Below are 223,728 nucleotides of genomic sequence, written 5' to 3'. Positions count from 1 at the left end.
GCCATCGGCGATGGCGCGCACACGCACCTTGAGCACGCTACGGCCATCGGAGAGCTGCTCGATCCCGTCGATGTCGTCGCGGCCGCCGCGCGGCGTTACCCGCAGCGCGATGCTGATGCCTGCGGCCCCGTAACGCCAAGGTTCCTTGATACCAAGGTTCTTTGGCAACCCAGGGCGCTCCAGCCTGCTTAGATCACGTTCGGGTAGATGTAATACAGGATCACCCGCTCGATGAACATGATGAGCAGGATCAGGATGATCGGCGAGATGTCGAGGCCGCCGAGGCTGGGCAGGAAATTGCGAATCGGCGCCAGGACCGGCTCCGTGATTCGGTACAGGAACTCCGCTACCGCCGAAACGAACTGATTGCGGGTGTTCACGACGTTGAAGGCGATCAGCCAGGACAGGATCGCGGACGCGATCAGCAGCCAGACGTAAAGGTCGAGCACGATGATGACGATGTCGAGAACGGCACGCATGGCTTTTGAAGACTCTGGCTTTTGAAAATTCTGGCTGCGGTCGGGATTGACGCCTGTTGCTAGATATCGGTTCCCCCCGGTCCAAACAAGGGAAGTCGGTGCCGGGATGGCTAAAACCGGGTTACACCCGTCCTTGACTTGACCTTGGCGGGGACTTAAATGGCGCCCGGTTGTCGGCCGCATTGACCAGAGCGGCCTACAAAAGGGGCCATAGCTCAGCTGGGAGAGCGCGTCGTTCGCAATGACGAGGTCGGCGGTTCGATCCCGCCTGGCTCCACCAGCCTTCGCTCGCTTCGCGAGCTACGGCTAGGCAAGCCCGGAAGGTCTCTCGCGGCGAAGTGAGCGAAGGCTGCCTCGCCATAGCCCGAAGGGCGACGGCGGGCTCCATCCGAAATCCACCCTACTTCCCCGTAAACCTCGGTGGCCGCTTCTCCATGAAGCTCGCGACTCCCTCCCGGAAATCGCTGCCGTTCAGCGCCACCATCATGTCCCGATTGGCCGCGATCGTCGCCTCGGCCAGCGTCTGGAACGGCACCTCGTAGAGCTGCCGCTTGATCACGGCCATCGCGCTGGGCGAGACGAAATCGGCGAGATCGCGCGCATAGGCATAGGTCTCCTCGCGCAGCTTCTCTGGTGAGCAGAGCCGGTTGACCAAGCCGATCCGCAGCGCCTCGTCACTCGAAACACGGCGCGCCGAGAGCAACAGATCCATCGCGTTGGCGTGGCCGACGATTCGCGGCAGCATCCAGCTGATGCCGTGCTCGGCGATCAGGCCGCGCCGCGCGAAGGCTGTCGTGAACACCGTGTTGTCGGCGGCAAAGCGCAGGTCGCAATAGAGCGCGTGGACGAGGCCGATGCCGGCGGTCGCGCCGTTGAGCATGGCGATGACAGGCTTTCCGATCGACGGGTAGAAGCCATAGCGCGTCTGCCAATCGGGCCGCCGGTTCATGTCGAACGGCGGCAGGTTCGACGCACGCCTGACATCATCGGGGTCGAGCCCCTTCAACGCGTCCATGTCGGCACCGGCGCAGAAGGCACGGCCTGCCCCGGTGATGACGATGACCCGGACATTGTCATCGGCGCTCGATGCTTCCATCGCATGGCGCACGTCCCGCTCCATGATGGGCGTCCACGCATTCATGCGGTCGGGACGGTTGAGCGTGATGGTCGCGACTTTGTCGCTGACCTCATAGAGAATGTGTTCGTAGGCCATGACGCTCTCCCTCTGTTTGCCGGCGCAATTTCGCGCGCGCTCGTTGGCACCGAGCTTAGCATATCAAGGGATGAGACAAGGGCTTGCGCCAGGAACCTGCGTTAAGGACCTGAGAAGGCGCGATCACTCGGCGGCTTGCGCCAGAACCGGCCGGCGCGCGAGCCAGCCGTCGATGAAATGATCGAGCCAGGCGCGTTCCGCGACATCGTAGACGGCACGGTCCGCGAAATGATGATGCCGCTGCCGGGCGCCGGGCGCGCTGAGCCCGTCATAGCCGCGCGTGGTCCAGCAATGCATCATCGCGTAGGTCACGTCAGGATGAAACTGCACGCCGAAAGCGTTGCCGGTGCGGAACGCCTGCACCGGAAAATCATCGCCTTCCGCAAGCAATTCAGTGCCGACCGGCAACTCGAAGCCTTCGCGATGCCAGTGATAGACCCGCGCCGGCCAATTCGGGCAGAGCCGGTGTCCCGCTTCTGTCGGGCGGATCGGGTAGTAGCCGATCTGGGTCAGTGCATCCGCATGCGGCGCAACGCGGGCCCCTAACTGCTTCGCCAGCATCTGCGCGCCGAGGCAGATGCCGAGGAACGGCCGCTGTTCGCGGAGCGGGATTTCGATCCAGTCGATCTCGCGACGGATGTAGTCGTCGGGATCGTTGGCGCTCATGGGACCGCCGAAGACCACAGCGCCGGCATGCTGGTCGAGGGTCTCAGGCAGCGGATCGCCGAAACGGGGACGTCGGACGTCGAGGCGATGGCCGAGCGCGCGCAGCGCATTGCCGACGCGGCCGGGCGTCGAGGATTCCTGATGCAGGATGATCAGAACCGGCAACCGGGTTTCGGAGGCGGCGACGTTCGGCGTCCTTCTGGGGAAGGGCACCACTTCTGCGCCACCAAACCTGTCCGTCCGGAACGACATGGTCTCTGCGAGTGCTATCGGTTCAGACCGCCAGCATAACTAAGCGATCGTTAATTTCGTGTGAGTTTGCGCACACACACGCCCGATAGAAAGCAAGCTCCGGGCCACTACGGACCGAGAGCTCTCTTTACTGTCTTTGCCTCTGAAACCGGCTGGTGGCCGACAGGATGAAGCCGCGCGGGAAAAACCGCAGTGCAAATGGCACAATCTTGATGCCCAGACCAGGGAGCACTGCCCGCTTGTTGGCCATCAGGCCGCGATAGGCCTGCCGTGCGACCTCGGCGGCGGGAACATTGAGAAGGGCCGTATCATGTCCGGACCCAACGCCGGCGCGCGCCTGGAATTCGGTGGGCACCGGGCCCGGGCAAAGGACGGTGACGCGAACGCCGTGCGGTGCAAGCTCCGCCCGAAGGGCCTCGGTGAAGGAAATCACATAGGCCTTGGACGCGTAGTAGACGGCCATGCCGGGGCCGGGCAGAAAGCCGGCGACCGATCCGACATTGAGAAGACCGCCCTTGTTCCTGATCAGCTGATCGGCGAAGCGCAGCGACAGATCCGTCAGAGCCCGGACATTGACATCCACGATGCCGAGCTGCTCGACCCGGTCGCGCTCGAGTGCGTCACCGAATACGCCGAAGCCGGCATTGTTGACGAGATGATCGAGCTCGACGCCTTCGGCAGCAAGTGCGGCGGCGATCTTCTCGCCGGCATCCGCGTCCTGGAGATCGCAGGCGATCACGATCGGCTTTTTGCCGCCCTTGGCGGCGAGCTCGTTCGCGAGCGCCTCGAGCCGGTCCACGCGTCGCGCCGTCAGCGCAAGACGGTGTCCGTTCGCGGCGAACACACGCGCCAGCTCCGTGCCGATGCCCGCCGAGGCACCGGTGATCAACGTTACCCGCTCAGTCACGATCGAAGTCTCTTGAATTGAAGTTTTTTGGCCCCGCAATGCTGGAACCAGAGCATAGGCCGAGCGCGACAGGCAAGCGGCGTCCGCCGCATAGCTACTTGAGCGGGAAACGGGGGAAGCAGGAAAACCAGGGATTTACAGGCGAAATCCGGAGCCCGGGCAGCCCCGAGGCTACATTAAAGTTTCGTCATGTGGTCTGCACAACCGCCAATCGGCTGTGTTGGCAGTGGGTCACCCACCGACCGCGCTGTCCTTGACCTGACCACCGGCACGATCTGCGACCGCGTGCTTCAGATCGATCCGGTCGCGTTGCGAAATCCCGAGCAGGTCGGAAGCGCGCCAGACCACATTATCCTCGAACTCGGTAACCTGGCCGTCGGCGTAGACGAGCTCCCACATCATCTGGACGACCCGCTTGCGGCCCTCTTCGTCGAGCGAGCGCATCATGATGCTGGTGAAGTGATAGAGGTCGACCGCCTCGCCCTCGACCTCGGTCGCATCCGCGATCAGGCGATCCGCAGTGCCGCGATCGAGCCCAAAATGGCTTTCGATCAGGCTGTGCAATTTGCGCTGCTCGGCAGCCGTCGGCTGGCCGTCCAGCGAGATCACGTGAACCAGCAGCGCGGTCGCCGCCAGGCGGTAATCACTGTCACCGAATGCACGGTCCTGGGCATGGGGAGCAACAATGTCGGCGATGAATTGGCGCAGGCCGTCGAGCATATGGTCCTACCGAAATCGATGAAGCCGCGGGGCGCGGCCGCTACCAGTATTATATGAGCAGGAAACTCAACCGGCGCAATGTGCGTCAGTTCCGCGCGCCGCATTACGTTTCGGCAATCTGGAGCGGTGGTTTCTGCAGGGCGGCCAAATCGTCTCTCCGACGTCGTCCTGGCGAATGCCAGGACCCATTAGCCCAGGGAGTCGTTTGGCGAAGACTGGTTGTGGTCCGGTACGCCGACCATCCGCAATCGATAGATTCCGCGGTATGGGTCCTGGCCTTCGCCGGGACGACGCCAATTACGGTATCTCGTACACCACCATCTTGTCGGCGATGCCGCGCAGTGCGGCCTGCTTCTGGATCGGCCTGATCTCGCGCTGCTTGAGGACTTCGGCGACGGCCGGCGCATCCAGCACCGGGCCGGTGATGTGGATCTCCTGCGCGGTCGAGAGGCTCTGCACGCGGGCGGCGATGTTGACGGTCTGGCCGAAATAATCCTGCCGGTCATTGAGCATCACTGCGAGGCACGGACCTTCGTGGATGCCGATCTTGAGAACAAGGTCGTCCGCACCACGCTGCTCGTTCAATTCATCCATCGCTGCGCGCATTCGCAGGCCGGCAACGATCGCATGCTCGGGTCTGACGAAAGTCGCCATCACCGCGTCGCCGATCGTCTTCACCACGGCTCCTTTCTCTGCGGCGATGATTTCCAGGAGTGCGCGGAAATGCGCTCGCACCAGATCGAAAGCGTTGAGATCGCCGACGCGCTCGTACAGCGCAGTCGAGCCCTTCAGATCGGTAAACAGGAAAGTCAGGGACGTGATCTTCAACCGCTGGTCGACATTGAGATTGTCTGCCTTGAAGACGTCGCGAAAAGTCTGGTTCGACAGCATCCGTTTGGCCGTGAGGATCGGCTTGCGCTTGCCGAGCATCTCATGCAACGCATCAGCCGCGATCCACACCGAGGGCAGTACGCGATTTCCGGATCGGTTCTCGAGTGTGAGGCGCAGCGGTCCAGGGCGCATCACGGTAGTCCCCGTGGGCGCTTCCAACTTGTTGAAGACCATCGAAAGTTGCTGACGCTGGCTCGTCGGCTCGCCCTGGACATCCAGGAAGTGGGCGGAATGAGTGACCGGCTCGAACACGATGATGAACTGGCTCGGCAAATTGAGCGAGAGGATCGCCGTTTCACCCGCCGGCAATTCCAGTGCTTCGAGTGTGACTTCGTCGATCAGTCGCGAGAAGGACTCGTCACTGACGTCGACGCCCGAACTCCAGAAAATCTGCCGGACATATTCCCAGATCGGCAGGGTGTCGGGATCGTGAGCGCCGATGCGGCGCACCCGCGGGCTGACGGTAAACGCCACCTCCACCATCTCATCGACGGAGGCTTCGTATCCGGCGGCACAAAGTGCGCAGTTGTAGTCGTCATGCTTCAGAGATTTCAGTGTTGCATGCGCGCCGAGGACTCCGCCGCAGCCGGGGCACAGCACGTTCCAACTCATGTCGAACAGGCCGAGCCGCGAGGCGTGCAGAAATCCGGAGATGATCTTCTCCTGATCAAGCCCGGTGCGATTTGCAAAGTCGAGGGCATTGATACGATGGAGATCGCGATCCTCACCATCGGCGATCAACCGCGCGATGACCTCGACAACGGCCGGATCGGCCGTCTGCCTGAGAACCGAAAGCTGCGCCTGGATATCGCTCATGTCGCTCATCTCGTGTGTCGGCGGTGCCGTCAGGGCGCGGCGGCTCGTCACCGTGGCGTGATACGGAACCGCGGGGAGTGGTCCGGCTGCGTTGTGACGACGCCGAGCGGGATGACAGGGCTGGTATCGGCAAGCTCGACACGGAACGCGCCGATCAGCCGGCCCAGCGCCAGCACGGATTCGGCTTGCGCGAAGGGGGCGCCGACGCAGACGCGCGGACCCGCACCGAAGGGGAGATAGGCAAACCGATCGGGCGCTTCCGTCGACATGAAGCGTTTTGGAATGAACGCGTTCGGCTGATCCCACAGCTTCTCGTGCCGGTGCAGCAGCCACGGCGCGATCATAATGATGTCGCCCTTGCCGATGGCGACGCCGGCCGCGTTGTCCTTCTCGCGCGCGGCCCGGGCGATCAGGAAGGCCGGCGGATAAAGCCGCATGGTCTCCTCTATCGCGGCGCGGGTGAACTTCTGGCGATCGATGTCGGCCATGCTGTCGAGGTGTTCGCCACGCGTCTCGGAGGCAATTTCTTCCTGCGTGTCCGGGTCGAGGGCGAGCAGATAGAGCGCCCAGAACAGCGCGGTCGCCGTGGTCTCGTGACCCGCGAGGATCATGGTCGCGACTTCGTCGACCAGTTGCTCGTCCGAAAAACCCTTGCCGGTTTCGGGGTCGCGCGCCTCGTCCATGAGATCGAAAAGGTCGCGCGGCGGCGCGCCGTCTTGCTTGCCCATCTCACGCCGCTCGGCGATCAGCATCGCTACGAATTCGGTCCAGCGCTTGCGGAAACGGGCACGGGCAAAATCCATCGGGCTTGGCCAGGACAGCGGCAGCACCATGTCAAGCAAGTACGGCCGCCCGAGTCGGGCTCCATACTCCATGACGAAGTTGCGCAAGGTCGGACCATGCCGGTCCATGCCGAACGAGAACATGGTGCGTCCGGCGATCTCAAGCGTCATGCGCTGCATGATCTCGCGCAGATCGACCGGCTCGCTCGTTCGCCCGTCGAGCTTCGCGATGGTCTCGTCGAGCACCGCCGTCATGTGCGGAACGAGATTTGCCGTCGCACGCGGCGTGAACGCAGGCGCGAGGGTGCGGCGCTGAAACGTCCACGAATGACCCTCCGCAATCAGAAGACCATCGCCGAGCACGGGACGCAGCATGCGAATGCCCGCCGGGGTGCGCGAATAATTCTCGTAATTGCTGAGCAGGACATGCCGGATCGCATCCGGCCGGTTCAGGATGAAACTGTTGCGAAAGAAGAATCGGCCCTCGATGACGTCTTCCTCGTAGGCGCGCTGCCCCCAGGTTGCGATCATGTTCCGCTTGATCACGGCAAGCCGGGCGAGGAACGACATGTCGTCGGGCGCACGCGGCGGGGTCGGAGGGACGATGGGCCGACGCACGCTGGCGATGTTCATGGCTCGCTCCCGCAGAGGTGACGCAGGCAATTAGCTAGTAAGTCAGCTCGGCAATCGCAATCCTGTTCTCTTGGGCAGGCCAGGCGCGTGCCACAATTCGTTCTTCGCCAAATTGGGCCACGATGTTACGCCCGACCTCGCCGGCCGGAAGGCGCAGTGTTGCTGTCGAATCCGTGGGCACCCCCGATTTCACGTCCGCCGGCTCCTTGCCGTCGAGCAGCACCACGTCCCGCGGCAGGCCGAAATAACCGCGCGGACGCGACATGATCACCACAGCCCCGGCGTCCTTGTCCGCGGGCCCGAGCGGACGCGCGGCGCGCAGATGCACCACGTCAGACGAGCGCGGGAAGGGCGAGCGGTAGATGTGCGTCGTCGGCGCATCCGGCAATGACAAGACGAATTCGAGCGACCAGGAAGGTTCGACCTGCGCCGGGCCCCAGCGTCCGTCGGCGCCGGTCTTCGCGCTGTGGACGGCGCCGCCCTTACGCTCACCGGTTTCAGGATCGACCCGAAAGACATCGACGGTTGCACCGGCCACCGGCCGATTGGTCGGCGCGCCGCCCGGTGTGCCCGTCACGAGGCCGCTCAGCCTGATGCTCTGCTCCGGCACAATCGCGATCCGCGCGGGCTCGCGGCCAGCGATGAACTTGTAGATCTCGCGGAAGGCCCGGGGGTGAAATGCCACTTCGCGATGATCGAGTGCGCCGAGCACGAGGTTGGTGGCCCCCTTCAACTCCGGCCCTTCGACGCTGACGCCGGTCGGCGTACCGGGCTTGCCGATGAAACGGCCATCGGCTTGCGCGTATTTGTCCATGCCGTCGCTACGCAAGGTGAGGAAGGCGACACCCGGTGTCGCCTCGCTCTCGCCCTCGTTCAGGCCGCGCAAGAACGCGCCGCGACCGTTGAACTCGCTGTTGGGCTGGTCGTCGGTCGCGAACACGCCGTGATTGGGCGTGCCGCACAGCACGGCGTGGCTGACATCGCCGGCGCCGCCGTTCTTGATGACGTTGCGGATGGCATAGCCGCCGCGCGAGCTGCCGACCAGCGCCACGCGGGCCACGCCGGTGCTGCGCTTCAATTCGGCTATGGCGGCGGCGAGCTCGCGGCGCTGGTCCTCGGTCGAGGAGCGGCCCGCCTGCTCGACCTTGTCGTCACTTCGTGCATTGGGATCGGTGAAATTGATCGCACGCATGCGATCGCGCGCAATGCCGTTGGATTCCATCCGCCACAAGGTCGTCATCCAGAGCGCGTCGTAGTCGCCATTGCCGTGGACGAACAGGATCGGCGGCACCTCGCCCGGCGCAGCGGGTGCGGGTTGAGCCGATGCACCCGTCCGCAAGCTCGCAATTGCGAAGGGCAAGCTGCCGGCACCTTGCAAGATCGTCCGTCGCGACAGCTTCATCTGTTCCTCCCCGGCAAAAGCATCTCTGTGCACCGCTTATACCGACCTAACCACTGGACAGCGAAGGACTTTCGCAGGCATCACTGAACTTGCCGGAATCGCCCGAAGACCACTCCAAGACAATTTCAAGACCACTTCTGCCAGCCCATTTGGAAGGGGATATGACCGAGCAGACGAACCGCCAGAAAATTGCAGCCGACGGCATCATGGCGCCGCTGCGATACACCGTATTCCGGCGCATCTGGCTCGCCAGCCTGCTCTCCAATCTCGGCCTGCTGATCCAGGGCGTGGGTGCCGCCTGGGCAATGACGCAGATGGCGGCCTCGGCGGACAAGGTCGCGCTGGTGCAGACCGCCCTGATGCTGCCGATCATGCTGATCTCGATGCCGGCCGGCGCCATCGCCGACATGTACGACCGCCGCATCGTGACCCTGATCGCACTCATGATCGCGCTGACTGGCGCGACAGCGCTCACGGTCCTGGCCTGGCTCAACTACATTTCCCCGGAAACGCTGCTCGTCTTCTGCTTCGTTGTCGGCAGCGGCAACGCACTGTTCGGTCCGGCCTGGCAATCCTCGGTCAGCGAGCAGGTGCCGCCCGATGCACTGCCGTCGGCCGTCGCGCTGAACGGCATCAGCTACAACATCGCGCGCAGCTTCGGTCCGGCGGTCGGCGGTGTCATCGTCGCCGCGCTCGGCGCGGTGGCGGCGTTTGCGTGTAACGCGATCCTCTATTTGCCCTTGCTGGTGGTGCTGCTGCTCTGGCGGCGCAACACCGAACCCTCGCGGCTGCCGCGGGAGAAGCTCAACCGCGCCATGGTGTCGGGCTTCCGCTACATCACCAATTCGCCGCCGATCAAGATCGTGCTGTTGCGCACGCTGATGATGGGCCTGATTGGCGGTGCCATCATGGCGCTGATGCCGCTGGTCGCGCGCGACCTGCTGCATGGCGGCGCGCAGACCTACGGCATCATGCTCGGCGCCTTCGGGATGGGCGCCGTGGTCGGCGCGCTCAACATCCACGAATTGCGCAAGCGCATGAGCGGCGAAGCCGCGATCCGCGCCTGCACCATCTCGATGGCGTTTGCGATGGCCGCGCTCGCCGTGAGCACCGAGCCGGTGCTGACCGCGGCTGCGCTGGTGCTCGCCGGCGCGGTCTGGATGGCCGCCATAGCGCTGTTCAATATCGGCGTGCAGCTCTCGGCGCCGCGCTGGGTCGCCGGCCGCTCGCTCGCCGCATTCCAGGCCTCGATTTCCGGCGGCATCGCGATCGGCGCCTGGGGCTGGGGCCATCTCACCGACTATGCCGGCGTCGAGGTCGCGCTGCTGACGGCCGCCGGCCTGATGCTGATCTCGCCGGTGCTGGGAATCTGGCTCACGATGCCGCGCGTCGGCGCCCGCAACGAAGACGCCGACGTGCTGGCCGATCCGGAAGTCAAACTGTCGCTCACGGCGCGCAGCGGGCCGCTGGTGGTCGAGATCGAATACCGCGTCGCCCAAGAGAACGCGCGCGCCTTTCACAACGTGATGCAGGACGTGCAGCTCTCTCGACAGCGCAACGGTGCCTATGGCTGGTCGATCGCGCGCGACATCGCCGATCCCGAATTGTGGACCGAACGCTACCACTGTCCGACCTGGCTCGACTATCTGCGCCAGCGCAACCGCTCGACCCAGTCCGAACGCGCGCTGCATCAGGAGGCGATCGATTTCCACGTCGGCCCCGACCCGGTGCGGATCCGCCGCATGCTCGAGCGTCCGTTCGGCTCGGTGCGCTGGAAAGAGGAGACGCCGGACCAGGCAGCAAGTGAGGTGCTGCCCGTGGTCGCCACCGCGGCGGGAAGCAGCACTTAGGGTTTTGCGAGTCCGTAGCGACGTCTTACTGCCCGTGATCCGTCAGCACCTTGTCGCAGCCTTTGGTGAGCCGCGTACGGTTCTGCTTGAGGCAGGCGAGCACAGCCTGATCGCCATTGTTCATCACCGGGCGGCAGAAGCGCGTGACGTCGCGCGCACAGGCATCGTGACCGGGCTGCTGCGCTGACGCAGCCGATGCAAACAGGATCAATGGAATGATAAAAAGAAATCTGGTCATCGCGTAATGCCTCTTACCCGGAAGATGTGCGGGGGAAGCTAGAGCGACGATCCCGAAGCCGCAACGGCTTTATTGGCAGGCGGGCTTGCGCCGCCGCGTGGCTCCGGCATTCACGCCGGGCCATCGCGAGGGGAGCTGACCGACGCAACGACGCGATCGTTGCTGTTACTGACCGTCCTGGGCGTCAGCGACCTTGCGTGACGCGCCGCCCTTGGCGAGGTCCTTGTCCATCACCGCACGGCAACCGGCGCTCAGATCTGAACGATGCTTCATCATGCACGCCGTGATCTTCGGGATGTTCGGGATTTCCGACGAGCACAGACGGAAAGCGTCGCCGGTGCACTGCTGCTGCGCTTCGGACGAGAAGGCGAAGCTGGAGCCGGTCGAGGCGATTGAGAGGATGGCGGCAAAGCCCAGAGCCAGGCTGGTGTCGCGGATCTTGCTACTCAAGGACTTGGTGTTCAGAGACTTGGTGTTCAGCGAGTCGGTCATTTGAAGCTCCCATTGGCACCGCTGGAAGCGGGCCCGTTGTTGATGGGATTGACCATGCTCCAGCAAAACAGTTTCCACTGTGATGACGGTCACGGGAGGCCCACCCTCTGTGACCTCGGTCACGTTGGCGCACCTCGCTGAAATTCCTTGGGGATCCGCTGTCGCGTTGGTGTCACGTTAACCGATCCTTCGCATTAATGGCTCGGCGAGCGGGAAATTCCGCCGGTTTGGTTGCGTAATTGGAAAGAATGGCGATGCGTAATGCGTTGGGCCTGATGCTGGCCAGTGTAGTTGCGGCGGTCGTGATTGCCGCCGGCGGTTGGTTTTATTATTCCTCGCGCGCCGACCAGGCCGCTCCCAAGACGATTGCCGCCCGTGCCGCCGATCAATTGCCGGCACAGGCGAAGCTCGCCGCCAAGGACGACGTCGCGACCACGGCGGCCATTGCGGCCAAGCCGGCGGCAGCCGCCCCGGCGCCCGCACCCGCGCCGATGCCGGTGCAGCAGAAATCGACCTGCGCCAACCCCAACGCGCTCGGCGTCTCCCGCGTGGTCGAGATCGACACCACGGGCGGTCCGGGCTTCGGCTTCGATCATTTCAAGCAGTTCGACTTCCTCACCGACAAGGAGGTCGTGCTGACCTTCGACGACGGTCCCTGGCCAGTCAACACGCCCGCCGTGCTGAAGGCGCTCGCGGATGAATGCACCAAGGGCCTGTTCTTCTCGGTCGGCAAGCATGCGACCTACCATCCCGAAATCCTGCGCCAGGTGCTGGCCCAGGGCCATACGGTCGGCACTCACACCTGGTCGCACGTCAATCTGAACGGCAAGAAGATGACCGAGCAGATGGCCAAGGACGAGGTCGAAAAGGGCATTAGCGCGGTGAAATACGCGCTCGGCACCAACCCGGCGCCGTTCTTCCGCTTCCCGCAGCTGCAGCACAATCCGGCGATCGTGAGCTATTTCGGCACCCGCAACGTCGCGATGTTCTCGACCGACATCGACTCCTTCGACTTCAGGAAGGGCGCCACGCCGGAGAAGATCATCGAAACCGTGATGACCAGGCTCGACAAGCTCGGCAAAGGCATCATCCTGATGCACGACTTCCAGAAGCATACCGGCGAAGCGATGCCGGCGCTGCTCGCGCGGCTCAAGGCCGGCGGCTACAAGGTCGTGCAGATGAAGGCCAAGACAACACTCGACTCGCTGCCGGAATATGACGAGGCGCTGCTGAAGGATATGAAGGTGCCGACCTCGAGCGCGCGTCCGATCGGGAGCGTGGTGCAGACGGTTTCGCAGTAACGCGCCCGATCAGATCCAAAACTTCTCGCGTCATGGCCGGGCTTGTCCCGGCCATGTCCTTTTTGGGACCAATGCCCCTTACCAGTAGATGCCGTGTCGATGCAGTTCGCTGATGATGCGGCCTTCGGTCCATGTACGCTTGTGCTTCGGCTTGTCCGCCTTGGCCGTCGTCTTCGCGGCGGGTTGGGTCGTCGCGGGCGCTGAGGTCGTCGTGGTCGTGGGTGTGGCGGCCGCCGCAGGCGTCGTAAGCGAAACCGCCGGCGGGCGATCGAGATATTTCGGAGCTTCGACAGCAGGCGCTGCTTCGCTCACCTGTGTCGGCGTGGCAGCAAGCGCCGGCGCCGTTTGCTGAACCGAAGCCTGCCCGTTGGCAGAGGACAGCGACAGGCTGCGCGGTCCTTCGGCCTGGGCAGATGCAGAGACCAGCACCATGGCGGCCACCAGAATGATCTTGCGCATATGAAATCTCCCCGTGTTTGGCGTGCTCGAAACACTACGGGAGACGGGCCACAGGTTATGTGATTGCGATCACTCATGCTGCCGTGCGTTCACGGTGACCGAATGCCCCGGTCAGAACGCCTGGCTTGCGGAGAGCAAATGAGCTGGGGCGCTGGTGCCGCAAGAGGGATTCGAACCCCCGACCCCGTCATTACGAATGACGTGCTCTACCAACTGAGCTATTGCGGCGAACTCTGCCGGGGCCCGCGCGAGGCCGGTCCCGATACGCGCGCTCCTGATATCGGGCGGGGCCCGAATTGGCAAGGTGGCGCCGGCTCCCAAATGCCGCTCACCCGCCCCAGCGAGACCAGAATCCGCGCCAGCCGCCGGCCTGGGCCTTTGCATGGTCCCTGGGCGTACCGATTTGTTCCGTAAATTCATCGCTCGGACCTTCGTCATCGATCCCGGGATCATCCGGAGCGCGGACGATCGGGATGACGGCGGGAATAGGTGCTGGTGCAGGTTTGCCGAGGTCGGCGCGTGTCCTGAACACCGGCGTCGCCGCCGCGGGCGATGATTCGGCGACCTCAGGGGCCGGTTTGACCGGCTCGGCTGGCGTGACGGCCGGCTCTCCCTTGACGGTTTCTTTGGCGGTCTCCTTGGCGGTTTCCTCTAGGATTTCCTGGGTCTCAAGGGGCGGCGAATTGTCCTGCGCGGCAGGCGCCGGATCCGGCGCGATGACAGCCGGTTCCACGGAGCTCTCGCTCGGGGCAGCCGTCACCCGCTTCGGCGGCGGGGCGGCCAGCATGGCTTCCTCGAAGGCCGAGGATTCGATCGTGTCGCCCTTGCCGGAAGGAAGGCTAGCGACCGGCGTTTGCCACTGGAAGGCGTCGAGGCGGCCGGTGACCGGGGAAACCGGACGCCAGCGATCGCTGACATAACCGTCCGCGGTCCAGGCCGGATCATGGCGGGCGCGCACCGCGCGCAAGGTCCAGGCGCGGGCCCGGCCACCGTCACCATGCTCCGTGCGCTCGAGCTCGGCCATCAGCAGCGCCACGCGCTGGGTCGGATCGTTGACGTAAGGCGCCAGCACCGCGCGCGCACGGGCGAACTCAGACGCATCGATCGCGGCGCGCGCGATCGCCAGCTGGCCCTCGACATAACCAGCCTTGTCGGCAGGAATCTTGGCAGCGAGCGTCTCGATGCGCTGCAAGCGCTGCCGCGCGGAATCGCCGAGCTTCACATGCGCATAGGCATCCGCAAGATCAGGATGCGGATTGGCGAGCCAGGCGGTTTCCACCAGCTTCATGGCGCGTCGCACCTGATGCGCCTCGCTCTCGAATTTTGCAGCGAGCACCGCGGCCGGAACCAGGGTCGGCGCGAGCTTGACCGCCTGCATCACGCTCTCGCGCGCGACGTCGCGGTCCATCGTTTCCAATTCCAGCGCGCGGGCGGCGAGCAGCACGCCGCGCTGCCGGCGATAGGCCTGCTTGTCGATCAGGCCCGCGGACAGATTCGAATCGAGGATCGCGAGCGCGCCACTCCAGTCACCGCGCGCGCAGCGGAAGCCGAGCACCGCCTGCGAGGCCCAGGTCGAGGACGGCGACAGCTTGATGGCTTCCTCGGCGATCATCACCGCGCCGACCGCATCGTCGGCGCGCTGCGCCTCGATGAACAGGCCGCGCAGACCGAGCAGGCGCGTGTCCTCGCGCTCGGCCATGGCACGGAAGACACGCTGGGCCTCGTCGCGATTGCCCTCGAGCTGCGCGGATTGCGCATGCAAGAGAAGCGCAAGCGGATCGTTTGCGGCCAGCCGCCGCGCGGTATCGGCGTGACGACGGGCAAGCGCGGTGTCGCCATGGCCGATCGCAAGCAGGCCGTGGGTGATGGCGTGGCGACCGCGAGCATGACGCCTTTCGTGACGACGGCGGCGCAGACGTCCCGGAGCGCGCCAGACCATCGTCAGCAGGCTCCAGACCAGCACGACTGCCGCGGCAAAGAGGCCAAGCAAGAACACGAATCGGGGAAGCGTTGTTGTGACGCGGAAAGCGCCCGCGGTCAGGACGAGGTCGCCGGGCTGATCGGCAACCCAGGCCGCGCCGGCCGCCGCCAGCGCGATCAGGACGAGGAAGAGGACGATGCGAAGCATGACGATCCCTATACGCGCTGATTGTTGCGCGAACCTTTATTGACCAGGCTTGACGAGATCCGCCATGGCGGCGTCGGCGAATTTGCGTGAGGCGGCGAGCGCGGCGTCACGGGCATCGGCCTTGTCGAGCCAGGCTTGCGCCGGTGCACGATCGGCCTCGGGCAGCGTCTTCAACTCGCGCCGGGCCTCGACGAAATCGTTGCGCAACGCAGCCGCCGTCACCCGCGCGACGATGGCGCCGCGATCGTTGCCGACCCCATCGGTACGCTCGATGCGGACGAGTTTTGACGCCCCCGCTTGAAGGCGCTCGACAATTCCGGTGCCGCTGGCCGGGGCTTCCGCCGGCGGCGACAATTTTGGCACGATGTTGAGGAGCTCGCGACTGAGCGCAACCGGCGTCGGAATGCCTGACGATGCAAAGGTGTCGAGCGGCTTCAGCATATCCGGCTTTGCTGCCAGCGACCGCGCCGCAGCGAGTTGCGACACATAAGCGTCACCGTGGCGAACGGCGACGTCGAGCAGGGCTGCCGCCACCACATGGCGCAGCGGCTTGTCGTCCGTCGCCTTTGCGTCGGCGATCTTCTCGCCCTGCTGTGCGAGTTCCGCACGTTCGGTCTTGCTGGCACGCTCGAGTTGCGCGAGGCGGTCGTTGAGAGCGGCAAGATCAGGCGCGGCAGCGCGCGGCGCCGATGTCGCGTCGTTCAGGGCGCTTGCCGTTTTGTCGGACTGCGTGCGCAGATTGGCGATGTCGCTGCGCAGGCTCGTTGCGGATTTCTCCAGCGCGTCGATCCGCGCCACCATGGCCGGATCGGCGGCAGGCTTGCCCGCCTTGGCTTCGACCGCGGCAACGCGTCCGCTCAGCGCGTCGACGGCTGCGCCCGTAACTTGCGGAGCAGCCGGCGGCGCCTGCACCGCAGGCCAGCCCAGCATCCAGCCGACCGCGATCACAATGGCGGCTGCGACGGCGCCGGAGAACGGAGCGATAACCCAGGGTGAAATCGACGGCGAGACCGACGCGGACGCAACGGAAGATTCCTCTTCGGCAGGTTCGGGCTGCGGCTCGGCATTGGCTTGTTCGGACTTGTCTACTTCAGACTTGCCCTGCTCATGCGCGGCCTGTTCGGTCGGGGCCTGAGGCTCGCCCGCCACCTCCTGCGGCTGGGTCGAGACTTCGGTTGCCTCGAGGTCGATGGTGGGCGGGATGCGCTTGGCGCGGCCGGACTCGGGAGCCAATCCTGCGTCTTCAGGCTTGTCGTCGGCCATCGTGACGGTTCCTCACACTTACCTGCCTTGAACGAACGGATCCGATTGCGTCGGATTCGGCCCGACCTCTTACGCCAAACGGGTGCGCAAAGCACGCTCCAAGGTGTCAAATAAGGCATTTTCGTCCGGCGTCGCCGCCACCAGAACCTGCGAGGCACCGGCCTCGCGCAGCACGCCGGCGACCGTCTCGGACAGGCAGCATTGCGGGATCGCCAGAGCCGAGATTTCGACACCTTCCGCCCGCGCGGCCTCCAGGAAAGCCCGCGCGCTGCGCCGGGAGTAGTGCAGCACCGCCTCGATCCCATGGGCGGCAAAACCCTCACAGACATCGCGCGGCAACAGCTTGACCGGGGCCATGCGATAGGTCGTCTGCGTGACGACGTTGAAGCCTTCGGCGCCCAGCTCACCGCCGAGGTCGCGCGAGAGATCCGCGCCCGCGAGATAGAGCAACGTGCTCTTTTTCTTCAGCCGCTTGTCGCGCGCGCTCTGCATCACCTTGTCGCGCAGGGCCGCGGCGTCGCCGCCGGCGACGATCACCTCGGCAAAGCCGGCATCGCGCCCGGCGGCGGCCGTGTGCTCGCCGACGGCGAACAGCGGCAGTTGCAGGAGACCAAGGTCCGGTAATTGTGACGCGACGGCACGGATCGCATTGGCCGATGTGACAATGACGGCGCTGTAGCTCGTTTCACTCTCGTCATGGAAGGCGACCGGCTCGAACTTGAGCACCGGCGCGAGCAGCACCACATGACCCCGTACACGGAGATTTTGCGACGTCGCCTCATTGTCGGGATGCGGCCGTGTGACAAGAATGGACATCGCTTGTGTTCCCGAACCACGTGGCGGTGGCGCTTTCACGAGGAACGGCCGCGCGTGACGATTGCGTTGGCCGACCCCGGAATGCTACCGGACGTACCAGAACTCTGCTTTGCGGATCAGCGCAAGGGGGGGGTGAGAAGGGCGCAAATTGGATAACAATTCGCCAATGCTGGTACTGGGCATCGAAACCACCTGCGACGAGACCGCCGCGGCGGTGATCGAGCGTGCGCCTGACGGCAACGGCAAGATCCTGTCCAATATCGTATGGTCGCAGGTCGAGGAGCATGCCCGTTTCGGCGGCGTGGTACCGGAGATCGCGGCCCGCGCCCATGTCGACCTGCTCGACGGCATCATCGACCGCGCCATGCACGAGGCCGGCATCGACTTCGCCCAGCTCGACGGTGTCGCGGCCGCCGCGGGCCCGGGACTGATCGGCGGCGTCATCGTCGGGCTCACCACCGCGAAGGCGATCGCGATGGTGCACGGCACGCCGCTGGTCGCGGTGAACCATCTGGAAGCGCATGCGCTGACGCCGCGCCTGACCGACGCACTCGAATTTCCCTATTGCCTGTTTCTCGCCTCGGGCGGCCATACTCAGATCGTTGCGGTCACCGGCGTCGGCCAGTATGTGCGGCTCGGCACCACCGTCGACGATGCGATCGGCGAGGCCTTTGACAAGGTCGCGAAGATGCTGGGGCTGCCCTATCCGGGCGGGCCGCAGGTCGAGCGCGCAGCAGCCAGCGGCGATCCCGCGCGCTTTGCGTTTCCGCGGCCGCTGCAGGGACGCCCCGACGCCAACTTCTCGCTATCGGGATTGAAGACGGCGGTGCGCAACGAAGCAAGCCGGTTGGCCGAGATCACGCCGCAGGACGTCAGCGATCTCTGCGCGAGCTTCCAGGCCGCCGTGCTCGATTCCACCGCCGACCGATTGAGCGTCGGTCTCAAACTTTTCCGCGAGCAGTTCGGTGCGCCGCGTGCGCTGGTGGCGGCCGGCGGCGTCGCCGCCAATCAAGCGATCCGCGGCGCGCTGCATGACGTTGCGAGGAAGGCCGGAACACAACTGATCATGCCGCCGCCGGCGCTCTGCACCGACAACGGCGCGATGATCGCCTGGGCCGGCGCCGAACGTCTCGCACTCGGCATGACCGACACGATGGAAGCACAGCCCCGCGCGCGCTGGCTGCTCGATGCGAACGCGACGGCACCGGCCGGATACGGCAAGACACGCGCGGGATTCTAGCAATGACAGCGTTCCGATCGGTCACGGTGATCGGCGCGGGCGCCTGGGGCACGGCGCTGGCGATGGTGGCGGCGCGGGCCGGACGGAACGTGACGCTGTGGGCGCGCAATCCCGAGCACGCGAAGCGAATCGCATCGAGCCGCGACAATCCGCGGCTGCCGGGCATTCGGCTTGCGCCGGAGATCATCGTCACGAGCGACCTGGGCCTCGCCGCGCGCGCGGACATGCTGCTGATCGCAGTGCCCGCGCAGCATCTGCGCGGTGCTGTCAACATGCTCGCCTCGCACCTGGAAAAGCCGGTGCCGATCATTGCCTGCGCCAAGGGCATCGAGCACGGCACCCATAAATTCATGACCGACGTGATCGCCGAGGCCGCGCCTCACGCGCAGCCGGCGATCCTATCGGGCCCGAGCTTTGCCGACGATGTCGCGCGTGGCCTGCCGACCGCGGTCACGCTGGCGGCGAGGGAGGAAGCGCTGGCCAACAGCTTGGTGCAGGCGCTGGGCTCGACGACCTTCCGGCCCTATCACTCCACCGATGTCCGCGGCGTCGAGATCGGCGGCGCCGCCAAGAACGTGCTGGCGATCGCGGTCGGCATCGCGGTCGGGCGCAAGCTCGGCGCTTCCGCCCAGGCCGCACTCACCACCCGCGCCTTTGCCGAGCTGACACGCCTCGGCCGCGCGCTCGGCGCACGCAGCGAAACACTCACGGGCTTGTCTGGCCTCGGCGATCTGATCTTGACCTGCTCGAGCCCACAATCGCGCAATTTTGCGCTCGGCCTGGCGCTTGGCCGCAGCGAGCAGCCGCCCACCGGCAAGCTTGCCGAAGGCGAATTCACCGCGCCGGTCCTGATCGAGCTCGCGGCTTCGCAAAACATCGAAATGCCAGTATCGGAAGCCGTCGCATCGATCCTGACCGGCAGAAGCACGATCGATGCCGCGATCTCGGGGCTGATGGCGCGACCTTTCAAGGCAGAGGAATGAAGATGGCATACTGGCTGGTGAAATCCGAACCATCGGTGTGGTCCTGGGACCAGCAGGTGGCGAAAGGCGCCAAGGGCGAAGCCTGGACCGGCGTGCGCAATTACACCGCGCGCCAGAATCTCGTCGCCATGAAGAAGGGCGACAAGGCGTTCTTCTATCATTCCAACGAGGGCAAGGAGATCGTTGGCATCGCGGAGATTATCAAGGAAGCCTACCTCGATCCGACCGACAAGACGGAAAAATTCGTCTGCGTCGACATCAAGGCCGACAAGCCGTTGAAGAGTCCGGTGACGATGGCCGCGATCAAGGCCGAGAAGAAGCTCGCCGACATGGCGCTGGTGAAATATTCGCGCCTCTCGGTGCAGCCGGTGACGGCCGACGAATGGAAGCTCGTCTGCAAGATGGGTGGGATGTAGTTGCTGCTGTAGCCCGGATGGAGCGAAGCGCAATCCGGGAAAGTCTCCATGTCGCACGACCCCGGATTACGCTTCGCTCCATCCGGGCTACGATATCCGAGCTTACGTTTCCGGAAGCGCAAACACCTCGCATGGCGCGGCAATGCCGCGCAGCAAATGCGATCCGAGCGCGATCAGAGGCATGTCCGTCTCGGCGGCGAGCGCGCCCGACACCAGCACGGTTCTGCCGAGCGGCTTGCACAATCCTTCGAGCCGGCTGGCGAGATTGACGGCGGGACCGATCGCCGTGAAATCGAGCCGGTTGGCGGCGCCGATATTGCCCCATAGCATCTCGCCGAGATGCAGCGCCGCACCGAACGCGAGCGGCGGCAGACCTTGGGCACGGCGCTCCGCGTTGAGATACGTCATTCCGGCTTCGGCTGCGCTCGCGGCACGCAGAGCTGCATCGCACGCTTGGCGCGGTGACGCCCCGACCACCGGAAAGATGGCGAGCACGCCGTCGCCGATGAATTTCAGCACCTCGCCGCCGAAGGCGTGGATCGCGCCGGCGATTCGATCGAACCATGCATCGAGCGCCGCGATGACGCCGGCAGGTGGCGTGGTTTCCGACAGGAGCGTGAAATTGCGCAGGTCGGCATAGAGCAGCGCGGCCTGAATGGTCTCGCCGAGATCGCGCCGCAGGGGTGCCGCCAGCACCCGCTCCGCGCTGCGCTTGCCAAGATAGGCATCAAGCGTCGCGCGCAACGTGGCGCGCGCGGCAAGCACCGCAAGGGGCGTCGCGGCAAAGCGCGCGGCCTGGCGCAACTGCTCGGTCTCGTCTGCGGTGAACGGACGCGGCCCGATCCAGCCGAGCAATGGCCCGTCGGGCCGTCCGACCGCGTCTTCGTGCACCTCACCGGCCGCGATGTCGCGCAGCCAGCGGCGGCCGGCATCGTTGGGCGGGTCGGGCGCGAGGCCGCCTGGTGCGAAGCCGAGCGCTTCGATCACCCGGCCGTTCTCCGCGCGCCACAACCAGGTCCGCTTCGCGATCAACGGATGCGGCACCCCCAACGTCAGGCTGCCTGCCGCAAGCGGCACGCCGTCGGCGACCAGATGTGCGCCGAGATCCGCGAGCAAGCGGTCGGCCCCGGTGCTATCGGCGGCGACATCGACAAGCCAGGCGAGCGTCGGCGAGAGCTGCATGGCCCGATCATGGCGAAGGCAGGCCCTCTTTGTCACGGGCAATCCTTGACGGGCCGCCCGAGGGCCGCCATGTCCCACAGTCAGCCAGGGATGATCGCCGATGACCGAACCGTTCATAGTGCGACGCGAGACCCAGATCGCCGCCCCACGGGCCACCGTTTTCGCTTACCTGACCGACCCCGAGAAGATTTTGAGCTGGATGGGTTCCGACGCGACCACGGAGCCGCATCCCGGCGGGCTATATCTGCTCAAAGGCATCGGCCCCCGCGGCGGCGTCGCCCGCGGCGCGTTCCGCGAGGTCGTGCCGGTGCATCGGCTCGCCTACACGTTTGGATGGGAGGGTGGTCAGGAAGTGCCGCCCGGCTCGAGCCTGATCGAGATCGACCTGATCGAACGCGACGGCGGCACATTGCTGCGCATGACCCATAGCGGGCTGCCGACCGAGGAACAGGCTGCCGCCCACGCGACGGGATGGGCGCATTATCTGGGACGGCTCACGACCGCAGCCGCGGGCAGCGATCCAGGTCCCGACAACGGCGTATCCACCAAGGCGTAGCGACAGAAGAAGGTCAGACCGCCGCGGTCGCCACCACCTGCTGCAAAAGCTGCTCGCGCCTGGCCTGCGAACGCTGGCCCTTCATGGTCGCGGCGAAGCGTTCGAGGATGCCGTCTTCGAACGCGGTGACGATGGTGTCGTGAACATAGCTCTTGCGGCAGATCGCCGGCGTGTTGGAGAGCTGATCGGCAGCGCCCCGGATCGCCTCCAGCACCTGCTTCTTGCGGCCACGCTGGCTGGTCGCGGGCGTGATCCGCGACAACGATTCCACGACCACGGCAGAGGCCATCAGCGTGCGGAAATCCTTTAGCGATATCTTGATGCCGGCGATCTCGCGCAGAAACGCGTTCACCTGCGTGGTGCTGACCGCGCGCACGATGCCGTAGGCATCGCGATACTGGAACATGCGCTTGCCCGGAACGCCCTGCAAAATCCCGATGGCACGCACGAGCTTGGCCGCGTCGCACTCTTTGCGTACCGCCTTGCCGCCCTTCGCCTTGAAGGTCAGCACGAAGCTGTCGTCTTCCAGCGAGACGTTGGACTTCAGCAGCGTGGTGGCTCCGCGGGTGCCGTTGAGACGGGCATAGGATTCGTTGCCGGGGCGGATCGCGGTGCGCGCAATCAGTTCGATGACGGCCGAGAGCGCGAATTCGCGGGTCGGCTCGTCGCCCGACAGGAACGCCGAGACCTTGCGCCGGATCTTGGGCAGCGCGCCGACGAGTTTTTCCAGACGATGCGCCTTGCGTTGCTCGCGGACCTTCTCCCAATCGGCGTGATAGCGATATTGCAGCCGGCCCGCGGCATCGCGTCCCACCGCCTGGAGATGCGTGCTCGGATCGGCCGAGTAGCGCACCTCGCGATAGGCCGGCGGCACCGCCATGGAATGCAGCCGCCGAATGATGCGGGCATCGCGGATGTGGACCCCGTTGGGTCGCACGAACGAATAGCCCTTGCCGCGCCTGATGCGGCGAATGGTCAGCTCGTTCTGGTCACCGAGCCGCAGGCCCAGTTCCCTGGCGAGGGCCTCGACCGTCGTCGCAGGTGCCGTGTCGAACGCTTTTTTCGGGCTGGGACGGCCGGAACCGGCCGGCTTCGGCCATTGTCCGAGGGCTTTGGCCAGCGCAATGGCAGCAGGATCGGCTGAAGCGGGCCGCATCGTCCCGAAATTCCGCTGATCCATCATAGTCTTATGCCTTTGCCCTGTCTGTTATCGGTCAATGCCGCTGTTCTGATTTTTGTTCCATGGGGTCTCGTTGGACCCGGGTTGGCCATTTAGGGTGTTCCGAACCGCATTGCGAGTCCCGAATCAGTGAGAGGCGGTTTCTAAATACCTCTGCACGGTGCATGGCGCTCTGCGCGGGCCCCTTCCGAGGATCTGGGTAAAGACCCGAAAGCCGCCCGTCGCCCTGTTTCAAAACTGCGACAGTCGCACGAAACGGCTTGATCCTCCGCATGGCAGGCTGCTCGCCGAAGGTCCAGCTTGTGCACCTTGTCGGGTCCGGTTAGCCCGACGCATAATCGGTTCAAGGATCAAGTCGGCTCGCCAGTGGTCTGCGCTCGGCTTGCCGCATGTGGAGGGAAACATGTCCGAGAAGATCTACGACGTCCCCGCGGAATGGGCGAAGCGCGCCTGGGTCGACCAGGCCAAATACAAGGACATGTACGCCCGCTCGATCTCGGACCCGAACGCCTTCTGGGCCGAGCAGGCCAAGCGCATCGACTGGATGCACGCTCCGACGAAGATCGAGAACGTCTCCTTCGCGCCGGGCAACATCTCCATCAAATGGTTCGAGGACGGCATCCTCAACGTCGCCCATAATTGCATCGACCGGCATCTCCACAGCCGGGCCAACCAGACCGCGATCATCTGGGAAGGCGACGATCCCTCGCAATCCCGGCACATCACTTACAAGGAGCTGCACGACGAGGTCTGCCGGATGGCCAACATCCTGCGCACCCGGAACGTCAAGAAGGGCGACCGCGTCACCATCTACCTGCCGATGATTCCGGAGGCGGCCTACGCGATGCTGGCCTGCGCGCGGATCGGCGCAATTCACTCCGTGGTGTTCGCCGGCTTCTCGCCCGACAGCCTCGCGCAGCGCATCAACGACTGCCAATCCAAGGTGATCATCACCGCGGATGAGGGCCTGCGCGGCGGCAGGAAAGTGCCGCTGAAGGCCAATGTCGACGCCGCGCTCGCCAAGGCAGACGGCGTCGACTGGGTCGTCGTGGTCAAGCGCACCGGCGGCGCGGTCGAAATGAATCCCTCGCGCGACCTCTGGTACCACGACGCCGCCAAGATGGTGACGACCGAGTGCCCGGTCGAGCACATGCACGCGGAAGATCCGCTGTTCATCCTCTACACCTCAGGCTCGACCGGCCAACCCAAGGGCGTGCTGCACACCTCCGCCGGCTATCTCGTGTTCGCCGCGATGACGCATCAATACGTCTTCGACTATCACGATGGCGACGTCTACTGGTGCACCGCCGACGTCGGCTGGGTCACCGGCCACAGCTACATTCTGTACGGGCCGCTCGCCAACGGCGCGACCACGCTGATGTTCGAAGGCGTGCCGAATTACCCGGATAATTCGCGATTCTGGAACGTGATCGACAAGCACAAGGTCAACATCTTCTACACCGCGCCGACCGCGATCCGCGCGCTGATGCAGAGCGGCGACGCGCCCGTGAAGAAGACCTCGCGCGCCAGCCTGCGCCTGCTCGGCTCGGTCGGCGAGCCGATCAATCCGGAAGCCTGGGAGTGGTATCACCGCGTCGTCGGCGACGACCGCTGCCCGATCGTCGACACCTGGTGGCAGACCGAGACCGGCGGCATTTTGATCACGCCCCTGCCCGGCGCCACGAAGCTCAAGCCGGGCTCGGCGACGCAGCCGTTCTTCGGCGTGGTGCCCGAGATCGTCGACGCCGACGGCAACGTGCTGGACGGCGAGACATCAGGCAATCTGTGCCTGACGAGGTCATGGCCGGGCCAGATGCGCACGGTCTATGGCGACCACGCCCGCTTCGAGCAGACCTATTTCTCGACCTACAAGGGCAAATATTTCACCGGCGACGGCTGCCGGCGCGATGCCGACGGTTATTACTGGATCACCGGCCGCGTCGACGACGTCATCAACGTCTCCGGCCACCGCATGGGCACGGCGGAAGTCGAGAGTGCCCTGGTCGCACACGAGAAGGTCTCGGAAGCCGCTGTGGTCGGTTACCCGCACGACATCAAGGGCCAGGGCATCTACGCCTATGTGACCCTGATGGCCGGCATCGAGCCGACCGACGAACTGCGCAAGGAGCTCGTCACCTGGGTGCGCAAGGAGATCGGCCCGATTGCTGCGCCCGACCAAATCCAGTTCTCGCCCGGCCTGCCAAAGACCCGCTCCGGCAAGATCATGCGCCGCATCCTGCGCAAGATCGCCGAGGACGAGCCGGGCAGCCTGGGCGACACCTCGACCTTGGCCGATCCCGGCGTGGTCGACGACCTCGTCAAGAACCGACAGAACAAGAAGTCCGCGTAAGGCAGTCTCGTGCCCCGGACGCAGCGCAGCGCTCTTTAGCGGTGCGCTGCTGAGCCGGGCCATGCAACGGCAGACACTGTGGCTTTCGGGGTCCCGGCTCGGCGTCGCACCGCTTCGCGTTGCGCCGCGTCCGGGACACGGACCGCCTCCCGCATCACCGCCCCTGAAACAACGGCCGTTCACATCGTCACGCACTTGTCAGGCCGCGCCCTGGCGCCCGGGCATCTTTCCGGCCGAGTGTTGTTTTCAGGTCATTTACTTTGTTTCGAACATTTCCTTTGTTCCCCCTGCTGGCTGGCCCTTGGCGGCCGTGCGTGGAAACCATCCGGTTAACAGGCGCGGTTAAGAATGTCGCCTGACAAGGACTTGCGACAAGACTTGCGACAAGGACTTGGCGAGCCAGCGATTGCCGGTTTTGCGTAATTTTGGACGGTCCGTTCGGGGCAAGGGGAAAATCGATGTCGATGAGGATTGCTGTGGCGCTGGCCGCCACCGTCGGGGCTGGGGTCTTGATGTCGACGGCGGCGCAGGCGCGGCCGGAAATGGTGGGGACACACCTGGCCGACTATTCGCCGGGCACCATCGTGGTCAAAACCAACGAGCGTCGGCTCTATCTCGTTCTCGATAGCGGCCACGCCGTGCGCTACCCGGTCGGCGTCGGCAAGTCCGGGAAGCAGTGGGCCGGCACCACCCGCATCGACGGCAAGTACCGCAACCCGGCCTGGGCGCCGCCCGCCGAGGTGAAGCGCGACAAGCCGACCATCCCCGACGTCATCCCGGGCGGCTCGCCACGCAATCCGATGGGCGTCGCGGCGATGACGCTGTCCGGCGGTGAATATGCCATCCACGGGACCAACGTGCCGGGCTCGATCGGCGGCTTCGTCTCCTATGGCTGCATCCGCATGCTCAACGACGACATCACCGATCTCTACAGCCGCGTCTCGGTCGGCACGACGGTGGTCGTGACGCGCTGATCGCCGGCATTGGGGTGAGACGGCAAGAGCCGCGTCTTTCGACGCGGCTTTTTTTGTCACCAGAAGCGCCAGCTCCGCGTGCACCAGCCGTCGCGATGGCCGCCATTGTAGCTTCGCGCGTAACCGCCGGCGAGCAACGCCGCCGAGACACTGGCCGTGCGTTTTGTCGCGACGTCGGCGAGAACGCGGCCATATTTATCGGAGCCGAGATTGGTGATCACCACGCCACCTTGCCCGAGCAGATCGCGCAATGCGCGGGCCGCGGCTTCGGCCTTGTCCAGCTCCTGCTGGCAGGAGGCTTTCATCTCGGGTGCATCGATGCCGCGCAGGCGAACGCGCACGACGAGATCGCGGCCGTTGCGCTGACGAACGCGTGCGAGAAAGGTGTCGCCGTCAATGGTGCGAACGACCTCGACCGGCTCACGGACGTCAGGACTTGCCTGCTGTAAGATGATTTCGGCGTCCCGCGATTGACCGTCAGTCGCACGAGGGAACGGCCAGTTCATCCCGTGCCGGAACGTGAACACCACGGCCACCACGATTCCGACCACGAACATCCACGGCAACAGGCCTGAGAAACGGCGACCGAATGGCGAGCCGCTGTATGAAGGCCGATATGGATGGCTTGGATCGAAACGCGACATCCGCGCACGCTAGGGCTGAGTCGGGCAGTCCGGCAAGCGAGCCTCAAAAGACAAGCTTCAGAAGTCGGAAGCGATGCCTTTGCGCTCCCAATCGCCATAGCGGGTCGGCTCGGGTCCTTTTGGGCCCTGCAACTCCTTTGGCGCCGCCTGGCCGTCATTTTTGGCTCGGACTGCCGCAGCCTGCCGGCGCGCTTCGGCCTCGGCCAGCGCACGCTGGGCGGCCGGCGTGAGCTGCTTGCGGTCGGAAACGGGAGGCTGGTCACTCATCGCTGGGCTTTCTAGCGCAGGGCGAGGCACAGCGCGACGCCCAATAACGCATTCCTGAAATCGGGCCCGGAGGGCTGAAAAAGCCGGAAGCGATTCTTACATTTGGCATATTCGCGTGCGAGAGATCGCTTTCTCAAGGCATGCGCCCGTATCGGCGGAACTGCCGCCCGCTAAGAACCTTAAGCCGCATGCCTTCTCAACGTTTCGCTCCTCCATCCGAAGTGCCCGGTCTCGCGGCGCGGCGGATTGCCGCCGACATCGTCGACGGCGTGCTGCAAAAGCACCGCACGCTTGACGAGCAGCTCGACGGCAGCGGCGCCCATCCCGGACTGAAGACGCTCCCCGACCGCGACCGCGCGCTGATGCGCCGCCTGGTCGCCACCGTGCTGCGCCGGCTCGGCACGCTCGGCCATGTGCTGTCCCGCTTGCTCGACAAAGGCATTCCCTCCGACGCGCCGCGCGCGCAAAGCGCGCTGTTGATCGGCGCCGCCCAGATCCTCTGGATGGACGTGCCCGATCACGCGGCCGTGGATCTCTCCGTTCGCCTTGTGCAATCCGACCGGCGCGCCGCGCGCTATGCCGGCCTCGTCAACGCCGTGCTGCGCCGCTGCGCCCGCGAGGGCAAGGCGCTGGTGGACGAGGTTGCCGCGCAGTCGCTGGACCTGCCTCCCTGGATGCTCGCGCGCTGGAGCGCGCATTACGGCGAGACAGTCGCAAGAGACATGGCGCTCGCGCTCAGCCACGATCCTTCGCTGGATCTCACCGTGAAGTCGGACGCCGCGCAATGGGCGAGCCGGCTCCATGGCGAAGTGCTGCCGACCGGATCGGTGCGTACGGTGCTGCACGGTGCGGTGACCACGCTTCCCGGCTTCGCCGAAGGACAATGGTGGGTGCAGGACGCCGCCGCTGCGCTGCCGGCCCGGCTGTTCGGCGACATCAAGGGCAAATCCATCGCCGATCTCTGCGCCGCTCCCGGCGGCAAGACCGCGCAACTGGCGCAGGCCGGTGCGCACGTCACGGCCATCGACCGCTCGCCCGCCCGGGTGGCGCGGCTGCGCGAGAATCTGACGCGGTTGTCGCTCCAGGCCGAGACCGTCGTCGCCGACGCCGCAGAATGGGCGGGTCCTGCCGAGGGCTTCGACGGCGTCCTGATCGATGCGCCCTGCACCTCGACCGGGACGATCCGCCGCCACCCCGACGTATCCTGGCTTCGGCAGGAATCCGACATCGCCGCAATGACCGCGCTCCAGCGGCGGCTGCTGCAAAAATCGGTCTCGCTGCTCAAGCCCGGCGGGACGCTGGTCTACTGTACCTGCTCGCTGGAACCCGAAGAGGGCGAGCATGCGGTCGCCGCGCTGCTGGCCGCAGAGCCTGGGCTTCGCCGGGTTCCGATCGATGCGTCCGAGGTGTCGGGACTCAGCGAGATCGTCACCGCCGAGGGCGATCTGCGCACTCTGCCCAGCCATCTGCCGAACGCAGATCCCAAGCTCGGTGGGCTCGACGGATTTTTCGCGGCCCGGCTCGTTAAATCCTGATTTTGCACTGGATTTTGCAACCACGGCGCTGATTCGCGTCGTTCAAGGTGGTGTCGGCCGTCCGATTTTGGGATTAATAAGGATTCGTCGGAATCCTCTCCCCCATCAAGGCAAGGCGTGTCGGTCGCTCAACGCAGACGTATCTCGACGCTGGTGATGAACCGCTTCGCGCGGAACATGCTCGCGCGCGCGAGCGGCGGTTCCGTCGCCCTGTCGCGGGTCTGGCCCGGCCGCGCCGACCGGCTGATCATCGCGCCGCATGATCTGCGCACCGCGGATGCGACCCGCGCCGCCGAGATCTATGCCGGCCGCTTCGTCTTCGCCGGCAAGATCGTCAATTGCCACGGCCGTTCGATCTTCGATCTCGAGCCTCCGTCGGAGGATTGGGAGGTTGCGCTGCTCGGCTTCGGCTGGCTGCGCCATTTGCGCGCCGCCGACACCGCGCTGACGCGCGCGAATGCGCGCTCGCTGATCGAGGACTGGATCGCCAACCCTGCCAGCAAGCGCCGTCCCGTCGCGCGACGCGCCGACGTACTTGCGCGACGCGTGATCTCCCTGCTGTCGCAGGCGCCGCTGGTGCTCAACGACACCGACAACAAATTCTACCGCCGCTATCTGCGCGCGCTGGCGCGCGAAATCCGCTTGCTGCGCTACACCATGGTCAACATTCCCGACGGAGTGCCGAAGCTCCAGGTGCTGATCGCGCTGTGCTATGCGGCGCTGTGCCTCGCCAACCAGGCAAGTCACATCCGCAGCACCTCGAAAAAGCTCTCCGATGAATTGCAGCGGCAGATCCTGCCCGACGGCGGGCATGTCTCGCGCAACCCGGGCGCGCTGATCGAGCTCTTGATCGACCTGTTGCCGCTGCGGCAGACCTTTGCCGCGCGCAACATCGCGCCGCCGCCCGCGCTGCTCAACGCGATCGACCGCATGATGCCGATGCTGCGCTTCTTCCGCCACGGCGACGGCAATTTCGCGCTGTTCAACGGCATGAGCGCAACGCCCTCGGATCTGCTCGCCACGCTGCTTGCCTATGACGACACCCACGGCGCGCCGATGTCGAATATGCCCCATACCGGTTTCCAGCGCCTCGATGCCGGCCAGACCACGCTGATCATCGACACCGGCCCGCCGCCGGCGGCCAGCGTCAGCCACGACGCCCATGCCGGCTGCCTGTCGTTCGAACTATCCTCCGGCATCAGCCGCATCGTCACCAATTGCGGCATGCCGACCACGGGCCGCGACAATTGGCGGCCGTTCGCACGCGGCACGGCAGCGCATTCGACGCTGACCTATCACGACACCTCGTCATGCCAGTTCGTGGAGATGTCGGCGATGAAGCGGCTCCTGCACGGCGCTCCGATCACCAGCGGCCCGGTCGAGGTCGAGAGCTATCGCGAAATCGTGCAGAACGGCACGCTGCTCACGACGTCGCATGACGGTTACCTCACGAAATTCGGCGCGATCCACCGCCGCGTGCTGATGATCGCCAATGACGGCGCGCGCATCGACGGCGAGGACACGCTGTCGCCGCCGCAAGGCGGACGTTTCAAGGGTCCGGATGCCGATTTCGCGCTGCGCTTCCATCTGCACCCGGCGGTGAAGGCGAGCCGGCTATCCGATGCCCGCGGCGTCATGCTGGTGCTCCCGAACCGCGACGTCTGGACCTTCGAGGCGCTCGACGACAAGGTGGAGCTCGAGGACAGCGTGTCCCTGGCCGGCAATGACGGCCCGCGCCGCACCGCTCAGATCGTGATCCGCCAGGATGCGCGGCAGGCGCCCTCGATCCGCTGGAGTTTTGTCCGCTCCACCGCTTCGCCGGCGATCACGAATGCCCGCAGAAATGCGCGGCGGGAGCCGGAACTTCCGCTGTAGACGCATGTGATTCGGCCCGATCTGATCGTTGTGAAAACGACCGAAAACTGCTATCGAGCCCTCGCTCGCGCGACTGGCGACCTTGGATGGAGCACCATCGGGAAGCGCGGGACATAGCTGCCGCGCGCCTGGGCATTACTCCTTCAAGACAGAGGATCTTGCTCATGACTGACCATCCCCGCCGCGTCACTCGCGCCCTTCTCTCCGTTTCCGACAAGACCGGCCTGATCGACTTCGCAAAGGCGCTTGCCGCGCACGATGTCGAACTGATCTCGACCGGCGGCACCGCAAAGGCGATCGCCGCGGCCGGCCTTGAGGTGAAGGACGTCTCCGAGCTGACCGGCTTCCCCGAAATGATGGATGGCCGCGTCAAGACGCTGCATCCGAAGGTGCATGGCGGCCTGCTCGCGATCCGCGACAACAAGGACCATGCGGATGCGATGACGGCGCATGGCATCGCGCCGATTGATCTGCTCGTCGTCAATCTCTATCCGTTCGAAGCGACCGTCGACAAAGGCGCGGGCTTCGAGGATTGCATCGAGAACATCGATATCGGCGGCCCCGCGATGATCCGCGCCGCCGCGAAGAACCATGATGACGTCGCCGTCGTGGTCGAGGCGCAAGACTATCAGGCCGTGCTCGATGAGCTCGCTGCCAACAGCGGTGCAACCACGCTGAAGTTGCGCCGGCGCCTTGCCGCCAAGGCTTACGCGCGCACTGCCGCCTATGACGCCGCGATCTCGAACTGGTTCAACCGCCAGCTCGAGATCGACGCGCCCGATTTCCGTGCCTTCGGCGGCAGGCTGATCCAGTCGCTGCGCTATGGCGAGAACCCGCACCAGACCGCGGCGTTCTATGCGACCCCCGACAAGCGGCCGGGCGTCTCGACCGCGCGGCAGCTCCAGGGCAAGGAGCTCTCCTACAACAACATCAACGACACCGATGCGGCCTATGAATGCATCGGCGAGTTCGACGCCAAGCGCACCGCGGCCTGCGTCATCGTCAAGCATGCCAATCCCTGCGGCGTCGCGGAGGGCTCCGACCTCGTCAGCGCCTATCGCAAGGCGCTGGCCTGCGATTCCACCTCGGCCTTCGGCGGCATCATCGCGATGAACCGCGCGCTCGATGCCGACACCGCGCGCGAGATCACGAAAATCTTCACCGAGGTGATCATCGCGCCCGACGCAAGCGAGGAAGCGATCGCCATCATCGGCGCGCGCAAGAACCTGCGACTTCTGCTCGCCGGCAGCCTGCCCAATCCGCGCGCACCGGGCCTCACCGCCAAGACGGTGGCGGGCGGCCTGCTGGTGCAGAGCCGCGACAACGCGGTGGTCGACGACATGACCTTCAAGGTTGTCACGAAGCGCGCGCCCACTGATGCCGAGATGCGCGACCTGAAGTTTGCCTTCCGTGTCGCAAAACACGTCAAGTCCAACACCATCATCTATGCCAAGGATCTCGCCACGGTCGGCATCGGCGCCGGCCAGATGAGCCGGGTCGATTCAGCGCGGATCGCGGCACGCAAGGCTCAGGATGCGGCCGCCGAGCTGAAGCTCGCCGAACCGCTCACCAAGGGCTCGGTGGTGGCGTCGGATGCGTTCTTCCCGTTCGCCGACGGCATGCTCGCCTGCATCGAGGCCGGCGCCACCGCCGTGGTGCAGCCCGGCGGCTCCATGCGCGACGACGAGGTCATCACGGCCGCCGACGAGCACGGCATCGCCATGGTGTTCACGGGCACGCGGCACTTCAGGCACTAGATCTGTCGTGTACTAAACTCTTAACGGGTCGTCCCGGCGAAGGCCGGGACCCATAGCCCAGGAAGTAGTTTGGCGTGCGGTCCTAGCCGCGTCGCGGCAACGACAAATCACGCGGTATGGGTACCGGCCTTCGCCTGGACGACACTAATTTTCCCGCACCCGCATCAACAGCGCCAGCCCCGCGACGAAGAACACCACCAGCACGGCCATGCCGGCCTTCTGGCTCGCCGTCACCGCGGTGATCACGCCGATCAGGAGCGGGCCGATGAAGGACGTCACTTTCCCCGTCAGTGCGAACAGACCGAAATACTGCGCGATGCGGTCCTTCGGTGCGAGACGGATCAGGAGCGTGCGTGAGGCGGCTTGCAGCGGACCACCGGCTGCACCGATCAGGCAGCCCAGCACCAGATAAGCGCGCTCGGCCGCAGCGGCGAACATTGCACCGCCAGGCGCGGGCGGCGCGACCTTCATGAAGAAGATCGAATTCTTGTCGACCAGCAGGATCGCCGCCAGCGCCAGCAGCAGGACCAGCATGCTGCCGGCGATCACGCGCTTCGGCCCGAAGCGATCGTCCAGCTTGCCACCAAACCACGCGCCGAACGCGCCGGCGATCGCGAGCATGATGCCAAACGTGCCGATCTGGATCGTGTGCCAGCCGAACGTGCCCGCCGCATAGATGCCGCCGAAGGCAAACAGCGACACCAGACCGTCGGTGTAGATCATGTTGGCGAGCAGAAACGCCGCGAGCGATTTCTGCTGCGGCAGACCCTTGATCGATTGCTTCAGCTCCGACAGGCCTTCGTGCAGCGCCTCGCGCACCGGGCGCTTCGCCGGATAGTCCGGCGTGAACAGGAACATCGGCGTCACGAAAACGATGAACCAAAGCCCGGTCAACGGTCCGGCGGCGCGGTCGCCCTGATGGCTGACGGGATCGAGCCCGAACAGAGGTGTGAGCCCGAGCAGCGTGCGGCCGGTCTCGGGATTCGCGGCGAGCAAGCCGAGCACGATGATCAGGCTGACGATGCCGCCGACATACCCCGTCGCCCAGCCGGTGCCGGAGAGCCGGCCGATGCGATCCGGCGGCACCAAGGTCGGCATCATTGCATTGTTGAAGAGAGTGGCGAATTCCGCGCCGACGCTGGCGAGCGCGACCGCGGTGAGCAGCGGCGGAATGATCGAGGGATCGCCCGGCTTGCCGATCCACAGCGTGCAGGATGCCAGCACCAGCACTGCGCCGAATCCGGCGATCCATGGCTTCCTGCGGCCCGAAGCATCGGCGATAGCCCCCAGCACCGGCGACATCAGCGCGATCGCGAGGCCCGCGGCAGCCATCGCAAAGCCCCACAGCGATTGCCCGGTGGCGGGATTCGGCGCAATGCCGGTGGCGAAATAGGGCGCGAACACGAAGGTCGTGATCAGCGTGAAATAAGGCTGCGCAGCCCAGTCGAAGAAGATCCAGCTGACGACGGCGGCACGCGGCGGATAGATCCGCGGCGCGCCGGCGATACGCGCATCCGGGGCGATCGTCGTCACTCCATCATCCTCATCACGAACAGTTTTGCCTCTGTCGGGGCAAACCGTATAGCATTGCAGCGCTGCATGTGAACTGCCCATGGCCTTTGCGGAAGTTTGATGATGTCGTCTTTTTCGACACGGCGGACATTTTTCGCCTTCCTTGCCACTCTGGCGTTCGGACTTCCGGCCGCGACCGCGCAGGATGCGCGGCGGGCCTATGTGCCGCCCGCGCTCGACACGGTGCATGCCGTTCCCGCCGAGCACGGCATGGTGGTGGCGCAGGAGAAAATATCCGCGCACGTCGGCGCCGACATCCTGCGGCGCGGCGGCAATGCCGTCGATGCCGCGGTCGCGACCGGCTTTGCGATGGCCGTGACTTATCCGCGCGCTGGCAATATCGGCGGCGGTGGCTTCATGGTGATTCACTCCACCGAGCGTAACGAAGACATCACGATCGATTATCGCGAGACCGCGCCGGCTGCGACCACGCCGCAGATCTTCCTCGGTGCCGACGGCAAGCCGGATGTAGCGAAGTCGCGGGATTCCGCGCTCGGCGTCGGCGTGCCCGGCACCGTCGCGGGTCTTGCGCTGGCCCTGGAAAAATATGGCTCGGGCCGGTTCACGCTGGCGCAACTGCTCGAGCCCGCGATCACGCTTGCGCGCGATGGCTTCCTCGTCGGCGACGACATTGCCGACACGCTGCCGGGCTGGCACGAGCGGCTGGTGCGCTGGCCCTCCTCGGCCAGGATTTTCTCGCGGCCCGATGGTACGCCGCTCGGTGAAGGCGACAGGCTGGTGCAGAGCGATCTCGCCGAAACGCTGTCGGCTGTCGCCGCACAGGGCCCGCGCGGTTTCTATGAGGGGCCGGTCGCGGAGAAACTCGCCAAGGCCGTGGCTGACGCGGGCGGCATCATGACGCCAGCCGATTTGAAATCCTATCGGGCGGTGATCCGCGCCCCGGTGCGCGGCACCTATCGCGGCTATGACATCGTGTCGATGCCGTTGCCGTCGTCGGGCGGCGTGGTGCTGGTGGAGACGCTCAATATCCTCGAAGGTTTTCAGCTCGCCGATCTGAAGCAGGGATCGCCGGCCTCGCTGCATCTGTTGATTGAGGCCATGAAGCGCGCCTATGCGGACCGTGCGCGCTATCTCGGCGATCCCGCCTTCGTCAACGCACCGATCGAGACACTCACCGCCAAGGACTACGCCGCCAAGCTGCGCGCAACCATCTCCGCCGATCGCGCCACGCCGTCGAAACAGCTCGTGTCCACCGCGACCTCACCGCATGAGGGTAGCAACACCACGCATTTTTCCGTCGTCGACGGCAGCGGCAACGCCGTCAGCAACACCTATACTCTGAACTTCAGTTACGGGGTCGGTCTCGTCGCCGACGGCACCGGCGTGCTGCTCAACAACGAGCTCGACGATTTCACCGCAGCGGTCGGCGCTTCCAATGCCTACGGCCTCGTCGGCTTCGAGGCCAATTTGCCCGGGCCGGGCAAGCGGCCGCTGTCGTCGATGTCGCCGACCATCGTGCTGAAGGACGGCAAGCCGGTTCTGGTGACGGGCTCGCCGGGCGGCAGCCGCATCATCTCGACCGTGCTCCAGGTGATCGTCAACGTCCTCGATTACAAGATGGACGTCGCGGCCGCCGTGGCCGCACCGCGGCTGCATCACCAATGGCTGCCCGACGAGGTCCGGGTCGAGAGCGGCTTCCCGAATGATGTGCTGCTCGAGCTGAAGGCGATGGATCATCTCATCGTCATACCGATGGGGCAGACATCGGCGAATTCGATCGCGGTGACCGCCAACGGTCCGCTCGGCGCGCCCGATCCACGCACCCGGGGCGCGGAAGCAGCGGGGCAGTAACTCTGTCCTTGCATGGCGCGAAGGCCGGCTTGCGCGCGACGCCGCGCGTGCAACCACCGCGAGGCGAGAGAAACTGCCAGAGACGCGCGGACGCGTATTGCATGCGGACTGGCGGGCACTGTCACGCAGGGCGCAGTGAGAAACTTACCGCCCCACCTGATACGGCCCGCCCTTTTCGAGGGCGCGGCTGTACGCCGGCCGTGCATGAATGCGCTCCAGAAACGCCATCGCCTTGGGATGGCCGAGCTCGAGCCCGCCGCGCGCCTGGGCCGCTTCGAGCGGAAAGCTCATCTGGATATCGGCGGCGGTGAACTCGTCGCCGGCGAACCACTCGCTCTTCGCGAGTTCGCCTTCCCAATAGTCCATGTGCTGCTTGAGCTGCGGATTGACCAGCGCGGTGAGCGCCTGGTTCGAGACCTTGCGCACGAGCGGGCGCAGCAACGCCGGCGCGCGCTTCGGCATCAGCGTGAACAGCAGCTTGAGCAGCAGCGGCTGCATCGCCGAGCCTTCCGCATAGTGCAGCCAATAGGTGAAGCGCAGCCGCTCAGGCGTGTTCGGCGGCGGGACCAGCCGGCCGTTGCCGTAGGTGGCGATGAGATATTCGATGATCGCGCCTGATTCGGCGATGGTGTTGCCGTTGTCGGTGATGACGGGCGACTTGCCGAGCGGATGGATGGCCCGGAGCTCCTTCGGCGCGCGCATGTCCGGCTGGCGCTGATAGCGTACGATCTCGTAGGGCACGCCCAATTCCTCAAGCAACCACAGTACGCGCTGCGAGCGGGAATTGTTGAGGTGGTGAACGGTCAGCATCGCGTGGTCCCCGAGGCTAGGCATGGGCGATCGGCCGCGCGTTCCTGCCAGCCCGGGAACGCAATGTCGAGCCATCCGGACGGATATTTTTATCCGGGTATATTGACCTTTGCAATTTACCCGGGTATTAAAGCTGCTATCGCGACGGATATGGCAATGATTCCAATGCAGAAGACTTTCACCGCTTTCCAAGGGCATCGCAGTCTGGTCTCCGGGCCGGCAGGAGAGGTTGCGCTGGTCGTCAAGCGGATGGCGGAGCGGCCGGACGAGCCCATCATCATCTTCGAGGACGCCACGGGCCGATCGATCGACTTCGATCTGCGCGGCGGAGACCGCGAGGTGCTGGCGCGGCTGGCGAAGCTTGTGCCGCCCCCGGTTGAGGAGACCGCATCGCCGAGCGAGCCGCGCGGCCGCGGCCGGCCGAAGCTCGGCGTGGTCGCGCGCGAGGTGACGCTGCTGCCGCGGCACTGGGAGTGGCTCAGCGCGCAAGCAGGCGGCGCCTCGGTCGCACTACGGAAACTTGTCGAAGAGGCGCGCCGTGCCAGCGGCGACAAGGACCGCGAACGGCAGGCCCGCGATGCGGCCTATCACTTCATGTCGACCATGGCCGGCAATCTGCCGCAGTTCGAGGAAGCTTCCCGCGCGTTGTTTGCGGATGACCGGCGGCGTTTCACCGGGCTGATCGCAGATTGGCCCGCCGACATCCGCGACCACATCGTCAAGCTCGCCTATAGCGACCGCGCCTAGGCGCGCGCCTTCACACAACCCTATCGACGGCCGAGCCACGCGCACTTCGCGTGGCGACGGTTCCGCACGCCCTGATGAAAGGCCAATCCATGTCCGCCGCCAAGCCGCTCTGGAAAAGTTTTCTGCGCTTCCTCGCGCCGTTGATGCTGAGCAATGCGCTGCAATCGCTGTTCGGCACCCTCAGTAACGTCTATCTCGGCCAGATGATCGGGGTCGACGCGCTCGCGTCGGTCTCGGTGTTCTTTCCGGTGTTCTTCTTCCTGTTCGCCTTCGTCATCGGGCTAAGCACCGGCGCCACGGTGCTGATCGGCCAGGCCTATGGTGCGGGCGAGCAGGGCCGGATCAAGCTCATCGTGGGCACGACGCTCGCAATCGGCCTGCTGCTCTCGATTTCAATTGCACTGATCGGCGGCATCTTCAGCCGGCAATTGATGATGATGCTCGCAACGCCCGCGGACATTCTCGACCAGGCCAGCGCCTATGCCCGCATCATGCTGCTCACCATGCCGCTCGGCTTCGCCTTCCTGCTGATGACGGCGATGATCCGCGGCGTCGGTGACGCGCTGACGCCTCTGCTGGCGCTGGCGTTGTCGACCGCGATCGGCTTGATCCTGACGCCGATTCTGATCCGGGGGTCGTTCGGATTGCCCGCGGCCGGCATCACCAGTCCGGCCTGGGCGGCGGCGATCGCCAACGCGTTGACGCTGGTCGCGCTGGCCGCCTATCTGCTGCGGGGGAAACATGCGTTGGCACCGGACGCTGCACTGCTGCGCCATCTGCGGCTCAATCGTGTGGTGCTGGGACAAGTCCTCGGCATTGGACTGCCGAGCGCGATCGGCATGGTGGTGATGGCGATCGCCGAGCTGGTGCTGCTCGGCCTTGTCAACGGCTTCGGCTCGAACGCAACCGCAGCCTATGGCGCGGTCAACCAGGTGATGGGCTACACGCAGTTCACGGCGATGTCGATTTCAATCGCGGTCTCGATCCTCGGTGCCCAGGCGGTCGGCCGCGGCGACCGAGCGGGGCTCGACGGCATTGTGCGCACCGGACTTGCGTTCAACATCGTCCTGACGGGCGGGCTGGTGGCGATGATCTATCTCGCGCCGCGCGCCGTGCTCGGTATCTTCATCACCGAAGACACCGTGCTCGAGCTGGCGAAGGGCTTGCTCCACATCGCGCTGTGGAGCTCGGTGCCGTTCGGCCTGGCGACGGTGTTTTCCGGGGCGATGCGCGCTGCCGGCGTGGCGCTGACGCCAATGCTGCTCGCGATCTTCGCCATTGGTGCAATCGAGCTGCCGTCCGCAGTGATCCTGAGCCGCACGATCGGCCTTGAGGGTGTGTGGGCCGCCTATCCGATCGTGTTCTGCGTCATGTTCCTTTTGCAGATGGGCTATTACCTTCTGGTGTGGCGCAAACGGGCGATCCGCGTCTGACCTGACGACATCATCAAGAGATTATGACCGTCATTAAAAGGTGGACCGGCGGCGTGCGCTGCGCCACAATGCGGAAAAGCGACGTCAGGGAGGATGATTTTGACCCGCACAGCCCCGCAATTCCTGTTCGATTTCGGCAGCCCGAACGCCTATCTCAGCCATCTCGCGATACCCGCCATCGAGCAGCGCATCGGCGTCAAATTCGAATATGTGCCGATCCTGCTCGGCGGCATCTTCAAGTCGACCAACAACAAGTCGCCGGCCGAGACGCTTGCCGGCATCAAGAACAAGCGGGAATTCCAGGCGGTCGAGACCGAGCGCTTCGTCAAGCGCTTCAAGGTTCAACCCTACGTCATGAATCCATTCTTCCCCGTCAACACGCTGAACCTGATGCGCGCGGCGATCGCGGCGCAGCTCGAAGGCGTGTTCGAGACATATGTCGAGGCCGCATTCCACCACATGTGGCGCGAGCCGAAGAAGATGGACGATCCGGAAGTCGCGGCCAAGGCGCTGGCGTCCTCCGGCCTCGACGCGCAAAAGCTGTTCACCCGCGCCGGGGAACCTGAGGTGAAGGGCAGACTGATCAAGAACACCGAGGAGGCTGTCGCGCGCGGCGCGTTCGGCTCGCCGACCTTCTTCGTCGGTGACGAGATGTTCTTCGGCAAGGAGCAGTTGCGCGAAGTCGAGGAGATGGTGTCGGGGAAGTGATTTTCTCGAAGTAGGGAAACCGAGCAATCTCCTCAAGGTCGTCCTGGCGAAGGCCAGGACCCATAACCACCGAATCGCGTTTGGCGATAAGCTGGGGCTCCGACTTGTCCGACAACAGGCAGTCGGGGTAATGGGTCCTGGCTTTCGCCAGGACGACGGCAAGAAACAACAAGGACGATCCCATGCGTATCCTCGTGGTCGGCGCTGGCGCCATCGGCGGCTATTTTGGTGGCAGGCTGTGCAGGCGGGCCGCGACGTCACCTTCCTGGTCCGGCCGCGGCGCGCCAGCGAGCTCGCGAGCGCCGGCCTCGTCATCAAGAGCCCGAACGGCGACGTGACCTTGAAGAATCCGCCGACCGTTCAGGCCGACGCGCTCAAGGACAAGTTCGATGTCGTGCTGCTCAGCTGCAAGGCCTTCGATCTCGAGGACGCCATCAACTCGTTCGCGGCAGCAGTCGGGCCGAATACCGCGATCATCCCGATGCTCAACGGCATGAAGCATCTCGACATCCTCGACGACAAGTTCGGCCAGGAGCGCGTGCTCGGTGGCCTCTGCGCCATCGCCGCGACGCTCAACGAGAAGCGCGAGGTGGTGCAGCTCCAGCCGATGCAGTCGATCAATTACGGCGAGCGCGATGGCACGCTGTCGGATCGGGTCAAGGCGATCGACGAGGCCTTCAAGAGCGGCATCGTTGGGGCCACCGCCAGCCAGAACATCATGCAGGACATGTGGGAGAAATGGGTATTCCTGTCCTCGCTGGCGGCGTCCACCAGCCTGATGCGCACCTCTGTCGGTAATATTCTTGCCGCTCCCGGCGGCAGGGACTTCCTGCTCGGCATGCTGGACGAGACCAGCGCGATCGCCGCCGCGTCGGGCTACACGCCGGGCGGGCCGTTCTTCGAGCGCGTGAAGGGCAACCTCACCACCGAGGGCTCGCCGATGACGGCCTCAATGTTCCGCGACGTCAAGGCGGGCCTGCCGGTCGAGGCCGATCACGTCATCGGCGACCTCATCGCGCGTGCCGATGCCGCCAAGGTGCCGGTGCCGAAGCTACGCATCGCGTACACCCATTTGAAGGCATATGAGAAGCAGCGGGCGGGGTAAGCCGCTCGCTAGATCGTCATCCCGGGGCGCGCATAGCGCGAATCCGGGATCCATAACCACAGTCCGTGGTTATGAACCGAGCTTGTCACGACGAATCTTCGCCAAACCACTCCCTGTGGTTATGGGTCCCGGATCTGCGCTTCGCTTGTCCGGGACGACAGTGGAGTTTTGCAGCTACATCGGGCGCTATTTGAAATACGCGAGATAGTGCGAGACGGCGGTGATTTCCTCATCGCTCATGTGGTAGGCGACATCGGCCATCGCGGCGCCACCGCCGCCGACGCGCTGGCTGCTCTTGTAGTCGTGCAGCGCCTTGACGAGGTATTCCTCGCGCTGGCCAGCGAGCCGCGCAACGGCCTTGGTGCCGGCAAAGCTATCCGTATGACATGAGGCGCAGCGGCGGCCGGCGGCAACTTGCGCGCCCTTTTTCGACAGCTCCGGATCCTTGTCCTCCGCCGCTGTCGGCGGCGTCAGCGCGGCGAAATAGGCGCCGAGATTGCGGACGTCCTCGTTGGTGATTTCCTCGGCGATCGGCTGCATCTGGTCGTTCTTGCGCGAGCCGGCGCGGAAAAACACGAGCTGCCATTGCAGGAATTGATCGGGCTGGCCGGCCAGCGAAGGAATGTTCTCGGTCTGCGAGATGCCGTTCTCGCCATGACAGCCGGCGCAGACGGCGGCCTTCTCCTTGACCGCGGCATTGTCGGCAGCGCTTGTCGGGAGAGACCCGAGCGCGAGAAGCGCAACCGCGCTGATTGCGTGTGAGATGAACTGCCGGCGCATGATTGGAATTCCGATCTATCGAACGCGTCATTCCCGACACGCGGCGGCGCGAGCCCGGAGATTCATAACCCGCGTTCGTGGCCAAGGGTTCCGGACTTGCGCGCAGGCGGCGCGCGATCAGGAACGACAGCGTGCGAAATTGAAATGAAAAGGCTGCGGTGCCCCTCGGCACCGCAGCCTCGCGTCGTCTTACACTACTTCTTGCTGTAGCTGATGCGGTAGATCGCGCCGGCCCAATCGTCGGCGACGAGGATCGAGCCGTCCTTGGCGAGGATGATGTCGTCGGGACGGCCGAGATAGCCCTGGTCGCCCTCGATCCAGCCGGAGGCAAACACCTCCTGCTTGGCGTTCTTGCCGTCTGGACCGACGATCACGCGCATGATGCGGCCGCCCTGGTACTTGTGACGATTCCAGGAGCCGTGCTCGGCGATCAGGATGTTGTTCTTGTACTCGGCCGGAAATTGGTCGCCGGTATAGAACTTCATGCCGAGCGGAGCGACGTGAGCGCCGAGGTTCAGCACGGGCGGCGTGAACTCGGAGCACTTGTGGCCCATCGCGAACTTGGTATCCGGCAGGTCACCCTGGTGGCAGTAGGGATAGCCGAAGTGCTCGCCGATCTTGCTGATCATGTTCAGCTTGTCCGAGGGCAGATCGTCGCTGATCCAGTCGCGGGCGTTCTCGGTGAACCAGAACTTGCCGGTGCGCGGATCGACGTCGCCGCCGACCGAGTTGCGAACGCCGAGCGCGTAGATCTCCGCATTGCCGGTCTTGGGATCGACGCGGCGGATCTGCGACACGCTGGTCGGGGGAACGCCGATGTTGAAGGGCGGTCCGAATGGAATGTAGAACCAGCCTTCCTTGTCGACCGCGATGTATTTCCAGCCATGCGCGGCGTAGGACGGCATGTCGTCATATACGACCTTGCCCTCGCCGGGACTGTCGAGCTTGTTTTCGATGTCGTCGTAGCGGATCAGCTTGTCGACGGCGATGACGTAGAGCGCACCGTCCTTGACGGCCAGACCGGTGGGCATGTTCAGCCCCTTGAGGATGGTCTTGACCTCTTTCTTTCCGTTGTTGTCCTTGATGGCATAGACGTTGCCGAGGCCGAACGAGCCGACGAACAGCGTGCCCTTGTCACCCCAGGCCATCTGCCGCGCGGCCAGCACGCCGGAGGCGTAGACCTCCATCTTGAAGCCCGCTGGCAGCTTGACCTTCTTGACGATGTTCGCGAGTTCGGCATCGGACGCGCCGGTCGGCGGACCCGACGGCGGCGCCAGTCCCTTCTGCGCCTCGGTCTCGTCGCCGAGAAACCAGTCGTCCGGCGGATGGGTCCAGAACTCCTTGGTACCGGATTCGTATTTCTTCAGCGGCTTGTTCTTGTCCTGCTGCTGCGCGTGACCGACGCTTGTCCCCGCGAGAAGGGCAACCGCTGCAAGCGCCAGGATGGATTGAAAGACGGATCGATGGAATTTCATCGCGTCACTCCCCTAAGGCAGCCATCAGGGCTGCACGTTATTTTGTTTTGCTAGTCGAGAGGCGAAGTTCGGACTCTGTCGAGAGGACAGACGCAGAAGGTTAGCACATCTGCGAGCGGTGAGAAGCGCGCCGCGTGAGCTGCATAGCGCTCGGTAAAAATTGAGACGGAAAGTCAATGATGGCGAATGCCGCGAGGGCAACGCTCTCGCTGCAGCGCGGAATCATTGTCGCGCGCGGCTAATTTGCAGGCAGCATGAGGGCCCGGAACAAAAAAACGCGAAAACAACCCCATGCACAGTAGAACGGCGGAGGCCATCTTGCTGCCGGTGACTCCAGGTAGACATCTGACGCGTCGAGCGAATTAGCAAAAGCGGCGGCTACGGGGCGACGGGGTAGGGACTGTCGTCGAAAATCGTCTCATGATAGCCTTTCGACCCGACATCGCGCGCCAGCGTGCTGCGAAAATCGCGGCCGTCGCGAAGACACTTCAGGACATGCGCGAAGTCGAATTCGGGCCGCCAGCCCAGTTCGCGCCGCGCGCGCTCGTTGACATAGACGCGGTCGATCGCGGGAAACAGCCGCCAGCCGCGCGCAGCATAGAGCTCCGCACACTCCGGATAGAGCTCGCGCACCACACCGGCCGCGTCGCGCGCCAGCGCAGTCAGGTGGCGCTGCTCGAACGGACTCGTCGCCGACACGATGGCGCGGGCAAACCCGATGTTCGGCGCGCGCTCGGCGGCGAGCAGATGGGCGCTCACCGCGTCCGCGATATCCAGCCGGCGATAGAGCAGCTCGTTGGCCCGCGCATTCTCCGGCGCGTAAGCCGACCGCATCGCCGGATCGTCATCGTCTTCCGGGAAGAAGCGCGAGGTCCTCAAGACCACGACGGGCAGGCCGCGCTCGCGACAGAACAGCTCGCAGAGAGTTTCGGCCATCAGCTTGGTCGTGCCGTAGATGTTCTTCGGAGTCGGTGGCAGATCCTCGGTGACCCACACTGCGGCCCGGCCCGCCTCGGAGCGAAGCTGCGAGCCGAACGCGCTGGTGGTGCTGGTGAAGACAAAGCTACGCACGCCGGCGGCCACGGCCGCTTCAAGCAGGTTGAGCGTGCCGGTGACATTGGTGTCGACAAAGTCCTGTTTGCTGTGGGTCGCCACATGCGGCTTGTGCAGCGTCGCGGTGTGGATCACGGCGGTGACGCCGTCCATCTGGCCCCGCACGAAGTCGGGATCGACGATCGAGCCGACAGCATCGGTGAAGAGCGATGGCTTCAGGTCGATGCCACGCGCAGGCGAACCGCGCCCGCGGAGCGTGCGGAGAAGGCCCTCGCCGAGATGGCCCGCGCTGCCTGTGACCAAAATTGTCATTCGAGACCCAATACAGCCGCCAGCGGCGTGGAAACCACGTGCCCGTCCGGTCCGGCTGGATGCTTTGGGAAAAATTGGAGCGGGCGAAGGGGCTCGAACCCTCGACCCCGACCTTGGCAAGGTCGTGCTCTACCACTGAGCTACACCCGCATCCTGTGTCGGTCGCATGACTGCGCCGGCAACGGCTGTCGTATGCCAAAAGCGGGAGGGGAATGCAACAGCTACCGGCGGCCTAGATTTGCAATCGGAGGCCCGATATCGACCCGAACGCGGCCAAATGACCCAAAAAGGCCCCGGAACCGGCGAATCGGCCCGCATGGATTGAAATTCGGCCGTCCCGGCCCAATTTAGGGCCAACAGCGAAGCATATGAATTGGCGACGTGCTAAAGACCCGCCAATTCCAGACATCAGACGAGGGGATGCCGTGACGATCATCGACCAGGGTAACGGAGCAGCGGGCCCGGCTGCCGCCGATCTGATCAAGGACACGACCACCCAGACCTTCGTGAAGGACGTCATCGAGGAATCGAAGCGCCAGCCGGTGCTGATCGACTTCTGGGCGGAGTGGTGTGGCCCCTGCAAGCAGCTCACGCCTTTGCTGGAAAAGGCGGTCAAGGCCGCCAAGGGCAAGGTCAAGCTGGTCAAGATGAACATCGACCAGCACCCGGCGATCCCGGGCCAGATGGGCATCCAGTCGATTCCGGCGGTGATCGCCTTCGTCAACGGCCAGCCGGCCGACGGCTTCATGGGTGCGGTCCCGGAGAGCCAGCTCAACGCCTTCATCGAAAAGCTGACCAAGGGCGTGACCGCGCCGGGTGAGCCGAATGTCGCAGAGATCCTCCAGGAAGCCGAGGCGGTGCTCGGCGAGGGCGATGCCGCCGCGGCCGCCCAGATCTACGCGGAAGTGCTGCAGCTCGAATCGACCAACATCGCAGCCCTCGCCGGGCTCGCGAAATGCTACGCCGTCTCCGGCGCAATGGAGCAGGCCAAGCAGACGCTCGCCATGGTCCCGGAATCGAAGCGCAACGACCCCGCTGTGAAAGCCGTGCAGACCGCGATCGATCTGGCCGAGCAGGCCGAGCAGCTCGGGCCCGTCGCCGAGCTGGAACAGAAAGTCGCCGCAGACCCGCTCGATCATCAGGCCCGATTCGACCTGGCGATCGCGCTCAACGCGCAAGGCAACCGGGCAGCGGCCACCGAGCAGCTGCTCGCGATCATCAAGCGCGACCGCAAATGGAATGACGACGGCGCCCGCAAGCAGCTGGTGCAGTTCTTCGAGGCCTGGGGCGGCACGGACGATGCAACTGTCGAGGGACGCAAGCGCCTGTCGATCATCCTGTTTTCCTGACGATGATTGATCCATCGCCGCCGGCGGAGCGTTAGGCATCGTGACTTGATGCGGACAATGGGGACCAGATGCCGATCAACATCGAATATCGCGGGCCCGCCGACCTTCCGGAGATCCTTCCGGTGTTTCCGCTGCCGGGCGCGTTGCTGCTGCCGCGCGGGCAGATGCCGCTCAACATCTTCGAGCCGCGCTACCTCGCGATGATCGACGATGCCTTCCGCGACGGTCATCGCCTGGTCGGCATGATCCAGCCCGACATCGCGCACTCGCCCAAGAATTCCGACAAGCCGGCGCTGTTCCGTGTCGGCTGTGTCGGCCGCATCACCCAGCTCGCCGAATCCGGCGACGGCCGCTACATCCTCGAGCTCACCGGCGTCTCGCGCTTCAAGGTGCTCGAGGAGCTCGAAGTGCTCACCGCCTACCGTCAGTGCAAGGTGGATTTCTTCGCCTTCGTCGACGACTTTACGCCGCGCATGGGCGAGGACGAGGTCGATCGCGAGGCACTGCTGACGGTTCTGGCGGATTTCTTGAAGGCCAACAACCTCAAGGTCGACTGGGAGGGCGTCGAGACCGCCCCCAACGAAGCGCTCGTCAACGCACTGGCGATGATGTCGCCCTATGGCGTGGCCGAGAAGCAAGCGATGCTGGAAGCGCCCGACCTGAAGACCCGCGCTGAAATCCTGGTCGCGGTGACCGAGATGGATCTCGCCAAGAAGCGCACCAGCGGCGATCCACCGCTGCAGTGAGGGGCGACTAAGCTTCCGCCTCCACAGTGCGCTCCCTCTCCCGCTTGCGGGAGAGGGTCGGGGAGAGGGTGCTGCCCCAAGCGAGAACCCCGAAGAGGAGAAAACCCTCACCCGGCGCTTCGCGCCGACCTCTCCCGCAAGCGGGCGAGGTTGACCGAGCCCGCGGCCAGATTGTGCCGACTCAATCCTACGAGTGATGCCGGATGCGCTTGCGGCCGGTGATCATCGCGCTGATCAGGTTCTCGCGCTGGAGACGTCCCATCATCAGCACGCCCAGGACGTGCAGCACGACCAGGACGATGACCGCGTCCGACGAATAGTGGTGGGTGTCCTCGACCCACCAGACGCCGAAAAAGGTCACCGTCACCGACATCGCGCCTGATATCGTCGAGACCGCGAGCGAGACCAGCAGCGCCACCAGCATCAACGTGCCGGCGGGATTGAGCCCGATATAGCGGCCGGTGATGCCGCGGCGCAGATTCCAGAGATAACCTGGCGCGGCCCGAAGCCTGACGCCGACCATGCGGAAGCGCGAATAGCGGCTTCCCCAAAGACCCCAGACCAGACGGAACGCAACAAGCCCGAGTACGGTATAACCGACGATGCGGTGAAGTCCGTCATAGACGGTCGGCGTGAACCACGCGGCCAGAACGCAAGCCGCGAGCGTCCAGTGCCAGAGCCGCAGCGGAAGGTCCCAGACCGCGACTGTCCGCGAAGCGGTTCGATCCGCGGGGGTCCGGTTGGACTCCCCGCGTGCGTGCGGTACCGTTTCTTCGATCAAGCGAGGACCACCCTCAGGCATGACTTTGCGCAGACGTTTGCGCGCAGACCATCGCGCGGCCTACTTTGCAATCGTGTGCTTCAGGCTGAGATCTTCGGGGCTGTAGAACAGCTCGTAAAGCTTGCCTTCCTTGACGCCGTAGACCTCGTAGCACGAGCCTTCGATCTTGGAGCGCCGCACCTCGTAGCCGAGCGCCTTGGCCTTGGTTTCGGCTTCGCTCGCCGGCTTCCACGACGCCTTGTCGAGCTTGGTGCAGTCCTTGAAACCATCGGCCAAGGCCGCCGATCCCATGCCAATCCCGATCGTCAATGCAACGGCAACAACACGAATAACCTTCACGAACGTCTCCTCTTCTGTCGTGGGCGCTACGCCCCAAGGCGAAGCGGGACCGAAGGAAGCAAAGCACATGATGAAGTCAATCCGCAGCTACGGCGGAAGCCTTTAGAGATATTCTAACGATCCGAAAAAGCACAGCGCCCTCCGTGCGCAACGTGCATTTGGCGCGTCGATGCGGCCTTACGCCTCACAACAGGCATGACTGCAATATGCGGCGCCTAGTAGCCGGCAGCCGCCATCGCGACGACAGCACTGAGCGCCATCCAGCCGAAGTGCCGACCGCGCGTCGCCCATGCGTTGGCGAGAGCGGCGAAGCCGAACACACAGGCCATGGTGACGACGATCCAGTGCCGTGCCGGCTCCGATTGCAGCCAGGGTGCCGCGATCAGGAGCACACCCCCGCCGAACCAGGCGACGGTCGAGGCCTGCCAGACCAGGCGGATCAGGGTGCGAAGCCGCTCCGGCTCGATGCGGGCGCGGGCAAAGACCTTGGTCTCGCCGAGAATGCCATGGATGAGGGCCACGACAATGGTCACGCCCCCGGCACACTGGAGCAAGAGATCACGCATCGTCAAAACTCCTGAAAATTTTTCCATACAGTCCTGTATGGTGAGATAGGCGCTGGCGTGCCGGCTGTCAATACACTAGTGTATGGTCGAATCCGGAACCCGACATGGCCGAAACGCTGAACGCCGACGACTGGATCAAGCAGGGCCTGAAGGCGCTCGCGAGAGACGGCTTCACCGCGCTGAAGGCCGATCCGCTGGCGAAAGCCACGGGGGTCTCGCGCGGCAGCTTTTATTGGCATTTCGCCGATCTCGGCGCGTTCCATGCCGCTCTCTTGAAGCGCTGGCGCGAGATCGCGGCCGAGCAGATCATCGCCGATGTCGAGGCGGACAGCGACGATCCGCTGAAAGCGCTGCTGCGCAGGACTTTTGGCGCGCGGCTCGACCTCGAGCGCGCGGTGCGGAACTGGGCGGCCTTCGATGCAGCGGCACAAACGGCGGTGCGTGCCATCGACCGGCGCAGGCTCGACTATATCGAGGAGCTGCTGAAGAAGCGCGGGTTCGAGGCGGCGACGGCGCGAGCCCGCGCGCAAATCCTGTACTGGACGTTCCTCGGCTTCGCCCTGTCGGGCCCTCCATCGCCCGCCGCGCGGCTCGAGGGCCTGCTCGACGAGATCCTGCGGATGGTTTCCGCTTGAGGCGACGCGATGGGCTCCTGCGATTTTTCATGCTAGAGGCAACCGACCGCCGGAGATCCACATGAACGCGCCCACCGAACGCCCCGAAGCCAGCGTCGATCCCAAATTGCTGGAGATTCTGGTCTGCCCGCTGACCAAGGGTCCGCTGGAGTTCGATTCTGCAAAGCAGGAACTGATCTCGCGCAGCGCCAAGCTCGCTTATCCGATCCGCGACGGCATCCCGATCATGCTGCCGGAAGAGGCCCGCAAGATCGATTGAGGTTGAGGTTGTGCGCGCAGAATGGCGCGATGACCGCTCCACACCCCAGGTGTCGTCCTGGCGAAGGCCAGGACCCATAGCCACCGAATTGGGTTGTTGCGCGAGCTGGTCACTCCGAGTCTTCGCAAAACTTTTGCTGCGGCGTATGGGTCCCGGATCTGCGCGCGCCTGAGGCGCGCTTGTCCGGGACGACAGGAAAATCCTACAGCGCCTCGCCCTTCAACAAACGCGGTATCTCACCGGTCAAACCCGCGGCCTGGCGGATGAACAGGTTCTTCAGCGGCGGGGCGCGGTCGACGAGGCCGAGGCCGATGTCGCGGACCGTGCGCAGCAAGGTCGACTGGTTGGAGAACAGGAAGTTCAGCGAGTTGGTGGCAACGCCCATGGCCATGGTGTCGAAGCGGCGCCAGCGCTGGTAACGTTCGAGCACGTCGGCGGCGCCGAGATCCATGCCGAGCCTGGCGGCATCGACCACGACTTCGGCCAGCGCGGCAACATCCTTCAGCCCCATGTTGAGACCCTGGCCCGCGATGGGGTGGATGACGTGGGCGGAATCGCCGACCAGCGCGAGACGCTGGGCGATGAAGGAGCGCGCGACGAAATAGGACAGCGGAAACGCGCGCGGCTTGTCGAGCGCCTTCACCTCGCCGAGATGCAGGCCGAAGCGTTGCTCGAGCTCGCCGTGAAATTCCTCATCGCTCAACGCAACGATACGCGCGGCTTCGCTGCGTCGCTCGGTCCATACCAGCGAGGAGCGCTTGCCCGAAAGCGGCAGGATCGCGAACGGACCCGCCGGCAGAAAATGCTCTTCGGCGCGGCCCTCGTGATCGCGCTCATGGCCGACGGTGACGACGATACCGGACTGATCATATTCCCAGCCATGGGTGGCGATGCCGGCGCGCTCACGCAGTTTCGACTTCGCGCCGTCGGCCGCGACCAGCAGGCTCGCTGCAATCACACTGCCGTCACCGAGCGTCACGTCGATACCTTCGGCCCGCGCGTCGTAAGACGATACGGTGGTCGCGCGGAGATCGATGCCCTCGGCCTCGGCGCGCACCACCAGCGCATCGATCAGGCGGCGGTTCTCGACCATATGCGCGAAGGGCTCGCCCGGCGCGACATCGCCGGCAAAGTTGAGGAACGCCGGGCGGGTGGCGTCTTCCAGCTTGGAATCGGTGACGATCATGTCGAGGATCGGCTGCGCCTCGCCCCTGACGTCATCCCAGGCGCCGATCGCCTCGAACAGGCGGCGGCAGGCGGCCACGATCGCGGTGGCGCGCGGGTCCCGGCTCGGACGTGTGGAGAGCGCGGGGTCGGCGACGATGACGGGGATCTCGGGGCCGAGCCCCTGGCGCAGCGCCAGGGCCAGCGCCAGGCCCGCAAACGCGCCGCCACCGATGACAATGCTACCCTGTACCGACATACCCAATTCCCGGCTAAGTCTTCGCGTTTTCTTGGTCTTGCTAGCAGACTTGAGGTGGGCGAAACAGTGCGGTGAAACAAGGGCGGTAAGCCCCCATTGTGTCATTCCGGAGCAGCGTAGCCGGAGCGGCAAGGCGAAAGCTGAATTCCATGTCCAAGAGCCTGATCGACCTCATCTCGATCCTCGACCTCGAACAGCTCGAGGTGAATCTGTTCCGCGGCAACAGTCCGAAGACCAGCTGGCAACGGGTGTTCGGCGGCCAGGTGATCGGGCAGGCGATGGTTGCAGCGTGCCGCACCGTCGAGGGCCGGCTGCCGCATTCGCTGCATTGCTATTTCATCCTGCCCGGCGATCCGCAGATCCCGATCATCTACCAGGTCGAGCGCCTGCGCGATGGCAAGAGCTACTCGACGCGACGCGTCACCGCGATTCAGCACGGCAACGCGATCTTCTCGATCATGGTGTCTTTCCATGCCGAGGAGGAGAGCGCGTTCGATCACCAGGACAAGATGCCCGACGTGCCGCCGCCGGAAAAGCTGACGGCGGAGGAGGTGGCGAAGCAGCCGATGTTCAAGGAGATGCCGGAGTTCATCCGCCGCTACTATGAATCCGACCGTCCGATCGAGCTGCGCCCGGTCGAGCTCGGCCGCTATTTCGGCCAAAAGATCGAGGACGGCCGCATCCATGTCTGGATCAAGACCGCGGCAACGCTGCCGGACGATCCGGCGCTGCACATGTGCGCGCTGGCCTACGCGTCCGACTTCTCGCTGCTCGATGCGATCATGGCGCGCTACGGCCGCACCCTGTTCGACAAGCGCATGATGCCGGCGAGCCTCGACCACGCGATGTGGTTTCACCGCCCGTTCCGCGCCGACGAATGGCTGCTCTACGCACAGGATTCGCCGAGCGCCCGAAGCGGCCGCGGCTTGACCCGCGGCTCGATCTTCAAGCCTGACGGCACACTGGTGGCTTCCGTCGCGCAAGAAGGCTCGGTACGCGAGCGGAGAGCCTAGGAGGCATAAGCACGATCGATAGCGCTGATGCCTCTCGAGGTCATGCCCGGAGCGATCCTCGCGGAGCCAGGACGGTCTCCGACGCGAACCAGTTCATGATCCAGCGATACACCCACGGGATCGGGATGATGAAGCCGCAAAGGAATGCGGCCACGATGCCCCGCCAGAGAATGCCGAGACCGCTGCCGTTGAAGACGATCTCGCGCCGCGTGCCTTCGATGCTGCGGCAGAACCAGCGCATCTGAGCTGCGGCGACCCAGGCCCAGCCGATGATGGTGATGATGGAAATCGCGAACAGCAGGCTCCAGCCGACATAGGCCCAGACCGTGCCGGTGAAGCTCAGGCCGAGCGGCTGGCCGTTGGAGGCGAGGTTCGCGACCATCCATTTGATCAGGAGCCAGTACAGAACGATTTGGGCGATGAACAGCAAATTGCTCAGCAAGGGGACGCCGATGTAGCCGATCACGACCGCCAGTACGATGAAGCCGAAATACCAGGGCACCAGCGCCATCGCATTGCCGGTGAAGCTGAGATTGGGCCGTCCGGGGACCTTCACGCAGGACACGATCCATTTCGTGTACCAGACGAACACCCACGGCACCGGGATGATGAAGCACATGCCGATCAGCATCACGATGCTGCGCCAGGTGAACTCGAGGATGCCGAAATCGACCGCCAGCGATCCTCCGGCGCCACCGCCGCCATAGCCTCCGGAGCCCATCATCGGCGGGCCGCCAGCCGGCATCATCGGGGGCGCACCGCCGCCGCCGATCAGGCCGGGGATTTCGGCGGCCTTCTGCCAGCCGGCCATGCCCTCCGACCACACCAGCGTATCCGGACGCACGACTCCCTGGGCAACGAGGTCGCGGAATTGTCCTTCCTGATAGGGTCCCTGCTGCTTACCCTCGGATGCGTAGAACCAACTCGCCATGAAACGTCCCCCTCGAACATAGTTTTGTACCCGCCGCGACGCTTGGGTTCATCGCATCCATTCCAAAAACGCATTGTGGAGGATGAACGGCTGCCCTGTACAGAGGCGGCCGTTCACATGGCCCAACGATTTTCCGCTTCAATCTGCAACATTTTTATGCCATTTGCCCGGAAAGATGCCAGATTGACGCTGCGCCGGGGACATACGGCGCGGCGCATCCCCGGGGAACAGGCCTGACCATGAAACTCGTCGTCGCGATCATCAAACCCTTCAAGCTCGATGAAGTCCGCCAGGCGCTGACGGCGATCGGCGTCCACGGCATGACCGTGACCGAAGTGAAGGGCTATGGCCGCCAAAAGGGCCACACCGAGATCTATCGCGGCGCCGAATATGTCGTGAATTTCCTGCCGAAGCTGCGGATCGAGATCGCGGTTGCCTCCGATATCGCCGAGAAGGCCGTCGCCGTCATCACCGCGACCGCGCGCACCGGCCAGATCGGCGACGGAAAGATCTTCGTCACGCCGATCGATCACGCCATCCGCATTCGCACCGGCGAGACCGACAGCGACGCGCTCTGAATTCAAGACCCTCGTGGTGAGGAGCGCGGAACGCGTTTCCGGACGATGCTTTGCATTGCCGGGCGAACCATGGAGGCCCGGCTCTCGCCCGCGGCCATCCTCGAGACGCCCGCTTGTCGCGGGCTCCTCGGGTTGAGGGTGGAGTGCGGTGAGGCACGGACTAATTCTTATCTAAATCGCACCGGGCAATGGCGCCACAGCGTGCGACGCAATCAATAGCTGGGGGAAACGACATGGCGGGATTGTTGCGCCGCGCGGCTGCTATGGCTGCGCCGATCGGGCTTGTCTCGATCATGGCTTCGCCGGCGCGTGCCGCGGGCTCCGAGATCAACACCGCCGACACCGCCTGGATGATTGTCGCCACCGCGCTGGTGCTGATGATGACGATCCCGGGGCTCGCGCTGTTCTATTCCGGCATGGTGCGCAAGAAGAACGTGCTCGCCACCATGGCGCAGAGCCTGGCCGCGGTGACGATCATCTCCATTCTCTGGGTCGCGTTCGGCTATTCGCTGTGCTTCGTCGGCGACGGCCCGTGGATCGGCACGCTCGACCGCTGGTTCCTCGCCGGCATGACCATGGACAGCGTCAACCCGGCCGCGAAGACGATCCCGGAAGCGCTGTTCATGCTGTACCAGATGACGTTTGCGATCATCACGGTGGCGCTGGTCGCGGGCGCGGTGGCCGACCGGATGCGGTTCTCGGCCTATCTCCTCTTCTCGGTCGCCTGGTTCATCTTCGTCTACATTCCGCTGGCGCATTGGGTCTGGGGCGGCGGCTTCCTCGCCAGCATGGGCGTGCTGGATTTCGCTGGCGGCCTCGTGGTGCATCTGTCGGCCGGCACCGCCGGCCTCGTCGCGGCGAAGGTGATGGGACGCCGTCACGGCTACGGCATCGAAAATCTCTCGCCGTTCGATCTGTCGCTTGCGGTGATGGGCACCGGCCTGTTGTGGGTCGGCTGGTTCGGCTTCAACGGCGGCTCGGCGGGTGCAGCCAATTCGCGCGCGGTGCTGGCGATCATCGCGACCCATCTCGCCGCCTGCTCCGGCGCGCTGACCTGGGGCGCGATCGAATGGTCGACGCGGCGCAAGCCATCCGTGCTCGGCATGATCTCCGGCGCGGTCGCCGGCCTCGGCACCATCACGCCGGCCTCGGGCTTCGTGGCGCCCTGGCACGGTATCGTCATCGGCGTGATCGCGGGCCTCGTCTGTTACTGGGCCTGCACCTGGCTGAAGCACCGCTTCGACTATGACGATTCGCTCGACGTGTTCGGCGTCCACGGCATCGGTGGGCTGACCGGCACCCTGCTGGCCGGCGTGTTCGCAACCAGCGCGATCGGCGGCACCGCCGGCCTGCTCGAAGGCCATCCGCAGCAGCTTCTGATCCAGCTCTACGGGGTCGCCGTCACCTTCGTCTGGTCGGCAGGCGTGAGCTTCGTCCTGCTCAAGCTGGTCGGCCTGTTCGTGCCCTTGCGCGTCTCGCGTGAGCACGAGCTCGAAGGGCTGGATATCTCGCAGCACGGCGAGGCGTTGCAGTAATTGGGCTTGCGCAACACATAAGCACATGCTTATGTGTTGCTATGATCGAAGCCGACATCTTCAAGGCGCTGGCCGACCCGACCCGCCGCAAGGTCTTTGAGAAGCTTGCCGGCGGAAGCCTGAATGCCAGCGCCTTGCGCGACGGACTGGAGATCAGCCAACCGGCGATGTCGCAGCATCTCGCGGTGCTGCGCGGGGCAGGCCTGGTGCGCGAACAGCGGCAGGGCCGCTTTGTAAATTACGAAGTCGATCCCGAAGGAATCGCCGCCATCGGGACCTGGCTTGCGCGCTATCGCGCCTATTGGCCGAAACGCATGGACGCCCTTGCCGATCTCTTGAAGGAGATGGATCAATGACCGACGCCGTGAAGCCTGATCCCTCCGACCCAGCTCTCGTGCTCGAATATGAATTCGATGCGCCGCCGGCCAAGGTCTGGCGCGCGGTGACCATTCCGGCTTTGCGCGAGCGCTGGCTGCCGGATTGCGAACTTGCGGGCGCCGAGCCTGAGACATCGATCCCGGGCCAAGAGGTGCGCTACCGGCTTCGCGATTCCGAACCGCCGTTTCGCGAAAGCCATGTCATCTTCCGGATCGAGCCGAACGAAGACGGCGGCACCCGCTTCCGCATCATCCAGCAGGCCTGCGAGATCGGCATGAAGCTGCCGCAGCCGGCCAACAGCAATGGCTGCCTGATGCGCGCGGCCGCCTAACACCGACACCACTTCATCACCCGCAGACATGGAGGTCGCCGATGCGCGACATGCTTCAGCTCGTCCCTATGGTCGTCGAACAATCCGCCCGTGGCGAACGATCCTTCGACATCTATTCGCGCCTGTTGCGCGAGCGCATCATCTTCCTCAACGGCGAGGTCAATGATGCGATGTCCGGACTGGTCTGCGCGCAGCTCTTGTTTCTGGAGGCGGAGAATCCGAACAAGCCGATCAATCTCTACATCAATTCCTATGGCGGCGTGGTCACCAGCGGCCTCGCGATGTACGACACCATGCAATTCATCAAGGCGCCGGTGCATACGCTGTGCATGGGCACCGCGCGCTCGATGGGCTCGTTCCTGCTGATGGCCGGCGAGCCCGGTCACCGCGCCGCCCTGCCCAATGCGAGCCTTCACGTGCATCAGCCGCTCGGCGGCTTTCAAGGCCAGGCGTCCGACATCCTGATCCACGCCACCGAAATGCAGGAAACCAAGCGGCGCCTCATCCGGCTCTATGCAAAACATTGCGGGCGCCCCGAGCAGGACGTGGAACGGACCCTGGACCGCGACCACTTCATGACCGCACAGCAGGCGGTCGACTGGGGGCTGATCGACCGGGTGTTCGCGGAACGCAGCGCCGCCTGACGGTCTCTGCCGGCGACCGCTCGGCAGGCCTCGCCCCTGATCAAGCCGGTTGGCCGGTTGCGCGCATTCCGTGAGCAGAAGTACGGGGGGCCCGATATTTCGCAGCACGAACGGCCCTGCAACAGGCGTTCGGCCTACTAAATTACCTTTCCACTGCCCGACGCGTGAGCACCAATGTGTCGGCAGCTTGACGTGCCTTTATTTTAATCAGGCATGGTCAGGTATTGAGCGCGGCGTAATGGCGCACTGCACCGCAATACGCGTCAAACGCGAAAACACCCGTTTTCATAGTCCGTTAGGCAACACGCCCGATCTGGCACGGCATTTGATTCTATGGGTCCTGGCTGTGCCCGCGTAGTGAACTTTCTCCCTCGTGGCGAACCAGTCGAGAAACGCCCGGCCACGTCCGGACCGGGCCCAAGCGGGGATAGGACCCATGAAAATTGTTATGGCGATTATTAAGCCATTCAAGCTGGAAGAAGTCCGTGACGCCCTGACCGCCATCGGCGTTCACGGTCTCACGGTGACGGAAGTCAAGGGATATGGCCGCCAGAAGGGCCATACGGAAATCTATCGCGGCGCCGAATATGCCGTGAGCTTCCTGCCCAAGATCAAGATCGAGGTCGCTGTCGCCTCCGACCAGGTCGACAAGACCATCGACGCCATCACGACCGCCGCGAAAACCGGACAGATCGGCGACGGCAAGATCTTCGTCATCAATCTCGACCATGCGGTTCGCATCCGCACCGGCGAGGCCGATGCTGCGGCCCTTTGATTTCGCGCTCAATCAAAATTCAATCAGGAGTAAATGAAATGACGTTTAAGCGTCCCTATGGCGCGGGATTGGCGGCTCTCGCAGTCGGCCTGTTCGCTGCGACCGCAGCCTACGCCGAGCCAACGGTCAACAAGGGAGACAACGCCTGGATGCTGACATCGACAGTGCTCGTGCTGTTGATGACGATCCCCGGCCTCGCGCTTTTCTACGGCGGCCTCGTCCGCTCCAAGAACATGCTCTCGGTCCTGATGCAGGTGTTCTACACCGTCTGCGTCGTCACCGTGATCTGGGCCGTGTACGGCTACAGCCTCGCCTTCACCGGCGGCTCCGACTTCATCGGCGGCTTCTCCAAGGCCTTCATGATGGGCATCACCACCGACTCGAAGGCCGCGACCTTCTCGGTCGACGCCAACATCTCGGAGCTCATCTATATGTGCTTCCAGATGACCTTCGCGGCGATCACGCCCGCCCTCATCGTCGGCGCCTTCGCCGAGCGCATGAAGTTCGCGGCGCTCGCGCTCTTCGTTCCGCTCTGGGTCACGCTGATCTACTTCCCGATCGCGCACATGGTCTGGTACTGGCCCGGCCCGGACATGATCCAGGACGCAGCCAAGGCTCTGGCTGCTGCGGCTGATGGCGCGGCGAAGACCGCGGCGCAGGCCAAGCTCGACGAGATCAACGCCGACGCAGGCTGGATCTTCAAGAAGGGCGCGATCGACTTCGCAGGCGGCACCGTGGTGCACATCAACGCCGGCATCGCAGGCCTGGTCGGTGCTCTCCTGATCGGCAAGCGCGTCGGTTACGGCAAGGAGCTGATGGCTCCGCACTCGCTGACCATGTCGATGATCGGCGCCTCGCTGCTCTGGGTTGGCTGGTTCGGCTTCAACGCCGGCTCCAACCTCGAAGCCAACGGCGGCGCGGCCCTGGCCATGACCAACTCCTTCGTCGCCACCGCAGCCGCCGCGCTGTCGTGGATGTTCGCGGAGTGGATCATCAAGGGTCACCCGTCGGTGCTCGGCGTCATCTCCGGCGCTGTCGCGGGCCTCGTGGCCGTCACGCCTGCCGCCGGCTTCTCCGGCGTGATGGGTGCGATCGTCCTCGGCCTCGTGGTCGGCGTGGTCTGCCTGTTCTTCTGCACCGTCGTGAAGAACGCGCTCGGCTACGACGACTCCCTCGACGTGTTCGGCGTGCACTGCGTCGGCGGCATCATCGGCGCCCTCGGCACCGGCATCCTCGTCAATCCGGCGTTGGGTGGTGCGGGCATCATCGACTACACCGCGATCCCGCCGAAGGTTGCCGATTACGACTTCGCAGCGCAGATGATCTCCCAGGTCTGGGGCGTCGGCACCACGCTGGTGTGGTCGGGTATCGGTTCGGCGATCCTCTACAAGGTCGTTGATGTGATCGTTGGCCTCCGCGCCAATGTCGAGAGCGAGCGTGAAGGCCTCGACATCACCGAGCACACCGAGCGCGCCTACAACATGTAAGTCTTCTCCCGGGCGCGACCTCCTCGGAGGTCGCGCTCACAACTACGGTTTGGGGCACATACCCGGCAATGTCCCGACCGTTGAGGGGCTCCAGCGCAAGTTGGAGCCCCTTTCTTTTTGTCCGGCTGAGCGGAAAGAAACGCGAAGAAAAGGATTGCCATTCCGGACAACCTGCGCAGAAATATCGACCACAACAAACAACAAAAGGGAGGTCGTCATGCGTTTGGAAGGCGGATGCTATTGCGGCGAAGTGCGCTATGTCGCCGAGGGCGACCCGATGATGCAGGCGCAGTGTCATTGCCGCGAGTGCCAGTACATTTCGGGCGGCGCGCCCAACACCTTCATCGCGATGCCGGCGGCCGGCTTCAGCTACATCACCGGGCAGCCCAAGCAATTCACGCGCAAGGACCTCGAACGCGCTGTCACGCGCGAGTTCTGCGGCGAATGCGGCACCCATCTGGTGACCAAGGTTCCCGGACTGCCGGCCGCGATCCTGAAGGTCGGCACGCTGGACGAGCCTGCGCAGTTCCATCCGCAGATGGCGATCTACACCTGCGACAAGCAGGACTTCCACGCGATCCCCGCGGGCATGGCGACCTTCGAAAAGCTGCCGGCGCACTAGAACCGCGATGACGGCGGGCTCCCTCCCCCGCATGCGGGGAGGGCTGGGGAGAGGGTGTCTCAACATCGGGAAAATTCCTGGGTGGAGAGAGCCCTCAGTCGCGCCTCCGGCGCAACCTCTCCCGCAAGCGGGAGAGGTAAGAACCGCCGCAGCCATCCCGGTTATCCGGCCTCATTATTCCTGCTCTGGACGGAGGCGGCGGCCGATGGTTAATCGCGTCTTAACCTCGCCCTATCTATGGTGAACTGAACCGCTTCCCGCTGGCGCTTTTGGTAGAGCGACCGGCTGTTCCAAGAGTGCTGGCGTCCAGAATGGCTATGACCGCTTCATCCCGTGCGCCGCAGGACAGTGGAAGCTCCGGTAGCGAACGCTCTCCCTTCGTCCGGCTCAACGAGCTGCTGGCGCCGCATCAGCCCGGCAAGCCTTTGATTTCGCTTGCCGTCGGCGAGCCGCAGCATCCCGTGCCCGACTTCGTCGGCCCGGTGCTGGCCAAACACATCGCCGATTTCGGCCGTTACCCCGCGAACAAGGGCACCGACCCGTTCCGCAAGGCCGCGGGCGCCTGGCTGTCGTCGCGTTTCAAGCTGCCGCGCGCTCTCGATCCCGAGAGCGAGATTCTCGTCCTCAATGGCAGCCGCGAGGGGCTGTTCCTCGCCGCGATCGCGGCCGCGCGCTACGTCGGCCCGCGTCCCGGCAAGCCCGCGATCCTGATGCCGAACCCGTTCTATCCGGTCTATGGCGCCGGCGCCCGCGCTGCCGCTTGCGAGCCGGTCTACCTGCCGACTACGGCGGAGAACGGCTTCCTGCCCGATCTCGACGCCATCGACGAGGCGACGCTGGCGCGCACGGTGGCGTTCTATCTGGCCTCGCCCGCCAACCCGCAGGGCTCGGTCGCCTCGCGCGATTATTTCTCGCGCCTGAAGCAGCTCGCCGACCGCTACGGCTTCGTGGTCCTCAGCGACGAATGCTACTCGGAGATCTACACCCGCGAAGCGCCGGGCAGCGCGCTCGAATGCGCCGGCCCTGATTTCACCCGCGTGGTCGCGTTTCAATCGCTGTCGAAGCGCTCGAACCTGCCGGGCCTGCGCGTCGGCTTCGCCGCCGGCGACAAAAAACTCATCGGCATGTTCCTCGAGCTGCGCAACATCGCGGCGCCGCAGGTGCCGGTCCCGCTCCAGCATGTCGCAACCGTAGCCTATGGCGACGAGGCGCATGTCGAGGAGAATCGCAGGCTCTACCGCATCAAGTTCGATCTTGCCGATCAGATCATCGGCGATCGTTACGGCTATCGCCGGCCAGATGCCGGCTTTTGTGTCTGGCTCAATACTTCGAAAATCGGCGACGACGTGTCTGTGTGCCTGAAGCTCTTCACGGAAGCAGGCGTGCGCGTGGTGCCCGGCAGCTACCTGGCGCGGCTCCAGCCCGACGGCTTCAATCCCGGCGCAGGCTACATTCGCCTTGCGCTGGTGCAGGATGGCGAGACCACGGCGCAGGCGCTGCACCGCCTGGTCGAGACTCTGGGTTAGGCGGGGCCCGTGAGCATGTCGACAATCGAACGTGTCATTCCCTTGGTCGGCCATCTGCCGCCCTCGATCCGCGAGGGGCTGGCGCGGCGCATGCGCGAGCTCAGCGGTCTCGGCCTGATCGCATTGTCGGGCGTCGCCTCGGCGGCGCTGATGACCTGGTCGGTGCAGGATCCCAGCCTCAGCCACGCAACGTCGCGGCCAATCCGCAACATTCTCGGCTATGCCGGCGCGATCGGCGCCGACCTTGCCATGCAGATCCTCGGGCTCGGCGCGATCATGCTGGTCCTGACGGTCGCGGTCTGGGGCTGGCGCATGCTGACCCATCGCCCGTTCGACCGCGAGGCGCTGCGGCTCGGCTGCTGGATTCTCTGCACGGTGATCGCGGCGGGCTTCGTCAGCTGCTGGCCGCATGGCGGCGCCTGGCCGCTGCCGACCGGGCTCGGCGGCGTGGTCGGCGATGCCTTGGTCCGCGCGCCCGCGGTGATCTTCGGACCGCCGGGCATGATCTATCGCATAGTACTGGGCACGATCCTGTTCGCGGCGATGGCGGCGACCTTCCTGATCGCCTGCGGGCTTGGCGCACGCGAGCATGACGACGAGCTCGCGGAGATCGAGGACGACGACAAGCCGCTCGACCAGGACGATGAGAGCGATCGCGGTTCGGTATCGCTGGGCTGGCTGTTCCACGCCTTGATGAGCACGAAGGCACGGCTGATCTGGTTGCTTGGCGCTGCCTACCGCTCGCTGGTCTCAAGCGGACCGAAGACCAAGGCCGTTGCATTCAGCCGCCAGGAGCCGAAGCTCGGTGGCGGCCGCGCCGCGCCTTCGATCTCGCCGCAGGCCCAGGACGAGGACTACGAAGACGAGCACGAAGAGGTCGAGGAAGACGAGGAAGAAGAGGAGGAGGAGGAGCCGGCCGCGCGCGCCCCGCGCAAGAAGGCTGCTCCGAAAGCCGCTTCCAAGAAATCCTCCGACAAGTTCGAGCTTCCGTCCGTGTCGGTGCTGGCCGCTCCGAAGGCCGGCGATCGCCAGCCGCTCAGCAAGGCCGAGCTGGAAACCAATTCGCGCGCGCTCGAAGGCGTGCTGCAGGATTTCGGCGTTCGCGGCGAGATCGTGAAGGCCCATCCGGGTCCCGTGGTCACGCTGTACGAGCTGGAGCCGGCGCCGGGTATCAAATCGTCGCGCGTGATCGGATTATCCGACGACATCGCGCGTTCGATGAGTGCGCTGTCGGCGCGCGTCGCCGTCGTGCCCGGCCGCAACGCCATCGGCATCGAGCTGCCGAACGCCCATCGCGAAAAGGTCTATCTGCGCGAGCTGCTGGTCGCCAAGGAGACCGTCGATTCGGTTGCGAAACTGCCGCTCTGCCTCGGCAAGACCATCGGCGGTGATCCCGTCATCATCGACCTCGCACGCACACCGCACATGCTGATCGCCGGTACCACCGGCTCCGGCAAGTCGGTCGCCATCAACACCATGATCCTCAGCCTGGTCTACCGGCTGCGCCCGGACCAGTGCCGCCTGATCATGGTCGATCCGAAGATGCTCGAACTCTCCGTCTATGACGGCATTCCCCATCTGCTCACGCCCGTCGTGACCGACCCGAAGAAGGCAGTGGTCGCGCTGAAATGGGCCGTGCGCGAGATGGAAGAGCGCTACAAGAACATGGCCAAGCTCGGTGTGCGCAACATCGACGGTTACAACACGCGCTTGCTCGAATTGAAGGCCAAGGGCGAAGAGCCGACGCGCACGGTGCACACCGGCTTCGACAAGGAAACCGGCAAGGCGATCTACGAGGAAGAGAAGCTCTCGCTCGATCCGCTGCCCTACATCGTCATCATCGTCGACGAAATGGCCGACCTGATGATGGTCGCCGGCAAGGACATCGAAGGCGCGGTGCAGCGCCTCGCGCAGATGGCGCGCGCCGCCGGCCTGCACGTGATCCTCGCAACGCAGCGTCCATCGGTCGACGTCATCACCGGCACCATCAAGGCGAACTTCCCGACCCGCATCGCCTTCCAGGTGACGTCCAAGATCGACAGCCGCACGATTCTCGGCGAAATGGGCGCCGAGCAGCTGCTCGGCCAGGGCGACATGCTCTACATGGCCGGCGGCGGTCGCATCAGCCGCGTGCACGGACCTTTCGCGTCGGACGAGGAAGTCGAGAAGGTGGTGCGCCACCTCAAGACGCAGGGACAGCCCGAATATCTCGAAGCCGTCACAGCCGAAGAACCCAGCGAGGACGAGGACGGCGCGGTGTTCGACGCGTCCGCCATGGGCGCGGATGGCGGCGGCGATTTGTTCTCGCAGGCCGTTGCGATCGTCAAACGCGACCGCAAGGCCTCGACCAGCTACATCCAGCGTCGCCTGCAGATCGGCTATAACCGCGCCGCATCCTTGATGGAGCGCATGGAACTCGAAGGGATCGTCGGACCCGCCAACCACGCCGGCAAGCGCGAGATCCTGGTCGAGGAAGAAGACAGCCATATGTGAGGCGAGCCGACTCAGACCACCATTTCACGCAAAAACGTTATCTGCTTTTGGCCGAAATCACGCTAAAAGGGCGCCCAGCCACACAGGACGACGCGTTGATCAGACATCCGAACATTCGATTCGTTGCCATCGTCGCCGCGCGAAGCGCGCGCATGGCCGGCGTGGTTCTCGTCACCGCCGCGATGGTGATCACGGCGTCATTCGCGCAGACGGTTCCCGTGCCGAAGCCCGCACCGAAGGGCCGCGATGGCGGTCCGGCCGGTGGAGGGCCCGCGGTCACCGGCGCGACCCAGACGCCGCCGAATCCGGTGATCCCGGATCCGCGCCGCAACGTGCCGAGCAGCATCTTCCAGACCTTCGATGCGAACCAGAAGGCGCAGGCCGCCAAGGTCAGCGCCTATTTGTCGTCATTGTCGACGCTGGTCGGAAATTTCGTCCAGGTCGGCCCCGACGGCAGCAAGACGCAAGGCGACTTCTACATCCAGAAGCCGGGCAAGGTGCGCTTTGAATATGACGCGCCGAGCCCGATCGACATTGTCGCCGACGGATCGTCGCTGGTGGTGCGCGACCGCAAGCTCGCGACGCAGGACGTCTATCCGCTGTCGCAGACGCCGCTGCGTTTCCTGCTGTCCGACCGCATCGACCTGATGAAGGACACCAACGTCGTCAACGTCTCGGCCGACGACGTCTTCGTCAGCGTCACCATCGAGGAGAAGCAGGCGCTGGTCGGCACCAGCCGCCTGATGCTGATGTTCGGCGCCAAGGACGGCCAGTTGAAGCAATGGACCGTCACCGACCCGCAAGGCTACGACACCACGATCGCGGTCTATAATCTGGACACGAGCAAGAAGCTCGATCCCGGCATGTTCAAGATCGATTTCACCAATTACGGCCCGTCGCCGGGCTGACGGTGCGTAGGGTGGGTTAGCCGAAGGCGTAACCCACCCTCTCGGTCCGCAAATGTGGAAGCATGGTGGGTTACGCTGCGCTAACCCACCCTACGATTCCGCCCCTGTGGACAAGCATTTTCCCCACGCCAATCCATGCTAAGACGCATCCCTCATGCGTTTTTCCCTGACAACCTGGAACATCAATTCGGTGCGGCTGCGCATCGATCTGGTCGCAAAATTTCTCAAGAGCGCGCGGCCGGACGTGCTGTGTCTCCAGGAGACCAAGTGCATCGACGACGCCTTTCCGCTGAAGCGCTTCAAGCGGCTCGGCTACGAGCATGTCGCGTTGAACGGCCAGAAGGGTTATCACGGCGTCGCCATCGTCTCGAAGATACCGTTCGAGTCAAAGGACATCCGCACCTTTTGCGACAAGGTGGATTCACGCCACATCTCGGTATCGTTCGGTGAGAAGGCTGGGATCGCAAAACCGCTGGTGGTGCATAATTTCTACGTGCCGGCCGGCGGCGACATTCCCGATCCCGCGCTGAACGAGAAATTCGATCACAAGCTCCGCTTCCTCGACGAGATGAAGGCGTGCGAGCCGTTGCATCCGCGCGGCGAGGATCGCCACATTCTGGTCGGCGATCTCAACGTCGCCCCGCATGAGAACGACGTCTGGTCGCACAAGCAGCTTCTGAAAGTGGTCTCGCACACGCCCGTCGAAACCGAGAAGCTGCAGGCCGCGCTCGCCGCCGGCGAGTGGGTCGACGTCGCGCGCGAGCGCATTCCGATGTCGGAAAAGGTCTACACGTGGTGGAGCTACCGCTCCGCCGATTGGACCGTCGGCGACCGCGGCCGCAGGCTCGACCACATCTGGGTCTCGCGCACGCTGAAAGATGCGGTCAGTGATTTCAAGATTTTGCGCGATGCGCGGAGCTGGGAGCGCCCGTCGGACCATGTGCCGGTTACGGTGACGCTGGAGGTGTGATCTTGTAGCCCGGATGGAGCGCAGCGAAATCCGGGGCAGTTTTTCCGGAGGCACGAATCCCGGATTACGCTTCGCTCCATCCGGGCTACGAAGCTACGGCACTCAACTCGTCAACTTCGCACCGGCCATCAATATATCGCTGGCGATCTGGCTGGAGCGCACCGCGAATTCGTCGCGAAGGCGGACGGCCGCGGCAGGGTCGCTTTCGAGCACGCGCTGAAACAGGCTGCGCGCGACGCGGATGACGGAGGCGTGTTCGATCGCGATCGCGCTCGACGGCCGCTTCATCGGCACGATCAGCGCGAGCTCGCCGATCAGCGCACCGGGACTTGCGATCATCTCCGCGCCGGCGCCGTCGTCGACCCGGAAGGCGCCGCGCTGGACCACGAAGCCGGCATCGGCATCGTCGCCGAGATTGAACAAGACGTCGCCGCGGACGAAGTCACGCTGCTCGGAGCCGATCGCCAGCATGCGCAACGAAGTGTCTCCCAACAGGCGCAGTGTCGGGACACGCTCGAGAAGCGCTACATCGTCGTCGATTGACATTCAGGTCCGGGGCTCAAGGGCACGCAATCTAAAACGATTCGCACACCCCTGAAGCGTATCACGGCACCAGCTTGTAGCCACCGGCTTCCGTGACCAGGATTTCCGGGTTGGCGGCGTCCTTCTCGATCTTCTGGCGAAGCCGGTAGATATGGGTTTCCAGCGTGTGGGTGGTGACGCCGGAATTGTAGCCCCAGACCTCCTGGAGCAGGGTCTCGCGCGAGACCGGCATCTGGCCGGCCCGGTAGAGGAAGCGGAGGATCGCGGTTTCCTTCTCCGTCAGCCGGACCTTGCGCGCGTTGGCGGCGGTCAGCATCTTGGAGCCGGGCCGGAAAGAGTAGGGGCCGACCGAGAACACCGCGTCCTCGCTGGCTTCGTGCTGCCGGAGCTGGGCGCGGATGCGCGCCAGCAGCACGGCGAAGCGGAAGGGTTTTGCGACATAGTCGTTGGCGCCGGATTCCAGCCCCAAAATCGTGTCGGAATCGGTGTCATGCCCGGTGAGCATGATGATCGGAGCCTTGAACCCGCCCTTGCGTAAGGAACGGACCACTTCGCGGCCGTCGGTGTCGGGCAGGCCAACATCCATCAGGACGAGATCGGGGGCATTGGCCTTCGCGGCGCTCGCGCCCTTGGCGCCGGTATCGACCGCGGAGGCTTCAAATTCTTCGTGCAGCGACAATTGCTCCACCAACGTATCGCGCAGATCGGTATCGTCATCCACGATCAGGATCTTGCGGGCATTGGCCATAGGGGGTCATCCTTTTGGGGTCCGGCACGGCGCGCATCCATGCTGCACCCGGCCGAGAGGGAAGTTTAGGGGTCGCCGTTATTATTATTGTTCGTCTTGAAGTAGTGGGCTGTTACCGATTCACAAGCCAGAACCACTCTAACCCAGAATAGCAGGCCGTTTTGATGAATGTCCTGTAATGAATTCGACATCGCACGTTCACATGAAAAATAAAGCTGCTTCAGCTAGTTACACCTCGAACCGAAGCGCCGGGCCGCTGTCGGCGATCCGCGTTAAGCCTGCCGCCGGGAATCCGCGCCGGGGCTGGCTGACTGCGGGAGCGCTGACGATTCCCGTGGCCCTTGGGCGCGGCGGCATTCTGGCGAACAAGCGCGAGGGCGATGGCGGCACCCCGAGGGGCAGCTTCCGTCCCAGGCGATTGTGGTGGCGGGGCGACCGGCACAGCCGGCCGCAGACCTTCCTGCCGGCCCGGATCATCACGGGCGAGGACGCCTGGTGCGAGGATCCCAAGGACCGTCACTACAATCAGGGAATCCGCCTCGGCGAAGGGCAGGGCGGTGACCGGCTCACGCGGGCCGACCATCTCTATGACTTCATCATCGAAATCGACCACAATACGAGGCCGCGGATCGCCGGCCGCGGCAGCGCGGTGTTTTTGCATCTGGCCCGCGACAATTTCGGCCCGACCGCAGGCTGCGTCTCGATGAGCAAAGCGGCGATGCGACAATTGCTGCGGCGGCTTGGACCAAAAACAAAAATCATCATCGGGTGAGGACACATGCTCGACAGGGATCAGATCGCCGCCGCATCGCAGGTCCTGGCCAAACATTGGCGCGACGGCACCAAGATTGACGCACTGGAGCCACGGTTGCGGCCACAGAGCCGCGCCGAGGGTTACGCCGTGCAGGCAGCACTCAGCGGGACATTGTTCGGCTGGAAGATCGCGGCGACGAGCGAGTCCGGGCAGAAGCACATCAATGTCGCGGGACCGCTGGCCGGCCGGATCATGAGCGACACCGTGATCGCCGATGGCGGCACTGCCTCGATGAAGGGCAACGCGATGCGCGTCGGCGAACCCGAGTTCGCTTTCCGCATGGGACGCGATCTGCCGCCGCGCACGGCTCCGTATACTGTCGAGGAGGTGCTCTCCGCGGTGGACAGCTTGCATCCCGCGATCGAGATTCCCGATTCGCGCTTTGCCGATTTTGCCAGCGCCGGCGAGGCGCAGCTCATCGCCGACAACGCCTGTGCGCATCTGTTCGTGCTGGGCGCAGCGACGCGTGCGAACTGGCGCGCCATGGATCTCGTCGAGCAGCGGCCGCAGATCACGTTGCGCGGCCAGCGCTATCTCGGCCACGGCAAGAATGTGCTCGGCGATCCCCGAATTGCCATGGTCTGGTTGGCCAACGAGCTGCGTGGCCTCGGCATTGCCTTGCGGGCAGGAGAGGTGGTGACCACGGGCACGTGCCATCCGCCGCTGCCGATCCAGGCGGGTGATCATTTCGCGGCGGATTTCGGCGTGCTGGGGACGGTGTCGGTGGGGTTTGACTAGGCTCATCCCCATCGTCGTCCTGGCGAAAGCCAGGACCCATACCGCGTGATCTACGCAAAGGGCAGAACGGTCGTTGCCGCGGTCTTCGACAAACAGACTATCGGGGTAATGGGTCCTGGCTCCGGTGCGCATTGCGCACTAGGCCAGGACGACCAAAAACAAATTCGCCTATGATCACCGGTGCCCGAAGATCGCACTTCCCACGCGCACATGGGTGGCGCCGAGCATGATCGCGGTCGCATAATCCGCGCTCATGCCCATCGAGAGCTTCTTCAATCCATTGCGCGCGGCGATCTTGGCGGTCAGCGCGAAATGCGCCGCCGGCGGCTCGTCTACCGGCGGGATGCACATCAAGCCCGAGATCGTCAGACCATAGGTGTCGCGGCAGCTCGCGATGAAAGCATCGGCCTCGCCGGGCGCGATGCCCGCCTTTTGCGGCTCCTCACCGATATTGATCTGGACGAACAATTCCGGGTGCTTGTTCTGGGATTCGATTTCCTTGGCTAACGCCTGGCAAATGCTCGGGCGGTCGACCGAGTGGATGGCATCGAACAGCGCGACCGCCTCTTTCGCCTTGTTGGATTGCAGCGGCCCGATCAGATGCAGCGCGATATCGGGGTAAACAGAAGTTAACGCAGGCCACTTGCCTTTGGCCTCCTGCACGCGATTCTCCCCGAATACGCGCTGTCCGGCGTCGATGACCGGGGTAATTGCATCCGCGGCGAAAGTTTTCGAGACCGCGATCAGCGTCACGGAGCCACGTTCGCGCCGCGCATCCTTGCAGGCGCGCGCGATTTCGGCTTCGACCGCGGCGAGCGCGTTTGGTGAATGGCCGGTTAGCGGTGCGGCGTTGGCTTCAGTCATGATGTCGCATCGGAGCTGATTGTTGCGGAGGTAGTTCTAATTTTACCGAGTTCAAGAAAGAGTTTTTGAACCCTTCGCTTTACCTTAGCCGTGGGGTGGGCAGCGAAGATGTCAAACGTCAGTTTCAACCGCAAACGAGCGAAACTCAAGCAGGTTCTCGGAATCCGGGCGCGGCTTGCGTTGCTCGCTGTGATTCTGGTGACGCCTTTGATGTTCGAGCGCATCCGTTCGCTCGAAGACACGCGCACGCGGCAGATCGCGCAGGCCACGGCCGAATTCACCACCGTCGCACGACACAGCGCCGATGCGCAGCGCGAGGTGATCTCGTCGGTCGAGACCATCCTGAAATCGGAAGCTTTCATCCGCGCCTCCGCCGGCGGCATCAGCAAGAGCTGTGACGTGCTGCGCGCGAGCCTGCCGTCGAATCTCCCCTGGATCCGTACGCTTCTAATTGCCGGCCAGGACGGACGCATCCAGTGCGCCACCAACAACATGTATGTCGGCCTCGACCTCAGTGACCGGCCGTACTTCCAGCAGGCGCAGGAAACCGGCCGCTTCGTGCTGAGCGACTTCATCATGTCGCGCCCGGTGCCGACACCGACCGTCATGGCGGTTTACCCGGTATCCGCCTTCAGCGGCGCAGCTGATGCCGTCGTGCTCGCCACCGTCAACCTCGACTGGATGTCGAAGGTCATGAGCAATCTGGGTGGTCGCGCCGGCATCACGGCCGTGCTGGTCGACAGCGCCGGTACCGTGCTGGCGGCACCGGCCGACCAGCACAGCGCGATCGGCCGTCCGCTCGACAATCTGCCGCTGATGTCCGCGATCGCCGACAAGGCGCTGAGGTCTGACCAGGACGAAGGCTCACTCTCTTTCCTCGCCGCGGACGGCTCCCGCCGCGCGGTCAGCTTTATCCGCATCGCCGGGACCAATGCCCGCCTGATCGCCAGTATCGACGAGGACAAGGTATCCGCGGCCGTGAGCCGCGACATCCGCACCGCCTATCTCCAGCTTGCTTTCGTCGTCGTATTCGTGTTGCTCGGCGCGCTGATCGCAGCCGAGAAACTGGTGATCAAGCCGATCAGAATGCTCGCCGACATGGCCAAGCGGCTGGGCGAGGGCGACCTCTCGGCGCGCGCCGCGCGCAATCGCCTGCCGGCCGAGTTCGTGCCGCTGGCCCGCGCGTTCAACGCGATGGCCGCGCAGCTCAGCCAGCGCGAACGCGAGCTGATGGCGAGCAATGACCGCCTCACGGTAATGGCCTCGATCGACATGTTGTCAGGGCTTGCCAACCGCCGCGGCTTCCAGAGCCGCCTCGACTTCGAATGGATGCGCGCGCAGCAATATGGCAGCGATCTCGCGCTTCTGATGATCGACGTCGACCATTTCAAGCTGTTCAACGACACCTATGGCCATCTCGAAGGCGATTCCTGCCTGACCAGGCTCGGCGAGTCGCTGTCCGGCATCGCCGCCGACACGATGGGTTTCGCGGCCCGCTATGGCGGCGAGGAATTCTGCCTGTTGCTGCCGAACACCGACGTGGCGCGCGCCGTCGAGATCGGCGAACAGGCGCGCGCGGCCGTGCTGAAGCTGTGCCTGCCGCACATCACCTCCGACCACATGATCGTCACCGTCTCGATCGGTGTTGCCGCGACAAAGCCCAACGAGAGCTTGCGTCCGGGCGATTTGATCGAAGCCGCCGACGCCGCGCTCTACGCCGCCAAGCACCGCGGTCGCAACAACGTCGTCGAGCACGGCATCACGGTGATCGACAACGGCGCGGCGGAAATGATGATGGCGGGTTGAGGGCTAACCCGCAGCCCCGGCGCCATCGAGCTCGCTCTCGGTGACCACGCGATTGCGGCCGCTGTTCTTGGCGAGATAGAGCGCGCGATCGCAGCGCTCGATGAGATCGGTGATCGCTTCGCCGGTCCGGTACTGCGCAACACCGATCGACACGCTGATATGGGGCAGGACCTCGCCGGTCGAGCGACGCGTGATGGTGCATTCCGCGATCGCGTGCCTGATGCGTTCGGCGACCTCGGCGCAGGCGGCCAGATCGGCATCCGGCAACACCGCGATCAACTCCTCGCCGCCATAGCGGGCCGACAGGTCCTGCTCGCGGACCTTTTCGCGCAGCACCTTGGCCATCAGGCGCAGCACCTGGTCGCCGACGCCATGGCCGAAACTGTCGTTGAAGGTTTTGAAATGGTCGATGTCGAGCATCAGCACGCTGAGCGGCTCGCCCCACTCCGCAGTTGTCTGCGCCTTGCGCAGGAATTCGTCGAGCGCCCGGCGGTTGGCGAGGCCTGTGAGGGTATCGGTCCGGGCACGCTCCTCGGATTTGGAGAGGGAGGCGCGGATCACGTCGAGCTCGCGGGTCTTTTCCGCAAAGCCTGCCTCGAGCCGCGTCGCGCGGGCGGCGGCGCGGCTCAACTCGTTCATGAGCTGGGCGACCAACGCTTTGGGGTCGACACCGGCCTCGCCCTGGTCGGCAACCTCGTTGATCGCCTGCATCTGGGAGTGGTTGTCGGCGATCGCAGTTGCCAGAAAATCCTTCGCCGCACCCATGAGGGCATGCAGCCGCTCCGATGTCTCCGAGACGATAGCGCCCCCCTTGGGCGCGACATAGGTCTCGAACAGATCCTGATTGGTCCTGACGTCGAAGGGACGGCTATGATCGATCAGGAGGTCGATGGCGTTGCGCAGATCGTCATGGCTTCCCGCGAAATAGCGAAACCAGACGGCGAAATTGGCCGGCGTGGCAGGGATCCGCTGTTCGGCCATGCTCCGCATCGCCCGTTCGGCAACGGACGCGGCATAGTCGTAATCGGGATCGTCGAAGCTGGCGTCCATCACAAATCTTGAGAGTTCTGGTCAGTCGCAAACTCGCATCGACCCCTTAATCACGCCCCAACGCGGCCTCAGTAGTTATGCGGTGCAGCGCCGAAGGTTCCCAAATTGCGGCAACCCATTGACCCCTTGAGGACTTCTATGGCCTAGTCCGCCGTCTTTAGACGGCCCAGATCCACGAAAACCCAACGATTCCATGACCTCCGAACGCTATAACGCCCGCGACGCCGAACCGCGCTGGCAAGCCGCCTGGGACCAACAGGCGATCTTCGTCTCCAAGAACGACGATCCGCGGCCGAAATATTATGTGCTTGAGATGTTCCCCTACCCGTCGGGGCGCATCCATATCGGCCATGTCCGCAATTACACGCTTGGCGACGTACTGGCCCGCTTCATGCGCGCCAAGGGTTTCAACGTACTGCACCCGATGGGCTGGGACGCTTTCGGCCTGCCGGCCGAGAACGCAGCGATCGAGCGCAAGGTCGCACCGAAGGCCTGGACCTACGACAACATCGCCGCGATGAAGAAGCAGCTCCGTTCGATCGGGCTGTCGCTGGACTGGAGCCGTGAGATCGCGACCTGCGATCCGTCCTATTACAAGCACCAGCAGAAGATGTTTCTGGACTTCCTGCGCGAAGGCCTCGCCGAGCGCGAGAAGCGCAAAGTGAACTGGGACCCCGTCGACATGACCGTGCTCGCCAACGAGCAGGTGATCGACGGGAAAGGCTGGCGTTCGGGTGCCGTTGTCGAACAACGGGAAATGAACCAGTGGGTCTTCAAGATCACGAAGTACTCGCAGGAGCTGCTGTCGGCACTGGATACGCTGGATCGCTGGCCCGACAAGGTGCGGCTGATGCAGCGCAACTGGATCGGCCGGTCCGAGGGGCTGCTGATCCGCTTCGCGCTCGATACGGCGACAACACCGGCCGGTGAGAGCGAGCTGAAGATTTTCACGACGCGCCCGGACACGTTGTTCGGCGCGAAGTTCATGGCGATCTCGGCCGATCATCCGCTGGCGCAGGCCGCCGCCGCCAAAAACCCTGCGCTCGCCGAGTTCATCGGCGAGATCAAGCGGATGGGCACGGCGCAGGAGATCATCGACACCGCCGAGAAGCAGGGATTCGATACCGGCATCCGCGCGGTTCACCCGTTCGATCCGAGCTGGAAGCTGCCGGTCTATGTCGCCAATTTCGTGCTGATGGAATACGGCACCGGCGCCATTTTCGGCTGTCCCGCACACGACCAGCGCGACCTCGATTTCGTCAATAAGTACGCTCTCGGCAATACGCCGGTGGTGTGCCCTGAGGGCCAGGATCCCAAGACCTTTGTCATCACCGATACCGCCTATGACGGTGACGGCCGCATGATCAATTCGCGTTTCCTCGACGGCATGACCATCGATCAGGCCAAGGACGAGGTGGCGAAGCGTCTCGAGACCGAGCTGCGCGGCAACGCGCCGGTCGGCGAGCGCCAGGTCAATTTCCGCCTGCGCGACTGGGGTATTTCGCGCCAGCGCTATTGGGGCTGTCCGATCCCCGTCATCCATTGCCCGAAATGCGATGTCGTGCCGGTGCCTGACGCCGACCTGCCGGTGAAGCTGCCGGACGATGCGACCTTCGACAAGCCGGGCAACGCGCTCGATCATCACCCGACCTGGAAGCACGTGACCTGTCCGCAATGCGGCGGCAAGGCTCAGCGTGAAACCGACACCATGGACACCTTCGTGGATTCGTCCTGGTACTTCGCGCGTTTCACCGATCCCTGGAACGAGAACGCGCCAACGACGCCAGAGGTCGCCAACCGGATGCTGCCGGTCGATCAGTATATCGGCGGCGTCGAGCACGCGATCCTGCATCTGCTCTACAGCCGCTTCTTCACGCGCGCCATGAAGGCGACCGGGCACATCGCACTGGACGAGCCGTTCGCCGGCATGTTCACGCAGGGCATGGTGGTGCACGAGACCTACCAGAAGGCCGACGGCACCTATGTCCAGCCGGTCGAGGTGAAGGTCGAGACCGGCGCCAACGGCCGCCGCGCCACGCTGCTGACGTCAGGCGAAGACATCCAGATCGGCCCGATCGAGAAGATGTCGAAGTCGAAGAAGAACACGGTCGACCCCGACGACATCATCGAGACCTACGGCGCCGACGTCGCCCGCTGGTTCATGCTGTCGGACTCCCCGCCCGAGCGCGACGTGATCTGGAGCGATGAGCGCGTCCAGGGCGCCTCGCGCTTCGTGCAGCGGCTGTGGCGGCTGGTGAACGACTCTGTCGAAGCCGGCAAGGCCGCGCCGGCGGCCCGGCCCGCCAGCTTCGGCCCGGACGCCACCGCCTTGCGCAAGGCAGCCCATGGCGCGCTGGACAAGGTCACCACCGGGATCGAGCGGCTGCACTTCAACGTCTGCCTCGCCCATATCCGCGAATTCACCAATGCGTTTGCGGAGATCTTGCAGCGTGCCGGCCAGCCGGCTCCAGATTTGGCCTGGGCGATCCGGGAGGCCAGTCAGATCCTGGTCCAGCTGTTCTCCCCGATGATGCCGCATTTGGCCGAGGAGTGTTGGCAGGTTCTGGGCCAGAGCGGGCTGGTTTCCGAGGCCAATTGGCCCCAAATCGAACGCGATTTGCTGGTTGAAGACAGTGTGACCCTGGTGGTCCAGGTCAACGGCAAGAAGCGGGGCGAGGTCACAGTTGCAACAGCGGCCGAGAATCCGGAAATCGAGGCTGCCGTTTTGGCCCTCGATGCGGTAAAACTGGCCCTGGACGGCAAGCCCGTCCGCAAGGTGATTATCGTTCCCAAGAGGATCGTGAATGTTGTCGGCTAGGATCCGCATCGCAGCCCGCTTGCTGGCGGTCGCCGCACTGGCGGCCATGACGGCCGGCTGCTTCCATCCGATGTATGCCGAGCACACCGACGGCACCCCCGGCCTGCGCGAGAAGCTGATGGGGGTCGATCTGCCCCCGATCGCCAAGGCCAATGCCTCGCGCGAGGCCCGCGTCGGCGTCGAGGTCCGCAACGCGCTGGCGTTCAAGCTCTATGGCACCGCCACCGGCATGCCGCCGACGCACCGCCTGGAGATCCGCTTCTCAAGCAGCAAGACGTCGCTGATCGTCGATCCCAACACCGGCCTGCCGAGCAGCGAAAACTACGGTCTCGACGCCCAGTACAATCTGATCGAGGTCGTCAGCGGCAAGTCGGTGATGACCGGCACCACGTTCTCCCGCGTGTCCTACGACATGCCCGGCTCCTATCAACGTTTCAGCCGCAACCGCGCGATACGTGATGCCGAGGATCGTGCCGCCAACGAGATCGCCGAGAACATCACGACTCGCCTCGCCTCGTTCTTCACCGCGGGCACTTAATTCGTCCCGTCACCCCGGTTCGCCCGGACTGACGAATCCCAGGCACCATGGTCGCGCTGCGCGGAAAAGAGATCGACGCCTTTCTCGCCCGCCCCGATGCGGGCCGTCCGATCATCCTGCTCTACGGTCCCGACGCCGGCCTAGTCCGCGAACGCGCGGATGCGCTGATCGCCTCCGGCGTCGACGATCCCAACGATCCCTTCTCGCTGGTCAAGGTCGACGGCGACGAGCTCTCCGCCGAGCCGTCGCGCCTCGTCGACGAGGCCATGACGGTGCCGCTGTTCGGTGGCCGCCGCGCCATCCGCGTGCGCGCCGGCTCGCGCAGCTTTGCCAGCGCTATCGACACGCTGGCGGAGATGGGCGTGAAGGATTGCCGCATCGTGATCGAGGCCGGCGAGCTGCGCCCGGAATCGCCACTGCGCAAGGCCTGCGAACGCGCCAAGACGGCCGTCGCGATCGCTTGCTATCCCGATACCGAGCGCGACCTCGCCAAGCTGATGGAAGACGAGCTCCGCATCGCCAATTTGCGCATCGCGCAGGATGCCCGCGCCGCGCTGATGTCGTTCCTCGGCGGGGACCGGCAGGCGTCCCGCAACGAGCTGCGCAAGCTCACGCTCTATGCCCATGGCAAGGGCGAGATCACGCTGGATGACGTGATGGCTGTCGTCGCCGATGCCTCGGAGCTGAAACTCGATCCGATCGTCGATGGCGCCTTCGCCGGCCGGCCCGAGATCGTCGAAAACGAGTTTGCCAAAGCCATGATCGCCGGCACCTACCCCGGCGTGATCATCTCTGCGGCGCAGCGTCAGGCGGCGTGGCTGCACAAATCGGCGCTCGCAATCGCCGACGGCACGCCCGCTTCCGCCGTGCTCGACAGCGGCTATCCGCGCCTGCATTTTTCGCGGAAGCCCGCTGTCGAAACCGCACTGCGCAATTTCAGCGTGGCGCGGCTCGCCGCCATCATCGAGCAGCTCGCGACCGCCGCGCTCGACACCCGCAAGCAATCCACCCTCGCCGCGGCTATCGCCCAGCGCACACTGATGGCGATCGCCGCGAACGCGAAGCGGCGGAGCTGAGTCTCCCAATGTCGTCCTGGCGAAAGCCAGGACCCATTACCCCAAGGAGAGGTTTGGGGAAGATTCGTAGTCCGGTATTGCGACCAGCTCCAATCGAGACATCACGCGGTATGGGTCCTGGCCTTCGCCAGGACGACATCGAGGGTGCGTCTAGATCGCGCCCTTCGCCAGCCGCCGCATCACCTCGTCGAGCTGATCGAGGTTGCGGTAGTTGATCTGGACCGAGCCGCCGGGATCGCGGTGGCTCACCGTGACCTTGAGCCCGAGCGCGTCGCTAACGCGCTTCTCCAGGTCGACCGTGTCAGGGTCCTTTTCCTTCGCCCCCGTGCGCGCCTTCTGCGGCTTGCGCTCCGGCACGCCCTCTTCATGCGCCAGCGCCTCGGTCTGGCGGACGTTGAGGCCTTCTTCGACGATGCGCTTGGCAGCCGCGATCGGATCAGGCACGCCGATCAGCGCGCGGGCGTGACCGGCGGTCAGCTCGCCGCTCGTGATCAAGGCTTGCACCTCAGAGGGAAGCTTCGTCAGCCGCATCATATTGGCGATGTGGCTGCGGCTCTTGCCGACGACTTTGGCGATGTCGTCCTGGCTGCGTTTGAACTCGTTGGCGAGCGCGTGATAGCCGAGCGCCTCTTCCATGGGGTTGAGGTCTTCGCGCTGCACGTTCTCGACGATCGCGAACTCCAGCGCATCGCTGTCGCTGATGTCGACGGGGACGATCGGCACTTCGTGCAGGCCGGCCATTTGCGACGCGCGCCAGCGCCGCTCGCCGGCGATGATCTCGAAGCGGTCTTGCGCGCCCTTCACCGGTCGCACCACGATCGGCTGGATCACGCCGTGCTGCCTGATGGAATCGCTGAGCTCCCTGAGCTCGCTTTCCGAAAAGGTCCGGCGCGGGTTGCGCGGATTGGGCTTGATGAACTCGATCGGCACCTTGCGTTGCGCGCGCGGACGATCGACATGCTGAGCCTCGCCGCCGACGTCACCGATCAGACTCGCAAGACCCCGGCCCAATCGCGAACGCGCTTCGTCGGCCATCGCCAGCTCCCTTGGATTCAACGTGCAGCACTCCAAACCTGAATTTCGAATCGTAGGGTGGGTTAGCCCTGCAGATGTGCGAAGCGTATCTGCTCGGCGTAACCCACCTCTTCTGTTTCCGCGAAGATCGACCGTGGTGGGTTACGCCTTCGGCTAACCCACCCTACGGCAACTTCAATGCGTCGTCCGCAGCTCGCGTTCGCGCTGGATCACTTCGGTGGCGAGCCGCAGATAAGCTTCGCTGCCGACGCATTTGAGATCGTAGACCAGCACCGGCTTGCCGTAGGACGGCGCCTCCGAGATGCGCACGTTGCGCGGGATCATGGTCTTGTAGACCTTCTCGCCCATGAACTGCCGAACGTCGGCAACGACCTGGTTCGAGAGATTGTTGCGCGAGTCGAACATGGTCAGCACGATGCCGTGGATCGACAGGTTCGGATTGAGCGTCGAGCGCACCTGCTCCACCGTTTGCAGCAATTGCGACAGACCTTCGAGCGCGAAGAACTCGCACTGCAGCGGCACCAGGATCGCGTCGGAAGCCGCCATCGCGTTCACGGTGATCAGATTGAGCGAGGGCGGACAGTCGATCAGCACGTAAGTGTAATCGGCGTCGGGCGAGACGTTGTTGTTGAGCGCGCTGATCGCGTCACGCAACTTGTACGCACGACCGGGCGTGGTGCCGAGTTCGAGTTCGAGGCCGGAGAGATCCATGGTCGAGGGCGCGATATGCAGTCGCGGCACCGCCGTCGACACCACCGCTTCCCGCAGGCTCGCCTCGCCCACCAGAACGTCATAGGTCGAGCAGGAGCGGTTGCGGCGATCGATGCCGAGTCCGGTCGAGGCGTTGCCCTGCGGATCGAGATCGACGATCAGGACGCGTTCGCCGATCGCAGCGAGCGCCGTGCCGAGATTGATCGCCGTGGTTGTTTTTCCCACGCCGCCCTTCTGATTCGCCAGCGCCAGGATGCGCGGATGGCCCTGCGGGACGGCAGCGGTCTGTTCTTGCTGCGGTTCGTCAATCACGCTCATCGCAAATTCCCCACTTGGCCCCTGACGCCTCACCCGCGCCGCTCGACGGAAGCCAGCTCAACGATCCAACCGTCGCCTGTCCGGCTTTGGTGGAGCTGCGGCTGAATATTCCAATATTTAGTAGCTTCGGTCAATTCAGACTCTACATCTTGACCCTTGAGAAATAACGCCTTTGCGCCTTGGCGCATCAGCGGCTCCGCAAAGCCGATGAGTTGATGTAGCGGAGCCAGCGCACGCGCGGTGACGCAATCGACCGGGCCGGTGATTCTATCCACATTATCCCCGATCTCAGCGAGATGTACGACTCCCGGGGATGTAGTTATGCGGATGGCTTCGCGCAGGAAGGCCGCTTTCTTGGCGATTCGCTCGACCAGGTGGACGCTGGCCCCGGCCGTCCCCGCCATAGCGCAAGCCAGCACTACGCCGGGGAAGCCGCCGCCGCTGCCGAGATCAGCCCAGCGTTTGGCCGACGGGGCGAGAGCGACGAGCTGAAGCGAATCGGCGATGTGCCGGGTCCAGAGATGCGGCAATGTCGAGGGCGCGACGAGATTGGTCTTGGCCTGCCACTCCCGCAGCAGTGCGATGTAGCGATCGAGCCGGGCTTCGGTTTCACATGAAACGGGTGCGAGCTTGAGCGCCGCAACCTTGTCGGCTGCAATGATGGCGTCCAAAGATCGATCGTTGGCACTGGCCTTGTCGATCTTCGGCTTGGTCGGCGCCGGTTCGGAGCGAACACCGGCACCCTCCCCCGCCGAAGGTTTTGCTGATGACGGTCTGCCGCCGGCCGGCCCGCGCTGTTTCACGTGAAACCTATGCGATCGCTTTGGAAGTCTTCCGCGCTTCGCGGCGGAGATAGGCCGCAAGGATACCCAGCGCGGCCGGCGTCATGCCGTCGATTCGACCGGCCTGGCCAACGGTGAACGGCCGCGCCTTCTCCAACTTGGCTCTCACCTCATTGGAGAGACCGGGGACCTGCTGGTAATCGACGTCCGACAACACCATCCCCTCGTCTCGCCTGAAGGCTTCGACATCGGCGCTCTGGCGCTCCAGATAGACATCGTACTTCGCGTCGATCTCGAGATGGGTGGCAATGACGGGATCAATGGCCGAGAGCTCCGGCCAGATCGCGCGGACCTGGCTCCAGCCGATGTCGGGATAGGCCATCAGCTCGAAGGCCGACCGCCGCTGGCCGTCCCGGTTCAGGGTGAGACCCTGCTTGATGGCCTCGTTCGGGGTGATCGTGAGCGACTTCGACAGCGATCGAGCCGCATTCAGGGCGACCATCTTGGCGCGATGATGCTGGGTGCGGGCGCTGCCAACGCATCCCAGGGCGATGCCCTTCTCGGTCAAACGCTGATCGGCATTGTCTGCCCGCAATGTCAGCCGGTACTCGGCCCTGGAGGTGAACATCCGATAGGGCTCGCTGATGCCTCGGGTGACGAGGTCGTCGATCATCACGCCGAGATAGCCATCCGCCCGGTCGAACACCGTCAGTGCGGCACCGCTCGCAGCCAATGCCGCGTTCAGCCCTGCCACGATGCCCTGGCCGGCAGCTTCCTCGTATCCGGTCGTGCCGTTGATCTGGCCAGCCAGGAACAGGCCGCGCAAACGCTTGGTCTGGAGGGTCGGATCGAGCTCACGGGGATCGACGTGGTCGTATTCGATGGCATAGCCCGGCCGGACCATCTTCACTCGCTCCAGGCCGGGAATGGTTGCGAGGATGGCGAGCTGAACGTCCTCCGGCAGCGAGGTCGAGATGCCGTTGGGATAGACAGTGCTGTCGTCGAGCCCTTCCGGCTCCAGAAAGATCTGGTGACCGTCGCGATCGCCGAAGCGAACGATCTTGTCCTCGATGGAGGGGCAATAGCGCGGTCCGGAGCTCTTGATCTGGCCGGAGTACATCGGAGAGCGATGGACATTGGCCCTGATCACGTCGTGGGTCGCAGGCGTGGTCCGGGTGATCCCGCACTGGATCTGCGGCGTCGTGATCCGCTCGGTCATCACCGAAAACGGCTCCGGAGGCTCGTCCCCCGGCTGCATTTCGACCGCCGACCAGTCGATCGTCGTGCCGTCCAGACGCGGCGGAGTCCCTGTCTTGAGCCGTCCAAGAGTGAAGCCGGCACGCTCGAAAGAGGTCGAAAGGCCTATTGCCGGCGCCTCGCCAACCCTGCCGGCCGGCCAGTTCTTCTCTCCAAGATGGATCAGGCCGCGGAGGAAGGTGCCGGTGGTGACGACGACAGCCCCTGCCCGAAGTTCGCGGCCATCTGCCAGCCGCAGGCCGATCACCCGTCCCTCGGCCACGATCAGCTCGTCGGCCTCGCCTTCGACGACGGAAAGACCGTCGGTCTCCCGGATCGCCGCCTGCATCGCGGCAGCATAGAGCTTCCGGTCGGCCTGGGCCCGCGGACCGCGCACCGCCGGGCCCTTACGACGATTGAGGACGCGGAACTGGATGCCGCCGGCGTCGCCGACCCGGCCCATCAGACCATCGAGCGCGTCAACCTCGCGAACCAGATGGCCCTTGCCGAGACCGCCAATGGCGGGATTGCAGGACATCGCGCCGACCGTGGAGAATCGGTGCGTCACCAGAGCGGTCGCTGCACCCACCCGAGCGGCCGCGGCCGCGGCCTCACAGCCGGCGTGGCCGCCGCCAATCACGATGACGTCGAAGCTCTCTCGCTCTGTTCGCATGGCGGACTTCTAACTCAGAGGCGGGGAAGCCGGAAGTGGAAACTGGAGGGGGCGGTTGTTTCACGTGAAACGGGGCAAGGCGAAGCCCAAGTATTTTCCGCGAAAACAACCCCATGCACAGTAGAATGGCCCTTGGAAAGATTACGGTTTTCAGTGAGAGAAAACGGGGCTCTCGAAGGATAAGGGCATCGACCGGAGGTCGTAATGCCCAGATACAGGCCGGTCTCCGAAGCGATGGCAGCGGCATACCCCTATCAGCGCGAGAGGATTGATCCGGATCTCTCCGCTCACCCGCTCCTTAGCTGCTACGTTTCAGGCCGGAGAAATTGGGTGATGGAGACGTTTCACGTGAAACATCTGGGAACGACCTGCCCTGTTTCACGTGAAACGGAAGAAGTGGAACAAAGGCTAGTTCTACAATGAAGAACTAGCGCTACTTTCCAACACAGAATTTCTGGAAAATGGCCCCTAGGACGTCCTCGACATCCACCCGACCCAGCAGACGGCCCAAGGCATAGGCGGCAGCCCGCAGCTCCTCGGCGGCAAGCTCCTCGCCGTGTTCTACAAGCTCCAGACTCCGACGCAAGCTGTCCGATGCCCGGCGCAGCAGATCCCGCTGCCGGGCCCGGGTCACCAACGCCCCCTCGATCGTTCCGAAAAACTCGGCGGCGAATTTCACGAGCGCATCGACCAGTTCGGGAATGCCGTCGCCCCGGCTCGCTGCGATTCCGAACTCATCTCGGGGCCCCACGTCCCCGACCCCGCTGAGATCGATCTTGTTGCGCACGATCCAGACCGAGCCGCCGGAACGACTGCCTGCGTTGCCGGACTTCCCCAGCGACGGTATCGCGGCCGGATCGACAGCGCGCCCCGCCTCCACCAGCCACAACACGAGGTCGGCATCTTCGGCTCGGGCTCGCGCCCTGCGTACACCCTCCTGCTCGACCGGATCGTCGGTCTCGCGAATGCCGGCGGTGTCGATCACCGTGACGGGATAGCCGTCGAGATCGAGCTGCACCTCAATCACATCGCGTGTCGTGCCGGCATGCGGCGAGACGATTGCGACGTCGCGGCGCGCGAGCTGGTTGATCAGCGTCGATTTGCCGACATTCGGCTCGCCCGCGATCGCTACTACCAGGCCGTCGCGCAAGCGTTCAGCCTGTCCCTGTGCCGCAAGGACTTCTGCTATTTCGTCATGCAGCGCACTGATCGCCTTGACCGCAGGCGCCATCAACTCGGCGGGCACATCGCCCTCATCGGAGAAATCGATGCCGGCCTCGATCAAGGCCGAAGCCTCGATGATGCGCTCGCGCCAGTCGCGCGCGCGATCGCCGAGGAGACCCTGCAACTGCCGCAACGCCTGGCGGCGCTGGCGGTCGGTGTCGGCGTGAATGAGATCGTCGAGGCCCTCCGCCTCGGTCAGGTCGAGCTTGCCGTTCTCGAAGGCGCGCCGCGTGAATTCGCCGGGCTCGGCGGCGCGCATATTCGGAATTATGGAAATTGCGGCGAAGAGTGCGGCCAGCACCGCGCGGCCGCCATGGACATGAAATTCGGCGACGTCCTCGCCGGTCGCGCTGGCGGGCCCCGGAAACCACAGCACCACCGAATCGTCGATCGGCTGGCCCGCGCCGTCATGAAGGAGTCGGCGACTGGCCTGCCTCGGCGCCGGCAGCTTGCCTGCCAGCGTCGTCAGCACCAGGCTGGCGCCTGGCCCGGAGACGCGCACCACCGCGAGCGCGCTCGGCGGACGGCCGGACGACAGCGCAAAGATGGTCTGGTCTCGCGGATGCATGGCCTATTTGTCCGGCTGAAAGGGAAAAGGCAAACATCCGTTTCGGCTGACAAATCGCGCGATTATACTGCACCGATTCCCGCAGCAAAACCTATAGTGCGATGCAATAAACTCGCGAGCGTCTGCTGCAAAAAGCACTTCCAACGGAATGAGCGGCGTCCCTCGGCCCATATATTCATAAATAATATCAAAGGCTTATACGGCCCCTACTCCAGACGACAAACGCCGCGCCATGCTGCAGCTCCGCTGCAACAAAGCCGCACAAAGAAAAGGGCGCCCGAAGGCGCCCTTTGATCATGCTGCACTGCAATCAGGTGTTCATCGAGTCGAAGAACTCGGAATTGCTCTTGGTCGAGCGCAGTTTGTCGAGCAGGAAGTCGATTCCGTCCATCGTTCCCATCGGATTCAGGATGCGGCGGAGCACGTACATTTTCTTCAGGACTACCGGATCGGTGATCAGCTCTTCCTTGCGGGTGCCGGAGCGCGAAATGTCGATCGCCGGGAAGGTCCGCTTGTCCGAAACCTTGCGATCGAGGATCAGCTCGGAGTTACCGGTGCCCTTGAACTCTTCGAAGATCACTTCGTCCATGCGGCTGCCGGTATCGACCAGCGCGGTCGCGATGATCGTCAGCGAGCCGCCCTCTTCGATGTTGCGGGCGGCGCCGAAGAACCTCTTCGGCCGCTGCAGCGCGTTGGCATCGACACCGCCGGTCAGCACCTTGCCCGATGACGGGACCACGGTGTTGTAGGCGCGGCCGAGGCGCGTGATGGAGTCGAGCAGGATCACGACGTCGCGGCCATGCTCGACCAGACGCTTGGCCTTCTCGATCACCATCTCGGCGACCTGGACATGGCGCACCGCCGGCTCGTCGAAGGTCGAGGAGACGACCTCGCCCTTCACCGAGCGCTGCATGTCCGTGACTTCTTCCGGACGTTCGTCGATCAGGAGCACGATCAGATAGCACTCGGGATGATTATGCGCGATCGAGTGCGCGATGTTCTGCATCAGCACGGTTTTACCCGTGCGCGGCGGCGCGACGATCAGAGCGCGCTGGCCCTTGCCGATAGGCGCGACGATGTCGATCACCCTTGCAGACAGGTCTTTCCGCGTCGGATCGTCGATTTCCATGCGGAAGCGCTGATTCGGAAACAGCGGCGTGAGGTTGTCGAAATTGACCTTGTGCTTGGCCTTTTCTGGGTCCTCGAAATTGAGCGTGTTGACCTTCAGCAGTGCGAAATAGCGCTCGCCCTCCTTCGGGCTGCGGATGTGGCCTTCGATGGTGTCGCCGGTGCGCAGGCCAAAACGGCGGATCTGCGAGGGCGAAACGTAGATATCGTCCGGGCCCGGCAGATAATTCGCATCGGGCGAGCGGAGGAAGCCGAAGCCGTCGGAGAGAACCTCGACGACGCCTTCGCCGACGATGTCGGTTTCGGCGAGCGCAAGCTGCTTGAGGATGGCGAACAGCAGCTCCTGCTTGCGCATGGTGCTGGCATTCTCGACCCCGTTCTCTTCCGCGAACGAGACGAGCTCGGCCGGCGTCTTCGACTTGAGGTCCTGAAGTTTGATTTCCCGCATTGGGGTGGTCCTGTGGGGTAACCTGGGAGGGGGGTGCGAGGAGGCTCTGAAATGCGGACGCGAAAAGGTAAGGTCCGCAGGTCTGGCAAGGAGAGCGCCGGTGAGGCTTCAAACCTGATGGGGTGTCCGGCCTCTGGAAAGCTCAGACACGACCACATCCGCCTGCGTTGGGTGGGATATTGCTAATATAGAAAATCGCCTCTCACTCCGCAAGCAGAAGCACTGAGCGATTGTTCGCGACCCCTGCCTAGAACGGCTTCACGATCACCATGATGACGATCAGAATCATCAAGGCAGTAGGTACCTCATTGATAATCCGATAGAATTTCTGGCTCCGGGGGCGCCGGTCCGCCGCGAAATCCTTCAACCAGCGCGAAAAAAAGCCGTGGACCGCCGACATCGCCAGGACCAGTGCCAGTTTTACGTGCAGCCAGCCGAAAGTGAACCAGTGTCCAGCCCAAGCGAGATAGAGCCCAGCGAGCCAGGTCACGATCATGGCGGGGTTGATGATCGCCTTGAACAGCCGCCGTTCCATGATCTTGAACGTTTCCGACTGCTTCGAGCCGATTTCGGCCTCGCAATGATAAACGAACAGTCGGGGCAAATAGAGCATGCCCGCCATCCAGGAGATGACGGCGATTACATGCAACGCCTTGATCCAGAGATAGACGTCTTCAAACATGTCTGGGGTCCGGATTGCCGCCCAGCCGAAGGGAACGCTGGGGATAGTAAGAACTCGTTAAGGTCTTACCTGCACACATATCCGTCCGTAGCGCCCTTCTCCAATAAGAATCTTAGATTCTTAAGGTTTGAGTCTATGTGACGGTGAATTGGACTCACACATTTCCGTCCGCCCGTTCACACGCGCTTGTTCACATCCATCAACATATCCTCTGATAGCTCTGGCCGCTTTCGATAAGCCGGTCAGCTTCAAAGGCTTGCGCGTTTCTGTCGGCAGCTTATCAAGAGGGTTATCGGCACAATCCCGTTTCCCTTTCGGCAGGCCGCCGAACTTGTTCTCAAGGGCAGTGGTGTGAAGAAAATTGGCACTTGTCCCGCCCCCGGTGTCGCACATCCCTTTCCGAGCGGTTAAGGTCCACAGAAATCCACAAACCAAACCGGTTTCATACAAAGGGCTTTTGTGCCGACCTCGAGCAATTATTTCCATCTGCACCTCGTGTCCGACTCCACCGGTGAGACGCTGATCACGGTCGCCCGCGCCGTTGCCGCCCAGTACGCCAACGTGACACCGGTCGAGCACGTCTATCCGCTGGTGCGCAGCCAGAAACAGCTCGATCGCGTGCTCGACGAGATCGAGGAAGCACCGGGAATCGTGCTGTTCACGCTGCTCGAGAAGGATCTGGTTTCCAGGCTCGAGGACAAGTGCAAGGGGATCAATGTTCCGAGCCTGTCGATCATTGGGCCGGTGATGCAGTTGTTCGAGGCGTATCTCGGAGCCGCCACGACCGGCCGGGTCGGTGCCCAGCACGTGCTCAATGCCGAATACTTCAAGCGCATCGACGCGTTGAACTACACGATGATCCATGATGACGGCCAGCATGTCGAAGGGCTGGACGATGCGGATGTGGTGCTCGTCGGTGTCTCCCGCACCTCCAAGACCCCGACGTCGATCTACCTTGCCAACCGGGGCATCCGCACCGCCAACGTGCCGCTGGTTCCCGGCATTCCGGTGCCGTCGCAACTGGAAACGTTGACGCGACCGCTGGTGGTGAGCTTGCATGCGACGCCGGAACGCTTGATCCAGGTGCGCACGAACCGCCTGCTCTCCATGGGCGCCGATTCCAGCAGCGACACCTATACCGACAAGCAGTCGGTTGCCGAGGAGGTCGCATTTGCCCGCAAGCTGAGCGCCAAGCACGATTGGCCACTGCTCGACGTCACGCGGCGCTCGATCGAGGAAACCGCCGCGGCGATCATGAAACTCTACAGCGATCGCCAGCGTAACCGGCCTTCTGAATAGTTTCGCGATGGGTCTCTGGCTCGGCAAATCTTCGTTGATCCTGGCCTCGCAGAGCAACGCGCGAAAGATGCTGCTGGCCAATGCCGGGCTCGAGTTCAAGGCGATCACGGCTGATATCGACGAGCGCGGTATCCAGGCCGCCTCCGGACTTTCGAACCCGCGCGAGATAGCCCTGCTGCTGGCGCGCGAAAAGGCCAAGGCAGTCTCGGCCCATCACGCCGGAAGCACCGTCATCGGTGCGGATCAAACGCTGGCGCTTGGCGATCGCCTCTTCAACAAGCCCGCGGGCCGCGCCGAGGCGCTGGCGCAACTGCGCGATCTCTCCGGACATAGCCATGAGCTGAATTCCGCCGTGGCGATAGCACGCGACGGTGAGATCATCTTCGAGGACGTCTCCGTCGCCCGCCTCACCATGCGGCAGATGACCGACGCCGAGCTTTCGGCCTATCTCGACACCGCCGGCGATGCCGTCACTACCAGCGTCGGCGGTTATCAGCTCGAAAGTCTGGGTATCCATTTGTTCGAGCGTATCGAGGGTGACCACTTCACCATCCTCGGCTTGCCGTTGCTGCCGCTGCTTGCATTCCTGCGGCGCGAGCGGCTAGTTGCGGTGTGAATGGCAGAGATGGCTGGGCGTTGATGCGGATCCTGGGACTGACCGGCTCGATCGGGATGGGCAAATCCACCACTGCGAAACTATTCGCGGAGGCCGGCGTCCCTGTCTACGATGCCGATGCCGCCGTCCATCAGCTCTATGAGGGCGAGGCTGCACCCGCGATCGAGGCCGCCTTCCCCGGCACCACTGCCAACGGCAAGGTCGATCGGCCAAAACTGTCGGCGCGTGTGGTGCACGATGCTGCCGCCATCAAGCAGCTCGAGCAGATCGTCCATCCGATGCTCGGTGCTTCCCGGAAAAAATTCTTCGCCGACGCAGAAGCCGCCAACACGCCGGTCGTGGTGCTGGACATTCCGCTGCTGTTCGAGACGGGCGGCCAGACGCGGGTCGATGCCGTGGTCGTCGTGACGACGTCTCCGGAACTGCAGCGCGAGCGGGTGCTGGCGCGCGGCACGATGGACGAGGCCAAGCTCGACGCCATCATCGCCAAGCAGACCCCCGACGCGGAAAAGCGCAAGCGTGCTGATTTCGTGGTGGATACGTCGCATGGACTCGAGCCGGTGCGCGCCCAAATCGCGCACATCCTGGCCGAGGTCGTTAAGATGCCGCAGCGGCGCGCCTGATTCGCCGCCTGACACGGCTTCTTGGATCATGCGCGAAATCGTTCTCGACACCGAAACCACCGGCCTCGATCCGCTGCGGGGAGACCGCCTGGTCGAAATCGGCTGCGTCGAGATGCTCAATCGCATGCCGACGGGACAGAGTTTCCACGTCTACATCAATCCCGAAAGGGACATGCCGGCGGAAGCCTTTGCGGTGCACGGGCTGTCGGCCGAGTTTCTGGCGACGAAGCAGCTGTTTCACGAGGTCGTCGACGATTTTCTGGAGTTCATCGGCGACGCGCCGCTGGTGATCCACAATGCCTCGTTCGACATCAGCTTCATCAATGCCGAGCTCGACCGGATCAAGCGCCCGGGAATCCCGCGTGAGCGGCTGGTCGATACGCTGCTGCTGGCACGGCGCAAGCATCCCGGCGTGTCGAACCGGCTCGACGATCTCTGCTCGCGCTATGCGATCGACAATTCACGCCGCACCAAACACGGCGCATTGCTCGACGCCGAGTTGCTTGCGGAAGTCTATGTGGATCTGGTCGGGGCGCGGCAATCGCAGCTGCTGCTGGCTTCAGAATCCGAGGAAACTCGTGCCAATGGAGCTGCCGATGCGCCGCGGCGGCAGCGGCCGGCGCCGCTCACGCCGCGGATTTCAGACGCCGAGCGCGAGGCCCACCGGGCCTTCATCGCAACGCTCGGCGACAAGGCGATCTGGAACGAGTTCTTGCCCGCTCCAGCCGCCCCTTCGGCTGGTTAAGCCTGGCCGCTCGGCTGAGCGGCCATTTGCCGCTCCATGTTCTGACGATAGAGCCCGACGAAGTCGACCGGGTCGAGCATCAAAGGCGGGAACCCGCCGTCGCGCACGGCAGTGGCGATGATCTCACGGGCGAACGGGAACAGCAGGCGCGGGCATTCGATCATGACCAGCGGATGCAAATTGTCCTTCGGCACGTTGGAGATGCGGAACACGCCGGCATAAGCGAGCTCGAACGAGAACATGATCTTGCCGGCGGTCTCGGCTTTGCCCTCGACCGACAGCGTTACCTCGAACTCCTGTTCGCTGAGGTTGTTGGCGCTGACATTGATCTGGATGTTGATCTGGGGCGGCTGGCTCTGCTGCTGGAGCGAGCTGGGCGCGTTCGGATTTTCGAACGAGAGGTCCTTGGTATATTGCGCCAGGACGTTGAGCTGGGGAGCCTGGGCCGCCTCGGGAGGGGTGCCGTTACCGTTGGTCATAAGAGTGTCTCCTTACCCGATTGGGGCTGAATTTCGCGGCGGTTGGCTAACATAGGGCTACCTCGTTCCACAAGGACGAACGGTCCCGGATGGAGAATTCCGGCCACGACCACAACTGTGGCGTTCACCCCGCCGATCCAGCGCAACGGCACCTTAAACGATTGAAGATGCGCGATTTCCGGCCAGGATCGGGTTTCCCCTTAAGCATAAAACGCGCTACACTCGGTGCTGTGCCAAAAGGCGCCATTGGCCGGGCAAGATTTCGTGCCTACATCCCACGGACCTGACGCGCGGACCCCAAATGGTGATGTAGACTTGCCGTTCCGGTATGGAACGGTCTACTGGCCGGATCGATTTTCCCGGCACGACCCCTTCGAGACGGCCCCTTCTACAGACGACCAGAAAGCGAATACGACGTGGACATCTACACCATCATCTTCCTGGCGCTGGCGGTCTTCATCTTTTTGAGGCTGCGCAGCGTGCTGGGGCAGCGCACCGGCAACGAGCGGCCGCCGTTCGACCGCAACGCGCTCCAGGGTGCCCAGGACAAGAACGTCGTCACCATGCCGGGCAAGGTCATCGACCAGGCCCCCTTGGCGCCGACGGCCGAGCCGACCCCGCCCTCCGACCGCTGGAAGGGCCTGACCGAGCCGGGCACCGTGCTCGCCCAGGGTCTCGACGCCATCGTCGAAAAGGATTCCACCTTCGATCCGCGCCATTTCATCTCCGGCGCCCGCGGCGCCTATGAGATGATCGTATTGGCCTTCGCCAATGGCGATCGCCGCGCGCTGCGCGACCTGCTGTCGTCGGAGGTCTATGAAAGCTTCGATGCCGCGATCAAGGAACGCGAGAAGAACGAGCAGAAGACCGAGACGCGCTTTGTCTCGATCGACAAGGCCGAGCTCGTCGGCGCCGAACTGCGCGACCGCACCGCCCAGCTCACGATCCGCTTCGTCTCGCAGATGATCTCGGCCACGCGAGACAAGGCCGGCAACATCGTCGACGGCAGCGCCGACACGGTCGCCGACATCACCGACATCTGGACTTTCGCCCGCGACATCACCTCTCGCGATCCGAACTGGAAGCTGGTTGGCACCGGAAGCGCGAATTAAGGCTTTCCTGAAGACCAGCGCGACGGCGCTTTGCGCAGGTGCCGTCGCGCTGTCGTCGTTTTCACTCGGGGCCGAGGCGGCGCGGCGCCACTATCGCAGCCATCACCATCATCTCCCGGAATTGCCTGCCGCGCCGTCGCGCGCCTTGCCATATCCGCAGCTTCCTCTGCCGTTTGAGATTCCCGGCGCGCAATATCTGCCGCTGGCCTGGGCCGATGTGAAGGGCTGGGGCGACGACAATCATCTCGCGGCCTACAAGACCTTTCGCGCAAGCTGCCGTCCGATCAGCGCGCAGACCGGCGCTCCTGAACCCAAGGCTTTAGGCGCCTCGCTGGGCGAACCCTGCCGGGTCGCCAAGTCGCTCGAGCTTACCGACGACGCCAGGGCCAAAACTTTCTTCGAGGAAAATTTTGCGCCGCTGCGGATCTCTCGCCTCGGCGAGCCCGACGGTTTCGTGACCGGCTATTACGAGCCGGTGCTGGAGGGATCGCGCACGCAGAGCGAGGTCTACAACGTCCCGGTCTACCGCCGCCCCTCCAACCTGTTCGTGCGCGGCTACAAGCAGGATTCAATCAGCCTGCCCAACAAGGGCCCGGTCTATCGCAAGATCGGCCGCCGCAAGCTCGTGCCCTATTACGACCGCGCCGAGATCGAGGACGGCAAGATCGCCGGCCGCGGGCTCGAGATTGCATGGCTGAAGGACCCGACCGATCTGCTGTTCGCCCAGATCCAGGGTTCTGCGCGGATCAAGTTCGACGATGGCGGCTCGGTCCGGCTCAACTACGACGCCTATAACGGTTATCCCTATACGGCGGTCGGTCGCATCCTGATCGAGCGCGGCATCATTCCGAAGGAAGAGATGTCGATGCAGAAGATCAGGGAGTGGATGGCGCAGACCCCGGACGGCGCCAAGGAGCTGCGGCGCCAGAACCGCTCCTACATCTTCTTCCGCGAGGTCAATCTGTCCGACAAGGAGGAGGCGGTCGGTGCGCAGGGCATTCCGCTGACGGCCGGGCGCTCGATCGCGGTGGACAAATCGCTTCACGTTTACGGCACGCCGTTTTTCATCGAAGGCGAGCTGCCGATCGATTCCGAACGCGCGAAGACGCCGTTCCATCGCTTGATGATCGCGCAGGATACCGGCTCGGCCATCATCGGGCCCGCGCGCGCCGATCTCTATTTCGGCGCGGGTCAGGAGGCCGGCCGCGTCTCCGGGCGGCTGCGCCATGCCATGCATTTCGTGATGTTGGTGCCGAAGGGCCTCGATCCCACGGCGCGTGCCGCGCGGCTGCCGGTGCCAGACCCGCGGCCTTCGGAGAGAATTGCAAAACTGTTTCCCCAAACCGATCCTGCGAAGGACAAGCCGGCGGCAGCCGTGGCGCAAAGCAAGAGCGAGACGGTCGCTGTCGCCAACCCGATCCCGCTGCCGGCGCCGCGACCGGTGCTAGAGCCCGTTCGCGAGCCGCGGCGGCCGGTGAAAAATCGTTCCCATCGGCAGCAATGAAGCGATCGTCCCGTCCGCCTGTGCTGGAGCCTCGTCCCTCGCCGCGCCGTCGCGCGCTGAGCGAGGAAGAGCGCGCGCTGTGGGACACGGTCGCAAAGCAGGTCAAGCCGCTGAGGAAGCATCGTGTCGCCAAGGCACAGGCCGCGCCGCGCACCGAGCCTTTTCCCGCAGCGCCCGCCACGCGGCTTGCGCCGTCGCCACGTCCGATTGCCGCTGCGCCGCCACCGCGTGCGTCGAAGCCGGCGGTGCCACCCCTGGCGCCGCTCGGCAAGCGCGAGCGCAACAAGTTGTCGCGCGGGCGCAGCGAGATCGAGGCGCGGCTCGATCTGCACGGCATGACCCAGATGCGCGCCCATCGCGCGCTGACCGGCTTCCTGCACCGAGCGCACGATGACGGCCTGACCTTCGTGCTCGTCATCACCGGCAAGGGCCGCAGCGGCGGCGAAAGCGGCGTGCTGCGTCGTCAGGTGCCGGAATGGCTGAGCCTGCCGGAATTCCGCGCCTTTGTCGTGGGGTTCGAGGAGGCCGGTATCGGCCATGGCGGCGAGGGCGCGCTTTACGTGCGGATCAGGCGGGCGAGATATTAACCGCGGGCTTGCTGCAACCTCTCCCGCAGGCGGGAGAGGGAGCCGATCTTCTAAAACGGCCTCACGATCCCGACGCGCGGGATCAATGTGACGATCAGGCCGAAGATATTTGTCTTCTGATCTCCCACTGGAATCAGCGGCGTCTCGCGAGCGGCGGGCAGCATCTTCACCGCGTGCAGGATCAGGAATATGCAGACCGCCCAGTTCGAGATCCAGCGCGAATAGTCGAACACCATCGCGAACATCACGAGACAGGCGAGGCTGATGCCGATCAGCGCCGCGACCACGAGGCGCCGATGCGTGTCGTTGGCGAGCGCGCCGATCAAATCCACAAAATAGCGCCACAGCGGCGTGTGCAGCCAGATCAAAAGCGCGAACACGGGCACGCCGAGGATGTTGTGGGGCAGGCGGCCCCAGGTGTCGGAGATCTCCTTCGCCAGCGGCTGATACCAGATGTAGGCGAACTGCAGCAGGTCGGTCCGCGACGGATCGGCCATCCGGGTTTTCAGATACGCCACGAAATCCGCCTCCGGGATCGGCATCGTTCCCAAAAACTGTGCGGCGAAGAACAGCGCGGAGACGGCTAGCAGGGCGATGATGCCGAATGCGACATTCGTGCGATTGCAGCCGCGCGTCAGATAGTGCCTGATCACGACGATGGTGAGGATCGTCGGCACATACATCAGCAGATGGATGTGGTGGATCAGGACGAGAGCGATCGAGAACAGCGCAGCCAGCGCCACGAACAGCAGCGATCCCGCCGGCACCAGCAGCAGGATGATCGCCAGCGCGCAGCCATAGATGTCGAAATGGCCGAGCGTGTGCATGAAATTCTTGAGGAAGAACGGCGAGCCCGCGATGAAGACGAACAGCGGCAATGTCTTCGTCGTGAAGCCGAACGTCGTCTGGAAGAGTCTTGCGTATAGCCCCAGCGTCACCAGCCATGTCGCGCCGCCGAGCGCGAACACCAGCCATACCGGCACCTTGTCGGTGAACAGCGCGACGATCGCCCCGATCAGCGCGCGCTTGATGAAGCCGAAATGGTAGTCGACGAGGAGGTGGATGTAGGGGACGTAAGGCGGCAGCTGGATCTTGTGAACGAAGACGCCGACGATGACCGCCGCGTTGACCGCGAGCAGGATGCGCCAGGGGTTTTGCAGGATGCGTGCGGTCACGCCGCATCCATAGCGCGGCCGCCCGGATTTACAAAATGAACCGGCTCAGATCCGCGTTCTTGGCGAGGTCGCCGACGTGCTTCTGCACGAAATCGGCATCGACCCTGACGGTCTCGCCGCTGCGGTCGGGGGCCGTGAAGGAGATCTCGTCCAGCACCCGCTCCATCACGGTCTGCAGCCGCCGCGCGCCGATGTTCTCGACGGTGGAATTCACGGCGACCGCGACGTCGGCGAGCGCGTCGATGGCGTTGTCGGTGATGTCGAGCGTGACGCCCTCGGTCTGCATCAACGCGACATATTGCTTGATCAGCGAGGCCTCGGGCTCGGTCAGGATGCGGCGCATGTCATCGCGGGTCAGCGCCTGCAGCTCGACGCGGATCGGCAGGCGGCCCTGCAGTTCCGGCAAAAGGTCGGACGGTTTTGCGACGTGGAAGGCGCCTGAGGCAATGAACAGGATGTGGTCGGTCTTCACCGCGCCGTGCTTGGTCGAGACGGTGGTGCCCTCGATCAGCGGCAGCAGGTCGCGCTGCACGCCCTCGCGCGAGACGTCGCCGCCGGCGCGGCCTTCGCGGGCGCAGATCTTGTCGATCTCGTCCAGGAACACGATGCCGTTGTTCTCGACCGCGCTGATCGCCTCCATCGTCAACTGATCGCTGTCGAGCAGCTTGTCGGATTCCTCGTTGATGAGAATCTCGTGCGAGCTCTCCACCGTCAGTCGCCGCGTCTTGCTGCGGCCGCCGAGCTTGCCGAAGATGTCGCCGATCGAGACCGCGCCCATCTGCGCGCCGGGCATGCCGGGGATCTCGAACATCGGAAAACCGCTGCCGCCGCCTTGCGTCTCGATCTCGATTTCCTTGTCGTTGAGCTCGCCCGCGCGCAGCTTCTTGCGGAAGGAGTCCCGCGTCGCCGCGCTGGAATTGGCGCCGACCAGCGCGTCGAGCACGCGCTCCTCGGCGGCGAGCTGCGCGCGTGCCTGCACGTCTTTGCGCTTGCGCTCGCGGACCTGGGCGATCGCGACCTCGACGAGATCGCGCACGATCTGCTCGACGTCGCGGCCGACATAGCCGACCTCGGTGAATTTCGTCGCCTCCACCTTCAGGAACGGCGCGTTGGCGAGCTTGGCGAGCCGTCGCGCGATCTCGGTCTTGCCGACGCCGGTCGGGCCGATCATCAGGATGTTCTTCGGCAGCACTTCTTCGCGCAAGGAGCCTTCGAGCTGCTGCCGCCGCCAGCGGTTGCGCAGCGCGATCGAGACGGCGCGCTTGGCATCGGCCTGGCCGACGATGAAACGGTCGAGTTCGGAAACGATTTCGCGGGGAGAAAAGTCTGTCATGGGACCTTAGCTAGGATCAGATGCGGGGCGGGACAAGCCGCTTTTTTGCCGTCAGATGATCGGCGGACCCGATTGCCATTGTTTCACGGCCTCGACCGGATGGATCAGCATCAGGATATTGAGCGTCAGATTGTCGCGAATATGGAGCGCCAGCATGATTTCGAAGGCGAGCCCGAGCAGGACTGTCACTGGAACAGGCAGAAGGCGCGCGGCGAGGAAGCCCAGCATCATGGACAGATTGTCAGAGACCGAATTGACGATGCTGTCGCCGAAGTAATCCAGCGAGATCGTGCCGGCGCGGTAGCGTTCGATGATGAAAGGCGAGTTCTCGACGATCTCCCAGGCACCCTCGATCAGCATGGCGATGATCAGGCGCGCCGGCCACGACAGAGACAGGAACGGCAGCCGCGCGAACAGCAGCCAGGTCAGTCCATAGAACAGGAAGCCGTGCAGGATGTGCGAGAAGGTGTACCAGTCGGCGATGTGCTGTGAATTCTCCGAGCTGTTCACCACGCCATGCCACAGCTTGACATAGCCGCAGGTGCAGATCGGCACCCGGCCCATCGCCAGCAGGATCGAGGCCTGCATCGCCAGCAGCAGCAGCGCGATGCCGACCCAGGCGATCGGGGGAAACGCGGCCTTGCTCTCATGCGTGGTTGCCAGCGTCATGGCTCGCGCACCATCAGGAGTGCGGGCCCGTCGGGCGTCTCGACCATGCGTTCCCGGACAAGGCCGGCCTTCTCATAGGCACGCACGGCGCGCGCGTTGAGCGGATCGGGATCAGTGACGATGCGGGGCAGGCCCTGCCGCAACTGCGCGTCGGCGAATTGCCGGATGAATGCCGAACCGTGCCCGCGCCCGATCATGTCACTTTCGCCGATGAATTGATCGATGCCACGCGTGCCCTCCGGTTGCGGCCCAAGACCCGTATTCCAGGCGGTCAGGCGGTAGCATTGAAGATAGCCGAACGGCTTGTCGTCGGCCAACACGATGAACTGGTCCATTGCCGGCTCACCAAGATCGCCGCTCACGAGCGCGAACTGCTCGTCCGGACCGCCCCACCATTCCCGCACATGTGCTTCGCCCAGCCACCGCCGGATCAGCGGCAGGTCGGCCGCGGTCATCGCACGGAAGGTGTAGGCGGGGGCCATCTAGCGGCCAAGGCGGTGGTGCACTCCCTCTCCCGCCTGCGGGAGAGGGTTGGGGAGAGGGTGCGTCCGCAATGGGACAGCCCCCAAGAGGACAGAACCCTCACCCGCGCCTTCGGCGCGACCTCTCCCGCAAGCGGGAGAGGTTACAGCCAGTCCGGAGGTCCGCTGTCCAGCCACAAGCCCTACCCGGCCGCCAGCGCTTCGACGGTGACATTGCGGTTGGTGTAGACGCAGATGTCGGCGGCGATGTCGAGGGAGCGGCGGACGATGGTCTCGGCGTCCTTGTCGGTGTCGAGCAAGGCGCGGGCGGCCGCCAGCGCATAATTCCCGCCGGAGCCGATCGCCATGACGCCGGCTTCGGGCTCCAGCACGTCGCCTGTGCCTGTCAGCACCAGGGAGACGTCCTTGTCGGCGACGATCATCATGGCCTCCAGCCGTCGCAAATAACGGTCGGTGCGCCAGTCCTTGGCGAGCTCGACGGCGGCCCGGGTCAATTGCCCCGGATATTGCTCGAGCTTGGCTTCCAAACGCTCGAACAGCGTGAAGGCGTCGGCCGTGGCGCCGGCAAAGCCGCCGATGACGTCGCCCTTGCCGAGTTTCCGGACCTTCCTGGCGTTGTGCTTGATCACGGTCTGACCGATCGAGACCTGGCCGTCGCCGCCGACCACCACCGTGCCGCCCTTGCGGACCGTCAAAATCGTGGTGCCGTGCCAGACCGGCGAGCTGTTTGGGGAGTCCTGCATGAATGATCCTCGTTGTCCGGGCTGATTTAGGCGGTCGGGAGCGGAGGCACAACGGGCCGCTCCGGGCCCAATTCGCTCACCATAGGCAGAAGTAGAGGCCCGGCCAGCCGTTGCCGCAGTAGCGAAGGCGTCATTTGGCTGTTAAAAGACCGGCGTTTTCGGCCCCGAACGAGGATGAAAGCCAGTTTTGATGCGCACCGCGACGATCAAGCGCAAGACCAAGGAAACCGACATCGAGGTCACCGTGAACCTCGATGGCTCCGGCGTGTCCAATATCGCGACCGGCATCGGCTTTTTCGACCATATGCTCGATCTCCTCGCCCGCCATTCCCGCATCGACCTCACGGTCAAAGCGGTTGGCGATTTGCACATTGATCATCACCATACCACCGAAGACACCGGCATCGCGCTCGGTCAGGCCGTCAAGCAGGCGCTCGGCAACATGGCGGGCATCACCCGCTATGCCGGCGTGCACATGCCCATGGACGAGACGCTGTCGCGCGTGGTCATCGACATCTCGGGCCGCCCGGTCCTGGTGTTCAAGGTCGACTTCCCCCGCGACAAGATCGGCGAGTTCGACACCGAGCTGGTGCGCGAGTGGTTCCAGGCCTTTGCCATGAACGCCGGCGTGACTCTTCACGTCGAGACCCTATATGGCGATAACAGCCACCATATCGCCGAGTCCTGCTTCAAGGGTCTGGCACGGGCGCTGCGCACCGCCGTCGCGATCGACCCGAAGGCGGTGGGCGAAATCCCGTCCACCAAGGGCTCGCTCGGCGGCTGACATCTCTCGGCTCGCGGCACGCGCCGCTTGCGGTTTCACTGAATCCCTAGGAACGGGGCATCGCCATGTCCGTCTACACAGTTCATGCTCCCTCCCCTGCCGGAGCCGATCTGCGCGCGACCGACAAGTTCGTCTTCGTGCGCGACGGCTTCCATTTCTGGGCGATGATCTTCGGCCCGCTCTGGCTGCTGTGGAATCGGCTATGGCTGGCGCTGATCGGCTGGGTGATCTTCGTTGCCGCGTTCAACGTCGGGCTGTCCAGCCTCGGACTCGGCCGTTCGTCGATCTTCTTCGCCGACATCATCGTCGCGCTGCTGATGGGATTCGAGGCCTCCAGCCTGCGCCGTTGGACGCTCTCGCGCGGTAAATGGCGGCAGCTCGACGTGGTGATTTCCGACGACGAGGACACCGCCGAGCGCCGCTTCTTCGAGCGCTGGAGCCAGAAACAGCGCGGCATCGTCAACGATCAATGGGCCGTCGATCGCGGCGGCCCGCCGCCGACCCGCAACGTGCCGGGTCAGCAATTCTCCAACCCGCCGCCGATGCCGGCGGGCGGCATCATTGGTTTGTTTCCAGAACCGGGAGGGTCAAGATGAGCGTCGCCATCATCGATTACGGTTCCGGCAATCTACATTCGGCCGCCAAGGCGTTCGAGCGCGCCGCGCGCAGCATGGACAACCCGCAAAAGGTCTTCGTCACCAGCGATCCGGACCAGGCCTACAGCGCCGACCGTCTGGTGCTGCCGGGCGTCGGCGCCTTCGCCGATTGCCGGCGTGGGCTCGATGCCGTCAACGGCATGGTCGAGGCGATCACCGAAGCGGTGCGCGTCAAGGCGCGGCCGATGTTCGGCATCTGCGTCGGCATGCAGCTGTTCGCCACCCGCGGCAAGGAGCATGTCATCACGCAAGGCCTGAACTGGATCGGCGGCGACGTCGAGAAGATCACGCCGCGCGACGAGAGCCTGAAGATCCCGCACATGGGCTGGAATACGCTCGATGTGCTGCGCGAGCATCCGGTGCTGGACAGGCTGCCGCTCGGCCCCAAGGGCCAGCACGCCTATTTCGTGCACTCCTACCACCTCAACGCCGCCAACGAGGCGGACGTGCTCGCGCGCGCTGATTACGGCGGGCCCATCACCGCGATCGTCGGCAAGGACACCGCCATCGGGACGCAGTTTCACCCCGAGAAGAGCCAGCGTTTTGGGCTGGCTCTGATCTCGAACTTTTTGCGATGGAAACCGTGATTCTCTTTCCCGCGATCGACCTCAAGAACGGCCAATGCGTGCGCCTCGAGCAGGGCGACATGGCGCGCGCGACCGTGTTCAATCTCAATCCCGCCGCGCAGGCGGAGAGCTTCGTCGCGCAGGGCTTCGAGTATCTCCACGTCGTCGATCTCGACGGCGCGTTTGCCGGCAAGCCGGTGAACGCGCAGGCCGTCGAGGCGATGCTGAAGACGATCACGATTCCAGTGCAGCTCGGTGGCGGCATTCGCGATCTCGCGACTGTCGAAGCCTGGCTCGACAAGGGCATCACCCGTGTCATCATCGGCACCGCCGCGGTGCGTGACCCCGAATTGGTGAAGGCTGCCGCCAAAAACTTCCCCGGTCGCGTCGCGGTCGGGCTCGACGCGCGCGACGGCAAGGTCGCGGTCGAAGGCTGGGCCGAGACCTCGCAGGTGACGGTGCTGGAGATCGCACGGCGTTTCGAGGATGCCGGGGTCGCCGCCATCATCTTCACCGACATTGCGCGCGACGGCCTGCTCAAGGGCCTGAATCTCGATGCGACCATTGCGCTGGCCGACGCCATATCCATCCCCGTCATCGCCTCCGGCGGCCTCGCCTCGATCGAGGACGTCAAGGCGATGCTGACGCCGCGCGCGAAAAAGCTCGCTGGCGCGATCGCCGGCCGCGCGCTTTACGATGGCCGGCTCGATCCCGCAGCCGCCCTCACCCTGATCCGCGCCGCGGCCTAGGAGACATCCGATGTTCAAGGTGCGCGTGATCCCCTGCCTGGACGTCAAGGACGGCCGCGTCGTCAAGGGCGTCAACTTCGTCGATTTGCGCGATGCCGGCGATCCCGTCGAAGCGGCGATCGCCTATGACGCCGCCGGTGCCGACGAGCTCACCTTCCTCGACATCACCGCGACCCATGAGAACCGCGGCATCATGCTGGATGTGGTCCGGCGCACGGCGGAAGCCTGCTTCATGCCCGTGACCGTCGGCGGCGGCGTGCGTGAGGTCAACGACATCAAGACGCTGCTGCGCGCCGGCGCCGACAAGGTCTCGATCAACAGCGCCGCGGTGTCGCGGCGTGAGTTCGTCAAGGAAGCCGCCGAGAAATTCGGCGGGCAGTGCGTGGTGGTCGCGATCGACGCCAAGCGGGTCAAGCGCGCCGGTGGCGGCGAGCGCTGGGAGATCTTCACCCATGGCGGTCGCAACTCGACCGGCATCGACGCCATCGAATATGCCCAGGAGGTGGTCTCGCTCGGCGCCGGTGAAATCCTGCTCACCTCGATGGACCGCGACGGCACGAGGCAGGGTTTCGACATCCCGCTGACCCGGGCGATCGCCGACAGCATTCCCGTTCCCGTGATCGCCTCGGGCGGCGTCGGCAATCTCGACCACCTTGTCGATGGTATTCGCGACGGCCACGCCACCGCCGTGCTGGCCGCCTCGATCTTCCATTTCGGGGAATTCACCATCCGCGAAGCCAAGGAGCACATGTCCCGGCGCGGGCTGCCCATGCGCCTCGATGCCTGACGACTCCCGTTCCTAAAAATGCTACATCATCGGCGAGAACCGGCTTGTCCCGCCAGATAACCGGCCAATCCGAGTATTTTGTATGCCGCGTTTCACGATCCACGATCTCGCCGAGACCATCGACGCCCGCGCGGCGGCGGGTGGCGAGGCGTCCTATACCCGCAAGCTCCTCGACAAGGGCGCCGAACATTGCGCCAAGAAGTTCGGTGAGGAGGCAGTCGAAACCGTAATCGCAGCAGTCGAAAACGATCGCGCGCATCTGATCGCCGAAGGCGCCGACCTGCTCTATCATTTCCTTGTGCTGCTCAAGGCCCGCGGCGTAAAGCTGGAAGAGGTCGAGGCCGCATTGGACAAGCGGACCAATATGTCAGGGTTGGAAGAAAAGGCGTCGCGCAAGGGCGGCAGCTAGCCGAGGTGGAGAATCGCGTCATGGATATCCGCGCACCCGAGCAGCAATATAATCCGTACCGCGTCTATACGCGCGAGGAGTGGTCGCGACTCCGCGACGACACGCCGATGACGCTGGAGCCGGGCGAATTCGACCGGCTGCGCTCGCTGCACGACCGCCTCGACTTGCAGGAGGTCGAGGACATCTACCTGCCGCTGTCGCGCCTGCTGTCGATCTATGTCGATGCGATGCAGCGGCTTTATTATGCGGAGCGCCAGTTCCTCAACATCCGCGACCGCAAGATGCCCTACATCATCGGCGTCGCCGGTTCGGTCGCGGTTGGAAAATCCACCACGGCCCGCGTGCTTCAGGCGCTACTGGCGCGCTGGTCGCCGCGTCCCAAGGTCGAGCTGATCACCACCGACGGATTTCTGTATCCCAACGCCGTGCTGGAACGGCAGGGCATCATGCAGAAGAAGGGCTTTCCGGAGAGCTACGACCTGCCGCTGCTGCTGAGCTTCCTCTCCGACATCAAGGCCGGCCGCCGCCATGTGCGCGCGCCGGTCTATTCGCATTTGACTTACGACATCGTGCCGAACCAGTGGGCCGAGATCGACCAGCCCGACATCCTGATCGTCGAGGGCGTCAACGTGCTGCAGACCGGCAAGCTGCCGCGCGACGGCAAGGCCGTGCCCGTGGTGTCCGACTTCTTCGATTTCTCGGTCTATATCGACGCCGACGAGGCCGCGCTGCGGCAGTGGTACATCAGGCGCTTCCTGTCGCTGCGCGACACGGCGTTCACCAATCCCAAATCCTACTTCAACCGCTACGCGCTGTTGTCGGACGAGGAGGCCACCGCCACCGCGATCGCGATCTGGGAACGCACCAACCTCGCCAATCTCGAGGACAACATCCTGCCGACCCGCCCCCGCGCGACCCTGATCCTGAAGAAAGGCGCCGACCACACCGTGGCAAGCGTGGCGCTCAGGCGGCTGTAACAGCCTTGATGAACGCAGCCCTTGTTAAATTTCGGGCTGAGTATCTTTTGTTGCAGACCGGCGAGGGGTATTTGGCTATGGCTTTCGGAAACGCACACGGGCACCATGGTTGATCGTCTCAGAAGCGCTGCCGAGCATCTCGAAGCACCGATATGCCCGGACTGCCTTATCGAGATGAAGTGGTTCCGTTCCGAGCTGCTGGCGGACGAGCCAACCCCGATCATCGCGCATCTTTTCGTGTGTCCGCATTGCAAGCGCGCGGCCCAGGCGGATTCCATTTTCAAGAGCAAGCAAGTGCCGCCGGACAAGCTCTCCGCACCGCGTTTTCTGGCTTATGCCGCCTACCGCTCGGCGTCGGCCGGATTCGGCGCTCGGCTGACCGCCGGGTCGTGACTCGACAGGGCGGTCATTTCCGGACCTCCTGTCGCGCTTTTGAGCCGATGAAGATGTGCCACGCCGTGAGAAACATCGCGGCTATGAGCGGGCCGATGACGAATCCGTTCGCTCCGAAAGCCGCAAGGCCGCCCAAGGTGGCGAGCAGCACGACATAGCTCGGCATTTGGATCGACTGGCCGACCAGGATCGGGCGGAGAAAATTGTCCGCAAGACCGATCACGAAGGTCCCGAAAGCGAGCAGGATGATCCCTTTCGTGACTGAGCCTGCCACCAGCAGATAGAGTGCGACCGGAACCCAAACCAGGGCGGAGCCGAGCACGGGCAGGAGCGAGAGCAGCGCCATCAGGGCGCCCGCGAGCAGCGGCGCGGTCAAGCCGAGCAGCCAGAAGATCAGCCCGCCAAGCGCTCCCTGAATCAGGGCCACGAGAACGATCCCCTTGATCGTTCCGCGAACCGCGAGGGTGAACGCATTCAGAATCTCGGTGGTGTGGCTCGGCCGCAGCGGGAGCGCGTCGCGGATCCGTGCGCTGAGCTCGTCACCATCGCGGAGCAGGAAGAACAGCAGGTACAACATCACGAGCAAGCTTGCGACGAACTCCAGCGTCAACTGACCGATGTTGATGGCGTGCCCCGCCAGTTGTTGGCCGGCAGGGACGACCAGACTCGACAGACGTTCCTTCAGGGCCGAAAAATCGATACCGGCCAAGCGGTCCGACAGGGAAGCGGCCCAAGCGGGCAGCGCGGATTTCAGCTGCTGCAGGGGATGGGCGAAACTGATCTCCCCGCTCTGAGCGCGCTGGTACAGCTCCCCACCCTGGTCGACGAGCGAGGCGATGACGACCGCCACGGGAATGAGGACCATGACGATCACAACGACGACTGTGAACGATGCGGCAAGGTTGCGCTTCCCCGGAAGGGTCTCCAGGGCGCGTCGATAGAGTGGTGCGAAGATGATCGCCAGAAGCGTGGCCCACAACAACGCGCCGGAGAATGGCCAAAGCACCCACCCGAAGGCAAGCGAGATCGCGGCAAGCAAGATGAGGAATGAGCGGTCTTCCGATGTTCTCACGTGTTTGCCAACCCTTCCGTTGCCAGAGCATGATCCGGACCTGAAATCCGGGCCGTCACTTGTCTGCTTTCGCGGTCCAGTCGGCGAGCTTGATGCGTCCTGCAAAAGTTGCGGGACCCGAGCTGCCGGCCCTGTAGACGAAAGCTTCGCCTTCCTGAACGTCCCCGGCATCCTTCCCGAAGGCATCGGCGATGTTGGTCTTGTGGGTGACCAGGAAGGTGTTGGTGCCGGCCTTGGGCGGCGCATCGACGAGTTGCCGCACCGCCTGGCCGGCCTTTGCATTGGCACCCGTCGGATTTGCCATGCCCGACGCGCTCGCATTGCTGCTGTCCGTCAATGCATCGACCGGCTTGACCTCGCGGCCGGAGATGAGCTTGCCCGCCTCGATCGCGCGGTTCAGCCTGCTGGTGTAGACGTCGCCGATGGGGATCGCGAGCCCCTTGATGGCCGTCCCGATCTGGCCCGCCATGTCGCGGCCCCTTTCACTGAGCTGACGCTGGGCGCTCATGTCGTCGAACTTGAAAGGGTAGACATCCTTTTGGCTGTCGTCGGTGGCGGTGTGGCGAAACACCAGCACATAACCGCCTTGCTTGAGCGAGGCGATCAGTTGCGAGCTATCGGCCGCGGTGGCCTGAATGGAACCGCAGAGAAGGATCACGAAGGCGAGGCGGTAAAGCACGTTCATGCGAAATCCTCTGCTTAAATGCCCCAGAGGATGGTGACGCGCGACGCGGTCGATTTCAATTGTCGATCGCCGGCCGAGATCGGGTTCCTATGAAATCCGGATCAAACCGCCAGCTGCCGCGCCGCCGCCAGTCCGGCCAGCGCCTCTTCCAGCTTCTCGCGATCGAGCGGCTTGATCAGAAACCCGTTCATGCCCGCTTCAAAGCAGGCGTAGCGATCTTCCACCAGCGTATTGGCGGTGAGCGCGAGGATCGGCGTGTGGTGGCCGCCTCTGGCTGCCTCATGCGCACGGATGCGTTTGGTCGTTTCGATGCCGTCGAGCTGCGGCATCTGGATGTCCATCAGCACGAGATCATAGGGCGTGCCGGCCGATGCCGCGCCCAGCCAGGATTCCAGCGCGGCCTCGCCATGGACAGCGATAACGACACGGTGGCCGAGTTTCGTCAGCAGCGAGCGCATCAACAACGCGTTGATCTCGTTGTCCTCGGCGACGAGAATTGACAGGCCTTTCGCCGGTACCGCGGCGGTGGATGGAGCCGATGGCTCCGGCGCAAGATCGGGCGAGGCGACCTCCGGGGGCAGCGCGAGGCGCGCGGCGAGTGAGGCCGCGCGCAACGGCTTCACCAGGAAGCCGGTGAAGGCCGGCGAGAGTTTCTCGTGGCGCGAGCCGGACGTCAGCAGCACGAGGCGTTGCGTTGCATGGCTGCGTGCGGCTTCGCCGAGGCGGTCGGCGATGGCAGCGCCGAGCGCGCGATCGATCAGCACCGAATGCCATGAGCGTTCCGGCAGCAGCGCTTCCGCCACCGCCGCGTCCGTCACCATGCAGGTTTGGCCACCCCAGCGCTCCAGCCGCCGCGCGATCAGTGACGCCTCGATGCCGTCGGCAATCAGCAGGATCGACTTGCCGGTGAGATCGAGACTCGGGAATGCCGTCTGTTCCGCATCGACGGCGGATGACGCCAACGGGATCGCGACCTCGAAGGTCGAACCCTTGCCCGGCTCGCTCGCGAGCGTGATGCGGCCGCCCATGCGCTTGACGATGCGCTCGCTGATGGCGAGACCGAGGCCGGTGCCGCCATAGCTGCGGGCGACGCGCTCGTCGGCCTGCTCGAATTCGCGGAAAATGCGCTGTTGCGCGTCGGCTGCGATGCCGATGCCGGTGTCGCGCACCAGAAAACTGATCTCGTTCGGCCAGATGCCGGGCTCGACGATCAGCGCGACGCCGCCGCTCGCAGTGAATTTGATGGCGTTGCCGGCGAGGTTGAGCAGCACCTGGCGCAGCCGCGCGGCATCGCCGACCACTTCGAGCGGCAGCCGCTCGTCGACATAGGCGGCGATCTCGAGCTGCTTCGCCTGCGCGCGCGGCGCGAGCAGCTCGGTGATGTCCTCGATCAGGCCTGAGAGGGCGAAGGGACGCTGCTCGAGATCGAGCTTGCCGGCTTCGATCTTGGAATAGTCGAGCAACTCCTCGATCAGCGCCATCAGCGCTTCGCCGGAGGTCTTCACGGCCTTGGCGTAGGTCGACTGTTCCGGCGTCAGCGTGGTGTCGAGCAGCAGCCCGCCCATGCCGATGATGCCGTTGAGCGGCGTGCGGATCTCGTGCGAGGCCATCGCCAGGAAGCGCGATTTGGCCCGGTTGGCGGCGTCGGCCTGATCGCGGGCGTCGGACAGCGCACGCTCGGTCTCGGTGCGGTCGGTGACGTCGCGTCCGACGCTCTGCAATTCGGCGGGTTGGCCGGCATCGAGGCGGACATAGCCTTCGCGCCAGGCGATCCAGCGCGCGCCGAGCGGGGTTGCGATCCTCTGGTCGTGAATGCGCGTGCCGTTGCTCTCGCGGGCGCTGTCGCCCTGCTCCAGCACGTCGAAATCAAAGGGCGTACCGACCAGCGCGCCGCGCGCCTGTCCGGCAAGCGCGCAATAGGCGTCGTTGGCGAAGGTGATGCGGCCGCTTGTGTCGCGCAGCACGATCAGATCGCCCTGCTGTTCGAACAGGCTGCGAGCGCGCTCCTCGGCCTCCTTCAGCTCCCAATTGCGGTCGATCAGCGTTTCGTTGTGGGCGGCCAGCGCACGCATCCGCTTGTTGACGAAGCGCAGGCGCATGCTGAGCGTGGCGAGGCCGAGGCAGGCGAGCGCGAACAGGAAGCTGACGCCGATCGCAAACGCATTGGGATCGTAGCCGGACGTCTCGGACCGGCTGCCGGAGACAAAACCATAGGCGCCGCCGAAGGTCGCCGAGAAGATCATGATGGAGCGGATCGCAAAGGCGATTCGGGGGTACTGTCGCCTGAAGCGGCGCATGCGCACCTTGATCCGGAACGTCCGATCCATCGCCACCGACCCGACTCTTTTCGTAAAAACCTGTGCTCGCTGTAAACGACGATGTGCCGCCGACCTTGCGAACAGTTTGAGGCCCTGCGATCGCCTCCAAACAGGGTTGACGAAGCGTTAACGGCTCAAAGCGAGGCTGCCTGGAGAGGGCGGTGGCCGCCGCGGGCGCCGACGATCAGCGCCGCCGCCTCGCGCTGGGAGAAGGTCTTCGAGCGCACATAGACGCGGTAATCCGCCGGCCCCTCTCTGGAGAGATAGATCACCTGACCGCCGTCGACGGGCTGCGCCGCAATCGAGATCAGGCGGGTCGAAGGAGTGGCCTGGCAGGATTCCGATTCCGAACCGAGGCCGTCATCGACGACGGCGAAGTCGGCAGCGTCCGCATCCTCGGTGATCTGAACCCGCACCGTGGCGCGCGCGGGATCATCGGTGAAGGCGACATGCACGCCGGCGGTCCAGAACAACGACGTCAGCTCGACCGAGGTGTCGCCGAGGGCGATGCAGGGATGCGAGACCGATCCGATCTCGCTGCGCGCGAACACCGCGGCCGCCAACAGGGGAATAACCGACGCCAGGATCTTGAAACGCAACATGACACGCTACTCGCCGGGCCCTGGGGAAACTCGTGGCGCGAACTGATGGGCCTTATGGTTTGCAGAGCGTAAAGGAAACTCGTTACCGCCGGGTTGATGCGCTGGATGATCAGGCGATCTGCCGCACATCCTCCGCGAGTGCGCGATAGGACAGCGCCTCGGCGAGATGCAGCCGGCCGATCTTGTCGGCGCCGTCGAGATCGGCGAGCGTGCGCGCCACCCGCAGCACGCGGTGATAGCCGCGCGCCGACAGCCGCATGGTCTCGGCGGCGTCGCGCAGCAGCTTCTGGCCTTGCGCATCCGGCTTGGCGATCTCCTCCAGCACCGAGGCCGGCGCTTCGGCGTTGGTGCGAACCTTCGGCAGGCCGGCGTCCGCGTAGCGCGCGAGCTGGATGTCGCGTGCCGCCGCGACGCGCGCGGCAACCTCGGCCGAGCCCTCTGCCGGCGGCGGCAGGATCAAATCGGCCGCGGTCACCGCGGGAACCTCGATGCGCAAATCGATGCGGTCCATCAGTGGTCCCGAGATGCGGGCTTGGTAGTCGCCGGTGCAGCGATCGACGCGGCCGCGCTTGCAGGCATAGCCGGGCTCGAACGCATTGCCGCAGCGGCAGGGATTCATCGCCGCGACCAGCATGAAGCGCGCGGGATAGGTGACGCGGTGATTGGCGCGGGACACCGAGACCTCGCCGTTCTCCAGCGGCTGGCGCAGCGAATCCAGCACGCGCGGATCGAATTCCGGGAGCTCGTCGAGGAACAGCACGCCCTGATGCGCGAGCGAGATCTCGCCGGGCCGTGCGCGCATGCCGCCGCCGGTGAGCGCGGCCATGCTGGCGGAATGATGCGGCGACCGGAACGGCCGCCGCGCCGTCAGCGCGCCGCCCTCGATCTCGCCGGCAACAGAGGCGATCATCGAGACTTCGAGCAACTCGCCCGGTGACAGCGGTGGCAGGATCGAGGGCAGGCGTGCCGCCAGCATCGATTTGCCGGCGCCGGGCGCGCCGATCATCAGCAGGTGATGACCGCCGGCGGCCGCGATCTCCAGCGCCCGCTTGGCGCTCTCCTGTCCCTTGATGTCGCGCAGGTCGAGCGGCGAGGCCGCGGCCTCGTGCACCTTCGGCACAGGCCGCGACAGCACCTGCGTTCCCTTGAAATGGTTGGCGATCTGGATCAGCGAACTTGCGGCGATGATCTGGATGTCCGGGCTCGCCCACGCCGCTTCCGAGCCGCAAGCCGCCGGACAGATCAGCCCCTCCTCGCGCACATTGGCGCCGATCGCGGCGGGCAGAACACCGGCCACCGGCGCGATCGATCCGTCGAGGCCAAGCTCGCCCAGGACGGTGAAGCCGGTCAGCGCATCCGGGGGGATCGCGCCGATCGCCCCCATCAGCCCAAGCGCGATCGGCAGGTCATAATGGCTGCCCTCCTTGGGCAGATCGGCGGGCGCAAGATTGACGGTGATCCGCCGCGCCGGCAGCGCCAACCCTGAGGCGATCAGCGCCGAGCGGACCCGCTCGCGCGCCTCCGACACCGCCTTGTCCGGGAGACCGACGATCGCGAAGGCCGGCAGACCCGGCGCGACCTGCACCTGCACGTCGACCGCGCGGGCCTCGATCCCCTCAAAGGCGACGGTAGAAACCCGCTGAACCATGCCCGAACCAGCCTGCCCTCTTGCACAATTAGGGGTAGCAGAGCGGGCCAGTTCTGGCAAGAACAATACGGGAACGTGTCGAGGGGGCTAGCCTGGCCCTAACCGATCGTAAACACGACGAAGACACTACGCTTCGAATGCAAGCTGCTCCGCTCAGCACATCCCAACGAATGTCCGCTACTCCTAGGGCTGCGGGATGGGCCGTGGTCTAACGGGTGAACAATTCAAATGCTTGCAAATCGCCGGAGAAGCGAACGACGGATGTGCACGCGGCTCGCCAAGATTCATTTTGGCGCGGGTTCGCTGCCGCGGGACTGCACGATCACGGATATTTCGGATGGCGGCGTGAAAGTGGTGGCGGAATTTCTGGAAGTGCCGCCGCAATTCACCATCATCTTCGCGCCCGACTATTCCCGCCAGTGCCGCCTGCGCTGGCGCATCGGCTGCGAGTTCGGCGCAGAATTCACCGACTAAGCTTTCGGAAGCGCCCCGCCTTAACGGGACTTTAGCGTTAATCGGTAAGCATCTCTGATCAGTCGCCGAGTGATCAGAGTATGTCCAAGCGTTTGTCCGTCGCCTCCCTTCCGGCGAGATATCTGTTTTCCGCGCTTCTGATCCTGGCCCTCGGCGGCTGTCAGACCACCGGCATCGAGGACATCACCGGCGCGCTCGGCGGAAAGTCGGACACGGCTGGCAGGGCCGACGCCAAGCCGGACGTGGACGCGCTGCGCGAGCGCTATCGCGCGAAGCCCGGCGATCCCAACATCGCGCTCGAATACGGCAAGGCGTTGCGCCAGACCGGCCAGCGCGCGCAGGCGCTCGCGGTGCTGGAGCAGGCCGTGCTCGCCCATTCCAACAACAAGGCGCTGCTCGCCGGCTATGGCCGCGCGCTCGCCGACAGCGGCAGTTTCCAGCAGGCGTTCGACGTCCTCGGTCGCGCGCATTCGCCCGAGGATCCCGACTGGCATATCCTGTCGGCGCAGGGCGCCGCGCTCGATCAGCTCGGCCGCAACGAGGAGGCGCAGCAATACTACGCCGCCGCGCTGAAGATCGTGCCGGACGAGCCGTCGGTGCTGTCCAATCTCGGACTGTCCTACATGCTGCAGAACAATCTGCCGCGGGCTGAGGAAACGATGCGCCGGGCGCATGAGCGCAATCCCGCCGATCTCCGCGTGCGCGCCAATCTCGCGCTCGTGCTGGGACTGGAAGGAAAGCAGGCCGAGGCCGAAACCATCGTGAAGGCGGATCTGCCGCCGGATCAGGCGGCGGCAAAGGTCACGGCGCTGCGGCAGTTGCTGGTGAAAAAGCAGCAGCGGGCGGAGAAGTAACCGGCTCGTTCCGGAGCTCGACAGATTGAGCCTCGCCGAGCGCACCGAGGGAGGTGCGTTCCCTCCCCCTTGTGGGGGAGGGCTAGGGAGAGGGGTAGCCCAGGAAAAAGTGCTGGTTGGTGACGATGCATCGAACGGGCGCGCGAGGGAAAGAGTCCCCGTGTGGCACCCCCCTGCCCCTCCCCCGCAAGGGGGAGGGAACGGAGAGAGCTCAGTTCTTGTCCCTACGACGCCTTGCGATGCGGGGCTGACCCGCGCCCCGATCGGCCCTTCAGCCTCTTCAGCAGCGGCCCGAACAGCGAGCGCTTCGGCTTCTTCGCCTCGCCGCGCCCGGCGAGGCGGTTCGCCATGTTCTGGAACAGCTCGGTGGTGCGGTGGCTCTTGGAGACCTCAGCGATCATCTGGCCGTTGTTGGCCGCGGTCGAGAACAGCTTCGAATCGAACGGGATCACCGCGATCGGCTGGCTCTCCATGGTCTTGGCGAATGCCTTGACCTCGATTTCCGCCCGCTTGGGCATGCCGACCTGGTTGATGCAGTAGAGCGGTGGCCGGTCGTTCGGCCGCGCCGCCTTCAACACGTTCAGCATGTTCTTGGTGTTGCGCAGGTTCGCAAGATCGGGCTCGGCCACGATCACGATGTCGTCCGCGTTGACCAGCGCGCGTCGGGTCCAGCCGGACCATTGGTGGGGGACGTCGAGCACGATGCAGGGCGTGGTCATCCGTAGTGTGTCGAACACCGCGTCGAAGGCCTCGGCGCCGAAATCGTAGACGCGGTCGAGGGTGGCAGGCGCAGCAAGGAGGCTGAGCCGCTCGGTGCATTTGGAGAGCAGACGCTCCATCAGGGCCGTGTCCGGCCGATCCTGCGACAGCACCGCGTTGGCGATGCCCTGCACCGGGTCCTGGTTGTAGTCCAGACCCGCGGTGCCGAAGGCGAGGTCGAGATCGATCACGACGGAATCGAGCGCGAGGTCGCGGGCGATGGTCCAGGCCACGTTGTGCGCGACGGTGGAGGCGCCGACACCGCCCTTGGCGCCGACCACCGCGATGACGCGGCCGGTGATGATGGTTTCGGACGCCGAGAACAGGCTGCAGATCGAGCGGACGACGTCGAGCGTTTCGACCGGTCCCACCACATAATCGTTGACGCCGCGGCGGACCAGCTCGCGATAGGGCGCGGTGTCGTTGGGATTGCCGATCACGACGACACGGGTGCCGGGATCGCAGACGCCGGCGAGGTCGTCGAGACCCTCGAGGATGTCGCGGGTGCCGTCGGATTCGATCACGATGACGTTCGGCGTCGGCATCGTTTCATAGACTTCGATTGCCGCAGCTAAGCCACCGTCCTTGGCGGTGAGATGCGCCTTGGCGAGACGGCGATCCTGCCCGGCCGCGGTCACCGCGGCGAGCGTCTGCTCGGTCTCGCAAAAGGCCTGCACGGAGATGCGAGGAACCGGCGCAATGTGTTCCTCGGGGTGCTGCGGATCGTCCGCTTCTTCGTCGTGGACGCGTGTCATCTGCCTGTGTCGCTGAGTCTCGCCTTGTCGGCGTCTGGATTGCTGGTCGCGATCGGCGTGCCCTTGCGATAGCGCTCGAATGCCATGTCACGCCGTGCGTTATAGACCGGCGTCTCGGACCGCGGCTGCTCCAGGTCGGCCGGATTGTCGATCATGGCCGCGAGGTTGCGCTGGCTGGCGCAGCCCAGGTTGAAGTAGGGCCGGTTCTCGTTGTAGCCGGGGTCGAGGATGGAGGGGCCCATATCTTCCGGCCACAGCCCGCAGGGGCCGGCGACCGCGGCGATCCGGGAATAGCTCAGGCGAATGGTGGGCAGCAGTCCGGGATCCTCGGGCCTATAGGGATGCTGGACGATGGCGCGCGAGGGCACGCCGACGGATGCGAGCACGGAACGGATCTCGTGATAGGTCGCTGCTGCCGCGCGCGAATTCGCGGCGTTGACGGGGACGTCGACGACGACCGAGCCGGTGCCTTCGCGCACCCAGTCCCGGGCAATGCCGGCGACGTCCGCGTGCTGCGCGGCCGAGAGGCCGCCGCGAGCCTTCCCGACGAAGATCACGATCGACTTCTTGGCTTCCTCGACCGCGATCGGGTGACGCTGGCGATAGTCGGTCGGCACCGTCTGGGTGACGATCTCGCCGGTGGTGTTGCAGGCGCCCAGCATGACGGAGAGCCCCGTCAGTGCCAGCGCGACGCTCAACGTGCGACGTCGATCGGTCATGGTCTTCGTCATCGCTTCATCCCCTCGTGCCCCGTCTCTTGCCCGTCTCTTGCCCCATTCCCCAAGCCGTCCGTTCGTCGTCAGTCGATGATGAAGCCGAAATCACCGGGCGTGCCCGCGATCGGATCGACGCGGCGCGCGATGCCATAGAGGCGGTTCATGCGGCCGAGCAGCGCCGTCTGGGCGTCAGAGGCCGGCGCGAAGCCGTCGTCGGGCCGGGACAGTTCCTTCTGAGCCACCGCGCGCACCACATAGGGGGTCACGATCACCATCAGCTCGGTCTCGTTGTTGACGAAGTCCTGGCTGCGGAACAGCGCGCCGATGATCGGTACCTGGTCGACGCCGGGCAGGCCGTTGATCGCCTGTTTGGTCTGCTGCTGGATCAGGCCGGCCATGGCCATCGAGCCGCCCGAGGGAATTTCCAGCGTCGTTTCGGCGCGGCGGGTCTGGATCGAGGGGATGGTGATCGAGTTCGTCGAGTTCGACGACAGCGCCTGGGTCACCGTGATGGCGCTCTGGTTCGACAGCTCGGACACCTCGGTCATCACGCGCAGGCTGATGCGGCCCTCGCTCAGCACGACCGGGGTGAAGTTCAGGGAGATGCCGAACTTCTTGTAGGTGATCTGGGTGGTGCAAACGTGGGTGACGGGATCGCAGGCATAGCCCGAGGGAATGGGGAATTCGCCGCCGGCGATGAAGGTTGCGGATTCGCCGGAGATCGCGGTCAGGCTCGGCTCGGCGAGCGTGCGCATGACACCGGCGCTTTCCATCGCGCGCATCGTGGCGCTGACGGTCGCGAAGCCCTTGGTCAGACCGGCGACACCTAATCCGTTGTTGCTGACGATCGGTCCGCCGCTGACCGAGAACGGGTTGGAATTGTTGAAGTTCACCACCGCGGTGCCGGCGTTCAGGCTGGCGCTGAGATCGACGCCCAGTTGCTTGACGATATCGCGGCGCACTTCGCCGACCACGACCTTGAGCATCACCTGGTCGCGGCCGCGCACGACGATGTTGTTGACCACCTTCTCGGAGCCGCCGACCAGTTTCGCGGCGACGTCGCCGGCCTGCTGGGCCTCGACCGGGCTCGACACCGAGCCGGTCAGCATCACGCTGTCGCCGACGCCTTCGATCTGCACGCCCGGCAGCGCTTGACGCAGCGCCGTGCGCATGCCGTTGAGATCGCGCTTCACCGCGATGTCGTAGGCGGCCACCTGCTGGCCGTCGGCCGCGAAGAACACGACGTTGGTCTGGCCGACCTGTCCGCCGATGATATAGGCGCGTTGGGCCGAGCGGATCACGGCATTGGCGATCTTGGGATCGGCGACCAGCACGTCCTTGACGTCGCGCGGCAGGTCGATAACGGCGGACTTGCCTACGCCGAGCGACAGGAAGCGCGTCTTCGCCGGCGCGATCGTCCCGACCGGCGACACATCGAGATCGGTTGCCTGCATCGGCGCCTGGTCGCCCACAGGCGCATCTGCGGCGCTGACGACATCGGGGACTGCGAGGAGCCCCAGGATCAGCATCGTCCCCGTCCAGAACGAGCGCGCGCGCTTCCCCCGAATGCGCATGCCGGTCCGATCATCCCCGTAGTTCATCATATCCCCATCACTTCTGTGACGTCAGTTGCCGCGCCTGTACGCCGTAGCGGATCACGTTGACCCCGCCGGACCGCTTGCTCGTCTGGTCCTCGGGCGTGCTGTCGACCGAGTTGGCATCGACGATGCTGCGCAGTGCGAGAGTCAGCGTGCCGCCCTGGCGCGCTGCCGATAGCGCGGCGACCTGGTCGGGCTTGAGTTCGAGCGTGACGGTCCTGCCGACGACGGCGTTCTGGCCGTCCTTTTCCTTCGGCGCCTGGTCGATCGCGAGCACGCGGATATTGGTCAGTATCGCTTCGGACAGGATGAGGTCGTTACCGCCGGCCCCGTCAGGATTCTTCAGGCGGCGGGTCAGCATGATGTCGACGCGGTCATTCGGCAGGATGAAGCCGCCAGCGGCAGTCTCGGCCGAAATTTCGGTGGAGACGGCGCGCATGCCCGACGGCAGGATCGCGGCCATGAAGCCGGAGCCGTCGGCCTTGACCAGCTTCTGCTCGCGGATCGGCTCGCCCTGCATCAACGGCACGCGTGCGATCGAGCCTGCGATCTGGATCTGCGCCTCGGGCCTGTTGTCGCGGCGGATGAACGCGCTGCTCGCGGTCGCCGCAGGCCAGACCTGCCATTGCAGGTCCTCGGGCTTCACGGCCTGACCGAGCTGGATGTCGTTCTTGGCAACCAGGACCTCGACCGTCGGCAGCTTTTCGGCGACGGGGAGAACGGGCGCGGGCTTGTTGTCATAGCCGCTCGCCAGATAGGCGGCGACGCCGCCGGCGCCCAGCGCGATGACGAGAACGACAATGCGTGCGGTGTTCATACGCTTCTACTCTTACGCGGGGCACTCGAACCGCACCTGGCGGGTCCCCCATGTCGATGAGTAGGCAGTAAAAGTATAAGGGGTGTTGCGAGGCCGAATGTGAGCGCTGGCCACGCTGTGGTCTTTCGGCAGATGGTGAACGTCGCGTTAGCCGGTCGGCCACTGGCCCCGTAGTTTCACGCAGTCGCGGCCCGTGCGTTCGAACGATGCGCGCCGTGTCATGGTGAATGGGTGGTTATTGATGGGTGAGGTGATGCCGTGCATACATTGGGTAGCCCGGATGGAGCGAAGCGCAATCCGGGGCCGCTGAAGATGGTGTGGCATCCCGGATTTCGCTGCGCTCCATCCGGGCTACAAGCCGGCGGCTACCTCGCCCGCTTCTGCTCGATCACGTCCCAGAGCTTTGCGGCAACGTCCGGTCCGCCGAGCCGCGCGATGGCGCGGATGCCGGTCGGCGAGGTCACGTTGATCTCGGTGAGGTTGCCGTTGATGACGTCGATGCCGACGAACAACAGCCCGCGCTCGCGCAGCGCCGGGCCGACGGTGGCGCAGATCTCGCGCTCGCGCGGCGTGAGCTCGGTCTCCTGCGCTGCGCCGCCGCGCACCATGTTGGAGCGGAGGTCGTCGGCGGCCGGCACGCGATTCACCGCGCCGGCGAACTCGCCGTTGATCAGGATGATGCGCTTGTCGCCGTGCTTGACCTCGGGAATGAACTGCTGGATCACCCAGGCTTCCTTGAACGTCACCGAGAACATGTCGAACAGCGAGCCGAAATTCATGTCCTGCGGCATCACACGGAACACCGCCGCGCCGCCATGGCCGTGCAAGGGCTTCATCACGACGGCGCCGTGCTTGTCGCGAAACGCGTTGATCTCGTCGAGGTCGCGCGAGATCAGCGTCGGCGGCATCAGCTGCGGGAAGTTCATCACGAACAGCTTTTCCGGCGCGTTGCGCACGGAGGCGGGATCGTTGACGACGAGTGTCTTCGGATGGATGCGTTCGAGCAGGTGCGTCGAGGTGATATAGGCGAGGTCGAACGGCGGGTCCTGGCGGAGCAGCACCACGTCGAAGCCGTTGAGCGCCTCGCGCCTGGGCTCGCCGAGGGTGAAATGATTGCCGGGCTCGTCGCGCACGGTGAGCAGCTGAACGGGAGCGACGATTTCCTCGCCGACCATCGAGAGCTTGTCGGGCGTGTAATAGGACAGGCCGTGGCCGCGCTTCTGCGCCTCCAGGAGCAGCGCAAAGGTGGAATCACCCTTGATGTTGATGCGGGCGATGGGGTCCATCTGGACGGCGACGTTCAGTTTCATGGTCTGCCTTTCAGGTCGAGGCGTCGAATGCCGCCAACACATGGCGTGGAAGTGACCGCGGCGCAATCAGCATGGCATCGAATCGCATTTCAAATTCCGCATGCTCGGGATGCGCGACGAGCCAGCCTTGCGCGGCGTCGATGATGCGCTGCTGCTGGCGCGGCGTCACGGCGAAGGCGGCGTCGTCCAGCGTCGCGCGCGCCTTGACCTCGACGAAGGCGATCAAATTGCGGCGGCGCGCCACGATGTCGATCTCGCCATGCGGCGTGCGGAAGCGTTTGGCGAGGATGCGATAGCCCTTGGCCATGAGATAGGCTGCGGCGCGGCTTTCCGCGGAGATGCCGGTGCGAAACGCGGCGACGCGCTCGGGCGAGGCGATTTTCGGTTCCGCCGAGGCCTCATTCTTCGCCATCGCCGCCCCGCAATTCCTTGGCAAGTTCGAGCGCGCGGGCATAGACCTCGCGGCGCGGCCGGCCCGAGAGCGCGACCGCATGCGCCACCGCATCCTTGACGCTGTTCGCGGCGAGCTGCTCGCGCAGGACGTCGTCGAGTGCTTTCGATGTCAGCATCTCGGCATCCGCAGCAGGCGGAGCGATCACCAGCACGAATTCGCCGCGCGTCTCCAGCGTGTCGGCACCGCGCGCCAGCTCACGCAACGTCGCGCGCGAAATCTGCTCGTGCAGTTTCGTCAGCTCGCGGCAGATCGCGGCTTCGCGGGTCCCCATGATCTCGGCGAGCTCGGCCAGCGTGTCCTGCACGCGGTTGCCGGAATCGAACATCACCAGCGTCGCATCGATGCGCGCAAGCTCGGCCAGGCGCGACCGCCGCGCGGCCGATTTCGCCGGCAGAAAGCCTTCGAAGAAGAAGCGGTCGGTCGGCAGCGCTGCGACTGACAGCGCGGCCAGCACCGAGGACGGGCCGGGCAGCGCGTAGACCGCGTGGCCGGCGGCGCAGACCTCGCGCACCAGCTTGTAGCCGGGATCGGAGATCAGCGGCGTACCGGCGTCCGACACCAGCGCGATCGAGCCGCCCTGCGAAAGCGCCTCCAGGATCTTTGGGCGGGCCGCTTCCGCGTTGTGCTCGTGATATTGCTTGAGCTGCGCGGAGATGTCGTAGCGCTCGGTCAGGCGCCGCGTGATCCGGGTGTCCTCGCAGGCGATGACATCGACCCCCGCGAGGGTCTGCAGCGCTCGCAGCGTGATGTCGCCGAGATTGCCGATGGGGGTGGCGACCAGATGCAGGCCCGGCGCGGCCTTCGGCGCCGCAAGCCGATGGGCGTCGATGGAGAACCCCCGCGAGGCGGGCTCCGCAGTCTCAGGTGTATTTATCGGGGACGGCTTTGCGCGCATAATCAGACGAACTTAGGCATGATCCCCGGGGCTGGGAACCGGTCCCCGGAAAAAGATCGTGCCTGGGCGAGAGGCGAGGCAAGGGAAGACTGGAATGTGATCCATTCGGCATCACATTCCCGAGGGAATGAAGCGTCAGCGCCTTATTCGCGGCGGAAACGCCGCCTTGATGCGGGGGTGACGGACGGCGGACAGCTAGCCAGAACTTGAGAGGAAGCCGCGTTAAGCGGGCATTATCCTTTTGTTTGAGTTAACTATTTGCCGACAATATGCCTGAATCCATGGCTGGTGTCGTGGAAAGAATGTCGTGAGCGGCTGGCGACGGTCGGTCAGAAGAGAAACTGCCATGCTCGGCCCGCGTGATCCCAGATCTTCCTTTTCGGAGGAGTCTCCCGTTCAGGGGCCCCTGATGTCAGGGGCGACCCGGCGAAGCGCGCTCGGCCTCTTGCTCGGCGCGCCGCTGCTGTCGGCCTGCGCCGGCGTGCAGCAGAGCCTGAGCCAGTTCTCCAGTCCGTTCAGCAGTTCCTCTCCGCCTCCGGCCCAGCCGGCCGGCCCGCCGCAACAGGCGACGACCGCCGGCACCGGCGGGGTGAAGGTTGCCCTGATCCTGCCGCTCTCGGCATCCGGCAATGCCGGCCTCGCCGCGCAGTCGATGCGCAACGCCGCCGAGATGGCGCTGGCCGAGTTCCAGAATCCCAACATCCAGCTCCTGATCAAGGACGACAATGGCAGCCCGCAGGGCGCGCAGGCGAGCGCGCAGCAGGCGGTCGACGAGGGCGCCGAGATCATCCTGGGGCCGCTGTTCGCGCAATCGGTGCCTGCGGTGGCGCAGATCGCGCGCACGCGCGGCATCTCGGTGATCGCGTTCTCGACCGATTCCAGCATCGCCGGGCGCGGTGTCTATCTGCTGAGCTTCCTGCCGGAGTCCGACGTCAACCGCATCGTCGAATATTCCGCCAGCATCGGAAAGCGCTCCGTCGCCGTGCTCGTGCCCGACAATGCCTATGGCAATGTGGTCGAGGCCGCGGTGAAGGCGGCGGTGCCGCGCCGTGGCGGGCGCATTGTCGCGTTCGAGAAATACGGCGCCGATCGCGCTACGCCGGCGCGGACCGTGGCGCAGCAGCTCGGCAGCGCCGATGCGCTGTTCATCGCCGATGATGGCGACGCCGTCGTCTCGGTCGCCGATGCGTTGAGCGCGGCGGGTGCTAACCTGCGCAATATCCAGCTGCTCGGTACCGGCCTGTGGGACAGTCCGCGCGTCTATGCCAGCTCCAGCTTGCAGGGCGGCCTCTACGCCGCGCCGGACCCGGCCGGCTTCCGCGCCTTCGCCGGCCGCTATCGCACCAAATACGGCGCCGAGCCCGTGCGCACCGCAACGCTCGCCTATGACGCCGTCGCCCTCGTCGCCGCGCTCGCGCGCACGCAGGGCACCACGCGCTTCTCCTCCGACATTCTCACCAACCCCTCCGGCTTCGCTGGCATCGACGGCCTGTTCCGCTTCCGCGCCGACGGCACCAACGAGCGCGGCCTCGCGGTGATGAAGGTCACGACCGGCGGCGGCGTAGCCGTGGCGGGCTCGCCGAAGAGTTTTGGGGCTTGATCGCTTCGTAGCCCGGATGGAGCGCAGCGCAATCCGGGACGGTCTCACCACGCGGACAGAACCCGGATTACGCTGCGCTCCATCCGGGCTACGAGATCTCGCTACGCCGCCAGATCCGCGACCACTGCGTCCAGCACCGGAAAACCGCTGCTCGTCACGCGCAGCCGTCCCGTTGCATCCACCGTGATCGCGCCTTCTTCGCGCAGCAGCGTGATGCGCTTGGGATCGAGCGAGCGGCCTGACAGCGCGCGGTAGCGCTCGGGGTCGATGCCCTCGGCGAGGCGCAACCCCATCAGCAGGAATTCGTCGGCGCGCTCCTCGCTGTTGAGGAGATCGTCGGTGACGATGCCGTGGCCGTTGGTCTCGACCCGCATCAGCCAGGCTTCGGGACGCTTCTCGGTGGCGGTCGCGTGCCTGATACCGTCGATGTCGAGCCGGCCATGGGCACCGGGGCCGATGCCGGCATATTCCTCGCCGCGCCAGTAGACCAGATTGTGCCGGCACTCGGCGCCCCGCCGCGCGTGATTTGAAATCTCGTAGGCGGGCAGGCCGAGCCTGTCGCAGGTCTCTTGCGTGACGTCGTAGAGCGCGCGTGCGACGGCTTCATCCGGCGTTTTCAGCTTCCCGGCCTGATGCAGGCCGAAGAACGGCGTGCCTTCCTCGATCGTCAATTGATAGAGCGACAGATGCTCGGCCGCCTCGCCGATCGCGAGACGCAATTCATCGGCCCACATCGCCGGCGTCTGGTCGGGACGGGCGTAGATCAGGTCGAACGAATAACGATCGAACGAGCGGCGCGCGATGGCGACCGCGTCGAGGGCCTCGCGCGCGCTGTGCATGCGGCCCAGCGCTTTCAGCGAGGCATCGTCGAGCGCCTGCACGCCGAGCGAGACCCGGTTGACGCCGGCGGTGCGATAACCGGCAAAGCGCGTGGCTTCGACGCTGGTCGGGTTTGCCTCCAGCGTGACTTCGACATCTTTCGCCACGGTCCAGTGCTTGCCGATGGCGTCGAGCACGGCGCCGACGGTTGCAGGCTGCATGAGCGAGGGCGTGCCGCCGCCGAGAAAGATCGAGGTGACTTCGCGGCCGGGCGCGCGCTCGGCGGTCGCAGCGATCTCGCGCGCGAAAGCCGACGCAAAGCGCGGCTCGTCGATCGCGGCGTGGCGGACATGGCTGTTGAAGTCGCAATAGGGGCACTTCGACAGGCAGAACGGCCAGTGCACGTAGACGCCGAAGGCTTCCTTAGCGCGGCTCAAGGCAGATCTCCGCCAGTTTCACGAAGGCGCGGGCACGGTGCGACAGGCCGAGACCGAGCGGCGGCAGGCCGTGCTTCTCGATGCTCTCCATCTCGCCGAAGGTGCGGCTATGGCCGTCGGGCAAAAACATCGGGTCGTAGCCGAAGCCGGCGGTGCCGCGCGGCGGCCACACCAGCGTGCCGTCGACGCGCGCCTCGACCTCTTCGCAATGATCGTCGGGCCATGCAACGCAGAGCGCGGAAACGAAATGCGCCTTGCGTTTGGCGGGCGTGGTCGCGCCGCGCTCCTGCAACAGGCGCTCGATCTGCGCCATCGCCGCGGCAAAATCCTTGTTCGGACCGGCCCAGCGCGCCGAATAGATGCCGGGCGCGCCGTCGAGCGCGTCGACCACGATGCCGGAATCATCGGCGAAGGACGGCAGCTTCGTCGCCTGCGCTGCCGCGATCGCCTTGATCGCGGCGTTGCTGCGGAAATCGTTTCCGGTCTCTTCCGGTTCGGCAAGACCTAGCTCGCCGGCCGAGACCGCATCGATGCCGTAAGGCGCGAGCAGCTCCTTCATCTCGGCGAGCTTGCCGGGATTATGGGTCGCGATGACCAGCTTTCCGGTGATTCGGCGATGCATCGGGCTATTGACTACGCTACCGCCAGTTTCTGCAAGTCCACGAGACGCGCGACGCCCTTGCGTGCCAGCGCCATCAACGCCAGGAACTCGGCTTCCGTGAACGGCTCGCGTTCCGCGGTGCCCTGGACTTCGATGATGCGGCCATCGCCCGTCATGACGAAATTGGCGTCGGTATCGGCTTCGGAGTCCTCGGCATAGTCGAGGTCGAGCACGGGCGTGCCCTTGTAGATGCCGCAGGAGATCGCGGCGACGTTGTCGCGCAACACATTGGCCTTCACCATGTTGCGCGCCTTCATCCAGCTGACGCAATCGGCGAGCGCGACCCAGGCACCGGTGATCGAGGCCGTGCGGGTGCCGCCGTCGGCCTGGAGCACGTCGCAATCGACCGTGATCTGGCGTTCGCCAAGCGCTTCGAGATTGATGACGGTGCGCAGCGAGCGGCCGATCAGGCGCTGAATTTCGACGGTGCGGCCGCTCTGCTTTCCGGCGGAGGCCTCGCGGCGGGTGCGTTCCGAGGTCGCGCGCGGCAGCATGCCGTATTCGGCGGTGACCCAGCCGCGGCCCTGGCCCTTCAGCCATGGCGGCAGGCGGTCTTCCAGCGTGGCGGTGACCAGCACGTGGGTGTCGCCGAATTTCACCAGGCACGAACCTTCCGCATATTTGACCACGCCGCGCTCCAGCGTCACGGGGCGCAATTCGTCGGGCGCACGGCGGCTTGGCCGCATGGGAAATCCTCCAAAACTCTCGGAAAAGGGCTGTTGGCGGTGCTTGTAGGGGGGGTGAGGGTGGGCGGCAAGGGGGAAGATCGAGGCCTTCTTCACCTGCGATTTTCAATCCGCCAACGCCACGCTTGTCAGAAGCGTCCGGGATAGACAAATTACCTGTAGCTTAGAGGAGTTACGGTCTGTGGCCCATCACGATCCGATCCATCTGATCGCGCCGCGCGCGGGCCTCGCCCAGCTCAACGAGCGTTCCCGCGACATCTTTCGTCAAATCGTCGAAAGCTATCTCGCGACCGGCGAGCCGGTGGGCTCGCGCAATATTTCGCGCTTGATCGCCATGCCGCTGTCGCCCGCCTCGGTCCGCAACGTCATGGCCGACCTGGAACAGCTCGGCCTGATCTATGCCCCGCACACTTCCGCCGGCCGGCTGCCGACGGAACTCGGCCTGCGCTTCTTCGTCGATGCCCTGATGCAGGTCGGCGACCTCAATGACGGTGAACGGCAGGCGATCCAGAGCCAGTTGACCTCCGTCGGCCACGCGCAATCGGTCGAGGCTGCGCTCGAGGAGGCATTGACGCGGCTTTCCGGCCTGACCCGCGCGGCCGCCGTCGTGCTGACGCCGAAATCCAATGCGCGGCTGAAACATATCGAATTCGTCCGGTTGGAACCGGAAAAGGCGCTGGTAATCCTGGTCGGCGAGGACGGGCAGGTCGAAAACCGCGTGTTGACGCTGCCGCCGGGGGTTCCATCCTCGGCGTTGACCGAAGCCGGCAACTTCCTCAATGCGCGGATCCGGGGCCGGACCCTGGCCGAGGCCCGGCTGGAGCTCGAGACCGCGCTCGGAGAGGCGCGCACCGAGCTCGATCAGCTGACCCACAAGGTGATCTCGGCCGGCATCGCCAGCTGGTCGGGCGGCGAGAACGAGGACCGGCAGCTCATCGTCCGCGGCCACGCCAATCTGCTCGAGGATTTGCATGCGCTGGAGGATCTCGAGCGCGTTCGCCTGCTGTTCGACGATCTCGAGACCAAGCGCGGCGTGATCGACCTGCTCGGCCGCGCCGAAACCGCGGAAGGCGTGCGGATCTTCATCGGCAGTGAGAACAAGCTGTTTTCGCTGTCGGGCTCGTCCACCATCATCTCGCCCTATCGGGATGCCGCCGGCCATATCGTCGGCGTTTTGGGCGTGATCGGGCCGACGCGGCTGAATTATGCCCGCGTGATCCCGACCGTGGACTACGCTGCCCGCATCGTCAGCCGGCTCCTGGGGGGCTGACCGGCGTCTCCCCCGATCACGGGCGCTTGATTTTCGGCGCCCGAAGCACGATATCCGGGCCAGAAACCCCCTGAGACGAATGCGAAAAGAGAGCCGATGACCGATCGAGACCGGCAACCCGAAGACACGAGTGCTGCGGCCGGCGAGCCCGTGGTGTCAAAACCCTACATCATGCCCGACGATCCCGAGCCGGGCTCGGTCGAGCTTCTGCAGAAGGAAGTCGCCGAGGCGCGCGATCGCATGCTGCGGACGCTGGCCGAGATGGAGAATTTGCGCAAGCGCACCGCCAAGGAGGTCGCTGACGCCAAGCTCTACGGCGTCACGGGCTTTGCCCGCGACGTGCTCGACATCGCCGACAACCTCCAGCGCGCTCTCGATGCCGTTCCGGCCGAAGCCCGTGCGACGGCCGATGCAGGCCTCGCCTCGCTGATCGAGGGCGTCGAGTTGACCGAGCGCTCGCTGCTCAGCGCGCTGGAAAAACACGGCGTGAAGAAGTTCGATCCTCTGGGCCAGAAGTTCGACCCGAACTTCCAGCAGGCGATGTTCGAGGTGCCAGATGCATCGGTACCCGCGGGCACCGTCGTGCAGGTCATGCAGGCCGGCTACACCATCGGCGAGCGCGTGCTGCGTCCCGCCTTGGTCGGTGTCGCCAAGGGCGGCGCCAAGGCCGCGCCCGCTGCCAACAGCAACGAGCCGAACGGCGCGGCCAACTGATCCTCATGGCGAGAAGGCGCCAAGCGCCGTCTCGAACCATGTAGGCCGAGCTGCTGCAGCGAGGCCTTCAATCCTTCGAGACGCGCGCGAAGAAGCGCGCTCCTCAGGACGAGGGTCTTGCAGTTCGATCGCGCCTCTTACGCGCTCGCCGCGATATCCGCAGACTGGATCCGCTTCACGCCAGCCTTGGCCATGTCGGCCCAGGCTTTTGCGAGCGAACCCTGATTGTCGATGCCGCGGCACGCGTCTTCCACCACATAGACCTCGAAGCCCGCCTTGCGCGCGTCCAGCGCGGTCCAGGCGACGCAGAAATCCGTCGCCAGCCCCGCGACGAAGACGCGCTTGATCTTGCGCGCCTTCAGATAACCGGCAAGGCCGGTCGAGGTCTTGCCGTCGGCTTCGAGAAAGGCCGAATAGCTGTCAACGTCCTTGTGAAAACCCTTGCGGATGATGAGCTCGGCGTGCGGGATCGCAAGGTCTTTCGACAGCGCGGCGCCGTCGGTGCCCTGCACGCAATGGTCGGGCCACAGCACCTGCTTGCCATAGGGAAGATCGACGGTCTCGAACGGCTTCTTGCCGGCGTGGACTGACGCAAAGGAAACATGGCCTTGCGTGTGCCAGTCCTGCGTCATCACCACGTTCGAAAACGCTTTCGAGATCTTGTTGATGACGGGCACCACCTGCTCGCCTTCCTTCACGGCAAGACTGCCGCCGGGCAGGAAGCAGTTCTGCACGTCGATCACGAGCAGCGCGGATGCATCGTCCGGCTTGATCGATGCCGCTGCCAGAATTGCGGTTGGCGCGAGCGCCACGAGCGCGCTCGTCCCGAGCGCCGCCAAGATTTGTCGCCGATCCAGCATCATTCGCCTCCCTCCAGGATGAACTCAACGGAAGGGGAGCCTAGTTCCGTTCGTATACGAACAGAAGCCCGAAAATGCGGCCGACTTTGGTGAGTCGTTGGGCTGCTGACCGGATATCAGCGTCGTCCCGGCGAAGGATGTCGGGCTAGCCCTTCGGCTGGATGCCGTCGCGGACCGCGCGGAAGCGGGGGAAGGCGGCCGGCCATTGCTCGCGCGGGGCGCTGGCGATGATGCGCAGCGAGGCGCCGCTGCTGAAGCGGATCCACTGCACCACGGTCACCGGCGTCTTGTCCTTGCCGCTGATGCCGTCGATCCGGGTCTCGAAACCCTGCTGGCCGCTGATGCGGATCGGCTCGGACATGGTGACGCGCGACTCCCGCACGCCGGGAATCTGGAGCGCAGCCTCCTGGGCGAAGCGGGCGCGGTCGTCGGCGGCTTGCGGGGTGGCGCCAATCACGCCGAGGATGATGAACGGCTTCGATTCATAGCCGGAGCTCTCGTCGCCGTCGGCCAGGATGATGCTCGAGCCAGGCGCCAGCGTGCGAACGTCCTTGAAGTCGGCGAGATCGGTGATCTTGAAAGGCATCAGCGCGATCTGCTCGTCGGCCGGGACCTGCTTGCGGGTGACGACGCTCGCGAACATCTGCCGCACCGCCTCGTCGGTGTAGATCTTGATCGCATTCTCCGGAATCTGCACCGCGACATAGCCGGAGAAGCCGGCGCCCGGCACGATCATCGAATAGCGCCGCACCGGGGTCTCGCCGGCCTTGCCGCTCTCCGTGGTGAAATAGGCAAGACCCGCGGGCGTCTCGATCTTGTCCTGCTTGACGCCGTTGGTGCCGGCCGGATTGGAGTTGAAGGCGCTCACGACCTCGCCATAGGCCGCCGGCGGCAGCTCTGTGATCAGCACCTTGACGTTGCCGTCCTCGCTCTCGAAGCCGGGAAAGGTCTTGGCCGTGCTGAGGCCGACCAATGGCACCATGCCGAGGCGCAAGCCGGGTGGGAAAACGGCGTCGGCAGCCAGAGCCGGAAGCGCAGAGGCGACGAGGAGGGCGAGCGCGGCGAGGGGGCGGATCAGCTTCATGGGCACTCTGATTGGTTCACATTGAGGCCGTTCGATGGTGGCCAGCCGGCCGCTTTGTCGCGCAAGGCAGCCCGATGACGAGCCCGGCCGGCTGCCCGCCTTTTAGCGGGTTTGGACTCGCCGCAACAGGGCGGGGCGGAATGCGGTAGCGGATGCCGGCCGATCGCGGGACCTGTTAATAATTCCTCACCCGCAAGGGCGGTGCAGCCCGGATATGTTCTTCCAAAACCCAATGTTTTCACGGCCGAAACTTGCGTTCGGTCCTTGCGGGCACCTCCCCCCCTCCTATATGACCCCCAACCATCGCAATATCGCGAATGTTTGATCTTAGGGGGTTTCGGTTCGGGTGCCTTCTGGGCCCAGCCAGCCTGCCGCAAAAACAAGGATACAGGACCATGGGAAAGGTCATCGGGATCGACCTCGGCACCACGAATTCGTGCGTCGCCGTAATGGATGGCAAGAACGCCAAAGTCATCGAGAATTCCGAAGGCATGCGCACGACGCCTTCGATCGTCGCCGTGACGGACGACGGTGAGCGCCTCGTCGGCCAACCGGCCAAGCGCCAGGCCGTCACCAATCCCGAGCGCACGTTCTTCGCAGTGAAGCGCCTGATCGGCCGCCGCTACGACGACCCGATGGTCGAGAAGGACAAGAAGCTCGTTCCGTACAAGATCGTGAAGGCTTCCAACGGCGACGCCTGGGTCGAGGCCGACGGCCAGACCTACTCGCCCTCGCAGGTCTCGGCGTTCATCTTGCAGAAGATGAAGGAGACCGCGGAAGCCCATCTGGGCCAGAAGGTCGACCAGGCCGTCATCACCGTGCCCGCCTACTTCAACGACGCCCAGCGCCAGGCGACCAAGGACGCCGGCAAGATCGCTGGCCTTGAAGTGCTGCGCATCATCAACGAGCCGACCGCGGCCGCGCTCGCTTATGGCCTCGACAAGACCAAGGCCGGCACGATCGCCGTGTACGATCTCGGCGGCGGCACGTTCGATATCTCGATTCTCGAAATCGGCGACGGCGTGTTCGAGGTGAAGTCGACCAACGGCGACACCTTCCTCGGCGGCGAAGACTTCGACATGCGCCTGGTCGGCTATCTCGCCGACGAATTCCAGAAGGAGCAGGGCATCAACCTGCGCAACGACAAGCTCGCGTTGCAGCGCCTGAAGGAAGCCGCTGAAAAGGCCAAGATCGAGCTGTCGTCGACGACGCAGACCGAGATCAACCTGCCCTTCATCACCGCGGACCAGACCGGCCCGAAGCATCTGACGATGAAGCTCACCCGCGCCAAGTTCGAGGCGCTGGTCGATGACCTCGTTCAGAAGACCGTCGAGCCCTGCCGCAAGGCGCTGAAGGATGCCGGCCTCACCGCCGCCGAGATCGGCGAAGTGGTGCTGGTCGGCGGCATGTCGCGCATGCCGAAGGTCCAGGAAGTCGTGAAGCAGCTGTTCGGCAAGGAGCCGCACAAGGGCGTCAACCCGGACGAAGTCGTGGCGATCGGCGCCGCGATCCAGGCCGGCGTGCTTCAGGGCGACGTCAAGGACGTGCTGCTGCTCGACGTGACCCCGCTGTCGCTGGGCATCGAGACGCTGGGCGGCGTGTTCACCCGCATCATCGACCGCAACACCACGATCCCGACCAAGAAGAGCCAGGTGTTCTCGACCGCCGAGGACAGCCAGAACGCGGTCACCATCCGCGTCTTCCAGGGCGAGCGTGAAATGGCGGCCGACAACAAGATGCTCGGCCAGTTCGACCTGATGGGCATTCCCCCGGCTCCGCGCGGCATGCCGCAGATCGAGGTGACCTTCGACATCGACGCCAACGGCATCGTCAACGTCTCGGCCAAGGACAAGGCCACGTCCAAGGAGCAGCAGATCCGCATCCAGGCCTCCGGCGGTCTGTCGGAAGCCGACATCGAGAAAATGGTCAAGGACGCCGAGGCCAATGCCGAGGCGGACAAGAAGCGCCGCGAGGCCGTGACCGCCAAGAACGACGCGGACGGACTGGTGCATTCGACCGAGAAGGCACTGGCCGAGCACGGTTCGAAGGTCGCAGAGACCGAGCGCCGCGCCATCGAGGATGCCGTCAGCGACCTCAAGGAAGCGCTGAAGGGCGACGATGCCGAAGCGATCAAGGCCAAGACCCAAACGCTGGCCCAGGCGTCGATGAAGCTCGGCGAGGCCATGTACAAGCAGCAGGCCGAGGCCGACGCCAAGAAGGATGCGGCCAAGGACGACGTCGTCGACGCGGAATTTACCGAAGTCGACGACGACAAGAACAACAAGAAGTCCGCCTGAACCCTGCGAGGGTGATGATGCGGACGGCTTGGACCCCACACGCGCCAACGGCCTCCTCCCTCGCGGGGGAGGCCATCGTGTCGGGCTCGATGGGGCAACGCTCTGTTAGAATCGGCTCTGTTAAAGCCGGCCCCGTTACGATCGATCAATTCCCAGCCGTTATTCTGAACACTGCCGTGCAATCCTCTGCCGCGAGGCGGAAGGGTGCCTATATCGCTGCATGGCGACGTTGCTTCGCTCCGACTTGAATCGCGATCGGATAGACCGAGCTCATCATGTCCACGTCCACCAAGCGCTGCTACTACGAAACCCTCGAAGTCGAACGCGATGCCGACGATTCCGTCCTGAAATCGTCGTTCCGCAAGCTGGCGATGAAGTTTCACCCTGACCGCAATCCCGGGGACGACACCAGCGAAGTCAAGTTCAAGGAAATCAACGAGGCCTACGAGGTCCTGAAAGACAAGGACAAGCGCGCCGCCTATGACCGTTACGGCCATGCCGCCTTCGAGCAGGGCGGCGGTGGCGGCGCCGGTTTCGGCGCGGGCTTCGCCTCTTCCTTTTCCGACATTTTCGAAGATTTGTTCGGCATGGCCGGACAGCGCGGCGGCCGCGGCGGCCGCGAGCGCGGCGCCGACCTGCGCTACAACATGGAAATCACGCTCGAGGAAGCTTTTGGTGGCAAGACCGCGCAGATCGAGATCCCGGTCTCGGTCACTTGCGAGGCCTGTTCGGGCATCGGGGCCAAGGCCGGCACCAAGCCGAAGACCTGCTCGACCTGCGGCGGCGCCGGACGCGTACGGCAGTCGCAGGGCTTCTTCACGCTGGAGCGCACCTGTCCGGGCTGCCAGGGTCGCGGCCAAATGATCGAGGACGCCTGCCCGTCCTGCTCGGGTCAGGGGCGCGTCACCCGCGAGCGGAATCTGTCGGTCAACATTCCCCCTGGAGTCGAGGACGGCACCAGGATCAGGCTCGCCGGCGAGGGCGAGGCCGGGGTCCGCGGCGGCCCGCCCGGCGACCTCTACATCTTCCTGTCGCTGGCCCAGCACCAGTTCTTCCAGCGCGACGGCGCCGATCTGCATTGTCGTGTGCCGATCTCGATGGTGACGGCGGCGCTTGGCGGCGAATTCGAGGTCCCGACCATCGAGAAGGGCAAGACCAAGGTGAAGGTCCCCGCAGGGACACAGTCCAGCCGCCGATTCCGCATCGCATCAAAAGGCATGCCGGTGCTGCGCTCGCGCCAGATGGGCGACATGTACGTTCAGGTCGTGGTCGAGACCCCGCAGAACCTCACCAAAAAACAGCAGGAATTGTTGGCCGAGTTCGACAAGCTCTCCTCCGGAAACACCCAGCCGGAATCCGAGGGCTTCTTCACCAAGGTCAAGGATTTCTTCGGTAATCGGGCGAGTTGACGCGTCTTGACCGTGCCGTCTTCGGCCTATACGTCTTTATGACCATTTTCTGACACGCCGCGGTCACGCGGTCCCGGCCGGTCCCGACATGCCATTGCCATCGTCCGCGCGTGCGTTGAAGAAGCCCCGTCTCGATGACGAGGTGCGTTTTCTCCGGTCATGGATCGAAAAGCCCCTCCACATGGGCGCGGTGATGCCGTCGGGCAAGCTGCTGGCCCGGACCATGGCCCATTACGTCGATGTCAATTCGGACGCACCGGTGGTCGAGCTCGGGCCCGGCACCGGCGCCATCACCTCGGCCCTGGTCGAGCGCGGCGTCGACCAGAAGCGTCTCGTCCTCGTCGAATACAATCCAGGCTTCTGCGCCCTGCTGCGCGACCGCTATCCGCAGGCCAAGGTGGTGCAGGGTGATGCCTATCGTCTGCGCGACACGCTCTGGAACGTGCTGAGCGCGCCGGCCTCCGCGGTCGTCTCGGGCCTGCCGCTGGTCACAAAACCGATGCTGACGCGGCTGCGGCTCATCCGCGACGCCTTCACGGCGCTGGCGCCCGGTGCGCCCTTCGTCCAGTTCACCTATGCGGTGGTGCCGCCGATTCCGAAATCGCTGCCCGGCGTGTCCACAGAGGCCTCGGAACGGATCTGGATGAACCTTCCGCCGGCCCGCGTCTGGGTGTATCGCAAGGACTAATTCCGCCGGCATTCCTGTTTGCGTGGCGGGCTCGTTTCGCCGAATGCATGGAAGCGGATGTCCGCACCGAAAATCCTGATCATTCCCGGCTCTCTGCGCACCGGCTCGCACAATGCGAAGCTGGCAGCGGTCGCCGCCTATGCATTCGACCAGGCCGGTGTCGACGTCACCCGGATCTCGCTCGCCGATTTTCCGCTGCCGATTTATGACGGCGACCTGCAGGCCAAGTCCGGAGTGCCCAAGCACGCGATCAATCTCAAGCGCATGATCGGCGCGCATCATGGCGTGCTGATCGTCTCGCCCGAATACAACGCCTCGGTGCCGCCGCTGCTGAAGAACGCGATCGATTGGGTCAGTCGCGTACATGAGCTGCACGAGCCGCGCGGCGAGGTGTTCCGCAACCGCGTCTTCGCGCTCGCCGGCGCCTCGCAGAGCCGGCTTGGCGCGGCTCGCGCGCTGCAGGCGTTGCGGCTGATCCTGACCTCCTGCCACGCCAATGTGATTGCCAGCCAGCTCACGCTCGCCTTTGCCGACCAGGCCTATGACGATATGGACAGGCTGAAGCACGAGGGCGATATCGCCGCGTTGAAGGAACTGGTGCGGCAGTTGATCGACATTTCCCAACGCATGATGTGAGGGTGACATGACGCCAGCCGAGATTGCCCCGAAAGACCGCCTGATCGTCGCGCTCGATCTGCCCGGCGTTGATGCCGCGGAAGCGATGGTCAACCGGCTCGGCGACAGCGTCACCTTCTACAAGATCGGCTATCGGCTGGCTTATGCCGGCGGCTTGCCGCTGGTCGGCAAGCTCGCGGACAAGGGCAAGAAGGTCTTTCTCGATCTCAAGCTGCACGACATCGGCAACACCGTGGCGCAAGGCGTCGACAGCATCACCCGGCTCGGCGCGACCTTCCTCACCGTGCACGCTTATCCGCAGACCATGAAGGGTGCCGTCGAAGGTCGCGGGAGCTCGAATCTGAAGATCCTCGCCGTCACTGTTCTGACGTCCTACAACGAGGACGATCTGCATGCGGCGGGCTTCCGGCTCGGCGTCTCCGAGCTCGTCGAAGCGCGCGCGCAGCAGGCGCAGGTGCTCGGCATCGACGGGCTGGTGTCGTCGCCCGAGGAAGTCGGAGCCTTGCGCAAGATCGTCGGCCACCAGATGAGCCTCGTCACCCCCGGCATCCGGCCGGCGGGCGCGGCGAGCGGCGACCAGAAACGCATCATGACGCCGGGCCGTGCGATCGCCGCCGGCGCGGACTATCTCGTCGTCGGTCGGCCGGTGGTGGAAGCCGCGGACCCCAAGGCAATCGCCGAGGCCATCCAGGCCGAGATCGCGCAAGCGCTCGGCTAACCAACAACACAGGGAGAAGAACAATGGCAAAAGGCTACTGGATCGGACGCGTCGACGTGAGCAATGACGAGGGCTACAAGCCCTATGCCGTCGCCAATGGTCCGATCTTCAAGAAATGGGGTGGCCGCTTCGTGGTCCGCGCCGGCAAGTTCACCACCGTCGAAGGCGCCAGCCGCACCCGCAACGTCGTGATCGAATTCCCGGACTACGAGACCGCGATCGCCTGCTACAATTCGCCGGAATACCAGGCCAACATCAAGGTGCGCCAGCCGCACTCCGTTGCCGACCTCATCATCATCGAGGGCTATGACGGCCCTCAGCCGTCAGACGGCTGAGGCTGCGCGCACGCCTCGTCCTTCGAGACGACCGCTCCGCGGCGGTCTCCTCAGGATGAGGCTAAGCAGAATCTGCGCCCGTCGAATTTGTTGCCACGGATTCCGACCTCATCCTGAGGGCCCGCCGTAGGCGAGCGTCTCGAAGGATGGCCGCAAGCGACCGGCGCTCCAGAGGAGGCTGGAAGCCCACCTGCCCAATCCCCCTCGGTTGCCGGAACTGCCTCCCCCCGCTACAACGGCCGTGAGAGGATTACACCATGTCCGACATGCGCTTGATTGTTGCTGGAGCCGGCGGCCGGATGGGCCGGGCGCTGACGCGGGCAATTGCCGAGACCAAAGGCGCGGTGCTGGCCGGCGCGCTGGAGGCGCCGGGCTCGGAGCTGCTCGGCAAGGATGCCGGCGTGCTCGCAGGCCTGCCGGCCAATGGCATCAAACTCTCCGGCGATCTCTGGGCATTGTCAAAGGACGCCGACGGCATTCTGGATTTCACCGTGCCCGCGGCGACCTTGGCCAACGTCGCGATCGCTGCCGAACGCGGCCTCGTGCACGTGGTCGGAACGACGGGCCTGTCGGGCTCCGACAACGCCGTGATCAAGAGCGTCACCAACCGCGCCGTCGTGGTGCAGTCCGGCAATATGAGCCTGGGTGTCAATCTGCTCGCCGCCGTGGTCAAGCGCGTCGCCAAGGCGCTCGACGAGAGCTTCGACATCGAGATCGTCGAGACCCATCACCGCATGAAGATCGACGCGCCCTCGGGTACGGCGCTGATGCTGGGCCAGGCGGCAGCTAGCGGCCGCGGCATCGCGCTCGACGAGCATGCAGACCGCGGCCGCGACGGCATCACCGGCGCGCGCAAGCCCGGCGACATCGGCTTTGCGTCGTTGCGCGGCGGCACCGCGGCCGGCGATCACAGCGTGAGCTTCCTCGGCCCGTTCGAGCGCCTGACGCTGTCGCATCACGCGGAGGATCGCATGCTGTTCGCCCACGGCGCGCTGAAGGCCGCGCTCTGGGCGCATGGCAAGAAGCCGGGGCACTACTCCATGGCCGACGTGCTCGGCCTGTCTGACATCTAAACCAAACGGAAAGCAGTCAATGAGCGAACGTCTTCTCGTGCTGGTGCGGCACGGCCAGAGCGAATGGAATCTGAAGAACCTGTTCACGGGCTGGAAGGACCCTGACCTTACCGAGCTTGGCGTAAAGGAGGCCACCGAAGCCGGCCGCAAGCTGAAGGCGCAGGGCCTCGTGTTCGACGTCGCCTACACCTCGGTGTTGACGCGCGCACAGCACACGCTCGATCTCATTCTCGGCGAGCTCGGCCAGAAGGGCCTGCCGACGGAAAAGAACCTCGCGTTGAACGAGCGCGACTATGGCGATCTCTCCGGCCTCAACAAGGACGACGCCCGCAAGAAATGGGGCGAGGACCAGGTGCTGATCTGGCGCCGCTCCTACGACGTGCCGCCGCCCGGCGGCGAAAGCCTGAAGGACACGCTCGCGCGAGCACTGCCGTATTACGTTCAGGAGATTTTGCCGGGCGTGCTCAACGGCAAGCGCACGCTCGTTGCGGCTCACGGCAATTCGCTGCGCGCGCTGATCATGGTGCTGGAAAAGCTCTCCCCCGAAGGCATTTTGAAGCGCGAGCTCGCGACGGGTGTACCGATCATCTACCGGCTCAATGCGGATTCGACGGTGGCCTCGAAGCTTGATCTGGCGGGCTAAAGACGTCCGCGCGCGACGGAGCCGGCCAAATAATCAGCGTCGTCCTGGCGAAAGCCAGGACCCATAACCACCGTCGTTGGTTTTGCGATGATTGGTGGTTGGCAGTCGGCGCCAAAACATCTCCCTGGGGTGATGGGTCCTGGCTTTCGCCAGGACGACCATTTGGAGACAGTTTTGCAAAAGACCTACTGCAGCCCCAGCTGCCCGGCCTCCCAGCCCAGCATCGCCTGCTTGCGGGTGATGCCCCAGTGATAGCCGGTGAGTGTGCCGCTCTTGCCGAGCGCGCGGTGGCAGGGCACGACAAAGGACACCGGGTTCTTGCCGACGGCGGCGCCGACGGCACGTGAGGCTTTCGGGCTGTTGATGTTACAGGCGATGTCCGAATAGGACACCGCGCGGCCCATCGGGATCTTCAGCAAGGTCTCCCACACCCGGACCTCGAAATCGGTGCCGATCATCACCACGCGCAGCGGCTGGTCAGGCCGCCACAGTTTTGTGTCGAAGATGCGCTGCGCCAGCGGTGCGGTACCTTCGTGATCCTCGACGTAAGTTGCGTTCCGCCATCGCCGCGTCATGTCGGCAAGCGCCACCTGTTCCTCACCGGGATCGGCGAAGGCGAGGCCCGACAATCCGCGATCGGTCGCGATCACGATCGCCGTGCCGAACGGCGAGTGATGAAAGCCATAGCGCAAGATGAGCCCTGCGCCGCCGTTCTTCCATTCGCCCGGCGACATCGCCTCGTGGGTGACGAAGAGATCATGCAGCCGGCCCGGACCCGAAAGGCCCGAGTCGAGCGCCGCATCGAGGATGCTCGCTGAGTCCCGCAGCAAGCCCTTGGCGTGATCAAGCGTGAGCGCCTGCATGAAGGCCTTCGGCGTGATCGAGGCCCAGCGGCGGAACAGATGGTGCAGCTCGTCCGGGGTGACGCCGGCCGCATCCGCCATCGCCTCGATCGTCGGCTGGGCGCGCCACTTTTCCGAAATGAAGGCGATCGCCCGGCGCACGGAATCATAGTCGCGCATCGCGGCGTTCTGGGAGCCCGGCCCGGCCAGGCGCTGGTCATGTATCGCGAGTGTCATCATGACCACAAATGTAGGAGAGGGCAGGGTGCGAAACCACCCGATTTCCGATCCGCAATCAGGTGACCGGATTGTAGGTCGGACCGCGCCTGGCGGCATTCAATGCCTCAACCAAGCCTTTGTAGAAACTGGATTTTTCGTCCGGTCCCAGAAAGCGGGCGATCTGGATCTGGTGACCTCGCGAGATCAGATAGAGGTGCTCGATGCCAAAATCCTCGTCGATTTCCATGTCGAGCCGGACCCAGAGCGGATTGAAGGTCCATTCGACGATTTGGCCGTGCTGGCTGACGCGCCGCACGCGCAATTCAGATGGCGTGACCACGATCTCCTCGCTGGCCCGCGCCGCGCGGAAATTGGCTTTGAAGGCCCACCAGATCACCAGCACATCGAGGCCGAAGAAGCCGAACACCGGCCACGCGCCCATCATCAGGAAGACGAGGCCGGTGACGAAGCTGACGGCGCTCAGGAACAGCATCACGGCGAGGAAGCCGGTGCGGTTCAGCGAGCGGTGCGGCGTCAGGCGCGCGGAAAAGATCTGAGGCTCGGCCTCGCTTCCAGATCGTTCGCGCTCAATTTCGTTGCCTGTGCTCATCGTCCCTCAGTATATCCCGATCATGGCGAAAATCACCCGCAAGCCGGCCCCGCGCAAGACGTCGGTGCCGAAGAAAAAGGCAAGGCCGGCTGCGGCCAAACCGAAGGGGCCCGCGAAGAAATCGCTTAAGGCCATGAAGCCCTGGACGCCGCCCGAAGTCCGCGAGGCCTTCAGCCGTTTCCGCAAGGCCAATCCGGAACCGAAAGGCGAGCTCGAGCACGTCAATCCGTTCACGCTGCTGGTTGCGGTGGTGCTGTCGGCGCAGGCGACCGACGCCGGCGTCAACAAGGCAACGCGCGCGCTGTTTGAGATCGCCGACACACCGCAGAAGATGCTCGACCTCGGCGAGGAACGCCTGCGCGAGTACATCAAGACGATCGGCCTCTACCGCACCAAGGCCAGGAACGTCATTGCGTTGTCCGCGAAGGTGCTCAGCGAGTTCGGCGGCGAGGTGCCGCGCACGCGCGCCGGGATCGAGTCGCTGCCCGGCGCCGGTCGCAAGACCGCTAACGTCGTGCTCAACATGGCCTTCGGCGAGCACACCATGGCGGTCGACACGCACGTCTTCCGCGTCGGCAACCGGACCGGCCTCGCGCCCGGCAAGACGCCGCTGGAGGTCGAGCTCGGTCTCGAAAAGGTGATCTCGGCCGAGTTCATGCTGCATGCCCATCATTGGCTGATCCTGCACGGCCGCTATACTTGCCTCGCGCGCAAGCCGCGCTGCGAGGTTTGCCTGATCAACGATCTCTGCCGGTGGCCGGAAAAGACGGTCTGATGGCAATGTCCGTCATTCCGGGACGGTCCGTAGGACCCGGAATCTCGAGATTCCGGGTTCGATGCGGCGCATCGCCCCGGAATGACGAGGATGAGAGAGCGCGCTTTGGAGTGATGTCGTGAGTTCACAAGAGCAAGTTCCGTCATCGTCTCCCACCGCAGCGCCTGCTCCGCAACCCAAGCCCTCGCAACCACCGGCCAGCTCGCTGTGGAGCCGGCTCGCGATTCCGCTGTTCGCGGTGATCGTCGCTCTCGGCTTCGTCGCGCTGGCAACGCAGCGCTTCGACGAATGGGTCGGCAATTCGGCGGTCCAGATCACCAACGACGCCTACGTGCGCGCCGAGCTGACCCGGCTTGCCAGTCGCGTCTCCGGCGAAGTGCTGACCGTCGGGGTCACCGATTTCCAGCGCGTCAAGGCCGGCGATCTCCTGATCCAGATCGACCCTGCCGACTATCAGGCGCAAGTCGCGCAGTCCGAAGCGGCGGTCGCCGCCGCACAAGCCGTGCTCGACAATCTGGCCAATCAGATCGAGCTGCAATATGCGACGATCGCGCAGGCGCAAGCCGCGCGGCTCTCGGCCGAAGCCGTGGAGGTCGAGGCGCGGCAGGAGCAGGAGCGCCAGCAATCGCTGTCGCAGACCGAATCCGGCACGCGGCAGCGCTTCGAACAGGCGGTCGCAGGCTATGCCAAGGCGCAGGCCGATGTGCGCGCGAGCCGCGCCGTGATCGCGGCCCAGCAGCACCAACTCGAGGTGCTGCAAGGCACCAGGAAGCAGCGCGCCGCCGATCTCGAAGCGACCAAGGCGACACTGGCGAGTGCGAAGCTCAAGCTCGGCTACACCAAGATATCGGCGCCGTTCGACGGCGTCGTCGGCGAGCGGCAGGTCCAGCCCGGCGACTACGTCAACATCGGCACCAACCTCATCAACGTCGTGCCGTTGCCGAAGGTCTATGTGATCGCGAACTACAAGGAGACCCAGCTTACGCACGTCGCACCGGGCCAGCCGGTCGAGATCACCGTCGACAGTTTCCCGCGTGAGAAGCTGCGCGGGCGGGTCGAGCGCATTGCGCCCGCGACCGGCGCGCAGGTCGCGCTGCTGCCGCCGGACAACGCAACCGGTAACTTCACCAAAGTCGTGCAGCGCATTCCCGTGCGCATCCAGTTCGACGACAACCAGCCGCTGCTGGCGCGGCTGGTGCCGGGGATGTCGGTCGTCACCAGCATCGACACCAAGGCCGGCAATGGCGGAAAATGACGATTCCAGTCGCGGGCCGCTCTCGCGCGGCGGCGTCGCGCCGCAGCCGCTGTTTGCGGTGGCAGCGGTGCTGCTCGGCTCGTTCCTCGCCAATTTCGACAGCCGGCTGACCACGATTGGCCTGCCGGACCTGCGCGGCGCGTTCTCGCTCTCGTTCGACGAGGGCGCCTGGCTCTCCACTGCGGGCATCGGCTCGCAGATCTTCATCGCACCCGCGGTGGCCTGGCTTGCCACCGTATTCGGCCTGCGCCGCGTTCTCGGCATCCCTAGCCTCGTCTATGCCGCGGTCTCGCTGATCATCCCGTTCGTGCACGACTATCCGACATTGCTTGCGCTCAGCGTCGTACATGGCCTCTTGCTCGGCACCTTCGTGCCGGCGACGCTGATGATCGTGTTCCGCAATCTGCCGATCCGCTGGTGGCTTCCGGCGATCTCGATCTATTCGATCCGCGTCGGCTTCGCGCTGGATACCTCGAGCTCGCTGGTCGGCTTGTATGTCGACCATCTCGGCTGGCGATGGCTGTACTGGCAGAGCGTCGTCGTCGCGCCCCTGATGGGCCTGATGGTCTATTGGGGCACGCCGAACGAGCCGGTGAATCGCGCTTTGCTCCGCGACGCCGATTGGGGCGGCATGCTGCTGCTCGGCGCCGGCGTCTCGATGATCTATGCCGGGCTCGACCAGGGCAACCGGCTGGACTGGCTGGGGTCGGGGACGGTGATGGCGTTGATCATTGCCGGCGCGGTGCTGGTCGCGGGCTTCCTCGTCAACGAGGCCCTGGTGCGGCAGCCATGGGCACATATCAACGTGCTGTTCTCGCGCAATATCGGCTTGGGGCTGGTCTTGATCCTGCTCTACACGCTGACCAGCCTGTCCAACGCGTCGCTGGTGCCGAATTTCCTCGCCTCCATCGCCCTGCTCAGGCCGGAGCAGAGTGGCCTCCTGCTGCTCATCTACGGCGCGTTGCCGATGTTCGTGCTGGTGCCGCTCTCGATCTGGCTGCTGCGGCATTTCGATACGCGGACGGTGGTGGTCGTGGGATTTTCCTGCTTCGCCGCCGCCAATCTCTGGGGCACGCAGCTCAGCCATGATTGGGCGCGCGAGGATTTCGCCGGCATCGTGCTGCTCCAGGCGATCGGGCAGTCGCTGACCTTGCTGCCGCTGATCATCACGCTGCTGTCCAATTCCGATCCGAGCCGTGCCACCTCGTTTGCCGCCTATATCCAGATCATGCGGCTCGGTGGTGCCGAGATCGGCGTGGCGTTGATGGGAACGTGGCTGCGCGTCCGCGAGCAGATCCATTCCTTCTATCTCGGCCAGAATCTCGGCGTCGGTGACGTCGACGTGGTCCGCATGCTGAAACAGCTCGCCGACCATTTTGCGGCCCATGGTGCGGGCTCGGCCCAGGCCCGCGCGGTCGGTACGCTCGCGGGCTTGGTCCAGCGCGAGGCCAATGTGCTCGCCTATATCGACGGCTTCTGGCTGTGCTTCTGGGTCGCAATGGCCGCGCTCGGCGTCGTCGCCCTGGTCACCCGTGCCCCGCCCGGCCCGTTCACGCCGGCGCCGTTCGGCTTCGCCAGGATGCTGTTGCGCAGATGCGGGGTGTCGGTGAGGTAGACACCGTCACCGCATCTGCCGCGCCGGCTCGATCAGCTCGGGTCGCGGGCCTGAGAGCCGCTTGTGCATGTGGACCATAAAGGCCATGGCGAAGATCGGCGTCGCCAGGTTCACGATCGGGATCGAGACGAAGGCTGCGATGAACAGGCCCGCGGTGAAGATGGTCGCGGCATTGTCGCGCCGCATCGCCTTGGCTTCCTCCGGCGAGCGAAACCGTATCGCCGCGAGCTCGAAATATTCGCGGCCGAGCAGCCAGGCCGTGGCGAGGAAGAAGACCAGGAAACCGGCGCCGGCGAAAAGCACCAGCGGCAACGCGACCAGATAAACCAGGATCGTCAGCAGCGCGGTCTTGACGCCCTCGTAGATCGCCTGGCTGAACGGCAGCGCGACGCCCGGCCGCTCGGCCGGATAGTGCTCGCGCTCGACAATGTCGGCGACGTCGTCGACGAACAGGCTCGCCACCAGCGAGGTGATCGCCGGCATCAGGAACACAGCCCCGAACACGACGCCGAGTCCCGCGGCGATCGAAATGATCCAGGACAATACCTCGAGCGATGAGTGCCAGCCCGGACCGAGCAGGCCCTCCAGCCAGGCCTCACCATAGGTCGCAAACCAGCTCAGGAGCCGCTGCAAGCCGATCGCCAGCACGATGATCAGCACCAGGGCGACGCCGATCGACCGCCACAGGATCGAGCGCATCGGCGGCGAGATCATTTGCGACAGCGCCTTGACGGCGGCATCCAGCATGGGAGTTCCTCTCACGAAATCACCCGCGAGAGGTAGACACCCCGGGCCACTTCGGCAAGGGAGATCGGCGGCACCGCTCATGGCCGGATTGACCGCTCGCATCAACGAAGCCACGATGAATTCGGCAAGACCGTTGCTTCACCAACCCGCTTGACAACAAGCGGAACCAGCCGGGCAAAGGAACAGGCGCATATGGCGATGGAAGAATCGGTGGCCGGATTGCCGCTTGCAGGCGTGCGCGTCGTCGAGATGACCCACATGGTCATGGGCCCGACCTGCGGCATGATCCTGGCACAACTCGGAGCCGACGTGATCAAGGTCGAGCCGCCCGCGGGCGACAAGACCCGGAGCCTGGGGGGCATGGGCACGGCCTTCTTCCCGTTGTTCAACCGCGGCAAGCGCAGCGTCGTGCTGGATTTCGAGAAGCCTGAGGATCGCGAGATCATGCACCGGCTGCTGGCGACGGCCGATGTGTTCCTGGAGAATTTTCGCGACGGCCAACTCGCGAAGCAGGGGCTCGGCGCCGACGAATTGCGCCGCCGGCATCCGAATCTGATCATCGCCGGCCACAAGGGTTTCCTCTCCGGTCCCTACGAGCACCGCCCCGCGCTCGACGAGGTCGTGCAGATGATGGCGGGCCTTGCTGCCATGACCGGCACCAGCGAAAAGCCCCAGCGTGTCGGCTCGTCCGCCAACGACATCATGGGCGGCATGTTCGGCGTGATCGCAATCCTCGCGGCGCTCTATCAGAAGAGCGGCGGAAAACGCGACGGCGCCTATATCCGCATCGGCCTGTTCGAGAACTGCCTGTTCCTGGTTGCCCAGCACATGGTCGAATACGAGATGACCGGCAACAAGCCGCGCTCGATGCCGGAGCGCGAGCATGCCTGGCCGATCTATGACATCTTCGAGACCGCCGGCGGCGAGCGAATCTTCATCGGCGTCGTCACCGAAGGCCATTGGCAAAGCTTCTGCCGCGAGTTCGGCCTGACTGAATTTCTCGATGATCCCGCCTTGCGTACCACGACCGATCGCATTCTGGCCCGTGGGCGGATCATTCCACGCGCAGCCGACATCATCAGGCAATGGGACGTGGCAAAACTGTCGCAGAGGCTCGATGCGCTCAACATCTGCTTCTCGCCGATCAACCGGCCCGAGGATCTCTTCGCCGATCCGCATGTGCTGCGCCCGGGCGGGCTCGTCAACAATGTCACCGCCGACGGCAAGCCGTTCCGGGTGCCGGCGCTGCCGATCGAATGGAACGGCAGCCATATCGGCGAAGGCCTCAGGGTCGCGCCGCTCGGGGCCGACACCGCGGCCGTTCGCGCCGAGATCGACAATGAAAATGAAGACGTGACGTCAAAAACAACAGGGAGGCGCGCATGAGCCGGATCCAGGAGATTTACCCCGCGGAGCGCGTCAGCCTGCGCGAAGTCGGCCTGCGCGACGGGCTCCAGCTCGTGAAGAAAATTCCGTCGACCGACGCCAAGCAACGCTGGGTGCGCGAGGAATATGCCGCCGGCGTGCGGCATTTCGAGGTCGGCTCGTTCCTGCCGGCAAAGACCTTTCCGCAATTCGTCGATATTCGCGACGTCGTCGCGACGGTCGCTTCATTGCCCGGCGCGCATGGCATCGCGCTTGCGCTCAACGAACGCGGCGTGAACGAGGCGCTGGAATCCGGCGTCGGCGAAATCGCCTCGGTGGTCTCGGCAACGGAAGAGCACAGCCAGGCCAATGCGCACCGCTCGCGCGAATCCGCGATCGCCAATCTGAAACGCCTGTGCGAACTGCGCGATGCCACCAGCCACAAGCCGCTCGTCAACGCGGCGATCTCGATGGCGCTGGGCTGCTCGATCACCGGGGCGGTTGACCCTGCAGAAGTGCTGCGGCTGGTCGACAAATGCCTCGAGGCTGGCGTCGATTTCGTCGGCATCGCCGACACCGTCGGCTATGCCGGGCCAAAGCAGGTGGCGGATCTGACGCGCGCCGCGGTGAAGCTCGCAGGGTCAAAGCCCATTTGCATCCATCTCCACGACACCCGCGGCATGGGCATCGCGAACGCGGCCGCGGCGCTCGACGAAGGCGCGCGGATCCTCGACGGCTCGCTCGGCGGCCTCGGTGGCTGCCCTTTCGCCCCCGGTGCGACCGGCAATGTCGTGTTCGAGGATCTCGCGTTCCTGTGCGAGAGCAAGGGCTTCGCGACCGGCATCGATTTGGAGAAGCTGATCACGGTGCGCAGGATCCTGCGCGAGGAGATGCCGAACGAAACGCTGTATGGCGGCATCGCGCGGGCCGGGTTGCCGGGCGGGAGCGCAGCGAAGGCGGCGTGAGGTTTTTCTTCCCCTCTCCCGCAAGGGGAGAGGGGAACGCACCGTCTATGCGGCGAATCTACTCATGCCGGTGCCCGTGCTTGCGCGCCTTCGCCTGCTTGCTGTCCCCCGTCGGAATCATCACCACACGCCCATAGCGCACGCCACGTTCGGCGATGATATGATCAGCGAAATGCCTGACCTCGCCGGCATCGCCGCGCAGCGCCGTCATCTCCATGCAATTGTTGTCGTCGAGATGGACATGCAGCGTCGCCAGCGCGAGGTCGTGGTGGCCATGGAATTCCTGCACCAGGCGTTTTGAGAGATCGCGGGCGGCATGGTCGTAGACATAGACGAGGCCGGCGACGCAGGGCCCGGTCTGCGCGGTGTCCTCGCTGCTCTGCTGCAAGCCGGCACGTGCGAGGTCGCGAATGATCTCGGAGCGGTTCTGATAGCCGCGCGCTTCCGCCGCCGCGTCGATCTCCGCCAAGAGATCATCCTCGATGGTTATCGTGATTCGCTGCATCAAGTCCTCTCCGTGCGTACCGCTTGGTGCGTAGTCGGTAGCCCGGATGGAGCGAAGCGCAATCCGGGACAGTTTCGATGCGTGGACAGACCCCGGATTGCGCTTCGCTTCATCCGGGCTACGCGTATCTTACCGCGTTTCGTGAACGGTGCGAGAGAGAAGGCGCTCGCTCACAGCCGCGTTGCCCGCAGCCGCAGCGCATTCCCGACCACGCTGACCGAGGACAGCGCCATCGCGGCGGCTCCGATGATCGGCGACAGCAGCACGCCGAAGGTCGGATAGAGGATGCCGGCCGCGATCGGAATCCCGGCGGCGTTGTAGATGAAGGCGAAGAACAGGTTCTGCCGGATGTTGCTCATCGTCGCCTGCGACAGTTTTCGCGCACGGACGATGCCGGTGAGATCGCCCTTCAGCAGTGTGACGCCGGCGCTCTCCATCGCCACGTCCGTGCCGGTGCCCATCGCGATGCCGACTTCGGCCGCAGCCAGCGCCGGCGCGTCGTTGACGCCGTCGCCGGCCATGGCGACACTGCGGCCGGCCTTCTGCAGCTTTGTCACCACCGCGCTCTTCTGATCCGGCAGCACTTCGGCCTCGACGTCGGCGATGCCGAGCCTGCGCGCGACAGCCTCCGCCGTGGTGCGGTTGTCGCCGGTCAGCATGATGACCTTGATGCCTTCGGCTGCCAGTGCCTTCAGGGCCTCCGGCGTGGAAGCCTTGACCGGATCGGCGATCGCGAACAGGCCGGCAAGCCGGCCGTCGACCGCCATGTTGATCACGGTCGCGCCATCGCCGCGCAGCCGTTCGGCCTCGCCATCGAGCGCTGTGGTGTCGATGCCGATCGACATCAGATATTTGGCATTGCCGAGCACGATGGTTTTGCCGTCGACCTTGCCGGTCGCGCCCTTGCCGGTCGGCGAATCGAATTGTTCGACCTGGCCCAGCGCGAGCTGCTTCTCCTTCGCCGCGCGCATGATCGCGTCGGCCAGAGGATGCTCGCTGGCGCGCTCGACGCTGGCGGCCATGCGGAGGATATCGTCTTCCGCAAAGCCGGCCGCGGGCACGATCGCGACCACCTTCGGCTTGCCCTCGGTCAGGGTGCCGGTCTTGTCGACCACCAGCGTGTCGATCTTCTCCATTCGCTCGAGCGCCTCGGCGTTCTTGATCAGCACGCCTGCCTGCGCGCCGCGGCCGACGCCGACCATGATCGACATCGGAGTCGCGAGTCCCAGCGCACAGGGGCAGGCGATGATCAGTACGCTGACGGCGGCGACGAGGCCGAAGGCCAGCCGCGGCTCCGGCCCGAACCAGGCCCAGGCAGCGAACGCGGCGATGGCGACGGCGATCACGGTCGGCACGAACCAGCCCGCGACCTGGTCGGCGAGGCGCTGGATTGGCGCCCGCGAGCGCTGCGCGTCGGCCACCATCTGCACGATCTGCGACAGCAGCGTCTCCCGCCCGACCTTGTCGGCGCGCATGATGAAGCTGCCGGACTGGTTGAGCGTGCCCGCGATCACCTTCGCGCCCGTCTCCTTGGTCACCGGCATGGATTCGCCTGTTACGAGCGACTCGTCGAGCGAGGAACGGCCTTCCAGAATGACGCCGTCGACCGGCACTTTTTCGCCCGGCCGCACGCGCAAGCGGTCACCGGCATGAAGCGCGTCGATCTCGACCTCGTGCTCGCCGCCATCGCCATCGATGCGCCGTGCGGTCTTGGGGGCGAGCTGCAGCAGCGCCTTGATCGCACCCGACGTCGCATCGCGGGCTCGCAGCTCCAGCACCTGCCCGAGCAGCACCAGCACGGTGATGACGGCCGCTGCCTCGAAATAGACCGCGACCGCGCCTTCATGCCCGCGGAATGTGGCCGGGAAGATCTGCGGCGCGATGGTGCCGATCAGGCTGTAGACATAGGCAACGCCCGTACCCATCGCGATCAGCGTGAACATGTTGAGGTTGCGCGTCAGCAGCGACTGCCAGCCGCGAACGAAGAACGGCCAGCCGGCCCACAGCACCACGGGCGTGGCGAAGACGAGCTGGATCCAGTTCGACAGCGTCGCATCGATCCAGTTGTGCGGGCCCGCGAGATGGCCGCCCATCTCCAGCACCACGGCCGGCAAAGCCAGCGCGCCGCCGATCCAGAACCGCCGCGTCATGTCGGCAAGCTCAGGATTGGGCCCGGTCTCCAGGCTCGCCACTTCCGGCTCGAGCGCCATGCCGCAGATCGGGCAGGTGCCGGGTCCGGCCTGGCGGATCTGCGGATGCATCGGGCAGGTGTAGATCGTGCCTGCGGGCATCTCGGGCTCGGGTGTCTTCTCCTTGGCGAGATATCTTGCGGGATCCTCGGCGAATTTGGTGCGGCAGCCGGCCGAGCAGAAATGGAAGGTCGCGCCGTGATGGTCGAAGCGGTGCTTGGACGTCGCGGGATCGACTGTCATGCCACAGACGGGATCACGGACTTTTGCCGCGGCGCCGTGGTCATGCGCGTGATCGCCGTGCGCGCCGCAGCAGGAGGCAGCGGCGGGCTGGGCGACCGGGGCAGCCTTACTGGAACAGCCGCATCCGGAATGTGTTTCCGCGTTGTGACGGTGCTCGTGTTCCGCGTCGGTCATTGCCACGCTCCGGTCTTGCAAGTTATACCCTAGGGGGGTATATAAGCCGCATGCGCAAGGACATCAAGGCATCTGTCGGAAAACGTCTCGGCCGGATCGAGGGGCAGGTTCGCGGCCTCTCGAAAATGGTCGAGGAGGACCGCTATTGCATCGACATCGTGACGCAGATCTCGGCGGTCCGCGCTGCGCTGCGCCGGGTCGAGGAAGAGGTTCTGAAAGATCACGTCGCCCATTGCGTCGAGCATGCGATCGCGAGCGGCGACAAGGCGGACCAGCGCGAGAAGATCGCGGAGCTGATGGCGGTGATTGGGCGGGCAGAGCGGTAGGGTCGTACTCACTCGCCATTGTGAGGGGCCAACGATATCCACCAATGTCGTCCTGGCGAAAGCCAAGACCCATACCGCGGAGCTTATCGATCGCGCGCGGTAGCTGTACCGAACGGCCGGTCCTCGCCAAACGTCTCCTCTGATAATGGGTCCTGGCTTTCGCCAGGACGACGGCGGAGCTACGCCGCCATCCCCAGCGCGTGTCCCTGCGCGCGGTACTTTGCGAGATCGTTCAGCAGCACAAAATGCTCGGAGAAGGCAACGCTCATCTCCGCAGCCGCCTCACGCATCACTTCTTCAGCCGAAACCGGCGCCTCTTCGTCAGTCGCTTCAGGAACGAGCGGCGGCGCACGGAACGTTTCTGGAAACACACCGAAGGTGCCGGCTACCTCCTCGAGCGGCTTCTGCTTGTCGGCCCAGTGCAAGGCGGTGTAGTCGAAGCCGTGCACGATGGTGGGTTTGACGACTTCAAAATAGGGCGAGATGTCGAAGTCGCGGGGCATGTAGAGCGAGGAATCGCGGATGTGCAGGATCTCGCGGCGGGCGGCGCGGCTGCCGGCCTTGGTGATCTTGGGCAGGATCGGGTAACGCACGGCGTCGAACGCTTGTGCGATCAGGGCCGAGCAGATGATCTTGGTGGGATCGCCCGAGCCGATCGAGATCATGCGGCGCCGCCAGCGCTGCGGGATCGGCAGCGGAAACAGAAAGCGCATCAGGTCGACGATGTTCTTGGTGTCGTAGCCGAAGCCGATGCGGTTGATCGCATAGCGGCAGACCGTGGTGCGGTCCTCATAGGACAGCCCGACCGGACGGCAGACGCGGGTGTGATAGGGGAAGTATTTCGACAGCGGCGCGGAGGTGACGCCTTCGCCGATATTGGCCTCGATCAGCACGTGCGGCTCGCCATCGGGCTCTTCCGCGCCTTCGATGGGGCCGACATAGAGTGCGCCGTGGGACCAGGTCGACTGCGTCAGATATTTGATGATGCCCGAGATGCGGTTGTTGCCCTCGACCAGTAGCACGTCGCCGGGCTCGATCACGCCGCGCAGATGCTCGGGGTCGCTCGGCGTGAACGGCTCATAGCCCGGCACCTCCTTCGAGAGGTACGCGGCAATCAGCTTGCCGACTGAATCCAGGACCGTCCCCATTTCAAAACTCCCCCACGGCCTTTTCCGGCCGTCTTTTTCTCTTCTCTATCATGGTCGGAACGTGTTGCAATTCGGTTCATCGTTCTGTGACATCAAGCACGATTGATTCACCATGATGGTTGCCGCGCAACATCAGATGCGGCAAGGTTCGCTAGCTGTTCCCGTTTGCTGCAAGTCTCCGGAAACCATGTCATGACAATCACGCGCCGCAGCTTCCTATCGGCATCGGCGGGCCTTGCCGCGATGCCGGTCCTGCGCGCAACCGCCGCGCCCCTGCCACGCGAGGCTGACATCGTCGTGATCGGCGCGGGCGCGGCCGGAATTGCCGCGGCGCGGCGCATCATGGCGGCCAATCGCAGGGTCGTGGTGGTGGAAGCGGCGTCGCAGATCGGCGGCCGCTGCATCACGGATACGACCACCTTCGACACGCCGTTCGATCGCGGCGCGCGCTGGATGCACAATCCCGACACCAATCCGATGATCCGGCTGGCGCGCAGTGCCGGGCTCGACGTTCTGCCGGCGCCATCAGGCCAGAAGATGCGCATCGGCCGCCGCAACGCACGGGCCGGCGAGACCGAGGAATTCCTGGCGGCGCTGGTGCGCGCCAACCGCGCCATCGACGAGGCCGCGCGCGGCAAGCTCGATACCGCCTGCGCCTCGGTGCTGCCGAAGGATCTCGGCGATTGGGCCGGCGCGGCCGAGTTCATCCTGGGCGCGAGCTTCGCCGGCAAGGACCTGAAGGAGCTGTCTGCGATCGACAAGGCGCGGGCACAGGATCGCAACGCCGCGATCGCCTGCCGCCAGGGCCTGGGGACCCTGATCACCAAACTCGGTGAGCAGGCGCCGGTCGCGCTGTCGACGCCGGCGAGCCGGATCGTCTGGAGCAATCGCGACGTCAGCGTGGAGACACAAGCCGGCAAGATCGCCGCACGTGCCGCCATCATCACGGTCTCGACCAATGTGCTGATTTCGGGCGCGATCAAGTTTGGGCCTGACATTCCGAAGCGCACGCTCGATGCCGCCTCGAAGCTCACGCTCGGAAGCTACGATCACATCGTGCTGCAACTGCCGGGCAATCCGCTCGGCCTGTCGCGCGACGACATCCTGATCGAGCAGAGCAACTCGACGCGCACGGCGCTGATGTTCGCCAATATCGGCGGCTCTTCGCTGTGCTCGATCGATGTCGGCGGCTCGTTCGGCCGCGATCTGTCCGGGCAAGGCGAGAAGGCGATGACGGCCTTCGCCAGAGAATGGATCACGAAGCTGTTCGGCGGCGAAGTGGCGGCCGCCGTGCAGAAAGCCAGCGCGACGCGCTGGAACGCCTCGCCGTTCGTGATGGGTGCGATGTCGGCGGCCTCGCCGGGCGGTCAGCTCTCGCGAAGAATCCTCGCCGAGCCGATCGGCAACATGTTCCTCGCCGGCGAAGCCACGCACGAGACGCTGTGGGGCACCGTCGACGGCGCCTGGGAAAGCGGCGAGCGCGCCGCGGACGCGGCCTTGCGCAAGATCGGCGCGCTCAAGGACGAGCCGGCCGATGTGCCGACGCAGTCGACGAAGAAGCGGCGGGCGCCGCGGCAGCAGAGGAACTAATTCAGTCGTCGTCCTGGACAAGCGCAGCGAAGCGAAGCGCAGATCCAGGACCTATTACCCTAGGGCGCAGTTTGGCGAAGACCTGGGGCTGTCAGCTTCGCGCTATAGCGCTGACCGGGGTAATGGGTCCTGGCTTTCGCCAGGACGACTGTGGATGGCTTAGCGCAACACCCCATCCAGTGCCGGCAGTCCGGCGATCACCGCCAGCGCGATCAGCCCGTAACAGATGGCGCGAAACACCTTCTCGCTGGCACGGCCGAACAGCGACGCACCGAAGGCGACGCCGATCGCATAGACCGGTCCGACGATGAGCGAGAGCACGAGCGATTCGCGCGAGATCAGTCCTGTGGTCGCATAGCTGACCATCGAGAAGAAATCCGACGCGCCGAAGAACAGCAAGATGTTGGCGCGCGCGACGATCGGGGCAACGGGGCGGCCGAGCCAATAGCCGACGATTGGCGGGCCGCCGGTCTGTGCGAGGCCGCTACAGAAGCCGGAGAGGCTGCCGATGCCGACCGAGAGCCAGGCGTGGTCCTTGCCGCGATAGCGCCAGCCCGACAGCAGCAGAAGCAACAGCGCAGCGACGAAGCAGGAGATGATCCATCGCGTCGTGACGGGTTCGAGCACGCTGAGGAAATAGGTGCCGACGGGCACGCCGACCAGCGCGCCCAGCACGATCACGGCGGTGGCCTTGCGGTCGGCCTTGCGCCAGGCATCAGGCAGCAGCGGCGCGGCCGCGACGAAATCGATCACGAGGAGCAGCGCGGCAACCAGACGCGGCGCCGCGATGCTGCTCGCCAGCGGCATGAAGATCAGCGCCGAGCCGAAGCCCGAGAAGCCGCGCGCGGTGCCCGAAACGAAAGCGACGGCGCAGAGCGCCATCGCAATGGTGAGGCTGACGTCCTTCGGAAGAAAGTCAGTGAGATTCATGCTCTATTATTTCTCGAGCATGATCATGCTCTCAAAGTGCCGCCGGTCTTCTTCGTCACCTCCGCCACAATCTTCGCGGCGACGGCCTCGATCTCCTGGTCGGTCAGGGTCTTTTCGCGCGGCTGGATCGTCACCGCGATCGCGATCGACTTCTTGCCGTCGTCGATGCCCTTGCCTTCATAGACGTCGAACACGTTCACGGCGGTGATCAGCTTCTTGTCGACGCTCTGGGCCGCGCGCACGATGTCGCCGCCCTTCACGGTGCGGTCGACAATGAAGGCGAAGTCACGCGAGACGGGCTGGAAGGCCGACAGCTCGATCACGGGCTTGGCACGGGTCGGCTTCTTCTTCGCCTCGGGGATGCGGTCGAGGATCACCTCGAACACCATCAGCGGGCCGCCGGCACCGAGCGCCTCGAGCGCGCGCGGATGCATTTCGCCGAAATAACCCAGCACGTTTTGCGGCCCGATCTGGATCGTACCGGAGCGCCCGGGATGCAGCCAGGATGGGCCGCCCGCGACGATCTGAAGGGCCTGCATCGGTGCGCCGGCAGCGGCGAGCACCGCGAGCGCATCGGCCTTGGCGTCGAACAAGTCAGCCTGCGCCGAACCCGACCAGTGCCGTCCGAGGCCTTGCGACGACGCAAAGCCGCGGCGGACGCCGCTTGCCGCCACGAATTGATCCTGCGGGCGATCGCCCTTGAACACCTGCCCGACCTCGAACAGTGCGACATCGCCAAAGCCGCGGTCGGCATTGGCCTGCGCCGCCGCGATCAGGCCGGCCAACAGGGTCGGGCGCATATCGGACAAATCCGCCGCGATCGGGTTGGCGACCTCGAGTTCGCGCTGGCCGCCGCCGAACAGCTTTGCGGCAGACTTGGTGATGAAGGACCAGGTCACCGCTTCGATGATGCCGCGGCTCGCCAGCGCGCGCCTGGCGCGGCGGGTGCGGAGCTGGAGCGGGGTCAGCACGGATTTGCGTGCGTCCTCGCCGCGCTCGAACGGCGTCATCGGCACCTTGTCGACGCCGTGGATGCGGACGACTTCCTCGACGATGTCGGCCTTGCCGTGCACGTCGGACCGCCACGACGGCACCGCGACCTTCACGACGGGCCCCGGGCCTGCCATCATGAAGCCGAGATGGCTCAGGATGCGCTTCATCTCCGGCATCGGCACTTCGATGCCCGAGAGCCGCTTGACCTCGGTGACCGGGAAATCGATCACGCGGTCGTCGCCGAAGCTCTTGCCGACCACGACGTTCTCGGACGGCGTGCCGCCGCACATCTCCAGCACGAGTTTCGTCGCGAGCTCCAGTCCCGGCACCATGAAGGCCGGATCGACACCGCGCTCGAAACGATAACGCGCGTCCGAATTGATGCCGAGCTTGCGCCCGGTCTGGGCGATGTTGATCTCGTTCCACAGCGCCGATTCGATCAGCACGTCGGTGGTGGTCTCGTCGCAGCCCGAGGCCTCTCCGCCCATGATGCCGGCGAGCGATTCGACGCCGTGCTCGTCCGCGATCACGCAAATCGCGGGATCGAGATTGTAGGTGCGGCCGTCGAGCGCGAGCAGCGTCTCGCCGTCACGGGCGCGGCGCACCACGAGATTGCCCTTCACTTTCTTGGCGTCGAACACGTGCAGCGGCCGCGCGCGGTCGTAGGTCATGAAGTTGGTGATATCGACCAGCGCGTTGATCGGACGGAGGCCGATCGCGGTCAGCCGCTTCTGCAGCCATTCCGGCGACGGGCCATTCTTCACGCCGCGCACGAGGCGTAGCGCGAAGCCGGGGCACAGCGCGGCGTCCTCGACCGTGACCTTCACCGGGCACGGGAGTTCGCCCTTGATCGGCTTGATGGTGGGATCCTTGAACTTGCCCATGTCGGCGGCGGCAAGATCGCGCGCGATGCCGTGCACGCCGGTGCAGTCCTGCCGGTTCGGCGTCAGGTTGATCTCGACCACGGGATCGCCGAGGCCGGCCCATGCGGCGTAGGCAGCGCCGATCGGTGCATCCGCGGGCAATTCCATGATGCCGTCATGGTCGTTGGAAATCTGCAATTCGGCCGCCGAGCACAGCATGCCGCGGCTCTCGACACCCCGGATGGTGCCGATACCGAGCGTGATGTCCTTGCCGGGAATGTAGGTGCCGGGCGGCGAAAACACGCTGACGAGCCCCGTCCGCGCATTCGGCGCGCCGCACACCACCTGCACGGGCGCGCCACCGTCGCCGGTGTCGACCATGCAGACGCGCAGCCGATCCGCGTTCGGATGCTGCTCGGCGGATATCACCTTCGCGATGGTGAAGGGCTTCAGCGCCTTCGCCTTGTCCTCGATGTTCTCGACCTCGAGCCCGATCATGGTGAGCTTGTCGGCAAGCTTTTCCAGCGGCTCGTCGGTGTCGAGATGTTCCTTCAGCCAGGAGAGAGTGAATTTCATGGCTGCTTTTTCTCCACGACGACGGTCTGCTCCCTCTCCCGCTTGCGGGGGAGGGCTGGGGTGGGGGTTCTCTCCGCAACGGCAGCAGCGATTGTTTCGAGAACGCCGACACGATTGGTCATGATGTCGAGGTTGCTGAAACGGAGCACCATGAAGCCTTCCGCCTCGATCACGGCAGAGCGCCGTGCATCGGCGCGCTCGCCTTCATCAGAAAAGTGCTGGCCGCCATCGAGCTCGATGACGAGCTTGGCCGCGTGGCAGATGAAGTCGGCGATGTAACTATCGATCGGTACTTGGCGGCGAAAACCCGCGCCGTTCAATCGGCCGGCGCGCAGCTCCGACCAGAGGATGCGCTCCGCATCGGTCGAATTGCGTCTGAGCGCGCGCGCATTGGCTCGTAGCTTGGCCGGTACTTTCCAGTCCGGATGTTCAGGATCGACCATTGGCAATCCCATCGAGGAGACACCCTCACCCCAACCCTCCCCCGCACGCGGGGGAGGGAGCCCGACCTCTCGCGTGGAGCGAGAATACGTATCCATGAGATGGACGCCCCGCACGCGCTCCATCCATTCCCTCCCCCGCTTGCGGGGGAGGGGCAGGGAGAGGGTTCTCTCCGCGAAGGGAACGCAGAGAGTCTTCGGAAGGTCATGTCCGAGCAAGCCCATCACGAGCTCAGCCCTCCCGCGAGCGTCGGTACTTCCAGCGGCTTGAAGCCGTAATGGGATAGCCAGCGGACGTCGCTGTCGAACAGCTGGCGCAAATCGGCGATGCCGTATTTCAGCATGGCGATGCGGTCGATGCCCATGCCCCAGGCAAAACCCTGGTATTCGTCGGGATCGATGCCGCAGGCGCGCAGCACGTTTGGATGCACCATGCCGCAGCCGAGAATCTCGAGCCAGTCCTCGCCCTCGCCGAAGCGGATCTCGCCCTTGTCGCGGCGGCACTGGATGTCGACTTCCAGCGACGGCTCGGTGAACGGGAAGAACGAGGGCCGGAAGCGCATGTTGATGTGGTCGACCTCGAAGAACGCCTTGCAGAACTCGTGCAGGATCCATTTGAGGTGGCCGAGATGCGAGTGCTTGTCGATGACGAGGCCTTCGACCTGGTGGAATTGCGGCGTGTGGGTCGCATCCGAATCGATGCGATAGGTGCGGCCCGGGCAGATCACGCGGATCGGCGGCTTCTCACTCAGCATGGTGCGCACCTGCACCGGCGAGGTGTGGGTGCGCAACAGCATGCGGGAGCCGTCCTCCTTCGGATGGAAGAAGAAGGTGTCGTGCATCTCGCGCGCGGGATGGCCTTCCGGAAAATTCAGCTTGGTGAAGTTGTAGTCGTCGGTCTCGATATCGGGGCCTTCGGCGACCGAGAATCCCATGTCGGCAAAGATCGTGGTCAGCTCGTCCCAGACCTGACTCAGCGGATGGATGCGGCCGGCCTCAGCCGGCGTATCGCGCAGCGGCAGGGTGACGTCGATGGTTTCCGACGCAAGCCGCGCGTCGAGCGCCGCCGATTTCAAGACGTCGCGCCGCGCGGCGAGTGCCTCGGTGACCTTGTCCTTGGCCTGGTTGATCGCAGCGCCTTGGGTCTTGCGCTCGTCCGGCGACATCTTGCCGAGCGTGGCAAGAAGTGCCGAGATCGACCCCTTCTTGCCGAGGGCTGCGACGCGCACCGCTTCGAGGGCGGCCTCGTCGCCGGCGGCGGCGACCTGGTCGAGGATGGATGTTTCGAGCATTGCGAGGTCGGACACGGTCAAATCCCTGCTGCCAAATTCGGCTGGGTTGTCGCCGCCCGAAGGCCGTAACGTCAAGCGAAAAGCCGGTCATTTCGGGCTGACGAGCGGCTGGGTTGAACCTCGCGCGGGGGCCTGGCACCAAGGGGATTCAAGGAGGCTTTCGCGATGCTCTCAAGATCCTGTCTGGCTGCTCTCGCGGTCGTTCTCTTGGTCGCGAGTACCTCAGCGCGCGCCATGGTCTGCATGGAGAAATCCATGACGCTGGACGAGGTCGTCGACACCATCGATGCCCAGAAGGGCTGCGAAAGCGCGATGAAGGTGTTTCAGGATTGCCAATTGACCGCGAGCGGCGATGTCCAGCTCGGCGCCGCCGTCGAGAAGAAATGCGAGGCGGACTTCATGCCCGGCCTCAACATGGCGCGGAAACAGGCTTACCAACGCGAGATGCGCGTGTGCGACCGGAAGTACCGGAATAAATCCGGCACCATGTATCTGTCATTCACGGCATTCTGCCGGGCGGAGATCGCCCAGCGCTACTCGCAACGCGCGCTGAAGGCCGGCGGAGCCGGCCGTTAGGCTTCAGGCCGCCAGAGCGGCTTTGGCCTTCTCGGCGATCGCCTGGAACGACGCGGGCTCGTTGATCGCGAGATCCGACAGCACCTTGCGGTCCACGGTGATCCCGGACTTGGCCATGCCGTCGATAAAGCGGCTGTAGGTCAGGCCGAACGGACGCACGGCAGCGTTGATGCGCTGGATCCAGAGTGCGCGGAACGTCCGCTTCTTGCGCTTGCGATCACGGAAGGCATACACGAGGGCCTTCTCGACCGCCGGCTTGGCGGTGCGGATCGTGTTCTTGCGGCGGCCACGGAAACCCTTGGCGGCCTTGTAGACTTTCTTGTGCTTGGCGTGGGCGGTCACACCGCGTTTGACGCGAGCCATGACAAAAATCCTTCGAAAGATGACTTGATGTTCGGATCGCCGCGAAAGCTGCGGCGCGGGTGGCAATGATCGTGGACGCGATCAGGCGTTCGGCAAGAAGTACTTCTTGACGTTGTCGCCGTCGGTCTTGAACAGCACGGCGGTGCCGCGCAGCTGACGGATCTGCTTCTTCGTCCGCTTGATCATGCCGTGACGCTTGCTGCGATGAGCGAACATCACTTTGCCGGTGGCAGTCACCTTGAAGCGCTTTTTAGCGCCCGATTTGGTCTTCAGCTTGGGCATTTGGCTCTCCTAATGGCCATAGAAATCCGCCCGCGAAGGCGGCTGGCCGTCAAAATGCTCGTTAGAGCGTTGATTGTGCTCAGGTTTTACGAACAAGCGCGAAACCCGCACGGACACCGCCACGGCAGCCCTTAATCAGCCGGGCAATGAAGGCTGGGCTTATGACAGAGGACGGGCGAATTGGCAACGATGAACCGGTGGAACCTAGCCGGCGACTATTCGGAATTGCTAACCTCATGTCCGGGCCGTGTCGCCCGGAGCAGGATTAAAATGCCCCATTTTTCCCAGTCGCTGTCGTCTTTGACCGATGTCGCCCGTCCGCGCCGCCTGGCGCTATTGGCTGTGCTCGCCACGGCCGCCTTTCCCTCCGCTGCCGACGCTCGCGGCTATGACGGCGTCTGGAACGTCACCTTCGCCACCACCCGCGGCAATTGCAGCTCCGGCTACAGCGTCCCCTTCACCGTCACCGGCAGCCGGGTGTCGTCCGCCGGCGGTGGCCGGGTCTCCGGCACGGTCAAGCGCAGCGGTACCGTGGCGGTCCAGGTCTCGGTCGGCGCGTCCCATGCGAACGGCGGCGGCCGGCTCGCTGGCGTGAACGGCGCCGGTTCGTGGAGGGGTATCATCTCCGGCGATCAGTGCAGCGGCACTTGGCAGGCGACGAGGACGTAACTATCGCCAACAGGACGGGTGCCCAAGAAAACAAAACGGCCCGCCGGACATCCGGACGGGCCGTTGAATTCGCTCGTTCAAAGTATCGGCGTCAGCGCGGCGCCAGCACCATGACGACCTGACGGCCCTCGAACCGCGCGTCCTGCTCGACCTTGGCGAGCTCGGCGACGTCGGTCTTGATCTTGTCGAGCAGCTTGGTGCCGATCTCCTGGTGCGCCATTTCGCGGCCGCGATAGCGCAGGGTGATCTTGACCTTGTCGCCCTCTTCGAAGAACCGCTGCATGGCGCGCATCTTCACTTCGTAATCGTGGTCGTCGATCATCGGGCGGAGCTTGATCTCCTTGATCTCGACGATCTTCTGCCGCTTGCGGGCTTCGGCGGCTTTCTTCTGCGCGGAATACTTATACTTCCCGTAGTCCATGATCTTGCAGACGGGAGGGCTGACGTTCGGCGAGATCTCGACCAGATCCATGCCGGCTTCCTGGGCCAGGCGGATAGCCGCGACGGTCTCGATGGTGCCCTTGTTGTCACCGGTCTGATCGATCAACTGGATCTGCGCATTGCGAATGTCGTCATTGATGCGCGGCCCGTCTTTGGCGGCAGTGGGCGGGGCTTTATTGGGACGGCGAATGGGTGGTTCTCCAAAGTTATGAAAAGAGGCGGCTATTTTGCAGGAAGATACGGTTGCCGGCAAGCAATCGCTCGTGCGGCGGTCGAAAAAGCCTCAAATGCGAGGCATTTTGGCCACGGCGGGGCACGCAGACCGACATAGACACCTTGCTTCTGTTCCGCAAGCGTCCCAAAGGGCAAATGCCGACGTTCGGCTGCGCTGCGGAGCACGTCCGGACAGCTTAAACCGCACAGCCAGAGTAAACGTTCCATGAATCACCCAATTCCCGATGCCGTGCTCGACTTCATCGATGTGGGCGAGGGCCCGTCCGCGCGCCGGATCGCCGTGCGCCGCCGCGCGGCCCAAAAATCTGATCAAGAATCTGGTCAAGAATCTGCTCAAGGACCGGGGCTGGTCTGGCTCGGCGGGTTCAAATCGGACATGCAGGGCAGCAAGGCCGTCGCGCTGGACGAATGGGCCAGGGATCACGGCCGCGCCGTGGTCAGGTTCGATTATTCCGGCCACGGCGAATCCGGCGGCGATTTCGTCGACGGAACCATCGGGCGCTGGCTCGAGGAAAGCGTCGGGGTGTTCGAGCGGTTCTGCGACGGCCCGCAAATCCTGATCGGCTCGTCCATGGGCGGCTGGATGGCGCTGCTGCTCGCGCTCGAGATCAAAAAGCGGCAAGAGAAACAGCAAGCCAAAGCCTCGCTGGCGGGCCTGGTGCTGATCGCGCCGGCGCCCGATTTCACCGAGGAGCTGATGTGGAAGAATTTTCCGGCCGCGGTGAAGAAGGAGATCGAGACCAAAGGCGTTTGGCTGAGACCGTCGGATTATGGCGACGGCTCGCCCTATCCGATCACGCGGAATCTGATCGAGGAGGGGCGCAACCATCTCGTGCTCGGCAGCGCCATCGATCTCGGCTGTCCCGTCCGCATCCTGCAAGGTGCGCAGGATCCTGACGTGCCCTGGCAGCATGCGTTCACGCTGACCCATCGCCTGCCGGCCGACGACGTCGTGCTGACCATGATCCAGGACGGCGATCACCGCCTCTCGCGCCCGCAGGACATCGCCCGCATTCTTGCCGCCGTGGCCGAGATCGGGTGAAGTGCTGTCTTCCTTCCCCCCTTGTGGGGGAAGGTGGCGCGCAGCGCCGAATGAGGGGTTCTTTCCGCGGAGACAGACCCCTCACCCAAGTGAATGCGTGTCAAAGAGCGGAGCTGCCCTCTCCCGCAAGGGGCGAGGGCACAATAAAAAGCACTGGAGGAAATATGACCGCCGCCATGCTGCGTGCCTTCTGCGACGCCGTCGAACAACGCAACGGAAAAGCCTTCGCGGATCTCTTCACCGAGGACGGCGTCTATCACGACGTGTTCTATGGCGCCTTCGCCGGCCGCGAGAAGATCGCCGCGATGATCGACGATTGGTTCTATCGCACGGCGACCGACTTCCGCTGGGACATGCACGACCCGGTGTCGAACGGCACCACGCTCTATGCGCGCTACACGTTCAGCTATCGCTCGACCTTGCCGGAGGCGGATGGCGCGCGGGCGATGTTCGAGGGCGTGGCGATCATGACGCTTCGCGACGGCAGGATCGTCAGCTATCACGAGGTCGCCAACACCGCGCCGGCGTTCGTCGATTTGAAGTTTGCGCCGGAACGGATTGCGAAGATCGTCGCCAGGCAGGGCGCGGAGCTCAAGGCGCGGCCGGAAATGAAACGACACTTGGGTTAGCCGTCGTTCGGCGTCCTTACCGCTTCGACGGATTTACCATCGGCTTGCGCTGCGCCAGCGCCGCGACCGTGGCGGTGCCGATCGGGCCCTGCTCGTCATAGAGCCAGCATTCGCCGATCGCGACACCGTCGGTGGCATGGTGGTTCACCACCTCGAAGCCGATCCAGTTCGTCACCGGCAGGCGGTGCAGATAGATCGTGACGTCGCTGTTGATGTAGCCGAGCCCCTTGTCGCCGGCGTTCGCGAACGGACTGGCGAAGTCGGCGCCGGTGGCGACATGGACGAACGGCGTCATCGGCACGCCCGCGACCAGCTCGCGCAGCTCGCTCATCCAGAGTTTTCGTGGCCCGAGCGAGCCCATATGGCCGACGATCGGTCGCGTGGTCCATTTGCCGTTCATGCCGAGCCTGGGATCGGTGGGCTTGGGAATGTCGGCCGGCTTCGGCACGTCCCAGTTCGGCGGCGACCAGACATTGCCGTCTGGATTTTGCGTTCGCCGCAACAGCTGGCACGAGGCGCGCGCCATGCCGACGCCGCCGGACAAGAACTCTGCTTCCACGACGCGGATGCGCATCCCGTCGCGCACCAGCCGTGTCGTCACCTCGATCGGCTTGTCGATGGTCGGCAGCCGAAACATATCGACGGTCAGCCGCGCCGGCACGAATTCAGGACCGGAATGGCGTTCCTCGATGGCGAAGCCGAGCAGGCCGACGATGACGCGTCCGTGCAGTGATTTCGGATCCCAGGGGCCGTTGGCGACTTCCGTCGGGTGGAATGTGTCGCCGTCGCGGGTGAAGAAAGGCATGTTTGTCATGACGGGCGAGCTTGAAGGAACGTGTGGGGAAATCAAGGTCCCCGACCCTCATGGTGAGGAGCGCGAAGCGCTCTCATCACAACAACGGTGTCATCGCCCGGCTTGACCGGGCGATCCAGTACTCCGAGACGGCTGTGGTTCAATCGAGAGGCCGCGGCGTACTGGATGCCCCGCTTTCGCGGAGCATGACAGCGGAGGATTAGGAGGCGGCGCGCCATTCCTCACGCACGCTTTCGTCGCTCTCGCCAGCAATCGCCTCGGTCCTCAACGCCGCGAACTCTTCATCAGGCATCAACTGCGCCAGCGCCCACACCGCAGCCCCGCGCACCAGCGCGCTCTCATCCTCCAGCAATCGCCGCGCCTCGTCCGCCAGTGCCGCATCGCCGGAGTTGCCGATCGCGATCAGCACGTTGCGCAAAAAGCGGTCGCGGCCGATGCGTTTCACCGGGGACTTCGTGAACAGCGCACGAAACGCAGCGTCGCCGAGCCGCGCGAGCTCGGCGAGACCTGGCGCGCGCAAAGCGTCACGTGCGGCGAGCTTGGCCTCACGGCCCTCCTGCGCGAACTTGTTCCAGGGACAGGCGGCGAGGCAATCGTCGCAGCCATAGATGCGGTTGCCGATGCTTTTGCGAAATTCGCGCGGGATAGGTCCCTTGTTCTCGATGGTGAGATACGAGATGCAGCGCCGCGCATCGAGCCTGTAGGGAGCGGGGAACGCCGCGGTCGGGCAGATGTCGAGACACGCCCGGCACGAGCCGCAATGATCGATCTCGGAATCGTCGCGCGGCAGCTCCAGCGTGGTGTAGATCGCGCCGAGAAACAGCCATGAGCCGAATTCGCGCGAGACCAGATTGGTGTGCTTGCCCTGCCAGCCCAGATGCGCGGCTTGCGCCAGCGGTTTCTCCATCACGGCCGCGGTGTCGACGAACACTTTCACTTCGCAAGGCTTCACCTCACAAGTTGCGGTCGCGACCAGCCATCGCGCCAGCATCTTCAGGCGCTTCTTGATCAGGTCGTGATAGTCGTCGCCTTGCGCATAGACCGAGATCGCCGCGCGCGTGCGCTGTTGCAGGATCGCGAGCGGATCCTGGTCGGGGCCGTAATTGACGCCGAGCATGATGACGCTGCGCACGTCCTGCCACAGCCCGCGTGGATCGACCCGGCGCTCCGGCTGCGCGGCGAGCCAGTCCATGTCGCCATGGCCGCCGGACGCGATGAATTCGAGAAAATGTTGTCCGGCGCTTTCGATCGTGCCGGGCTCCGTGATGCCGATGCAGTCGAAACCGAGCGCGCGTGCCTCGTTTGCGAGCGCCGTCTTCAGTTCGGTCGGATCGGAGTTCAGAAGTCGAGGTCCACGTAGGTCCGTGACGCCGGCACGCCGGCCAGCCATTCGCTCAGGAGCGGACGGAACGACGGGCGGGATTTCACCCGCGCGTACCAGGCCTTTGCCGCGTCGTCCTCGCTCCATGGCACGTCGCCCAGATAGTCGATCGCCGAGAGGTGCGCCGCGGCGGCGAGATCCGCGTAGCTGAGCCGGTCGCCGGCGAGGAAATTACGCGTCTGCGCCAGCCAGCCGATATAGGCCAGATGATAGCGCACATTTGCCTTGGCGGCGCGCATCACGTCGGCCGAGGGCGGGCCGCCGCCGTTGTCTTCGCTCATGAAGCGCTTGTAGATGCGCTCGGTGACGAGCGGGTGGGAGACTTCCTCGAAGAACTTTTCGTTGAACCAGGCCATCAGCCGGCGGACCTCGACGCGCTCGCCGATCGTGTCCGGCATGAGGCGCTTCAGTCCCATCTCGGAGCCATAGGCCTCGTCGACATATTCGGCGACGATCGCCGCGCCCGGGATCGGCGGCTGCTCGTCGTCCACCAGGACGGGCGTCGTGCCCGCCGCATTGAGCAGCAGAAACGCTTCGCGCCGCTCCCAGCTGCGCTCTTCGATCAGCTTCAGCTCAAGCCCGTATTCTCCCGCGATCAGGCGGATGAACCGCGAGTGCGGGCAGAACGGATGATGAAACAGCGTAAACATGAAGCCTTTGACTATGTGATGGTGCTTAAGAATCCATCAATGTTTTGTGCGGCGCCACACTAGTCATTCAAAACCGCGAAGCAAGGGCGCGACGCCGCATTTTGCGATTGCAGCAAGGGAGCGGATGGGCGAGAAGAGCCCCGCTTTTCCCGCCGAAATGGACCGTAAATATGTCAGATGCAATCCGGGCAGTGATCCTCGGCATCATCGAGGGTGTGACCGAGTTCCTTCCCGTGTCCTCGACCGGCCATTTGCTGCTCGCGGAGCGCTTCTTCCATCTCGGCGAAGGCGCGTTCTGGGATTCGTTTACGGTCCTGATCCAGCTCGGCGCGATCCTCGCAATCGTCGTGTTGTATTTCAAGAAATTGTGGGACGTCGCGATCGGCATGTTCACGGGCGACGCCTATGCACGCCGCTTCGTGATCGGCGTGCTGGTGGCGTTCCTGCCTGCTGTCGTCGTCGGTCTTGTCGCCGGCAAATACATCAAGAGCATGCTGTTCAATCCGTGGGTGGTGTGCTTCTCGCTGATCGTCGGCGGCGCCATCCTGCTCTGGGTCGACAAGCTCGATCTCAAGGCGCGCGAGCACGACGCCACCCGGTTTCCGCTGCTGATGTATCTTTACATCGGTATCGCGCAGTGTCTGGCAATGATCCCGGGCGTGTCGCGCTCCGGCGCAACCATTGTCTCCGCCATGCTGCTCGGGGCCGACAAGCGCGCGGCGGCGGAGTTCTCGTTCTTCCTCGCCATCCCCACCATGATCGGCGCGTTCGCCTACGATTTCTACAAGAACCGCTCCGAGATGACGATGGACCACATGGGCATCGTCGCGATCGGCTTCGTGGTGTCGTTCGTCACCGCGATCATCGTGGTAAAGACGTTCCTGGAATACGTCACCCGCCACGGCTTCGTGGTGTTCGCCTGGTGGCGCGTGATCGTCGGCACGCTCGGCCTGATCGCGCTGGCGCTGGGGCGGTAAACTTCTGAAGAGGTCGACGCGCTAAGAAGCGGAAATTCGCACTAAGGCCGCGGCTGCGGTCACTCCCTCGCCCCGTTCTTGCGGGGAGAGGTAAAAAAACCTACGCGCTCTTGCGCTGGAATTGCCCGGCGGCGCGGAAGCGCCAGAGATATTGCGGGGCGATCGCTTCAAGCGAGTCGGGCGCGATTCCGAGGCCTTCCAGTGTTAGCCCAGCGGCCTTCGCCGCATCCGACACGACATTGTCGCGCGCGAGCAGCGTGACCTGGTCCGGCGTCAACTTCAGCGCGCCCGGCGCGAATTGCAGGAAGTTGGCTTTGAAGCGGGCGAGACCAAACGGCAGCGGCAGCAGCATCGGCTTGCGATCGGCGATCTCGAGAATGGCCTCGATGATCTCGCGCATGGTCAGCACTTCCGGGCCGCCGAGCTCGTAGGTTGCGCCCGCCTTGGCCTTGCCGTCGACGGCATCCGCGACCGCGGTGGCGACGTCGCCGACATAGACCGGCTGCATCCTGGTGTCGGCGCCGATCAGCGGCAGCACTGGTAACATCCGCGCCAGCGCCGCGAAGCGATTGGTGAACTGGTCCTCGGGGCCGAACATCACGGAGGGGCGGAAGATCGTCGCCGACGGCACCGCGGCCATGATCGCCGCTTCGCCGGCCGCCTTGGCCCTGGCATAACGCGAGGGCGATTCCGCGTCGGCGCCGATCGCCGAGACATGGATCAGCTGTGCCCCCGCGGCCGCGGCCGCCTTGGCGATGGTCTCGGCGCCCCTGGCCTGAACGGCATCGAAGCTCTGCGCGCCACCCTCGGCGAGGATGCCGACAAGATTGATCACCACATGCGAATCACGCAGCGCCGCCTCGATCGAGGCCGGATAGCGCACGTTCGCCTGCACGGTGTGGACCTGCCCGACCTTGCCGGAGGGCTGGAGGTACCCGGCCAGCTCCGGCCGCCGCACCGCGACCCGGACCCGGTAGTCGCGCCGGCACAGCGCGCGGACGACATTCCGGCCCAAAAACCCCGATCCGCCGAAAACCGTGACGAGCGTGTCCAGATTCGATGCCATGGGATCCATTCCTGGGGTCCATATCCTGCGGGATGAGTGCGTCTCGTCAGGCTTGTATCGGGCCGGTTTGCGATGCGCAATCCGCATCCCGAAACGGGGTTCAAGCATGAATTGACAACCGCGTCACCGAACCGTAGTAACCGCCTCCGTGCCTAACCGGCATGCCCAGGTGGTGGAATTGGTAGACGCGCTGGCTTCAGGTGCCAGTGGCTTAACGGCCGTGAAGGTTCGAGTCCTTTCCTGGGCACCACCTCCTACTCAAGCGATTGAAATCCGCTTTTGCAGGGAATTTGAGCTGCTGACCGGTACACAAAACCGAGGCACGGCGCTCATGGCGTACCGAATGGCCTACATCGCTCGTCGGGGCGGCTCGGATCGCAGGCGATCTGGAGGCGGCTGGCTTCAGTCGCTCAGGCATCTCAGTGCTCGTTGACCGCAGCGCCTAGCTTGATCAGGCTCAGCGAGCGGTTCGCGGTCTCGCGCAGGCGGCAGTAGCTCGCGTCGCCCGGGTACATGCCGGGCTCGACTTTGTCGAAGGCCGCGCAGAAGCGATCACGCGACGCGGCGAAAGTTTTCTGCGAGTCATTGACCGCCTGGATCACGTCGGCGAACCCGCCGGCCTGAACCTTCTTTAGCGCCTCACTGGTTTTCTGCGTCCAAATGGCGAGTTCGCGCGCCGCGCAGGCTTTCCATTTGGCGACGTCGTCATTCGCGCCCTTTGCCGCCTTGATGCAGGGGTCGGCGACGAGCCCGACGCACGCGCCGCCGAAACCGCCGGTTTTCTCCGCGGTCTTCAGGCAGCCATCGATCACCGCAAGGTCGGCTGGCGCGGTGCCTTGGGCGAAAGCCATCGATGCGAGCGGGAGGCTTGCGGCGAGCATCGCGGCGGCAAGTTTGAGCTTCATTGGAGATCTCCGTTCGGCGCATCGAAAATAGGGAACACAATACCACTGCGAGCGCACGAAGCTCAGCGAGACGGTAGACCGGCGGCTGTGGCGAAAGGGCCGGACGGCGAGTGCGAAGGGAAAACGAGGGGGTATGCGGCTTCGGCTACGCCCTCTCCAATCAATGCCTTTGAATGCGCCTTGACCTGACTCACGAGATTTTCGACCAATAGGTGATACATGCAACTTTGGTCATCGAAGGCCCAGCGTTGGTTCACCTGAATGTGGAACAGGAGCTACGCTGACGAATAATGACGGCGGGACCGGTCAAGGCACGCACGGCCTCTGCCTCAGCGGTGACGGTGAGGATCACTTGCCGTCCGTCTGGACCGCCAGTCCGGCTTCGAGCGGATCGAACACGTCAGAGCCCGGCCTGGTCCGGCCTGCGTCGGCGAGTCCGCGTGCAAGGTGGAGCGGCGAGGCTGGCGCGAGCAATACACCGGCGCTTACGAGACCGTTTACGTCAGGCCGCAATCCGGTTTGGCTAGCGAACCAAAACACAATGACGAACGGTAATGACGAGTAGCGCCGCGGCTCTGTATGGCCAGCCGCGCCGGATGCTTGCGCCGGCGGCTGCCAGCGGATACATCGCGGCCGGCCCTCGCCAGCGTCTGTCCCGGGGATTAGCCTGCTAGGCGCATCGATTCGACTGAGGTTTGAAACGCCATGACCGTACGCCTGCACCGCGGCGACCTGCCCGATCTGTCCCGCTACACCGGCGCGGTGGCGATCGACACCGAGACCATGGGCTTGAACCCGCATCGCGACCGGCTCTGCGTGGTGCAGCTCTCGCCCGGCGACGGCAGCGCAGACGTGGTGCAGATCCCGAAGGGTCACACCGACGCGCCGAACCTGAAGGCCCTTTTGGCCAATCCCGCCAACACGAAAATCTTCCACTTTGCGCGGTTCGACGTCGCGGTGCTGTACCAGACGTTTGGTGTCATGACCGGGCCGATCTACTGCACCAAGATCGCCTCCCGCCTGATCCGCACCTATACCGACCGCCATGGCCTCAAGGACCTCGTGCGCGAGGTGCTCAATGTCGACCTCTCCAAGCAGCAGCAATCGAGCGATTGGGGTTCCGACAGCCTGACCGAGCCGCAGCTCGCCTACGCCGCCTCCGACGTGCTGCATCTGCACGGCTTGCGCGAGCGGCTCGATGCCATGCTGGTGCGGGAAGGCCGCACGGCGCTGGCCAAAGCCTGTTTCGATTTCCTGCCGACCCGCGCTTTGCTCGATCTCCAGGGCTGGGCCGAAGAGGACATTTTCGCGCATTCCTAGCGTTTCGGGTGGCGGCCAGGTGGGGCGGTCGCCCCGTTTCAGACACTTTCGTAACGGCCTGTCGCTGGCTGCATATTCTGGCGTTGCCGGCTACAATGGGGCGCCCGCCAGCCGGACAAGGCGAGCGACACCTCAGGAGCCCAGGTGAATTCGGCCCATAATGTCACCTATGATGCCGCGCTTGCGGCGAAGTTCGCCAGCGCGGCGCGCCACAGCCGCCTGGTGCGGATTCTGCGCATCGCGGTGCCGGCGACAGTAGCTGCGGCAATGGGTCTGCTCGTCCTCATCTCGACCATTTTCAACCCCTTCCAGATTCCCGTGAAGCTCGACTCCGGAAATCTCGTGGTGACAGGCACCAAGATCACGATGGAATCGCCGCATATGTCCGGCTTCACGCCGGATCAGCGGCCCTATGAGCTCTGGGCCAAGACCGCGACCCAGGACATCACCGATCCCGATCATGTCGATCTCCACGATCTGCGCGCGAAGGTGCTGATGGAAGATCAATCGACGCTGTTCCTCGATGCCCGCACTGGGCGGTTCGACAACAAGCAGCAGCAGCTCGACCTGCACAAGGACATCTTCCTGCGCACCTCGAGCGGCTACGAGGCGCGACTGAACTCGGCCTTCGTCGACATGGGCAAGGGCACGGTCTCCTCGGACGAGCATGTCGACGTCAAGCTGACCAACGGAACGCTGACCGCCGATCGGCTGCGGATCACGGAGGGCGGAGACGTCATCCGCTTCGAAGGCAATGTGGTGATGCACCTCGACAAGCTGGACGACCCTGCCGCCGCTCAGCCTGCGCCGGCCGAGCCCGCGTCGCCAGCGAAGACACGTACGCCCCAGAACAAGTCCGCCAATTCAAAGTGATTTTCATGATCAGGTTTTTTCCGCGCAACAATGACAAGCGGCGCGTCATCCCTGGTGCGGCCGCGCTCGCCGTCGGCATCGCACTGATCGCGACGGGTGCGGCCATCGCACAGAGCACGATGCAAGGCGTCCCCAACGCGATGCAGGGCTTCTCGCAGAACCGCGATCAGCCGATCCAGATCGAAGCCGCTTCGCTCGAGATGCGCGACAAGAAAAAGGAAGCGACCTTCTCCGGCAATGTGAAGGTCATTCAGGGCGACACCACCATGACCTCGAAGACGCTGGTGGTGTTTTACGATTCGGGCGGCGACAAGCCGGCCACGCCGCAGCCTGCGGCGAAGACGGCAAAGGGTGCGCCGATGCAGTCGGCGACGCCGGGGCCGGGTGGGAACTCCTCGATCAAGCGGCTGGAGGCGCGCGGCAATGTCGTCGTCACTCAGAAGGACCAGGTGGTGACGGGCGAGACCGCCGTGTTCGACACCAGGACCAATCTCATCACCATGCTCGGCGGCGTCGTCTTGACGCAGTGCAAGAACGTGCTGCGTGGCGACCGTCTGGCGGTCGACATGACCACCGGCGTGTCGCGTGTGGAATCCGACAGCGGCCGTGTGCAGGCGCTGCTGCCCCAGGGCGGCGGCAATGATTGCGGATCCGGCGGCGCGGGCAAGCCCGGCGCGGGACCTCTGCAATTGCCTGGCGCAACCAAGCCCAAATAAATCAACGTAAGCCCAAGTCCGCCAAAGTAAATTTGAAGAGCGATTCCAGGTGCTTGGGTTGATCACGCCCGATCCGAGGTTGAAGCTTGCCCGCCGAGACTGTATCTACGCGAAGGGCTTTCGAGCGGGGTTCGCCGCTTTTCGGGCGTGTTTCACTGGGCATGAGACATCCCTTCATTCATGCTGCGTCGGCGAATCCTGAGGCCGGCGCGGCAGATCGCGCGAAGACCGCGCAGGATCGTCGCGAAAGGCTAGAAGGCGGGGATGGTCGATCTCTTCAGCATGTTCCGTCGGCGCCCCGCCAAACGCGGCCGGCCAGGATTTGCGCGCCAGGACATCACCGCGCTCGGTGACAGCGTCGGTGGTCTCGTGGCCAGCCCGGTCAGGGACGCGCCGCCGATCGCCCGTAACCAGCCGATGCATGCGCCCGATCAGTTCCAAGGGGACTATCAAGGCGACTATCAGGCCGAGCAGCCTCGGGCCCAGGCGGTTCATCCCGTCAGGGCTGCCGGCAGGCCCAACGGCGCCAGCGGGCCTCAGCTCTTGAAGCGCCCGGGCTTCCTGGCTGTGCATAGCGTGGAAAAGAGCTTTGGCAGCCGCCAGGTCGTGCGCGGCGTCAGCATCTATGTGCGCCGCGGCGAAGCGGTCGGCCTACTCGGCCCCAACGGCGCCGGCAAGACCACCGTGTTCTACATGATCACCGGCCTGATCAAGGCCGATCGCGGCGCGATCGAGCTCGACGGCCACGACGTCACCAAGCTGCCGATGTATCAGCGCGCGCGGCTCGGGATCGGCTATTTGCCGCAGGAAGCCTCGATCTTCCGCGGCCTCACCGTCGAGCAGAACATTCGCGCCGTGCTCGAAGTGGTCGAGCCCTCGCGCAAGAAGCGCGAGCAGCAGCTCGACTCGCTGCTCGACGAATTCAACATCACGCGCCTGCGGAAATCGCCGTCGATCGCGCTGTCCGGCGGTGAGCGGCGGCGCGTCGAGATTGCGCGTGCGCTGGCGACGCGTCCGAACTACATGCTGCTCGACGAGCCCTTTGCCGGCATCGATCCGATCGCGGTCGGCGACATCCAGGACCTCGTCCGCCACCTCACCAACCGCGGCATCGGCGTGCTGATCACCGACCACAATGTGCGCGAGACGCTCGGCCTTACCGATCGCGCCTACATCGTCTATGCCGGTGAAATCCTGACCGAGGGCAGCCCGGATGAGATCGTCGCCGATCCGGACGTGCGCCGCCTTTACCTTGGCGAGGAATTCCGCCTCTAGCCCGTTTTTCGATTTCGTCAAGACGTGTACATCGGGCTTGGACTAGGATAAGCAAAAATCGGACCAACTTTTGGGATCGGTTCTTGCTTCATGGCGCTTTCGCAGAGATTAGAGTTCCGGCAATCGCAGTCGCTGGTCATGACGCCGCAGTTGATGCAGGCGATCAAGCTGCTGCAATTGTCCAATCTCGATCTCACGACCTTCGTCGAAGAGGAACTCGAGCGTAACCCCCTGCTGGAACGGGCCAATGACGAGCCGCCCGCGGGCGAGGGCCCGGCCGAAACGGGCCAGTTCAACGACAGCGACGGCGGCCACAACGACGAGCCGGGCGGCGGCCCGGGCGAAGCCTTCGAGCCCGGCCAGGAAGAGTGGATGAGCAAGGATCTCGGCACCCGCGCCGAGATCGAGCAGACCCTGGACACCGGCCTGGACAACGTCTTCTCCGAGGAACCGGCCGAGGCGGCCGCGCGCAACGCCCAGGATGCGGCGCCGACCACCTATACCGAATGGGGCGGCGGCGCCTCCGGTGACGAGGACTACAATCTCGAAGCCTTTGTTGCCGCGGAAACCACGCTCGGCGACCATCTCGCCGAGCAGCTCTCGGTTGCCTTCACCGGGGCCGCGCAGCGCATGATCGGCCAGTATTTGATCGACCTCGTCGACGAGGCCGGCTATTTGCCACCGGATCTCGGCCAGGCCGCTGAACGGCTGGGCGCATCGCAACAGGATGTCGAGAACGTTCTTGCCGTGCTGCAGAAATTCGATCCGCCCGGCGTCTGCGCACGCAATCTGAGCGAATGCCTGGCGATCCAGCTCCGCGAGCTCGACCGCTACGATCCCGCGATGCAGGCCCTGGTCGAGCATCTCGATCTCCTCGCCAAACGCGACGTCGCGGCCTTGCGCAAGGTCTGCGGCGTCGACGACGAGGACATCGCCGACATGATCGGCGAGATCCGCCGGCTCAATCCCAAGCCCGGCATGAAGTTCGGCTCGGCCCGGCTCCAGACCATGGTGCCCGATGTCTATGTCCGCCCCGGTCCCGATGGCGGTTGGCATGTCGAGCTCAACAGCGACACCTTGCCGCGCGTGCTGGTCAACCAGACCTACTATTCGCAGCTCTCGAAGAAGATCGGCAAGGACGGCGACAAATCCTATTTCACCGACGCGCTTCAGAACGCGACCTGGCTGGTGCGCGCGCTCGACCAGCGCGCCCGCACCATCCTGAAAGTCGCAACCGAGATCGTGCGCCAGCAGGACGGCTTCTTCACCCATGGCGTGGCGCATCTGCGACCGCTGAATCTGAAGGCCGTCGCCGACGCCATCCAGATGCATGAATCCACGGTGTCGCGCGTCACCGCCAACAAATACATGGCGACCAATCGCGGCACGTTCGAGCTGAAATATTTCTTCACGGCCTCGATCGCATCGGCCGATGGCGGCGAGGCGCATTCGGCCGAAGCCGTGCGCCACCACATCAAGCAGCTGATCGATGCGGAGGCGCCGTCCGCGATCCTGTCCGACGACACGATCGTGGAACGCTTGCGCGGCTCGGGCATTGATATCGCCCGCCGCACGGTCGCGAAGTACCGCGAAGCCATGCGCATTCCTTCCTCGGTGCAACGCCGTCGCGACAAGCAGAGCGCTCTTGGTAACGTCCTCTCCACCGCCATGGCCGATCGCTCCCGCAATCCCGAACCGGCCTGATTGCGCCGGCGCCAAATCGCGCTACTCTCGATCTGCTATCGGGCCCGATCCTGGCCAGGCACGAACCAAGCGAGGTTCACATGACTCTCCGCATCTCGGGAAAGAGCGTCAACGTCGGCGAGGCCCTGCGCGGCCGCGTCACCGACCGGACTGAAGAGGTCCTGCGCAAATATTTCGACGGCAATTACTCCGGTCACATCACGCTGAGCAAGGACGGCTTCGGCTTCCGCACCGACTGTGCGCTGCATCTTGATTCGGGAATTACGCTCGAGGCCGATTCGAACGCACCGGACGCTTATGCCAGTGCCGACCAGGCGCTGCTGATGATCGAGAAGCGGCTCAAGCGCTACAAGAGCCGGCTCAAGGACCGCTCCGCCCGCAAGGCCCATGTCGCCTCCGCGGCGCTGGCCGCCATGGATGCCACCAGCTACGTGCTGGAGGCCCCGGGCGAGGGTGAGGACGAGGACGAGATCACCGGCTACAGCCCCGTCATCATCGCCGAGGCCACCACCTCGCTGAAGCCGCTGTCCGTCAGCGAAGCGGTCATGGAACTCGACCTCAGCGGGGCGCCTTGCCTGGTGTTTCAGCACGGCTCCTCCGGCCGGGTGAACATCATATACCGCCGGGCGGACGGCAATGTCGGGTGGATCGACCCCCCGGGGGTCAAGGCGGATGGCAAGGTGGAGGGCAAGGCCTGAGGCCATTGGGCGACACCCTGGAACCCCGCCCCGGGCCCCTTTCCGCCTTAACAATGACCGGGGCAAAGCTGCACGCGGGAGTTGGCACCGGGATTGCGTTGGAGTAGAAGCCCCCCACATCAGGGGCGAGCTAAGTCCGCCTCCTGCTTCAACTTCTCGACGTCGGCCCGCCCAGGTTCTTTGTCCAGGCTGGCCAATTCGGAACCTGACGTTTTCATTCACCTCGGAAGACTTCCATGCCGATTACCGATCTGGTCGCGCCCGAGGCGATTCTCCCGGCATTGAAGGTCAACAGCAAGAAGCAGGCGCTTCAGGAACTCGCGGCCAGGGCCGCCGAGCTGACCGGGCAGAACGAACGTTCCGTGTTCGAGGTGCTCCTGCAGCGCGAGAAGCTCGGTACCACCGCGGTCGGCTACGGCGTCGCCATTCCCCACGGCAAGCTGCCCAAGCTTGAAAAGATCTTCGGCCTGTTCGCCCGTCTCGATCGTCCGATCGATTTCGAATCGATGGACGGCCAGCCGGTCGATCTCGTCTTCCTGCTGCTCGCCCCAGAAGGCGCCGGCGCCGATCACCTCAAGGCGCTGGCCCGCATCGCCCGACTGCTCCGCGACCAGGACATCGCCAAGAAGCTCCGCGCCTCGCGCGATGCGCAGGCGATCTATTCGGTGCTGGCACTGCCGCCGGCGACCGCGGCGTAACTCCCTCCTTCTTGCAGGATAAGGCCCGATCGATTCTGGCACCTGGATTGCGCGGCACGCAGCAATCTCGTCATGCTCATCTTGATCTCAAAGGTAGAAGACGCGAATATCTTCCCGTTTGAGACGTGGGGCATATGGGGCGGCCCTAACAAGGGCCGTTCGCAGTTGTGGACTGAATGCACGTGACTGGGAATGGAAGGGCGCCGCTGCACATCGGTGCCGCGGCGGAAGAGCGGCCAGCGACCGTGCTTCAGGGTGGTCAGCTCGGCGCCGCCCTGCACACCGCGGCGGACTCCGATGCATATGAAAGCGCGATCTGGAAAGCGCCAAGCGCGGGCGTGGAACGGCTGGCCAGAAACGTGATCCGCAGCTCGATCACCGTCAACGTGATCGCATCAATGGGTGTTCTTCATCCCGCACTACTACCTTCAGAGTGGAGCTATGTGCAGCAGGCGGTCGCGCTGCTGATGTGGATCGTCTCGATCTATGCCAGTATCTTCGTACGGCCGTGCGTCCGGATCCAGCCCAATCCAGATCTCATCGCGTTGGTCACATTTTATGCTCTCGCGGCCATTTCCGTTCTCTGGACCACGCTTTCCATCGCAGCGATCATGAAGAGCGCTGCACTTGTGGTGACGACTTTCGGTGCGTATTGCCTCATCACGCGTATCGACATCGACGAGATCGTCGGATCCACGGCGCTCGGGTTGTTCATTCTGGTCGCCGCCTCGGCGTTGTGCGCGGTCTTCGTGCCCGAGATCGGCGTCGACCAGAGCTGGATGCACAACGGCCAGTGGCAAGGAATCTACGAATCGAAGCAGACGCTCGGCTTTATCAGCGCATATCTGATGTTCTTTGCCTGTTATCAGAAGATCACGGGGCAGGGATGGATCGCATTCCTCGTGTCGTTTATTCTGGCATCGACCTGCGTCATCGCCTCGGAGTCGCGTGGTGCCGGCGCTGTCGCATTTGCGGCGGGCGGCCTGCTCGTGACTTCCATGTGGTCGATCCGCTGCATGAAAACCTATGCGGTGTTGCCACTCATCATGTGCATCCTGGCCGCTCTGCTGATGCTGTATTTTTACGTGACGGGGTACGATTCCATCCATCTCGGCGAGGCGACCGTCGATTTGACCGAGCGGACCTTCATTTGGCAGTACGCCATCAGCCATTTCAACGATGCGCCGTTGCTGGGCTTCGGCATCAACGGATTCTGGACGCGCCCCGCGATCTACGACTATTTCAACCAGAATCATGGCTGGGTGCTCGACAATTACCATAGCGGTTATATCGCGGTCGCGATTGAAACTGGATTTCTGGGATATTTGCTGTTCGTCACGAGCGTTTATCTGTTCTCGGAAAAGGTGCTCTATTTGATCGCCACCCGGTCGATCGATCGTTATCACTGCGCGCTGATCATCGGCTTCGTCGTCCTGAGCTTTCAATCGAATTTCACGGAGACGATGTTTCTTCGCTCGACAATGTTCACGTCGGTGCTGCTCGTCGCATTCTTCTTCGCAGTGTGCAGGCCGGTGCCGCAGCAGGGGCCTGCAGCAATGACGGGGCAAACAGGATGAATGCCATCCGCGTCCGCTGGACGGTAGCTTTTCGTCTTGTCTTGGCACTATCCGTGCTTCCGATCTGCTTCCGGACCGAGGCAGCCGGGCAGGCCAACACGCTCCCCCCTCCAAAATTGGGGCGCGGCATCAACATCCTCGGCTACGACGGCGTCTGGGAGGGAGGGCGAAACGCGCCATTTCGTCTGGACAACCTCACTGCGATCAGACGCGCCGGGTTCTCGCACGTTCGGATCAATTTCTTCGGCTTTAAATTCATGAACCCGGAGAAGATAATGGATGAAGTCGTCTTGAGGCGGCTCGATGGCGTCATCGAGCAAGTGCTCGCCCGAAATCTCATCCCGATCCTGGACGAGCACGATACCCATGTTTGTCAGCGCGACATCTCCGAGTGCACAGATAAGCTGAAATCGTTCTGGACCCAAATCGCCGCGCGCTATGCCGGGAAATATCCAGCGCTTGTCTTCGAGGTCCTCAATGAGCCGGGCGGGCAGATGACGTCCACCGGCTGGAACGGCCTTTTGAACGAGTGCCTCGGCATCATCCGCGCCACCAATCCCCGGCGGACGGTCATCGCTTCGGTTCTCAACGTCGACGAGATGCCGGTCGAGGACCTGGTCCTCCCGTCGGATGACCGGAATCTGATCGTCACGTTTCACTATTACGCTCCGATCCGTTTCACCCATCAGGGCGCACCGTGGTCGCCCACATTCTCGCGAATCGGCCCGCTCGACTGGGGTACCCCGGAGGATGAACAGAAGGCCCGCGCCGATTTCGAGAAGATTCGGTCCTGGTCCCAAAGAGAAAAGCGCCCGATCTATCTCGGCGAGTTTGGCGTGTACGAGGCCGCTCCAGCCGAAGCACGGACGAGATATCTGTCATTCGTGGCGCGGAGCGCAGAGCGGCTTGGCTGGGCGTGGGCCTATTGGCAGTTCGATCATGATTTCGCGGCCTTCGACAGCGCGCGTCAAGCCTGGAAGCCGGACATCCTGCGGGCACTGCTTCCGGCCGGGCGTTGAGGTGCATCCGGGACGCGAGCTATCGCCGCACACAGCGTCATTGCGTCGCAAGTGCTCCTCGCAATGAAAGAGGCACGCCTCTCGATCGATTCGACCCCGCGATGAACTCGGCACTGCCGTCGTCTCAATCTGTTCTCACCACGCTATCGCGCAGCTGTTGCGCGGCAGTATTGATGCGCGAATGAGTCGATTTGACTCATAGCGCCCTCATTGGCGAGCGACTCCCGCGTTACTAAAAATGATGCCAACGCTCGTCGACGAAGTATTTCGCGCGCCACATTCCAGCGAGGATAGGCGTGTATCGCCCAAAGCAAACGGGCACGCCTTCCTGCGAAGGCATGCCCGCCAAAATTCTATTAATGCGACGTGCGCGTGCTCAGTGCACGCTCACCGCTTGCAGCTCGTTGCTCCAGGCGTTGGCGATCGCGGCTTCGCGGCTGTCGGTCAGCATGATCGGCGTACCGTCGGCGGCGTGGAGCGCGAAGAGCTTGAGGCCCGGCGCGATCTTCGGCGCTTCGGGAAACAGGCCCGGCACATCCTCGGAGCGGATCTGCTTCACATAGGCGATATGGCCTTCGCCGAGGGTTGCCAGCGTCTCTGGCGAGACGTTCTTGGCTTCGTATTCGAACGCAACGTGACCTTCACTCATGGTCTCGACTCCTTCACAGAAACTAAGCGGTCGAGTCCGCTACTCGTTCCATTATTCGTGCTCATTGATAGCGATTGTCTTAACGATCCTCTCCGGTTCCGGCCGGGCAAGATCGATCGCCAGCAATCCGTTCTTCAGATCCGCACCCAGCACCAGCATCCCCTCCGCCAGCACGAAAGTGCGCTGGAAGTGGCGCGCGGCGATGCCGCGATGGATATATTGCCGGGTCTTGTCGTCCTGCTGCCGTCCGCGAATGACGAGCTGGTTTTCCTCAATGGTTACATCGAGTTGGTCGCGGGTGAATCCGGCGACCGCCAGCGTGATTCGCAACCGCTCGGGCTGGCCCTCCGACCGGTCGCACCTCTCGATATTGTAGGGAGGGTAACCGTCAGCACCTTTGACGACCCGATCGAGCACGCGCTCGATCTCGTCGAAGCCCAGAAGAAACGGACTGGAAAGCGTGGGAACACGAGACATAGTTTACAAAGTCCTCTCGAAGCGACTTTGGTGCATCAGGGCCCGTACAGGCACCCCTTGATCAGCAATATGGGCATATCCGCGTGTAGGTTCAAGGACGTAGCCGGGGGCTGTGGATTGGCAGCTCACCCACTCTGCCATGCACGAAAGCTGACTTGTCGTCATGGCGCGAAACGCCTGCGGCAAGCCCGGCACGACGAATTTGCGGCGCGATTTTTCTCAACGAAAACAAACCCCCTTCTACTGTGCATGGGGTTGTTTTCGCGTTTTTTAATCGACGGCCTCGCGGAACCCGGTCAGGCCTCGATCCGCGTCCGGCCGTCGCCGCTGAACAGATGCAGCTTTTGGCGTACCGCTGCGACACGGATCTTCTCGCCGATCGGCGGCGCCTCTGAGCCGGGGATGCGGACGATGACCTCGCCGGGCGGCAGCTCGCCGGGATTGGCGGCGATGCGCTGTTCGTCCTGAGCCCGCGTGCCATAGACGAAGGTTTCGGCGCCGACGCGCTCGATCGCTTCCACGGTGAGCGGCAATACGACGCCGTCGGCGGGCGTCTGGTCGGTGATGACGAAATCCTCCGGACGGATGCCGAGGATTCCGGCATCAGCCGCGCCGCCGCCGGCGAGCTGCGATCGGATCTCCTCGGGCCGCGTCGACATCAGATTCATCGGCGGCGCGCCGATGAAGGAGGCGACGAAGGTCGTCGCCGGCTTCTCGTAGATCGCGAGCGGATTGCCGACCTGCTCGACCTGGCCGCCATTCATCACCACGAGAATGTCGGCGAGCGTCATCGCCTCCAACTGGTCGTGGGTGACGTAGATCGACGTGGTGTTGAGCCGGCGCTGCAATTTGCGGATCTCGACCCGCATCGCGATGCGGAGTTTGGCGTCGAGGTTGGACAGCGGCTCGTCGAACAGAAACACTTTGGGCTGGCGCACGATGGCGCGGCCCATGGCGACGCGCTGGCGCTGGCCGCCCGAGAGCTGGCGCGGTTTGCGCTCCAGCATCGATGTGAGCTCGAGCACGCGCGCGGCTTCGTCGACGCGGGTCTTGACCTCCGCCTCCTTCATGCCGCGGTTGCGCAGGCCGTAGGCCATGTTGTTGAAGACGCTCATATGCGGATAGAGCGCGTAATTCTGGAACACCATCGCGATGTCGCGGTCGGCGGGCTCGATCTGGTTGACGATGCGGCCGCCGATGTCGATCTCGCCGCCGGTGACGGTCTCGAGGCCCGCGACCATGCGCAGCAATGTCGACTTGCCGCAGCCGGAGGGACCGACCAGCACGCAGAACTGGCCATCGCCGACATCGACGTTGACGCCCTTGATGGCCTCGAAGCCGCCGGGATAGGTCTTGCGGACGTTGCGCAGGGTGACGTTAGCCATGGGATCTACTTTTCCGTCTCCACGAGTCCGCGCACGAACAATTTCTGCATCACGACGACGACGAACACCGGCGGCAGCATCGCCAGCACGGCGGTGGCCATCACGATCGGCCATTCGGTCAGCGCGTCGGTGGTGGTGATCATCTTGCGGATGCCGACCTGGATAGTCTGCATGTCGTCGCGGGTGGTGATCAGCAGCGGCCAGAGATATTGATTCCAGCCGAGGATGAAGAGGATCACGAACAGCGCCGCCATGTTGGTGCGCGACAGCGGCAGCAGCGTATCCCAGAAGAAGCGCAAGGGTCCGGCGCCGTCGATGCGCGAGGCCTCCAGCAGCTCGTCCGGCACCGTCATGAAGAACTGGCGGAACAGCAGCGTCGCGGTGGCCGAGGCGATCAGTGGCAGCGACAGCCCCGCATAGCTGTCCAGCATGTGCAGATCGGCGACGATCTTGTAGGTCGGATAGATGCGCACCTCGACCGGCAGCATCAGCGTGATGAAGATGATCCAGAAGATCGGCATCCGGAACGGAAAGCGGAAATAGACGATCGCATAGGCCGAGATGATCGAGATCGCGATCTTGCCGACCGCGATCAGCAGGGCCATCACCAGCGAGTTCAGCATCATGTTGCCGACAGGCTCGCGGGTCGAGCCGCTCGTGCCGACGAAAATGGTCTGGTAGTAGACCTCGAAGAAATGACCGCCCGGCAGCAGCGACATCTGCCCGTTGGCGATCAGCGCGTTGTCCTGGGTCGAGGCGACGAACGCGATGTAGACCGGGAAGGCGACGACCGCGATCCCGATCCAGAGGATGATGTGGGCGACGTAGCGCCGGAAGCCCTCTTCCTCGACCATCAGTAGGTCACCTTGCGTTCGACGAACCGGAACTGGATTCCGGTGAGCACGATCACCATGACCATCAGGATCACCGACTGCGCCGCCGAGCTGCCGAGATTGCCGCCGAGCAGGCCGTCGGAATAGACCTTGTAGACCAGCGTGACCGTCGACGTTCCGGGACCGCCGCGGGTCATGGTGTCGATGATGCCGAACGTGTCGAAGAAGGCATAGACGATGTTGACCACCAGCAGGAAGAAGATGGTCGGCGACAGCAGCGGGAAGGTCACGGTCCAGAACCGCCGCATCGGACGGGCACCGTCGATTGCGGCGGCCTCGAACACGCTCTTCGGGATCGCCTGCAGGCCGGCGAGGAAGAACAGGAAATTATAGGAGATCTGCTTCCACGCGGCGGCGAGGATGATCAGCGCCGCGGCCTGGTCGCCGTCGAGCAGCGGATTCCAGTCGATGCCCATGTTGCGCAGATAGCGCGAGAGCACCCCGAGCGAGGGATGCAGCATGAAGATCCAGAGCACGCCGACCACGGGTGGCGCCACCGCATAGGGCCAGATCAGGAGCGTGCGGTAGAGCATCGAGCCACGCAGCGGCTTGTCCGCCATCACGGCGAGCAGCAGCGCGAAGGATAGCGACGAGACGGCGATGGCGAACGAGAACAAGAAGGTCCGGACGATCGCCTCGAAATAGGCCGCGTCCTTGAACAGCTCGATGTAATTCTCGAACCAGACAAAGGTGGTCGACAGACCGAAGGCGTCCTGGAGCAGGAAGGACTGGATCACCGCCTGCAGGGCCGGCCAATAGAAGAAAATCAGGACGATCGCGAGCTGCGGCGCAACCAGCGCGTACGGTAACAGCCTTGACTGGAAAATGGCTTGCTTTTGCATGATGCCAGCAGGGCGGCAGGCCGGGTCGCGGCCTGCCGCTCATTGCCTCACTTGACGGCGGTCTTTTCGAACTGCCGCAGCATCGTGTTGCCGCGCTCGACGGCGGAATCCAGCGCCTGCTTGGCGGTCTTCTTGCCGGCCAGCGCCTGCTCGATCTCTTCCGACCAGACGTCACGCAACTGAACCATGTTGCCGAGGCGCAGACCGCGCGAATTCTCGGTCGGCTCCTTGTTGGTCAGCTCCAGCAGCGGGGTCTCGAGATAGGGCTGATCCTTGTAGAAGCCCTCGGCCTTGGCCTTCTCATAAGCAGCCTTGGTGATCGGCAGATAGCCCGAGGCCTTGTGGATATAGACCTGACGATCGGTGTCCGAGAGGAAGGTCAGGAATTTCGCGACGCCCTTGTATTCCTCGGCCGATTTGCCGCCCATGACCCAGAGCGAAGCGCCGCCGATGATCGAGTTCTGCGGTGCGCCCTTGACGTCGGGATAATAGGGCATCGGCACGGCGGTGAAGTTGAACTTGGCCTGCGCCTTGACGTTGCCGAAGAACGCCGACGAGGTCAGGTAGATCGGGCATTCGCCGGAGGTGAAGCGACCCTCGCCGGTGTTGGTGCGGCCTGCATAGTCATAGGTCTTGGTCTTCTGCAGCTCGACCAGGGTTTCGAGATGCTTGACCTGAAGCGGTCCGTTGAATTCGAGCACGGTGTCGAATCCGTCGAGGCCGTTGGCCTTGCTGGCGAGCGGAACGTTGTGCCAGGCGGAGAGCTGCTCGAGATTGACCCAGGTGACCCAGGAGCCGGAGAAGCCGCAGGTGTCATGACCGGCAGCCTTCAGCTTCTTGGCGGCCTCGAACGTTTCGGGCCAGGTCTTCGGAATCTCGACGTTCGCCTTCTTGAGCTCGTCGAGGTTGACCCACATCACGGTCGAGGACGAGTTGAAGGGGAATGAGAGCATCTCGCCCTTCGACGTCGAATAGTAGCCGGTGATGGCGGGCAGGTAGATCTTGGGATCGAACTTCTCGCCGGCGTCGGCCATCAGCTTGTAGACGGGCTTCACGGCGCCGGTCGCGGCCATCATGGTCGCGGTGCCGACTTCGAACACCTGCATGATGTGCGGGGCGTTGCCGGCGCGGAACGCCGCGATGCCGGCGTTCATCGTATCGGGATAGTTGCCCTTGTAGGTCGGGATCACCTTGTAGTCGCTCTGCGACGCGTTGAAGTCGGTGGCGAGCTTGACGATGACGTCGTTGTTGGCGCCGGTCATCGCGTGCCACCACTGGATTTCGGTCGCGGCCAAGACCGGTGAGGCCGATAGGCCAACCGTGAGTGCAACAGCGGCAGCCGCTCCAAAGTGTCTAAGAGCCATCAAGTAAACCTCCCTTGGCCGTTCTCTTGGGCCGTCAAAAATGATCGCTTGCGCTAGCAGCGCCATATGACGTTCACATGACTGTGTAAGCGGCCGAAACGAAAGCGGCAAGCGCGGCAAAAGGGAAGCCGTCAAATAGGCGAATGCCGCGCGCGCAGCGCCCTCCGTTCGCGCTGCACGGAGCGTCCGCGCCGCAGTGCGGCATTGGACGTCATCGCGGAATGGCAGTGGAAGATCGCCGATGCCGCTGCGGGCTCGAAAACCGCTCCCGCTTGCGGGAGAGGTCGCGCCGAAGGCGCGGGTGAGGGCTCTCTCCGCTTGGGGATTGTCCCGTTGCGGAGACACCCTCTCCCCAACCCTCTCCCGCAAGCGGGCGAGGGAGCGCACCTACGGTGAGGCTCGATCTTCGTCTTATCTCAGCGCTTGCGCTGGGGTCCGCAGACCGTGCCCTGCTCCACCATCGCGTCAATCTCGGACCTGGTGTAGCCGAATTCGCCGAGCACCTCGGCCGCGTGCTCGCTGAATTTCGGCGGCAGGCGACGCAGGCTCGGCTTGCTGCGGTCGAGCCGGATCGGCGACGCCACGCCCTTGTACCAGTCCTTCTCGATAATATCGCCGCGGGCGATCGTGTGCGGGTTGGTCAACGCCTGGTCGATCTTCTGCACGGGGCCTGCGGGCAGGCCGGCGGCAAGCAGGCGATTGCACAGCGGCTCGGCCTCGTGCTGGCTGAACACGGTGGCGAGCTCGGCCCGCAGCGCTTCGCGATTGGCGATGCGGTCCTTGTTGCGCGCAAAACGCGGATCGGTGCCGAGCTCGGGCTTGCCGATCTCCTTGGCGAGCTTGCGGAAGGTGCCGTCATTGCCGACGCCGATGAAGATGTTGTCGGTCTTGGTCGGGAAGATCGCATAGGGCACGAGGTTGGGATGCTCGTTGCCGGTGAGCGCCGGCGGCTTGCCGTGCATGAAATAATTCGCGGTGTGCGGATGCATGATGGCGAGACCGGTCTCGTACAGCGTGGTCTCCAGGAACTGGCCCTGGCCCGAGCGCTGACGCTCCGACAGCGCCATCAGGATGCCGATCGCCGCATAGAGGCCGGTGCCGATGTCGACCAGCGGCACGCCGATCCGCATCGGTCCGCTCTCGGGCGAGCCGGTCGCCGCGATCATGCCGGTCATGGCCTGGATGATGGCGTCATAGCCGGGATTGCCGCCACGCGGGCCGTCGGCGCCGAAGCCGCAGATCCGGCAATGGACGAGGCGCGGGAATTTCTCGCGCAACACCTCGTTGCCGATGCCCCATTTCTCCAACGTGCCCGGCTTGAAGTTCTCGATCAGGACGTCGGCGCTCTCCAGCATCTTGAGCAGCACGGTCCGGCCGCCCTCGGAGGCGAGGTCGAGGCCGATCGAGCGCTTGTTGCGGTTGATGCCGATGAAATAGGCCGCGTCCTCCTCGTGGAAGGGAGGGCCCCAGTCGCGCACCTCGTCGCCTGCGGGCGGCTCGACCTTGATCACGTCGGCGCCGTGGTCAGCGAGAATCTGGGTGCAATAGGGACCGCCGAGCACGCGCGTGAGATCGATGACGCGCAGGCCGCTCATTGCGCCCGTGGCAGCTCCAGAACCGGCGGCTTCAGTCATGCCTTCGCTTCCCCTGTGTCGACATTGATCACAGGCCTAACGAGGTTCGTCCGAGCCGGCAATGGCTTCCCGCGTAGGGCGTCATGCAGGCCTCTCGCCGCATCCCGCGGGATGGCAAATCAAGGGAAACGGCCGGCCCGAGGGGGATCCCGGGCCAGCCGCTTCACGTAACCGATCAGACGACCGTCAGGCGAACGTCGACATTGCCGCGCGTCGCGTTGGAATACGGGCACACCTGGTGCGCCTTCTCGACCAGCGCCTCGGCTTCCGCGCGGGCGAGGCCCGGCAGCGAGACGGCAAGGTCGATGTCGAGACCGAAGCCGCCGGCCGCGCGCGGGCCAATGCCGACGGTCGAGGTCACGGAGGCGTCGGCCGGAATCTTGGGGCCGCCCTGCGAGGACACGAACTTCATCGCGCCGATGAAGCAGGCGGCATAGCCCGCCGCAAACAGCTGCTCGGGATTGTTGCCGGCGCCACCTCCGCCGCCGAGTTCCTTCGGCGTGGTGAGCTTGACGTCGAGCGCGCCATCGAGGGTCGCAGCATGGCCGTCGCGGCCGCCGGTGGCCTTTGCGCTGGTCTTGTAGAGGACGTTCACTGACATTTTCGTCTCCCTGTGTTTTCGGGTGGGGTGCGATCCTTATCGCAAGCAATTAGATTGCGCGCAATTGAAATTATGGCGCCTCACATTTAATTGTTCGCAATTGAATGTGGCGACGGCCGGCCCCAGAATGGAAGCAAGTCCTGTGAGATTCTCCATGCCCCGGAAACATTCGGCAGCGGACGCGCCGCTGCGCCTCGACAACCAGATCTGCTTCGCGATCTATTCGGCCGCGCATGCCTTCAACCGCGTCTACAAGCCGCTGCTGGACCGGCTCGGCCTGACCTATCCGCAATACCTGGTGATGCTGGTGCTGTGGGAGCGCGACGACGTGCCGGTCAAGGACATCGGCGAAAAGCTGTTCCTGGATTCGGGCACGCTGACGCCGCTGCTCAAGCGGCTCGAGGCGGCCCACCTCGTCAGGCGCACGCGCTCGAGCGAGGACGAACGTCAGGTGCTGATCGCATTGACCCCGCAGGGCCACGCCTTGAAGGACAAGGCGCGCGCCGTGCCGCAATCGATCCTGGCGGCCTCGGACTGCTCGGTCTCGGAACTGGTCGCGATGAAGGATGAGATTGTGGCGTTGCGCGATCGGCTGAATGCGGTGATCGGGGAGTAGGGGGGCGTGCTTAGGACAGCCGCTTCTTTGTGAAGGCTCGGCCGGAGTGGGACTTCAGGTACGCTTCAAAAGCGAGCGCCTTGTACTTGTCGGGGAAGGCGCAGTACCAGATCAGCTTCCAAGGCTTGAACTTGGCGGTGTGGGTGGATTTGCCAGCATTGTGCTCTGGAATCCGGCGCTTCAGATCTTCCGTAGCCCCAACGTATTCCTGCTCGGGAAATTCGATGCTGCGGAGGATGTAGACGTACCACATTGACGATTATCGCCTGGGCAGCCGCTGCGTGGGAGTCTCACCAGTCCGTCTTCGCCCTTCGGGCTTCGCCGGACACCACGCTTCGCCCTTCGGGCTGTGCGCGGCTGCGCCACGCGGAGCCCGAAGGGCGAAGCGTGGTGGAGCCAGGCGGGATCGAACCGCCGACCTCTTGCATGCCATGCAAGCGCTCTCCCAGCTGAGCTATGGCCCCTTAACCGTCCGACGCGCCTTGGGCGACGCGTCGGGAAAGACCCAGAACCACAGTTCTGGAATTATCTCAAGTCTCTTCGTCACCGCCGACATCACCAATGATGTCGGTCACGTCCTCATCGCCTTCTTCGTCGTCGGCGATAAAGGTCGAATCGTCGTCGTCATCGTCCTCGATGGTCTCATCGACTTCGATGTCGTCCTCGGATTCGGGCACGACGGCCTTGACCTTACCGGTGTTCTCCTCGGCATCGGCCTCCTCGAGCGAGACCTCCTCGACCTCCGCCGGCTCCGGCGTGGCGTCGGCGGCAGCGGCTGCATGACGGGCTTCGGCGCCACGGGGCGCGCGAGCCGGCGCGATGGGCGCGATCGGCACGACTTCACCGGTATAAGGCGAGATCACCGGATTCTTGTTGAGGTCATAGAACTTTTTGCCCGTGGTCGGGCAAATACGTTTAGTTCCGAGTTCGGACTTGGCCACGGCAGAGGAATCCTGGAAATGTCTGAAAAGCGGTGCTTCACTTGGCTAGTTGGCGGCCCGCTGTCAATAGCGCATTGCGGGAGAACGACATGCCCGTGACGGCGGGGAGACCATGTGGTACCTGCCCCGCGAGTCCCACAGGGACGTTTCGGGCCTATCCAAGGACACAAACTTGACCGATTCCGACAAGCCGACGCCGCTCCAATCGCGCGCCAGCGGTCCCCTGACCGGGAAAGTACGGGTGCCCGGAGACAAGTCGATCTCCCACCGTGCCCTCATCCTCGGCGCGCTCGCGGTCGGAGAGACGCGGATTTCGGGCCTCCTCGAGGGCGAGGACGTTCTTAACACCGCCAAATCCATGCAGGCGCTCGGCGCCAGGGTCGAGCGCACCGGAGATTTCGCCTGGAAGGTGAACGGCGTGGGGGTCGCGGGCTTCGCGGAGCCCAAAGCGCCGCTGGATTTCGGCAACTCCGGCACCGGCTGCCGGCTCGTCATGGGCGCCGTCGCGGGCTGCCCGATCTCTGCGATTTTCGACGGCGATGCCTCGCTGCGGAGCCGGCCCATGCGCCGGATCCTGGACCCTCTCGAAAAGATGGGTGCGAAGGTGGTCTCCGGTGGCGAGGGCGGCCGTCTGCCGCTGACCGTCCAGGGTGCGCGCGATCCGCTGCCGATCACCTACAAGACCCCGGTCGCCTCGGCCCAGATCAAATCCGCCGTGCTGCTCGCGGGTTTGGCCGCGCCGGGCGCCACGACCGTCATCGAGACCGAGGCCAGTCGCGACCACACCGAGCTGATGCTCAAGCATTTCGGCGCCGAGATCACCTCGGTACGGGAAGGTCAGCACGGCCGCCGTATCACGCTCGTGGGGCAGCCTGAGCTGCATGGTGCCAATGTGGTCGTGCCCGCCGATCCCTCGTCGGCGGCGTTCCCCATCGTTGCTGCGCTGATCGTCGAAGGATCCGAAATCGTCCTGTCCGATGTCATGACCAATCCGCTGCGGACGGGTCTTTTCACCACGCTGCGCGAAATGGGTGCCTCGATCGAGGAAAGTGAAGTTCGCGGCGACGCCGGCGAGCCGATGGCGAAGCTGCGCGTACGCGCCTCGAAACTGCGCGGTGTCGAGGTGCCGCCGGAGCGCGCACCGTCGATGATCGACGAATATCTGGTGCTGGCGGTGGCGGCCGCCTTCGCCGAGGGTACGACCATCATGCGCGGCCTCCAGGAGCTGCGCGTCAAGGAATCCGACCGTCTCGAAGCCACTGCCGCCATGCTCCGCGTCAACGGCGTGAAGGTCGAGGTCTCCGGCGACGATTTGATCGTCGAGGGCCGCGGCCACGTGCCCGGCGGCGGCGTTGTGGCCACCCACATGGACCATCGCATCGCGATGTCCGCGCTGGTGATGGGCTGCGCTTCCGACCAGCCGGTGACCGTCGATGACACCGCCTTCATCGCCACCAGTTTTCCGGATTTCATCCCGATGATGCGTTCGCTTGGGGCTGAGTTTTCATGATCATCGCCATCGACGGGCCCGCGGCGTCGGGCAAGGGCACCCTCGGCAAGCGCCTAGCCCACCATTACGGCTACCGTCATCTTGATACCGGCGTGATCTATCGCGCGGTGGCCTATTCCCTGATGCAGTCCGGTCATGATCTCCGGGACGAGGCGGCAGCGGTCGCTGCGGCGCTGGAACTCGATCCCGAAAAGTTTGGCAATCCCGCCCTGAAGACCCAGAAGGCCGGCGAGGGCGCCTCCATCGTCTCGGCGATCCCAAGGGTGCGCGAGGCCCTGATCAACTTTCAGCGACAATTCGCCGCCGATCCGCCCGGCGCCGTGCTCGATGGGCGGGATATTGGAACAGTGATCTGCCCCCATGCCGACGTGAAGATATTCGTCGTCGCCGATCCCAAGGTCCGTGCCCGCCGCCGGACCATGGAGGCCAAGGCACGGGGCGAGGAGGCCGACGAGGCCGCCGTGCTCGCCGACATCATCCAGCGCGACGAACGCGACAAGAACCGGGCGATTGCGCCTTTAAAACCGGCCGCGGATGCTTACTTGCTAGATAACTCCCAACTGGATATAGAAGGCGGCGTCCGGGCCGCCATCGACATTATCGAGGCTGTCCGAGCGGGCCGGTCGCGGGGTTAAGCCGCTGCCGTCATTGGAGGAAGCGCCCGCTCCCGCTCTTTGAGGTCGATACTCTCGGTCCCTGCTTGGGGCCGACGCGATCCAGGCTCCGGACAAAAGATTTCCACGTATCGAACGCGCGGGCCTCAGCCGGCCCGCTTCCGCTGTTCCGCCCTCCAGGTCGGAGCAGCGAGCGGTCGCTCGAAGGTTCTGCGGACCTTCCGACACTGCGCGTACGATGCGCCCAAGAACCCAACGGCCGGCACGACATCCGCAACTGGAGAACAAATGGCTTCGACTTCTGCTGATACCTATAGCCCGTCGCGCGACGATTTCGCCGCGATGCTCGACGAGTCCTTTGCAGGCGGCAACCTGCAGGAAAGCTCAGTCATCAAGGGCAAGGTTGTTGCAATCGAAAAGGACATGGCCGTCATCGACGTCGGCCTGAAGACCGAGGGCCGCGTTGCCCTGCGCGAATTTTCCGGCCCCGGCCGCGACAGCGAGCTCAAGGTCGGCGACGAGGTGGAAGTGTTCCTCGACCGGATCGAGAACGCCCTCGGCGAAGCCGTGCTGTCGCGCGACAAGGCGCGCCGCGAAGAGAGCTGGGGCAAGCTCGAGAAGGCCTTCCAGAACAACGAGAAGGTCAACGGCGTCATCTTCAACCAGGTCAAGGGCGGCTTCACCGTCGACCTCGACGGTGCCGTGGCCTTCCTGCCGCGTTCGCAGGTCGATATCCGTCCGATCCGCGACGTTGCGCCGCTGATGAACAACTCGCAGCCGTTCCAGATCCTCAAGATGGACCGTCGCCGCGGCAACATCGTGGTGTCCCGCCGCACCGTTCTCGAAGAGACCCGCGCCGAGCAGCGTCAGGAGCTGGTGCAGAACCTCGAAGAAGGTCAGGTCATCGACGGCGTGGTCAAGAACATCACCGATTACGGTGCGTTCGTTGATCTCGGCGGCATCGATGGTCTGCTGCACGTCACCGATATCGCGTGGCGCCGCGTCAACCATCCGACCGAGGTGCTCTCGATCGGCCAGACCGTGAAGGTCAAGATCATCAAGATCAACCACGAGACGCACCGCATCTCGCTGGGCATGAAGCAGCTGTTGGACGATCCGTGGCAGGGCATCGAAGCCAAGTACCCGCTGGGTGCCCGCTTCACCGGTCGCGTCACCAACATCACCGACTACGGCGCGTTCGTCGAGCTCGAGCCGGGCATCGAAGGCCTGATCCACGTCTCCGAGATGTCGTGGACCAAGAAGAACATGCACCCCGGCAAGATCGTTTCGACCTCGCAGGAAGTCGAAGTGCAGGTGCTGGAAGTCGATTCCGTCAAGCGCCGCATCTCGCTCGGCCTCAAGCAGACCATGCGCAACCCGTGGGAGGTCTTCGTCGAAGGTCACCCGACCGGTTCGACGGTCGAGGGCGAGGTCAAGAACAAGACCGAGTTCGGTCTGTTCCTGGGCCTCGAGGGCGACGTCGACGGCATGGTCCATCTCTCCGACCTCGACTGGAAGCAGCCGGGCGAGCAGGTGATCGACAACTACAAGAAGGGCGACATGGTGAAGGCCGTGGTGCTCGATGTGGACGTCGAGAAGGAGCGCATTTCTCTTGGAATCAAACAGCTCGAAGGCGACCCCTTCGCCGAGCCGGGCGATGTCAAGAAGGGTGCTGTCGTGACCTGCGAAGTGATCGACGTGAAGGAGAGCGGGATCGAGGTGAAGATCACCGGTACCGACTTCACCACCTTCGTGAAGCGCTCGGAGCTCGCCCGTGACCGCAACGATCAGCGCGCCGAACGCTTTGCCGTCGGCGAGAAGGTCGATGCCCGCGTGATCCAGTTCGACAAGAAGGCCCGCAAGGTCCAGGTGTCGATCAAGGCGCTCGAAGTCGCCGAAGAAAAGGAAGCCATCGCGCAGTACGGCTCCTCCGATTCGGGAGCGACGCTCGGCGACATCCTCGGCACCGCGCTCAAGAACCGCGACACCAAGTAAGCGAAACGCAGGTTTCGCTGCATCAAAGCCCCGGCGCGAGCCGGGGCTTTTTTGTTGTTGAGGCCGTAGCCTGGATGGAGCGAAGCGAAATCCGGGATTCGTGCGCCGGCGGGATTTTCCCGGATTGCGCTTCGCTCCATCCGGGCTACGGACTCCATCCGGGTTACGCGGCAGGGCCTTGTTTTCTTCTAATTGCGCCGCAATTGATGTATCCAGATAAGTCAATGGTGACGCTGCGACGGCACAACGCGCCTGGCCTTTCATTTGGAGATATTGAGATGTCGCTCGATTCGGACATCATCGTCGATCGCCGCAGGATCCGCCGCAAGCTGACGTTCTGGCGCGTATTGGCCGCGCTGATCGCGATCGCGGCGATCGCAGGCTTCGCGCTGGTCGCGACGCCGGGTGCGCGCGGCACGTTCGCGTCCGCCGGCTCGATCGCACGGGTCCAGATCGACGGCCTGATCCGCAGCGATTCCGACCGCACGCAGGCGCTCGAACGGCTGGAGAATTCGCAGGCTGCCGCCGTCATCGTTCACATCAACTCGCCGGGCGGTACCACCGCCGGCTCCGAGCAGCTCTATGATTCGCTTGTACGGGTGAAGGCAAAGAAGCCGCTCGTCGTCGTCGTCGAAGGCCTCGCCGCCTCGGGCGGCTACATCACCGCGATTGCCAGCGATCACATCATCGCCCAGCAGAGCTCGCTGGTCGGCTCGATCGGCGTGCTGTTCCAGTTTCCGAACGTCTCGGAGCTGTTGAAGACCGTCGGCGTCAAGGTCGAGGAGGTAAAATCCACGCCGCTGAAGGCCGCGCCCAACGGTTTCGAGCCAACCAGCCCCGAGGCACGGGCCGCGCTCGACGCGCTGGTGAAGGATTCCTATGCCTGGTTCAAGGGATTGGTGAAGGACCGGCGTGGCATGGATGACACGCAGCTCGAGAAAGTGGTTGATGGCCGTGTCTTCACCGGACGTCAGGCCATCGATCTCAAGCTGATCGACCAGATCGGCGACGAGAAGACCGCCGTGGCCTGGCTGGTCGAGCAGAAGGGCGTCAAGAAGGGGCTCTCCGTGCGCGATTACAAGCTGCAGCCGCGCTTCAGCGATCTGCCGTTCCTCAAGACGGCGGCCGCAGTGACGCTGGAAGCACTGGGTTTAGGCTCGATTGCGCATCAAATCGGACAAACCGGCGTCGTGCAGGCGGTCGATCGGCTCGGAATGGATGGAATGCTGGCTTTGTGGCAGCCGGCGGCATCGAACTGACCGGCGCCGGGCGAGCCCCGGATGGTTTTCCCGTTGGGCGCGTGCAGGGTCAGCCCGCTTTTTCGGCATTTGTCACGTATTTTCGCGACGCTCAACCTTCATTTAGCGTCTTGACAGATCACGGTATTTTCACGGAAATGGTCGTCCGCACGCTCCCGGGTCCTATCTCTCGATGATCAAATCCGAACTTGTTCAGCGTATCGCCGAGCACAACCCGCATCTGTACCAGCGGGATGTCGAGAACATTGTGAATGCGATTCTCGAAGAGATCGTAGCGGCTCTCGCGCGCGGTGACCGCGTCGAGTTGCGCGGCTTCGGTGCCTTCTCGGTCAAGCATCGCCCTGCGCGCGCAGGGCGCAATCCGCGCACCGGCGCCCATGTGCCTGTCGATCAGAAGAGCGTTCCGTTCTTCAAGACCGGCAAGGAAATGCGCGAACGGCTGAATCGCGACCACCCGGATCCAGGCGCGCCAGACTGAGGTCCACCTCAGGGTTTCCCGCGGTCGCCAGTGATGCGGCCGCAACCTTGATTCAAGGCGAGCGAGCCGAGATGCGAAAATTCCTGACCGCGCTGGTCGTGATTCCGCTGGGCCTGGTCCTGGTGGTCTTTGCCGTTGCCAACCGGCAATTCGTCACGGTCTCGTTCGATCCCTTCGTTTCCAACGACCCGTCATTGTCGGTCACGCTGCCGCTGTTCCTGCTCCTGATCGTGGTGGCTGCGCTCGGGGTCATCGTCGGCGGTTGTGCCGTCTGGTTCGGGCAGCGGCACTGGCGGCGTGCGGCGCGACGGCACGACGCGGATGCCCGGGCCGCGCGAGGCGAGCTGGCCGATCTGCGAGCCCATGCGCCCGCAGCAAGGCCTGAGTCCCAGCGCCTCCCCGTTCCCTCCGGGATGGGGCTTTACGGGCCCGTCGGGCGAGACAAGCAGCGCGCGACGTTGTAGAAGCGGCCGAAGCCGAAAAGCCCGTTTTCCGGCCGCGGACCTGCGGCCTCCATTTGCTTTGAGCCCATATCCGTCGAGAACATGTCCCTGCTCGTCAAAATCTGCGGCCTGTCCACGCCCGAGACGCTCGAAACGGCGCTTGAGGCGGGCGCCGACATGGTGGGCTTCGTGTTCTTCCCGCCATCGCCGCGGCATTTGTCGCTGGAAGCCGGCCGTGAGCTCGGCAAGCAGGTGAAGCGGCGCGCGCTCAGGGTCGCGCTCACCGTCGATGCCGACGATGCCACGCTCGACAACATCATGGACGCGCTGTCGCCGGATATCTTCCAGCTTCATGGCACGGAGAGCGTGGCGCGGCTGCGCGACATCAAGCAGCGGTTCGGTCGCCCGGTGATGAAGGTCGTGCCGGTCGCAACGTCAGCCGATCTCGCCGTGCTGCCCGGTTACGCAGAGGTGGCCGAACGTATCCTGTTCGACGCACGCGCGCCGAAACACGCGACGCGGCCGGGCGGCCTCGGTGCCCCGTTCGATTGGCATCTGCTCGGAAACCTGGAGCTCGCGTTGCCGTATATGGTTTCGGGCGGGCTGCATGCAGGGAACGTCGCCGAAGCCGTTCGCGTGACCCGCGCCGGCGGCGTCGACGTCTCCTCCGGTGTCGAGACCGCCCCGGGCGTGAAGGACCCCGAGATGATCAAGGCCTTCATTCGCGCCGCGCGCGCAAGCCAAGATGCAAGTCAAGAGTTGAGCGTCCGATGAATGTTGTAAAACCCAATTCCTATCGCAGCGGCCCCGACGAGCGCGGTCATTTCGGCATTTTCGGCGGACGCTTCGTTGCCGAAACCCTGATGCCGCTGATCCTCGACCTGGAGAAAGCCTACACCGAGGCCAAGGCCGATCCGGCCTTCCAGATCGAGATGAACGGCTATCTCAAGAATTATGTCGGCCGGCCCTCGCCGCTCTATTTCGCCGAGCGCCTGACCGAGCATCTCGGCGGCGCGAAAATCTATCTCAAGCGCGAAGAGCTCAACCACACCGGCTCGCACAAGGTGAATAACGTGCTCGGCCAGATCATGCTGGCGCGCCGGATGGGCAAGAAGCGCATCATCGCCGAGACCGGCGCGGGCCAGCACGGTGTCGCCACCGCGACGCTGTGTGCACGCTTCGGCCTGGAATGCATCGTCTACATGGGCGCCGTCGACGTCGAGCGGCAGCAACCCAACGTCATCCGCATGGAGATGCTGGGCGCAAAGGTGATCCCGGTGCAATCGGGCACGCGCACGCTGAAGGACGCCATGAACGAGGCGTTGCGTGACTGGGTCACCAACGTGCACAACACCTTCTACTGCATCGGCACGGTCGCGGGTCCGCATCCCTATCCGACGCTGGTGCGCGACTTCCAGTCGATCATCGGCAACGAGACCAAGGTGCAGATGCAGGAGATCGAAGGTCGCCTGCCGGACTCGCTGGTCGCCTGCATCGGCGGCGGCTCCAACGCGATGGGCCTGTTCCATCCGTTCCTCGACGATTCCACCGTCGAGATCTTCGGCGTCGAAGCGGCGGGCCACGGGCTGACGCAACTGCATGCGGCATCGATCGCGGGCGGCCGTCCCGGCGTGCTGCACGGCAATCGCACTTATCTCCTGATGGATGCCGACGGCCAGATCCAGGACGCGCATTCGATCTCCGCCGGCCTCGATTATCCCGGCATCGGCCCCGAGCACTCCTGGCTGCACGAGATCGGTCGCGTGAACTATCTCTCCGCGACCGACGACGAGGCGCTTGCAGCGTTCCAGCTGCTGTCGAAGCTGGAAGGCATCATCCCCGCGCTCGAACCGGCACATGCCATCGCCAAGGTGATGGAGCTCGCGCCGAAGCGGACCAAAGATCACCTGATGGTCGTCAACCTCTCCGGCCGCGGCGACAAGGACGTCCCGCAGGTCGGCGACATCCTGAGGGGCAAGAGCAAGTGACCACGCGTATCGACACCCGTTTTGCCGAGCTGAAGAAAGCCGGCCGCGCGGCCTTCGTCACCTTCGTGATGGCCGGCGATCCCGATCCGGCGACCTCGCTCGAGATCATCAAGGCGCTGCCGAAGGCGGGCGCCGACGTGATCGAGCTCGGCATGCCCTTCACCGATCCGATGGCCGACGGTCCCTCGATCCAGGCGGCAGGCCTGCGCGCCCTCAAGGCCGGCATGACGCTGAAGAAGACGCTCGATCTCGTGCGCGGCTTCCGCAAGGACGACAACACGACGCCGATCGTGCTGATGGGCTACTACAACCCGATCTACATCTATGGCGTCGACAAATTCCTGGTCGATGCGAAGAGTGCCGGCATCGACGGCCTCATCATCGTCGACCTGCCGCCGGAAGAGGACGACGAGCTCTGCCTGCCCGCGATGAAGGCCGGCCTCAATTTCATCCGCCTGGCGACGCCGACCACCGACGACAAGCGACTGCCGGCCGTGCTCGCCAACACCTCGGGCTTCGTCTACTACGTCGCGATCACCGGCATCACCGGCGCGGCGGCTGCGGACTCCACGGCCGTCGGCGAGGCAGTTGCCCGCATCAAGCGGCACACAAAACTGCCGGTCTGCGTCGGCTTCGGTATCCGCACGCCGGAGAATGCCCGCGCGATTGCTTCGCATGCCAATGGCGCCGTGGTCGGCACCGCGCTGGTCGATGCCCTCAAGAACAGCCTCGATGCGGACGGGCGCGCCACCGGCAAAACCGTCAACGCCGTCGCTGAGCTGACGGCGGCACTGGCCCAGGGCGTCAAAGGCGCGCAACAGGCGGCGGAATAGCCTTAATTCCGCTGCCAAGTCCGACGAGCAAGGCGGACGATACGGCGGCTTGCCGGGCCGGGTCCCGGCCGCCATATATCCCTTCAGGTGGTCCCCGGGCGGGATCGCACATCGGAGCAAACCATGAACTGGCTTACCAATGTGGTCCGGCCGAAGATCCGCAACATGCTGCGGCGGGAGACGCCGGAGAATCTGTGGATCAAGTGCCCGGATTCCGGACAGCTCGTGTTCTACAAGGACGTCGAGGCCAACCAGTTCGTCATTCCCGGCTCGAACTATCATATGCGCATGAACGCGGTGGCGCGTCTGAAGTCGATTTTCGACAACGAGACCTGGTACGACGTCGCACTGCCTGACGTCACGCCCGACCCGCTCAAGTTCCGTGACGAGAAGAAGTACGCCGACCGCATCAAGGATGCTCGCGCACGGACCAATCTGAACGACGCGATCAAGGTCGGCTACGGCAAGCTCGAAGGTGCCGCCGTCGTCGTCGCCGTGCAGGATTTCGACTTCATGGGCGGCTCGCTCGGCATGGCCGCGGGCGAAGCCATCGTGCGCGGGCTCGAGCTTGCGGTCGAGAAGAAGTCACCCTTCATCGTGTTCGCCGCCTCAGGCGGCGCGCGCATGCAGGAAGGCATCCTGTCGCTGATGCAGATGCCGCGCACCACGGTCGCGGTGCAGATGCTGCGTGAAGCAAAACAGCCCTACATCGTCGTGCTGACCAACCCGACCACGGGCGGCGTCACCGCGTCCTATGCGATGCTCGGCGACGTGCAGATCGCTGAACCGGGCGCGCTGATCGGTTTTGCCGGCGCGCGCGTGATCGAGCAGACCATTCGCGAAAAACTCCCCGAGGGTTTTCAGCGCGCCGAATATCTCAAGGAGCACGGCATGGTCGACATGGTCGTGCACCGCCACGAATTGCGCCCGACCCTGGCGCGGCTCTGCCGCCTGTTGACCAGGGCGCCGGCGCTTGAGACCGCCTCGAAACCGGTGCAGCCGGTCGTGAGCCCGGCGCAGATCGTATCGGCTCCCGAAACGGCGCCGACCGCGCCGCACGCGTGAACGCTTCCTCTGACCGCGCAAAGCCGCCGCTCGACGAATTGATCGGGCGGCTGTCGGCCCTGCATCAGAAGCGCATCGATCTCGGGCTGGAGCGGATGCACCGCCTGCTCGAGCGGCTCGGTCATCCCGAGCGCAAGCTGCCGCCGGTGATCCACATCGCCGGTACCAACGGCAAGGGCTCGACGCTGGCTTATCTGCGCGCGACGCTGGAAGCCGCCGGCCTGCGCGTCCACGCCTATACATCGCCCTATCTCGTTCGCATCAACGAATGTTTCCGGCTCGGTCGCGTCGGTGGCGGCGTGCTGGTCGGTGACGACGAGTTGCGCGCGGCGCTGGAAGAGGTCGAGCGTCTCAATGCCGGCGAGCCGGCCACCTTGTTCGAGCTCAAGACGGCGGCTGCGTTTCATCTGTTCGCGCAGAACCCGGCCGATGTGGTTCTGCTGGAGGTGGGCCTTGGCGGCCGGCTGGATTCAACCAACGTAGTCGATACACCGGCGGCCTGCGTGATCACGCCCGTCAGCATGGATCACATGGATTTCCTCGGCGACACCTTGACGTCGATCGCTGGCGAAAAGGCCGCGATCATCAAGCGCGGCGTGCCCGTGGTTTGCGCCGAACAGCCGGCTGAGGCGATGGCTGTGATCGAGGCGCAGGCCAAGCGCATGCGCGCCCCGTTGTTTGCCGCGGGCGAGAGCTGGCACGTCAATGTCGAGAACGGGCGGCTGGTTTATTCCGATGAGCGCGGCTTGATGGATCTCGCGGCGCCGCGCCTGTTCGGCCGCCACCAGTTCGACAATGCCGGCCTCGCCATCGCGACGTTGCGGGCCACCAACGCCTTCAAGATCAACCAGGCGGCATTCGAGGCCGGGATCGTCGGTGCGGAATGGCCGGCACGGATGCAGCGCATCGCTTCGGGCGAGCTGCTCGCTCTCGGCCCCCAGGGCTCGGAGATCTGGCTCGACGGCGGCCATAATGCGGAAGGCGGCCGCGTCGCGGCGGCCGCGCTCGGCGATCTCGAAGAGCGGGTGTCGCGGCCGCTGGTCGTGATCGCAGGCATGATGGCCAACAAGGATGCGAAAGGTTTTCTCGCCAATTTCGCCGGTCTGACCCGTCACATCATCGCGGTGCCGATTCCCGACACCGACAACGCCATGCCGGTCGACCGTCTCACCGATGCCGCCCGCAGCCTCGGTATGCGCGTCGAGCCCGCGCCCGGCATCGAGGCCGCACTGCGCGCCCTGGCGAAGCTCGCTTACGAAGTGCCGCCGCGCATCCTGATCACCGGTTCGCTCTATCTCGCCGGCCACGTGCTCGCCATCAACGGCACGCCTCCTGTATAGAGGGTCTCGTGTCCCGGACGCGGCGCGGCATGAAATGACGCGACGCAGAGCCGGGACCCAGAATGCCGCAACATGGGCCCCGGCTCTGCAGCGCACCGCTGAAGAAGCGCTGCGCTGCGTCCGGGGCACGATAGAGTGAGAAATGCCCATGCGTTTTGCCGCGATTGCCGACGTCCACGGAAATTACCTCGCGCTGGAAGCTGTGCTCGCCGACATCCGCGCGCAAGCCATCTCCGGCATCGTCAATCTCGGCGACATGCTCAGCGGCCCGCTCGATGCGCGCCGGACCATTGAGATATTGATGAAGCTCGATGCCGTGCACGTGCTCGGCAATCACGACCGCTATCTGCTCGATCGTCCGCCGGAGAAGATGGGCTCGTGGGATCGCCCGGCCCATGCGCAGCTCAATGCTGCGCAACTCGACTGGCTACGCGCGCAACCGATGACACGCGTCTTTCGCGATCAGGTTTTCATGTGTCATGCGACGCCCGACAATGACGAGGTCTACTGGCTCGATACCGTGCATCCGGACGGCGCGGTGGCGCTGTCGCCGCTCGATCGCATCGAGCAATTTGCGCAAGGCATCACGCAAACGCTGATCCTGTGCGCCCACACCCATCTCGCCCGTGCCGTACGACTTCGCGACGGAAGGCTGATCGTCAATCCCGGCAGCGTCGGCGGCCCCGGCTTTCGTGACAAGCATCCGTTCCCGCATGTTGTGGAGGCCGGTACGCCGCACGCACGCTATGCGATCCTCGAGCTGACCGATGGCGCCTGGCGGGTCACGTTCCGCCATGTCGTCTACGATCACGAGGCGATGGCCGCGCTCGCTCGCCGCAATGGCCACCCGGAGCTGGCGAACGCGCTGGCGACGGGATGGATCGGATAGTTCGCTTCGTAGCCTGGATGGAGCGAAGCGCAATCCGGGAATCGTGCCACCAATGACGACGGCCCCGGATTGCGCTGCGCTCCATCCGGGCTACCGGCTACGGTTGTTTCAGCAGCTTCATCGGATCCACCGCTTTCTGCTTCAGCTGCTCGAAGCTGCATTGCCGCGGGGCCTTGTCGGGGCGCCAGCGCAGGATCGAGGTGCCGTGGCGAAAGCGCTCGCCGCTGAAATGGTCGTAGCAGACCTCGATCACCAGCTTCGGCTTGAGCGGACACCACTTGGCCGAGCGCTCGGTGGACCAGCGGCTCGGCCCGCCCGGCGCGTTGCCGGTGAATCCTGGCTCGCCGATCAGCGCCTCCAGTCGATCGGTCAGGTCAGGCTTTTCCGTCGCCTTGATCGCCGAGGTGAAGCCGACATGATGAAGGAGACCTTCGTCATCGTAGAGCCCAAGCAGCAGCGATCCCACCACCTTCCGGCCGGCGAGCTTGTTGGTCGCATAGCGGAAGCCGCCGACCACGCAATCGGCGCTGCGGAATTTCTTGATCTTCTGCATGCCGTCGCGATTTCCCGCCTGGTAGGGCAGGTCGACGCGCTTGGCGATGACGCCGTCCGAGCCGCCGCCAGATTGCGCCAGCCATTTTTTCGCAATGGCATAGCTCGTCGTCACCGGGGAGAGGCGGAAGACGCTGCCTTTCAGATTGGCTTTGGCAAACGCTTCCAGCGCCGGGCGCCGCTCGCTCAGCGGCTGTCCGGCAAGCTGCTTCTCCCTGGCCGTCGCAAGCAAATCGAAGGCGAGATAGAGCGCCGGTGTTTCCTCCGAGAGTTTCTTCACGCGGCTCGCCGCAGGGTGAATGCGTTGCAGCAGCGCGTCGAAGGAAAAGCCCTTGCCGTGCGGCACGACGATCTCGCCGTCGAGCGCGAAGCGATCCGCCCTTAGCCTCAGTGCTGCGGCGACGATCTCGGGGAAATAGCGCGCGAGGTCTTCGCCGGATTTTGAGCGCAGATCAATGCTGCCGCCGTTGCGCGACAGCAGGCAGCGGAAGCCATCCCATTTCGGCTCGTATTGCCATTCCTTGCCGCGCGGGATCGCGTCGACCGACCGCGCCTCCATCGCCATGAGAGAGGCCGACTTTCGCGCGCGCTTTGCGGGAGGAGGAGGCAACAGGCGGGACTCATCATACGCTGGACATGTCCCATCAACGCAAAACGGCCGGCTTTCGCCGGCCGCTTCCAAAAATATTCTTCCGCGAGGCGGATCAGACCGCGGAGGTGATCCACTGCTGCAACTTCGCCTTCGGCGCTGCGCCGACCTGGCGGGAGGCCATCTCGCCGCCCTTGAAGATCATCAGGGTCGGGATCGACATCACGCCATATTTCGACGCGGTCTTCGGGCTCTCGTCGACGTTGAGCTTCACGATCTTGACCTTGTCGCCCATCGCGCCGGCGATCTCGTCGAGCGCGGGTGCGATCATCCGGCAGGGGCCGCACCATTCGGCCCAGAAATCGACGACCACGGGGCCGTTTGCCTTGAGCACTTCGGCTTCGAAATCGGTGTCAGAAACCTTACCAACGGCCATGGGAGTACCTCGTACCTGAGAGAAGGGCGCGACGGGAATCGCGCCCGAGATCATGGCGTCAACCTATGAATGGCTCCTTGCCGGGTCAAGGACGCTCACACCGAGATGAAGAGATGCCAGCGCCGCGTCCAGCGCGGGAGCCGAAATCTCCATATATTCAAGGGCCTCGGTCCAGAGCAGGACGGCGCGGACCGGCTTTTGGGGATAAAGCCTCGATAGCACAGCCCGGTATAGCGCCAGCTGCCGGACATAGGCGACGGGCGCCTCAGCGGCGCTCCTGGGAGCCGCTTGATTGGTCTTGAAATCGACGATCAGGACCTCATCCGGGCGAACGACCAGCCGGTCGATCTGGCCGGATACCAGCGCCGGGGCGCGGCCCGGCCGTTCCAGCCGGCCGACGATCGCGACCTCTGCCCGGCTGCCGGCGGCAAACACGGGGGCAAACCGTGGTTCGGCGATCAAGGCGAGCACCTTGTCGGCCAGCGCGGCGCGGTCGGCCTCCGCCCAGTCCGCGGCATTGCGCGACATGAAGCCGAGCGCGGCCTCGCGCCGGCGCTCGGTGGCGATGTCGGGGAGCGATTGCAGCAGCCGATGCACCAGCGTGCCGCGTTGCAGCGCGAGCGCGCGGGACTGCACTGATTCGCCCGACAGAACAGCGCGGCCGTCACTGGACGACTGGCCGGAGGGGCGCACCGGATCGTCGTCGATGGTCTCGCGCGGTGGTCGTGTCAGCAGCCAGTCCGGGAGCGCGGTCGCCTGGTCCAACGAGGCCGCGGGCGTGCCCAGCGCCACGACATCCTCCGGTCGGGAGAAGCGCGTCACCTTGCCCAGCGGCGTCTCGATTGCCTCTTTCGTCAGGCCCGAGCCGGCGAGCCCGGTATCGACGAGATCGTACCAGCTCAGCTTGCGGACCGTCTTCATGTTGCCGGGCATGCAGCCGCCGACGATGAGCCGGTCGGCGGCGCGCGTCATCGCGACGTAGAGCAGGCGGCGATATTCGTCCTCGGTCTCCTCGAGCATCGCCTTGCGGGCGTCGGCGACGGGCTTGGGATCATCCGCCTTGCGTCCGGCCCAGACCACCACCTCGCCGCCATTGCCGCGCGGGACGTGGATCAGCCGCAGCCGCTGCGAATCCGCAGGCGACGATGTGGTGTCGACCATGAACACGACCGAGGCCTCCAGGCCCTTGGCGCCGTGCACGGTCATCACCCGCACCTCATCGCGCGAGATCTCCATGTCACGCTTCACCTCGGTATCGGCCGAGCGCAGCCAGGCCATGAAACCCTGCAGCGACGCAGGCGCCTTGCGCTCGTAATTCAGCGCCAGCTCCAGGAACTCGTCGAGCGCGTCATTGGCCTCATGACCGAGCCGGCGCAGCATGCGCGCGCGTCCGCCGTCGCCCCCGAGCAGCCAGGCGTAGAAGGCGAACGGCGTCTCCTCGCGGGCTCGCATTTCGCAGGCTTCGAGGCGTCGCAACGCCGCAGTGAATGTCTCGCTTGTCGGGGCATGCTCGCCAAGCGCGCGGCGCAGCGATCCCTTGCGATCCCAGGCCAGCTGGAACAGATCGTCGTCATCGAGCCCGAACAGCGGGCTCTTCAGCGCCACCGCGAGCGCGAGATCGTCCTGCGGCAGCAGCAGCGCGTCCGCAAGATTCATCAGGTCGATGATTCCGATGTGCTCGGTGAGCTTGAGCCGATCGGCGCCGGCGACCGGAACGTTGGCGTGCTTCAGCGCCTGGATCACCGCGTCGAACGCATTGCCGCGCCGGCGCACCAGGATCAGCATGTCGCCATAACGCAGCGGCCGGCGTTCGCCCTCGTGCCCGGTCAGCGTGCCGCTCTCGACCAGCCGCTTGATCTCGGTCTGGATCCGGCGCGCGAGCTTGACTTCGGGGCTGGTGGCGGCGACGCCGTCGAACGGCGCGCGCCAGCCCTCGATCTCCTGCCTGTCGTCGGCTTCCGCAAGGTCCCACAGCTCGATCACGCTGGGGCCTGCATCGCCGAGTGCATTGTGCAGGGGGTGACCGGTCTCGAGCGAATGGATGCTCTTGTAGATCGCGGGCTCGCGGAAGACGTGGTCCACCGAATGCAGGATCGCGGCGCCGGAGCGGAACGAATAGGTGAAGGCGACCGGATCGAATTTCAGCCCGGCCGCCGTGAATTTGCGGTGCAGCTCGCGTCGGCGCGCGTCGAATTCCCGGGGCTGAGCACCCTGAAACGAGAAAATCGACTGCTTCTCGTCGCCGACGGCGAAGATGGTGCGGTTCAGGCCTTCTCGCGCGCCTTCGCCGGCGGTGAACTCCGAGATGATGTGCGCGACGATGTCCCATTGCCGCGGGCTGGTGTCCTGGGCCTCGTCGATCAGCACGTGATCGACGCCGCGGTCGAGCTTGTAATGCACCCAGCCCGAGGAAACGCGATCGAGCATCGCCAGCGTCTTGTCGATGAGATCGTCATAGTCGAGCAGCCCGCGCTCCTGCTTCTCGCGGCGATAGTTTGCGGCCGCCGCGGTCGCGATATGGAGCAGGGCCGCGGTGCGGTCCCTCATGGTCACAGCACGGCGCGTCTCTACCAATCCGCCGACGCGCTGCGCCTCGTTCTCGAACAGGCGGGCGACGGACGGGTTGTGATCGCAGAACTTCTTGGTCAGCACCGCCTTGCGCGGCAGCTTTTCGTCCGTGAGGAAGACGCTGAGATAGGCATCGACCTGCGCGGCGCCGGAAAAGACCTTTGCCTCGCGGAGCCGGCAGGCCTGGTCGTTGTCGGACTTGCTGCCCTCCTCCAGCGCAGAGGCGATGTCGTCCCAGCGCGATCGCGGCAGGAACGGACCGTCGACAATCTCCGTCTCGACGTCCTCGATGCGATCGTTCGGGTCCACCCCCAACGCCGCTGCCATCTGCGCGGCAGCCAGCTCCGCGCTGCCGGCTTCATCGGTCCAGGCCATGAAATGATCGCGGCTCAGGCAGGCCTCGCGCACCACCTCCTTGAAGGTGACATCGGCGGCGCTCGCCATTGCGGTCAGCAGCGCGCGACCGGTCACGCTGTCGGGGTCGCGGGCGGCCTCCAGCAGCACCTTCAGATTGGCGCGTTCCATCATGTCGGTCTGGTCGCGCTCGTCGATCACGGCAAAGCGCGCGGGGACATTGGCCTCGAACGGAAACTGCTGAAGCAGGCGAGTGCACAATGCGTGGATGGTCTGCACCTTCAAGCCGCCCGGCGTCTCCAGCGCGCAGGCGAACAGCTTTCGCGCGTCACGGCGCAGCTTTCGATCCGGATGGGGAATCCCGACGTCGCGGATCGCTGCATCGAGTGCCGTGTCGTCGAGCGTCACCCAATGGCCGAGCGTGGTGAACACGCGCTCGGCCATGTTGGCGGCAGCCGCCTTGGTGAAGGTGATGCAGAGGATCTTTTCCGGCGGCACGCCCGAGAGCAGCAGGCGGATCACCCGCTGCACCAGCACATGCGTCTTGCCCGAGCCGGCATTGGCCGACACGAAGGCCGACGCGGTCGGGTCCGATGCGCGCGCTTGCCTGGCGCGCACCTCATCCGGGATGGGGCGCGGTGCCTTCACCATTCCTCGATCCCCAATCCACCGGCCGCAGACCATTCCTTGATCCGGGCGAGATCGTCATAGGCGCCGTAGCGGTTGGTCCACATCGGCAAGTTCAGCGAGGTATAGGGCTGGTTCTCGTCCTCGAAGGCGCGAATCAGTGCCTCGAGCTTGACCCTTGCCTCCGCAGCCGCGGTGTCCGGCGGCTGCGGCTCGTCACCCTGCCTATATCTGAGCTCGAGAATGCGTTCTTCGCCCGGCGGATTGTTGCCGCTCAGGCGAACATAGACGAGCTGGCTCACGGACGCGCCGGCGTCGATGTCGGGAAAGCCGCCCTCGCGCAGGATCGCGGCTTCTAACGTGAGCTGCGGTGACAGGCCCATGCGGACCTGCTTGCCGGTCGGTGGCTGGCCGGTCTTGTAGTCGAGGATGGCGTAGCCGCCGCCCTGGCGCCGTTCGATGCGGTCGGCGCGGGCGGAAAGACGGAAGCTGCGCCCATGGTCGAGCGGGATCGAGATCTCGCCGCGGGTTTCCGCGGCGATCGCCTCGATCACGCCCCGCCGTGCCGTCTCCCATTCGCCGAACCAGCGCGCGATGCGCTGGAAGCGCGGCCACCACAGCGCCCGCGCCTCGGGTCGCTCCATGAGTGGTGCAAAATGTTTTTCGCCGATCGCGCGCAGCACGCGCGCGGGATCGTCGGGCAGATTCGTGGCGTAGCGTTCCGTGAACTCGCCGAGCGCATCATGGATCGCCGAGCCGCGGTCGGCGGCCGACAGCGGCATGTCGACGGGATCGAGCGCGTCGAGCCGCAAAATGTGTTTGGCGTAGATCGTATAGGGATCGCGCAGCCAATCCTCGATCCCGGTCACAGACATCCTGAGCGGCCGGGTCGCGCGTGGCGGTCGCGGCTCGGGCTGCTTGATCGGCCTCACCTCGTCGGGCTGGTCCAGCGCGGCTGCAAACTGCACATAGTTCTCGCCCGCGCGAATGGCCGCCTTCCAGTGCGCATCGCCTGCGACCGCCTCCAACCGGTGCAGGAAGCGCGAGGCGACCGCCGGCGCACCGCCAGCCTTGGCGGAGTGGGTGAGGATGACCTCCTCGCCGCCGAGCAATTGCGCAAAATCATGCGCGGAGAGGCCGATACGGCGTTCCGGCAGATCGAGGCCCAGCTGGTGCCGCATCGGCCGGCTCAGCCACGGATCGATGCGCGGCGCCGGTGGCCAGACCCCCTCGATCAGCCCGCCGACGATGACGCGGTCGGCCTGCATCAGGCGTGATTCCAGCGGGCCGTAGATCTGCAGCCGCGCGCCCGGGCTGTCCCGCCGCCGCACCGCGCGATCGCCGAATGCGGTCTGGAAGACGTCTGCGTAGTCGGGCAGCGTGACCATCAGTCCGCTGGTCGTGCCGCCGCGCAGGAGATCGTCAAAGGCGCTCGCGAGCGCGAGGCCTTCGCGCTCCTCGAAGGCCAGCGGGATGCCCTGCTCGTCGCGCGACAGCTCGATCATGATCTCGCGATGCCGGTGCGCGAGCTCGGCGAAGTCATACGGTCTTGATGATGCAAGACTCTCGATCGGCGCCAAGGCTTGTCGTAAGCCATCGATCAGCACCTGAATGCGATCGAGGTCTTCGGCCTTGAGACGTGCACGCGGCTCGGCCTTATGCAGGGCGGAGACCTCGCTGCGCCACAGCTTTGCCAGCTCCTCGCGAAAGCGATTGAATTCGCGCAGCAGGCCGGCAGTGCCTGCAGGCGGGCGCGTGCCGCGCAACAAAGCGAGCTCCAGGCCTTCGATCGCCGCTTTCCATGCGCCAGGCGCCCGGCCGAGCCGGCACAGCGGATGCTTCAGCATCGCCAGCATCGTCGGCGGCTCCAGTCCCTTGGTCGCAGCCTCGGCTGTCAGTCGCGCAAAGACGCCGGCGGAGGTCTCCATCAGGACGTCGCCGCCGGAATCGTCGAATGCGAGATCCCACCGTGTCAGCGCGGCCATCACCCGCCGCGCCAGCGCGCGATCGGGCGTCACCAATGCGGCGGATTTGTCGAGGTGCCGCGCCTCGCGCATCGCAATGGCGATGGCGAGCGCTTCCATTTCAGGGTTGGGAGCTTCGACAACCGCGAGGTTCTTCATGCCGCCGGTGATCTTCGCGGCCACATCCGGTTGCTTCAGCCGGTCGTGCCAGATCTCGGTCTTGGCCGAGGGCCGCATCGATTCCGACGCCAGGAGATCGCGGCCGCCTTCCGCCGGAGGCTTGAGACTATCGACGTCGCTGCGCTTGATGCCAAAGCGATCCAGCAGCGCGTGCATGGCATATTGCGGATGGTTCGAGACCGGATGCTCCGCGAACTTGCCGAGCGAGTCGCGTACGCCGCCGATGCTGCGCCAGGCATCGTCGTCGAGATCGGAATCGAGGCCGGGCAGCACCACGGCGCCATGCGGCAGCGAGGCGACTGCGTGGAGAAATCTTGCCGTGGCCGGCATCGAGCCGGTCGAACCGGCCGCGATCACGGGGCCATGGGGATGCGCGGTCAGCCGCCTGGCTTCGGCATCGATCAGGAGGTCGCGGCGGGCAGCGGGCTCGATGCGTTTGATTTCGGCGAGATGACCGGGCCAGGCGATGCGCGCGATGCGCAGGAATTCAAGCGAGTGCTGCCAGTACCGGTCGAGCATATCAGGCACGAGGCCATCGAGCGCGCTCCAGTCGACACCGCGCGTGACCATGTCGTCGATCAGGCGCGCGAGATCGGACGCCAGTGCCAGCGTCGAAGCGGGGCCGCCGACGACCAGCGGAGACAACACCGGACCCTTGGCCCAGGCCGCGACGAGTTGCGCCAGTGTCAGCCGCCGTTCGAGCTCGCCGAGCCGCGGCGGAATGTCGAGCGGCGTTGCGCCGGAAAACTGTTCGCCCTCATCGGCGAATGCGAGTTCATCTTCGTCGATGTCGCCGAGCGCGACGATGCGCGGCAGCACGACCGCATCCGCCTTCATCTCGTCGAGGAAGATCTCGCGGACGACGCGCATGGCGCGCCGTGTCGGTAGGTACAGCGTGGCATCCGCCAACCGTGCCGGCTCCTTGCGCGCCTCAAAGCCCTCGACCAGCCGGCCGTCGAGCAGGCTTGCGACGACGGTGCGCAGGAACGGAACTGAGACTGGAACGCTGAAAACGCGCATGAGCTGCCTGATTCGGGAATCAGGCGCCAATATAGGGAGGCGGACTCAAATGGATATGGGCGGAGGGGGTTAGTCCCCGCTGTTCGCGGCGTGCCCGCTCTCGTGCCCCGGACGCAGCGCATCACGCAGTGATGCGCTGCTGAGCCGGGGCCCAGGTTGCTTCGTTCCGCAAGTGAGGATGGAGTGGGTCCCGGCTCTCCGGAGCGGCATTACGCGCCGCACCCCGTCCGGGACACAAGAGCGGCTTAAGCCACGCTCTCCAGAAACGCCTCTTCCGCCGCGTGCACGGCATCGGGCGTGCCGACATGCATCCAGACGCCGTCGAGGCGGAGCCCGAACAGCCGCTCCTGCTCGTTGGCACGGTCGAACATCTTGGTCAGCGAAAACTCGCCGCTCGGGGCATCGGCAAAGATCGACGGCGACAGGATCGCAGCGCCGGCATAGACGAACGGAACGACCTCTTTTTCCTTGCGCTTGCGCAGCGCGCCGTCGGCCAGCATGCCGTAATCGCCGCGGCCGCTATAGCCGATGCTGGTCGCCGTCGGCGCCATCAGCAGCAAAATGTCCATGCGCGCGGGATCGAAGTTTTCGGCGAGCCGCGTCAGGTTGGAGCGCACGCCGTCGATCCACAGCGTGTCGGAATTGACGTGAAAGAACGGTGCGTCCCCGAGCAGCGGCAGTGCCTTGACCACGCCACCGCCGGTGCCGAGCACCTGATCGCGCTCGTCCGAGATGATCACACGCGGATGCTGGCGGGATGCGGTGTGATCGATGATCTGGTCCGGCAGATAGTGCACGTTGACCACCGCCTCGCTCACTCCGGCGTGGGCGAGCTTGTCGAGCACGTGGTCGAGCAGCGGCTGGCCGGCCACCGGAACCATCGGTTTCGGCATCTTGTCCGTCAACGGACGCATGCGCAGGCCGAACCCCGCGGCGAGCACCATGGCTTTGGTCGGTTTGACGGGCATCCTTCGCTTTCTCAGACCTATTGACTTCGCGTTCGCAGCAATCCTAACACGAGGTTCGACTGACCGCACCGCGTCTTGACCGCCTTAGCCACCTGCCGTGACGCTTGTACGACGGGTGTTGCCGTTACGCCCCGATGGATGTGGAACGCGCCTTTTTCTTCTTGTCGCCGAGCTTGAGAAAGTTGACGCCGATCTGGTCGCCATTGACCCAGGAAAGCTCGCAGCGCCGATACGCAAGTCCGGTGGACGACAGCAGCAGAAAAAACTCCTTCAGATGCAAGCCTTCGACCGAGCCGTCGATGGTCAGCTTGGCGCCGCTGTCGGAAACGTCCTCCATGGTGCAGTCGCGCCGCCAGGTGCCGTCGATACCCATCATCTGGGCCGCGATCCCGCGCTCGAAAACAACCCGGCTGTTGCCGCGCTGGTCCGTCTTCACCGCCATCTGCCCTGCTCCAGCCCCGTAATCATCCGGCTGCGTCGCCCCCAGATTACCGGCGTCTTGGCTAACAGCCGGTAAATCGGGTTCCAAATCAGCCTTTTCAGCGCCTACTAGCGTTTTCAGCCTTTATTAGCCTTTCAGCCTTGGGCCGGCCTTTGAGGTGGTGGGACATTGGCGAGATACCAGTCGCGCATGTGGGCGAGCGCGGGATGCGCCAGGGAGCGCTGGAGATAGGTCCAGATCCGCGGCTGGTGACGCAGATAATGCGGCTTGCCGTCGCGGCGGTTGAGGCGGGCGAAGGTGCCGAGCAGACGCGTGTTCCGCTGCGCCGACATGATGGCATAGAGCTCCGCGAAAGCGGCCGCGTCGAAGCTCGCGTCGCTCGCGCGGCGCGCCTTGATGTAGCGCGACAGCAGCGTCAGTTCGATCGCCTCGGGCACGTCGATGCGGGCATCCTGGAGCAGCGACACCACGTCGTAGGATTGCGGCCCCAGCACAGTGTCCTGGAAATCGATCACGCCGACGCGTTCGATGCCGGTGCGATTGCTGAGCCAGATCAGGTTCGGCGAGTGATAATCGCGGATGATCCAGGTCTTCGGCGAGGCCTGCGGCTTCTGCAGCAGCTCGCGCCACATCGCGAAAAATTCGGCGCGCTTCCCGTCGTCCAGCGGCGCGTTGCGATCGGGCAGGTACCATTCCGGCATCAAGCCGATTTCGATCAGCAGCGCCTCGGTATCGAAGACAGGAATGGCGTAGGTCTGGTCCCCGAGCGGCAGCGTCTCCGGCAGCGTCTTGCCGTGCAGCACGGCCAGCAAATCGACCGCGGCTTCGTAGCGTTCGGCGATCGGGCGCGGCGGATCGCCCTCGATCACGCCGTCGCTGCCGAAGTCTTCGCTGATCAGGAATCCGTGGTCGAGGTCGGAATGATGGATCGCGGGCCCGGAGATCCCCTGCGCGCGCAGGCCCTCGTCGATGGCGACGAAGGGTTTGATGTTTTCGGCGAGATGCACCGCGGCGCTGTAGGATTTTCCGTTGTACATCGCAGCACCATCCGGGCGCTGCGGAGAATTCATGAGGATGACGATCTCGTCGTCGCGCAGCAGCCGTGCATAGGAGCGGGTCGAGGCGTCGCCCGCCATGCGTTTGCGCGTTGCCTCCATGTAGCCGGATGCATCGAGGAATTCGCGCAGCGCCTGCAGCCGCGCGACGATGGCGGCGGCCTTGCCATGACCGGTGATGTCGGCGGCGCGCGCATTCGAGCCCAGTGCCGGCCGGTGCGTCAGCGCGATGTCGATGCGGTCTTGAGGCATCGCTGACGGCGCACGCTCCGGCCATTCGATCAGGACGAGGGTTGCTTCCGGCAGCGGCGACAGCCCGATCTCTTCGAGCTCGCTCTCGTCCTCGACGCGGTAGAGGTCGGCATGCATCACCGGGAATGGCGGCAGCTCGTAGCCCTGCACCAGCGTGAAGGTCGGGCTCGGCACTTCCAGTGCATCATCGCCGGCGAGGTAGCGGATCATGGCCCGCGCCGCCGCGGTCTTGCCGGCCCCGAGATCGCCGGTGAGCGTGATGACATCGCCGGGACCGACCAGCAGCGCGAGGTCGGCCATCAGTTGCGCAGTCGCTGTCTCGTTGTGGAGCGCGACGGAGAATGTGGTTGGCGCAGTCATTCGGCGGCGTCGCGATGCGCCGCCTGGTCGGTCGGGAAATCACAGATCACGACCGTGCCCCTGCCCACGATCGAATCGACCCGGATATTGCCGCCATGCAGCTCGACGAAGGAGCGCACCAGCGACAGGCCGAGCCCGGCGCCGCGATGACGCGAGCCCTGCGAGCGGCTCTCGAACCAGTTGAATACCTTGTCCTTCATGTCGGCAGGTATTCCAGGCCCGGAATCTGTCACGGTGAAGACCACACTGCGTTCGGTGCGGCGGGCGCTGATGCCGACGGTGGAATCCGGTGGAGAAAACCCGACGGCGTTGGCGAGGAGGTTATAGAGCACCTGCACGACGCGCTTCTCGTCGCCGGTGAAGCTGCCGACATCGGGCGCGATCTCGACCTTGAGGCGGATGCGGTCGGTGGCAAGCCGGTCCTGGAGACCCTCGGCGGCGAGCTCGATGGTCTTGCTGACGTCGACGGGGCCGAGTTCCAGCTTCATGGCGCCGGCGTCGATGGTGGCGAGATCCAGGATGTTGTTGGTCAGCGCCAGCAGTGCATTGGTCGATTTGGTGACGTAGTCGAGATACTCGGCCTGTTTCGGCGTCAGCGGCCCGGTCGAGGGATCGCTGAGGAAATGCGCGAAGCCGATGATGGTGGTGAGCGGGGAGCGCAGCTCGTAGGAGACGTGGTGGACGAAATCCACCTTCATCTGGTCGGCCGCCTCCAGCGCCTCGTTGCGCTCGCGCAGCGCGCGCTCGACGTTCTCGGTATCGGTGATGTCCTGGAAAGTCAGCATCGTGGCGCCGTCGTGCAGGGGCCGGATCATGCCGTCGAGCACGCTGCCATCCTTGCGCTCCAGCTTCAGCGGAATGTCGGCGCGGCTCTCGATCGAGGTGACGGCCTCGCGGATCTGTCGCCAGACGATCGCGTCGTCGAACAGCTGATGGCACCAGCCCTCGACCGTCTGGATGTGCGGCTCGTCGCGCATGGCGTCGGCGGACAGCTTCCACATCCGGACGAAAGCCGGGTTGAACAGCTGCGCCTTGCCGTTGCTGCCGAACACCGCGACGCCCTCGGCGAGGCTATCCAGCGTCTCGCGCTGGACCCGGATCATGCCGTCGAAGCGGCGGGCGAGCTCGAGGCTCTCGGTGACGTCGTCGAACAGATAGGTGACGCCGCCTTCCGGGTTCGGCGTGGTGACGACGGAGAGCGCGCGCCCGTCGGGCAGGTACCAGGTGTCCTTGGCAGCCTCGACCGCGCGATAGGCCTCGTGCAGCTTGGCCTTCCAGGCGCGGAAGTCCGGCTGCTCCGGCAATTTGCGCGAGGAGCGGAGCTTGTCGAGCACGCTGGAATCATCGGGGTTGGCGTCGAGAAAGGTGCGGTCGAGGTCCCACAGCTGGCGGTAGGAATCATTGTAGAAGGCGAGCCGGCGCTGGCCGTCGAACACGGCAACGCCCGAGGAGAGCTGGTCGAGCGTGCGGCGGTGCGCTTCCGCCATCCGCACCAGCGCCGAGCTCAAGGCATCCGCCTCGCTGGCATCGATGGCAACGCCGACATTGCCGCCGCCGACATTGACGGCGCGCACGTCGTAGATGCGCCGCTCGCCGCCGATCACGATCGGCAGCCGCGAGGTGAAATTGACCGCTTCCTTCAGCCCCCGCTCCATCGCTGTCCGGTCGGCGCTGTCGAGCAGCTCGAGCTTGCGCTCCTGGGCGTCGGTGATGCTGGCCGCCTCGGTCGCACGGACATAGGCAGGGTTGGCGTAAGTCAGCGCGCCGTTCTCGCCCTTGGCCCAGATCGGCCACGGTGCGGCAGTCGCGAAGCCGCGCAGCATTTCCGTCTCGTCGGAAAGGGCCTTGTAACGCAGATTGGTCTCAGCCAGATCGCGGCGGAGCCCTGAGAGTTCGCGAATCCTGACGATGGCCTGGCCGCCGATGGCGCGGCCGATGGCCTCAAGCGTGTGGCCATGAGCGGTGGTGAGCGTCAGCTGGAACCCGTCGCCGCGGTCGCGCAGCGCATCGACGGCGTGATCCATCCGGAGCGCCGGTTCCGGCGGCAACCAGGTTCCAAATGCGAGCACGCGCTGTGGAGAGGAGTCGCGCGGCAGCACCAGGGAGATGTCACCGGAGATCTGCGCGCGATTGTCGCCGGCCGGCCAGGAGATCAGGATCTGCGGTTCGGCGAACAGCAATGCGCCGAAGCGGTCGGCCTGGAGCTGGAGTTCCCCGATCCGGGCGCGCAGTCGCGCCTCGTTCTTCGCCGTGCGCACGCGTGTGCGCATCAGTAGGATCGCGGCGACCACCGAGAAGCCGAGCAGGGCCAGCGCGGTGGCCAGCACTGCGAGCTCCTGCCGGTTGAAATCCAGCAATGTTGAGAGTGTGTCGACGAGGTCGGCGGCCTCAGCCGGCGCAGCCGGCAGCAGCGCCGCGAGAGCGCTTCCCAACAAGCCGTGGCGCACGAGCGATGTGCACGACAGCAGCGTCCGACGCATCGACACGATCACGCCTGACATAGTTGCCCCAAGATCGCACGAATTTGCGCGCGGCGACCCCCGTCGCGCGCGAATCAAACGACAATACCCTCACCGTGACTCCACCGGTAAGAGTCCAGATCGTGAACGCAAAGGCGGTCCCAAAAAAATGCGGGGCGCGGTGTTCCAGTTCACGTAGTTCCTCGGGTGGTTCGGCGGAAATTGCCGTGCGCTAGCGTGTCGGATTGCTTGCCCCCGAAGCCGGTGCGCTCCCTCCCTCGCTTGCGGGGGAGGGTCGGGGAGAGGGTTTCTCGGCAACGGGACAATCCCCCAGAGGGTAGAACCCTCACCCGCGCCTTCGGCGCGACCTCTCGCGCAGGCGGGAGAGGTACACCCAACGCTCAGCTCGGCTAGCGGCCGGTCGAGCCGAATCCGCCGGCGCCGCGGTCGGTCGCGGACAGGGTCGCCACGGGAACCAGCGCGGCCTGCACCATTGGCGCGATCACCATCTGCGCGATGCGCTCGCCGCGCTTGACCACGAAGGCGGTCTGGCCGTGGTTGATCAGGATCACCTTGATCTCGCCGCGATAGTCCGCGTCGATCGTGCCCGGTGAGTTCAGCACGGTGACGCCGTGCTTGGCCGCAAGCCCCGAACGCGGCCGCACCTGCGCCTCGTACCCGGGCGGCAGTGCGATCGCGAGGCCCGTCGGCACCAGCGCGTATTGGCCGGGCGCCAGCGTCAGCGGCTCGTTCTCGGCCACCGCGGCCATCAGGTCGAGACCGGCGGCATCATTGGTCTGGTAGGCCGGCAGCGGCAGCCCTTCCGCATGGGGCAGGCGTTGCAGTTCGACGGTGACTTTGCTGCTCAAGATGCGGGCTCCCGGGATTTGCCGGTCACGCTCTTTGCGATATGCGCGACCAGTTCGATGGCGACCTGTTCCTTGGTCATCGCCGGCCAGGAATCAACTGCAATTTCGCCGTTCTTCTCACCGCTCTTGCGGCTGATGAGGTGCACGGTGTTGCGGTCCCCGCCCATCACCCCGGTTGCGGGGGAGACGTCGTTGGCGACAATCCAGTCGCAGCCCTTGCGAGCAAGCTTCGACTTGGCGTTGTCGATGAGGTGCTCGGTCTCGGCGGCAAAGCCGATCACCAGTGGCGGACGCTGGTCGGTCAGTTTCGAGATCGTCGCGAGGATATCGGGGTTCTCGACCAGCTGGAGCGGCGGCATGCCGGCCGAACTCTTCTTCAGCTTCTGCTCGCCTTCATTGGCGACCCGCCAGTCGGCGACGGCGGCGGCGAAGATCGCGATGTCAGCGGGAAGCGCGGCCTGCACCTGTTCCAGCATCTGCCTTGCCGATTCCACATGCTTAACCGTCACGCCCTGGGGATCGCCAAGCTCGACCGGGCCGCTGACCAGGATCACCTCGGCGCCTGCGGCCTGTGCGGCGGCAGCGATCGCAAAGCCCTGCTTGCCGGAGGACCGGTTGGCGATGTAGCGCACCGGGTCGATCGGCTCGTGGGTTGGACCCGCAGTGATCAGCACGCGCTTGCCGGCGAGAGGGCGCGGCATCGGCGGCCGCAGCAGGCGCTCGGCGGCGGTCGCAATCTCGATCGCTTCGGACATGCGGCCGATGCCGGCTTCACCTGCTTCCGCCATCTCCCCGGAATTCGGCCCGATCAGCATGATGCCGTCGCGCTGAAGCTGCGCGACATTGCGCCGCGTCGCCGCGTTGTTCCACATCAGCGGATTCATCGCCGGCGCAAGCAGGACCTTGCGGTTGGTCGCGAGCAGGATAGCACTGGCGAGATCGTCGGCATGGCCGTTCGCCATCTTGGCCATCAAATCCGCGGTCGCAGGCGCCACCACGATCAGGTCGCACTCGCGCGCGAGCCGGATATGACCGGCGTCGAACTCGCTCTGGGGATCGAACAGGTCAGTGTAGACGCGCTCATGCGAGAGCGCGCTCACGGCCAGCGGCGTGACGAATTGCTGCGCCGCCTTGGTCAGCACACAGCGCACCTCGATCCGTCGCTCCTTGAGCCGTCGGATCAGGTCGAGCGATTTGTAGGCCGCGATCCCGCCGCCGATGATCAGGGTGACGCTGGCTTCTGAAACGGTACCGGTGCGTTGGGGTATCGCGGCGGTGGTGGTCGCGGGCGGCGCCGTGAACGGCGTCAGCGGCTCCTCACGGCCTTCGATCAACTCCCCGAGGATGACCCGGACCTCTTCCTCGACCGACCTGCGGTTCTTGGCCGAACGCAGCCTGAGGTAAGTTTTGATGCCTTCATCGAGCTTGCGAATGGTCAGGCTCGCCATGATGCCCCTCCAGCACAAATGATAGCGATGCTATCATTCGTATGATTACACTGCAATCACAGATTCCGGACGGCGATCAGGATGCCGATGAAGGTCGCGGCAATGATCCAGAGCGCCACGGTGCGCCAACGGTTCTTGCGGCCCTCGCTGCGGCCCATCGCCGCGATGCTCTCGGGCGACAGCCGGATACCCTCCCGGGTCATGGTCTCCAGCTGTTCGAGCACCGCAACCGAGCGCTCGGCGATATCAGGCAGACGCATCAGGATGCGCGCGAGATCACCGGTGCCGGAGATCGCGCCCTGGACCCGGCCAATCGGACCGAGATTGCGCTCGATCCATTCCCGCACCACGGGGTCGGCGACCTTCCAGATGTCGAGCTTGGGATCGAAGCCGCGTGCCACGCCCTCGACCACCACCATGGTCTTCTGGAGCAGGATCAGCTCGGGCCGTGTGGTCATGTCGAACAGGCCGGTGACCTCGAGCAGCAGCGTCAGCAGCCGCGCCATCGAGATCTCTTCCGCCGTGCGGTTGTGAATGGGCTCGCCGATGGCGCGGATCGCTTGCGCGAAGTTCTCGACCGAGTGATGCGCGGGCACATAGCCGGCCTCGAAATGCACTTCCGCGACACGACGATAGTCGCGGGTGATGAAGCCGAGCAGGATTTCGGCGAGAAAGCGCCGCTCCTTCATGCCGAGCCGGCCCATGATGCCGAAATCAACCGCGACAAGACGGCCCGCGTCATCCAGGAACAGATTGCCCGGGTGCATGTCGGCATGGAAGAAGCCATCGCGCAGCGCGTGGCGCAGGAAGCTCTGAATCACCTTGCGGCCGAGATCGGGCAGGTCGACCTGCGACTCTGCCAGGCGCTTGTGATCGTTCAGCGCGATGCCGTCGATCCACTCCATCGTCAGCACGTTGTGCGTGGTGCGGTCCCAGTCGACATCAGGCACGCGGAAATCAGGATCGTTGCGCGTGTTCTCCGCCATCTCCGACAGCGCCGCAGCCTCGAGGCGCAGGTCCATCTCCATCGCAACCGAGCGCGACATGGTGTTGATGACCTCGATGAGGCGCAGGCGCCGCGCCTCGGACGAATAGGATTCGGCCTTGTATGCGACGAAGAAGAAGTCGGAGAGGTCGCGGCGGAAGCGTGCGGCCACGTTGGGCCGCAGCACTTTCACGGCGACCGCCTTGCGGAGGCCGTCGCGCAGGACTTCGCCGCGATGCACCTGTGCGATCGAGGCGGCTGCCACCGGCGCACTGAGGCTCGCGAACACATCAGTCAGCGGCCGTTCCAGCGACGTCGCGATCACGGCTTCCGCTTCGGCTTGCGAGAACGGCGGCAGGCGGTCCTGCAGGCTTTCGAGGTCGCGCGCCATGGCAACGCCGACCACATCGGGGCGCGTCGCCAGAAATTGTCCAAGCTTGAGATAGGCCGGGCCCATCCGGGTCAGCGCGCGCGACAGCCGCGGGCCATGCTTCGGACCGCGCCGTTCGATCAGGCGCGCGAGTTTTAGCGCGAGCTGTCCGTGCGGCGGCACCAGGCTCGGATCGACGGCGCCGAATACGCCCTCGCGCGCGAATACGAACGCGGCGCGCATCAGGCGCGCACTATGGGTTATCGCCGAAATCACAAACGCCAGCCTGAATGCAGTGCGACGATGCCGCCGGACAATATCTGCCAGTTCACGCGGGCGAAGCCGGCGTCGCGGATCATGTCGGCGAAGGCGTTGGGTCTCGGGAACTTGCGGATCGACTCGACCAGATATTGGTAGGACTCGGCGTCACCCGTGATCATGCGGCCGAGCGGCGGGATCACCTTGAACGAGAACAGGTCATAAAGGCGGTCGAGGCCGGGCATCTCGACGGTGGAGAATTCCAGACAGAGGAAGCGGCTTCCTGGCTTGAGCACGCGATAGGCCTCGGCCAGCGCGAGATCGATCCGTGGCACGTTGCGAATGCCGAAAGCGATCGTATATGCGTCGAAGCTGCGGTCGGCGAAGCCGAGCGCTTCCGCATTGCCTTCGACGAAATCGACCTGGGTCTCGAGGTGGCGCTTGGCGGCGCGCTCGCGGCCCACCGCCAGCATCTCGGTGTTGATGTCGCAGACGGTGGCATGGAAGCCCGCGCCTGCGGCCTTGGCGGCGCGGAACGAGATGTCGCCGGTGCCGCCGGCGACGTCGAGCAGCGCGAACGGCCGGTCGCCTCGCGGCGGGTTGAGCGCGCTGATCATGATGTCCTTCCAGACCCGGTGCAGGCCACCGGACATCAAATCGTTCATCAAATCATAGCGCGACGCCACGCTGTGAAACACATCGTTCACCAGCGTCTGCTTGTCGCCCAGGGGAACGTCCCTGAAGCCAAAATGCGTGGTTTCGCCCGGCCGATCCATTACTCTACTCCACGAGGCGGACCATAGCGCGCCCGCCGCAATGGCGCTATCACACCGCCCTCATAAGGTGAATGCCTGACCATGCCCGAATTACCCGAAGTCGAGACCGTCCGCCGCGGCCTTCAGCCTGTCATGGAGGGTGCAAAAATCCTGGTCGCGGAGGCCCGCAGGCCCGATTTGCGCTTTCCCTTCCAGCCGGATTTCGTGGCCCGACTGAAGGGACAGGTCGTCACGGGGCTCGGCCGCCGTGCAAAATATCTCATGGCCGATCTCGCCTCCGGCGACGTGCTGTTGATGCATCTGGGCATGTCGGGCTCGTTTCGCGTCATCAAGCCGGACAACGAGGTGGCGCCCGGCGAGTTTCACTATCCGCGAGCCAAGGACTCCGCGCACGACCACGTGCTGTTTCGGATGTCCTCCGGCGCCGACATCGTCTTCAACGATCCGCGCCGCTTCGGTTACATGAAAGTGATCGCGCGCAGTGCGCTCGACGAGGAGCCGCTGCTGCGCGGGCTCGGCCCCGAGCCGCTCGGCAACGAATTTGACGCTGCGATGCTGGCGCGGTCCTGCGCCGGCAAGACCACGAGCCTGAAAGCCGCGTTGCTGGATCAGCGCGTGGTCGCCGGGCTCGGCAACATCTATGTCTGCGAAGCCCTGCATCGCTCGCATCTGTCGCCGCGCCGGATCGCCGCGACGCTCTCGACCAAGAAGGGCGAGACGACCGACCATGCAAAGCGATTGGTCGGCGCGATCCACACCGTGCTGAACGACGCCATCAAGGCCGGCGGCTCCAGCTTGCGCGATCATCGCCAGACCTCGGGCGAGCTCGGCTATTTTCAGCACTCGTTCAAGGTCTATGACCGCGAGGGCGAGAAATGCACCACGCCGCGCTGCGGCGGCATCGTGAAGCGGTTCACGCAGAACGGCCGGTCGACGTTCTGGTGTCCGAAATGTCAGAAGTGAGTCAGCATCGCGATGATGGAGTGCCGTAGCCCGGATGGAGCGCAGCGCAATCCGGGTTCTCGTGCAGCGCATGGAGGCGTCCCGGATTGCGCTGCGCTCCATCCAGGCTACGAAAGCAATGACGGCGGAGATAGGGCTGCCAAAAAAACGCGAAGCGAAGCAATCCGGCCGGGCTGGTGGCCGGATTGCTTCGTCGCTAAGGCCCTTCCGGATGGCGAAGGGCCGGCTGGCGTCTGGGCGATTGCCCCGCTCAGGACGCCAGTGTCGTGGTCTCGTCGACCGCCAGATCGGCGGTGACGTGCAACATTCCGTCCGCGGCCGCGATAACCTGGTCGATCAAGACATTGGTGGCGGCGAGCTCGAGCCGGGTCTCGATCCAATGCCAGAGGCCGCGGATCTCCTCGGTCGACTTGCCGTTCGGCGCGAACTCGCTGACCGCAAGGCCGCTTGCGAGCGAGTCCTGATGGTCGTTGCGCATCACGATCAGGGGACGCGCGAGCACCTCGGCGAGATCGAGCGCTGCTTCCTCGGCGAGGGTGTTGGTGGCATTGTCGATGCGCTGGCCGCGGATCGGAGTCTGGTTCAGCACGAAGCTGTAAGGCCGCTTCCAGGCGCGTGCGACGCTCAGCGTCGAAACGGTCGCCTCGATGTCGGCGACGCTCGGGCGGGCCGGGATCAGGCAGAGGTCGCAATGGCGGATCGCGGCGGTGGTCGCGGCGCTGAGGCCGGCGGCGGTATCGACGATCGCGAGCTGGAGGCCGCTTTCGGCCAGCATTTTGAGGCGCGGCTCGATGTCGGCGGCGTGATAGATCGGCTCGACAACGAGATCGTCGGTGGTGCGGCGGCGCTGCCAGTTGGACAGTGTGCCCTGCGGGTCGGTTTCGATCAGGCGAACGGTGAAGCCGGCCTGCTTGGCTGCCAGCGCGAGGCCGATGGCGAGCGTGCTCTTGCCGCTGCCACCCTTTTGGGTGGCCAGTGCGATCGTGTGCATTGAAGATCAATCCTTTGGAGTGCTCGGGTCAGGGAAACGCCACGTGAACGTGCATCGATCTCGATGCTGAGCTCTTCTCGCTCAGGACGTGCCGGCCCGATCCAAAGGGGATCGCGGAGGTCCGAATCAGCAATAACGATGATGGCGGAATCGGAAATGCCAGCGAATCCGTACCATTACTGGACCCGTACTCGTACGTGTGCTGTGCTCGCTGCCGTGAATAAAAGGACAAGCGGCATGGGCGGAAACTGGCGCGACCGGACGGCGACGAATTTTGAATGCCAGAAGATGCCCGCGGTATCGAGCCGCGGCATGGTGGTCAGCAACCATCCACTGGCCTCCAGCGCCGGCGCGGAGATGCTGGCCGCCGGCGGCAATGCCATCGACGCCGCGATAGCGACCCTGTTCACGCTGACCGTGGTCGAGCCGATGATGGTCGGCATCATCGGCGGCGGCATGGCGCACATCCGGCTCGCCGACGGCAGCCACCGCTTCATCGACGGGCAGAGCACTGTGCCCGCGGCGATGCTTGACACCAGCTACACTCCCATGCCGGGTTCCGCGCATGACGTGTTCGACACCGTCGGCCAGGAAAATCTCAACGGCCCAAAGGCTGTCGCCACACCGGGTTCGCTGAAAGCCTGGTGCGAGACGCTGCGCCGCTTCGGCACCATGAGCCTCGCCGACGTCATGCAGCCCGCGATCAAGCACGCCGCGCGCGGCTATGCGGCGACACCCTATCTGCACGAATGCATCACCGAGAGCGCCGCCGAGATGCGCAAGGACAAGCCGATCACGGCGATTTACTTGCCTGATGGACAGCCGTTGAAGGCCGGTGAGCGCGTGGTGCAATCAGAATATGCCGAAACGCTCCGCTACATCGCCGATCACGGCGAGACCGCGCTTTACGAGGGGCCGCTTGGCGGCATACTGGTCGACTACATGGAAAAGGCTGGCGGCTTTATCCGGCGCAACGATCTCACCAGCTACAAGACCGTCGAACGGCAGCCGATCCGCGCCGATTATCGCGGCTGGACCATCTTTGGCCCGCCGCCGCCCGCGGCCTCCGGCGTGCATATCGCGCAGATGCTGAACATCCTGGAGGGTTACGACATCGGCAGCCTTGGCTTCGGCACGCCGGAAACGATCCACTATCTCGCCGAGGTCCTGAAGATCGCATTCGCCGATCGCGCCGCGGCCAGCGGCGATCCTGATTATGTCTGCGTCCCCGTGGAGCGGCTGACCTCGAAGGCCTATGCCGAGGAGCGCCGTGCTGCGATCGATCCGGCGCGGGCGCAGGCCTGGGGCGCCGGCGTGTCGCAGCTTGAAGGCACTCACACCACGCACATGACGGCGGCTGACGCGTTCGGCAACGTGGTTGCGACCACGCAGACCATCAACAATCTGTTCGGCGCCAAGATCATGATCCCGGGCCTCGGCGCCATCGCCAACAACTACATGAACCTGTTCGATCCGCGGCCAGGCCGCGCCCTGTCGCTGGCGCCGGGCAAGCGGGTGACGACCTCGATGTCGCCGATGATGGCACTCCGTGATGGAAAGCTGCGCTATGCGCTGGGCTTGCCCGGCGGAAAACGAATCTTCCCGAGCGCGATGCAGGCGCTGCTCAATCTGATCGACCACGGTATGAGCTTGCAGCAAGCAGTCGAGGCGCCGCGGGTCTGGACCGAGGGTAATGCACTCGAGGTCGAGCAGAAGGTGCCGGAGAGCGTGCGCGCGAAGCTCGAGAGCCTCGGCCACAAGGTTCAGCCTGTCGCGACAGTCGCCGGCGGCATGAACGGTATCGCCTTCCATGACGACGGCACCATGAGTGGCGCCGCTTGCTGGCGTGCGGACGGCACGCCGGTCGGGATATCGGGTGGCCTCGCGAATGCCGGGATCAGGTTCAGGCTGAGCTAGGTCTCGTGCCCCAGACGCAGCGCAGCGTTTCTTCAGTGGTGCGCCACTGAGCCGGGGCCCAGAACTTCTTGCATCGAATGTGAGACATGGGTCGCAATTCAGCGAAGCGGCATTTCATGCCGCATCGCGCCCGGGACACGAGCGTTACTTGCGCACGCAGATCACCCGGACGACAGCGGCTTTTGCATCCGTGGACGTGCCGTTCGCGGTGACGGCGTTCGCCTTCAGGAAATCGCGCACCGTCTCCGCGGAGACCATCACCGCCTGCGACGCCGGCACCGACGTCGCGGGGCCCGCGACCATCGTCGGCTTCAACAGCGCAACGCCGGCGAATTTGCCGTCGCCGTCGATGGCGGCGCTGCCGGAGAAGCCGACAGCCGGCGGCGGTGAGAGCGGGGAATCGCCGCCACCGACAGATGCCAGCGCAGCCTTGAGGCTCGACGCGACGGCCGCGCCGCCCTGGCTCTGCGGATCAGCGATACCGATGACATCGACACTCGTCTTTGCCGCGCCGCCGCCGAGGCTGAGCGGCTTCAGGCCGCGCGCGCCGTAGATATGCAGCAGCGCGAGATCGTGTTCCCGGTCCTCGGCGAGACGGTCGGCGCTGCCATGGCCGGCGATCGTGATCGCGAGACAGGAATCGGTGACGAGGCGGTCCGTGACGATCGCACCATCGTCGCTGACGACGAGGCCGGTGCCATATTCGACATTCTTGCGTGGCGGCGGCCCGGCCTGTGGCCCCGACGGAAACGCGCTGAACGCGCTCGACATCGCGATCACGACCGGCTCGACCGTGTTCTCGGTTGCCTGATCGTAGAGGATCGTCATGATGCGAACTTCATCACCCCGAGAAGTGCCGCGCATGTAAAATTTCTTCAGGCCCTGCAAACCGGACAGCACGAAGAAGTCGGGCTTCACCACGGTGTAGTCGACCTTGCGACCCGGCTCCTTCTTCTCCGCTTCGGCAAGCTTGGCTGTGGTCGGGTTCGCCTCCTTGCGGCGGCTGAGCAGCACCTGGACCGTGCCAGTGGGCGAGGTCCATTTCGAGCCGGTGGCGTCGGTCGCCTGCTGCGGCACCAGTTTTGAGGGAATGCCAAGCCGCGCGCCGCTGGTCATCTCCGTCACGATCTTCCAGCCGACGTTGTCCTGCTTCCGGCGCGCGGTCTCAGCGAGCACGGCGCGTTCCTGCGGATTGAGCACGCCAGTCGGCTTGCTACCCCTGAGCTTCTGGTATTCCTTGATGGCATCGACCATGCGCGCGCTGACGTCGCCGGTGATAGCGCCGTTGTACTGGCCGACCCAGGCGAGGTCGGACTGCAGCGACAGCCGCTCCGCCTGCGCCATGGCATCGGCCGTCGCAGCCGGCGTCTGCAACGCAGGAGGCCGGATCGGAACGGTCTGGACCGGCTTCGGCTTGGTGCCGGGGATCTGCGCTGTCGTCATCTGGGCGTTCGCGCCTGTCGCAGCCGCAAACATCAGTGTTGCCGCAAGCATTGATCTCATGACAAATCCAGCCAGCCCATTGAACGCAATGCCATTGAAGCACATCTCGTTGGTCGCGAACAATGTTGCGGTGGTTCAGGCTGCGAGAGTGCCCGCGAACTCAAATCCTCATCCTGAGGAGCGGCCTCAAGGCCGCGCCTCGAAGGATGGCGCGGGCGATATCGGGGCCTGCATGGTTCGAGACGCGCGTTCCGCGCTCCTCACCATGAGGGTTGAGAGAACGAAGGACGACCATGCTGAGCCCGGACGAACTCGAACGTTATGCCCGCCATATCGTGCTGCGCGATGTCGGTGGCCCCGGCCAGGCTGCGCTGAAGCGAGCCTCCGTGCTGGTGATCGGGGCCGGCGGGCTCGGTGCGCCCGCGTTGATGTATCTGGCGGCCGCCGGCATCGGCACGCTCGGCGTGATCGATGACGATGTGGTGTCGCTGTCGAACCTCCAGCGCCAGGTGATTCACACCACGCCCGACATCGGCCGGCACAAGGTCGAGAGCGCGGCCGAACGGATCACGGCGCTCAATCCGCATGTCCGCTTCGTCGGCCACGCCACCTGGCTCAATGCCGACAATGCGCTGTCGCTGATCGGCGACTATGACCTCGTGCTCGACGGCTCCGACAATTTCTCGACCCGCTATCTGGCCTCGGACGCCTGCTTCTTCGCCAAGAGGCCGCTGATCACGGCGGCGCTCGGCACCTTCGATGGCTCGCTCACCACCATCCGCGCGCACGAGAAGAACGAGCAGGGCGAATTCAATCCGACCTATCGCTGCCTGTTCCCGGAGGCGCCGCCGCCCGGGACCGTGCCGGCGTGCGCGGAAGCCGGCGTCATGGGCGCGCTGGCGGGCGTGATGGGCTCGATGATGGCGCTGGAGGCGATCCGCGAGATCGTCGGCTTTGGCGACGGCCTGGTCGGCCGCCTCCTGATGATCGATGCGCGCGCGATGCGCTTCGAGACGCTGCGTTACGCGCGCGATCCGGCCAATCCGCTCAATGGCGATGGGCCTGTGATCACTGACCTCAGCGCCCATCGCACTTGATTGTAGACACTACGCGGCGGCGGGCTTCTCGCTGTCCAGATGCGCCATCTGCTCGGCCGTATAGCGCGTGCCTGAGGCGACATTGGGCGGAAACGCCTTGGCCAACGCCGCAAGCTGAGTCGGGGTCAAATTGACCTTGGTCGCACCGAGCGCCTCAGTGAGGCGGTTGCGGGTGCGGGCGCCGACCAGCGGCACGATCTCCTTACCCTGCTGCGCCACCCAAGCGATCGCGACTTGTGCCGGCGTTGCGCCGATCTCCGCAGCGATGGCGCGCAGCTGCTCCACCAGCGCGAGATTGGAATCGAGATTCGATCCCTGGAAACGCGGTGTCATCAGCCGGTAGTCCTTGCCGGTCTTGCCGGAGTCCTTCGACCAATGGCCGCTGATGAGGCCGCGCGCCAGCACGCCGTAAGCCGTGATGCTGAGGCCGAGCTCGCGGCAGGTCTTCAGGATGTCGCGTTCGATGCCGCGCTCGATCAGCGAATATTCGATCTGGAGATCGGCGATCGGATGCACGGCGTGCGCGCGGCGGATGGTGTCGGAGCCGACCTCGGACAGGCCGATATGTTTGACGTAGCCGGCCTTCACGAGATCGGCGAGACCGCCCACCGTCTCCTCGATCGGGACGCTGGGATCAAGGCGCGCCGGGCGGTAGATGTCGATGTAATCGGTGCCGAGCCGTTGCAGCGAATAGGCGAGAAAATTCTTCATTGCGGCCGGACGACAGTCCATGCCGGTGAATTCGCCGGCGGGACCGCGCAGCGCGCCGAACTTCACGCTGATCTGCACTTTTTCGCGCGGCACGTCCTTGAGCGCCTCGCGCACCAGCATTTCATTGTGGCCCATGGCGTAGAAATCGCCGGTGTCGAGCAGCGTGATTCCTGCATCGAGCGCGGCGTGGATCGTGGCGATGCTCTCGCCGCGATCGGAAGGACCATAGGCATCCGACATCGCCATGCAGCCGAGGCCAAGGCTTGAGACGGTGGGGCCGGTTGAACCGAGTTTGCGCTGTTCCATGATGGCTCTCCCAATGGCGGCAGGCTGATTGCGCCGCGTGACGAGGCCAGATATGCGCCCGATCGATTACGCCGATAAGCTGGACAATCCAGAATAGCTTGTCCATTGTGGTGAACAATGGCCGAGCCTGACCTGCGTGATCTCGATGTCTTCGTGGCGGTGGCCCGCACCCGCAATTTCCGGCGCGCGGCGATCGATATTCGCGTGTCGGTGTCGAGCCTTAGCCAGCGATTGCGGGACCTGGAAGAGCGCCTCGGCGTCCGCCTGATGAACCGGACCACCCGCAGCGTCGCCCTGACCGAGGCGGGCGAGCTGCTGTTGTCGCGCGTGGCGCCGGCGCTGCGCGATGTCGGCGACGCCCTCGATCAGGTCCGTGGCCTGCGCGAAATGGCCTCGGGCCGGCTGCGCATCAACGCGCCGCCGCCCGCCGTCGATCTCGTGCTGGCGCCGATGATCGGGCCGTTCCTCAAGGCCTATCCGCAGGTCGACCTCGACATCGTCTCCGAGAGCGGGTTCGTCGACATCGTCAGCGCGGGCTTCGATGCCGGCGTGCGCTATGGCGAGCATCTCGCGCAGGACATGGTGGCGATCTCGCTCAGCGGCCCGCAGAGCTATGTCGTGGTCGCTTCGCCCGATTACCTCGCGCGCCGCGGCAAGCCTGAGCATCCGAAGGATCTGCTCGATCATGATTGCATCCGCGCCCGCTACTCCAGCGGTGTCATGCATGATCTGGAGTTCGAGAAGGCCGGTCAGCTGGTGAAGGTCGATCCGCCGGCAAAGCTGATCTCGACCAACATGGGTCTTTCCATGCGCGCTGCGCTCGACGGTGTCGGTATCTGGGCGACGCTTGATGGCTATGTCGGCGAAGCCCTGAAGTCAGGCGCGCTGGTCAGCCTGCTCCAGGACTGGTGCGAGCCGTTTCCGGGCCCGTTCCTGTATTATCCAAGCCGGCGACAAACGCCGCCGGCGCTGCGAGCTTTCATTGATTTCGTTGCCGACTGGCGCAAGCGCGAAACACGCGGCAAATAGACGTCAGAGCATGCTCGGCAGCACGCGATCCGGCGGCTTGTGCGCGTCGAGGAAGGTGCGGATGTTGATGATCACCTTCTCGCCCATCTCGACGCGGCCCTCGATCGTGGCCGAGCCCATATGCGGAAGCAGCGTCACCTTGCCGGCCTTGGCGAGCCGCACCAGCTTCGGGTTCACCGCGGGCTCGTGCTCGTAGACGTCGAGGCCGGCGCCGCCGATCTCGCCGCCTTCGATCAGCTTGATCAGCGTGTCCTCGTCGGTGACCCCGCCGCGCGCGGTGTTGACGATGTAGGCGTCCTTGCGGATCAGCTTCAGCCGGCGCGCCGACAGCAGATGGTAGGTCGCCGGCGTGTGCGGACAGTTCACCGAGATGATGTCCATCCGCGCCAGCATCTGGTCGAGGCTTTCCCAATAGGTCGCGCCCAGCTCTTCGGCGATCTTCGGCGCCACCGGCCGGCGGTTGTGGTAGTGGATCTGCAAGCCGAAGGCGCGGGCGCGACGCGCGACCGCCTGGCCGATACGGCCCATGCCGATGATGCCGAGGCGCTTTCCGCCGATGCGATGGCCGAGCATCCATGTCGGCGACCAGCCCGGCCAGGGTTTTCCTTCCGTCAGGATCGAGGCGCCTTCGATCATCCGCCTGGGAACGGCGAGGATCAGCGCCATGGTCATGTCGGCGGTGTCTTCGGTCAGAACTTTCGGCGTGTTGGTGACGGTGATGCCGCGGGCATGCGCGGCCTCGACATCGATGTTGTCGACGCCGTTGCCGAAATTCGCGATCAGTTTCAGCCTGCAGTCGGGCTGGTTGACGATATCGGCGGAGATGTGATCGGTCACGGTTGGGACCAGCACGTCGGCCGTGCGTGCGGCTTCCGCGATCTGCTCGCGCGACATCGGCGTGTCGTCGAGATTGATCCGCGCGTCGAACAGCTCGCGCATCCGGGTCTCGATCGAGTCCGGAAGCTTGCGCGTCACCACGACGAGGGGCTTTTTCTTCACCGACATGTCCTGCCCTCATGAGGCGTTGCGAGCCGCCTCCGTCGCCAAAGGCCGGCCGTTGAGGCCTCATTAACCCGGTTGTTCGACACTGCGCTTGCCGTGTCGTCCCCGGCGTTTCCTTCAAGCTCTCCCGACATTTCCGGCCGGAAAATCGGGACAAACCGGTTGTTCAGATGTCCGTCCTCTCTAGCAGAAGGCCGGGCCAAGACAAGAACCACGGGTAAAGGGCTCGGGAACACCCGCATGGGGCGGGTCACAGGGGCGACAGCGGCCTGGTTTTGGAATTTTGAAGTGAGGGGGCCCGGCTCGGCCGGACCTTCGACAGGAGACGGGTTGATGGCGTTGGGGCGTTTTTGTTCGGTGATGGCGCTCGTTTGCACCTGGTTGAGCGCTTCGGTCAGTCCCGGGCATTCGGCAAAGGACAGCACACCCCAGACTGCCTCGGGCCTCCCGGTGCCGCGCTACGTCAGCCTGAAATCGGATCACGTCAACGTCCGCGCCGGCCCGACCAAGGACAATGACGTCGCCTGGGTCTACACCCGCTCCGGCCTGCCGGTCGAAATCACAGCCGAGTTCGAGAACTGGCGCCGGGTCCGCGATTCCGAGGGCGCCGAGGGCTGGGTCTATCACTCGCTGCTGTCGGGCCGCCGTACCGCTGTCGTCACCATGAAGCACAAGGACGAGCTCGCGCCGATCTACGATCGCGCCGATCCCGACAGCGCGGTTGCGGCCAGGCTCCAGGCCGGCGTCGTCACACAGGTGAAGAAGTGCAGTGCAAACTGGTGCCGCGTCAGCGGTAACGGCTTTGACGGCTGGATCCAGCAGGAGCGCCTCTGGGGCGTCTACTCGGACGAGCAGGTGAACTGACGGGGGTGGGAGCGGAGCTGTTGCTCCACCGTCATGCCCGGGCTCGTCCCGGGCATCCACGCGCTTCTCGACCAGTCCAAAAACGTGGATGGCCGGGACAAGCCCGGCTATGACGACGAATTCAGCAGTTTTAGACGATCTCAGCGCTTCTTGCGCAACCGTACGACCATATCGATGCGGGCGATCTCGTAACCCGCCGGCACCTCCGGCATCTTGGACAGCGCCAGATGCGGATCCTCGATGTCGACCAGCTCGTGGCTGTTTTCGAGATAGTAGTGATGGTGAGTCGTGACGTTGGTGTCGAAATAGGTCTTGGTGCCGTCGACGCTGACCTGACGAAGCAGACCGGCATCGGTGAGCTGGTTCAGCGTGTTGTAGACGGTTGCCAGCGAGACCGGCACCTTGGCCAGCGTCGCTTCCTCGTAGAGCATTTCAGCCGTGAGGTGACGTGCACCCTTGCCGAACAGGAGCCAACCAAGCGCCATGCGCTGGCGCGTCGGACGAAGCCCGGCGGACTGGAGCATTTCGTTGACGTCGTGCCACGGGCAACCGGTCAAAGCCGGCTGGCGGCCGGACATAAGAGCCGCCGCATGGGCCTCTTCGTCGCGATAGGGCGCGTTATTTTCGTTCATTTCCAGCTTCGGGCACGCGTGAACACTGTGATCCTGCAACATATATGGAGAGATAGATGCAGATGCAAGTTTCTCGCAACTAGAGTGGTTCTAATCAGCGAGGGAACCGGTCCCGCGGCCCGTCATTTTACCTTCATGAGAGCGCTTTGCTACCCGAAATGGCCTGTGTTAGAGAGCCCGCGGTTCCGCTTAACCGATTTTGGCGCGACCCGGCATTGAGGGCCGCTCGCTATCCATCCAGGGTCTTTCGGTATTCTCGTCTGACAATGGCAACAGATGTTGCCTTTCGAACAGGATGGGGCCCATTTTCGCCGGAAACGCCGCTCAATCGGGGTTTGAACACAAAGGCTTCCGCATGCTGAACAGGCGCAACGGTTACGAATATGAAGATCTGCTGGCATGTGCCCGCGGCGAGATGTTCGGCCCTGGCAATGCGCAATTGCCGCTGCCGCCGATGCTCATGTTCGACCGCATTACGGACATCAGCGAGACCGGCGGTGAATTCGGCAAGGGGGTGGTGCGCGCCGAGCTCGACGTGAAGCCCGACCTCTGGTTCTTCGGCTGCCACTTCAAGAACGATCCGGTGATGCCCGGCTGCCTCGGGCTCGATGCGCTGTGGCAAATGGTCGGCTTTTATCTGGGCTGGAGCGGCGGTGAAGGTCGCGGTCGCGCGCTTGGCCTGAACGAGCTGAAGTTCAGCGGTCAGGTGCTGCCGGAGGCCCGCAAGGTTGTGTACAACATCGATATCAAGCGCGTGATGCGTTCAAAGCTGGTGCTCGGTATCGCCGACGGATGGCTTTCGGTCGATGACCAGATTATCTATCGCGCGAAGGATTTGAAGGTCGGCCTGTTCAAGCAGGGCACGAGCCTGGGCTGAGCGCATCACCACGAAGACAACGATTGAGGCGAGGCTGTCATGAGGCGGGTTGTGGTCACCGGGATGGGCATTGTCTCCTCCATCGGAAACAACACCCAGGAAGTGCTTGCGAGCCTTCACGAGGCGAAGTCGGGCATTTCGCGGGCTGAGAAATATGCCGAGCTCGGCTTCCGTTCCCAGGTGCAGGGTGCGCCGACGCTCGATCCTTCGACGGTGGTCGACCGCCGCGCCATGCGTTT

Annotated in this window: 215 protein-coding genes, 5 tRNA genes, 1 pseudogene and 1 riboswitch (2 of these 222 cut by a window edge); of the genes and pseudogenes, 110 read left to right on the top strand and 111 right to left on the bottom strand. The window is 64.6% G+C overall.

The features are described 5' to 3' along the window. A protein-coding gene (locus BRA471DRAFT_RS01595) for a DUF167 domain-containing protein (protein ID WP_007604156.1) crosses the window boundary here: on the bottom strand, positions 1–168 show its 5' end (the start). Its footprint begins 177 nt before the window's first position; the window shows 168 of its 345 coding nt (coding positions 1–168); it begins with the start codon at positions 166–168; its stop codon lies beyond the left edge, outside the window. A gap of 20 nt (positions 169–188) precedes the next feature. Continuing rightward, positions 189–479 (bottom strand): YggT family protein, encoded by a 291-nt coding sequence (locus tag BRA471DRAFT_RS37765; RefSeq protein ID WP_007598721.1) that lies wholly within the window; start codon positions 477–479, stop codon positions 189–191. A 204-nt stretch (positions 480–683) separates the two neighbouring features. Here BRA471DRAFT_RS37765 and BRA471DRAFT_RS01585 point away from each other — a divergent pair. Then, a tRNA-Ala gene (locus BRA471DRAFT_RS01585) sits at positions 684–759 on the top strand. 120 nt (positions 760–879) lie between these two features. Here BRA471DRAFT_RS01585 and BRA471DRAFT_RS01580 read toward each other — a convergent pair. The 7 genes from BRA471DRAFT_RS01580 to BRA471DRAFT_RS01550 all read right to left on the bottom strand — a co-directional run bounded on the left by BRA471DRAFT_RS01580 (position 880) and on the right by BRA471DRAFT_RS01550 (position 8,761). Further along, the gene (locus tag BRA471DRAFT_RS01580; RefSeq protein WP_007604155.1) at positions 880–1,692 is read right to left on the bottom strand and encodes an enoyl-CoA hydratase; all 813 of its coding nucleotides are present in this window, start codon (positions 1,690–1,692) and stop codon (positions 880–882) included. 123 nt (positions 1,693–1,815) lie between these two features. Continuing rightward, positions 1,816–2,610: a glutamine amidotransferase gene (locus BRA471DRAFT_RS01575; RefSeq protein ID WP_007604154.1), complete on the bottom strand. Its 795-nt coding sequence runs from the start codon at positions 2,608–2,610 to the stop codon at positions 1,816–1,818. A 127-nt stretch (positions 2,611–2,737) separates the two neighbouring features. Beyond that, entirely contained in the window at positions 2,738–3,517 is a 780-nt protein-coding gene (locus tag BRA471DRAFT_RS01570; RefSeq protein WP_007604153.1) for an SDR family oxidoreductase, read from the bottom strand. Between the two features lie 231 nt (positions 3,518–3,748). Next, a complete protein-coding gene (locus BRA471DRAFT_RS01565; protein ID WP_007604151.1) occupies positions 3,749–4,237 on the bottom strand; it encodes a TerB family tellurite resistance protein in 489 nt (162 codons plus the stop codon). A gap of 297 nt (positions 4,238–4,534) precedes the next feature. Continuing rightward, positions 4,535–5,944, bottom strand: a complete 1,410-nt coding sequence (locus BRA471DRAFT_RS01560; RefSeq protein ID WP_007604150.1) for an adenylate/guanylate cyclase domain-containing protein — start codon at positions 5,942–5,944, stop codon at positions 4,535–4,537. Between the two features lie 47 nt (positions 5,945–5,991). Continuing rightward, on the bottom strand, positions 5,992–7,359 hold the full coding sequence (locus tag BRA471DRAFT_RS01555) for a cytochrome P450 (RefSeq protein ID WP_007604149.1): 1,368 nt from the start codon (positions 7,357–7,359) through the stop codon (positions 5,992–5,994). Between the two features lie 34 nt (positions 7,360–7,393). Then, positions 7,394–8,761 carry a hypothetical protein gene (locus BRA471DRAFT_RS01550; protein ID WP_007604148.1) on the bottom strand — a complete coding sequence of 456 codons (1,368 nt, stop codon included), beginning with the start codon at positions 8,759–8,761 and terminating at the stop codon, positions 7,394–7,396. 161 nt (positions 8,762–8,922) lie between these two features. Here BRA471DRAFT_RS01550 and BRA471DRAFT_RS01545 point away from each other — a divergent pair, with 161 nt between their 5' ends. Beyond that, on the top strand, positions 8,923–10,611 hold the full coding sequence (locus BRA471DRAFT_RS01545; protein WP_007604147.1) for an MFS transporter: 1,689 nt from the start codon (positions 8,923–8,925) through the stop codon (positions 10,609–10,611). A 25-nt stretch (positions 10,612–10,636) separates the two neighbouring features. Here the strand turns inward: BRA471DRAFT_RS01545 and BRA471DRAFT_RS01540 are convergent, their stop codons facing one another. After that, positions 10,637–10,849, bottom strand: a complete 213-nt coding sequence (locus BRA471DRAFT_RS01540; protein ID WP_007604145.1) for a hypothetical protein — start codon at positions 10,847–10,849, stop codon at positions 10,637–10,639. Positions 10,850–11,014: 165 nt separating this feature from the next. Further along, positions 11,015–11,341, bottom strand: coding sequence for a hypothetical protein (locus tag BRA471DRAFT_RS01535; protein ID WP_007604144.1), 327 nt, complete (start codon positions 11,339–11,341; stop codon positions 11,015–11,017). A gap of 254 nt (positions 11,342–11,595) precedes the next feature. Between BRA471DRAFT_RS01535 and BRA471DRAFT_RS01530 the strand changes: the two genes are divergently transcribed. Then, positions 11,596–12,642, top strand: coding sequence for a polysaccharide deacetylase family protein (locus BRA471DRAFT_RS01530; RefSeq protein ID WP_007604143.1), 1,047 nt, complete (start codon positions 11,596–11,598; stop codon positions 12,640–12,642). A gap of 78 nt (positions 12,643–12,720) precedes the next feature. Here BRA471DRAFT_RS01530 and BRA471DRAFT_RS01525 read toward each other — a convergent pair whose 3' ends face one another. From BRA471DRAFT_RS01525 to BRA471DRAFT_RS01505, 5 genes are all read right to left on the bottom strand, one after another. Next, the gene (locus BRA471DRAFT_RS01525) at positions 12,721–13,101 is read right to left on the bottom strand and encodes a hypothetical protein (RefSeq protein ID WP_007604142.1); all 381 of its coding nucleotides are present in this window, start codon (positions 13,099–13,101) and stop codon (positions 12,721–12,723) included. Positions 13,102–13,253: 152 nt separating this feature from the next. Beyond that, a tRNA-Thr gene (locus tag BRA471DRAFT_RS01520) sits at positions 13,254–13,329 on the bottom strand. A gap of 100 nt (positions 13,330–13,429) precedes the next feature. Then, positions 13,430–15,229: a heme biosynthesis HemY N-terminal domain-containing protein gene (locus BRA471DRAFT_RS01515; RefSeq protein WP_007604140.1), complete on the bottom strand. Its 1,800-nt coding sequence runs from the start codon at positions 15,227–15,229 to the stop codon at positions 13,430–13,432. A 36-nt stretch (positions 15,230–15,265) separates the two neighbouring features. Next, positions 15,266–16,492, bottom strand: coding sequence for a COG4223 family protein (locus BRA471DRAFT_RS01510; protein ID WP_007604139.1), 1,227 nt, complete (start codon positions 16,490–16,492; stop codon positions 15,266–15,268). Positions 16,493–16,561: 69 nt separating this feature from the next. Then, entirely contained in the window at positions 16,562–17,308 is a 747-nt protein-coding gene (locus tag BRA471DRAFT_RS01505) for a uroporphyrinogen-III synthase (protein WP_007604138.1), read from the bottom strand. Between the two features lie 166 nt (positions 17,309–17,474). Between BRA471DRAFT_RS01505 and tsaD the strand changes: the two genes are divergently transcribed. From tsaD to BRA471DRAFT_RS01490, 3 genes are read left to right on the top strand one after another with little or no spacing between them, the layout of a single operon-like run. Further along, positions 17,475–18,548 (top strand): tRNA (adenosine(37)-N6)-threonylcarbamoyltransferase complex transferase subunit TsaD, encoded by a 1,074-nt coding sequence (tsaD, locus tag BRA471DRAFT_RS01500; protein WP_007604136.1) that lies wholly within the window; start codon positions 17,475–17,477, stop codon positions 18,546–18,548. Positions 18,549–18,550: 2 nt separating this feature from the next. Further along, positions 18,551–19,531: an NAD(P)H-dependent glycerol-3-phosphate dehydrogenase gene (locus BRA471DRAFT_RS01495; RefSeq protein WP_007604135.1), complete on the top strand. Its 981-nt coding sequence runs from the start codon at positions 18,551–18,553 to the stop codon at positions 19,529–19,531. 2 nt (positions 19,532–19,533) lie between these two features. Beyond that, positions 19,534–19,947 (top strand): EVE domain-containing protein, encoded by a 414-nt coding sequence (locus BRA471DRAFT_RS01490; protein WP_007604134.1) that lies wholly within the window; start codon positions 19,534–19,536, stop codon positions 19,945–19,947. A 102-nt stretch (positions 19,948–20,049) separates the two neighbouring features. Here BRA471DRAFT_RS01490 and BRA471DRAFT_RS01485 read toward each other — a convergent pair whose 3' ends face one another. Next, a complete protein-coding gene (locus BRA471DRAFT_RS01485; protein ID WP_007604133.1) occupies positions 20,050–21,129 on the bottom strand; it encodes an adenylate/guanylate cyclase domain-containing protein in 1,080 nt (359 codons plus the stop codon). A 100-nt stretch (positions 21,130–21,229) separates the two neighbouring features. On the opposite strand from BRA471DRAFT_RS01485, the gene BRA471DRAFT_RS01480 reads away from it, so the two are divergent. Continuing rightward, the gene (locus BRA471DRAFT_RS01480; RefSeq protein ID WP_007604132.1) at positions 21,230–21,685 is read left to right on the top strand and encodes an SRPBCC domain-containing protein; all 456 of its coding nucleotides are present in this window, start codon (positions 21,230–21,232) and stop codon (positions 21,683–21,685) included. 13 nt (positions 21,686–21,698) lie between these two features. Here the strand turns inward: BRA471DRAFT_RS01480 and BRA471DRAFT_RS01475 are convergent, their stop codons facing one another. Further along, positions 21,699–22,868 carry a DNA topoisomerase IB gene (locus BRA471DRAFT_RS01475; protein WP_007604131.1) on the bottom strand — a complete coding sequence of 390 codons (1,170 nt, stop codon included), beginning with the start codon at positions 22,866–22,868 and terminating at the stop codon, positions 21,699–21,701. Between the two features lie 400 nt (positions 22,869–23,268). On the opposite strand from BRA471DRAFT_RS01475, the gene acs reads away from it, so the two are divergent. Continuing rightward, positions 23,269–25,215, top strand: coding sequence for an acetate--CoA ligase (gene acs / locus BRA471DRAFT_RS01470; protein WP_007604130.1), 1,947 nt, complete (start codon positions 23,269–23,271; stop codon positions 25,213–25,215). Between the two features lie 458 nt (positions 25,216–25,673). Beyond that, positions 25,674–26,189 carry a L,D-transpeptidase gene (locus BRA471DRAFT_RS01465; RefSeq protein WP_035973481.1) on the top strand — a complete coding sequence of 172 codons (516 nt, stop codon included), beginning with the start codon at positions 25,674–25,676 and terminating at the stop codon, positions 26,187–26,189. A 56-nt stretch (positions 26,190–26,245) separates the two neighbouring features. Here the strand turns inward: BRA471DRAFT_RS01465 and BRA471DRAFT_RS01460 are convergent, their stop codons facing one another. Continuing rightward, positions 26,246–26,833 carry a thermonuclease family protein gene (locus BRA471DRAFT_RS01460; RefSeq protein WP_035973480.1) on the bottom strand — a complete coding sequence of 196 codons (588 nt, stop codon included), beginning with the start codon at positions 26,831–26,833 and terminating at the stop codon, positions 26,246–26,248. 57 nt (positions 26,834–26,890) lie between these two features. Beyond that, the gene (locus BRA471DRAFT_RS01455) at positions 26,891–27,100 is read right to left on the bottom strand and encodes a DUF1674 domain-containing protein (RefSeq protein ID WP_007604127.1); all 210 of its coding nucleotides are present in this window, start codon (positions 27,098–27,100) and stop codon (positions 26,891–26,893) included. Between the two features lie 188 nt (positions 27,101–27,288). On the opposite strand from BRA471DRAFT_RS01455, the gene BRA471DRAFT_RS01450 reads away from it, so the two are divergent. The 3 genes from BRA471DRAFT_RS01450 (at position 27,289) to purH (ending at position 32,267) form a co-directional block, all read left to right on the top strand. Continuing rightward, positions 27,289–28,635: an RsmB/NOP family class I SAM-dependent RNA methyltransferase gene (locus tag BRA471DRAFT_RS01450; protein ID WP_007604126.1), complete on the top strand. Its 1,347-nt coding sequence runs from the start codon at positions 27,289–27,291 to the stop codon at positions 28,633–28,635. 156 nt (positions 28,636–28,791) lie between these two features. Then, positions 28,792–30,510 (top strand): heparinase II/III family protein, encoded by a 1,719-nt coding sequence (locus tag BRA471DRAFT_RS01445; protein WP_007604125.1) that lies wholly within the window; start codon positions 28,792–28,794, stop codon positions 30,508–30,510. Between the two features lie 59 nt (positions 30,511–30,569). Further along, positions 30,570–30,651: riboswitch (ZMP/ZTP riboswitch) on the top strand. 23 nt (positions 30,652–30,674) lie between these two features. Continuing rightward, positions 30,675–32,267 carry a bifunctional phosphoribosylaminoimidazolecarboxamide formyltransferase/IMP cyclohydrolase gene (gene purH / locus BRA471DRAFT_RS01440; RefSeq protein WP_007604124.1) on the top strand — a complete coding sequence of 531 codons (1,593 nt, stop codon included), beginning with the start codon at positions 30,675–30,677 and terminating at the stop codon, positions 32,265–32,267. A 144-nt stretch (positions 32,268–32,411) separates the two neighbouring features. Here purH and BRA471DRAFT_RS01435 read toward each other — a convergent pair whose 3' ends face one another. Further along, positions 32,412–33,800, bottom strand: a complete 1,389-nt coding sequence (locus BRA471DRAFT_RS01435; RefSeq protein WP_007604123.1) for an MFS transporter — start codon at positions 33,798–33,800, stop codon at positions 32,412–32,414. 99 nt (positions 33,801–33,899) lie between these two features. Between BRA471DRAFT_RS01435 and ggt (BRA471DRAFT_RS01430) the strand changes: the two genes are divergently transcribed. After that, positions 33,900–35,651, top strand: coding sequence for a gamma-glutamyltransferase (gene ggt / locus BRA471DRAFT_RS01430; protein ID WP_007604122.1), 1,752 nt, complete (start codon positions 33,900–33,902; stop codon positions 35,649–35,651). Positions 35,652–35,795: 144 nt separating this feature from the next. Here the strand turns inward: ggt (BRA471DRAFT_RS01430) and BRA471DRAFT_RS01425 are convergent, their stop codons facing one another. Next, complete coding sequence (locus BRA471DRAFT_RS01425) at positions 35,796–36,461, bottom strand: glutathione S-transferase family protein (RefSeq protein ID WP_007604121.1); 666 nt, start codon at positions 36,459–36,461, stop codon at positions 35,796–35,798. Between the two features lie 150 nt (positions 36,462–36,611). Between BRA471DRAFT_RS01425 and BRA471DRAFT_RS01420 the strand changes: the two genes are divergently transcribed. The 4 genes and pseudogenes from BRA471DRAFT_RS01420 to panE all read left to right on the top strand — a co-directional run. Further along, a complete protein-coding gene (locus tag BRA471DRAFT_RS01420; RefSeq protein ID WP_088930886.1) occupies positions 36,612–37,208 on the top strand; it encodes a DUF2239 family protein in 597 nt (198 codons plus the stop codon). A gap of 74 nt (positions 37,209–37,282) precedes the next feature. Further along, on the top strand, positions 37,283–38,641 hold the full coding sequence (locus tag BRA471DRAFT_RS01415; RefSeq protein WP_035973479.1) for an MATE family efflux transporter: 1,359 nt from the start codon (positions 37,283–37,285) through the stop codon (positions 38,639–38,641). A 93-nt stretch (positions 38,642–38,734) separates the two neighbouring features. Continuing rightward, positions 38,735–39,349, top strand: coding sequence for a 2-hydroxychromene-2-carboxylate isomerase (locus tag BRA471DRAFT_RS01410; RefSeq protein ID WP_035973478.1), 615 nt, complete (start codon positions 38,735–38,737; stop codon positions 39,347–39,349). A gap of 182 nt (positions 39,350–39,531) precedes the next feature. After that, positions 39,532–40,388: pseudogene (panE, locus tag BRA471DRAFT_RS01405) on the top strand (2-dehydropantoate 2-reductase); the annotation flags it as partial. Positions 40,389–40,640: 252 nt separating this feature from the next. On the opposite strand, the gene BRA471DRAFT_RS01400 reads toward panE, so the two are convergent. From BRA471DRAFT_RS01400 to BRA471DRAFT_RS01385, 4 genes are all read right to left on the bottom strand, one after another. After that, on the bottom strand, positions 40,641–41,234 hold the full coding sequence (locus tag BRA471DRAFT_RS01400; RefSeq protein ID WP_007604114.1) for a cytochrome c: 594 nt from the start codon (positions 41,232–41,234) through the stop codon (positions 40,641–40,643). A 194-nt stretch (positions 41,235–41,428) separates the two neighbouring features. Further along, on the bottom strand, positions 41,429–42,709 hold the full coding sequence (locus tag BRA471DRAFT_RS01395) for a sorbosone dehydrogenase family protein (protein ID WP_007604113.1): 1,281 nt from the start codon (positions 42,707–42,709) through the stop codon (positions 41,429–41,431). 378 nt (positions 42,710–43,087) lie between these two features. Then, complete coding sequence (locus BRA471DRAFT_RS01390; RefSeq protein WP_007604112.1) at positions 43,088–44,074, bottom strand: NAD(P)-dependent oxidoreductase; 987 nt, start codon at positions 44,072–44,074, stop codon at positions 43,088–43,090. A gap of 75 nt (positions 44,075–44,149) precedes the next feature. Next, a tRNA-Gly gene (locus tag BRA471DRAFT_RS01385) sits at positions 44,150–44,224 on the bottom strand. A gap of 275 nt (positions 44,225–44,499) precedes the next feature. Between BRA471DRAFT_RS01385 and trxA (BRA471DRAFT_RS01380) the strand changes: the two genes are divergently transcribed. Together trxA (BRA471DRAFT_RS01380) and BRA471DRAFT_RS01375 are read left to right on the top strand one after the other, a co-directional pair. Then, positions 44,500–45,423: a thioredoxin gene (gene trxA / locus BRA471DRAFT_RS01380; protein WP_007604111.1), complete on the top strand. Its 924-nt coding sequence runs from the start codon at positions 44,500–44,502 to the stop codon at positions 45,421–45,423. Between the two features lie 68 nt (positions 45,424–45,491). Beyond that, on the top strand, positions 45,492–46,169 hold the full coding sequence (locus tag BRA471DRAFT_RS01375) for an LON peptidase substrate-binding domain-containing protein (protein ID WP_007604110.1): 678 nt from the start codon (positions 45,492–45,494) through the stop codon (positions 46,167–46,169). Between the two features lie 187 nt (positions 46,170–46,356). Here BRA471DRAFT_RS01375 and BRA471DRAFT_RS01370 read toward each other — a convergent pair whose 3' ends face one another. The 3 genes from BRA471DRAFT_RS01370 to BRA471DRAFT_RS01360 form a co-directional block, all read right to left on the bottom strand. Then, positions 46,357–46,950, bottom strand: a complete 594-nt coding sequence (locus BRA471DRAFT_RS01370) for a cytochrome b/b6 domain-containing protein (protein WP_035973477.1) — start codon at positions 46,948–46,950, stop codon at positions 46,357–46,359. Between the two features lie 60 nt (positions 46,951–47,010). Beyond that, complete coding sequence (locus BRA471DRAFT_RS01365) at positions 47,011–47,289, bottom strand: PepSY domain-containing protein (protein WP_007604108.1); 279 nt, start codon at positions 47,287–47,289, stop codon at positions 47,011–47,013. Positions 47,290–47,504: 215 nt separating this feature from the next. Further along, complete coding sequence (locus tag BRA471DRAFT_RS01360; RefSeq protein ID WP_007604107.1) at positions 47,505–47,855, bottom strand: hypothetical protein; 351 nt, start codon at positions 47,853–47,855, stop codon at positions 47,505–47,507. Between the two features lie 104 nt (positions 47,856–47,959). Between BRA471DRAFT_RS01360 and BRA471DRAFT_RS01355 the strand changes: the two genes are divergently transcribed. Together BRA471DRAFT_RS01355 and BRA471DRAFT_RS01350 are read left to right on the top strand one after the other, a co-directional pair. After that, positions 47,960–48,490 (top strand): TetR/AcrR family transcriptional regulator, encoded by a 531-nt coding sequence (locus BRA471DRAFT_RS01355; protein ID WP_007604106.1) that lies wholly within the window; start codon positions 47,960–47,962, stop codon positions 48,488–48,490. 61 nt (positions 48,491–48,551) lie between these two features. Next, a complete protein-coding gene (locus tag BRA471DRAFT_RS01350) occupies positions 48,552–48,749 on the top strand; it encodes a Trm112 family protein (protein ID WP_007598651.1) in 198 nt (65 codons plus the stop codon). A 202-nt stretch (positions 48,750–48,951) separates the two neighbouring features. Here the strand turns inward: BRA471DRAFT_RS01350 and BRA471DRAFT_RS01345 are convergent, their stop codons facing one another. Continuing rightward, positions 48,952–50,172, bottom strand: coding sequence for a ubiquinone biosynthesis hydroxylase (locus BRA471DRAFT_RS01345; RefSeq protein ID WP_007604105.1), 1,221 nt, complete (start codon positions 50,170–50,172; stop codon positions 48,952–48,954). Positions 50,173–50,321: 149 nt separating this feature from the next. Between BRA471DRAFT_RS01345 and tesB the strand changes: the two genes are divergently transcribed. Continuing rightward, positions 50,322–51,185, top strand: a complete 864-nt coding sequence (tesB, locus tag BRA471DRAFT_RS01340; protein ID WP_007604104.1) for an acyl-CoA thioesterase II — start codon at positions 50,322–50,324, stop codon at positions 51,183–51,185. Between the two features lie 40 nt (positions 51,186–51,225). Here the strand turns inward: tesB and BRA471DRAFT_RS01335 are convergent, their stop codons facing one another. Then, positions 51,226–52,116 carry a DUF4339 domain-containing protein gene (locus BRA471DRAFT_RS01335; RefSeq protein ID WP_007604103.1) on the bottom strand — a complete coding sequence of 297 codons (891 nt, stop codon included), beginning with the start codon at positions 52,114–52,116 and terminating at the stop codon, positions 51,226–51,228. 239 nt (positions 52,117–52,355) lie between these two features. On the opposite strand from BRA471DRAFT_RS01335, the gene BRA471DRAFT_RS01330 reads away from it, so the two are divergent. The 12 genes from BRA471DRAFT_RS01330 to xth all read left to right on the top strand — a co-directional run bounded on the left by BRA471DRAFT_RS01330 (position 52,356) and on the right by xth (position 64,363). Next, a complete protein-coding gene (locus BRA471DRAFT_RS01330) occupies positions 52,356–52,694 on the top strand; it encodes a P-II family nitrogen regulator (RefSeq protein WP_007604102.1) in 339 nt (112 codons plus the stop codon). A 233-nt stretch (positions 52,695–52,927) separates the two neighbouring features. Further along, complete coding sequence (locus BRA471DRAFT_RS01325; RefSeq protein WP_007604101.1) at positions 52,928–54,229, top strand: ammonium transporter; 1,302 nt, start codon at positions 52,928–52,930, stop codon at positions 54,227–54,229. 41 nt (positions 54,230–54,270) lie between these two features. Continuing rightward, positions 54,271–54,585, top strand: coding sequence for a helix-turn-helix transcriptional regulator (locus BRA471DRAFT_RS01320; protein ID WP_007604100.1), 315 nt, complete (start codon positions 54,271–54,273; stop codon positions 54,583–54,585). Next, positions 54,582–54,938 (top strand): SRPBCC domain-containing protein, encoded by a 357-nt coding sequence (locus tag BRA471DRAFT_RS01315; RefSeq protein WP_007604098.1) that lies wholly within the window; start codon positions 54,582–54,584, stop codon positions 54,936–54,938. Before BRA471DRAFT_RS01320 ends, BRA471DRAFT_RS01315 begins: the two co-directional genes overlap by 4 nt. Before the next feature lie 41 nt (positions 54,939–54,979). Then, positions 54,980–55,582: an ATP-dependent Clp protease proteolytic subunit gene (locus BRA471DRAFT_RS01310; protein WP_007604097.1), complete on the top strand. Its 603-nt coding sequence runs from the start codon at positions 54,980–54,982 to the stop codon at positions 55,580–55,582. Positions 55,583–56,018: 436 nt separating this feature from the next. Then, entirely contained in the window at positions 56,019–56,357 is a 339-nt protein-coding gene (locus tag BRA471DRAFT_RS01305) for a P-II family nitrogen regulator (protein WP_007598642.1), read from the top strand. Between the two features lie 38 nt (positions 56,358–56,395). Continuing rightward, the gene (locus BRA471DRAFT_RS01300) at positions 56,396–57,844 is read left to right on the top strand and encodes an ammonium transporter (protein WP_007604096.1); all 1,449 of its coding nucleotides are present in this window, start codon (positions 56,396–56,398) and stop codon (positions 57,842–57,844) included. A 217-nt stretch (positions 57,845–58,061) separates the two neighbouring features. Then, positions 58,062–58,466: a GFA family protein gene (locus tag BRA471DRAFT_RS01295; protein ID WP_007604095.1), complete on the top strand. Its 405-nt coding sequence runs from the start codon at positions 58,062–58,064 to the stop codon at positions 58,464–58,466. Between the two features lie 311 nt (positions 58,467–58,777). After that, a complete protein-coding gene (locus BRA471DRAFT_RS01290) occupies positions 58,778–59,992 on the top strand; it encodes an aminotransferase class I/II-fold pyridoxal phosphate-dependent enzyme (RefSeq protein ID WP_007604094.1) in 1,215 nt (404 codons plus the stop codon). 9 nt (positions 59,993–60,001) lie between these two features. After that, positions 60,002–62,485: a DNA translocase FtsK gene (locus BRA471DRAFT_RS01285; protein WP_035973476.1), complete on the top strand. Its 2,484-nt coding sequence runs from the start codon at positions 60,002–60,004 to the stop codon at positions 62,483–62,485. 152 nt (positions 62,486–62,637) lie between these two features. Next, positions 62,638–63,393: an outer membrane lipoprotein carrier protein LolA gene (locus BRA471DRAFT_RS01280; RefSeq protein WP_035974572.1), complete on the top strand. Its 756-nt coding sequence runs from the start codon at positions 62,638–62,640 to the stop codon at positions 63,391–63,393. Between the two features lie 154 nt (positions 63,394–63,547). Beyond that, positions 63,548–64,363: an exodeoxyribonuclease III gene (xth, locus tag BRA471DRAFT_RS01275; protein ID WP_007604090.1), complete on the top strand. Its 816-nt coding sequence runs from the start codon at positions 63,548–63,550 to the stop codon at positions 64,361–64,363. 102 nt (positions 64,364–64,465) lie between these two features. On the opposite strand, the gene BRA471DRAFT_RS01270 is transcribed toward xth, so the two are convergent. Further along, complete coding sequence (locus tag BRA471DRAFT_RS01270; protein WP_007604089.1) at positions 64,466–64,909, bottom strand: cyclic nucleotide-binding domain-containing protein; 444 nt, start codon at positions 64,907–64,909, stop codon at positions 64,466–64,468. 58 nt (positions 64,910–64,967) lie between these two features. Next, positions 64,968–65,654, bottom strand: a complete 687-nt coding sequence (locus BRA471DRAFT_RS01265; protein ID WP_007598630.1) for a response regulator transcription factor — start codon at positions 65,652–65,654, stop codon at positions 64,968–64,970. Positions 65,655–65,856: 202 nt separating this feature from the next. Between BRA471DRAFT_RS01265 and BRA471DRAFT_RS01260 the strand changes: the two genes are divergently transcribed. Together BRA471DRAFT_RS01260 and BRA471DRAFT_RS01255 are read left to right on the top strand one after the other, a co-directional pair. Then, a complete protein-coding gene (locus BRA471DRAFT_RS01260) occupies positions 65,857–66,426 on the top strand; it encodes a L,D-transpeptidase (protein ID WP_007604088.1) in 570 nt (189 codons plus the stop codon). 6 nt (positions 66,427–66,432) lie between these two features. Continuing rightward, a complete protein-coding gene (locus BRA471DRAFT_RS01255) occupies positions 66,433–67,206 on the top strand; it encodes a 2-keto-4-pentenoate hydratase (RefSeq protein ID WP_007604087.1) in 774 nt (257 codons plus the stop codon). 174 nt (positions 67,207–67,380) lie between these two features. On the opposite strand, the gene BRA471DRAFT_RS01250 is transcribed toward BRA471DRAFT_RS01255, so the two are convergent. After that, positions 67,381–68,070: a YggS family pyridoxal phosphate-dependent enzyme gene (locus tag BRA471DRAFT_RS01250; protein WP_007604086.1), complete on the bottom strand. Its 690-nt coding sequence runs from the start codon at positions 68,068–68,070 to the stop codon at positions 67,381–67,383. A gap of 108 nt (positions 68,071–68,178) precedes the next feature. Between BRA471DRAFT_RS01250 and BRA471DRAFT_RS01245 the strand changes: the two genes are divergently transcribed. Continuing rightward, positions 68,179–69,876, top strand: coding sequence for a diguanylate cyclase domain-containing protein (locus BRA471DRAFT_RS01245; RefSeq protein ID WP_007604084.1), 1,698 nt, complete (start codon positions 68,179–68,181; stop codon positions 69,874–69,876). Between the two features lie 3 nt (positions 69,877–69,879). On the opposite strand, the gene BRA471DRAFT_RS01240 is transcribed toward BRA471DRAFT_RS01245, so the two are convergent. Continuing rightward, the gene (locus tag BRA471DRAFT_RS01240; RefSeq protein ID WP_007604083.1) at positions 69,880–70,926 is read right to left on the bottom strand and encodes a GGDEF domain-containing protein; all 1,047 of its coding nucleotides are present in this window, start codon (positions 70,924–70,926) and stop codon (positions 69,880–69,882) included. Positions 70,927–71,119: 193 nt separating this feature from the next. Between BRA471DRAFT_RS01240 and leuS the strand changes: the two genes are divergently transcribed. The 3 genes from leuS to holA are packed head-to-tail and all read left to right on the top strand — an operon-like array spanning position 71,120 to position 75,358. Further along, positions 71,120–73,744: a leucine--tRNA ligase gene (leuS, locus tag BRA471DRAFT_RS01235; RefSeq protein WP_007604082.1), complete on the top strand. Its 2,625-nt coding sequence runs from the start codon at positions 71,120–71,122 to the stop codon at positions 73,742–73,744. Continuing rightward, a complete protein-coding gene (gene lptE, locus BRA471DRAFT_RS01230) occupies positions 73,731–74,282 on the top strand; it encodes an LPS assembly lipoprotein LptE (protein ID WP_007604081.1) in 552 nt (183 codons plus the stop codon). Before leuS ends, lptE begins: the two co-directional genes overlap by 14 nt. Before the next feature lie 47 nt (positions 74,283–74,329). Further along, positions 74,330–75,358: a DNA polymerase III subunit delta gene (gene holA / locus BRA471DRAFT_RS01225; RefSeq protein WP_007604080.1), complete on the top strand. Its 1,029-nt coding sequence runs from the start codon at positions 74,330–74,332 to the stop codon at positions 75,356–75,358. Positions 75,359–75,508: 150 nt separating this feature from the next. On the opposite strand, the gene BRA471DRAFT_RS01220 is transcribed toward holA, so the two are convergent. The 7 genes from BRA471DRAFT_RS01220 to hemJ all read right to left on the bottom strand — a co-directional run bounded on the left by BRA471DRAFT_RS01220 (position 75,509) and on the right by hemJ (position 84,163). Next, positions 75,509–76,393, bottom strand: coding sequence for a ParB/RepB/Spo0J family partition protein (locus BRA471DRAFT_RS01220; RefSeq protein WP_007604078.1), 885 nt, complete (start codon positions 76,391–76,393; stop codon positions 75,509–75,511). Between the two features lie 174 nt (positions 76,394–76,567). After that, complete coding sequence (locus tag BRA471DRAFT_RS01215) at positions 76,568–77,422, bottom strand: ParA family protein (RefSeq protein WP_007598621.1); 855 nt, start codon at positions 77,420–77,422, stop codon at positions 76,568–76,570. Between the two features lie 29 nt (positions 77,423–77,451). Beyond that, positions 77,452–78,225: a 16S rRNA (guanine(527)-N(7))-methyltransferase RsmG gene (gene rsmG, locus BRA471DRAFT_RS01210; protein WP_007604076.1), complete on the bottom strand. Its 774-nt coding sequence runs from the start codon at positions 78,223–78,225 to the stop codon at positions 77,452–77,454. A gap of 7 nt (positions 78,226–78,232) precedes the next feature. Further along, a complete protein-coding gene (mnmG, locus tag BRA471DRAFT_RS01205; protein WP_007604075.1) occupies positions 78,233–80,113 on the bottom strand; it encodes a tRNA uridine-5-carboxymethylaminomethyl(34) synthesis enzyme MnmG in 1,881 nt (626 codons plus the stop codon). A 433-nt stretch (positions 80,114–80,546) separates the two neighbouring features. Then, on the bottom strand, positions 80,547–81,905 hold the full coding sequence (gene mnmE / locus BRA471DRAFT_RS01200; protein WP_007604073.1) for a tRNA uridine-5-carboxymethylaminomethyl(34) synthesis GTPase MnmE: 1,359 nt from the start codon (positions 81,903–81,905) through the stop codon (positions 80,547–80,549). A 310-nt stretch (positions 81,906–82,215) separates the two neighbouring features. Beyond that, entirely contained in the window at positions 82,216–83,481 is a 1,266-nt protein-coding gene (rho, locus tag BRA471DRAFT_RS01195) for a transcription termination factor Rho (protein ID WP_007598612.1), read from the bottom strand. A 247-nt stretch (positions 83,482–83,728) separates the two neighbouring features. After that, positions 83,729–84,163 (bottom strand): protoporphyrinogen oxidase HemJ, encoded by a 435-nt coding sequence (gene hemJ / locus BRA471DRAFT_RS01190; RefSeq protein WP_007604072.1) that lies wholly within the window; start codon positions 84,161–84,163, stop codon positions 83,729–83,731. Between the two features lie 459 nt (positions 84,164–84,622). Here hemJ and BRA471DRAFT_RS01185 point away from each other — a divergent pair, with 459 nt between their 5' ends. The 4 genes from BRA471DRAFT_RS01185 to dnaQ are packed head-to-tail and all read left to right on the top strand — an operon-like array spanning position 84,623 to position 87,446. Next, on the top strand, positions 84,623–85,462 hold the full coding sequence (locus BRA471DRAFT_RS01185; protein WP_007604071.1) for a pyruvate, water dikinase regulatory protein: 840 nt from the start codon (positions 84,623–84,625) through the stop codon (positions 85,460–85,462). A gap of 7 nt (positions 85,463–85,469) precedes the next feature. After that, positions 85,470–86,078 (top strand): nucleoside triphosphate pyrophosphatase, encoded by a 609-nt coding sequence (locus BRA471DRAFT_RS01180; protein ID WP_007604070.1) that lies wholly within the window; start codon positions 85,470–85,472, stop codon positions 86,076–86,078. Positions 86,079–86,101: 23 nt separating this feature from the next. Then, positions 86,102–86,701 carry a dephospho-CoA kinase gene (gene coaE / locus BRA471DRAFT_RS01175; protein ID WP_007604069.1) on the top strand — a complete coding sequence of 200 codons (600 nt, stop codon included), beginning with the start codon at positions 86,102–86,104 and terminating at the stop codon, positions 86,699–86,701. 28 nt (positions 86,702–86,729) lie between these two features. Beyond that, positions 86,730–87,446 carry a DNA polymerase III subunit epsilon gene (dnaQ, locus tag BRA471DRAFT_RS01170; RefSeq protein ID WP_007604068.1) on the top strand — a complete coding sequence of 239 codons (717 nt, stop codon included), beginning with the start codon at positions 86,730–86,732 and terminating at the stop codon, positions 87,444–87,446. On the opposite strand, the gene secB is transcribed toward dnaQ, so the two are convergent. After that, positions 87,443–87,925, bottom strand: coding sequence for a protein-export chaperone SecB (gene secB / locus BRA471DRAFT_RS01165; RefSeq protein ID WP_007598595.1), 483 nt, complete (start codon positions 87,923–87,925; stop codon positions 87,443–87,445). The two genes, dnaQ and secB, sit on opposite strands and share 4 nt — an antisense overlap. A 416-nt stretch (positions 87,926–88,341) precedes the next feature. Here secB and BRA471DRAFT_RS01160 point away from each other — a divergent pair, with 416 nt between their 5' ends. Genes BRA471DRAFT_RS01160 through BRA471DRAFT_RS01150 form a run of 3 tightly spaced genes read left to right on the top strand, consistent with a single transcriptional unit; the run spans position 88,342 to position 91,128 of the window. Continuing rightward, on the top strand, positions 88,342–89,037 hold the full coding sequence (locus tag BRA471DRAFT_RS01160; protein WP_007604067.1) for a Tim44/TimA family putative adaptor protein: 696 nt from the start codon (positions 88,342–88,344) through the stop codon (positions 89,035–89,037). Beyond that, positions 89,015–90,541 carry a murein transglycosylase A gene (locus tag BRA471DRAFT_RS01155; RefSeq protein ID WP_007604066.1) on the top strand — a complete coding sequence of 509 codons (1,527 nt, stop codon included), beginning with the start codon at positions 89,015–89,017 and terminating at the stop codon, positions 90,539–90,541. Before BRA471DRAFT_RS01160 ends, BRA471DRAFT_RS01155 begins: the two co-directional genes overlap by 23 nt. Beyond that, entirely contained in the window at positions 90,538–91,128 is a 591-nt protein-coding gene (locus BRA471DRAFT_RS01150; protein ID WP_007604065.1) for a Smr/MutS family protein, read from the top strand. The genes BRA471DRAFT_RS01155 and BRA471DRAFT_RS01150 overlap by 4 nt, the downstream gene beginning before the upstream one ends. A gap of 50 nt (positions 91,129–91,178) precedes the next feature. On the opposite strand, the gene BRA471DRAFT_RS01145 is transcribed toward BRA471DRAFT_RS01150, so the two are convergent. The 5 genes from BRA471DRAFT_RS01145 to hslV form a co-directional block, all read right to left on the bottom strand. Then, positions 91,179–92,303 carry a hypothetical protein gene (locus BRA471DRAFT_RS01145; protein ID WP_007604064.1) on the bottom strand — a complete coding sequence of 375 codons (1,125 nt, stop codon included), beginning with the start codon at positions 92,301–92,303 and terminating at the stop codon, positions 91,179–91,181. Between the two features lie 28 nt (positions 92,304–92,331). After that, positions 92,332–93,636 (bottom strand): ATP-dependent protease ATPase subunit HslU, encoded by a 1,305-nt coding sequence (gene hslU, locus BRA471DRAFT_RS01140; RefSeq protein ID WP_007598430.1) that lies wholly within the window; start codon positions 93,634–93,636, stop codon positions 92,332–92,334. 51 nt (positions 93,637–93,687) lie between these two features. Then, positions 93,688–94,305: a DUF2585 domain-containing protein gene (locus tag BRA471DRAFT_RS01135; RefSeq protein WP_007604063.1), complete on the bottom strand. Its 618-nt coding sequence runs from the start codon at positions 94,303–94,305 to the stop codon at positions 93,688–93,690. Further along, positions 94,302–94,787, bottom strand: coding sequence for a GNAT family N-acetyltransferase (locus BRA471DRAFT_RS01130; protein WP_007604062.1), 486 nt, complete (start codon positions 94,785–94,787; stop codon positions 94,302–94,304). The genes BRA471DRAFT_RS01135 and BRA471DRAFT_RS01130 overlap by 4 nt, the downstream gene beginning before the upstream one ends. Before the next feature lie 182 nt (positions 94,788–94,969). Then, positions 94,970–95,530 (bottom strand): ATP-dependent protease subunit HslV, encoded by a 561-nt coding sequence (gene hslV, locus BRA471DRAFT_RS01125; protein WP_007604060.1) that lies wholly within the window; start codon positions 95,528–95,530, stop codon positions 94,970–94,972. A gap of 190 nt (positions 95,531–95,720) precedes the next feature. Between hslV and hisB the strand changes: the two genes are divergently transcribed. The 8 genes from hisB to BRA471DRAFT_RS01085 all read left to right on the top strand — a co-directional run bounded on the left by hisB (position 95,721) and on the right by BRA471DRAFT_RS01085 (position 100,851). Beyond that, positions 95,721–96,314, top strand: a complete 594-nt coding sequence (gene hisB / locus BRA471DRAFT_RS01120) for an imidazoleglycerol-phosphate dehydratase HisB (protein WP_007604059.1) — start codon at positions 95,721–95,723, stop codon at positions 96,312–96,314. 65 nt (positions 96,315–96,379) lie between these two features. Continuing rightward, positions 96,380–96,910: a DUF2628 domain-containing protein gene (locus BRA471DRAFT_RS01115; protein WP_007604058.1), complete on the top strand. Its 531-nt coding sequence runs from the start codon at positions 96,380–96,382 to the stop codon at positions 96,908–96,910. Continuing rightward, positions 96,907–97,557 (top strand): imidazole glycerol phosphate synthase subunit HisH, encoded by a 651-nt coding sequence (gene hisH, locus BRA471DRAFT_RS01110; RefSeq protein ID WP_007604057.1) that lies wholly within the window; start codon positions 96,907–96,909, stop codon positions 97,555–97,557. The genes BRA471DRAFT_RS01115 and hisH overlap by 4 nt, the downstream gene beginning before the upstream one ends. Continuing rightward, positions 97,545–98,285, top strand: a complete 741-nt coding sequence (hisA, locus tag BRA471DRAFT_RS01105; protein ID WP_007604056.1) for a 1-(5-phosphoribosyl)-5-[(5-phosphoribosylamino)methylideneamino]imidazole-4-carboxamide isomerase — start codon at positions 97,545–97,547, stop codon at positions 98,283–98,285. Before hisH ends, hisA begins: the two co-directional genes overlap by 13 nt. A 10-nt stretch (positions 98,286–98,295) precedes the next feature. Further along, positions 98,296–99,072: an imidazole glycerol phosphate synthase subunit HisF gene (gene hisF / locus BRA471DRAFT_RS01100; RefSeq protein WP_007604055.1), complete on the top strand. Its 777-nt coding sequence runs from the start codon at positions 98,296–98,298 to the stop codon at positions 99,070–99,072. Positions 99,073–99,154: 82 nt separating this feature from the next. After that, positions 99,155–99,481 carry a phosphoribosyl-ATP diphosphatase gene (locus tag BRA471DRAFT_RS01095; RefSeq protein WP_007598445.1) on the top strand — a complete coding sequence of 109 codons (327 nt, stop codon included), beginning with the start codon at positions 99,155–99,157 and terminating at the stop codon, positions 99,479–99,481. Between the two features lie 20 nt (positions 99,482–99,501). Beyond that, positions 99,502–100,458, top strand: a complete 957-nt coding sequence (gene coaA, locus BRA471DRAFT_RS01090) for a type I pantothenate kinase (RefSeq protein WP_007598451.1) — start codon at positions 99,502–99,504, stop codon at positions 100,456–100,458. 105 nt (positions 100,459–100,563) lie between these two features. Then, positions 100,564–100,851 (top strand): hypothetical protein, encoded by a 288-nt coding sequence (locus BRA471DRAFT_RS01085; RefSeq protein WP_007604054.1) that lies wholly within the window; start codon positions 100,564–100,566, stop codon positions 100,849–100,851. Positions 100,852–100,864: 13 nt separating this feature from the next. Here the strand turns inward: BRA471DRAFT_RS01085 and BRA471DRAFT_RS01080 are convergent, their stop codons facing one another. The 5 genes from BRA471DRAFT_RS01080 to BRA471DRAFT_RS01060 form a co-directional block, all read right to left on the bottom strand. Continuing rightward, on the bottom strand, positions 100,865–101,923 hold the full coding sequence (locus tag BRA471DRAFT_RS01080; RefSeq protein WP_007604053.1) for an AI-2E family transporter: 1,059 nt from the start codon (positions 101,921–101,923) through the stop codon (positions 100,865–100,867). 55 nt (positions 101,924–101,978) lie between these two features. Beyond that, complete coding sequence (locus tag BRA471DRAFT_RS01075) at positions 101,979–102,608, bottom strand: histidine phosphatase family protein (RefSeq protein WP_007604051.1); 630 nt, start codon at positions 102,606–102,608, stop codon at positions 101,979–101,981. 101 nt (positions 102,609–102,709) lie between these two features. Further along, entirely contained in the window at positions 102,710–104,935 is a 2,226-nt protein-coding gene (locus BRA471DRAFT_RS01070; RefSeq protein WP_007604049.1) for an ATP-binding protein, read from the bottom strand. 125 nt (positions 104,936–105,060) lie between these two features. Next, on the bottom strand, positions 105,061–105,528 hold the full coding sequence (locus BRA471DRAFT_RS01065) for a hypothetical protein (protein WP_007604047.1): 468 nt from the start codon (positions 105,526–105,528) through the stop codon (positions 105,061–105,063). A gap of 109 nt (positions 105,529–105,637) precedes the next feature. Continuing rightward, on the bottom strand, positions 105,638–107,176 hold the full coding sequence (locus tag BRA471DRAFT_RS01060) for a YifB family Mg chelatase-like AAA ATPase (RefSeq protein ID WP_007604046.1): 1,539 nt from the start codon (positions 107,174–107,176) through the stop codon (positions 105,638–105,640). A 228-nt stretch (positions 107,177–107,404) separates the two neighbouring features. Here BRA471DRAFT_RS01060 and BRA471DRAFT_RS01055 point away from each other — a divergent pair, with 228 nt between their 5' ends. Continuing rightward, positions 107,405–107,650 (top strand): PilZ domain-containing protein, encoded by a 246-nt coding sequence (locus BRA471DRAFT_RS01055; protein ID WP_007598461.1) that lies wholly within the window; start codon positions 107,405–107,407, stop codon positions 107,648–107,650. An 80-nt stretch (positions 107,651–107,730) separates the two neighbouring features. Continuing rightward, positions 107,731–108,504: a tetratricopeptide repeat protein gene (locus BRA471DRAFT_RS01050; protein ID WP_007604044.1), complete on the top strand. Its 774-nt coding sequence runs from the start codon at positions 107,731–107,733 to the stop codon at positions 108,502–108,504. 224 nt (positions 108,505–108,728) lie between these two features. Here the strand turns inward: BRA471DRAFT_RS01050 and BRA471DRAFT_RS01045 are convergent, their stop codons facing one another. The 7 genes from BRA471DRAFT_RS01045 to rsmI form a co-directional block, all read right to left on the bottom strand. Next, complete coding sequence (locus BRA471DRAFT_RS01045) at positions 108,729–110,018, bottom strand: AAA family ATPase (RefSeq protein ID WP_007604042.1); 1,290 nt, start codon at positions 110,016–110,018, stop codon at positions 108,729–108,731. After that, positions 110,015–110,749: a CpaD family pilus assembly protein gene (locus BRA471DRAFT_RS01040; RefSeq protein ID WP_007604040.1), complete on the bottom strand. Its 735-nt coding sequence runs from the start codon at positions 110,747–110,749 to the stop codon at positions 110,015–110,017. The genes BRA471DRAFT_RS01045 and BRA471DRAFT_RS01040 overlap by 4 nt, the downstream gene beginning before the upstream one ends. A 68-nt stretch (positions 110,750–110,817) precedes the next feature. Next, positions 110,818–112,335: a type II and III secretion system protein family protein gene (locus BRA471DRAFT_RS01035; RefSeq protein ID WP_088931293.1), complete on the bottom strand. Its 1,518-nt coding sequence runs from the start codon at positions 112,333–112,335 to the stop codon at positions 110,818–110,820. Between the two features lie 10 nt (positions 112,336–112,345). Next, complete coding sequence (gene cpaB / locus BRA471DRAFT_RS01030; protein WP_007604036.1) at positions 112,346–113,149, bottom strand: Flp pilus assembly protein CpaB; 804 nt, start codon at positions 113,147–113,149, stop codon at positions 112,346–112,348. Positions 113,150–113,514: 365 nt separating this feature from the next. Next, the gene (gshB, locus tag BRA471DRAFT_RS01025; RefSeq protein WP_007598473.1) at positions 113,515–114,459 is read right to left on the bottom strand and encodes a glutathione synthase; all 945 of its coding nucleotides are present in this window, start codon (positions 114,457–114,459) and stop codon (positions 113,515–113,517) included. A 10-nt stretch (positions 114,460–114,469) separates the two neighbouring features. Further along, positions 114,470–114,871, bottom strand: a complete 402-nt coding sequence (locus BRA471DRAFT_RS01020) for a YraN family protein (RefSeq protein ID WP_007604034.1) — start codon at positions 114,869–114,871, stop codon at positions 114,470–114,472. Further along, positions 114,858–115,808 carry a 16S rRNA (cytidine(1402)-2'-O)-methyltransferase gene (rsmI, locus tag BRA471DRAFT_RS01015; RefSeq protein ID WP_007604033.1) on the bottom strand — a complete coding sequence of 317 codons (951 nt, stop codon included), beginning with the start codon at positions 115,806–115,808 and terminating at the stop codon, positions 114,858–114,860. The genes BRA471DRAFT_RS01020 and rsmI overlap by 14 nt, the downstream gene beginning before the upstream one ends. Before the next feature lie 346 nt (positions 115,809–116,154). Here rsmI and BRA471DRAFT_RS01010 point away from each other — a divergent pair, with 346 nt between their 5' ends. Beyond that, positions 116,155–117,408: a penicillin-binding protein activator gene (locus BRA471DRAFT_RS01010; protein ID WP_007604031.1), complete on the top strand. Its 1,254-nt coding sequence runs from the start codon at positions 116,155–116,157 to the stop codon at positions 117,406–117,408. Positions 117,409–117,509: 101 nt separating this feature from the next. Here the strand turns inward: BRA471DRAFT_RS01010 and hemW are convergent, their stop codons facing one another. The 3 genes from hemW to rph are packed head-to-tail and all read right to left on the bottom strand — an operon-like array spanning position 117,510 to position 120,011. After that, a complete protein-coding gene (gene hemW, locus BRA471DRAFT_RS01005; RefSeq protein ID WP_007604030.1) occupies positions 117,510–118,664 on the bottom strand; it encodes a radical SAM family heme chaperone HemW in 1,155 nt (384 codons plus the stop codon). After that, positions 118,651–119,286 carry an RdgB/HAM1 family non-canonical purine NTP pyrophosphatase gene (gene rdgB, locus BRA471DRAFT_RS01000; RefSeq protein ID WP_007604029.1) on the bottom strand — a complete coding sequence of 212 codons (636 nt, stop codon included), beginning with the start codon at positions 119,284–119,286 and terminating at the stop codon, positions 118,651–118,653. The genes hemW and rdgB overlap by 14 nt, the downstream gene beginning before the upstream one ends. Positions 119,287–119,297: 11 nt before the next feature. Beyond that, the gene (gene rph / locus BRA471DRAFT_RS00995) at positions 119,298–120,011 is read right to left on the bottom strand and encodes a ribonuclease PH (protein ID WP_007604028.1); all 714 of its coding nucleotides are present in this window, start codon (positions 120,009–120,011) and stop codon (positions 119,298–119,300) included. A 181-nt stretch (positions 120,012–120,192) separates the two neighbouring features. On the opposite strand from rph, the gene hrcA reads away from it, so the two are divergent. After that, positions 120,193–121,281, top strand: a complete 1,089-nt coding sequence (gene hrcA, locus BRA471DRAFT_RS00990) for a heat-inducible transcriptional repressor HrcA (RefSeq protein ID WP_007604027.1) — start codon at positions 120,193–120,195, stop codon at positions 121,279–121,281. A 96-nt stretch (positions 121,282–121,377) separates the two neighbouring features. Beyond that, a complete protein-coding gene (gene grpE / locus BRA471DRAFT_RS00985) occupies positions 121,378–121,995 on the top strand; it encodes a nucleotide exchange factor GrpE (RefSeq protein WP_007604026.1) in 618 nt (205 codons plus the stop codon). Positions 121,996–122,132: 137 nt separating this feature from the next. Here the strand turns inward: grpE and pncA are convergent, their stop codons facing one another. Both pncA and BRA471DRAFT_RS00975 read right to left on the bottom strand, forming a co-directional pair. Continuing rightward, positions 122,133–122,855, bottom strand: coding sequence for a bifunctional nicotinamidase/pyrazinamidase (pncA, locus tag BRA471DRAFT_RS00980; RefSeq protein WP_088931292.1), 723 nt, complete (start codon positions 122,853–122,855; stop codon positions 122,133–122,135). A 145-nt stretch (positions 122,856–123,000) separates the two neighbouring features. Then, positions 123,001–123,939, bottom strand: a complete 939-nt coding sequence (locus BRA471DRAFT_RS00975) for a hypothetical protein (protein ID WP_007604024.1) — start codon at positions 123,937–123,939, stop codon at positions 123,001–123,003. A gap of 395 nt (positions 123,940–124,334) precedes the next feature. Between BRA471DRAFT_RS00975 and dnaK the strand changes: the two genes are divergently transcribed. From dnaK to BRA471DRAFT_RS00935, 8 genes are all read left to right on the top strand, one after another. Continuing rightward, positions 124,335–126,236 (top strand): molecular chaperone DnaK, encoded by a 1,902-nt coding sequence (gene dnaK / locus BRA471DRAFT_RS00970; protein ID WP_007604023.1) that lies wholly within the window; start codon positions 124,335–124,337, stop codon positions 126,234–126,236. Positions 126,237–126,511: 275 nt separating this feature from the next. Next, positions 126,512–127,645, top strand: coding sequence for a molecular chaperone DnaJ (gene dnaJ / locus BRA471DRAFT_RS00965; protein WP_007604022.1), 1,134 nt, complete (start codon positions 126,512–126,514; stop codon positions 127,643–127,645). Positions 127,646–127,733: 88 nt separating this feature from the next. Then, the gene (locus BRA471DRAFT_RS00960; protein WP_007598495.1) at positions 127,734–128,333 is read left to right on the top strand and encodes a class I SAM-dependent methyltransferase; all 600 of its coding nucleotides are present in this window, start codon (positions 127,734–127,736) and stop codon (positions 128,331–128,333) included. Positions 128,334–128,390: 57 nt separating this feature from the next. Next, complete coding sequence (locus BRA471DRAFT_RS00955; RefSeq protein WP_007604013.1) at positions 128,391–128,969, top strand: NADPH-dependent FMN reductase; 579 nt, start codon at positions 128,391–128,393, stop codon at positions 128,967–128,969. Positions 128,970–128,976: 7 nt separating this feature from the next. Further along, on the top strand, positions 128,977–129,687 hold the full coding sequence (gene pyrF / locus BRA471DRAFT_RS00950; RefSeq protein ID WP_007604011.1) for an orotidine-5'-phosphate decarboxylase: 711 nt from the start codon (positions 128,977–128,979) through the stop codon (positions 129,685–129,687). 23 nt (positions 129,688–129,710) lie between these two features. Beyond that, positions 129,711–130,022: a DUF1330 domain-containing protein gene (locus tag BRA471DRAFT_RS00945; protein WP_007604010.1), complete on the top strand. Its 312-nt coding sequence runs from the start codon at positions 129,711–129,713 to the stop codon at positions 130,020–130,022. A gap of 257 nt (positions 130,023–130,279) precedes the next feature. Beyond that, positions 130,280–131,095, top strand: a complete 816-nt coding sequence (gene dapB / locus BRA471DRAFT_RS00940) for a 4-hydroxy-tetrahydrodipicolinate reductase (protein WP_007604007.1) — start codon at positions 130,280–130,282, stop codon at positions 131,093–131,095. 19 nt (positions 131,096–131,114) lie between these two features. Next, entirely contained in the window at positions 131,115–131,738 is a 624-nt protein-coding gene (locus BRA471DRAFT_RS00935) for a 2,3-bisphosphoglycerate-dependent phosphoglycerate mutase (protein WP_007604006.1), read from the top strand. A gap of 185 nt (positions 131,739–131,923) precedes the next feature. Here the strand turns inward: BRA471DRAFT_RS00935 and BRA471DRAFT_RS00930 are convergent, their stop codons facing one another. Both BRA471DRAFT_RS00930 and BRA471DRAFT_RS00925 read right to left on the bottom strand, forming a co-directional pair. After that, entirely contained in the window at positions 131,924–132,820 is an 897-nt protein-coding gene (locus tag BRA471DRAFT_RS00930; protein ID WP_035973474.1) for a bifunctional helix-turn-helix domain-containing protein/methylated-DNA--[protein]-cysteine S-methyltransferase, read from the bottom strand. Positions 132,821–132,875: 55 nt separating this feature from the next. Continuing rightward, positions 132,876–133,409, bottom strand: coding sequence for a DUF2244 domain-containing protein (locus BRA471DRAFT_RS00925; RefSeq protein WP_007604003.1), 534 nt, complete (start codon positions 133,407–133,409; stop codon positions 132,876–132,878). A 22-nt stretch (positions 133,410–133,431) separates the two neighbouring features. Here BRA471DRAFT_RS00925 and nth point away from each other — a divergent pair, with 22 nt between their 5' ends. From nth to BRA471DRAFT_RS00910, 3 genes are all read left to right on the top strand, one after another. Beyond that, the gene (gene nth, locus BRA471DRAFT_RS00920; RefSeq protein WP_007604001.1) at positions 133,432–134,184 is read left to right on the top strand and encodes an endonuclease III; all 753 of its coding nucleotides are present in this window, start codon (positions 133,432–133,434) and stop codon (positions 134,182–134,184) included. 118 nt (positions 134,185–134,302) lie between these two features. After that, on the top strand, positions 134,303–135,439 hold the full coding sequence (locus BRA471DRAFT_RS00915) for an HlyD family secretion protein (RefSeq protein ID WP_007603999.1): 1,137 nt from the start codon (positions 134,303–134,305) through the stop codon (positions 135,437–135,439). Beyond that, a complete protein-coding gene (locus tag BRA471DRAFT_RS00910; protein WP_007603997.1) occupies positions 135,426–137,054 on the top strand; it encodes an MFS transporter in 1,629 nt (542 codons plus the stop codon). The genes BRA471DRAFT_RS00915 and BRA471DRAFT_RS00910 overlap by 14 nt, the downstream gene beginning before the upstream one ends. Positions 137,055–137,060: 6 nt before the next feature. On the opposite strand, the gene BRA471DRAFT_RS00905 is transcribed toward BRA471DRAFT_RS00910, so the two are convergent. After that, a complete protein-coding gene (locus BRA471DRAFT_RS00905) occupies positions 137,061–137,801 on the bottom strand; it encodes a sulfate transporter family protein (protein WP_007603995.1) in 741 nt (246 codons plus the stop codon). Positions 137,802–137,993: 192 nt separating this feature from the next. On the opposite strand from BRA471DRAFT_RS00905, the gene BRA471DRAFT_RS00900 reads away from it, so the two are divergent. Further along, positions 137,994–139,187 carry a CaiB/BaiF CoA-transferase family protein gene (locus BRA471DRAFT_RS00900; protein ID WP_007603993.1) on the top strand — a complete coding sequence of 398 codons (1,194 nt, stop codon included), beginning with the start codon at positions 137,994–137,996 and terminating at the stop codon, positions 139,185–139,187. Continuing rightward, on the top strand, positions 139,184–140,131 hold the full coding sequence (locus BRA471DRAFT_RS00895; protein WP_007603991.1) for a hydroxymethylglutaryl-CoA lyase: 948 nt from the start codon (positions 139,184–139,186) through the stop codon (positions 140,129–140,131). Before BRA471DRAFT_RS00900 ends, BRA471DRAFT_RS00895 begins: the two co-directional genes overlap by 4 nt. 58 nt (positions 140,132–140,189) lie before the next feature. Here the strand turns inward: BRA471DRAFT_RS00895 and nikR are convergent, their stop codons facing one another. Both nikR and BRA471DRAFT_RS00885 read right to left on the bottom strand, forming a co-directional pair. Further along, a complete protein-coding gene (gene nikR / locus BRA471DRAFT_RS00890; protein WP_007603989.1) occupies positions 140,190–140,636 on the bottom strand; it encodes a nickel-responsive transcriptional regulator NikR in 447 nt (148 codons plus the stop codon). Positions 140,637–140,806: 170 nt separating this feature from the next. Then, entirely contained in the window at positions 140,807–143,242 is a 2,436-nt protein-coding gene (locus BRA471DRAFT_RS00885; protein ID WP_007603988.1) for a heavy metal translocating P-type ATPase, read from the bottom strand. 50 nt (positions 143,243–143,292) lie between these two features. Here BRA471DRAFT_RS00885 and BRA471DRAFT_RS00880 point away from each other — a divergent pair, with 50 nt between their 5' ends. After that, positions 143,293–143,568 (top strand): metal-sensitive transcriptional regulator, encoded by a 276-nt coding sequence (locus BRA471DRAFT_RS00880; RefSeq protein ID WP_007598521.1) that lies wholly within the window; start codon positions 143,293–143,295, stop codon positions 143,566–143,568. Positions 143,569–143,747: 179 nt separating this feature from the next. On the opposite strand, the gene BRA471DRAFT_RS00875 is transcribed toward BRA471DRAFT_RS00880, so the two are convergent. Next, the gene (locus BRA471DRAFT_RS00875; RefSeq protein ID WP_007603987.1) at positions 143,748–144,716 is read right to left on the bottom strand and encodes a YiiX/YebB-like N1pC/P60 family cysteine hydrolase; all 969 of its coding nucleotides are present in this window, start codon (positions 144,714–144,716) and stop codon (positions 143,748–143,750) included. 192 nt (positions 144,717–144,908) lie between these two features. Between BRA471DRAFT_RS00875 and BRA471DRAFT_RS00870 the strand changes: the two genes are divergently transcribed. Further along, positions 144,909–146,306, top strand: coding sequence for an FAD-dependent oxidoreductase (locus BRA471DRAFT_RS00870; RefSeq protein WP_007603986.1), 1,398 nt, complete (start codon positions 144,909–144,911; stop codon positions 146,304–146,306). Positions 146,307–146,465: 159 nt separating this feature from the next. Here the strand turns inward: BRA471DRAFT_RS00870 and BRA471DRAFT_RS00865 are convergent, their stop codons facing one another. From BRA471DRAFT_RS00865 to pheS, 4 genes are all read right to left on the bottom strand, one after another. Then, entirely contained in the window at positions 146,466–147,236 is a 771-nt protein-coding gene (locus BRA471DRAFT_RS00865) for a sulfite exporter TauE/SafE family protein (RefSeq protein ID WP_007603984.1), read from the bottom strand. A 23-nt stretch (positions 147,237–147,259) separates the two neighbouring features. Then, complete coding sequence (gene pheT / locus BRA471DRAFT_RS00860; protein WP_007603982.1) at positions 147,260–149,668, bottom strand: phenylalanine--tRNA ligase subunit beta; 2,409 nt, start codon at positions 149,666–149,668, stop codon at positions 147,260–147,262. Continuing rightward, on the bottom strand, positions 149,665–150,111 hold the full coding sequence (locus tag BRA471DRAFT_RS00855; RefSeq protein ID WP_035973473.1) for an endonuclease domain-containing protein: 447 nt from the start codon (positions 150,109–150,111) through the stop codon (positions 149,665–149,667). Before BRA471DRAFT_RS00855 ends, pheT begins: the two co-directional genes overlap by 4 nt. Positions 150,112–150,332: 221 nt before the next feature. Continuing rightward, positions 150,333–151,415: a phenylalanine--tRNA ligase subunit alpha gene (gene pheS / locus BRA471DRAFT_RS00850; RefSeq protein WP_007603976.1), complete on the bottom strand. Its 1,083-nt coding sequence runs from the start codon at positions 151,413–151,415 to the stop codon at positions 150,333–150,335. Positions 151,416–151,655: 240 nt separating this feature from the next. Here pheS and BRA471DRAFT_RS00845 point away from each other — a divergent pair, with 240 nt between their 5' ends. Next, on the top strand, positions 151,656–151,976 hold the full coding sequence (locus tag BRA471DRAFT_RS00845) for a hypothetical protein (RefSeq protein WP_371258298.1): 321 nt from the start codon (positions 151,656–151,658) through the stop codon (positions 151,974–151,976). A 3-nt stretch (positions 151,977–151,979) separates the two neighbouring features. Here the strand turns inward: BRA471DRAFT_RS00845 and rplT are convergent, their stop codons facing one another. Both rplT and rpmI read right to left on the bottom strand, forming a co-directional pair. After that, positions 151,980–152,339 (bottom strand): 50S ribosomal protein L20, encoded by a 360-nt coding sequence (gene rplT / locus BRA471DRAFT_RS00840; protein ID WP_007598538.1) that lies wholly within the window; start codon positions 152,337–152,339, stop codon positions 151,980–151,982. 81 nt (positions 152,340–152,420) lie between these two features. Further along, positions 152,421–152,621: a 50S ribosomal protein L35 gene (rpmI, locus tag BRA471DRAFT_RS00835; RefSeq protein WP_007598540.1), complete on the bottom strand. Its 201-nt coding sequence runs from the start codon at positions 152,619–152,621 to the stop codon at positions 152,421–152,423. A gap of 270 nt (positions 152,622–152,891) precedes the next feature. Here rpmI and BRA471DRAFT_RS00830 point away from each other — a divergent pair, with 270 nt between their 5' ends. Continuing rightward, on the top strand, positions 152,892–153,290 hold the full coding sequence (locus BRA471DRAFT_RS00830) for a hypothetical protein (RefSeq protein ID WP_007603974.1): 399 nt from the start codon (positions 152,892–152,894) through the stop codon (positions 153,288–153,290). A 91-nt stretch (positions 153,291–153,381) separates the two neighbouring features. Here the strand turns inward: BRA471DRAFT_RS00830 and infC are convergent, their stop codons facing one another. After that, complete coding sequence (gene infC, locus BRA471DRAFT_RS00825) at positions 153,382–153,921, bottom strand: translation initiation factor IF-3 (RefSeq protein WP_085349942.1); 540 nt, start codon at positions 153,919–153,921, stop codon at positions 153,382–153,384. Between the two features lie 249 nt (positions 153,922–154,170). Here infC and BRA471DRAFT_RS00820 point away from each other — a divergent pair, with 249 nt between their 5' ends. Then, on the top strand, positions 154,171–155,007 hold the full coding sequence (locus tag BRA471DRAFT_RS00820; protein WP_007603973.1) for a carboxylesterase: 837 nt from the start codon (positions 154,171–154,173) through the stop codon (positions 155,005–155,007). Between the two features lie 164 nt (positions 155,008–155,171). After that, positions 155,172–155,636 (top strand): nuclear transport factor 2 family protein, encoded by a 465-nt coding sequence (locus BRA471DRAFT_RS00815; RefSeq protein ID WP_007603972.1) that lies wholly within the window; start codon positions 155,172–155,174, stop codon positions 155,634–155,636. Between the two features lie 16 nt (positions 155,637–155,652). Here the strand turns inward: BRA471DRAFT_RS00815 and BRA471DRAFT_RS00810 are convergent, their stop codons facing one another. From BRA471DRAFT_RS00810 to BRA471DRAFT_RS00800, 3 genes are all read right to left on the bottom strand, one after another. Then, positions 155,653–156,450 carry an acyl-CoA thioesterase domain-containing protein gene (locus BRA471DRAFT_RS00810; protein WP_007603971.1) on the bottom strand — a complete coding sequence of 266 codons (798 nt, stop codon included), beginning with the start codon at positions 156,448–156,450 and terminating at the stop codon, positions 155,653–155,655. A 199-nt stretch (positions 156,451–156,649) separates the two neighbouring features. Next, complete coding sequence (gene queG / locus BRA471DRAFT_RS00805; RefSeq protein ID WP_007603968.1) at positions 156,650–157,840, bottom strand: tRNA epoxyqueuosine(34) reductase QueG; 1,191 nt, start codon at positions 157,838–157,840, stop codon at positions 156,650–156,652. Then, positions 157,789–158,481 carry a glutathione S-transferase family protein gene (locus BRA471DRAFT_RS00800; protein WP_007598553.1) on the bottom strand — a complete coding sequence of 231 codons (693 nt, stop codon included), beginning with the start codon at positions 158,479–158,481 and terminating at the stop codon, positions 157,789–157,791. Before BRA471DRAFT_RS00800 ends, queG begins: the two co-directional genes overlap by 52 nt. A gap of 170 nt (positions 158,482–158,651) precedes the next feature. Here BRA471DRAFT_RS00800 and BRA471DRAFT_RS00795 point away from each other — a divergent pair, with 170 nt between their 5' ends. Beyond that, positions 158,652–159,458, top strand: coding sequence for an undecaprenyl-diphosphate phosphatase (locus BRA471DRAFT_RS00795; RefSeq protein ID WP_007603967.1), 807 nt, complete (start codon positions 158,652–158,654; stop codon positions 159,456–159,458). 100 nt (positions 159,459–159,558) lie between these two features. Here the strand turns inward: BRA471DRAFT_RS00795 and BRA471DRAFT_RS00790 are convergent, their stop codons facing one another. Continuing rightward, positions 159,559–160,524: a complex I NDUFA9 subunit family protein gene (locus BRA471DRAFT_RS00790; protein WP_007603966.1), complete on the bottom strand. Its 966-nt coding sequence runs from the start codon at positions 160,522–160,524 to the stop codon at positions 159,559–159,561. Between the two features lie 163 nt (positions 160,525–160,687). Between BRA471DRAFT_RS00790 and BRA471DRAFT_RS00785 the strand changes: the two genes are divergently transcribed. After that, positions 160,688–160,774, top strand: a tRNA-Leu gene (locus BRA471DRAFT_RS00785). Between the two features lie 169 nt (positions 160,775–160,943). Here the strand turns inward: BRA471DRAFT_RS00785 and BRA471DRAFT_RS00780 are convergent. Beyond that, complete coding sequence (locus BRA471DRAFT_RS00780) at positions 160,944–161,405, bottom strand: lysozyme inhibitor LprI family protein (protein ID WP_231171013.1); 462 nt, start codon at positions 161,403–161,405, stop codon at positions 160,944–160,946. A gap of 729 nt (positions 161,406–162,134) precedes the next feature. Here BRA471DRAFT_RS00780 and BRA471DRAFT_RS00775 point away from each other — a divergent pair. The 9 genes from BRA471DRAFT_RS00775 to BRA471DRAFT_RS00735 all read left to right on the top strand — a co-directional run bounded on the left by BRA471DRAFT_RS00775 (position 162,135) and on the right by BRA471DRAFT_RS00735 (position 171,309). Next, on the top strand, positions 162,135–162,749 hold the full coding sequence (locus BRA471DRAFT_RS00775) for a ribonuclease D (protein ID WP_007603964.1): 615 nt from the start codon (positions 162,135–162,137) through the stop codon (positions 162,747–162,749). Between the two features lie 144 nt (positions 162,750–162,893). Further along, the gene (lptC, locus tag BRA471DRAFT_RS00770) at positions 162,894–163,622 is read left to right on the top strand and encodes an LPS export ABC transporter periplasmic protein LptC (RefSeq protein ID WP_007603963.1); all 729 of its coding nucleotides are present in this window, start codon (positions 162,894–162,896) and stop codon (positions 163,620–163,622) included. 5 nt (positions 163,623–163,627) lie between these two features. Beyond that, positions 163,628–164,338: an LptA/OstA family protein gene (locus BRA471DRAFT_RS00765; protein ID WP_007603962.1), complete on the top strand. Its 711-nt coding sequence runs from the start codon at positions 163,628–163,630 to the stop codon at positions 164,336–164,338. A 264-nt stretch (positions 164,339–164,602) separates the two neighbouring features. Then, entirely contained in the window at positions 164,603–165,613 is a 1,011-nt protein-coding gene (lptB, locus tag BRA471DRAFT_RS00760) for an LPS export ABC transporter ATP-binding protein (RefSeq protein ID WP_007603961.1), read from the top strand. A 90-nt stretch (positions 165,614–165,703) separates the two neighbouring features. Further along, the gene (gene rpoN / locus BRA471DRAFT_RS00755) at positions 165,704–167,317 is read left to right on the top strand and encodes an RNA polymerase factor sigma-54 (protein WP_007603960.1); all 1,614 of its coding nucleotides are present in this window, start codon (positions 165,704–165,706) and stop codon (positions 167,315–167,317) included. An 80-nt stretch (positions 167,318–167,397) separates the two neighbouring features. Further along, complete coding sequence (hpf, locus tag BRA471DRAFT_RS00750; RefSeq protein WP_007603959.1) at positions 167,398–168,015, top strand: ribosome hibernation-promoting factor, HPF/YfiA family; 618 nt, start codon at positions 167,398–167,400, stop codon at positions 168,013–168,015. Between the two features lie 236 nt (positions 168,016–168,251). Beyond that, positions 168,252–168,713 (top strand): PTS IIA-like nitrogen regulatory protein PtsN, encoded by a 462-nt coding sequence (ptsN, locus tag BRA471DRAFT_RS00745; RefSeq protein ID WP_007598573.1) that lies wholly within the window; start codon positions 168,252–168,254, stop codon positions 168,711–168,713. Between the two features lie 176 nt (positions 168,714–168,889). Beyond that, positions 168,890–170,290: an O-antigen ligase gene (locus BRA471DRAFT_RS00740; RefSeq protein WP_007603957.1), complete on the top strand. Its 1,401-nt coding sequence runs from the start codon at positions 168,890–168,892 to the stop codon at positions 170,288–170,290. After that, positions 170,287–171,309, top strand: a complete 1,023-nt coding sequence (locus BRA471DRAFT_RS00735) for a glycoside hydrolase family 5 protein (protein ID WP_007603956.1) — start codon at positions 170,287–170,289, stop codon at positions 171,307–171,309. The genes BRA471DRAFT_RS00740 and BRA471DRAFT_RS00735 overlap by 4 nt, the downstream gene beginning before the upstream one ends. Before the next feature lie 376 nt (positions 171,310–171,685). Here the strand turns inward: BRA471DRAFT_RS00735 and BRA471DRAFT_RS00730 are convergent, their stop codons facing one another. From BRA471DRAFT_RS00730 to BRA471DRAFT_RS00695, 8 genes are all read right to left on the bottom strand, one after another. After that, positions 171,686–171,958, bottom strand: coding sequence for a DUF1150 domain-containing protein (locus BRA471DRAFT_RS00730; protein ID WP_007598581.1), 273 nt, complete (start codon positions 171,956–171,958; stop codon positions 171,686–171,688). Between the two features lie 51 nt (positions 171,959–172,009). Continuing rightward, a complete protein-coding gene (locus tag BRA471DRAFT_RS00725; RefSeq protein ID WP_007598583.1) occupies positions 172,010–172,435 on the bottom strand; it encodes an Hsp20 family protein in 426 nt (141 codons plus the stop codon). Positions 172,436–172,731: 296 nt separating this feature from the next. Continuing rightward, the gene (locus tag BRA471DRAFT_RS00720; RefSeq protein WP_007603955.1) at positions 172,732–173,820 is read right to left on the bottom strand and encodes a sn-glycerol-3-phosphate import ATP-binding protein UgpC; all 1,089 of its coding nucleotides are present in this window, start codon (positions 173,818–173,820) and stop codon (positions 172,732–172,734) included. A gap of 5 nt (positions 173,821–173,825) precedes the next feature. Next, positions 173,826–174,674: a sn-glycerol-3-phosphate ABC transporter permease UgpE gene (gene ugpE / locus BRA471DRAFT_RS00715; RefSeq protein ID WP_007603954.1), complete on the bottom strand. Its 849-nt coding sequence runs from the start codon at positions 174,672–174,674 to the stop codon at positions 173,826–173,828. After that, a complete protein-coding gene (gene ugpA / locus BRA471DRAFT_RS00710; RefSeq protein ID WP_007603953.1) occupies positions 174,674–175,555 on the bottom strand; it encodes a sn-glycerol-3-phosphate ABC transporter permease UgpA in 882 nt (293 codons plus the stop codon). Before ugpA ends, ugpE begins: the two co-directional genes overlap by 1 nt. A 47-nt stretch (positions 175,556–175,602) precedes the next feature. Beyond that, positions 175,603–176,919: a sn-glycerol-3-phosphate ABC transporter substrate-binding protein UgpB gene (gene ugpB / locus BRA471DRAFT_RS00705; protein WP_007603952.1), complete on the bottom strand. Its 1,317-nt coding sequence runs from the start codon at positions 176,917–176,919 to the stop codon at positions 175,603–175,605. A gap of 416 nt (positions 176,920–177,335) precedes the next feature. Continuing rightward, entirely contained in the window at positions 177,336–178,553 is a 1,218-nt protein-coding gene (locus BRA471DRAFT_RS00700; protein ID WP_007603951.1) for a CaiB/BaiF CoA-transferase family protein, read from the bottom strand. 175 nt (positions 178,554–178,728) lie between these two features. Further along, positions 178,729–179,154, bottom strand: a complete 426-nt coding sequence (locus BRA471DRAFT_RS00695; RefSeq protein ID WP_007603950.1) for an organic hydroperoxide resistance protein — start codon at positions 179,152–179,154, stop codon at positions 178,729–178,731. A 154-nt stretch (positions 179,155–179,308) separates the two neighbouring features. Here BRA471DRAFT_RS00695 and BRA471DRAFT_RS00690 point away from each other — a divergent pair, with 154 nt between their 5' ends. Further along, positions 179,309–179,770 (top strand): MarR family winged helix-turn-helix transcriptional regulator, encoded by a 462-nt coding sequence (locus BRA471DRAFT_RS00690; RefSeq protein WP_007603949.1) that lies wholly within the window; start codon positions 179,309–179,311, stop codon positions 179,768–179,770. Positions 179,771–179,780: 10 nt separating this feature from the next. On the opposite strand, the gene BRA471DRAFT_RS00685 is transcribed toward BRA471DRAFT_RS00690, so the two are convergent. The 3 genes from BRA471DRAFT_RS00685 to BRA471DRAFT_RS00675 all read right to left on the bottom strand — a co-directional run bounded on the left by BRA471DRAFT_RS00685 (position 179,781) and on the right by BRA471DRAFT_RS00675 (position 180,711). Next, positions 179,781–180,023 carry a GIY-YIG nuclease family protein gene (locus BRA471DRAFT_RS00685; protein ID WP_007603948.1) on the bottom strand — a complete coding sequence of 81 codons (243 nt, stop codon included), beginning with the start codon at positions 180,021–180,023 and terminating at the stop codon, positions 179,781–179,783. A gap of 135 nt (positions 180,024–180,158) precedes the next feature. Continuing rightward, positions 180,159–180,234: transfer RNA gene (locus BRA471DRAFT_RS00680), tRNA-Ala, on the bottom strand. 66 nt (positions 180,235–180,300) lie between these two features. Continuing rightward, positions 180,301–180,711, bottom strand: coding sequence for a TIGR02300 family protein (locus tag BRA471DRAFT_RS00675; RefSeq protein ID WP_007598417.1), 411 nt, complete (start codon positions 180,709–180,711; stop codon positions 180,301–180,303). Between the two features lie 112 nt (positions 180,712–180,823). Between BRA471DRAFT_RS00675 and aroA the strand changes: the two genes are divergently transcribed. The 12 genes from aroA (at position 180,824) to BRA471DRAFT_RS00615 (ending at position 193,125) form a co-directional block, all read left to right on the top strand. Then, the gene (gene aroA, locus BRA471DRAFT_RS00670) at positions 180,824–182,221 is read left to right on the top strand and encodes a 3-phosphoshikimate 1-carboxyvinyltransferase (protein WP_007603947.1); all 1,398 of its coding nucleotides are present in this window, start codon (positions 180,824–180,826) and stop codon (positions 182,219–182,221) included. Beyond that, positions 182,218–182,856 carry a (d)CMP kinase gene (gene cmk, locus BRA471DRAFT_RS00665; RefSeq protein WP_007603946.1) on the top strand — a complete coding sequence of 213 codons (639 nt, stop codon included), beginning with the start codon at positions 182,218–182,220 and terminating at the stop codon, positions 182,854–182,856. Before aroA ends, cmk begins: the two co-directional genes overlap by 4 nt. 267 nt (positions 182,857–183,123) lie before the next feature. Continuing rightward, on the top strand, positions 183,124–184,830 hold the full coding sequence (gene rpsA / locus BRA471DRAFT_RS00660) for a 30S ribosomal protein S1 (protein WP_007598413.1): 1,707 nt from the start codon (positions 183,124–183,126) through the stop codon (positions 184,828–184,830). A 278-nt stretch (positions 184,831–185,108) separates the two neighbouring features. Beyond that, complete coding sequence (gene sppA, locus BRA471DRAFT_RS00655) at positions 185,109–186,089, top strand: signal peptide peptidase SppA (RefSeq protein ID WP_007603945.1); 981 nt, start codon at positions 185,109–185,111, stop codon at positions 186,087–186,089. Between the two features lie 172 nt (positions 186,090–186,261). Next, positions 186,262–186,567, top strand: a complete 306-nt coding sequence (locus tag BRA471DRAFT_RS00650; protein WP_007598410.1) for an integration host factor subunit beta — start codon at positions 186,262–186,264, stop codon at positions 186,565–186,567. A gap of 71 nt (positions 186,568–186,638) precedes the next feature. Next, positions 186,639–187,031 carry a lipopolysaccharide assembly protein LapA domain-containing protein gene (locus BRA471DRAFT_RS00645; RefSeq protein WP_007603944.1) on the top strand — a complete coding sequence of 131 codons (393 nt, stop codon included), beginning with the start codon at positions 186,639–186,641 and terminating at the stop codon, positions 187,029–187,031. 81 nt (positions 187,032–187,112) lie between these two features. After that, the gene (locus tag BRA471DRAFT_RS00640) at positions 187,113–187,784 is read left to right on the top strand and encodes a phosphoribosylanthranilate isomerase (protein WP_007603943.1); all 672 of its coding nucleotides are present in this window, start codon (positions 187,113–187,115) and stop codon (positions 187,782–187,784) included. After that, entirely contained in the window at positions 187,781–188,998 is a 1,218-nt protein-coding gene (gene trpB, locus BRA471DRAFT_RS00635) for a tryptophan synthase subunit beta (RefSeq protein ID WP_007603942.1), read from the top strand. The genes BRA471DRAFT_RS00640 and trpB overlap by 4 nt, the downstream gene beginning before the upstream one ends. Further along, positions 188,995–189,831 (top strand): tryptophan synthase subunit alpha, encoded by an 837-nt coding sequence (trpA, locus tag BRA471DRAFT_RS00630; protein WP_007603941.1) that lies wholly within the window; start codon positions 188,995–188,997, stop codon positions 189,829–189,831. Before trpB ends, trpA begins: the two co-directional genes overlap by 4 nt. Positions 189,832–189,954: 123 nt before the next feature. Further along, entirely contained in the window at positions 189,955–190,896 is a 942-nt protein-coding gene (accD, locus tag BRA471DRAFT_RS00625) for an acetyl-CoA carboxylase, carboxyltransferase subunit beta (protein ID WP_007603940.1), read from the top strand. Then, positions 190,893–192,236, top strand: a complete 1,344-nt coding sequence (locus BRA471DRAFT_RS00620) for a folylpolyglutamate synthase/dihydrofolate synthase family protein (protein WP_007603939.1) — start codon at positions 190,893–190,895, stop codon at positions 192,234–192,236. Before accD ends, BRA471DRAFT_RS00620 begins: the two co-directional genes overlap by 4 nt. Positions 192,237–192,384: 148 nt before the next feature. After that, a complete protein-coding gene (locus BRA471DRAFT_RS00615) occupies positions 192,385–193,125 on the top strand; it encodes a metallophosphoesterase (RefSeq protein ID WP_007603938.1) in 741 nt (246 codons plus the stop codon). A gap of 97 nt (positions 193,126–193,222) precedes the next feature. Here BRA471DRAFT_RS00615 and BRA471DRAFT_RS00610 read toward each other — a convergent pair whose 3' ends face one another. From BRA471DRAFT_RS00610 to ubiE, 12 genes are all read right to left on the bottom strand, one after another. Further along, the gene (locus BRA471DRAFT_RS00610) at positions 193,223–194,236 is read right to left on the bottom strand and encodes an ATP-dependent DNA ligase (RefSeq protein ID WP_035973470.1); all 1,014 of its coding nucleotides are present in this window, start codon (positions 194,234–194,236) and stop codon (positions 193,223–193,225) included. 145 nt (positions 194,237–194,381) lie between these two features. Then, positions 194,382–194,702 carry a thioredoxin gene (trxA, locus tag BRA471DRAFT_RS00605; RefSeq protein WP_007598398.1) on the bottom strand — a complete coding sequence of 107 codons (321 nt, stop codon included), beginning with the start codon at positions 194,700–194,702 and terminating at the stop codon, positions 194,382–194,384. Positions 194,703–194,765: 63 nt separating this feature from the next. After that, positions 194,766–198,275: a double-strand break repair helicase AddA gene (gene addA / locus BRA471DRAFT_RS00600; protein ID WP_007603936.1), complete on the bottom strand. Its 3,510-nt coding sequence runs from the start codon at positions 198,273–198,275 to the stop codon at positions 194,766–194,768. Next, on the bottom strand, positions 198,269–201,415 hold the full coding sequence (addB, locus tag BRA471DRAFT_RS00595) for a double-strand break repair protein AddB (RefSeq protein ID WP_007603935.1): 3,147 nt from the start codon (positions 201,413–201,415) through the stop codon (positions 198,269–198,271). Before addB ends, addA begins: the two co-directional genes overlap by 7 nt. Positions 201,416–201,660: 245 nt before the next feature. Further along, positions 201,661–202,383: a nucleotidyltransferase family protein gene (locus tag BRA471DRAFT_RS00590; protein ID WP_007603934.1), complete on the bottom strand. Its 723-nt coding sequence runs from the start codon at positions 202,381–202,383 to the stop codon at positions 201,661–201,663. Positions 202,384–202,507: 124 nt separating this feature from the next. Then, positions 202,508–202,825 (bottom strand): PilZ domain-containing protein, encoded by a 318-nt coding sequence (locus BRA471DRAFT_RS00585; RefSeq protein WP_007603933.1) that lies wholly within the window; start codon positions 202,823–202,825, stop codon positions 202,508–202,510. A 134-nt stretch (positions 202,826–202,959) separates the two neighbouring features. After that, positions 202,960–204,492, bottom strand: a complete 1,533-nt coding sequence (locus tag BRA471DRAFT_RS00580; RefSeq protein WP_007603932.1) for a bifunctional tRNA (adenosine(37)-N6)-threonylcarbamoyltransferase complex ATPase subunit type 1 TsaE/phosphotransferase — start codon at positions 204,490–204,492, stop codon at positions 202,960–202,962. Then, complete coding sequence (locus BRA471DRAFT_RS00575; RefSeq protein WP_007603931.1) at positions 204,489–206,993, bottom strand: PAS domain-containing sensor histidine kinase; 2,505 nt, start codon at positions 206,991–206,993, stop codon at positions 204,489–204,491. Before BRA471DRAFT_RS00575 ends, BRA471DRAFT_RS00580 begins: the two co-directional genes overlap by 4 nt. Positions 206,994–207,361: 368 nt before the next feature. After that, positions 207,362–207,820: a dUTP diphosphatase gene (dut, locus tag BRA471DRAFT_RS00570; protein WP_007603930.1), complete on the bottom strand. Its 459-nt coding sequence runs from the start codon at positions 207,818–207,820 to the stop codon at positions 207,362–207,364. Continuing rightward, the gene (coaBC, locus tag BRA471DRAFT_RS00565) at positions 207,817–209,268 is read right to left on the bottom strand and encodes a bifunctional phosphopantothenoylcysteine decarboxylase/phosphopantothenate--cysteine ligase CoaBC (protein ID WP_007603929.1); all 1,452 of its coding nucleotides are present in this window, start codon (positions 209,266–209,268) and stop codon (positions 207,817–207,819) included. Before coaBC ends, dut begins: the two co-directional genes overlap by 4 nt. A 56-nt stretch (positions 209,269–209,324) precedes the next feature. After that, entirely contained in the window at positions 209,325–210,899 is a 1,575-nt protein-coding gene (gene ubiB, locus BRA471DRAFT_RS00560) for a 2-polyprenylphenol 6-hydroxylase (RefSeq protein ID WP_007603928.1), read from the bottom strand. Beyond that, entirely contained in the window at positions 210,896–211,657 is a 762-nt protein-coding gene (gene ubiE / locus BRA471DRAFT_RS00555; protein ID WP_007603927.1) for a bifunctional demethylmenaquinone methyltransferase/2-methoxy-6-polyprenyl-1,4-benzoquinol methylase UbiE, read from the bottom strand. The genes ubiB and ubiE overlap by 4 nt, the downstream gene beginning before the upstream one ends. Positions 211,658–211,738: 81 nt before the next feature. On the opposite strand from ubiE, the gene mutM reads away from it, so the two are divergent. Next, on the top strand, positions 211,739–212,620 hold the full coding sequence (gene mutM, locus BRA471DRAFT_RS00550; protein WP_007603925.1) for a bifunctional DNA-formamidopyrimidine glycosylase/DNA-(apurinic or apyrimidinic site) lyase: 882 nt from the start codon (positions 211,739–211,741) through the stop codon (positions 212,618–212,620). A 250-nt stretch (positions 212,621–212,870) separates the two neighbouring features. Here mutM and BRA471DRAFT_RS00545 read toward each other — a convergent pair whose 3' ends face one another. Beyond that, positions 212,871–213,611: a ParA family protein gene (locus tag BRA471DRAFT_RS00545; protein WP_007603924.1), complete on the bottom strand. Its 741-nt coding sequence runs from the start codon at positions 213,609–213,611 to the stop codon at positions 212,871–212,873. A 237-nt stretch (positions 213,612–213,848) separates the two neighbouring features. Here BRA471DRAFT_RS00545 and ggt (BRA471DRAFT_RS00540) point away from each other — a divergent pair, with 237 nt between their 5' ends. Continuing rightward, positions 213,849–215,528 (top strand): gamma-glutamyltransferase, encoded by a 1,680-nt coding sequence (ggt, locus tag BRA471DRAFT_RS00540; protein WP_007603923.1) that lies wholly within the window; start codon positions 213,849–213,851, stop codon positions 215,526–215,528. A 144-nt stretch (positions 215,529–215,672) separates the two neighbouring features. Here the strand turns inward: ggt (BRA471DRAFT_RS00540) and BRA471DRAFT_RS00535 are convergent, their stop codons facing one another. Beyond that, positions 215,673–217,031, bottom strand: coding sequence for a serine protease (locus tag BRA471DRAFT_RS00535; RefSeq protein WP_007603922.1), 1,359 nt, complete (start codon positions 217,029–217,031; stop codon positions 215,673–215,675). Between the two features lie 233 nt (positions 217,032–217,264). On the opposite strand from BRA471DRAFT_RS00535, the gene BRA471DRAFT_RS00530 reads away from it, so the two are divergent. Then, a complete protein-coding gene (locus BRA471DRAFT_RS00530) occupies positions 217,265–218,068 on the top strand; it encodes a molybdopterin-synthase adenylyltransferase MoeB (protein ID WP_007603921.1) in 804 nt (267 codons plus the stop codon). Between the two features lie 9 nt (positions 218,069–218,077). Here BRA471DRAFT_RS00530 and BRA471DRAFT_RS00525 read toward each other — a convergent pair whose 3' ends face one another. Further along, positions 218,078–219,085 (bottom strand): aldo/keto reductase, encoded by a 1,008-nt coding sequence (locus tag BRA471DRAFT_RS00525; RefSeq protein WP_007603920.1) that lies wholly within the window; start codon positions 219,083–219,085, stop codon positions 218,078–218,080. A gap of 117 nt (positions 219,086–219,202) precedes the next feature. Here BRA471DRAFT_RS00525 and BRA471DRAFT_RS00520 point away from each other — a divergent pair, with 117 nt between their 5' ends. Further along, a complete protein-coding gene (locus BRA471DRAFT_RS00520; RefSeq protein ID WP_007603919.1) occupies positions 219,203–220,114 on the top strand; it encodes a LysR family transcriptional regulator in 912 nt (303 codons plus the stop codon). A 3-nt stretch (positions 220,115–220,117) separates the two neighbouring features. Here BRA471DRAFT_RS00520 and BRA471DRAFT_RS00515 read toward each other — a convergent pair whose 3' ends face one another. After that, positions 220,118–221,119, bottom strand: coding sequence for a D-glycerate dehydrogenase (locus tag BRA471DRAFT_RS00515; protein WP_007603918.1), 1,002 nt, complete (start codon positions 221,117–221,119; stop codon positions 220,118–220,120). A gap of 330 nt (positions 221,120–221,449) precedes the next feature. On the opposite strand from BRA471DRAFT_RS00515, the gene BRA471DRAFT_RS00510 reads away from it, so the two are divergent. Next, positions 221,450–221,980, top strand: coding sequence for an SH3 domain-containing protein (locus tag BRA471DRAFT_RS00510; RefSeq protein ID WP_007603917.1), 531 nt, complete (start codon positions 221,450–221,452; stop codon positions 221,978–221,980). Between the two features lie 140 nt (positions 221,981–222,120). Here BRA471DRAFT_RS00510 and irrA read toward each other — a convergent pair whose 3' ends face one another. After that, the gene (gene irrA / locus BRA471DRAFT_RS00505; protein WP_035973469.1) at positions 222,121–222,612 is read right to left on the bottom strand and encodes an iron response transcriptional regulator IrrA; all 492 of its coding nucleotides are present in this window, start codon (positions 222,610–222,612) and stop codon (positions 222,121–222,123) included. A 355-nt stretch (positions 222,613–222,967) separates the two neighbouring features. On the opposite strand from irrA, the gene fabA reads away from it, so the two are divergent. Together fabA and fabB are read left to right on the top strand one after the other, a co-directional pair. After that, on the top strand, positions 222,968–223,489 hold the full coding sequence (gene fabA, locus BRA471DRAFT_RS00500) for a bifunctional 3-hydroxydecanoyl-ACP dehydratase/trans-2-decenoyl-ACP isomerase (protein ID WP_007603915.1): 522 nt from the start codon (positions 222,968–222,970) through the stop codon (positions 223,487–223,489). 39 nt (positions 223,490–223,528) lie between these two features. Beyond that, positions 223,529–223,728, top strand: partial view of a beta-ketoacyl-ACP synthase I gene (fabB, locus tag BRA471DRAFT_RS00495; protein ID WP_007603913.1) — the 5' end (the start) only. 1,024 nt of this gene lie beyond the right edge of the window; 200 of the gene's 1,224 nt are visible here — the first part of the coding sequence; it begins with the start codon at positions 223,529–223,531; its stop codon lies beyond the right edge, outside the window.

The sequence above is a fragment of the Bradyrhizobium sp. WSM471 genome (assembly GCF_000244915.1).
In the GTDB taxonomy this organism is placed as follows: domain Bacteria; phylum Pseudomonadota; class Alphaproteobacteria; order Rhizobiales; family Xanthobacteraceae; genus Bradyrhizobium.
The sequence above is the reverse complement of the archived record's forward strand: the minus strand, read 5'-3'. Positions and strand labels throughout refer to the sequence as shown.

Coding starts and splice junctions, on each gene's coding strand:
- BRA471DRAFT_RS01035 (WP_088931293.1), bottom strand. CDS start 112,335: ATGAACTACGGGGATGATCGGACCGGCATGCGCATTCGGGGGAAGCGC.
- BRA471DRAFT_RS01315 (WP_007604098.1), top strand. CDS start 54,582: ATGACCGACGCCGTGAAGCCTGATCCCTCCGACCCAGCTCTCGTGCTC.
- ggt (WP_007603923.1), top strand. CDS start 213,849: ATGGGCGGAAACTGGCGCGACCGGACGGCGACGAATTTTGAATGCCAG.
- grpE (WP_007604026.1), top strand. CDS start 121,378: ATGACCGATCGAGACCGGCAACCCGAAGACACGAGTGCTGCGGCCGGC.
- BRA471DRAFT_RS00905 (WP_007603995.1), bottom strand. CDS start 137,801: ATGCTGGATGCCGCCGTCAAGGCGCTGTCGCAAATGATCTCGCCGCCG.
- BRA471DRAFT_RS01410 (WP_035973478.1), top strand. CDS start 38,735: ATGATTTTGACCCGCACAGCCCCGCAATTCCTGTTCGATTTCGGCAGC.
- BRA471DRAFT_RS01355 (WP_007604106.1), top strand. CDS start 47,960: ATGGCCGAAACGCTGAACGCCGACGACTGGATCAAGCAGGGCCTGAAG.
- BRA471DRAFT_RS01400 (WP_007604114.1), bottom strand. CDS start 41,234: ATGCGCCGGCAGTTCATCTCACACGCAATCAGCGCGGTTGCGCTTCTC.
- BRA471DRAFT_RS00580 (WP_007603932.1), bottom strand. CDS start 204,492: ATGACTGCGCCAACCACATTCTCCGTCGCGCTCCACAACGAGACAGCG.
- BRA471DRAFT_RS00945 (WP_007604010.1), top strand. CDS start 129,711: ATGGCAAAAGGCTACTGGATCGGACGCGTCGACGTGAGCAATGACGAG.
- fabA (WP_007603915.1), top strand. CDS start 222,968: ATGCTGAACAGGCGCAACGGTTACGAATATGAAGATCTGCTGGCATGT.
- hisF (WP_007604055.1), top strand. CDS start 98,296: ATGTTCAAGGTGCGCGTGATCCCCTGCCTGGACGTCAAGGACGGCCGC.
- leuS (WP_007604082.1), top strand. CDS start 71,120: ATGACCTCCGAACGCTATAACGCCCGCGACGCCGAACCGCGCTGGCAA.
- BRA471DRAFT_RS01020 (WP_007604034.1), bottom strand. CDS start 114,871: ATGGCGAAGAATGAGGCCTCGGCGGAACCGAAAATCGCCTCGCCCGAG.
- BRA471DRAFT_RS00545 (WP_007603924.1), bottom strand. CDS start 213,611: ATGCACACGATCGCACTGGCCACCCAAAAGGGTGGCAGCGGCAAGAGC.
- BRA471DRAFT_RS01260 (WP_007604088.1), top strand. CDS start 65,857: ATGAAAAATAAAGCTGCTTCAGCTAGTTACACCTCGAACCGAAGCGCC.
- dnaK (WP_007604023.1), top strand. CDS start 124,335: ATGGGAAAGGTCATCGGGATCGACCTCGGCACCACGAATTCGTGCGTC.
- hisH (WP_007604057.1), top strand. CDS start 96,907: ATGAGCGTCGCCATCATCGATTACGGTTCCGGCAATCTACATTCGGCC.
- hpf (WP_007603959.1), top strand. CDS start 167,398: ATGACTCTCCGCATCTCGGGAAAGAGCGTCAACGTCGGCGAGGCCCTG.
- BRA471DRAFT_RS01255 (WP_007604087.1), top strand. CDS start 66,433: ATGCTCGACAGGGATCAGATCGCCGCCGCATCGCAGGTCCTGGCCAAA.
- BRA471DRAFT_RS01505 (WP_007604138.1), bottom strand. CDS start 17,308: ATGTCCATTCTTGTCACACGGCCGCATCCCGACAATGAGGCGACGTCG.
- ptsN (WP_007598573.1), top strand. CDS start 168,252: ATGCCGATTACCGATCTGGTCGCGCCCGAGGCGATTCTCCCGGCATTG.
- tsaD (WP_007604136.1), top strand. CDS start 17,475: ATGCTGGTACTGGGCATCGAAACCACCTGCGACGAGACCGCCGCGGCG.
- BRA471DRAFT_RS00575 (WP_007603931.1), bottom strand. CDS start 206,993: ATGTCAGGCGTGATCGTGTCGATGCGTCGGACGCTGCTGTCGTGCACA.
- BRA471DRAFT_RS01565 (WP_007604151.1), bottom strand. CDS start 4,237: ATGCTCGACGGCCTGCGCCAATTCATCGCCGACATTGTTGCTCCCCAT.
- BRA471DRAFT_RS01010 (WP_007604031.1), top strand. CDS start 116,155: ATGCTCGGCCCGCGTGATCCCAGATCTTCCTTTTCGGAGGAGTCTCCC.
- rpoN (WP_007603960.1), top strand. CDS start 165,704: ATGGCGCTTTCGCAGAGATTAGAGTTCCGGCAATCGCAGTCGCTGGTC.
- BRA471DRAFT_RS01270 (WP_007604089.1), bottom strand. CDS start 64,909: ATGTCAATCGACGACGATGTAGCGCTTCTCGAGCGTGTCCCGACACTG.
- BRA471DRAFT_RS01250 (WP_007604086.1), bottom strand. CDS start 68,070: ATGACTGAAGCCAACGCCGCACCGCTAACCGGCCATTCACCAAACGCG.
- BRA471DRAFT_RS01095 (WP_007598445.1), top strand. CDS start 99,155: ATGCCGCGTTTCACGATCCACGATCTCGCCGAGACCATCGACGCCCGC.
- BRA471DRAFT_RS01220 (WP_007604078.1), bottom strand. CDS start 76,393: ATGGCCGACGAAGCGCGTTCGCGATTGGGCCGGGGTCTTGCGAGTCTG.
- BRA471DRAFT_RS01130 (WP_007604062.1), bottom strand. CDS start 94,787: ATGGCCCCCGCCTACACCTTCCGTGCGATGACCGCGGCCGACCTGCCG.
- rpsA (WP_007598413.1), top strand. CDS start 183,124: ATGGCTTCGACTTCTGCTGATACCTATAGCCCGTCGCGCGACGATTTC.
- aroA (WP_007603947.1), top strand. CDS start 180,824: ATGTGGTACCTGCCCCGCGAGTCCCACAGGGACGTTTCGGGCCTATCC.
- ugpE (WP_007603954.1), bottom strand. CDS start 174,674: ATGGTCGAGGAAGAGGGCTTCCGGCGCTACGTCGCCCACATCATCCTC.
- mnmG (WP_007604075.1), bottom strand. CDS start 80,113: ATGCGAACAGAGCGAGAGAGCTTCGACGTCATCGTGATTGGCGGCGGC.
- BRA471DRAFT_RS00845 (WP_371258298.1), top strand. CDS start 151,656: ATGACGCTGGACGAGGTCGTCGACACCATCGATGCCCAGAAGGGCTGC.
- trpB (WP_007603942.1), top strand. CDS start 187,781: ATGAATGTTGTAAAACCCAATTCCTATCGCAGCGGCCCCGACGAGCGC.
- BRA471DRAFT_RS01495 (WP_007604135.1), top strand. CDS start 18,551: ATGACAGCGTTCCGATCGGTCACGGTGATCGGCGCGGGCGCCTGGGGC.
- BRA471DRAFT_RS01310 (WP_007604097.1), top strand. CDS start 54,980: ATGCGCGACATGCTTCAGCTCGTCCCTATGGTCGTCGAACAATCCGCC.
- purH (WP_007604124.1), top strand. CDS start 30,675: ATGACTGACCATCCCCGCCGCGTCACTCGCGCCCTTCTCTCCGTTTCC.
- addA (WP_007603936.1), bottom strand. CDS start 198,275: ATGGTGAAGGCACCGCGCCCCATCCCGGATGAGGTGCGCGCCAGGCAA.
- coaE (WP_007604069.1), top strand. CDS start 86,102: ATGCGGATCCTGGGACTGACCGGCTCGATCGGGATGGGCAAATCCACC.
- ggt (WP_007604122.1), top strand. CDS start 33,900: ATGATGTCGTCTTTTTCGACACGGCGGACATTTTTCGCCTTCCTTGCC.
- BRA471DRAFT_RS01045 (WP_007604042.1), bottom strand. CDS start 110,018: ATGACACGCGTCCACGACGAAGAAGCGGACGATCCGCAGCACCCCGAG.
- BRA471DRAFT_RS01445 (WP_007604125.1), top strand. CDS start 28,792: ATGAACCGCTTCGCGCGGAACATGCTCGCGCGCGCGAGCGGCGGTTCC.
- BRA471DRAFT_RS01055 (WP_007598461.1), top strand. CDS start 107,405: ATGCTTGCAAATCGCCGGAGAAGCGAACGACGGATGTGCACGCGGCTC.
- BRA471DRAFT_RS01395 (WP_007604113.1), bottom strand. CDS start 42,709: ATGAAATTCCATCGATCCGTCTTTCAATCCATCCTGGCGCTTGCAGCG.
- BRA471DRAFT_RS00730 (WP_007598581.1), bottom strand. CDS start 171,958: ATGAGTGAAGGTCACGTTGCGTTCGAATACGAAGCCAAGAACGTCTCG.
- BRA471DRAFT_RS00925 (WP_007604003.1), bottom strand. CDS start 133,409: ATGAGCACAGGCAACGAAATTGAGCGCGAACGATCTGGAAGCGAGGCC.
- BRA471DRAFT_RS00640 (WP_007603943.1), top strand. CDS start 187,113: ATGTCCCTGCTCGTCAAAATCTGCGGCCTGTCCACGCCCGAGACGCTC.
- BRA471DRAFT_RS01350 (WP_007598651.1), top strand. CDS start 48,552: ATGAACGCGCCCACCGAACGCCCCGAAGCCAGCGTCGATCCCAAATTG.
- BRA471DRAFT_RS01390 (WP_007604112.1), bottom strand. CDS start 44,074: ATGACAATTTTGGTCACAGGCAGCGCGGGCCATCTCGGCGAGGGCCTT.
- rho (WP_007598612.1), bottom strand. CDS start 83,481: ATGCGGGAAATCAAACTTCAGGACCTCAAGTCGAAGACGCCGGCCGAG.
- BRA471DRAFT_RS01490 (WP_007604134.1), top strand. CDS start 19,534: ATGGCATACTGGCTGGTGAAATCCGAACCATCGGTGTGGTCCTGGGAC.
- BRA471DRAFT_RS01545 (WP_007604147.1), top strand. CDS start 8,923: ATGACCGAGCAGACGAACCGCCAGAAAATTGCAGCCGACGGCATCATG.
- BRA471DRAFT_RS01530 (WP_007604143.1), top strand. CDS start 11,596: ATGCGTAATGCGTTGGGCCTGATGCTGGCCAGTGTAGTTGCGGCGGTC.
- BRA471DRAFT_RS01560 (WP_007604150.1), bottom strand. CDS start 5,944: ATGAGCGATATCCAGGCGCAGCTTTCGGTTCTCAGGCAGACGGCCGAT.
- BRA471DRAFT_RS00830 (WP_007603974.1), top strand. CDS start 152,892: ATGCCCCATTTTTCCCAGTCGCTGTCGTCTTTGACCGATGTCGCCCGT.
- BRA471DRAFT_RS00880 (WP_007598521.1), top strand. CDS start 143,293: ATGCGCAAGGACATCAAGGCATCTGTCGGAAAACGTCTCGGCCGGATC.
- BRA471DRAFT_RS01290 (WP_007604094.1), top strand. CDS start 58,778: ATGGCTATGACCGCTTCATCCCGTGCGCCGCAGGACAGTGGAAGCTCC.
- BRA471DRAFT_RS00960 (WP_007598495.1), top strand. CDS start 127,734: ATGCCATTGCCATCGTCCGCGCGTGCGTTGAAGAAGCCCCGTCTCGAT.
- rdgB (WP_007604029.1), bottom strand. CDS start 119,286: ATGCATCGCCGAATCACCGGAAAGCTGGTCATCGCGACCCATAATCCC.
- BRA471DRAFT_RS00930 (WP_035973474.1), bottom strand. CDS start 132,820: ATGATGACACTCGCGATACATGACCAGCGCCTGGCCGGGCCGGGCTCC.
- BRA471DRAFT_RS01465 (WP_035973481.1), top strand. CDS start 25,674: ATGTCGATGAGGATTGCTGTGGCGCTGGCCGCCACCGTCGGGGCTGGG.
- BRA471DRAFT_RS01460 (WP_035973480.1), bottom strand. CDS start 26,833: ATGTCGCGTTTCGATCCAAGCCATCCATATCGGCCTTCATACAGCGGC.
- BRA471DRAFT_RS00590 (WP_007603934.1), bottom strand. CDS start 202,383: ATGCCCGTCAAACCGACCAAAGCCATGGTGCTCGCCGCGGGGTTCGGC.
- BRA471DRAFT_RS01575 (WP_007604154.1), bottom strand. CDS start 2,610: ATGTCGTTCCGGACGGACAGGTTTGGTGGCGCAGAAGTGGTGCCCTTC.
- holA (WP_007604080.1), top strand. CDS start 74,330: ATGGTCGCGCTGCGCGGAAAAGAGATCGACGCCTTTCTCGCCCGCCCC.
- BRA471DRAFT_RS00820 (WP_007603973.1), top strand. CDS start 154,171: ATGAATCACCCAATTCCCGATGCCGTGCTCGACTTCATCGATGTGGGC.
- hslV (WP_007604060.1), bottom strand. CDS start 95,530: ATGCAGGACTCCCCAAACAGCTCGCCGGTCTGGCACGGCACCACGATT.
- BRA471DRAFT_RS00815 (WP_007603972.1), top strand. CDS start 155,172: ATGACCGCCGCCATGCTGCGTGCCTTCTGCGACGCCGTCGAACAACGC.
- addB (WP_007603935.1), bottom strand. CDS start 201,415: ATGCGCGTTTTCAGCGTTCCAGTCTCAGTTCCGTTCCTGCGCACCGTC.
- BRA471DRAFT_RS00955 (WP_007604013.1), top strand. CDS start 128,391: ATGTCCGCACCGAAAATCCTGATCATTCCCGGCTCTCTGCGCACCGGC.
- BRA471DRAFT_RS01115 (WP_007604058.1), top strand. CDS start 96,380: ATGTCCGTCTACACAGTTCATGCTCCCTCCCCTGCCGGAGCCGATCTG.
- rplT (WP_007598538.1), bottom strand. CDS start 152,339: ATGGCTCGCGTCAAACGCGGTGTGACCGCCCACGCCAAGCACAAGAAA.
- pncA (WP_088931292.1), bottom strand. CDS start 122,855: ATGCTGGATCGGCGACAAATCTTGGCGGCGCTCGGGACGAGCGCGCTC.
- BRA471DRAFT_RS01070 (WP_007604049.1), bottom strand. CDS start 104,935: ATGGATCGGACGTTCCGGATCAAGGTGCGCATGCGCCGCTTCAGGCGA.
- BRA471DRAFT_RS01525 (WP_007604142.1), bottom strand. CDS start 13,101: ATGCGCAAGATCATTCTGGTGGCCGCCATGGTGCTGGTCTCTGCATCT.
- BRA471DRAFT_RS00650 (WP_007598410.1), top strand. CDS start 186,262: ATGATCAAATCCGAACTTGTTCAGCGTATCGCCGAGCACAACCCGCAT.
- BRA471DRAFT_RS01480 (WP_007604132.1), top strand. CDS start 21,230: ATGACCGAACCGTTCATAGTGCGACGCGAGACCCAGATCGCCGCCCCA.
- BRA471DRAFT_RS01535 (WP_007604144.1), bottom strand. CDS start 11,341: ATGACCGACTCGCTGAACACCAAGTCTCTGAACACCAAGTCCTTGAGT.
- coaBC (WP_007603929.1), bottom strand. CDS start 209,268: ATGGCGAGCCTGACCATTCGCAAGCTCGATGAAGGCATCAAAACTTAC.
- BRA471DRAFT_RS01295 (WP_007604095.1), top strand. CDS start 58,062: ATGCGTTTGGAAGGCGGATGCTATTGCGGCGAAGTGCGCTATGTCGCC.
- BRA471DRAFT_RS01375 (WP_007604110.1), top strand. CDS start 45,492: ATGCCGATCAACATCGAATATCGCGGGCCCGCCGACCTTCCGGAGATC.
- dnaJ (WP_007604022.1), top strand. CDS start 126,512: ATGTCCACGTCCACCAAGCGCTGCTACTACGAAACCCTCGAAGTCGAA.
- acs (WP_007604130.1), top strand. CDS start 23,269: ATGTCCGAGAAGATCTACGACGTCCCCGCGGAATGGGCGAAGCGCGCC.
- BRA471DRAFT_RS00610 (WP_035973470.1), bottom strand. CDS start 194,236: ATGGAGGCGCGGTCGGTCGACGCGATCCCGCGCGGCAAGGAATGGCAA.
- BRA471DRAFT_RS37765 (WP_007598721.1), bottom strand. CDS start 479: ATGCGTGCCGTTCTCGACATCGTCATCATCGTGCTCGACCTTTACGTC.
- BRA471DRAFT_RS00790 (WP_007603966.1), bottom strand. CDS start 160,524: ATGGCATCGAATCTGGACACGCTCGTCACGGTTTTCGGCGGATCGGGG.
- BRA471DRAFT_RS01305 (WP_007598642.1), top strand. CDS start 56,019: ATGAAAATTGTTATGGCGATTATTAAGCCATTCAAGCTGGAAGAAGTC.
- BRA471DRAFT_RS00690 (WP_007603949.1), top strand. CDS start 179,309: ATGCCCCGGAAACATTCGGCAGCGGACGCGCCGCTGCGCCTCGACAAC.
- rsmI (WP_007604033.1), bottom strand. CDS start 115,808: ATGCGCGCAAAGCCGTCCCCGATAAATACACCTGAGACTGCGGAGCCC.
- hisA (WP_007604056.1), top strand. CDS start 97,545: ATGGAAACCGTGATTCTCTTTCCCGCGATCGACCTCAAGAACGGCCAA.
- BRA471DRAFT_RS00765 (WP_007603962.1), top strand. CDS start 163,628: ATGATCAGGTTTTTTCCGCGCAACAATGACAAGCGGCGCGTCATCCCT.
- BRA471DRAFT_RS00685 (WP_007603948.1), bottom strand. CDS start 180,023: ATGTGGTACGTCTACATCCTCCGCAGCATCGAATTTCCCGAGCAGGAA.
- BRA471DRAFT_RS00720 (WP_007603955.1), bottom strand. CDS start 173,820: ATGGCTAACGTCACCCTGCGCAACGTCCGCAAGACCTATCCCGGCGGC.
- xth (WP_007604090.1), top strand. CDS start 63,548: ATGCGTTTTTCCCTGACAACCTGGAACATCAATTCGGTGCGGCTGCGC.
- BRA471DRAFT_RS01515 (WP_007604140.1), bottom strand. CDS start 15,229: ATGCTTCGCATCGTCCTCTTCCTCGTCCTGATCGCGCTGGCGGCGGCC.
- ugpA (WP_007603953.1), bottom strand. CDS start 175,555: ATGCAAAAGCAAGCCATTTTCCAGTCAAGGCTGTTACCGTACGCGCTG.
- BRA471DRAFT_RS00515 (WP_007603918.1), bottom strand. CDS start 221,119: ATGTCGGTGAAGAAAAAGCCCCTCGTCGTGGTGACGCGCAAGCTTCCG.
- BRA471DRAFT_RS00615 (WP_007603938.1), top strand. CDS start 192,385: ATGCGTTTTGCCGCGATTGCCGACGTCCACGGAAATTACCTCGCGCTG.
- BRA471DRAFT_RS01215 (WP_007598621.1), bottom strand. CDS start 77,422: ATGAGCGTGATTGACGAACCGCAGCAAGAACAGACCGCTGCCGTCCCG.
- BRA471DRAFT_RS01425 (WP_007604121.1), bottom strand. CDS start 36,461: ATGCTGACCGTTCACCACCTCAACAATTCCCGCTCGCAGCGCGTACTG.
- coaA (WP_007598451.1), top strand. CDS start 99,502: ATGGATATCCGCGCACCCGAGCAGCAATATAATCCGTACCGCGTCTAT.
- BRA471DRAFT_RS01360 (WP_007604107.1), bottom strand. CDS start 47,855: ATGCGTGATCTCTTGCTCCAGTGTGCCGGGGGCGTGACCATTGTCGTG.
- BRA471DRAFT_RS01555 (WP_007604149.1), bottom strand. CDS start 7,359: ATGAACATCGCCAGCGTGCGTCGGCCCATCGTCCCTCCGACCCCGCCG.
- BRA471DRAFT_RS00700 (WP_007603951.1), bottom strand. CDS start 178,553: ATGACTGAAGCCGCCGGTTCTGGAGCTGCCACGGGCGCAATGAGCGGC.
- BRA471DRAFT_RS01280 (WP_035974572.1), top strand. CDS start 62,638: ATGGCCGGCGTGGTTCTCGTCACCGCCGCGATGGTGATCACGGCGTCA.
- BRA471DRAFT_RS01580 (WP_007604155.1), bottom strand. CDS start 1,692: ATGGCCTACGAACACATTCTCTATGAGGTCAGCGACAAAGTCGCGACC.
- trxA (WP_007598398.1), bottom strand. CDS start 194,702: ATGGCCGTTGGTAAGGTTTCTGACACCGATTTCGAAGCCGAAGTGCTC.
- hslU (WP_007598430.1), bottom strand. CDS start 93,636: ATGACAGACTTTTCTCCCCGCGAAATCGTTTCCGAACTCGACCGTTTC.
- tesB (WP_007604104.1), top strand. CDS start 50,322: ATGTCCAAGAGCCTGATCGACCTCATCTCGATCCTCGACCTCGAACAG.
- BRA471DRAFT_RS01540 (WP_007604145.1), bottom strand. CDS start 10,849: ATGACCAGATTTCTTTTTATCATTCCATTGATCCTGTTTGCATCGGCT.
- BRA471DRAFT_RS01345 (WP_007604105.1), bottom strand. CDS start 50,172: ATGTCGGTACAGGGTAGCATTGTCATCGGTGGCGGCGCGTTTGCGGGC.
- irrA (WP_035973469.1), bottom strand. CDS start 222,612: ATGAACGAAAATAACGCGCCCTATCGCGACGAAGAGGCCCATGCGGCG.
- BRA471DRAFT_RS01180 (WP_007604070.1), top strand. CDS start 85,470: ATGGGTCTCTGGCTCGGCAAATCTTCGTTGATCCTGGCCTCGCAGAGC.
- lptB (WP_007603961.1), top strand. CDS start 164,603: ATGGTCGATCTCTTCAGCATGTTCCGTCGGCGCCCCGCCAAACGCGGC.
- queG (WP_007603968.1), bottom strand. CDS start 157,840: ATGGCTGGCCGGCGTGCCGGCGTCACGGACCTACGTGGACCTCGACTT.
- BRA471DRAFT_RS00975 (WP_007604024.1), bottom strand. CDS start 123,939: ATGAAGCTGATCCGCCCCCTCGCCGCGCTCGCCCTCCTCGTCGCCTCT.
- BRA471DRAFT_RS01330 (WP_007604102.1), top strand. CDS start 52,356: ATGAAACTCGTCGTCGCGATCATCAAACCCTTCAAGCTCGATGAAGTC.
- BRA471DRAFT_RS00645 (WP_007603944.1), top strand. CDS start 186,639: ATGCGAAAATTCCTGACCGCGCTGGTCGTGATTCCGCTGGGCCTGGTC.
- rpmI (WP_007598540.1), bottom strand. CDS start 152,621: ATGCCCAAGCTGAAGACCAAATCGGGCGCTAAAAAGCGCTTCAAGGTG.
- BRA471DRAFT_RS00885 (WP_007603988.1), bottom strand. CDS start 143,242: ATGACCGACGCGGAACACGAGCACCGTCACAACGCGGAAACACATTCC.
- rph (WP_007604028.1), bottom strand. CDS start 120,011: ATGCGGCCAAGCCGCCGTGCGCCCGACGAATTGCGCCCCGTGACGCTG.
- secB (WP_007598595.1), bottom strand. CDS start 87,925: ATGACCAACGGTAACGGCACCCCTCCCGAGGCGGCCCAGGCTCCCCAG.
- BRA471DRAFT_RS00855 (WP_035973473.1), bottom strand. CDS start 150,111: ATGGTCGATCCTGAACATCCGGACTGGAAAGTACCGGCCAAGCTACGA.
- sppA (WP_007603945.1), top strand. CDS start 185,109: ATGTCGCTCGATTCGGACATCATCGTCGATCGCCGCAGGATCCGCCGC.
- BRA471DRAFT_RS00865 (WP_007603984.1), bottom strand. CDS start 147,236: ATGAATCTCACTGACTTTCTTCCGAAGGACGTCAGCCTCACCATTGCG.
- mutM (WP_007603925.1), top strand. CDS start 211,739: ATGCCCGAATTACCCGAAGTCGAGACCGTCCGCCGCGGCCTTCAGCCT.
- BRA471DRAFT_RS00775 (WP_007603964.1), top strand. CDS start 162,135: ATGACCGTACGCCTGCACCGCGGCGACCTGCCCGATCTGTCCCGCTAC.
- accD (WP_007603940.1), top strand. CDS start 189,955: ATGAACTGGCTTACCAATGTGGTCCGGCCGAAGATCCGCAACATGCTG.
- BRA471DRAFT_RS01455 (WP_007604127.1), bottom strand. CDS start 27,100: ATGAGTGACCAGCCTCCCGTTTCCGACCGCAAGCAGCTCACGCCGGCC.
- BRA471DRAFT_RS00535 (WP_007603922.1), bottom strand. CDS start 217,031: ATGAGATCAATGCTTGCGGCAACACTGATGTTTGCGGCTGCGACAGGC.
- BRA471DRAFT_RS00725 (WP_007598583.1), bottom strand. CDS start 172,435: ATGTCTCGTGTTCCCACGCTTTCCAGTCCGTTTCTTCTGGGCTTCGAC.
- BRA471DRAFT_RS00800 (WP_007598553.1), bottom strand. CDS start 158,481: ATGTTTACGCTGTTTCATCATCCGTTCTGCCCGCACTCGCGGTTCATC.
- BRA471DRAFT_RS00795 (WP_007603967.1), top strand. CDS start 158,652: ATGTCAGATGCAATCCGGGCAGTGATCCTCGGCATCATCGAGGGTGTG.
- cpaB (WP_007604036.1), bottom strand. CDS start 113,149: ATGAACACCGCACGCATTGTCGTTCTCGTCATCGCGCTGGGCGCCGGC.
- gshB (WP_007598473.1), bottom strand. CDS start 114,459: ATGAAACTGAACGTCGCCGTCCAGATGGACCCCATCGCCCGCATCAAC.
- BRA471DRAFT_RS01245 (WP_007604084.1), top strand. CDS start 68,179: ATGTCAAACGTCAGTTTCAACCGCAAACGAGCGAAACTCAAGCAGGTT.
- BRA471DRAFT_RS00585 (WP_007603933.1), bottom strand. CDS start 202,825: ATGGCGGTGAAGACGGACCAGCGCGGCAACAGCCGGGTTGTTTTCGAG.
- BRA471DRAFT_RS01150 (WP_007604065.1), top strand. CDS start 90,538: ATGAAGCGATCGTCCCGTCCGCCTGTGCTGGAGCCTCGTCCCTCGCCG.
- BRA471DRAFT_RS01510 (WP_007604139.1), bottom strand. CDS start 16,492: ATGGCCGACGACAAGCCTGAAGACGCAGGATTGGCTCCCGAGTCCGGC.
- BRA471DRAFT_RS01485 (WP_007604133.1), bottom strand. CDS start 21,129: ATGCAGCTCTCGCCGACGCTCGCCTGGCTTGTCGATGTCGCCGCCGAT.
- BRA471DRAFT_RS01300 (WP_007604096.1), top strand. CDS start 56,396: ATGACGTTTAAGCGTCCCTATGGCGCGGGATTGGCGGCTCTCGCAGTC.
- BRA471DRAFT_RS00520 (WP_007603919.1), top strand. CDS start 219,203: ATGGCCGAGCCTGACCTGCGTGATCTCGATGTCTTCGTGGCGGTGGCC.
- nikR (WP_007603989.1), bottom strand. CDS start 140,636: ATGCAGCGAATCACGATAACCATCGAGGATGATCTCTTGGCGGAGATC.
- pyrF (WP_007604011.1), top strand. CDS start 128,977: ATGACGCCAGCCGAGATTGCCCCGAAAGACCGCCTGATCGTCGCGCTC.
- BRA471DRAFT_RS00780 (WP_231171013.1), bottom strand. CDS start 161,405: ATGCTCGCCGCAAGCCTCCCGCTCGCATCGATGGCTTTCGCCCAAGGC.
- BRA471DRAFT_RS00895 (WP_007603991.1), top strand. CDS start 139,184: ATGAGCCGGATCCAGGAGATTTACCCCGCGGAGCGCGTCAGCCTGCGC.
- BRA471DRAFT_RS01450 (WP_007604126.1), top strand. CDS start 27,289: ATGCCTTCTCAACGTTTCGCTCCTCCATCCGAAGTGCCCGGTCTCGCG.
- BRA471DRAFT_RS01325 (WP_007604101.1), top strand. CDS start 52,928: ATGGCGGGATTGTTGCGCCGCGCGGCTGCTATGGCTGCGCCGATCGGG.
- BRA471DRAFT_RS00695 (WP_007603950.1), bottom strand. CDS start 179,154: ATGTCAGTGAACGTCCTCTACAAGACCAGCGCAAAGGCCACCGGCGGC.
- BRA471DRAFT_RS00870 (WP_007603986.1), top strand. CDS start 144,909: ATGACAATCACGCGCCGCAGCTTCCTATCGGCATCGGCGGGCCTTGCC.
- BRA471DRAFT_RS00740 (WP_007603957.1), top strand. CDS start 168,890: ATGCACGTGACTGGGAATGGAAGGGCGCCGCTGCACATCGGTGCCGCG.
- BRA471DRAFT_RS00900 (WP_007603993.1), top strand. CDS start 137,994: ATGGCGATGGAAGAATCGGTGGCCGGATTGCCGCTTGCAGGCGTGCGC.
- hisB (WP_007604059.1), top strand. CDS start 95,721: ATGCGCACCGCGACGATCAAGCGCAAGACCAAGGAAACCGACATCGAG.
- BRA471DRAFT_RS01265 (WP_007598630.1), bottom strand. CDS start 65,654: ATGGCCAATGCCCGCAAGATCCTGATCGTGGATGACGATACCGATCTG.
- BRA471DRAFT_RS00875 (WP_007603987.1), bottom strand. CDS start 144,716: ATGGGGACGGTCCTGGATTCAGTCGGCAAGCTGATTGCCGCGTACCTC.
- ugpB (WP_007603952.1), bottom strand. CDS start 176,919: ATGGCTCTTAGACACTTTGGAGCGGCTGCCGCTGTTGCACTCACGGTT.
- BRA471DRAFT_RS00525 (WP_007603920.1), bottom strand. CDS start 219,085: ATGGAACAGCGCAAACTCGGTTCAACCGGCCCCACCGTCTCAAGCCTT.
- lptE (WP_007604081.1), top strand. CDS start 73,731: ATGTTGTCGGCTAGGATCCGCATCGCAGCCCGCTTGCTGGCGGTCGCC.
- hemJ (WP_007604072.1), bottom strand. CDS start 84,163: ATGTTTGAAGACGTCTATCTCTGGATCAAGGCGTTGCATGTAATCGCC.
- BRA471DRAFT_RS01550 (WP_007604148.1), bottom strand. CDS start 8,761: ATGAAGCTGTCGCGACGGACGATCTTGCAAGGTGCCGGCAGCTTGCCC.
- pheT (WP_007603982.1), bottom strand. CDS start 149,668: ATGAAATTCACTCTCTCCTGGCTGAAGGAACATCTCGACACCGACGAG.
- BRA471DRAFT_RS00810 (WP_007603971.1), bottom strand. CDS start 156,450: ATGACAAACATGCCTTTCTTCACCCGCGACGGCGACACATTCCACCCG.
- BRA471DRAFT_RS00910 (WP_007603997.1), top strand. CDS start 135,426: ATGGCGGAAAATGACGATTCCAGTCGCGGGCCGCTCTCGCGCGGCGGC.
- BRA471DRAFT_RS01335 (WP_007604103.1), bottom strand. CDS start 52,116: ATGGCGAGTTGGTTCTACGCATCCGAGGGTAAGCAGCAGGGACCCTAT.
- BRA471DRAFT_RS01050 (WP_007604044.1), top strand. CDS start 107,731: ATGTCCAAGCGTTTGTCCGTCGCCTCCCTTCCGGCGAGATATCTGTTT.
- BRA471DRAFT_RS00735 (WP_007603956.1), top strand. CDS start 170,287: ATGAATGCCATCCGCGTCCGCTGGACGGTAGCTTTTCGTCTTGTCTTG.
- dnaQ (WP_007604068.1), top strand. CDS start 86,730: ATGCGCGAAATCGTTCTCGACACCGAAACCACCGGCCTCGATCCGCTG.
- BRA471DRAFT_RS00510 (WP_007603917.1), top strand. CDS start 221,450: ATGGCGTTGGGGCGTTTTTGTTCGGTGATGGCGCTCGTTTGCACCTGG.
- mnmE (WP_007604073.1), bottom strand. CDS start 81,905: ATGCATCCGCGAGACCAGACCATCTTTGCGCTGTCGTCCGGCCGTCCG.
- BRA471DRAFT_RS01060 (WP_007604046.1), bottom strand. CDS start 107,176: ATGGTTCAGCGGGTTTCTACCGTCGCCTTTGAGGGGATCGAGGCCCGC.
- ubiE (WP_007603927.1), bottom strand. CDS start 211,657: ATGGATCGGCCGGGCGAAACCACGCATTTTGGCTTCAGGGACGTTCCC.
- BRA471DRAFT_RS00935 (WP_007604006.1), top strand. CDS start 131,115: ATGAGCGAACGTCTTCTCGTGCTGGTGCGGCACGGCCAGAGCGAATGG.
- BRA471DRAFT_RS01320 (WP_007604100.1), top strand. CDS start 54,271: ATGATCGAAGCCGACATCTTCAAGGCGCTGGCCGACCCGACCCGCCGC.
- BRA471DRAFT_RS01415 (WP_035973479.1), top strand. CDS start 37,283: ATGAAAGGCCAATCCATGTCCGCCGCCAAGCCGCTCTGGAAAAGTTTT.
- BRA471DRAFT_RS01135 (WP_007604063.1), bottom strand. CDS start 94,305: ATGACGCTGGCAACCACGCATGAGAGCAAGGCCGCGTTTCCCCCGATC.
- BRA471DRAFT_RS01065 (WP_007604047.1), bottom strand. CDS start 105,528: ATGTTGCGTTTCAAGATCCTGGCGTCGGTTATTCCCCTGTTGGCGGCC.
- BRA471DRAFT_RS01075 (WP_007604051.1), bottom strand. CDS start 102,608: ATGAACGTGCTTTACCGCCTCGCCTTCGTGATCCTTCTCTGCGGTTCC.
- BRA471DRAFT_RS01040 (WP_007604040.1), bottom strand. CDS start 110,749: ATGACGAAGACCATGACCGATCGACGTCGCACGTTGAGCGTCGCGCTG.
- BRA471DRAFT_RS01475 (WP_007604131.1), bottom strand. CDS start 22,868: ATGATGGATCAGCGGAATTTCGGGACGATGCGGCCCGCTTCAGCCGAT.
- nth (WP_007604001.1), top strand. CDS start 133,432: ATGGCGAAAATCACCCGCAAGCCGGCCCCGCGCAAGACGTCGGTGCCG.
- BRA471DRAFT_RS01085 (WP_007604054.1), top strand. CDS start 100,564: ATGGTTGATCGTCTCAGAAGCGCTGCCGAGCATCTCGAAGCACCGATA.
- BRA471DRAFT_RS01240 (WP_007604083.1), bottom strand. CDS start 70,926: ATGGACGCCAGCTTCGACGATCCCGATTACGACTATGCCGCGTCCGTT.
- cmk (WP_007603946.1), top strand. CDS start 182,218: ATGATCATCGCCATCGACGGGCCCGCGGCGTCGGGCAAGGGCACCCTC.
- BRA471DRAFT_RS00530 (WP_007603921.1), top strand. CDS start 217,265: ATGCTGAGCCCGGACGAACTCGAACGTTATGCCCGCCATATCGTGCTG.
- dapB (WP_007604007.1), top strand. CDS start 130,280: ATGTCCGACATGCGCTTGATTGTTGCTGGAGCCGGCGGCCGGATGGGC.
- BRA471DRAFT_RS01420 (WP_088930886.1), top strand. CDS start 36,612: ATGGCAATGATTCCAATGCAGAAGACTTTCACCGCTTTCCAAGGGCAT.